Genomic DNA, 230,686 nt, shown 5'->3' with positions numbered 1-230,686 from the left:
GCTTCACTTTCCAGGAAGGCAGACGCCAGGCGTTATAGCGTGAAGCTGAGGCTAACGCCACCTGCCCACCAACCCGCTGAACAAACGCTAATGACGATGAAGTATTGCTGCCATGATGCGGTACCTGAATAAAAGTGGACTGCAGATGCTGCCAGTAATGACTTAGCATATTTTGTTCTGCAGGAGATTCAATATCACCGGTCAGCAGAAAACTGCGCTTGCCGTCGTCAACTCTCACCACACAGGAATGGTTATTCCCCCGATCGTTAGTCCCACGGAGCGGCCAGTGAGCGCTGAACGTTAATCCCTGCCATTGCCAGCTCTCGCCGCGAAAACAGGGTAAATGGCCTTTCCATCCTAGCGGGCTTCTCACCCACATTGCTGGCCAGGTTTTCAGTAACGAGTCCATTCCCCCCCGATGGTCCAGATGTTCATGGCTCAACACGATCCCTTCAGGTGTCAGGTTGTGCCAGCGTAACCAGGGGATGATCAACTGCTGTGCGCTATCACCCCCAGGCCATGCCAGCCCGGTATCGTAGAGGATTGCTTTACCATTACGGGCGATGACCATTGCCAGTCCTTGCCCAACATCCAGCATATACACCTGCCACACTTGCGTTCGCGCAGGTCGCCAGAATGGCAAGCTCAACAAAAGCACTGCCGAAATGCAGACCACCGGTAAGGTACGCCATGCATTCAGTCGCCATGCAACGAGCATCGCCCAAGGCGATAACGAAAGCCATTGCCAGCGTTGGTCAATGTTGATCCAACCTTCTGGCAGACTATTGAGCGCCCAGAATAAGAGTGCCAGCGAACGATCGGCCAGATACCAGCACCCGGTCTCGACAACCAGCGGCCCGGTTAAGTGCACAATCATACCCGCGAGTATCAGCGGGACAGAAACAAACGTGACCAACGGTACGGCAAACAAATTGGCCAGAAATGAGGTCAGGCTGATACCGTGAAACAGGGCGATTTGCACTGGCAGAAGCAGGAGCGTGATACCTAACTGGAGATGCGCCAGCTCGAGAACTACGCGTCCCACACGGGAGAGTGACCATTCGGGCAGTGGAAACCATTGATACCAGAATATCAGTGCCGCAACGGCAAACGCGGACAACCACAGGCTTTGTGAGAGAACAGCAACGGGATCAACCATCACAATTGCAGCCAGACAGCATGTCCAGACAGCCCACCCACTCCACTGCCGCCCGCTCAGTTTAAGCGCACCCCAGACAATCAGTGCAACCACGGTGCGTAATGCGGGAGGCTGTAGCCCTGTTAACCATGCATAAAACGTCGCACAGGCGATTCCGCCCACCAGCGGAACCTGCCAGGCGATCCAGCGGGTTGGCATAAAAAATTGCCCACCGCGAATTAGCCCGGCGGCTAAAAGCGCGGCAAAGGCAATATGTAGCCCGGAAATAGCCATCAAATGCGCCGTTCCGGTGTCGCGCATAATGGTTTTCACCTCTTGCGAAACAGAGAGTCGCTCCCCCATTCCCAGGCCCAGTATCACCTGCTGCCAGGGATAAGCGGATAACGTTGTATTCAACGAAGAGAGATAACGGGCACGCAGGCTACACTGTGGCGAAATGACACTTGCCTGCAGGAAGCGTCCCGTCAGCGGTTGATGCTGTGCTAACGCATAGCGCTGGCTATCAAATCCCCCTTCATTTAATTGGCCGTGTACCGCGCGAACCTTAAGCGTCATCGCCCATTTCTGACCCGCACAAACCTCACCTGGTAAGTATTGTCCATACAGTACGATCCCCTGCGCCGGAAATATTCGTCTCCCCTGCAGGTGGGTAATTTGTCCATAGTGCGTGGTCATATGGTCAGTGCCGGTTATTTGTACTATGGCCTGCTGAGTGTTAGCGGGGAGCGTATTGCCCGCCCAAGTAGCGTCTTTCGCCGCCAGTATTCCCCAGAGAAAGAACAACAGCGTTAACCCGGCATAATGCAGATACTTGTGCGGAATAAGACAGAGCACACACGCCAGGCAAAACAGGCCGCTGACGTACAGCATTTCGGGCAGTGAGGGTAATACCGTAAGCGGGAGAATACCGCACAATGCACACGAACTGACCGTTGTTATTTTCACAAAACACCTCCCTGTTACAGGAAGTGTGCAGGACAACGCAGCGGTTGTCTGGCAGCAATTTTTCGTTTTCCGGCGTGTGTTCTGCTGTTATTACGCGAAGGATGTAATGTGCAATTTAACTGAGAGGCGGGTTCCAATATGGGCAAGCAGAAATGAAAAAAGCACCCCTACAGGTGCTTTTCTCGACGTTAAGTTTTGTGAAAAACTTAGCCGTAAATATTGGCGCGATCGCGCAGCTCTTTACCCGGTTTAAAGTGCGGAACATATTTTCCTTCCAGATCCACTTTATCGCCAGTCTTCGGATTACGTCCGGTACGTGGTGCGCGGTAATGCAGAGAAAAACTACCGAAACCGCGGATTTCAATACGCTCGCCCTGCGCCAGAGTCGAGGCCATATGTTCCAGCATCTCTTTTACCGCGTCTTCAACCGCTTTCGCGGGAATGTGAGGCTGCTGGGTTGCAAGTCTTTCGATCAATTCTGACTTGGTCATGATTCCTCCGGTTCCTTAAAGGCAAAATTAGCTGCTGCATTGATTAAGGGCGGCCGTAGCCGCCCTTTGTCATTGATTACAGGACGAATCCTGTAATCTGTCAAGCTACTCGTTACCCTTTGTGCTGTTAATAGCACAAAGGATTTGAAGCACTCGATATTACTCGCCTTTAGCTGCTTTGAAAGCTTCAGCCATTGCGTTGTTAGAGAAGTTTGCATCTTCCTGTTTGTTAACAGTTGCGATTGCATCTTTCTCATCAGCTTCGTCTTTAGCACGAACAGACAGGCTGATTGCACGGTTCTTACGATCAACGCCGGTGAATTTAGCTTCAACGTCGTCGCCTACGCTCAGAACCAGAGTTGCATCTTCAACGCGGTCACGTGAAGCTTCAGAAGCGCGCAGGTAACCTTCAACACCGTCAGCCAGTTCTACGGTTGCGCCTTTAGCGTCAACTGCAGTCACTTTACCGTTTACGATTGCGCCTTTCTTGTTCAGTGCAACCCAGTTGTTGAACGGATCTTCTGCGAGCTGTTTAACGCCCAGAGAGATACGCTCACGTTCTGCGTCAACCTGCAGAACAACTGCTGCGATTTCGTCGCCTTTTTTGTATTCACGAACTGCTTCTTCGCCTGCAACGTTCCAGGAGATGTCAGACAGGTGAACCAGGCCGTCGATGCCGCCGTCCAGGCCGATGAAGATACCGAAGTCAGTGATAGACTTGATTTTACCTTCAACACGGTCACCCTTGTTGTGGGTTTCCGCGAACTGCTGCCATGGGTTGTTTTTGCACTGCTTCAGACCCAGGGAGATACGACGACGTTCTTCGTCGATATCCAGAACCATAACTTCCACTACGTCGCCAACGTTAACAACTTTGGACGGGTGGATGTTTTTGTTGGTCCAATCCATTTCGGAAACGTGAACCAGGCCTTCAACGCCTTCTTCGATTTCAACGAAGCAGCCGTAGTCGGTCAGGTTGGTCACGCGACCAGTCAGTTTGGTACCTTCCGGATAACGCTTAGCGATAGCTACCCATGGATCTTCGCCCAGCTGTTTCAGGCCCAGAGATACACGAGTACGCTCGCGGTCGAACTTCAGCACTTTAACAGTGATTTCGTCGCCAACGTTTACGATTTCGCTTGGATGCTTAACGCGTTTCCATGCCATGTCGGTGATGTGCAGCAGGCCGTCAACGCCACCCAGATCAACGAATGCACCGTAGTCAGTGAGGTTCTTAACGATACCTTTAACTTCCATGCCTTCCTGCAGGTTTTCCAGCAGCTGATCGCGTTCTGCGCTGTTTTCGGATTCGATAACGGCACGACGGGAAACAACGACGTTGTTACGTTTCTGATCCAGCTTGATTACTTTGAATTCAAGCTCTTTGCCTTCCAGGTGCAGCGTGTCGCGGACCGGACGAACGTCTACCAGGGAACCCGGCAGGAACGCGCGAATACCATTCAGCTCAACAGTGAAGCCACCCTTGACTTTGCCATTGATAACACCAGTAACGGTCGCAGCTTCTTCGTAAGCTTTTTCCAGCGTGATCCAAGCTTCGTGACGTTTAGCTTTTTCACGGGACAGCAGAGTTTCACCGAAGCCGTCTTCTACTGCATCCAGAGCAACGTCAACTTCGTCACCAACCTGGATTTCCAGCTCGCCCTGGGCGTTTTTGAACTGCTCTGCCGGAATGGCAGACTCAGATTTCAGACCGGCGTCAACCAGTACGATATCTTTGTCGATAGCAACAACAACACCACGAACGATGGAACCCGGACGGGTTTCAATTGTTTTTAAGGATTCTTCAAATAGTTGAGCAAAAGATTCTGTCATGTTTAATCTTCAGGTTTCATATTTAACGTCCACCTGGCTCCATGCCGGATGGGGTTGTTTAACATACCCGCTAACACTCCATTGCTACGGGGGTACTGCAAATTCGGTCGCACTTAAGCGAGTGCCAGTTTTTGGCGCGCGTATTGTAACGCTTTTTCAATCACTTGCTCAATGCTTAATCGGGTTGAATCCAAAACTAAGGCATCAGCAGCAGGAACTAACGGCGCTACCGCACGGTTTCGATCGCGGTCGTCGCGTTCTTCGATCTCGGCCAAAAGGCGTTCAAAGTTAACACTAAAGCCCTTCTCCTGCAACTGTAGCATACGTCGATGCGCACGTTCTTGCGAGGAAGCGTCCAGAAAAATTTTCACCGGCGCGTCAGGGAATACCACGGTCCCCATGTCGCGTCCGTCAGCGATTAATCCCGGCGCTTCACGGAAGGCGCGTTGACGACGCAACAGCGCTTCGCGCACACGGGGAAACGCAGCAACCTGAGAGGCGGCGTTTGCCACTTCCTGAGTGCGGATTTCACCGCTAACATCTTCACCTTCCAGGATAACTTCCAGATTGCCGTCTGTTGAGATAAAACGCACATCCAGATGTGACGCCAGCGGGACCAGCGCATCTTCAGAGGCGACATCAACATGGTGATGTAACGCCGCAAGCGCCAGTACACGATAAATCGCGCCAGAATCTAACAGATGCCACTGCAATGCTTCCGCCATTGCTTTGCACAAGGTGCCTTTACCTGCACCGCTTGGGCCATCAATGGTAATAACCGGGGCAATTGCCGTCATCTTTTTCTCCTTAAACAGGCATACGTTAACGTAAACGCCGCGCATTATACGCGCCAACGTCAACGATCGTTATCTTTGTGTGAAAAATACAGAATCATTGAAGCTGAGTGTAGAATAAATGGGCAATAGAGGATGTCAGAATGTGCCGCACGTGGTAGTGCGGCCATCAAATCAGGCAGGTGTACTAATACGTGCCAACTGTTCGAAATAATCCGGGAAGGTTTTGGCCGTGCATTTAGGGTCAAGAATAGTGACTGGCGTGTCAGACAGCGCCACCAGCGAGAAACACATCGCCATGCGGTGATCGTTATAGGTCGCAATATCAGCAAATGTTAACGTAGCAGGTGGCGTGATACGGATAAAATCATGCCCCTCTTCCACTTCAGCGCCCACTTTACGCAGCTCCGTCGCCATCGCAAATAAACGGTCTGTCTCCTTGACTCGCCAGTTGTAGATGTTGCGAAGAATCGTGGTGCCTTTCGCAAACAGCGCCGCGGTAGCAATCGTCATCGCCGCATCCGGAATGTGGTTCATATCCATATCAATGGCGTGTAATTCCCCGTGCGTACAGGCAATGAAGTCATCTCCCCACGTCACGGTCGCGCCCATTTTTTCCAGCACATCGGCAAAGCGAATATCGCCCTGCATGCTGTTGCGGCCAATCCCGGTGACTTTCACCGTACCGCCTTTAATCGCTCCGGCTGCAAGGAAATACGAGGCCGATGACGCATCCCCTTCCACCAGGTATGCGCCAGGGGACTGGTACTGCTGTCCACCATTGACAACAAAATGTTGGTAGTTCTGGTTCTCAATCTCAACGCCAAAGGTTTTCATCAGGTTTAGCGTAATATCGATGTAAGGTTTTGATACCAGCTCGCCTTTAATTGCGATAGTCGTATCCTGCGGCGCCAGCGGCGCGGTCATCAGCAACGCGGTGAGGAACTGGCTGGACACGCTGCCGTCCACGTCAACCTGGCCACCGATAAAACCACCGCGCAGTCGTAAAGGCGGATAGTTTTCCTGCTCCAGGTAATCTATGTTTGCGCCCCCCTGGCGTAACGCGTCGACCAGATGGCCAATCGGGCGCTCTTTCATACGCGGTTCACCCGTCAGCACAATATCGTTGTGCCCCAGACACAGCGCAGCCGCCAGCGGACGCATCGCGGTGCCGGCGTTGCCAAGAAACAGTTCGACTGCACCTTCGGCCTGTAACGCGCCGCCGTTACCGATGATTTCGCAGCGGGTACGATCGGCAGAAAGGGTATAACTAATCCCTAACGCATTCAGCGCGTTAAGCATATGGCGGACATCATCACTGTCCAGCAGGTTGGTCAGGACAGTGGTGCCATTTGCTAATGCAGCCAGCAGCAAAGCGCGGTTAGAAACACTTTTAGAACCAGGCAGATTGATGGTGCCATCTACCCGCGCAATGGGTTGTAACGTCAGGGATTCCATGAAACTTAACTCTCAAAAACAGATATAAAAACCCCACAGGCTGGCTGTGGGGATGAAAAATAACAGCAGATTAGCCGCGGCGACGCTCGAAATCGATCATGAAATCGGTCAACGCTTTCACACCTTCAAGCGGCATTGCATTGTAGATAGACGCGCGCATCCCACCGACCACACGATGCCCTTTCAGCGCATGCAGACCAGCAGCAAAAGACTCTTCCAGGAACAGTTTATCCAGTGAGCTGTCAGCCAACTGGAAAGGAACGTTCATGCGCGAGCGGTTAGACTTCGCAACGTCGTTACGATAGAAGTCACTGTTATCAATGACGCCGTACAACAGTTCCGCTTTTTGCTGGTTAATTTTGTCCATTGCGCTGACGCCGCCTTGCGCTTTCAGCCACTTAAAGACCAGACCAGAGAGGTACCAGGCAAATGTCGGCGGCGTGTTAAACATCGAGTCATTGTCGTTCAGGACGGTGTAATCGAGGATCGACGGGCAGGACACGTGCGCTTTGCCGAGTAAATCTTCACGTACGATGACGATCGTCAGACCCGCTGGGCCGATGTTTTTCTGCGCGCCGGCGTAGATTACGCCATAGCGGCTAACATCAAGCGGCCCAGACAAGATGGTGGAAGACAGGTCAGCGGTCACCACAACGTTACTGGCAAAATTCGGCGTCTCATCGATTGCAATACCATCAATGGTTTCGTTCGGGCAATAGTGCAGATAAGCCGCATTGTCAGAAAGCTGCCATTCACTCATTGGCGTGACCGCCCGCAGGCCGTCAACAGTGACTTTGGCATCAATCACGTTTGGTGTGCAGTATTTCTTCGCTTCTTTAATGGCGCTGGCTGCCCAATAACCGGCATCGACGTAATCTGCCGTGGTCTTATCGCCTAAAATATTGAGCGGGATCCCGGCGAACTGACCGCGACCACCGCCATGGCAGAACAACACTTTGTAGTTGGAGGGAATGCTGAGGAGATCGCGAAAATCCTGCTCTGCTTCCTCTGCGACCTGGATAAACTCTTTACCACGGTGGCTAATTTCCATCACCGACGTGCCAAGACCATTCCAGTCGCGGAGATCCTGTTGAGCCAGTTTAAGTACGTCCGCCGGTAGCATTGCCGGGCCTGAACTAAAATTGAAGACCTGAGTCATTTCCCCTCACCACGTTGTGTTGTTATCCGGTCAACATCCTGTCGTTGGCAATAATTCCTGTGACAGACATTGGGTATATGTTTTTCCTGTGGATATCGGTTTTATCATTCAGCGACACGCGCCGCAATGGGTAATACGGGTCAGGGGAAAAATGTGTCATTCGTCACACAACAGAATCTATCGGATTGACGGCTCAAAACCGATATTTTCGCTGTCAGGTGACCCGTTTTGCCCGACTGGCCTTCGTCCATTCTGGATTTGCACAGCGCGGACATAATTGATGATCCCCAGCGCGCATGTGAATAACCTCACTACAGCGTACGCAGGCATAATCCCCTGCCGCCGGTACCACCTTAAAGCGTTGCGTACAGTGTTTAGGCAGAATGCTGAGACCGGGTTTGACGTCTTCATCGGCAAAGAAATAGACGCTGATTTGCCCGTTTGTCTCCAGAATAGCGAGCTTCACCTGCCCTAATTGCTCCACACCGTTCAACCGCAATTCCATAAAAAACTCGAATTCCGTCATATTGGCGTTATTGAGCTTCGACCATGACAGTTCGCCGTCTTCGATGATCACCAGCGGTTTACCCTCCAGCAGATCCTCCAGCTTTTCACTGTGTGCCATCAGCCACATCACTAAGCGATACAGCAGCGCCAGGGTAATGAATACCACCAGCACCGGTAGCAGCGGAACATCGTCATAAAACGCCACATCCCCCGCGGCCGACCCAAGCGTCAGGATAATCAACACTTCAAAAAGCGACATCTGGCGTACACCACGCCGCCCCGTGAGCTTTAAAAACAGAAAAACCAATATAAAGGTATACAAGCTGCGCAGCGCCACCTCACCCAGAAACTCCATGGGCACTTTATCCAGCGCCATACGGTGTAAATCGAATGCTTTCATTTTGTACTCTTAACGTGGGTTATCGTGTGAAAGCATAGTCAACGCTTTTATTTGCGTCACCGCAGTGGCGGCGATAGCGCCATTCATATAAAACCCGTATCATTGCGCGCTTTCCGTACGACAAAAGTGATTTTCATGACGCAAACATTTATTCCCGGCAAAGATGCCGCACTGGAAGATTCCATCGCCCGCTTCCAGCAAAAATTACTCGACCTTGGTTTCCAGATTGAAGAAGCCTCATGGTTAAACCCCGTTCCTAACGTTTGGTCTGTGCATATTCGCGATAAAGAGTGCGCACTGTGTTTCACCAACGGTAAAGGCGCGACGAAAAAAGCGGCGCTGGCTTCCGCGCTGGGCGAATATTTTGAGCGTCTGTCCACCAACTACTTTTTTGCCGATTTCTGGCTGGGTGAAACTGTCGCTAACGGTCCATTCGTGCATTATCCGAACGAAAAATGGTTCCCGTTAACCGAAGAGGATGACGTTCCAGAAGGTCTGTTGGATGCCCGTCTGCGCGCGTTCTACGATCCGGAAAATGAACTGACCGGCAGCATGCTGATCGACCTGCAGTCAGGCAATGAAGAACGCGGCGTTTGCGGTCTGCCGTTTACCCGCCAGTCTGATAACCAAACCGTGTACATTCCGATGAATATCATTGGCAACCTGTACGTTTCCAACGGAATGTCTGCCGGTAACACCCCAAATGAAGCACGCGTTCAGGGGCTTTCTGAAGTCTTTGAACGTTATGTGAAGAACCGCATTATTGCAGAAAGCATCAGTCTGCCGGAAATCCCAGCCGACGTGCTGGCGCGTTACCCGGCTGTGGTCGAGTCCATCGCCAAACTGGAAGCCGAAGGGTTCCCAATTTTCGCCTATGACGGCTCGCTGGGCGGTAAATACCCGGTTATCTGCGTAGTACTGTTTAACCCGGCTAACGGGACCTGCTTTGCGTCATTTGGCGCCCACCCGGACTTCGGCGTGGCACTGGAGCGTACCGTCACTGAACTGTTGCAGGGCCGCGGTCTGAAAGATCTTGATGTCTTTATGCCCCCGACCTTTGATGATGAAGAAGTGGCTGAGCATACCAACCTCGAAACCCACTTCATCGATTCCAGCGGTCTGATCTCCTGGGATTTGTTCAAGCAAGATGCCGATTATCCGTTCGTTGACTGGAATTTCTCCGGCACCACGGAAGAAGAGTTCGCCACCCTGATGGCTATCTTCAAAACCGAAGATAAAGAAGTGTATATCGCTGATTACGAGCATCTGGGCGTGTACGCCTGCCGCATCATCGTTCCGGGGATGTCCGATATCTATCCGGCTGAAGATCTGTGGTTAGCGAACAACGGTATGGGCACACATCTGCGTGAAACCATTCTTTCTCTGCCGGGCAGCGAGTGGGATAAAGAAGACTATCTCAGCCTGCTCGAACAACTGGATGAAGAAGGTTTTGACGACTTTACCCGCGTACGTGAGCTGCTGGGTCTGGCAACAGGTTCAGACAACGGCTGGTCTACGCTGCGTATTGGTGAGCTGAAAGTGATGCTGGCACTGGCCGGCGGTGACCTGGAGCAGGCACTGATTTGGACCGAATGGACAATGGAGTTTAACGCATCGGTCTTTAGCGCCGAACGCGCCAACTACTACCGTTGCCTGCAAACGCTGCTGCTGTTGTCGCAGGAAGACGATCGCCAGCCGCTGCAGTATCTGAACGCTTTTGTCCGTATGTACGGTGCCGATGCGGTTGAAGCGGCGAGTGCGGCATTAAGCGGAGAAGCGCCGTTTTATGGCCTCCAGTCCGTCGACAGCGATCTGCAGGCTTTCCCGGCGCATCAGTCTCTGCTGAAAGCCTATGAAAAACTGCAGCGCGCAAAAGCAGCATACTGGTCAAAATAATGGCAATTAGCCTGCTCTGAGTAGGCTTCAACAATTGACTACGCTATATTACGGGGCGCATTTTGTGCCCCGTTTTTTTTATTTTTGCTTAATCAAAAATAAATGTAAAAACAAGGTTAAAAATTAGTAGTTGATATTAAAAAAAATAGCTTGATAGTGTTGCATTTTATCTCAATTACTCCATTTTAATTAACCGCTCAACGGGAGGCGAAAGGAAAAAATTCAACTCACTTTATAATTTTTAAAATTTATTTTTACTATAATAATCAAAAAGTTACTCCGTAATCGCATAAAAACCATGCGTCTTGCGGGCCTATAAGCCAGGCGAGATATGATCTATATCAAATTCTCATCTATAATGCTTTGTTAGTATCTCGTCGCCGACTTAATAAAGAGAGAGTTAGTGTGAAAGCTGACAACCCTTTTGATCTTATACTTCCTGCTGCTATGGCCAAAGTTGCCGAAGAAGCAGGCGTCTATAAAGCAACGAAACATCCGCTTAAGACGTTCTATCTGGCAATTACTGCCGGTGTGTTCATTTCAATTGCCTTTGTTTTCTATATCACCGCCACGACCGGTACTGGAACAATGCCTTTCGGTATGGCCAAGTTGATCGGTGGTATCTGCTTTTCCCTGGGACTGATTCTTTGTGTTGTCTGCGGCGCTGACCTCTTTACTTCAACCGTACTGATTGTCGTCGCTAAGGCCAGTGGACGTATTACCTGGGGCCAACTGGCAAAAAACTGGCTCAACGTTTATGTTGGCAACCTGGTGGGTTGCTTGCTCTTTGTGCTACTGATGTGGCTTTCCGGCGAATATATGACCGCTAACGGCGCATGGGGGCTAAATGTCCTGCAAACCGCCGATCACAAAGTGCATCACACCTTTGTTGAAGCCGTCAGCCTCGGTATTCTGGCAAACCTGATGGTGTGCCTGGCCGTATGGATGAGCTACTCAGGCCGTAGCCTGATGGACAAAGCGTTTATCATGGTATTGCCGGTCGCAATGTTTGTTGCCAGCGGTTTTGAGCACAGTATCGCAAACATGTTTATGATCCCTATGGGTATCGTAATACGCGATTTCGCCACACCGGAATTCTGGACCGCTGTCGGTTCTTCTCCGGAGAATTTTTCACACCTGACCGTGATGAATTTCATCACCGATAACCTGATTCCGGTTACGATCGGTAACATTATCGGCGGCGGTTTGTTAGTCGGGTTGACATACTGGGTCATTTACCTACGTGGTAACGATCATCACTAATTTGTTGATGCCCATTACACGTAGTAAATAAAAAATCCACTTAAGAAGGTAGGTGTTACATGTCCGAGCTTAATGAAAAGTTAGCCACAGCCTGGGAAGGTTTTACCAAAGGTGATTGGCAGAATGAAGTAAACGTCCGTGACTTCATTCAGAAAAACTACACTCCGTATGAGGGTGACGAGTCCTTCCTGGCTGGCGCAACTGACGCGACCACCAAGCTGTGGGACAGCGTGATGGAAGGCGTTAAACAGGAAAACCGTACTCACGCGCCTGTTGACTTTGACACCTCCGTTGCTTCTACCATCACTTCTCACGACGCTGGCTACATCAACAAGCAGCTTGAGAAAATCGTTGGTCTGCAGACTGAAGCTCCACTGAAACGTGCGATCATTCCGTTTGGCGGCATCAAAATGGTTGAAGGTTCCTGCAAAGCGTACAATCGCGAACTGGACCCGATGCTGAAAAAAATCTTCACCGAATACCGCAAAACCCACAACCAGGGCGTATTCGATGTTTATACCAAAGACATTCTGAACTGCCGTAAATCCGGTATTCTGACTGGTCTGCCAGATGCGTATGGCCGTGGCCGTATCATCGGTGACTACCGTCGCATTGCGCTGTACGGTATCGACTACCTGATGAAAGACAAGTACGCTCAGTTCGTCTCTCTGCAGTCCGATCTGGAAAATGGCGTAAACCTGGAAGCAACTATCCGTCTGCGTGAAGAAATTGCTGAACAGCACCGCGCACTGGGTCAGATCAAAGAAATGGCGGCTAAATATGGCTGCGATATCTCTGGTCCGGCTACCAACGCTCAGGAAGCTATCCAGTGGACTTACTTCGGCTACCTGGCCGCTGTTAAGTCTCAGAACGGTGCAGCAATGTCCTTCGGTCGTGTATCCACCTTCCTGGATGCATACATCGAACGTGATATCAAAGCAGGCAAAATCACCGAGCAAGACGCTCAGGAAATGATTGACCACCTGGTCATGAAACTGCGTATGGTTCGTTTCCTGCGTACACCTGAATATGATGAACTGTTCTCCGGTGACCCGATTTGGGCAACTGAATCAATCGGCGGTATGGGCGTTGACGGCCGTACTCTGGTTACCAAAAACAGCTTCCGCTTCCTGAACACCCTGTACACCATGGGTCCTTCTCCGGAGCCGAACATCACCGTTCTGTGGTCTGAAAAACTGCCTCTGAACTTCAAGAAATTCGCCGCTAAAGTGTCTATCGATACCTCTTCTCTGCAGTATGAGAACGATGACCTGATGCGTCCGGACTTCAACAACGACGATTACGCTATCGCTTGCTGCGTAAGCCCGATGGTTGTTGGTAAACAAATGCAGTTCTTCGGTGCGCGTGCAAACCTGGCGAAAACCATGCTGTACGCAATCAACGGCGGCGTTGATGAAAAACTGAAAATCCAGGTTGGTCCGAAATCTGAACCAATCAAAAGTGACGTTCTGAACTTCGACGAAGTGATGGAACGTATGGATCACTTTATGGATTGGCTGGCTAAACAGTACGTCACTGCACTGAACGTCATCCACTACATGCACGACAAGTACAGCTACGAAGCCGCTCTGATGGCGCTGCACGACCGTGACGTTGTTCGCACCATGGCGTGTGGTATCGCAGGTCTGTCCGTTGCTGCTGACTCCCTGTCTGCAATCAAATATGCGAAAGTTAAACCGATTCGTGACGAAGACGGTCTGGCTATCGACTTCGAAATCGAAGGCGAATACCCGCAGTTTGGTAACAACGACTCTCGCGTTGATGACATGGCGGTTGACCTGGTAGAACGTTTCATGAAGAAAATTCAGAAACTGACTACTTACCGTAACGCTATCCCGACTCAGTCTGTTCTGACCATCACCTCTAACGTTGTGTATGGTAAGAAAACGGGTAACACTCCAGATGGCCGTCGTGCTGGCGCACCGTTCGGACCGGGTGCTAACCCAATGCACGGCCGTGACCAGAAAGGTGCTGTTGCCTCTCTGACCTCCGTTGCTAAACTGCCGTTTGCTTACGCTAAAGATGGTATCTCTTATACCTTCTCTATCGTTCCGAACGCACTGGGTAAAGACGACGAAGTTCGTAAGACCAACCTGGCAGGCCTGATGGACGGTTACTTCCATCACGAAGCGTCCATCGAAGGTGGTCAGCACCTGAACGTGAACGTCATGAACCGTGAAATGCTGCTGGACGCGATGGAACATCCTGAGAAATATCCTCAGCTGACCATCCGTGTATCGGGTTATGCAGTACGTTTTAACTCCCTGACTAAAGAACAGCAGCAGGATGTTATTACCCGTACTTTCACTCAGACCATGTAATTGGTTTTGACTGAAATCACGCGTTAAATGTCGTACAATAAAGGCTCCACGTAAGTGGGGCCTTTTTAGCAACTAAGTCTCTTTCGTCAGCTATCTATACTTATGGATGACTGCCAAAACAGACTCGACACAGTTAATAACTGTGCACTCACTCTGGCCCCGGATGGGCCACATCTGGAGATACACCGCAATGTCAGTTATTGGTCGCATTCACTCCTTTGAATCCTGTGGCACCGTAGACGGCCCGGGCATCCGCTTTATTACCTTCTTCCAGGGCTGCCTGATGCGCTGCCTGTATTGCCATAACCGTGATACGTGGGACACGCACGGTGGTAAAGAAGTCACCGTCGAAGAATTGATGAAAGAAGTGGTAACCTATCGCCACTTTATGAACGCCTCCGGTGGCGGAGTAACGGCATCCGGTGGTGAGGCTATTCTGCAGGCCGAATTCGTTCGTGACTGGTTCCGCGCCTGTAGAAAAGAAGGTATTCATACCTGTCTCGACACCAACGGTTTTGTCCGCCGCTACGATCCGGTGATTGATGAACTGCTGGAAGTCACCGATCTGGTGATGCTCGACCTCAAACAGATGAACGACGAAATTCACCAGAACCTGGTCGGTGTGTCTAACCATCGTACGCTGGAGTTCGCACGCTATCTGTCTAACAAAGACATCAAGGTATGGATCCGCTACGTCGTCGTACCAGGCTGGTCTGACGATGACGACTCAGCACACCGTCTGGGCGAGTTTACCCGTGATATGGGCAACGTCGAAAAAATCGAATTACTGCCTTACCATGAGTTGGGTAAACACAAATGGGTGGCGATGGGCGAAGAATATAAGCTGGATGGCGTTAAGCCACCGAAGAAAGAAACCATGGATCGCGTGAAAGGTATCCTGGAACAGTATGGTCATAAAGTGATGTATTGAGTTTACATCCTTGTAAAACGGCTGCCTAACATGGTGGCCGTTTTGTTATCTGCACTTACCTCTTCGGCAAACGGGTCACAACACAGGAAAGGACGTCATGCGGTTATTCATCTCAGGAGTGTTACTGTTGTCTGCCCAGGCCGCGAATGCCGCCAGCAACTGCGATATTAATGCCATCATCCAGTACGCCTGGCCGGATGCCAGGACAACATCGCAAGGCACCATCACTCAAGATAACCGGGTCATTACCACCCACAGTGATTCACCCAAAAGCGCGATTTGCCGCATCTGGCCAGCGCACCCTGAGCTGACGCTCGCCGCTGTACCATTAATGACACAGCAGTATAGCGATTACGATAACGTCGGCGATCTGGAGCTTCTGGTGCTCGATTCCACCACACTCGACGTGAAACAACGATTACGCCTGACAGAGAGAATGAGCGACGATGCCATTCGCATCACCGGCCTGGCACTTGATACCGCTCGCTGGAAGGTTACGCCTGAACAGACCGCATTCGGCTTGCGTATCTCCCGCACCGGCAGTTCTCGGGTCAATCCATTTAGTGAAACGGCACTTTCGCTGTATGTCATCGACAATAATCAGCTCCGGCCAATACTAAACGGTATCGTGCTGGAAAATAGCAGCGGAGAATGGGATGGCAACTGCGAGGGAACCTTCAGCGACAGTAAACGCAGCCTGGCGCTGGATACCGGTTCGCAGAATGGGTATGTTGATATTCGGGTAACCGAGAAAAGCGTGGCATCCACGAGCTATGTTGATGCCAATGAGCAATGCGCAGCGAAAGATAAACCGGGTAAAGCCAACTGGTTACTGCGCTATGACGGTCACCAATATACCATTCCCGACGAACTTGCCCCGCTGTCCTGAGCCGCCAGAAGGAGATAGCCTGGCTATCTCCTTCTTATTATCGCTCGTTTAACTCTTTCTTCTCGCCAGCAGCGGGAAAATTAAGCCCAATCCGACCAGTACAAACGGTGTCACAATGTTCAGCGTCAGCTGGAAAGTCCACTCCGGGGTAAAGGCTTCCATTTTTGGAAAAATCCCGGTAACGCAAGCAAATGCAGTGAAGGCAAAACACCATCCTCCGACGGTTAATGCCAGCGTTTTGTTGCGAATAAAGACATATTCTGACTTATATTTCTGCGCCAGCCGAATAACGGCAATAAATGCCACGAACACCCATAAATAACGCAATGGCATAACAACTGAGTTGAGATTCAGCAACCATTTATACAAATTATTCATGTCACCAATACCCAGCGTCGGCAACATAATCAGAATCGCGACTAATACTAACGTCAATATATAACCGTTCACCGGTGTGCCGGACGCATTCGTACGGCACAAACGCGCAGGAATATATCGACTGTCCGCATCACCCAGCAGGACTTTAAGCGGCGCATCGATAGAAAACACCAACGCAGCAATCTGCCCCAGCGTGTTGGCAACCGCATAAATGACCATCAGCGTGTTACCCATCCCGTAATACTCGCCCAGTTTCTGGAAAGCATAATATTGACCATTGGTCATTAAATCATCGGGAATATGCCGGGAGTCAAACATCATCCCCATTGCCAGCGAGCCGAGAATTGCACATACCGCCACCATAATCGCCAGAATCAACATCCCTTTCGGGAATTCTTTGCCTGGATTGCGAGTCTGGTTAACGTAAGGTGAAATTTTTTCCGCGCCACCCACCGCGAAGACCAGCATCGAAATCGTCGTGATATAGGTAAAATCAATATGCGGAATGAACGATTCCCAGGTGATGTTGGTGGTAGCGATCTCAACATCCGTAATTGCCGGTGCGGTTACCGCCATCACGACATACAGAATCGACATCACAAACATCGCAATTCCCGCCACGGAACCCACAATTTTCAGTGACTTCATCCCACGGGATGCAACCCACATGAAGAAGACAAACAGTGCCAGCGTCAGCCCCTGTAACGCCACGACAGTGTATTCTTTAATGAGTGACCCATCCCCCTTCAGCGCCCAGCCCAGGGCAATCAGGATAGCTTGCGGTTTCTGCGCCAGGTAAGGAATATGCACGACCCAGTAAGTCCATGCGGCAAGGTAAGCCAGCCCCGGACCCATGGTGTGTTTAATCCAGGTACTGACACCACCTTTCCCCTCTTTAAACGTGGAGCCAAGCTGCCCGACGATCAGTGCGTAAGGGATAAAATAGAGCGCAAAAATAAAAATCCAGGAGGAGACAACGACTAATCCCTGATTAGCATAGTTGTTTACAACGTTGCCAAACCCCCAAACGGTAATAAACGACATCAAGGCGATGTTGTACCATCGCAACTGTTTTTCCTGTGCACCGGCCATACGCGATCCTTCGTGGGGTTATTTTAAATATCAATAAATGAGGCGATGGATTATGCGCGGTAAAATGAACGGGCGGAAATGGCAGAATGTAAAACTATAACCTTCTGCACAGTTTATTTTTCAGCAAAGATGAGGGGGAATTAAATACGGTGGATTCTCACCAAACATACATAATTTGTATGAATGGAAACCCACCGTAATCGTTAAATAGCTTCAGATATGTGCCACGGAATTGGGCTTGTGTCCTGTTTTACGCAGCAGCATCAGTAAATAAATAAACGACACGCTGGCGATCATGATAAACAACAGGCTATCTGAGAAGTTCTGCATCAGCATCGCGGTAAATGACGGCCCCAGCAGGCTCCCCACGGTATAGCTTAATAACAATGCCTGGTTCATGGCAACCAGTTGATGATGTTCCACTTTTTCGCAGGCCCAGGCCATTGCCACTGGATAGAGCGTAAAACCGGCCGCACCTAACATGAACAACGCAGGGGCCATTGCCGCCTGATTCAGCATCGCAATGCTACCGAGGATCACCACAAAGACCTGAACGCGTAAAACCAGCAGGCGACCTAATTTATCCGCCAGACGACCAATCGGCCATTGTCCCAGAATACCAGCGCTGACCATCACCGCCATCCAGAAACCAATGCTGGCGTTACTGGCCCCCTGATGATTAAGGTACAGCGGCATCAAGCCATACAACGAGCCCAGCACAATACCGGAGATAATGCAGCCATTCACGCCCAGTCGCGCCTGACGAAGTCTCAACATCGATGCTATCGGCGTCGAATGTTGTTCCTCGCTTTGCTGATTCATAATGCGGGTAAAGAGCAGTGGTAATACGCCTGCCAGAATCGTGCCAGTAACCCACGGCAAAACGCTCATGAGATCTGTCGAGACTTTACTGACTAACAGCTGCCCTAAAAACGTTCCCACGTAATAGACCATCATATAGGCAGCCAGTAAGCGTCCGCGGTTACGAGAGGTCCCGCTGCACATCAGCGCGCTTTCCACCACCACCCAAATCATGGCACAGCCGACACCGGCGATAAAACGCCAGGTCATCCAGCTCCAGAATCCCACCATCACACCCAGCCCAATACACCCCACGGCGAAGATAAACGAGGCAATGTAATAGCTGCGGTTGAAGCCAAGATGTCTGATTAAATACCCGGTCAGCAACGTCCCCACCAGATTACCGGTGAAATAAGACGAACTGACCACACCCACCTGCCAGGTCGGGAGATTTTCATGGGCGAGCCAAAGCGGGACGAGCGTGTTTAACACGGCGATCGCCAGGGTCAGCAGCAGTAGCCCGCACAGCAATAGCATAACGGGTCGGGTATAGGTAGACATGAATAAAAACCGTGAGGAAGTTCAAATTTCATGCGCATCATGCCACTGCCAAAAACATTGTCAATCGGCGCAATCAGGGGCCTGAGGCGCTTTCATGACGATCGATTCGTATTACTGATTCTTAATATGAATGGATAAAAAAGAGGAAAACACATCTGTTTGTTTTAATTGATCTAAAACAAAATTATCGCGTTTCGTTCAGTCGAAATATTTCATGGATGTATCGCATTTTTTATTTGCCGAATGGCGCCGTTAGCTGCGCCATTCGGCATTCTTTAGGTCAGCTGGCAACCGCCATGCCCACGGTCATATGCAGGCCGTAGAACACACCGCGCCCGATCAGTTCACCGACAAGCAGCAAAATAAACGCCACTGACAGTAACGGTACGGCCGGTTGGTAGCCTTTAACCTGCGGCACAACCCAGCAGCACAGCGCCAAAGCCAGTGCCGCAATACGCCACGCCATCAGCGAGCCGTAGTCCGGTACCAATGCAGATGCCTGCTGAACAGAACTGTGAATAGTCGCCAGTTCAGCGCCCTGCATCACCGCCATGATAGCACTCACCACCAGCGCAAATATGGAAATCGCCGGCAGCAGGCGCATTGCCCAGCCGTCTACTCCAGCCACGCGCAGCAGCAGATAACCTAACAGCGGCCCCCCCAAAAACAGCGTCAGGAAGAAGCCCAGCGGCGTCCAGAGGCTGTACCAGGTTGGGATCGTATCAATAGTGTTATACACCCGCACCATCATCCAAACGAAAACAACGCCCAGTACCATAGTGACGATTAGCCACAGAGTACGTAACGCAGACGGCATTTTTTTCAACGTCGCCATCAGCCAGCCGATACCGCCCACCGCGAAGAACAGCGAACCGCTGGCAATTTCGTTACTCAGTGCAGAGGCACCGATGCGGTTAAGGGAGTTAAAAGCACGCATCGGCGATCCCAGGTGCAGCATGGAGGCAATAAAGCCGATGCCCATTAACACCCACAGGCCCAACATACAGGCAACGACGCGCTGCTGTGCGTCGGGACGTAAGCCCCCTTTCATCAATGCCAGCGCCAGAACAATAAAACCGCCAACCACGCACTGCCCGAAGACCGTGAAGATCATCAGCGGCCACTCATGCCATCCACTTCCCATCTTACACCTCCTTCGGATTAGCCAGATAACCCGTGGTATCCCCGGTCGGGCGGCTATTGGCATTAGGTTTGATTACAATGCTAGGTTTGGTGAAATGTGCGCCCGGTAGTGGCGCAACCGCCGCCAGCTCACCGTGTTTTTTGCGCAGTTCATCAATCGGACCAAAATCCAGCGCGCGCAATGGACAAGATTCGACGCAAATCGGCTTTTTGCCCTCGGCCACACGGTCGTGGCAGCCATCACACTTGGTCATATGCCCTTTGGCCGCATTGTACTGTGGCGCGCCGTAAGGACAGGCCATATGGCAATAACGACAGCCAATGCACACATCCTCATCGACGACCACAAAACCGTCTTCACGCTTGTGCATCGCGCCACTCGGACATACCTTGGTACACGCCGGGTCTTCACAATGGTTACACGCAATAGACAGGTAATAGGCAAAGACGTTCTGGTGCCAAACGCCGTTGTCTTCTTGCCAGTCGCCACCGGCATATTCGTAAATACGGCGGAAGCTGACATCCGGGGTTAAATCTTTGTAGTCTTTGCAGGCCAGTTCGCAGGTTTTGCAACCGGTGCAACGGCTGGAATCAATAAAAAATCCATACTGGGTTGTCATCGGTTACTCCTTACACCTTTTCAACCTGAACAAGGTTCGTATGTGACGGGTTCCCCTTCGCGAGCGGAGAAGGACGCTGGGTCGTCAGCACGTTGATGCAGCCGCCCTGATCCACACGTTTCATATCCGGGTCATACCAGGCTCCCTCACCTAGCGCTACCACGCCCGGCATCATACGCGGCGTCACTTTCGCCTCGATATGCACCTCGCCACGCTCGTTAAAGATGCGTACCTTGTCGCCGTTGCTAATACCGCGTCGTTGCGCGTCCAACGGGTTGATCCACATTTCCTGGCGGCAGGACGCTTTCAGTACATCCACGTTGCCATAGGTCGAGTGGACGCGAGATTTGTAGTGGAAGCCCGTCAACTGCAGTGGGAATTTATCCGCCAGCGGATCGCTTAAACTTTCAAAGCCCGGGGCGTAAACTGGCAATGGATCGATCACATCGTCTTCAGGCAATTCCCAGGTGGCCGCAATGTCTGCCAGCGCCTGAGAATAAATTTCAATTTTGCCCGATGGCGTTGTGAGCGGGTTGGCTTGAGGATCCTCACGGAACGCTTTGTACGCCACATGATGTCCTTCTGGATCGCGCTGTTTAAAGATCCCCTGCTTGCGGAACTCTTCAAACGTAGGCAGTTCAGGTATCGCTTTGCGCGACTGTTCATACAAATGACGCATCCACTCTTCCTGAGTACGGCCTTCCGTAAACTGCTGCTCAACGCCAAGGCGTTTCGCCAGTTCGCTGGTCATTTGGTAGATGGTCTTGCATTCAAAGCGCGGTTTGATGGCCTGATCGGTGAAAATCACATACGACATATTCCCGCAGGAGGCATCCAGCGCGAAGTCCATTTGTTCAGACGCTGTGCAGTCTGGCAGCAAAATATCCGCGTATTTCGCCGAGGACGTCATGTGGCAATCAATGACGACAATCATCTCGCACTTCTTATCATCCTGCAGGATTTCATGCGTGCGGTTGATATCAGAGTGCTGGTTAATCAGACAGTTACCAGCATAGTTCCAGATCATCTTAATGGGCACATCAAGCTTATCTTTACCGCGAACACCGTCACGCAGTGCCGTCATTTCCGGGCCGCGCTCAATGGCGTCCGTCCACATAAACATCGAGATACTGGTTTCAACCGGGTTTTCCAGCGTCGGCATACGTTCAAACGGCAGATCATAAGAGCCTTCACGCGCACCGCTGTTGCCACCATTAATACCGACGTTACCGGTCAGGATAGCCAGCATAGAAATAGCACGGGTGGCAATTTCACCGTTGGCGTGACGCTGTGGTCCCCAACCCTGACTGATGTAGGCAGGTTTGGCGCTGCCAATTTCACGTGCCAGCTTAACGATGCGTTCCGCAGGAATACCGGTTATCTGCGCGGCCCATTCCGGGGTCTTCGCGATACCGTCTTTACCCTGACCTAAAATATAAGCCTTATAGTGGCCATTCTTTGGTGCGCTCGCCGGGAGAGTTTTCTCGTCATACCCCACGCAGTATTTATCGAGGAACGGTTGATCAACCATATTTTCGGTAATCAACACGTACGCCAGGCCATTGACCAGTGCCGCATCGGTGCCCGGACGAATCGGGATCCATTCATCTTCACGACCCGCACCGGTGTCCGTGTAGCGCGGATCGATAATAATCATTCGCGCATTGGATTTCTGCCGTGCCTGTTCAAGGTAATACGTCACCCCGCCACCGCTCATGCGGGTTTCACCAGGGTTATTACCAAACAGAACAACCAGTTTACTGTTTTCGATATCAGACGGACTGTTACCGTCCGCCCAGCCGCCGTAGGTATAGTTCAAACCAGCCGCGATTTGTGCAGAAGAGTAATCCCCGTAGTGGTTCAGATAACCACCACAGCAGTTCATCAGACGAGCGACCAGCGTTTTACCCGGTGGCCATGAGCGTGTCATGGTTCCGCCCAGCGTACCGGTGCCGTAGTTCAGGTAGATAGACTCGTTGCCGTAGTCTTTGATCAGGCGCTGCATGTTGGTGGCGATGATGTCATAGGCCTCATCCCAACTGATGCGCTCAAACTTACCTTCACCGCGCTTACCCACGCGCTTCATTGGGTATTTCAGCCGATCCGGATTATAGACACGACGGCGCATAGAGCGGCCGCGCAGGCAGGCTCTAACCTGGTGCAGGCCGTCATAATTGTCATCGCCGGTGTTGTCGGTTTCAACATATTTGATTTCACCGTCCACCACGTGCATACGCAGCGGACAGCGGCTACCGCAGTTCACCGTACAGGCGCTCCAGATCACTTTCTCATTGATCTGCGCCGGATTAATGGCTTCTGCAGCATTGGCAATACGGGTAAATGGCAGGGTAAACGCGCTGCTGGCCATCGCCAGCCCGCCTATCGCCGTCGTTTTGACCAAACCGCGACGACTCACCTCAGCTGCCAGCACGGCATCGGGGATCTTAGTTTTCATAGTGGCTCACTCTGCTGCTCACAATAAATAAACAAACGCTGTATAGATACTTATATATCGATATTATCGTTATACAGACTGATAAATAGTGAATTTGCGTAAAGACAGAGATAAATACTGACTTTCATTCGAAGGTAGTATTACCACTAATGGGGTAAGGGTTATTGTTCGACGTCAAGCAGGCATAAAAAAAGCGCCCGCAGGCGCTTTTTTAGCAGGGAAAGCTAACTTATCCGATGTATTCCAGGCCATTCATATACGGACGGAGTACTTCCGGAACCTGAATGCGGCCATCGGCCTGCTGGTAGTTTTCCATTACGGCAACCAGCGTACGACCAACCGCCAGACCAGAGCCGTTCAGCGTATGCACCAAACGGGTCTTCTTGTCGGACTTGCTGCGGCAACGTGCCTGCATGCGACGCGCCTGGAAATCCCACACGTTGGAGCAGGAAGAGATTTCACGGTAGGTATTTTGCGCCGGGATCCACACTTCCAGATCGTAGGTTTTGCATGCGCCGAAGCCCATGTCACCAGTACACAGAATGATCTTACGGTACGGCAGACCCAGCAACTGAAGGACTTTCTCGGCATGACCGGTCATTTCTTCCAGCGCGTCCATCGAATCTTCAGGACGAACGATCTGCACCATCTCAACTTTATCGAACTGGTGCATACGGATCAGACCACGGGTGTCACGACCATAAGATCCCGCTTCTGAACGGAAGCATGGGGTATGCGCAGTCATTTTGATTGGCAGCGCATCTTCGTCAATGATCTCATCGCGCACCAGGTTGGTCAGCGGAACTTCTGCCGTTGGGATCAGCGCATAGTTGCTGCTGTCGGCTTCTTCGTCCAGCGGACGGGTATGGAACAGATCGCCGGCAAATTTCGGCAACTGACCCGTACCGTACAGCGTGTCATGGTTAACCAGATACGGAACGTAGTTTTCACTGTAGCCATGCTGTTCAGTATGCAGATCCAGCATGAACTGGGACAGCGCACGGTGCATACGCGCAATCTGCCCTTTCATGACCACGAAACGCGAGCCGGTCAGCTTAACAGCGGCGGCAAAATCGAGCCCCGCGTGCATTTCGCCCAGCGTAACGTGATCGCGAACGTCAAAATCAAACTCACGCGGCGTGCCCCAGCGGCTGACTTCGATGTTGTCATTTTCATCTTTACCGACCGGGACTTCGTCCGCTGGCAGGTTAGGAATGGTCAGCGCAATATCGCGAATCTCAGCCTGCAAGGTATCAAGTTCAGCTTTCGCGGCATCCAGCTCTTCGCCCAGTTTGTTCACTTCCAGACGTAAAGACTCGATATCTTCCCCGCGCGCTTTTGCCTGGCCAATGGATTTCGATCGAGAGTTACGCTCTGCCTGCAGATTTTCAGTTTGTACCTGCAGAACTTTACGACGCTCTTCAAGAGCGCGCAGCTTATCTACGTCCAGCTTAAAGCCCCGGCTTGCCAGTTTTTCAGCGACTGCGTCTGGCTCATTACGCAGCAGATTGGGATCGAGCATGCTTATCCTGTGCTTATCGAATTAAAATGGGAGAAAGTGACCACAGCCTGCAGTCACAGGGATACATTGCCAACATTACCGCAACGATCGCGCTAACGGTAGCGTTTTATAGGGCTATTTTGATCCTGTCCGGCAAGCCAGGCGAGCTTTTCGCCAATCTTACCCTCAAGACCTCTGTTTGTCGGGCGATAATAGCGTGTTTGTGCCAGTTCCTGCGGGAAGTACTCTTCGCCGGCAGCATACGCATTCGGCTCGTCGTGCGCGTAGCGATATTCCTGGCCGTAGCCCATTTCTTTCATTAACTTCGTCGGCGCATTACGCAGATGCACGGGTACGTCGTAATCCGGACGATCGCGTGCATCTGCCAACGCCGCTTTATAGGCGGTATACACCGCGTTACTCTTCGGTGCGCAGGCCAAATAAACGATCGCCTGGGCAATCGCCCGCTCACCTTCCGCAGGTCCAACGCGGGTGAAACAATCCCATGCCGAAATCGCCACCTGCATGGCTCGGGGATCGGCATTACCCACGTCTTCAGAAGCGATCGCCAGACATCGGCGTGCAACATACAGCGGATCGCCCCCTGCAGTAATGATGCGTGCGTACCAGTAGAGGGCCGCATCCGGCGCGCTTCCGCGTACTGATTTATGTAATGCCGAGATAAGATCGTAAAAACGATCGCCTTTATTATCAAAGCGTGCGCTACGCTCTCCGGCAATCTCTGTCAGCAATGTGGGTTGTAAAACGCGTTTTCCGCTGGCGTCGACTTCCGCCATATCGGCCATCATTTCCAGCGTATTTAGTGCCCGACGCGCATCGCCATTCACCAGCTCGGCAATGGCCCGACGGGTTTCATTCGGCAGAACAATATCCTGGCCGCCGTAGCCTCGCGCTTTGTCCGCCATCGCCTGATCCAGTACCTGCTCGATATCGTCGGTAGTGAGCGATTTAAGCAGATAGACGCGCGCACGCGACAGTAATGCCGAGTTCAGTTCAAACGAGGGGTTTTCAGTCGTGGCGCCTATAAAGTAAATGGTGCCATCTTCAATATGCGGGAGAAAGGCGTCCTGCTGACTTTTATTAAAGCGGTGGACTTCATCCACAAACAATATAGTGCGCCGACCGGCGTTACGATTCTGACGCGCACGTTCAATCGCTTCACGAATTTCTTTCACACCCGAGGTGACGGCCGAAATGCGTTCAACGTCTGCGTTCGCGTAGCGGGCGATCACTTCAGCAAGAGTCGTTTTACCCGTGCCTGGAGGGCCCCATAAGATCATGGAGTGCAGGTGCCCGGCCTCGATGGCGCGTGGCAAGGGCTTACCTGCAGCCAGCAAATGCTGCTGGCCGATATACTGCGCTAAATTTTCTGGCCGCATACGCGCGGCCAGCGGCTGAAAGGTATTATCAGAAAAATCGAGCGACAGATTACCCACTCACACGCCTCTACTTACGTTGATCGTCTACCGTGACACCCTGCGGAGGGGTAAAGGTGAATTTGGATGGTTCGATTGCGCCATTCTGCTGAGATTTCAGCTGATAGCTACTGCGCTGATCGTCCTGCTCGACGGCGCTAAACTGATGGATAGTGCCGTCGCGTCCCACATTGATGGTGAACTGCTTCAGATTGCCGCTGCTGGTTTTCGGAGTCAACACGAAGTCATCACCGTTTTGCTTGATGTTGTACTGCTGCCAGTCGCTGGACTGGTTGCGCGCAATCAGCATAAACGGCGTATTACCCGTGGCATCTTTCAGCCAGGTTGCCGTGGCCTGTTCGACAAACGGATTAAAGAACCACAGCGTTTTACCGTCGGAGACCAGAATGCTTTCATCAGGCTGTGTCATATGCCAGTTAAACAGGTTCGGACGTTTAACCCACAGGTCACCCTGACCTTCCTGTACCGCTGCGCCGCTACCATCAGTCACCTTCTGAGTAAAGCTGGCATGGAAGCTACTGACTTTATCCAGACGGCTTTTCAGGTCACTGGCGGCGTCAGCCCAGACGCTGCTCACCACAAAGCTCGACAGTAATGCACAGGTGATTGCGATCTTTTTCATCGTTATTCCTCAAAATTCGTCACTCCCGACGGGGAGATCCCTCTGCTATCCATTCCAGGCCAAAAATCAGCATGAGGAAAGTAGAAAATACTGAATTACTTAACTTTGCAATCAATCGAAGGGCGGCGGCGCCAGCACTTCACGATTACCATTATGCCCTTGCTCACTGACAATCCCCTGCGCTTCCATCTGCTCGATGATACGTGCCGCGCGGTTGTAACCGATGCGGAACTGACGCTGGACGCCGGAGATGGAGGCTTTGCGTTTTTGGGTAACAAAATTCACCGCCTGATCAAACAGCGGATCCAGTTCTTCCCCATTGTCAAAACCACCGCCGCCGCCTTCGCTTTCGCTATCAGAAGTGATGCCCTCAACGTATTGCGGACGGCCGCGCGCTTTCCAGTCTTGAACAACGGCATGAACTTCTTCATCACGCACAAAGGCACCGTGAACACGCACCGGAATTGTCGAGTTTGGTGCGGAATAAAGCATATCCCCCATCCCTAACAGTGATTCAGCACCTGACTGATCAAGGATGGTACGCGAATCAATTTTACTCGACACGGTAAAGGCAATACGGGTCGGGATATTGGCTTTGATAAGCCCGGTAATCACATCAACCGACGGACGCTGGGTCGCCAGCACCAGGTGGATTCCCGCCGCACGCGCTTTTTGCGCCAAACGAGCGATCAGTTCTTCCACTTTTTTACCGACGGTCATCATCAAGTCAGCAAATTCATCGACCAGGACAACGATATAAGGCTCTTTTTTCAGCACCGGATGGGTAACATCCATGCTATCGCCCGGTTTCCAGTACGGGTCCGGGATCGGACGCCCCATACGATCCGCTTCTGCGATCTTCTCGTTGTAACCCGCCAGATTACGCACGCCCAGCGCTGACATCAGTTTGTAGCGGCGTTCCATTTCATTGACGCTCCAGCGCAACGCGTTGGCAGCATCCTTCATATCTGTAACCACTTCCGTCAACAGATGCGGAATGCCCTCATAAACCGACAACTCGAGCATTTTTGGGTCGATCATAATGAATCGCACATCTTCCGGCTGTGCCTTATACAGCATGCTGAGGATCATAGCATTGACCCCAACAGACTTACCGGAACCCGTGGTACCCGCCACCAGCAGATGCGGCATCTTCGCCAAATCAGCCGTAACCGGTTCGCCGGCAATATCTTTACCGAGCACTACGGTCAGCGGAGAAGGATTATCACGGAATTTCGCGTTATCCAGCACTTCGCGCAGGTAGACGGTCTGACGTTTTTTGTTCGGTAATTCCAACCCAACATACGGTTTACCTGGAATAACCTCCACCACACGAACCGCAGCGGTCGACAGTGAACGCGCCAGGTCTCGGGAGAGGTTAGAAATCCGTGCGGCCTTAACACCCGGAGCCAAATTCAGTTCAAAACGGGTTATCACCGGGCCCGGTGAATAGTTCACCACATCAGCCTTAATACGGAAATCTGCTAAGCGCGCTTCCACCAGTCGCGCCATTTGCTCCAGCGCGAAGGTGTCCACCGGTTCAACTTCACTCGGTGGCGGGGTGAGCAGATCCAGCGATGGCAGCAGCGTGGTTGGACGCTGAACAGGACGACTGTCGCCATTGCGCATCAATAATGGATGGATCAGGCTATCCTGCGGCTGCGGTGTAACAGGCTGTGACGGTTGCTGATAATGCTGCTGCGGCGCAACAGGTTGTGGCGCCTGCTGATAATGCTGCTGCGGTGCAACAGGCTGTGGCGGCTGCTGATAATGCTGCTGCGGCGCAACAGGCTGTGGCGCCTGCTGATAATGCTGCTGCGGTGCAACAGGCTGTGGCGGCTGCTGATAATGCTGCTGCGGCACAGGCTCCGGTTCAGGCATAACGCTTGGGGTAAACAGCGGCTCATGCGGGCCATCATCCACCAGTGCTTTCATCGGCGAGAAAGCAAAGTCATCTAACGAGAACGGATTAGCGCCCGCAGGCTGTTCGCCGGAATAGCGCTGCTGCTGGGAAGAGGCAAACTGACGGGCCAACTCCGCTTCTGCTGCAGACTCTTCGTCCTCAATCTGATGCGTATTGTCCTGATACTCTTCACCATAACGATGCTGCTGCGACTGGGCGAACTGACGCGCCAGCTCATCCTGTTGCATCGCTTCAATTTCATCGTCGGTATAATCCGTATCAAGCTGCTCTTCTCGCGCTTTCTCTTCGGCCATTCGTTGCGACGGTAGTTTGATACCATATGAAGCCAGCTCACGACGCGTTGGCACACGGACGCGATTTGGACGCGGCAACTGCGGACCAATGCCTTCTTTCACCTGTGGACGCGGCGCACCGCTACCCGCCAGACTAAACACAGGTGCAGCAACAGCAGCGGCCCCAGCGCCCATTGCGGCGTTTTTCACTCCGGCAGCCAGCGGCGCGACGGCCTCGACGGATTCAACCGGCGGTATAGATGCGGCAGTTGGCATTGATGGCATTGACGGTTTAATTCGCTCAGGTTCCTGCAGTGGTTCAGGAATGGGCTGATACCAGGCCGCGAGCTGTTCACGCTCACGCGCGCGCTTTTCTTCCACCTCTTCAAAGTAATAGAGTGGCGGACGCGCCGGTTTCGTCTCTTCCACAACCGGTTTCGTCTCTTCCACAACCGGTTCAGGCTCGACAACCGGCGGTTGCTCAACAACAGGCTCCTGCACGAAAGCTGGCGGCTGCTGATACGCAGGCTGCTGGAATGTGGATTCCTGCTGGTAAGCCGGCTGCGGGTGATAAACAGGATCCGGTGAAGGAACCGGCTGCTGTACCGGCTGTTGCTGCCAGCTTTGTTCTGGAACAGGCGGCTGCCACTGCGGCTGCATTTGCGGCTGCGGAGCTACCGGCTGTTGGTATTGAGGTTCGACAACGGGCGGCACAGCATATTGCGGCTGAGGCTCAACCGGTGCGGGCTGCTGCCACGGCTCATAAGGCTGTGCCGTCGGTTGAGTATATTGTGCAGGCTGCGGATAACCTTCGTAGGCAGGAGTCACAACCGGCTCAGCCACCTGTGGCGCTGGCGCAGGTTGCCATGCAGCAGTCGGTGCAGGCTGAACAGGAACGCCACCGGAAACCAGCGGCGCTTGCATTAAAGGATCGGCTGGCGCACTCCAGACCTGCGCGGTCGCCGTGGCTGCTGCGGCGGCTGTCACAGGCTCAGTCACCGAGTGACCACTAAGCAGCGGGTCGAACTCATCATATTCAGGCAGCGTCGCGCGATTACCCGAGAACAGAACATCATTTGGATCGGCGGCAACACCACGGGCGCTGTATTCAATTTCATCTTCGTCGTCCATCCGTTTACCGGAGAACAGCGCAGCATCGGTATGACGACCAAGCGGATTGGTAAACTTCTCGGCCAGCCGCTTACGACGTGCTAATGCCCCACGAAGAATACGCGCCCGGCGTGATTCATGCGGTTTTCCTTCGGCGATGTCGACGGACTCTTCATCGTCTTCATATTCTTCGTCATCGACCCAGGTATCGTCACGACGAGTGCGGTTACTGGCAAAGGTCAGGATATTGAGTAACCAGCCGCCCAGTTTTTCCGCAATGCTCACCCATGACCAACCGGTAAACAACGTCAGACCTGCCGCCCAGATGCACAATAGTGTGAGTGTTCCCCCGCTGCTATGCAGCAGAGGTTGTAGCGTGGTACTGAGCAGACTGCCAATCACGCCGCCAGACGCGAAATACCAGATATCATCGGCATTGATTGCCGCCAGTCCGCAAGAGGTGAGAATGAGCGCCAGAACGCCAATGATGCGCAGCGATACGGCGAAATAGTCAACGTACTCGTCACTGGCCTGATGTCGCCAGGTAAACCAACAGCCCCCAACAATGATCACAGGTAGGGTGTAGGCCATGATGCCAAAAATAAAGAACAGCGTGTCCGCCAACCATGCTCCGGGTATTCCCCCAAGATTGTGGATAGGCTCGTGCCACGCGGTTTGCGACCAGCTGGGATCCGAAGGGTTAAAGCTGAGTAAGGCAGCCATCAACCAGACGGCAAAAAGGGCAATAAGGATCAGTAGCGCTTCCAGAAGTCGGCGCCCGCTGCTTAACTTCGTCAATGTGACGTCTTTGTCTTCAGTGTATTCCTGGCTCAAAAACGGCTCTCCAGGTTTCAGGCTTTTCCTGCCCGATGCTAAAACGGACAACAGCACCGGGTTGCCCCGGCACTGTTGCTGTATGGATTAACAGGAGTGTAATCAAACTACGTCGATTTTGCACCTGTTCCGTGTTAGCGCGTCTTAATTACCAGACGATTGCTCTGTTTAACTTCTTCCATTACCACGTAAGTACGTGTGTCATTCACGCCAGGCAGACGCAGCAGGGTTTCCCCCAATAGCTTGCGGTATGCTGACATATCCGGTACGCGTGTTTTCAGCAGGTAGTCGAAATCACCGGAAACCAAATGACACTCTTGAATTTCTTCAAGTTTTTGCACTGCAGTGTTGAACTGCTCAAAGACATCCGGTGCGCCACGATTCAGAGTAATCTCAACAAAAACCAGAAGTGATGCATCCAGATAATGCGGGTTTAACAGCGCCGTATAGCCCTGAATAAATCCCTGTCTTTCTAACCGACGCACACGCTCAAGGCAGGGCGTTGGTGAAAGTCCCACTCGTTTAGAAAGCTCGACGTTAGAAATACGCCCATCCTTTTGCAGCTCATTAAGAATGTTACGATCGATACGGTCGAGATCTTTGCCAGGGCGCTTCTTACTATCTACCATTATTATTGTCTCTCTGTATTCCTTCCCTACTCCTGCCTGACCCTTCTAACATCACTGTTCAGAGTCGCTACCCATCACAATACCCGAAACCCAGAGGGATTTACGGTGTGAAATGTCTGGGTTTATGGTGAGAAGACCGTTGCCTGTCGGCGGCTATCGACATCACGAATGGCATCTGTCCACACCATGCGTAGATTTCGCTAACTCGGTAAACATGGTATCTGGATGCATGATTATGCAGCACACACACGACACAGTTTTTTTCTTCCTTGAATGTTTTCGCAAAACAGCAGGGGATTGTCAAAGCAAAACATCGATTTTTAGTACAACATGCCAGTTATTCATTGGGAGTGATGGAAAATCGTCATTTTATCGCCTTATAACTGGCCGATTTTAAGTAGAAATCGTTATGTCCCGTCATACTTCATGTTACCTGTGCGTTGATTGACGTCCTTGCCGCCTGTCTGGCCGATCATCGGCTCCCGCTATTGCACAAATTGTTAACAAAATTGCCATACTCTTTTTTTACGCCTGCAAATTCCCTACAATCCAGTCATTGCCTGCCAACAACTATGGGGATCTCATGGGCACGACCAAACACAGTAAACTTCTTATTCTGGGTTCAGGCCCTGCCGGGTATACCGCTGCGGTCTATGCTGCACGCGCAAACCTGCAACCGGTACTGATTACCGGTATGGAAAAAGGGGGTCAGTTGACCACGACGACGGAAGTCGAAAACTGGCCTGGCGACCCGCACGATCTTACGGGCCCACTGCTGATGGAACGTATGCATGAGCATGCGACAAAATTTGAGACGGAAATCATTTTTGATCACATCAGCAAGGTTGATCTGCAGAACCGTCCGTTCCGTCTGACCGGCGACAGCGGCGAGTACACCTGCGATGCGTTGATTATCGCCACCGGCGCTTCCGCTCGCTACCTTGGCTTACCGTCTGAAGAAGCGTTTAAAGGTCGCGGTGTTTCTGCCTGTGCGACCTGTGACGGATTCTTCTATCGCAACCAGAAGGTGGCGGTTATCGGCGGTGGCAACACGGCTGTAGAAGAAGCGTTGTATCTGGCGAATATCGCCTCTGAAGTGCATTTGATTCACCGTCGCGACAGCTTCCGTGCAGAAAAAATCCTTATCAAGCGCCTGATGGATAAAGTCGAAAACGGCAACATCGTTCTGCACACGCACCGCACGCTGGAAGAAGTGACCGGCGATCAAATGGGCGTCACCGGACTGCGTCTGCGTGATACCCAAAACACCGATAACGTCGAGTCTCTGGACGTTGCAGGACTGTTTGTCGCCATTGGTCACAGCCCGAACACCGCGATTTTTGAAGGCCAGCTTGAGCTGGAAAACGGCTACATCAAAGTTCAGTCCGGCATTCACGGTAATGCGACGCAAACCAGCATTCCAGGCGTGTTCGCGGCCGGTGACGTGATGGACCATATTTATCGCCAGGCGATTACCTCTGCAGGTACGGGTTGTATGGCAGCCCTTGATGCAGAGCGTTATCTCGACGGTCTGGCTGACGCCTGCAAATAAGTTTTACAAATCAGTAACAAAAGTAAAAAAGGCGACTATCAGTCGCCTTTATTTTTGCCCCGTTGTAACATTGTCCTGCCTAAAAATTCCTATAACTCACCTGCTAAGCGAGCAATGAATAAAACCCGTCAAAAAGAGCTAACACGCTGGTTAAAACAGCAAAGTGTCATTTCCCAGCGTTGGCTGAATATTTCACGCCTGTTAGGCTTCGTCAGCGGCCTGTTAATTGTCGCTCAGGCCTGGCTCCTGGCACGCATTCTTGATCACATGATCATGGATAATATTCCCCGCGAAGCCCTTCTGCTCCCTTTCATCGTATTAGTACTGATTTTCATCCTGCGTGCATGGGTGGTCTGGCTACGTGAGCGGGTCGGTTTTCATGCGGGACAGCACATCCGTTTTGAAATTCGTCGCCAGGTTCTGGACCGTCTGCAGCAGGCAGGCCCCGCGTGGATCCAGGGTAAACCTGCCGGAAGTTGGGCCACGCTGGTGCTCGAGCAGATTGACGATATGCATGATTACTACGCGCGTTATCTGCCGCAAATGGCGCTTGCCGTCTGCGTCCCCATTTTAATTGTCGCGGCTATTTTCCCGTCTAACTGGATAGCCGCCCTTATCCTGCTGGGAACCGCGCCGTTAATCCCCATGTTTATGGCGATGGTCGGTATGGGCGCTGCCGACGCTAACCGACGTAACTTTCAGGCGCTGGCCCGACTCAGCGGGCATTTCCTCGATCGCTTGCGCGGCATGGAAACGTTAAGAATATTTGGTCGCGGCGAAGCGGAAACAGAAAGCATCCGCGCGGCGTCTCAAGATTTTCGCCAGCGCACCATGGAAGTTCTGCGCCTCGCGTTCCTCTCCTCCGGCGTACTGGAATTTTTCACCTCGCTGTCCATCGCGCTGGTGGCGGTTTACTTTGGCTTCTCGTACCTCGGCGAACTCAACTTCGGCCACTATGGCGTTGGTGTTACCTTAGCCTCTGGATTCCTGGCACTGATTCTTGCGCCTGAGTTTTTCCAGCCCTTACGCGATCTGGGCACGTTTTATCATGCCAAAGCCCAGGCCGTCGGTGCCGCAGACAGCCTGAAAACGTTCATGGAAACGCCGCTGGCGCATCCTGAACGTGGCGACATTGAGCTGGCCGTAAAAGAGCCGGTTTCGATTACCGCAGAAGATCTGGTTATCACCTCCCCGGAAGGTAAAGTGCTTGCTGGTCCACTTAACTTCTCGCTGCCAGCCGGTCAGCGCGCGGTACTGGTGGGACGTAGCGGCTCCGGTAAGAGCTCGCTGCTGAATGCCCTTTCTGGTTTTCTCTCGTATCAGGGTTCGCTGAGAATTAATGGTTTTGAGCTTCGCTCCCTGGCCCCTGACTCCTGGCGAAAACAGCTGTCGTGGGTAGGACAGAACCCACAGCTTCCTGCCCCAACGTTGCGCGATAATGTGCTGCTGGCACGTCCAGATGCCAGTGAGCAACAGCTTCAGGCCGCGCTCGACAGCGCCTGGGTAAGTGAGTTTTTACCCCTGCTGCCTCAGGGCGTGGATACCCCGGTCGGCGATCAGGCCGCCCGGCTTTCCGTCGGGCAAGCGCAGCGCGTTGCCGTCGCCCGAGCCTTGCTCAATCCGTGTCAGCTAATGCTACTGGACGAACCCGCCGCTAGCCTCGATGCGCACAGCGAGCAGCGCGTCATGCAGGCGCTGAATGCAGCATCACGCCGCCAGACCACGCTGATGGTCACGCACCAGCTTGAAGACCTTGCCGAGTGGGATGCCATTTGGGTCATGCAGGACGGACAGATCGTCGAGCAAGGCACTTATGCTCAACTGAGCGCAGCCAACGGGGCTTTTGCAACACTGCTGGCTCACCGTCAGGAGGACATCTAAATGCGCGCTTTGCTACCTTATCTGACGCTGTATAAACGTCATAAATGGATGTTAACGCTGGGAATTATTCTGGCGATCATCACGCTATTAGCCAGTATCGGCTTGCTGACACTTTCCGGTTGGTTCCTCTCCGCTTCCGCGGTGGTTGGCGTCACCGGGATTTACAGTTTTAACTATATGCTCCCCGCTGCCGGCGTGCGCGGTGCGGCGATCACCCGTACCGCAGGTCGTTATTTCGAGCGACTGGTCAGTCACGACGCGACATTCCGCGTGTTGCAGCACCTGCGTATTTATACATTTAGTAAGCTGCTGCCACTCTCTCCGGCGGGTCTGGCCCGTTATGGCCAGGGTGAACTGCTTAACCGCATCGTTGCGGATGTCGATACGCTTGATCATCTTTATCTGCGCGTCATCTCTCCGCTGGTTGGGGCATTTGTCGTGATTATGGTGGTGACGCTGGGTCTGAGCGTGCTCGATCTCACGCTGGCCATCACCCTCGGTGGCATCATGCTGCTGACCTTGTTTATTTTGCCTCCGCTGTTTTATCAGGCCGGAAAACGCACCGGGCAAAACCTGACGCACCTGCGCGGGCAATATTGCCAACAGCTGACATCCTGGCTGCAGGGCCAGGCCGAGCTGACCATTTTTGGCGCAAGTGTTCGCTATCGAGCACAAATGGAAGCCACAGAGTTACAGTGGCACGAAGCTCAGCGTCGCCAGTCCGAATTAACGGCGCTGTCTCAGGCCCTAATGCTGCTGATTGGCGCACTGGCCGTCATCGTGATGCTCTGGATGGCCTCGGGCGGCGTGGGAGGCAATACCCAGCCAGGTGCGCTGATTGCGCTGTTTGTGTTCTGCGCACTGGCCGCATTTGAAGCCCTGGCCCCGGTAACGGGTGCATTTCAGCACCTCGGTCAAGTGATCGCCTCTGCCCTGCGCATTACAGAACTGACGGAACAAAAACCGGAAGTCACTTTCCCCGACGCAGGATCGACAGTTTCTGAGCCGATTACCCTCACGCTGCGCGACGTTTGTTTCAGCTACCCGGGCCAGGCGCAAAATGCGCTGGATACCCTCTCCCTGCAAGCAAAACCCGGCGAGCATGTTGCGATTCTCGGCCGCACCGGCTGTGGAAAGTCCACCCTGCTACAACTGCTGACCCGCGCCTGGAACCCGCAACACGGTGAAATTTTGTTTAACGACCGTCCGATTTCAACTCTGAGTGAGTCAACGCTGCGTCAAAGCATCAGCGTCGTGCCGCAACGTGTGCACCTTTTTAGCGCCACATTACGCGACAACCTGCTGCTGGCCGCGCCGCAGGCCAGTGATGACGCATTATCCGAAATACTGTGCCGCGTTGGTCTGGAAAAACTGCTGGAAGATGATGGTCTCAACGCCTGGTTAGGTGAAGGGGGTCGTCAGCTTTCCGGCGGCGAACTCCGCCGTCTGGCAATCGCTCGCGCGGTACTCCACGATGCCCCGCTGATGCTGCTGGATGAACCTACCGAAGGACTGGACGCTACCACCGAAAGTCAAATGCTTGAATTGATTAGTGATGTCATGCGAGATAAAACGGTATTGATGGTGACGCATCGCCTGCGCGGGCTATCGCGTTTTAATCAAATAATAGTGATGGACAACGGACACATTATTGAGCAAGGTAATCACGCAGATCTGTTAGCCAGGCAGGGGCGTTATTACCAGTTTAAGCAACGTCTGTAAGCTATTATTGAACGATCGACTCGCGTAGTGGAGTTTCGCTGTCATGCGCCTGGTGCAACTGTCCCGCAATTCTATCGCCTTCCCGTCACCGGAAGGCGCGTTACGCGAACCTAACGGTTTGTTAGCACTGGGTGGCGATCTGAGCCCTGCCCGTCTGCTTATGGCGTACCAGCGCGGTATTTTTCCGTGGTTTTCTCCTGGCGACCCAATTCTTTGGTGGTCGCCCGATCCGCGCGCCATTTTGTGGCCTGAGACATTTCATCTTAGCCGTAGCATGAAGCGTTTTCATAAACACTCACCTTATCGTGTCACGTTAAATTACGCCTTTGGTCAGGTGATTGAAGGTTGTGCCAATGACCGCGAAGAAGGGACCTGGATAACGCGTGATATTGTTGACGCTTACCACCGCCTGCATGAATTGGGGCACGCGCATTCCATTGAAGTGTGGCGGCACAATGAATTAGTCGGCGGTATGTACGGCGTTTCGCAAGGCACGCTCTTCTGCGGTGAATCAATGTTCAGTCGTCAGGAAAATGCCTCAAAAACCGCGTTGCTTGTTTTTTGCGCTGAATTTAGCCAGCAGGGTGGGAAGTTAATTGACTGTCAGGTGTTAAATGGACATACAGCGTCGCTGGGCGCCGTCGAAACGCCGCGTCGGGAGTACCTTGAACACTTGAGCAGACTGCGCCAGCAGCGGTTACCCAGCCATTTTTGGGTACCGCGGACGTTATTTTTACCTCAGGAGTGAATGTTTTCGGCACATTTTTTGTCGGGGTGTTATAATTGCGTCGCAGAGTTGGTTTAGCCCATTACCCCGCCGCCGTTAAGGAACAGTTCGCGTCAGGCAACGCCTATCGTTTATCTCATCGTTCCCTTACACGTTGCGCTTTAAGTGCGGCTTTGCCGTGTGTGGATAGAGTAATGCGCCAAACTTGATTTGCTGTATTTTAATCGCGCAAATCTTTACTTATTAAAAGAACTTCGGCATTATCTTGCCGGTTCAAATTACGGTAGTGATACCCCAGAGGATTAGATGGCCAAAGAAGACAATATTGAAATGCAGGGTACCGTTCTCGATACGTTACCTAATACCATGTTCCGCGTAGAGTTAGAAAACGGTCACGTGGTTACTGCACACATCTCCGGTAAAATGCGTAAAAACTATATCCGCATCCTGACGGGAGACAAAGTGACTGTTGAACTGACCCCGTACGACCTGAGCAAAGGCCGCATTGTCTTCCGTAGTCGCTGATTTTTTTCACGCCAGACTGGCGTCCAGATAATAAAAGGTCGGTATATCCGGCCTTTTTTGTGGGCCAAATTTGAGGCTTTAGTCCTCAATCATGCGTGCATATTCTTCCGTCAGGAAATCCACTAATGCGCGCACCGAGGGCAATAACCCCCTACGTGATGGAAAGACCGCGTGAATAATCTCCCGCCTCGGTTCCCAGCCATCCAGCAATGCCACCAGCTCCCCTGCGGCTAATTGATCCTTGACCATTAACTGCGGGAGTTGCACCACGCCTACCCCGGCAACCGCGGCCTCGCGCAGCGCCAGCATATCTGTGGTGATCATACGCGGTGTAAAATGTACTTCCGCGCGGGCCCCCTGTGGGCCAAACAACTCCCAACGATGAACATGTTTCCCCGCCGCCAAACTCAGCCCAGGCCAACGGGTCAGCTCTGCCGGGGCGTGTAATGTCCCCATCTGCTCAACCAATCGCGGGCTGGCATACAGCCGGTGCCCCCTGTCAGCAAGCACCCGCATGACCAAATCACTGTCTTCAAGAGGACGAGGTCGGACGCGAATCGCCACATCCAGACCTTCTCCGACGACGTCGACGCGGCGATTCGTAGCTTCAAGCTGTACTGCGACATCCGGATAACGCGCCATGAATCGGGCCAGCATCGGACCGATATGGACATGCAACAGCGTCACCGGGCACGTCAGTTTAACAATGCCACGTGGCTCAACCTGCAACGCCGCAATGGCATCCTGTGCCGCCTGCGCCTCCACCAACATCGCCTTACAGTGTTCGTAAAAGGTCTGCCCGACCTCCGTGACATTAAACTGCCGGGTTGTTCGCTGAATCAAACGCACCCCCAGTCTCTCCTCCAGTTGCGCAATACGCCGACTGAGTTTGGATTTGGGCTCATCAAGCGCACGGCCTGCCGCTGCGAATCCTCCCTCTTCGACAACATGCACAAACCATGCGAAATCATTGAGATCCAACTTCGTCATCTTATTGTCCTATTAATGAGACGGTGAGGACTATTTTAGCCACTACTCAGCTCGCTGTCATGGATATAAGCTTATTCACATCAAGATAACGCCACTGAGGAGATACATATGAAACACGTAACAGGCGTCTATACCGCACCTCGCCCACACTGGGTTGGCGATGGATTTCCAGTTCGCTCGATGTTCTCTTACCAGTCTCATGCTGAGCAGCTCAGTCCGTTCCTGCTGCTGGATTACGCGGGTCCGCATACCTTTACACCGGGTAATGAAAAGCGCGGCGTCGGTGAGCACCCGCACCGTGGTTTTGAAACAGTGACCATTGTTTACAGCGGTGAAGTTGAGCATCGCGACTCAACCGGGCGCGGCGGCATTATCGGTCCAGGCGATGTGCAGTGGATGACAGCAGGGGCCGGGATTTTACACGAAGAATTTCATTCGCCGGAATTTACCCGTAAGGGCGGCGAGCTGGAAATGGTCCAGCTGTGGGTCAACCTGCCAGCCAAAGACAAAATGACCGTGCCGGGTTATCAGGGCATCAGCAGCGACGTTATTCCCACCGTCGACCTGCCAGATGACGCAGGTACCGTGCGCGTGATTGCGGGCAGCTATCAGGATACGAAAGGCCCCGCACATACCTTCTCACCGTTAAATGTGTGGGACATGCGCCTGCAAAGTAATCGCCCGGTCACGCTGTCCCAGCCGGAAGGATGGAGCACTGCGCTGGTGGTGCTGAAAGGCACGATCACCATCAACGGTGCCACCTCCGCGGGTGAAGCGCAGCTGGTGGTATTAAGCCAGCAGGGTAAAACCCTACATATCGAGGCCAGTAGCGACGCCAGCGTGCTGCTGCTGTCAGGCGAACCGTTAAATGAACCCATTGTCGGTTACGGTCCGTTTGTGATGAACACAAAACAAGAGATCGCCGAAGCCGTACGCGATTTCAACTCCGGCCGTTTTGGCCAAATCTAAAGCGAAGGAGAATACGATGTCCAGTCCTGCAAATTTTAATGGTTCACGCCCGGTTATCGACGTAGATGATGCCGTGATGCTGCTTATCGATCACCAGAGCGGTCTTTTTCAGACCGTCGGTGATATGCCAATGCCCGAACTGCGTGCCCGTGCCGCTGCGCTGGCAAAAATAGCCACCCTGGCGAAGATGCCGGTGATCACCACCGCCTCCGTTCCACAGGGACCCAACGGCCCGTTGATTCCGGAAATCCACGCCAATGCGCCCCATGCTCAGTACGTGGCGCGCAAAGGCGAGATCAACGCCTGGGATAACGAAGACTTTGTTAAAGCCGTCAAAGCAACAGGTCGTAAAACGCTGATTATCGCCGGTACCATTACCAGCGTTTGCATGGCTTTCCCGGCCATCAGCGCGGTAGCGGAAGGGTATAAAGTGTTTGCCGTCATTGACGCTTCCGGCACTTACAGCAAGATGGCGCAGGAAATCACGTTGGCGCGAGTGGTACAGGCAGGCGTGGTGCCAATGGATACCGCAGCCGTTGCGTCTGAAATACAGCGGACCTGGAACCGGGAAGATGCCGCTGAATGGGCGGAAGTGTATACCAAAATCTTCCCAGCCTATCAGCTGCTGATCGAAAGCTACAGCAAGGCTCAGGAAGTCGTCACCAACGGTGAAAAACTGGACTCTCAGCGCTAATCATGTTCTCTGCGCCTGTCCGGGCGCAGAATATGTCTATTGCGTAACCAAACGAGAGTGAAGACGTAAATTCTGCTTGACCGTTTTAGCGCAACTCCCTATAGTAGCGCCCCGTTGCCCCCCAAGCGGTCAGGCAGCAATACAATACGGTGAGGTGTCCGAGTGGCTGAAGGAGCACGCCTGGAAAGTGTGTATACGGCAACGTATCGAGGGTTCGAACCCCTCTCTCACCGCCACATTTGAGAAAGAGCTCGTACGCAAGTACGGGCTTTTTTTTCGTCTATTGCATTTACCGAATGCGGCCAACAACCCGCATCCATCCTTAGACCTGACAAGCGAAGCGTCATCAGGCATTCCCTGCGAAGAAAAGAAACTATTGTCGGCTGAGCAGCGTCAATACTTCATAGTGCGCGGTGTGCGGGAACATATCGAAAAGTTGAACCCGTTCTATGCGATAGCCTGGCAGCTCGCCAATATCCTTCGCCATGCTTTGCGCATTACAGCTGGAGTAGATGATAAACGGCGGTGCCATGTGGGAAAGATAATCACACAGGGGTTTACCAATGCCCCGACGCGGAGGGTTCACCAGCACCAGATCCGGAACGTCTTCCTGTGCCGTCGCGAATTGGGTCGAATCGAGCGCTTGAAAGTGCATATTCTGTAACCCCAACGTCTGCGCAGATTGTTTCGCACAGGCGATCGCCTCTGGTGCGATCTCGATACCCGTCAGTTTCATCTGCGGCGTAGCGCAATGCAGGCCAAAACCGCCAACACCACAAAACAGATCCCACATATGGTTGACCGAAAGCTGACGCACCCAATCGCGAGCCGTGGCATACAAACGCTCAGCCACTACCGGGTTGGTTTGAAAGAAACTCTGCGGGCGGATCCACAGCGGTACATCATTAAAACGTTCAGCCAGCGCCTGCTGCTCCGTCAGGAAGATTTCTGTCTCCCCTTCCATAATCGCCATATGCACCGGCTGGATATTGACCGTTATCACCTTTAACTGCGGTAACTGCGCCTGCAGCCACGGCAACGCCGCGCGCAGTTGGCTCAGCTTGGCCTCTGAGCGTAAGACAAAACGCAGCATCATACCGCCGTCAAACTGGCTTTCCGTTAACAGCACATATTTCAGTTCGCCCCGCTTACGCGCTACGTTGTAAGGCGTCAACCCGGCACGGGCGATAAAGGGTTTTAGTGCGGAAAATACCGGCGCAAATGAGGCAGGATAAAGCGGACAGTCGCACAAATCTTCAGGTGTACCGTCACGATGCAGCATGCCCAACAGCGGTTTTTCCACGCTACCGCTCACCACCATTTTGGCTTTATTACGAAAAGCGCTCTCCGGGCCAACGACGGGCGCGCACCACTCCCTGACCGAATAGTCGGCAAGAAGAGTCTGGAGATCGGCCATTTTTGCACGGAGTTGATCGCCAACGGGCTGTGTTATCCACTGACAGGAACGACAGCGATCGGCGTCATAAAGAGCGCACTGCATAAGAAAACCTTCAAATTAACCGGGGCGAAGATTATACACATTATTGCAGACGGAAGAACCGTCGACTGGATGCCGGAACAAACAGCAACAACAGCACCAGCATATCCGGTAATTTCTGCATCACCAGCGTGCGAAAAATTTCACGCTTCGATTCACCCGCAATACTGAACAGCTCGGGATAACCATAACCTAACGATGCCGCCCACAAATAACCGGAGGCCACCACCTGGGTAAACAGATAAATCCAGCGCGCCCAGTTACGTCCTTTGACCAATGAAAAGGCACAGTAAATTTCGATAAACACCAGTATCAGACTGCTTAAAAACACCAGCGTTAAATTCCAGGTCTGCACGCTACGCTGGATAAATGCCATTGTCCCGCTCACACCCAACGTATTGAAAATCATCAACAGATCGAGGCCGCGGATCATAATAATAGCGAGCGCCGCCACCTGCACTAAAGCAGGAACGTTTAAGCGAGCATGTGATGTGGATGATTTCTTAAAAAATCCCAACGCGTCGTCTTCCGTGAAAACGGTGCAGCGCCACATGCTGCACCGAGTAGAGGTTGGCAGATTTTAGTTTTTTCAGCCGCGTCTTGCACGCTGGATATCGCGCAACCGCTGCTTTTCTGTCCGGGCCATCAGGTACCACGCGATAAATCCGATAATTCCTACCACGCCAAGAATCAGCGTCGCCAGCGCGTTAATTTCTGGATTAACCCCCATACGTACGCTGGAGAACACCAGCATCGGCAACGTCGTCGCCCCAGGACCGGAAACAAAGCTGGCGATCACCAGATCGTCAAGCGACAGGGTGAAAGCCAACAGCCAGCCGGAAATCACCGCCGGCATAATCATCGGCAGCGTGATGACAAAGAAGACCTTCAGCGGCGTGGCACCAAGATCCATCGCCGCTTCTTCGATGGAGTGATCCAGTTCGCGCAAACGCGAGGAGATAACGACCGCCACATACGCCGTACAGAAAGTGACGTGCGCCAGCCAGATGGTTAACATCCCGCGATCTGCCGGCCAGCCAATAGCATGCGCCATGGCAACAAACAGCAACAACAGCGACAGGCCAGTGATGACATCCGGCATAACCAGCGGCGCTGTTATCATAAAGGCAAAGCCATTCGAACCCCGGAAACGACCAAAGCGCACCAGCACCACCGCAGCAATCGTGCCGAGGATCGACGCCATCGTCGCCGCACAAGCAGCAATGGTCAAACTCATCCCGACAGCGCTTATCATGGCAGTATCGTGGAGCAATTCACCGTACCAGCGCGTCGACCACCCTGCCCAGACCGTCACCAGTTTGGAGCTGTTAAACGAATAGATAACCAGCATCAGCATCGGCGCGTACAGGAAAGTGAACCCTATGACCAGGATAAAAATACGCCACGGTGAGCGAACGACGGGTAAATTATTCATCCGTGTTCCCCCACACTTTTTTGCTGATATTTATGGAACCACATGATCGGCACAATCAGTAACAGCAGCATAATAATGGCCACAGCCGACGCCACCGGCCAGTCGCGGTTATTGAAAAACTCCTGCCACAACACACGGCCAATCATAATGCTGTCCGGCCCGCCCAGCAGTTCAGGGATCACAAACTCCCCGACCGCCGGGATAAACACCAGCATTGAGCCTGCGATGATCCCGCCTTTGGTCAACGGCACGATCACGCTAAAGAACGTTTTCAGCGGTCGGGCCCCAAGATCCAGCGCCGCTTCCACCAGCGAATAGTCGATACGTGTCAACGCGGTGTAGATCGGCAGTACCATAAACGGCAAATATGCATAAACAATCCCGATATAGACCGCCAGATTGGTGTGCAGGATCGTCAGCGGCTGATCGATAACTCCCAGCCACATCAGAAAATTATTCAGGATCCCGTTATTTTTCAGGATCCCCATCCAGGCATACACGCGAATCAAAAACGAGGTCCAGGAAGGCAGGATCACCAGCAACAGCAGAATATTCCGCGTTGACGGTTTGCTGTGTGCCACAGCCCATGCCAGTGGATATCCCAGTAGCAAACAGCAGATCGTAGAAATCCCCGCCACCTGCAACGACTGCAGGTAAGCATCAACATACAGCGGGTCAGCCGTCAGTTGCAGGAAGTTGCCAACATTGAGCGTGATGGAGAGCTGGTCGTCTGCCCATGAGATGAGGTCAGAATACGGGGGTATCGCCCGCGCCATCTCAGAAAAAGAGATCTTAAAGACGATTAAAAATGGCAGCAAAAACAGCAGAATCAGCCAGATATACGGCAGCGCAATCACCACCTTGCGCCCATGCCTCATCTGCATCCGCGACATAAACAGCGTGAAACGGCTCGCGTTGTCCACGCGCGCCGGAGGTTCAAGTGTACGCATTTTCACTCCTTAAACCGTCAACACTACGCAACTGTCCGCATCCCAACACAAACGCACCTCATCGCCCCAGGTCGGTAGCCCCTTACGGTAGCGATGTTCGTTTTGTAGCTGGGCACTCAACATCTGGCCGCTTTTTAAACGCACGTGGTACACCGACAAATCACCGAGATAGGCAATGTGCACTACTTCCCCCACCGCAAAGTTATAGCCATCTGCCGGTGGAGTCTCACAGAGCATAATTTTTTCCGGACGCAGCGCGACGTACACCGGGACGTTATCAACGATGGAGGCATCAGCATCGACTTTCAGCGGATGGACCAGCCCCGGAGAGTCAATGATCAGGCCGTCTTCCTGACGCGCTTTCAGTAGCCCCTCGAACACGTTTACCGAGCCAATAAATTCCGCGCTATAGCGGGTGGTCGGGTGCTCGTAAATCTCTTCAGGCTCGCCGATTTGCACGAACTTGCCGCGATTCATGATCGCAATACGCCCCGCCATCGTCATGGCTTCTTCCTGATCGTGCGTTACCATCACACAGGTCGCACCCACACGTTCGAGGATATCGACCACTTCCAGTTGCATGCGGTCACGTAGCTTTTTATCCAGCGCCCCCATCGGTTCGTCCAGCAGCAGCAGTTTAGGACGTTTTGCCAGGCTGCGCGCCAGCGCCACACGCTGTCGCTGACCGCCGGAAAGCTGATGCGGTTTGCGTTTGGCAAATTCCTGCATATGCACCAGGCCCAGCATCTCGTTGACCCGGCTGGTAATTTCAGCTTTCGGCAACTTGTCCTGCTTCAGGCCAAAGGCAATGTTCTGCTCCACCGTCATATGTGGGAACAGCGCGTAGGACTGAAACATCATATTAATCGGGCGCAGATACGGCGGGACGTGTGCTAAATCGACACCATCGAGCATAATTTGCCCGGTGGTCGGCAGTTCAAAGCCCGCCAGCATGCGCAGCAGGGTTGATTTGCCGCAGCCGGAGGCCCCTAGCAGGGCAAATATTTCGCCTTTGTAGATAGTCAGGTTGACGTCATCGACGGCGTGCTGGCCATCGAAAGACTTGGTCAGATTACGAATTTCAAGCAGCGGGGTTAGCGCTTTACGGGTTTTCGCCTGTGGGCGGGGGGTCGCATCATTCACGTGAGTGCTCTCCGGCATAAAACAAAGAAACAGTGCAAATAACGCACCAGCATGGTGCGTATTGCCGGGTTATGAGTGTTCAGGGTTCGGGTGTCCCGGCGGACTTACGCGCCGCCGGGTCATCTCCCTGACGCGGGTTATTTCCCGCTTTTCACCTTGGTCCAGGCACGGGTACGGACACGATCGATCTTCGGATCCTGTACTTTCAGAGTGAACAACTTGGCTCGCACATCGGCCGGCGGGTAAATCCCCGGATTGTCACGAACTTCAGGGCTGACCAACGCCGTCGCCTCTTTGTTCGCGTTGGCGTAGAACACGTGGTCGGAAATATGGGCAATCACATCCGGACGCAGCAGATAGTTGAGGAACTGATACGCTTCGTCTTTATTTTTAGCATCCGCAGGCATGGCGAAAACATCGAAGAACGCCATCGCCCCTTCTTTTGGAATTGAGAAGGAAATATTGACGCCATTTTTCGCTTCTTTCGCGCGATTAGCGGCCTGCCATACGTCCCCTGCCCAACCAATTGCCACGCAGCTATCACCGTTTGCCAGATCGTTAATGTATTGAGAAGAGTGGAAATAACGAATATTCGGACGCAGCTTCAACAGCAGATCGGTTGCCGGTCCGGTGTAATCGTCCGCTTTGGTACTGTTGGGGTCTTTACCCAAGTAATTCAGCACGGTGGCAAACACTTCTTCGGGGGCATCAAGGAACGAGACGCCGCAGCTTTTGAGTTTTTCCAAATTTTCCGGCTTCAGGATCAGATCCCAACTGTCGACCGGCGCATCCGCGCCCAGCACCGCCTTCACTTTATCCACGTTGTAGCCAATACCGGTGGTTGCCCACATATACGGCATCGCAAACTTGTTGTCTGGATCGTGTTTCGCCACCAGCTTCAGCAATTCGGGATCGAGGTTTTTCCAGTCTGGCAGTTTACTTTTGTCCAGCGGTTGGAAAACACCCGCAGTAAGCTGACGCTCAAGGAAGCTGGCGGAAGGAACGACAAGGTCAAAGCCAGTGCTACCCGCCATGAGCTTACCTTCCAGTACTTCATTGGAGTCGAACACATCATAAACCACTTTAATGCCGGTCTCTTTTTCAAAATTAGCCACCGTGTCGGGGGCGATATAATCAGACCAGTTATAAATATGCAGCGTTTTTTGTTCAGCAGCGAGCGTGCCGGCAGAGAGGGATATCAGAGCACCCGCAACCAGGCCTGATAACCATTTTTTATTTAAGGCGGTCATAATCTCTTTCCTTCTGAAAGTTCGTTAACAAACGAACAAAAAATTCACACTCTATGATATGCAAGAAACGTGCATATTTTTTCATTCAGCACAAATAAGAAAAGAGGCTTCCCCTGTGCCGCTATGGCTCGCTAATAATCACGGAATCATTCAACATGCATTGCGGTCGCATGCAGCCCATAAAGGGTTCATTGAAGGATGACGTTTATAAGCCTCACCAGAATAACTTTAGCCAGGATTCGAGGATATAGCCCAGTTAAAAAAACGTCTTTTATCAATTTTTTATGCAGGATTTATCTATGACATAAGGCAGAAGGCGTGGAAGTTAGGTGAATAATTCTTTAATAAAAGGTTAAATTCAGAATAAAAATAGGGTAATACGCAACCGCTCTGGCAGCGGCTGCGCTTTTGGCATCATTGCTCAGGAAATATTAATGGAGGAAATGGGTCTCAGTACCGCTGTTTTGCACATCTTCTTCAGCGTTAAATAACAGTTGATGCGCCCCGGCCTCAAGGATCACCATGGATATCTGCTCTTCGCTCTGGCGAACAAAACATTCGAACTGCTCAAACGTGACGCCCGGCACAACGTATAAAGACTGGCAAACCACCAGCTTTGGCAGATTATCATCCTGCATGTCCAGAAAGGCTTTCACCGTCAGCGAACTGGCATTAATGGATGACAGATCGGCGGCCAACGGCAGCAACGCCGATGGCCTGACTTCCGCCATCGCAGAGAACAGAATGACGTTATCCACCAAATCAATTTTCGCATCAAAGATGCCGTCAAAGTTTTGCATATGGGGTAAATGCAGCGCCTGACAGGTATCGCATTCAAAAAAACTCATGCCCAGGTCGTCGAGCCATTGACGCAACGTATCCAGAGTGGGAACGACCAGTGATGTCATAATAATGTGCGACCTCTTTCGATGAAAAAATTACCGGCACAGCTTACGCAAAAAGACCGCGTCATACCACGATCGCCATCGATATTGCGTTCAGCCGCCGATTTTAAGACAAAATTCCGGAGTTGCATGACGTTCGATCCACTTGATCATCCGTCCGGCAATATCAACCCCCGTGGTTTTCTCCACGCCTTCAAGCCCCGGAGAAGCGTTAACTTCCATGACCAGCGGCCCGCGGTCTGCGCGCAAAATATCAACGCCAGCCACATCCAGGCCCATGGTTCGGGCGGCTTTTATCGCGATGTCCCTTTCACGCGTCGTAATATTGGCAATACTGGCCACGCCACCGCGATGGAGATTAGAACGAAAATCGCCCTCTTTAGCCCGACGCTCAATAGCAGCCACCACCTCGTCCCCTACGACAAAACAGCGAATATCCCGCCCTTTGGCCTCTTTAATATATTCCTGCACAAGGATATGTGCGTTCAGTCCTCGAAATGCATCCACGACGCTCTCCGCGGCCTGACGCGTTTCGGCCAGCACCACACCGATACCCTGGGTGCCTTCTACCAGTTTCACCACCAACGGTGCGCCGCCGACCATATCAATCATGTCGCTGGTATCGTCCGGTGAGTGCGCGATTCCGGTAATCGGGAGATCGATTCCCTGACGTGCCAGCAGTTGCAATGAGCGCAGCTTATCGCGCGCACGGGTGATCGCCACTGACTCATTCAACGGATAACTCCCTAACATCTCGAACTGGCGCAACGCCGCCGTACCGTAAAAGGTAATCGCCGAGCCGATTCGTGGGATGACCGCATCAAAATGAGGGAGCTGGCGGCCCTTGTAATGAATCGAAGACGCCGCCGGACTAATGTTCATATAACAGGAAAGGGGATCGATAATTTCAACCAGGTGACCGCGCTGCATCGCCGCTTCACGCAGGCGCTTACAAGAATAGAGCGTTCCGTCCCGGGACAAAATGGCAATTTTCACCCTGCACCTCTCTGAAAGACCTGCTGAAAGCCGGCGTATCATACACCGGGTTAAAATCTTTAGCGCGTAGCCCATCCCTGTTTGTGCAAATATTCCAGAATAAAGGGGCGATTTTCTTTGATGATGGTGCGGCGAATATGATCGCTCCAGGTATCACGACGCGTGTTGCTGCCACGGGTCAGATAATACTGCGCAAGCTGTTCATCATAGTGAGCCAGGGCGTCCTTATCGAGCGGCTGGTATTGATTTTCATGCACCACAATGGCCGCAGGCAGCCGTGGCTTGATATCGGGATTATCTGCAGGCCAACCGAGACACAGACCAAACAGCGGCAGAACATGCTGCGGCAGTTTCAGTAACTCAGTTACAGACGCAATATTGTTGCGCAGTCCGCCAATATATACACCGCCAAGCCCCAGCGACTCTGCAGCCGTCAGCGCATTTTGCGCCATCATCGCCGTATCAACCACGCCCAGCAGCAGTTGTTCTGCCAGTCCCAGCTGTGCGTCAGGGCAAATCTGTAAATGACGGTTAAAATCAGCGCAGAACACCCAGAATTCGGCAGCCTTCGCCACGTGCGGCTGCCCACCCGACAGCGTCACCAGCGACTCTCGCAGGGCCTTATCCGTCACCCGAATAATCGCGCTGCACTGTAAAAAACTGGAGCTCGAGGTGCCTTGCGCGGCAGCTATAATCGCCTCGCGCTGCGCATCCGAAATCGACGCCTCGGTGAAATGGCGAATAGAACGGTGGCTGCGAAGTAAATCAATGGTTGGAGTCATCTCTTTTTTCTCTGGCTGAACGGGAAGATACGCTGGATGTTCGCGACATCAGCTGCGGCGCCAACAGTTGCGCAATGCGCCACATTAAAAACACAGCGGCGGGAAGCATCAACAAAACCCCCAGAAAAATCATCACCACACAGGCCAATGGACTGTTAAGCGGCGCGGGTAAGGTGAGATAATCGTTAAGCGACAATAGCGCCAGCGCTAACGACACCATACCGATCGTTTCCAGAATCAATATGCTTTTAGGTAACACACCCACAGTGCGCATACGTGGCCTCCCGGCGAAGTGGCTCGTAGTATAAAACGTTCCGAGTTCTCATGTTTAACAGATATAGCGTAGATGTATCAAAGCAACAGGCCGAACCTACTTTCCATCCGACATAAATCGCGGCATCATACAGTCATTCGCCATCTGGCCTGATAAGTTCGAGGAGAGTGAGATGTTTGCTGTTATTTTTGGTCGCCCAGGGTGCCCGTATTGCGTGCGCGCAAAAGAATTGGCAGAAAAATTAAGCAATGAGCATGAAGATTTTAACTTCCGCTACATTGATATTCATGCTGAAGGGATCTCAAAAGCCGATCTGGAAAAGACGGTTGGTAAGCCGGTAGAGACCGTACCGCAGATTTTTGTCGATCAGAAACACATCGGCGGCTGCACGGATTTCGAAGCATGGGCAAAAGAGAATGTGAATCTGTTCGCCTGATTGCCGTCTCTACGCCCTCCACTGGAGGGCGTAATCAGTGTTTTTTCCGCTGCTGATGCTGATTAAATAGGCTACTGATAAACAGAAAACACAATGCGCCAAGCGCGCACCAAAACACCGCACTAAACAACCATGCAAGCTCTTGCCACAGCGAACGCGTAGGCATAAACACAAATCGCATCAATAACAAACAACACGGTGCCGCCAGCATTGCACCGAGAAGAGGTCTAAGCACCTCACGACGATGGGAAAAAAAGCTGGCCGCTGCTCCTGGCAATATAAAAAACAACAACCCAACCTCAGGATGCCCAGCCGCCTTAAATGCTCCTTTCACGTTCAGCGTCAATGAAAGACACACCACAATAAAAAGCACAAAGCAGCAGATCGCACCCGCCCAACCTTGCCTATGTTTCAATCGTTCCTCCTGACACTCTCTATCGAACACTCTTTTCGCCCAAAGGCGTCCAGTCAGATAAAGTCGTTCGGCATTCCATGCCAAAAACGCACTCACACGATTCTTATAGCCGTTGAAACGTAATGAGATTAAACTAGCCGCATATATCGTCATGCTGCTTTATTTGGGGCTGTGTACGATGCTGTCGCCCCTTAATTTCTGGCAAAAACATTAGCGTAAATTGCCATTTCTTTCAATAGCTTACTAGTAAACAAGAAGTTAGTCTCCGTGAATATAAACGTCGCAGATTTGTTAAATGGGAATTACATCCTGTTATTATTTGTGGTCCTGGCGCTGGGGCTGTGTCTGGGGAAATTACGCCTGGGTACAGTCCAACTCGGTAATTCCATTGGCGTTTTAGTAGTCTCCCTATTATTAGGCCAGCAGCACTTTAGTATTAACACTGATGCTTTAAATCTCGGCTTTATGCTGTTTATTTTTTGCGTCGGCGTCGAAGCTGGTCCCAACTTTTTTTCGATTTTTTTTCGCGATGGGAAAAATTACCTAATGCTTGCTCTGGTCATGGTCGGCAGCGCAATGCTGATCGCCCTGGGACTGGGTAGGCTATTTGGCTGGGACATCGGCCTGACAGCTGGCATGCTGGCAGGTTCAATGACCTCCACGCCGGTGCTGGTCGGCGCGGGTGACACATTGCGCCATTCAGGGATGACAGGAACACAGCTGTCAACGGCTCTTGATAACCTGAGCCTCGGTTACGCACTGACCTATCTGATCGGACTGGTCAGCCTGATTGTCGGCGCACGCTACCTGCCAAAACTGCAGCATCAGGATTTGCAAACCAGCGCCCAACAAATCGCCCGTGAACGTGGCCTCGACACCGACGCCAACCGTAAGGTCTATCTGCCTGTGATCCGCGCCTATCGTGTCGGTCCGGAATTGGTTGCCTGGGCTGATGGTAAAAATCTGCGTGAGCTGGGTATCTATCGCCAGACCGGTTGTTATATCGAGCGTATCCGTCGCAACGGCATTCTGGCTAACCCGGACGGCGACGCTGTATTGCAGATGGGCGATGAAATTGCCTTAGTGGGCTACCCGGATGCACATGCCCGCCTCGACCCTAGCTTCCGTAACGGCAAAGAAGTGTTCGATCGCGATCTGCTCGATATGCGCATCGTCACCGAAGAGATTGTGGTGAAAAACCACAATGCCGTCGGTCGTCGTCTGGCGCAGTTAAAACTGACCGATCACGGCTGCTTCCTTAACCGCGTGATCCGTAGCCAGATTGAAATGCCGATTGATGACAACGTCGTGCTCAATAAAGGTGATGTGTTGCAGGTCAGCGGCGATGCCCGCCGCGTAAAGACCATTGCAGACCGTATCGGCTTTATTTCAATTCACAGCCAGGTCACCGACCTGCTGGCCTTCTGCGCTTTCTTTATCATCGGCCTGATGATTGGGATGATCACCTTCCAGTTCAGTAATTTCAGCTTTGGCATCGGAAACGCAGCTGGCCTGCTGTTTGCCGGTATTATGCTTGGCTTCCTGCGCGCCAACCACCCGACGTTTGGCTACATCCCACAGGGTGCGCTGAATATGGTGAAAGAGTTTGGCCTGATGGTCTTTATGGCGGGCGTCGGCTTAAGCGCAGGCAGCGGTATTGGCAACGGCCTCGGCGCAGTCGGCGGACAAATGCTGATAGCGGGCCTGATTGTCAGCCTGGTGCCGGTGGTTATCTGTTTCCTGTTCGGCGCTTACGTATTGCGCATGAACCGCGCCCTGCTGTTTGGCGCCATGATGGGCGCACGAACCTGTGCACCGGCGATGGAAATCATCAGCGACACCGCGCGCAGCAACATCCCTGCTTTAGGTTATGCAGGCACCTATGCTATTGCCAACGTCTTACTGACGCTGGCGGGGACACTGATCGTCATCGTCTGGCCTGGCCTCGGTTAAAATTTACCCTTTTATGAAATTTTTTTGCAGATAAGCAGAACTTTTCTTCAAGGTGTCAGTCATAACTATTGCCACTGCTTTTCTTTGATGTCCCCAATTTGTGGAGCCCATCAACCCCGCCGTTTTGGTTCAAGGTTGATGGGTTTTTTGTTGCCTGAAATTTGCCGCCCTTCCTGGCCCTTCGACCAATTTGCATCATGCCGGTTATGGCACATACTTTTACACGGTGCTTTTGGTGATGGGGTGCGCAATGTTACTTGCAGGCAAAGTCGCGGTGATTTTCGGGGGCAGCGGTGCAATAGGGTGTGCGGTTGCGCAGGTGATGGCACGCGAAGGGGCACATGTGTTCCTGGGTGCACGTAGCCAGCAAAATCTCAATCAGGCAGCGAGCCGCATTCGCGCGTCAGGTGGCTCGGCCGACACCTTTATCATCGATGTGCTCGACGAGCAGTCGACAGCTGAGCAGGTTATGCAATGCAAGCAGGGTCTTATACCGGGGAAATATTCGCCGCAAAAGCGCAGTCAATGGGGTTAACCGTCGAGCTATGGCTTGGTGGAGCAGCACAAAGTACGATGCTTAAGCGTCTGCCAACGCTGGCACAAATCGCCGAGGTCACAACGTTTCTGGCATCAAACCACGCCAGTGCGATGACCGCGACGGTAGTAAATGTCACCGGGGGCGCAACCGTCAGTTGATAAGCTGTGTCAGTACTACGACAGCCCGGCGATGCGCTCAACCATCACCAGGATATCGTCTCGCTGCAGCGGTTTTTTATCGGTCACAAAATGCAGCGTCATGCCTTCAATAAAGGCATCCAGCGCACGGGCCGTGGCGGGGTCAAACCACTGCTCTAAAGTTTGTTGACTGCGTTGCATCCAGTTTTGCATCACCGTTTTCAACGCCGGTTTACGGCTGGCGAACGCGTACAACTGGTACATAATCTCCATGTTATCCGGTGTGGTGACCTGCGAACTGTAAATCATCTCGGTAATGGCATGACAGGCCTGTGGCGCATCCATCACGTCCATAAAAAATGCCTGATATTGCCGCGACATAGTTTCGGTAAAATGACCGAATGCCTCCATCAGAAGCTCATCGATTCCCGAAAAATAATAGGTCATTGAACCCAACGGCACCTGCGCAATCGTTGCAATCTTACGATGCGTAACTGCATGAATACCATAAGTTATTACCGCTTCTAGCGTAGCCTGAACTATTTTTTCCCGCCGTTGTGGATCGTTCGCGCGTCGCACCGCATTTCCTCTTCTTGCATTTGTGTACAAATGTACACAACCTTGCTAATGTTGTCTCCTTTCCTCATTTCTTTGGCTCGAATTCATGACTGGCATCTCATCACGCAAAGCCTTAAGACGCCGAACCTGGGCGCTGTTTATGTTTTTCTTTTTACCAGGATTATTAATGGCTTCCTGGGCAACGCGTACCCCAGCCATCAGAGATATCCTCTCCGTTTCTACCGCTGAAATGGGGGCAGTATTATTTGGACTCTCTATTGGTTCGATGAGTGGCATTCTTTGTTCGGCCTGGCTGGTGAAACGATTTGGCACGCGGAAAGTGATCCGCACCACCATGTCATGTGCGGTTGTTGGTATGGCGATCCTTAGCGTGGCGCTATGGCTGCATTCCGCCTGGCTATTTGCGTTTGGGCTGGGGGTTTTTGGTGCCAGCTTTGGTGCCGCAGAGGTTGCCATTAACGTCGAAGGTGCAGCGGTTGAGCGTGAGATGAACAAAACCGTGCTGCCGATGATGCATGGTTTTTATAGCCTCGGCACCCTGGCAGGCGCAGGCGTCGGGATGGTGCTCACCGCCTTTAGCGTTCCCGCCAATGCGCATATTCTGCTGGCGGCACTGGTGGCTATTGCGCCAATATTTATCGCCATCAAAGCGATTCCTGACGGCACCGGTAAAAATGCCGCTGACGGTTCTCACTCAGCCGAAAAAGGGCTGCCCTTTTACCGCGATATCCAGCTGCTGCTCATCGGCGTCGTGGTACTGGCGATGGCATTTGCCGAGGGTTCCGCCAATGACTGGCTTCCGCTCCTGATGGTAGACGGACACGGATTTAGCCCGACCTCAGGCTCCCTGATTTATGCCGGGTTTACGCTGGGCATGACCGTCGGACGGTTTACCGGCGGCTGGTTTATCGATCGCTACAGCCGCGTCGCGGTCGTACGTGCCAGTGCGTTAATGGGCGCGCTGGGTATTAGCCTGATTATCTTTGTCGACAGTTCGTGGGTCGCAGGTGTGTCCGTTATCCTGTGGGGACTCGGCGCGTCACTGGGCTTCCCGTTGACCATTTCAGCCGCCAGCGATACCGGCCCCGATGCACCAACCCGCGTGAGCGTTGTGGCAACCACCGGCTATCTGGCCTTCCTGGTCGGGCCGCCGCTGCTGGGCTATCTGGGTGAACACTATGGCCTGCGCAGCGCCATGCTGGTGGTGCTGGCGCTGGTGCTGGTTGCGGCCATCGTCGCGAAGGCTGTCGCCAAACCAGACGTTAAAAATACCCCTGTGACGGAGAACAGCTAATGGCTATTAAGTTAATTGCAGTCGACATGGACGGCACCTTTTTAAGTGACCAAAAAACCTACAACCGTGAACGGTTTATGGCGCAGTACCGCCAGATGCAAGCTCAGGGGATCCGCTTTGTGGTCGCCAGCGGTAACCAGTACTACCAACTGATCTCTTTTTTCCCCGAGCTGGCCGATGAAATCTCCTTTGTGGCGGAAAACGGCGGTTGGGTCGTTAGCGAAGGGGAAGATGTGTTTAACGGCGAGCTGGCTAAAGACGATTTTCAGACCATCGTGGATCATCTGCTAACGCGCACCGACATTGACATTATTGCCTGCGGAAAAAACAGCGCCTACACCCTGAAGCACTACAGCGACGAGCTAAAATCCGTCGCCTCCATGTACTACCACCGCCTCGAATTTGTTGATAATTTCAACAACATCAACGATGTATTTTTCAAATTCGGGCTGAATATCTCTGAAAAACAGATCCCGCAGGTTCAGTCTGCACTGCATGACGCGATTGGCGACATTATGGTTCCAGTGCATACCGGCTACGGCAGCATCGATTTAATTATCCCTGGCGTACATAAAGCAAACGGTCTGCGTCTGCTGCAACAGCGCTGGAATATTCGCGATGAGGAAGTCGTGGCGTTTGGTGATGGCGGTAATGATATTGAGATGCTGCGTCAGGCGGGGTTCAGTTTTGCGATGGCCAATGCCAACGATACCGTGGCCCGTGCGGCAAAATATCGTGCGGGGTCGAATAACGAAGAAGGCGTACTGGATATTATCGACCGGGTGCTAAAAAACGACGCACCGTTTACGCAATAACACCTCAGCACAGACGGCAACAAAAGAATGGCATGATCTCTTCATAATCCGCGTCACATTAATCCGCTGGATAAATATCTCCAGTGAATATTTTCAGGTGATCTGATGATGAAGAAAAGTGTACTAATAGTGGCAATATTGCTGGGGTTTGCGGGAACTGCACTGGCGCAAAGCGTCACCGTTGATGTACCAAGCGGTTATAAAGTTGTCGTGGTTCCTTCTTCCGTGAGCGTGCCGCAGGCGGTCAGCATGACCACCGCGCCACAAACGGTTTATGTTGCTCCGGCTCCTGCGCCGGCACCCGTTTATCGTGTACATCCTTATGCACGGCATGTCGCCAGCGTAGGCGAAGGGATGGTTATTGAGCATCAGATTGACGATCACCACTAAGTTCGCGTAAAGCCCGGGCAGCCGTCAACGCCTCATCGATTTTCAGCCGGACCAGGGTGTCGCTTCAGCTCTCTGGCTTTCAGCTATATCCGTTTTGCTGTTCAGAGATATTCAAGTAAAAGCGCAGGTAGTCAGGTGTGGGCTGGTCCGGCTGAAAATTGCCGACGTGTTTCCGCAAGGCCGGGAGAACCCGCAGGGATGCGGGTTCAGGGCGCGTTTTGCAGGGACGCTACCTCGCGCCCGGGCCGATAGCCTCGAGGAATAAGCGGAGGGGATTGCGAAGCAACAATTTTCCTGCCGGGAGCCGGGATTGTAAAGGGCGTGGCGAAGAACGCCCTTTACACGTTCACAGGAATCAGTGCCTCAGAGAAACGATGAACATGAGGTGAACGGAACCCTTTCTCTGAGAGAGCATATTCATCCCCCCCGCCGCCAACACATGTTGATGCTTTCTGATACCGAGACGTTAACTGAACGGTATTACGGATAGCCGGGCTTTATCCTTCCCGTGAATCCCCTACTCGCTTATCTTTCAGGAAAATAAACATCAGCGCCAGCCACAGTATCCCGCTGGCCAGATTAAACAGGCTAAACAGGCCGTTACCGCCGAGTAAATAAGCATGTTTGCTCAGCTCAATACCAACGGTAAAAATCAGCATCTGCAGCATGCCCATCGCGGCGGAAACCGTCCCTTTGCTCATGTCGCTGGCAAACAGCGTCAGGCGTACCAGCCCGGCATTCGCCACGCCAATCCCAAACGCATAAACACTCAGCCCTGCCGTCATCCACAAATAGGCATGGGAAGAAACCACCGTGGCCGCCGCGGCAATAATCAGCCCCACGGCGATTGGCCAGCCGCCCATAATAATCAGCGACCGTACCGTGCGTCGTGCGGTCAGGCGCGCCAGCACGAGGTTACCGGCGATCAGCGCACCAAAAATCGGCACCTGTAGCAGACCATATTCATAGCTACTCAGCTGTTCACCGCTAATAATGATAATCGGGGATTGAGCGATCCACGCCAGCAACGGCAGACTGACAAAGCCCAACGCCAGGGCACCGGCGACAAAACGCACGTTCTTCAGCACCAGCTTGTAGTCTTTGCCCAGCTCTTTAATCGACAGCGTTTCACCGAGTCGGGTCGCGGTTTCAGGCATCGCGCGCTGCAGGCCAACAAAGGCGATGGCGGCCAGTACCGCAAACAGCACAAACATCCCTTCCCACGGCAGCACGTGCACCCAGGCCGCGCCGACCAGCGGGCCCAGCAACGGGGCAATCAGCGCCACGTTCGCCATCAGGGCGGTAATTTTAATGCATACCGCCTCTTCAAAGGATTCCTGAATCGCGGCATAGCCCACCGCGCCAATAAAGCACAGGCTAATGCCCTGCAAAAAGCGCAGGAAAGTGAATTGTTCAATGTTCTGCGCAAACAGCGTCGCAAGGCAGGTAACAATGAACCACACCACACCGGTTAACATCACCGGCCGACGACCAATACGATCCGACAGCGGTCCTAATAACCACTGCAAAAACATGCCGCCTGCCAGGTACGCGGTCATGGAGGTGGGAACCCAGTCTAATCCGGCCTGATATTGCTCCACCACCGCCAGCATACCGGGCTGGATCATATCGTTGCCGATATACGTAGAGAATTCGTAAAGCACCAGACAGAGAGGGAAAAGTAATGCCTGACGCCCCAGTCGGGCGCCTGAAGATAAACGGTTGTGCATGAAGTCTCTTAACCAATGAAAAAACGCGCAAAGTGTAATAAATGCGCCGGACTGGTGATAGTGAATTATGTGATTTGGCCGCAAAATGCGCACATTTTTACACTCAGTTTCACAATGCACTTTTGCTTTAAGGTTAATTTAAGTTGAACCCGTTATCATGCTCTATAGACGTCATTAATTATCTTAAAAATAGTCATTTAGCTGACAAATAAGACAACACCGCTTTTTATCCCGCTAAAGCGAACTTATGCTCTGCCTGATGGGACTCTTTTAACTACTGTCGTGAATCTGGATGTTATGCTGGAAAATCTGAACAACTCGCTATTTTACCTGATCAACGCCACGCCGGACTCTGCGCAATGGGCGATCGCGTTTGCCGTCTTTATTGCTAAAGATCTGATCAGCATCGTGCCGTTGTTAGCTGTAATCCTGTGGCTTTGGGGCCCGCGTGACCACGTGACGACTCAGCGCAAACTGGTGATCAAAATGGCGCTGGCAATAATTGTAAGCCTGGTCATTTCATGGCTGATAGGACATCTGTTCCCGCACGATCGCCCGTTTGTTAACCACATCGGCTACAACTTCTTGCACCATGCACCTGATGACTCTTTCCCAAGCGATCACGGCACCGTTATTTTCACCTTTGCACTGGCCTTTATATTCTGGCATCGCCTGTGGTCTGGCGCCTTGTTTATGGCGATTGCCGTGGCGATCGCCTGGTCACGGGTGTACCTCGGCGTACACTGGCCGCTGGATATGCTGGGTGGGTTCCTGGCAGCGTTAATCGGCTGCCTGAGCGCCCAGATGATCTGGCAACGGTTCGGCACCTCGCTGTATTCCGCGTTGCAGGCCTGCTATCGCACCTGCTTCGCCCTGCCGATCCGTAAAGGCTGGGTGCGTGACTAATCCACGGTAAAAAGAGTAGTATTAAGCGCGCGATATGAAACGCTTATTCTACTCACCAGGGGAACTATGGAAACACGACGCGACGAGCGTATTGGTCAATTGCTGCAGGCGCTGAAACGCAGCGATAAATTACACCTTAAAGAAGCCGCGACGCTACTTGGCGTATCTGAGATGACCATCCGTCGCGACCTGAATAATAACGATGCCCCGGTCGTGTTGCTGGGGGGATATATTGTTCTGGAACCCCGTAGCGCCAGCCATTACTTAATCAGCGACCAAAAGTCCCGGCTGGTGGATGAGAAACGTCGCGCGGCCCAACAAGCTGCGAGCCTCGTTCAAGCGCATCAGACGATCTTTTTTGACTGCGGCACCACCACGCCGTGGATCATTGAAGCTATTGATAACGATCTGCCTTTCACCGCGATTTGCTACTCGCTGAATACCTTTCTGGTACTCCAGGAAAAACCGCTGTGTCGCGTCATCCTATGTGGCGGTGAATTCCACGCCAGCAACGCTATTTTCAAACCACTCGATTTCCAGGAAACGCTGAACAACCTGTGCCCGGATATCGCGTTTTATTCTGCGGCTGGCGTACACATTGACAAAGGTGCAACCTGTTTTAACCTGGAAGAACTACCGGTGAAGCATTGGGCGATGTCGATGGCGCAGTATCATGTACTGGTGGTGGATCACAGCAAGTTTGGTAAGGTGCGTCCCGCTCGGATGGGTAATCTGAAACGCTTTGATAGCATCATTAGCGATACCCGTCCTGACGATGAGTTTGTTGATTACGCAAAAGCGCAGCACATTAAACTGGTGTACTGAAATGACATTGCCGGACGCACAAACGCTGTCCGGCAATAACGGTGATTAAGAGAACCAGCCACCAAACCACTGGTGGAATTTCATCATCACAAAGTCCCACATCCGGCTAAAGAAACCGCCCTCTTCAACGGCCTCCATCACCATCAGCGGACGCTGTTCAATGGATTTCCCGTTCAGCTGGAAGTCGATCGTCCCGACAACCTGGCCTTTCTTCAGTGGCGCGGTTAATTGCGGTTCGGTCAGTGTAAAGCTGGCTTTCAGATTTTTAAGCTGACCGCGCGGAATAGTCACCGAACCGGCTTCGCCTGCGCCCAGGTTAACTTCACTCTTATCGCCGAACCAGACGCGCTGGGTCACAAAGGTGGCATCCGGTTTAATCGGCGTGACCGTTTCAAAGAAGCGGAAGCCCCACGTCAGCAGCTTCTCTGACTCATTGAATCGAATACGGTCGGTTTTCGCTCCCAGCACTACCGAGATCAGGCGCATATCGCCCTGGGTGGCGGAAGCCACCAGGTTATAACCCGCGCCCGTCGTGGTGCCCGTTTTCATCCCGTCCACGTTCAGGTTGGTGCTCCACAGCAGGCGGTTGCGGTTCGGTTGGCGAATTTTATTAAAGGTAAACTCTTTTTCTTTATGAATGGCGTACTCTTCCGGCACATCGTGGATGAGTGCTTTACCGAGCAAGGCCATGTCGCGCGCGGTACTGAACTGCCCCGGCGCATCCAAACCATGCACCGTCTGGAAGGTGGTATTCGTCAGTCCCAGCTTTTGCGCATAGCCGTTCATCAAACCAATAAAGGATTCCTGGCTGCCAGCCACGTAATCTGCCAGCGCGATACATGCATCATTACCCGACTGAATAATAATGCCTTTGTTCAGATCGGAGACCGCTACCTGATCGCCGGGTTTCAGGAACATCACTGAAGACCCACGCAGAGCCGGGTTGCCCGTCGCCCAGGCATCTTTTCCTACGGTAACCATGTCGTTCAGGTTAATTTTCCCGGCCTTCAGCGCCTGGCCAACCACATAGCTGGTCATGATCTTGGTCAGACTGGCTGGATCCAATTTCTCATCAGCATTGCCCTCCGCCAGCACCTTGCCGCTGGCGTAATCCATTAAGATCCACGCGCGCGCATCCACGCTCGGCGGCGCGGTGGGTTGCTCTACCGCCTGTGCGGTCGGTGCCAAAAGGAATAACAGCGCTGAACCTGCGGCGAAACTGCGAAGGGAAGAGAAGTATTGCGTCATAAATGCCACCCGAGTATCCATTCCAAAAAACCACGTCATAACACACCATGTTTACACAAACTGCATCGGCCAAACCCGCGCAGAAGCGGCCTGATGGATGACGTGTAAAATAAGTGCGGTGAGTAATAACGCACTAACGAGCTTAAAGAAACCGTAAGTTGGTAAAGTTTTTAAAGTTTATGCAATAACACTGCGCTGCGCCGCTTTCATCACGATTTTTTTACGTGTTGTTGCGTAAATATTAGGTTTACCCCACCATGTAACGGGTTTAATACCGAATGCAGCCATCAAGCTGCTCAATGATTACGCGGGGTTACTATGATTACACTGTGGGGTCGCAATAACTCGACCAACGTGAAAAAAGTGTTGTGGACGCTCGAAGAACTGGAACTACCGTATAACCAAATACTGGCGGGCGGGCAGCACGGTATCAACCGAGATGCTGACTACCTGGCGATGAATCCAAACGGTCTGGTCCCCCTGCTACGCGATGATGAAACCGACGTTTTACTGTGGGAATCCAATACCATCGTCCGCTATCTGGCCGCCCAATACGGGCAAAAACGGCTGTGGATCGATGCCCCGGCAAAACGTGCAGAAGGCGAAAAATGGATGGACTGGGCTAACCAGACGCTAAGCCCTGCTCATCGGGTCATCTTATTTGGTCTGGTCAGAACACCGGCAGAACAACGCGACCAGGCGGCCATTGACGCAGGCGCGAAGGTTTGCGACAACCTGTTTGCCATGCTCGACAACGCGCTGGCCGACCAACCGTGGTTCTCCGGGGACGAGTTTGGTACCGGCGATATCGCCATCGCCCCGTTTATCTACAACCTATTTAACGTTGGCCTGAGCTGGACCGAACGTCCTCACCTTGAGCGTTGGTACCAGCAGCTTACCGAACGTCCAGCGTTCCAAAAAGCGGTGATGATCCCGGTCAGCTGATGCTGTAGCGCTGCGGCTACCGGGGGCTCACCTTCAGTAGTTGCCCGTCGGACTCGTCGGTTAACACATACAAATAACCGTCTGGTCCGACACGCACATCGCGGATCCGCTGTCCTCTTTCGCGTAAAATACGCCCGTCCTCAGTAACCTGATTCCCGTTAACGCTTAAAACGATCACATCCTGGTCTTTTAACGCGCCAATAAACACCTTCTGCCGCCACTGCGCAAAGGTATCGCTATTGTAAAAAGCCATCCCGCTGACCGCCGGCGACTTTTCCCAGTAGAAAACAGGCTGTTCCGTACCCTCAACAATTCCACCTTTAGCCTCCGGTATTTTTAAACCGCTGTAGTTCATCCCCCAGGTCGCTAACGGCCAGCCGTAGTTTTTGCCTTTCTCGGGGATATTAATTTCGTCGCCACCGCGCGGGCCATGTTCGTTGAGCCACAGCGTGTCACTCCAGGGATTCATCGCCATCCCCTGTGGATTACGGATGCCATAGGACCAAATCTCAGGTCGAGCACCGGCCTGGTTCACAAATGGATTATCCGGCGGAATGCTGCCCTCATCGGTCAGTCGCACCACCTTACCCTGCAGCTTGTCCAGATCCTGAGCGGTAGCGCGCTGGTTATTTTCACCCAGACCAATAAACAGGTGGCCTTTACCGTCAAACACCATGCGTCCACCAAAATGGTTGCCGGTTGAAAGTTTTGGCATCTGGCGAAAAACCGTCTGGAACGCCTGCAGATGTTTGAGATCGTCGCTCAGTCGTCCATAACCGACTGCCGTACCGGCCTTACCCTCATGGTCGGCTTCAGCAAAGCTGAGCCAAACCCGCCGGGAACGTTCAAAATCCGGGGCGAGCACCACATCGAGTAACCCCCCCTGACCGTGCGCCCAAACCTTTGGTACCCCGGTTAGCGGATCGGAAAGTCCTTCCCCCGCCTGCCATAGTCGCAACTGTCCACCCCGCAGCGTGAGTAATATGCCGCGGTTGTCAGGTAAAAAGGCCAAGGACCAGGGGTGATCAAGTTTGGTTTGCAGCACCTCAACCTTCAGCGCAGACGGTTCAGCACTGGCGTGAGGGGCAAACAGTAACAGTGGGGCCGCACAGAGAAAGAGTCGCCGCATAACACCTCCTTAATGGCTCTGCATAAAGCGTAGCCAGCAAGGGGCAATTTCCCGCAACTTTTACACAATCTTAACGAAAAGGGGGAGCGCCCTCCCCCGGATTCAGACATGTTCCAGCGTTGAGTACATTTGCAAACACTGGATACTCAGCGTCAGCGTTGTCAGGCAGTTTTCCAGTTTCTCTGCGATAACGGCGATAAAGGTCGGACAATCGTGATGTCCGCTCATCAGACAAACAGCCGCGGCGGCTAACGCGCCTTCAGCACGGCGCAGGGCATTCCACTCTTCCTGGTCAAGATGCATACCGTGGAGCTGTGATTGGTCATCATGCAGTTCGCGATTCAGTGCAAAAAAATTATCACGCAGACGATCGCTCTCACTCACTGACATATAGCCTTTCGCTTTCCTCAACAACAGATAAGCGGCGAGATCGATACGGGCGTTTATCAACTTGTTGAGAAGATCGGTTCTCAGTCTGTCAACGACCATACTTTGTTCCTCCTCTTTCCAACCATGGTGCAACTTAATAGTATGGTCGTTTTTTGAACAAATTGATGCTCCACGTCAATAAACCCTAATTGATTAACATTATTTACAATGTTACAACGCACAGAGAAACCGTCTGTTTCTGACGTAGCGATAATTTTTTGCTATACCTGATGGGGTTACTGTCGCGACACGGATGATGAGGGGTCTATGTCAAAAGCAAATGATGCCGAGAAGATACGCACGCTATCAAAGATAGACCTGAATCTGCTCACCATTTTCTGTTTGATTTATAGCGTAGGGAGCATTACCCGCGTCGCCGATATGCTGAATATTTCTCCCTCGGCTGTCAGTCAGTCGTTAAAAAAACTGCGCGAACTGATGGGAGATAATCTTTTTGTCCGCAGCGGCAATGCGTTATTACCAACCGTCTATTCCGACGAGCTTTACGACAATGCAATCCCGATTATTGATAAACTGTCGCTGCTAATGCCACATACTTCCCCGGCATCCAGAAAAAGGCTCACGCTGTATACGGAATCGTTTATTTCACCGATCGTTATTCCCGACGTTACGGAAAAAATAATCAACAATAACGCGGATATCAGTCTCCTGCATCTTACCGCTGATTTAAATGAGCAGAGTATTATCGAACTGCTCACGATGCGGCAGGCTGATGTTGTTTTTTCTACCTTTTCCGTGGAATCAGGCAGTATTTCCTGTCACAAAATATGTGATATGCGGCTAGTACTGGCAGCGTCACAAAATAATACGTTGTATGGTCATTCGATCAGTGAGGAAATGTTCAGAAGTGCCAATCTGGTGGGTTACAACACTAAAAACGAGAAAATAATTTATCACCGCAGCATCGTGGATAAAAAATTCAGAACCGGGGATCGCTGCCTGCTAACCTCTTCTTTTACCGCGATACTCACGATTGTCGCGAATACCCAATGTTTAGGGGTGATCCCGGAAAAAGTCTTCGCCACGCATGCGCCACTTTATGGCCTGAAAAAAATCAATACGCCGTTCCCGTTACCGCAATTCAGTATTTTTGCCTCATCGCGCAAAGAAACCAATACCCATAAGCTCCTGGCACCAATTCTCGCCGATTTACAAGCATCCTCCCTGTTCTGAAAACCAGGGAGAACACCCGTTGTGATTAAGGGTTAGACATGGATCCGGGTAATACGCCAAATATTATCGGCGTATTCCTGTACCGTTCTGTCCGACGAGAAGTACCCCATATTGGCAATATTATGCAGCGTTTTCGTCGTCCACTCACGGGGAGTACGATACAACTCATCCACAGAGTCCTGGCAATCAACATAGCGGCGATAATCCGCTAACACCTGATAATGGTCACCAAAGTTGATCAATGAATCGAGGATGTTGCGATACCGCCCAGGCTCCTGTGGACTAAACAGGCCGGTGCCAATTTGCGTCAGTGCCTGATGCAGTTCGGCATCATTCTCAAAAATCGTTCTTGGGTTATAGCCGTCACGTCGTAAGGCGTCGACTTCCTGCGCCGTATTACCAAAGATAAAGATGTTATCTTCGCCGACATATTCCTGCATTTCAATATTCGCCCCGTCCAGCGTGCCAATGGTCAACGCACCATTTAAGCCAAACTTCATATTGCTGGTACCGGAAGCCTCGGTCCCTGCCAGTGAAATTTGCTCGGAAAGGTCAGCCGCCGGAATAATTAGCTGCGCCAGGCTGACGCTGTAATCCGGGATAAACACCACCTTCAGCTTGCCGCCGATTTGTGGATCGTTATTCACCCGCTGTGCCACGTCATTTATTAAGCGAATAATCTGTTTCGCCATGTGGTACGACGAAGCAGCCTTACCGGCAAAGATATTCACACGAGGAACCCAGTTTTCATCCGGTGCAGCTTTAATACGGTTGTAGCGTGTAATCACGTGGAGTACGTTCAATAATTGACGCTTGTACTCGTGGATACGCTTCACCTGTACATCAAACAGGGCCGCAGGATCCACCACCACCCCGTACTGGGTGGCAATATGGTGCGCCAGCCGCTGTTTATTTTTGTGCTTCGCGCGATGCACCGCGTCGTTCACGCTTGGATAATCAATATACTGTTTCAGATCAGCAAGCTGCATCAGGTTAGTGCGCCAGTTCTGACCGATATTCTCATCCAGTACGTTTGCCAGCGGCGGGTTCGCCAATGCCAGCCAGCGACGGGCCGTCACGCCATTCGTGACATTAGTAAACCGCATCGGGAAGATACGCGCAAAATCAGCAAACAGTGATTCCGTCATCAATTTTGAATGTAATGCCGACACGCCGTTCACTTTATGACTGACCACGACGGCCAGCCAGGCCATCCGCACCACCCGGCCATGCGATTCATCAATTAACGAGACCCGTTTAAGCAGCTCACTGTCATCATGATATTTATCCGCCACGGATTTCAGGAAGCGATCGTTAATTTCAAAAATAATTTGCAAATGGCGCGGCAGGATCCGGCTCAGCATCTCTACCGGCCATGTTTCCAGCGCTTCACTCATCAAGGTGTGGTTGGTATAGGAGAAAATCTGACAAGTCACGTCAAACGCATCATCCCATGCAAATTGATGATTGTCGATTAACAGACGCATCAATTCCGGGATCGCCAGAACCGGGTGGGTATCATTAAGGTGAATCGCGATTTTATCAGCCAGATTATGATAAGTTTTGTGCAGTTGATAATGCCGGCTCAATATGTCCTGAATGGTCGCTGAGGCCAAAAAATAAGCCTGGCGTAGGCGCAGCTCGCGCCCGGCGTCGGTGGAGTCATCCGGGTACAGCACCCGCGAGATCTTTTCAAAATGGTATTTATTTTCCACTTCAACGGTAAAATCATCATTCAGATTTACTTTGCCTGAATTAACTTCACTATTAACCTGCACATTCCACAAGCGCAATGTATTGGTGCTGTCGGTGTTATAACCTGGGACAATCTGGTCATGCGCTACGGCCAGAATATCCTCGGTCTCAATCCAGCGGACTTTGCTGCCTTCCTGCTGAACACGACCGCCAAAGCGCACTTTATAGTGGGTATTATGACGCTTAAATTCCCACGGATTTCCGTATTCTAGCCAATAGTCCAGCGACTCCTTCTGCACCCCATTAACGATATTTTGTTTGAACATACCGTAGTTGTAACGGATACCGTAACCGCATCCCGGTAAACCCAACGTGGCCAGCGAGTCAAGGAAACAGGCCGCCAGACGTCCGAGACCACCATTGCCAAGCCCTGGATCGTTTTCTTCGTCAATCAGCTCTTCCAGATCCAGCCCCATGGCCTCGAGCGCGCTGTTCACTTCGTCATAAATCCCCAGAGACAGCAGCGCATTCGACAATGTACGCCCAATCAGAAACTCCATCGACAGGTAATAAACCTGGCGGGCATCCTGAGAGAATTGCGCCCGGTTTGAACGATGCCAGCGTTCGACCATGCGATCGCGCACGGCATATAGCGTAGCGTTTAACCATTCACGTTTAGTGGCAATGGCCGGATCTTTACCAATGGTAAATAAGAGTTTATTGGCAATATCATCCCTGAGTTTATCAACATCAATTTCGGCGGCTGTAGGAAGTGGGGAAATATACATATCAGCGTGACCTCGCAGAATCGGACAGGGGCAGAAAAATAAAATAAAAATAAAACACAAATAAATTTATGAGCGTTGATTCTTTTGCGGACTCACTTCATGACGAGTAATAGAATGAAGTTCATTCATTAATAAGCGCCAGCTTAAACCAGTGGCGAGCGAAATATAATACAAGCTCACGCCATTAGCATAAAGGGTTCTCGCCATTTTAAGTTTTGACTGCAAAGCAATATCTTTCAAATTTAACCTCATGAATAACGCTCGACATATTAAATTTAGAAGACTTCTTCTCTATAGCCAAGAAGTGACACTTAAAGCCGGAATTAGACTCTCTAAATACCTTGCTCCTGCCGATAAGCCAATTACCGGCACTCCCCATTTAGAGCGTCCGACTTATGAACATCAGAGATAGATGTCACGCGATGGCATCTGTATAATCCCCCGATTACGAGCAATGTACAGTATAAGAAAATGGCAAAAATTGGTTTTATTTCACTAGGTTGTCCGAAAAACCTCGTTGATTCTGAGCGCATCCTGACTGAACTTCGTACCGAAGGTTATGACGTGGTGCCGAATTACGACGACGCGGATATGGTTATCGTTAACACCTGCGGCTTTATCGACAGCGCGGTACAAGAATCACTGGAAGTGATTGGCGAAGCGCTGAACGAGAACGGCAAGGTGATTGTCACCGGCTGTCTGGGCGCGAAAGTCGATCAGATCCGTGAAGTTCACCCGAAGGTGCTGGAAATCACCGGACCGCACAGTTACGAGCAGGTTCTGGAACACGTTCACCATTACGTGCCAAAACCAAAACATAACCCGTTCCAGAGCCTGGTTCCTGAGCAGGGCGTCAAGCTGACGCCGCGTCATTACGCCTATCTGAAGATCTCTGAAGGGTGCAATCACCGCTGCACGTTCTGCATCATTCCGTCCATGCGCGGCGATTTAGTCAGCCGTCCCATCGGCGAGGTACTCAGCGAGGCCAAGCGTCTGGTTGATGCGGGCGTCAAAGAGATTCTGGTTATCTCCCAGGATACCTCCGCTTACGGCGTGGATGTGAAGCACCGCACCGGCTTCCATAACGGTGAGCCAGTGAAAACCAGCATGGTTGATCTGTGCGAGCAGCTGTCAAAACTGGGTATCTGGACTCGTCTGCACTACGTCTATCCGTACCCGCACGTCGATGATGTCATCCCGCTGATGGCGGAAGGCAAAATCCTGCCGTATCTGGACATCCCGCTGCAGCATGCCAGCCCGCGTATTCTTAAGCTGATGAAGCGCCCAGGTTCGGTAGACCGCCAGTTAGCGCGTATTAAGCAGTGGCGTGAAATCTGCCCTGAACTGACCCTGCGTTCAACGTTTATCGTCGGCTTCCCGGGTGAAACCGAAGAAGACTTCCAGATGCTACTCGATTTCCTGAAAGAAGCGCGTCTGGATCGCGTCGGCTGCTTTAAATACAGCCCGGTAGAAGGTGCGGGGGCCAATGCGCTGCCGGATCAAATCCCGGAAGAGGTGAAAGAAGAACGCTGGAACCGCTTTATGCAATTGCAGCAGCAGATCTCTGCTGAACGCTTGCAGGAGAAAGTCGGCCGCGAAATTCTGGTCATCGTCGATGAAGTTGACGAAGAAGGCGCGATTGGTCGCAGCATGGCAGACGCCCCGGAAATCGACGGCGCGGTGTATATGAATGGCGAAACCAACGTGAAGCCTGGCGATATCATCCGCGTGAAAGTCGAAAACGCAGACGAATACGATCTGTGGGGCAGCCGCGTTTAACTCATCGTCACCCAACAGTAGGCCGGATAAGGCATTTACGCCGTCATCCGGCCCACTGTTTATCCTTTAATCTTCGGGTCCAGCGCGTCGCGCAGGCCATCACCCAATAAGTTAAACGCCAGCACCGTCAGGAATATTGCCACCGCCGGGAATATCGCCACGTGTGGAGCAATCACCATATCCGCCCGCGCTTCGTTGAGCATCGCGCCCCACTCCGGCGTCGGTGGCTGAGCACCCAATCCCAGGAACGACAAACTCGCGGCGGAGATGATCGACGTCCCGATGCGCATGGTAAAAAAGACCACGATCGACGAGACCGTCCCCGGCAAAATATGGTTGAAGATAATGGTCGTATCGCTGGCGCCAATGCTGCGCGCCGACTCAATAAACGTCTGCTGTTTGAGCACCAACGTATTCCCACGCACCAGTCGCGCAAAGGCTGGAATGGAGAAGATAGCGACGGCAATTATCACGTTAGCAATGCCGCTGCCGAGCACCGCCACCACCGCTATCGCCAGCAGAATACCCGGAAAAGCGAATAGCACATCGCAGATACGCATAATCAACCGATCCCACCAGCCTTCGTAATAACCTGCCAGCAGACCCAACACCGTACCTATGGCCGCGCCAATAAATACGGCAAACACCCCTGCCGCCAGCGAAATTTGCGCGCCAACCAGCACGCGGCTAAAAATATCCCGCCCCAGCGAATCGACGCCAAACCAGTGCAACATCGACGGCCCATCATTGAGGCGGTCATAGTCGAAGTAATTCTCGGCATCAAACGGCGTCAACCAACGGGCAAATATCGCCACCAGGATCAAGGCCAGCACGAATAACCCGGCGATCATCGCCACACGCTGGCGACGAAAACGCCGCCAGAACTCGTGCCACGGCGTGCGGATCTGTTCAGGCTTAACGAGCGGCATTGCATTTAAAATCGCCTGTCGGCGCCAGTTAAAAAATCGCATCCTTACTTGTACCTGATAGCCGGATTAATGGCGGCATAGAGCACATCCACCACTAAGTTAATAAGAATAAACTCCAGAGAAAATAACAGCACCTCGGCCTGAATCACCGGGTAGTCTCGCATTTCAACCGAGTCCACCAACAATCGTCCGAGCCCTGGCCAGTTAAAGACTTTCTCAACCACAATGGAGCCACCAAGCAAAAAGCCAAACTGCAGCCCCATCATCGTGACGACCGGGATCATCGCGTTACGCAAACCGTGTTTTAACACCACCCAGGTTTCACTCACCCCTTTTGCCCGCGCGGTGCGCATGTAATCTTCGCTGAGCACATCGACAAACGAGGCACGGGTAAAACGCGCCAATACCGCTGCCACCGCCGCGCCCAGCGTGATAGAGGGCAGGATATAATGCTGCCAGGAATCCGCGCCCACGGTGGGTAACCAGCCGAGCTCCACGGAAAAAATCTGCATTAACAGCATGCCGAGGGCAAACGCCGGGAAGGAGATCCCAGTGACCGCAAGGGTCATACTCAACCTGTCCGGCCAGCGATTTCGCCATACGGCGGCGATGATCCCTGCCGTCATGCCAAACAAGACCGCCCACGTCATGCTGGCAATCGTCAACCAGAATGAAGGCATAAAGCGGCTGGCAATCTCTTCAGCAACCGGACGACGCGACACCATCGAGGTGCCAAAGTCACCTTGCAACACGTTCGTCATGTAATGCCAGAACTGAATATGCAGAGGCTGGTCCAGACCCAACTGCTGGCGCACCAGCTCAATCACCTCAGCGTCGGCCTCCGGTCCGGCAATCAACCGGGCCGGATCGCCAGGCAGCAAATGAACAAATAAAAACACCAGCACCGCGACGATAAGTAGCGTTGGAATCAACCCCAGCAGGCGCTTGAAAACATAATTAAGCATCAGACTCCCTTCGGCGGCCCCCGCTGTTCAGGGGCCGAATGAATAGCTTATTGCAAATCCGCATCATCAAAACTAAATCCGGTGTCCGGCATAATCCAGAATCCGGTCAACTTGGTACTGTGCGCAGAGATTAGTTTCTCCACCACCAGCGGGATCCACGGCGACTCTTTCCAGATGATATCCTGTGCATCTTTGTACAATCGCGCTTTTTCGCTCGGATCGTTCGTTTGCAGCGCCGCGGCTAAATCGCTGTCCACCTGCTTGTTACTGTAAAACGCCGTATTAAACAACGTTGGCGGCCAGTTTTGCGAAGCAAACAACGGTGATAATGCCCAGTCAGCTTCGCCCGTCGACGCCGACCAGCCGGTGTAGAACATCCGTACCCCGCTCTCTTTCTGCGCCTTACCTTCAACTTCTGCCGCCCGCTGTCCGGCATCCATCGCCGTCACCTGCGCCTTCACGCCGACTTGCGCTAACTGCTGCTGGGTAAATTGCAGCACTTTCTGCGCGGTGCTGTGATTATGCGATGACCACAGCGTGGTGGTAAAGCCGTTGGGATAACCCGCCTCTTTCAGCAACTCACGGGCTTTCGCCGGATCGTAAGGCCACGGCGTATAGCTTTGCGCGTAGGCTATCGCAGGCGGCAGCACGCCGGTCGCCGGTGTGGCGTAACCGGCAAATGCCACTTTTACCAACGCCTGGCGGTTAATGGCATAGTTCAGCGCCTCACGCACCTTCGGATTATCAAACGGTTTTTGCGTCACGTTCATGCTGATATAACGCTGCATGATCGACGGACTGGCAACCAGTTCCAGGTTTTTGTTCTTCGCCAGTAATGCGGCCTGCTCGTAAGGGATCGGGAAGGCAAATTGTGCCTCGCCGGTCTGCAACATCGCCGCACGGGTGTTATTGTCGGTCACCGGACGCCAGGTAATCGTATCAAGCTTCGGCAGGCCCTGCTGCCAGTAACCAGCGAACTTTTTCACCTTCACAAAATCGGTCTGATTCCAGGTTTCAAGCTGATAAGGCCCGGTACCCACCGGATGGAAGCCGATATCTTTACCGTATTTCTTCAGCGCCGCCGGCGATATCATTGCCGTTGCCGGGTGCGCCAGGATATTAATAAACGCCGAGAACGGCTGTTTCAGCGTGATCTTCACCGTCGTCGCATCAACGGCCTCGGTGTTAGCGATATTTTTATACAGGTTATAGCGTTTAAGATGATTTTCCGGATTGCTGGCTCGCTCAAGGTTAGCTTTCACCGCCTCTGCATTGAAATCGGTGCCATCCTGAAACTTCACCCCCTGCCGCAGTTTGACGGTATAGGTTAAGCCGTCATCGGAAACGGTAAAGCTTTCTGCCAGCACATTTTTCAGCTTCATCTCTTTATCAAGACCGAAAAGCCCCTGATAAAACGACTTCGCCACCGCCTGCGACAGCGTGTCATTCGCGTCATAGGGATCGAGCGTAGTAAAATTAGACCCTACCGCCACCACCACGTCTTTAGCCGACCAGGCAGGGGACGCAGCCAGTGCAGAGGCAACCCCCAGCGCAACCAGCCATTTACGAGCAACAATTTGTCTCATGTTATTCTCCTGAACCCTGCCTGTTATAGACGCGAAAGCGCATTTTCCACCTGCGGACGCGCAACATAATGCCCCGGCCCCACTAACTGGAGTGAAACCGGGGAAATCTCTTCTCCGCGTTTGCGGATATTGCTGGGGATATCATCCGACAGCAGCACCCGCTGCGGCCGCTGATGAGAGGGATCGGCAACCGGAACCGCCGCCATTAATTTGCGGGTATACGGATGCTGCGGATTTTCAAACACCGCCCGACGGGGACCAATCTCGACAATCTGCCCCAGGTACATCACCGCCACACGGTGGCTGATACGTTCGACCACCGCCATATCGTGAGAAATAAACAGGTAGGCGATGCCCATTTCCCGCTGGAGATCGAGCAACAAATTAATAATCTGCCCACGAATCGAGACATCCAGCGCCGAAACTGATTCATCGGCAATGATCACTTTTGGATTGAGCGCCAGCGCCCGGGCAATACAGATACGCTGACGTTGGCCACCGGAAAACTCGTGCGGATAGCGCCAGGCGTGTTCAGGGAGTAGCCCCACCCGCTCCAGCAGCCAGGCGACCCGTTTTGCCGCGGCGTCCCCTTGCAGTAGCCCGTGCACCCGCAGCGGCTCGAGAATGGAATAACCTACCGTCTGACGCGGGTCGAGCGACGCATAGGGATCCTGGAAAATAAACTGAATATCCCGACGGAGCGGCTGAAGCTTGCTGCTGGCCAGCGTGTCTATCCGCTGACCGTTAAAGGTAATCTCCCCGTGCTGAGACTCCACGAGTCGCAACAACGCCCGTCCGGTAGTAGATTTACCACAGCCGGACTCCCCGACCAGCGAGAGCGTTTCGCCTGGCCACAGATCAAAACTGACGTTTTCCACCGCGTGCACCTCGCGGGTCACGCGATTGAGAATGCCGCTGCGCAGCGGGAAACGCGTCACCAGATTACGCACCTGCAGGATCGGCTCGCCCGCCACCACCGTGTCCTGTTCAGTCTGCGGTTCACGGTGGTCGGGGTCCTGCAGCGAAATCAACGGGAAACGGCGCGGCAGTTCATGTCCGCTCATGGCCCCGAGCTGCGGCACGGCAGCCAGCAGCGCTTTGGTATAGGGATGTTGCGGGGCGTGAAAAATCTGTTCCACGCTGCCCGTTTCTACAGCTTCACCCTGATACATCACCAGGACGCGGTCGGCAATATCGGCAACCACGCCCATATCGTGGGTGATAAAAATCACCCCCATGGCCATGTCCTGCTGTAATACTTTAATCAGCTGCAGGATCTGCGCCTGAATGGTGACATCCAGCGCGGTGGTCGGCTCATCGGCAATCAATACCGCCGGACGGCACGACAGCGCCATCGCAATCATGACCCGCTGGCGCATACCGCCAGAAAGCTGATGCGGAAAGCGCGATAAAATGGCCCTCGACTCCGGTATCCGCACCTGGTCGAGCATCCGTTTGGCCTCTTCCATCGCCGCCTCACGGCTAGCCCCCTGATGCAAACGAATCGACTCGGCTATTTGCTCGCCGACGGTGAACACCGGATTGAGCGACGTCATCGGCTCCTGGAAGATCATCGCGATATCCGCCCCGCGCACATGACGCATCTGCGACGCGCTCTGTTCGCCCAGTTCAATCACCTGCCGGTTGCGTCGCCGAAGCAACATCTCATCGCAGCTCACTTCTCCGCCCGCCTGTTCAATCAGGCGCATCAGTGACAGCGCGGTGACCGACTTTCCTGAACCGGACTCGCCAACAATCGCCAACGTTTCCCCACGCTTGAGGCGAAATGACAAATTGCGTACCGCACTGACCCGCTTCTGCTCCTGCGCAAACGCAATGTTCAGATTGCTAACCGCCAGTACATCGTTGGCGTCAAGCTCATCACTGTGTGGCAACGGTATCTCCTTTCTCCCGGTAAATACCGGTGGTTGGCGTATCGCCAGCGTATCCCCAGGCACGGTACATGCCTTCACTGTTAAACGGTAAGGCCACGTTACCTTCATGATCGACGGCAATAAGCCCGCCGCTACCGCCGAGCGCCGGTAATTTTTCCATGACTACGCGTTCGCAGGCCTCTGACAAGCTCAGCCCGCCATAATCCATCAGCGCGGCAATGTCATATGCTGCCAGCGCGCGTATAAACACTTCCCCGGTTCCGGTACACGAGACCGCCACGCTGGCATTATTGGCATAACAACCGGCACCTACTAACGGGCTATCCCCGACGCGCCCCGGCAGTTTGTTGGTCATGCCACCGGTCGAGGTCGCCGCCGCCAAATTACCGTACTTATCCAGCGCCACCGCGCCAACGGTGCCCATTTTGCTGCCCTCATCCAGCGGCGTACCGCCGTGATCGAGCACCGTTTCCCCCGCTGTACGTGCGGCCAGTAGCTGAGCATACCGCTCTGGCGTCGAGAAAATATCCACACTCACGCGATCCATGCCCTGCGCATGGGCAAAATTCTCTGCCCCTTCGCCTATCATCATAACGTGCGGGCTTTTTTCCAGCACCAGACGGGCCGCGAGGATCGGGTTACGCAGGTGGCTGACGCCAGCGACGGCGCCCGCCTGCAGCGTATTTCCGTCCATCACGCAGGCATCCAGCTCATGGGTTTCATCACGGGTAAATACGGCGCCGATTCCGGCATTAAACAGAGGACACTCTTCCAGTAAGCGTACGGCTTCAGTCACCACATCCAGCGCGGTTTGGCCCGCCTCCAGCATTCGTTGCCCTACTTCAACGATATCTGACAATGCCTGTATATAACGCAATTCCTGTTCCTGACTCAGCTGCGCGCGGGTGATTGCGCCAGCGCCGCCGTGAATTGCAATGACTGCTTTGCCCATTTTTATCGTCCATTTAGGTGGCAGGAAACGTGGTTATAAATAGCAGAATTTCGGTGAGTTATTGATTCGATTTTCGAATATAGAAAGATGCAGACGTCATGTAAAGATAAAGGCCTGCACCTAAGACTGAGGTGGCATACTGTCTGCGTCTGTTTTCTGACATAATGATCGGATTCGATTTTGCCTCGCAGGAGTCTTCTCATGGAATTTACCGCCGGACTGATGCCGCTCGAAACGGCACTTTCACAAATGCTGTCGTCGATTACCCCACTCACCGCCGTTGAAACACTGCCGCTGGTGGAATGCTTTGGTCGCGTGCTGGCAACCGACGTCGTCTCACCGATTGATGTGCCGGGATTCGATAACTCGGCAATGGACGGTTACGCGGTGCGTTTAGCGGATTTGCAATCCGGTCTGCCGCTTGCTGTCGCAGGTAAAGCCTTTGCCGGTCAGCCTTTTCATGGGGAATGGCCTGCGGGAACCTGCATCCGCATTATGACCGGCGCACCGGTGCCCGCCGGCTGCGAAGCCGTGGTGATGCAGGAACAAACAGAACAAACTGATGACGGTATTCGTTTTACCGCAGAAGTTCGCGCCGGACAAAATATTCGTCTGTGCGGTGAAGATATTGCTCACGGCGCGGTGGTGTTTGCCGCAGGGACGCGTCTGACAACCGCTGAGCTCCCGGTGCTGGCCTCGCTCGGTATTGCCGATGTGCAGGTTGTGCGTAAAGTGCGCGTGGCGCTATTTTCTACCGGTGATGAGCTACAGCTGCCAGGCCAACCGCTGGGTGACGGCCAGATTTATGACACCAACCGCCTGGCCGTACACCTGATGCTGCAACAGCTGGGCTGTGAGGTCATCAACTTAGGTATTATCCGCGACGATCCTCACGCCCTGCGCGCGGCGTTTATCGAAGCCGACAGTCAGGCCGATGTGGTGATAAGCTCCGGCGGTGTATCGGTCGGGGAAGCGGACTACACCAAAACCATTCTCGAAGAACTCGGCGAAATTGCCTTCTGGAAACTGGCGATTAAGCCGGGTAAACCGTTCGCGTTCGGTAAACTGAGCAACAGCTGGTTTTGTGGCCTGCCAGGTAATCCAGTCTCTGCAGCCCTCACCTTCTATCAGCTGGTGCAACCGCTGCTGGCAAAACTGAGCGGAAATACCGCCAGCGGATTACCCCCACGCCAGCGCGTACGGACCGCATCACGCCTGAAGAAAACGCCTGGCCGTCTGGATTTCCAGCGCGGCGTATTGCAGCGTACGGCTGACGGCGAACTGGAGGTCACCACCACGGGTCATCAGGGCTCGCATATTTTTAGCTCCTTTAGCCTTGGCAACTGCTTTATCATTCTGGAATGCGATCGCGGCAACGTTGAAGCCGGAGAGTGGGTAGACGTCGAGCCATTTAACGCGCTGTTTGGAGGCCTGTAATGGCAGAACTCAGCGACCAGGAGATGCTGCGTTATAACCGGCAAATCATCCTGCGCGGCTTCGACTTTGACGGTCAGGAAGCGTTAAAAGAAGCGCGGGTGCTGGTCGTAGGACTCGGAGGACTTGGCTGCGCCGCAACTCAGTATCTGGCGGGCGCAGGCATCGGGCATTTAACCCTGCTCGACTTTGATACCGTGTCGGTTTCCAATCTTCAGCGCCAGACGTTGCATAGCGACGCGACCGTCGGGCAGCCAAAAGTGGAATCGGCACGCGATGCGCTGGCGCGGATTAATCCACATATCACCCTCACACCGGTGAATGCGCTGCTTGACGATGCTGCGATGCATGCGTTGGTTGTAGAGCATGACCTGGTGCTGGATTGCACCGATAACGTCGCCGTGCGCAATCAGCTGAATGCCGCCTGCTTTACGGCAAAAGTGCCACTGGTGTCCGGTGCGGCCATTCGTATGGAAGGACAAATCACCGTCTTTACGTATCAGGAGGGTGAAGCCTGCTACCGCTGTTTGAGCCGCCTGTTCGGTGAAAACGCCTTAACCTGCGTGGAGGCCGGCGTGATGTCACCGCTGATTGGCGTGATCGGGTCGCTGCAAGCGATGGAAGCCATCAAGTTACTGGCAAACTTCGGTAAACCGGCAAGCGGTAAAATCGTGATGTACGATGCGATGACCTGCCAGTTCCGGGAGATGAAGCTGATGCGCAACCCGGGGTGTGAGGTTTGTAGTCGGTAAAAAAGTCGGGTGGCAGCTTCGCCTTACCCGACCTACAACGGCTCGAACGTAGGCCGGGTAAGCGTTAGCGCCACCCGGCAACAGAATCAGATCGACGTACGTCCAAATGCGCTCTGCCAGTCGTGCGCAAATTTCGCCATGGCGGCATCCACGGCCGGGGAGCTAATTAGCTGCTGCGCCACATCCAGCGGTAGCGTAATGGCTTCACAGCCAGCTAACAGGCAGTCCAGCGCCTGACGCGGGGTTTTAAAACTGGCAGCCAGTACTTTGGCGTGCGGCGCGTGCATTTTCAGTAAGTTCTGTAAATCAACCACCGTCTGAATACCATCCCCGCCCTGCGCATCCACGCGGTTAACATACGGCGCAATGTATTCGGCCCCTGCCAGCGCAGCTAACAGCCCCTGTGCTGCACTGTAAACCGCGGTGCCCAGCGTTGGGATCCCCTCTTTCTTCAGCAGCTTAATCGCCGCCAGCCCTTCTGCGGTCACCGGTACCTTCACCACGATATCGGGAATCATTGCCCGCAGTTTATGCGCGTCGCTGACCATGCCCTCAGCGGTCGTTGCCATCACCTGAGCAAACAAACGCCCCTGCCCGCCAATCGCGTCATGCAGTTCCGGGAGTAACACCTCCAGCGCCTTTCTACCTGCCGCCACAATACTCGGGTTTGTGGTGACACCTGCCAGCGGAAAAATACGCGCCAGGGTTTTCACCGCATCCACATCAGACGTATCTAAATAGAGTTCCATAACCGTTCCTCAAACTGATCGTTAGCATGAATCAACGGTAGCACGACGAAACCGCGCGGTTAGTTGACTCACGTCAATATAACTTTCACTCGAAAGTAATTTAATCTTTATACGAAAGAGGAGAGGCCGCTTATGATTTTCAATATCCAGCGCTATTCCACCCACGATGGTCCCGGTATCCGCACGGTAGTCTTCCTTAAGGGATGCTCTCTGGGTTGTCGCTGGTGCCAGAACCCGGAGAGTCGTGCCCGTACGCAGGATCTGCTGTATGACGCGCGTCTGTGTCTGGAGGGCTGTGACCTGTGTGTTCAGGCTGCGCCTGACGTCATTCAGCGCGCCCTCAACGGCCTGCTTATTCATCGTGAAAAATTGACCGATAAGTCGCTCACCGCACTGACCCACTGCTGCCCGACCCAGGCGCTTACCGTCTGTGGTGAAGTAAAAAGCGTAGAGGAGATAATGTCCACCGTGCTGCGCGATAAACCCTTCTACGATCGCAGCGGTGGTGGGGTAACGCTCTCCGGCGGTGAGCCATTTATGCAGCCGGAGCTGGCTGCGGCGTTGTTCAAAGCCAGCCATGAGGCGGGTATTCATACTGCGGTCGAAACCTGCCTGCACGTACCGTGGAAGTACATTGAACCTTCATTAGCGTACATCGATCTGTTTCTTGCCGATTTAAAACACATCGCCGATGTGCCGTTTAAGCAGTGGACTGACGGCAACGCCGCTCGCGTGCTGGATAATCTGAAAAAACTGGCCACTGCCGGAAAAAAAATGATTATTCGCGTGCCGCTGATTCAGGGCTTCAATGCCAACGAAGAAGCCATTAAAGCCATTACCGATTTTGCCGCCGATGAACTTCACGTCGGTGAGATTCATTTTTTGCCCTACCACACCTTGGGCATCAACAAATACCACTTACTCAGCCAACCCTACAACGCCCCGGACAAACCGCTGGATGCGCCTGCACTGCTCGAATTTGCCCAGCAGTATGCCAGCCATAAAGGTTTAACCGCGACCCTACGAGGATAACCGCCATGACCACACTGAAACTGGATACACTCAGCGACCGCATCAACGCACACAAAACAGCCCTGATCCACATTGTGAAGCCGCCGGTGTGTACCGAGCGCGCCCAGCACTATACCGAGATGTATCAGCAGCATCTGGACAAACCGATCCCGGTACGCCGTGCGCTGGCGCTGGCGCATCATCTGGCGGAACGGACTATCTGGATCAAACATGACGAGTTGATTATCGGTAATCAGGCAAGCGAAGTCCGCGCCGCACCAATCTTCCCGGAATACACCGTATCGTGGATTGAAAAAGAGATCGACGATTTGGCCGACCGGCCAGGAGCCGGCTTTGCGGTCAGCGAAGAGAACAAGCACGTACTGCATGAAATCTGCCCATGGTGGCGCGGTCAGACCGTACAGGATCGCTGCTACGGCATGTTTACCGACGAACAAAAAGGCCTGCTGGAAACCGGCATCATCAAAGCCGAAGGCAACATGACTTCCGGCGATGCGCACCTGGCAGTGAACTTTCCGCTGCTGCTGGAAAAAGGCCTTGATGGTCTGCGTCATAAAGTCGACGAGCGTCGTTCGCGCATTAACCTGACCTGCCTGGACGATCTCCATGGCGATCAGTTCCTGAAAGCCATTGATATCGTACTGGATGCCGTCAGCCTGCATATCGAACGTTTCGCCAGCCTGGCACGTAAAATGGCAGCAACTGAAACCCGTGAAAGCCGTCGCGATGAGCTGCTGGCAATGGCAGAAAACTGCGATGTCATCGCCCACGAACCGCCAAAAACCTTCTGGCAGGCACTGCAACTGTGCTATTTCATCCAGCTTATCCTGCAAATCGAATCGAACGGTCACTCGGTGTCGTTTGGCCGCATGGACCAGTATCTCTACCCGTTCTATCGTCGCGACGTGGAGCTGAACCAGACGCTGGACCGCGAGCACGCCATTGAGCTGCTGCACAGCTGCTGGTTGAAGCTGCTGGAAGTGAACAAAATCCGCTCCGGCTCCCACTCGAAAGCATCCGCGGGCAGCCCGCTGTATCAAAACGTCACTATCGGTGGTCAGAATCTGGTCAACGGCCAGCCAATGGACGCGGTCAATCCGCTCTCCTATGCCATTCTGGAGTCCTGCGGTCGTCTGCGTTCAACCCAGCCGAATCTCAGCGTGCGTTATCACGCCGGGATGAGTAACGATTTCCTTGATGCCTGCGTGCAGGTCATTCGCTGCGGCTTTGGCATGCCGGCGTTTAACAACGATGAAATTGTTATCCCGGAATTCATTAAGCTGGGTATTGAGCCGCAGGATGCCTACGACTACGCAGCCATTGGCTGCATCGAAACCGCCGTGGGCGGGAAATGGGGTTACCGCTGCACCGGCATGAGCTTTATTAACTTTGCCCGTGTGATGCTGGCCGCGCTGGAAGGTGGTCGCGATGCCACCAGCGGTAAGGTGTTCCTGCCGCAGGAAAAGGCGCTCTCTGCGGGTAACTTCCACAACTTCGACGAGGTGATGACCGCCTGGGATACTCAGATCCGCTACTACACGCGTAAATCCATCGAGATTGAGTATGTGGTTGATACCATGCTGGAAGAAAACGTCCACGACATCCTGTGCTCTGCGCTGGTGGATGATTGCATTGAGCGGGCGAAGAGCATTAAACAGGGCGGCGCAAAATATGACTGGGTATCCGGTTTGCAGGTCGGGATTGCTAACCTTGGCAACGGTCTGGCTGCCGTGAAAAAGCTGGTCTTCGATCAGGGTGTTATCGGTCAGCAGCAGCTGGCGGCAGCCCTGGCAGATGACTTTGCAGGCCTCACGCATGAACAATTACGCCAGCGTCTGATCAACGGCGCACCGAAGTACGGTAACGATGATGACAGCGTCGACACCCTGCTGGCCCGCGCTTACCAGACCTATATCGACGAACTGAAGCAATATCATAATCCGCGTTACGGTCGCGGTCCGATCGGTGGTAACTATTACGCCGGAACTTCCTCCATCTCGGCAAACGTACCGTTTGGCGCGGCAACAATGGCAACGCCGGATGGCCGTAAAGCGCATACCCCACTGGCAGAAGGCGCCAGCCCGGCCTCCGGTACCGACCATCTCGGTCCAACGGCGGTGATTGGCTCAGTGGGCAAGTTGCCGACCGGCGCGATCCTCGGCGGGGTGCTGTTAAACCAGAAGCTGAATCCGGCTACACTGGAAAATGAATCCGATAAGCAAAAGTTAATGATCCTGCTGCGTACCTTCTTTGAAGAGCACAAAGGCTGGCATATTCAGTACAACATTGTCTCTCGTGAAACGCTGCTGGAAGCGAAAAAACACCCAGATCAGTACCGTGACCTGGTGGTGCGTGTAGCTGGCTACTCCGCCTTCTTCACTGCCCTGTCTCCGGATGCGCAGGACGATATCATCGCCCGAACAGAGCATATGCTGTAATTTCCCGTAGGCCGGATAAGATGTTTTTGCGTCGCTATCCGGCAGCGATACCGCCTCAATGCCGGATGGCGCTGACGCTTATCCGGCCTACAACTGTGCTGTAATAGGCGACGGGGAAACTTTCATTCGAAATTAAATTTGTGCCACAGGTCACATTGTTATTAGAATGTTTCTGGTTGCAGTGAAAGCCAGGAGCATATATGACCATCAACGTTATCGTCACCGACATGGACGGTACTTTTCTCGACGATGCCAAGCAGTACGATCGCCAGCGATTTATGGCGCAGTATCAGCAATTGAAAAAACGAGATATTGAATTTGTCGTGGCCAGCGGCAACCAGTATTACCAGTTGATCTCCTTTTTCCCTGAACTCAAAGACGAAATCTCTTTTGTCGCAGAGAACGGCGCGCTGGTGTATGAACACGGCAAACAACTTTTTCATGGTGAACTTACCCGCCACGAATCCCGTATTGTCATCGGCGAGTTATTGAAGGATAAGCAGCTGAATTTTGTCGCCTGCGGACTGCAAAGCGCCTACATCAGCGAAAATGCCCCGGAGGCATTTGTGGCGCTGATGTCAAAACACTACCATCGCCTGAAACCGGTTAAGGACTTTCAGGACATCGATGATGTGCTGTTCAAGTTCTCACTGAATTTACCTGATGGGCAAATCCCGTTGGTTATTGACCATTTGCATACAGCCCTCGACGGTATCATGAAGCCGGTGACCAGCGGGTTTGGCTTTATCGATCTGATAATCCCAGGTTTACATAAAGCCAACGGTATCAGCCGCCTGCTTAAACGCTGGAACCTGTCACCGCAGAATGTAGTTGCCATTGGTGATAGCGGCAACGATGCGGAAATGCTGAAAATGGCACACTATTCCTTTGCCATGGCTAATGCCGCCGACAGCATTAAAGCAATTGCCCGCTACCAGACCGATGACAACAATCATCAGGGCGCACTGAACGTGATTCAGGCCGTACTCGACAACACCTCACCGTTTAACGGCTGACATAAACCCGGAGTCCGTACTCCGGGTTTTACATCCCCATCAGAAATCCTCCAGCTCAGCGCGAGCGTGGGCAGAAACAATGTATTGCCCGATAAGCGTCAGCAGCGCTTGCGCATCCAGCTTAACCTTTCCATTTTCCTGCTGGCGTAACACATCGCCGGCCACCACGATTGCAACCGCATGTTTTCGCGGGTTAAAGCGAATAACCTGCATAAACCGTTTGGTGGTGAGATTCGGTTGATAATCATCGTCCATGAAGAATTCAATCGTCATCGAACTGGAAATAATCGTCAGGTTATAGTCGGCAATATTTTTTAGCGGTAGCGGCTGAGGCAACCACGGGCTGGCGATCGCGTCCTGCATCAGCACCAGCAGCGGCTGTCGCGTTCGTCGTAAGGTGATAATGCCCAACAGCCCAAAGGCAATTCCGCCGAAGGGGATCAACCAGCACCAGACGCTAACCGTCTTGAACACCACCAGAGCCACGCCCCCCAGCAGCAGAAAAAGACCTGCAGCCATCATGTACCACGCCGGTTTCGCACTCATCCATAGCGCGACCGAATCCGTTGCCTGTTGAGCTTCAGCTTCAAGAGCCTGACGATAATTCTCCCGTTGTGAGGTAACGTTTGCCGACATCATGCGTGAAAGCGATGTACACAGGGCATCTGCGTCGGGGAATAACCGGCGAAAAAAAGGGTTGTCACCCTCGACAACCGGGCGCGCTGCCCGCGCCAGAAGCTCGTCATCCAGTGCCACCCCCAGCGATGCAATGCGATCGCGCGTCGTCGGATGACTGTCCATCGGATGCGCAATTTCATTATTGATACTATTATGCAGCGCAAACTGCCCGCCCCCCTGCAGTTCAGCAACCAGGTAGGCAAGCCAGTTCGCGCTGGCTTCACGCCCACGAAAAATCGCGGCAAAAAATTGAGATACCGGTACTTCCAGCGCCGATATACGCAGTAACGCCGACGCGAACGCCGCAGGAGAAGACACCTTTGCACCTGTCTCATCGGCCGCATACTCCCGGAGCCGACTCCAGTCACTGACCGTTTCATGGAAGGTCTGCAAAAACCATAACCCCATATCCAGCGACGGGCGCAGTACGATGCGATCAAGCCACGAAAATCCCTGCGAGCTGTTCGCCATCTGCTCAAGACTGTTTTGCATCCCGGCATACAGAGGAACAAAACGCAGGCTGTACTGCGTATCCTCGCCGGTAAAATGTCCCAGCTCATGGCCAATCACCGCAGCCGCTTCCGCTTCATCCAGCAATGCCATATACGTTAACGGCAAGTAGAGCGTATTACCCGTTAGCCGCTTGCCCTCTTCAATTTGAACGGCATTGGCGGTGGCAAAGAAGCCGTCAAAAAATCCAACCACGATATTATCGGGCACCGTCAGTTCCGCGCGCCGGGTGATATCACCTATCCATTGCCAGAGCGCCGGGTTATTCGCGGCGGTGACATTCACCCCGCAAATCTCCGTATCGTCGGGTTGGAAGAGAGCGAAACATCGTCTGATCGAGGACAAACTTTTGAATAACATCCAGACAATAGCGCCGATGGTCATCAGGATAATCACCGCGAGTTTGAAACCACCCTCCCCACCGATATGAGATGCAATCCAGATAATCTCTGACAACGCCAGAGCAATAACCGCCAGACCACAAGCGACAATCTCCGCGGCCATCATAAAGGGCAACAGCCGACGGCAACGCGTAAATGTGCGAATAAGGCTGCTCTGGGAATGGCGCGAAGCGCGGGCGCTGGTTGTACATAGCCCTACAGCCGCCCCCACAATAAGTAAAGCCGCACCGGCAAGCGTTATCGCCAGTAGGGCCAGCATCAGCCGCAGCACCGCCTCTGCGTTGCCATCATTAAAATAGCCGGCTCGCCAGCACTGCCATAGCGCATAAATCAGGATGCCAGTCGGAACGGCAAAGAGATGAAGTGTTCCTTTTCTTTCCATTGAACAAAGTCCTTGTATTCGACCTGGAGCACCCACGTGGTTCTGGTCTTTGAATTGGCGGGATACCGTTGAGGAGAGAAGTATAGATAGCCCAACTTATTACAGGTAAACGTTTTTATCCGCCCCAGCCAAATTCAGAATTTTTCAGGCAAAACGATCGCAGCCCTTCGTCGCAACACCTCACAAACTTTAAACTTGCATTAACTAATTTTTAACTTATATTATCATTTGCAATCAAATTTAGTTTCGAATGAAAGTTCATGCGAGGTGGTTATGGCTCTTACTTTTACCAGCGACACGTTGCCTGCCGATCACAAAGCAGCAATCCGTCAGATGAAGCAGGAACTGCGGGCGCAGCTTGGCGACGTCCAGCAGATCTTCAGCCAGCTTAGCGAGACCATCGCCACCCGTGTGGCGGAGATCAACGCGCTTAAAGCACAGAGTGACGCTGTCTGGCCGGTACTGTCATACTCCGATATTCAGGCGGGCACCGTCACCGCAGAGCAGCGCGAAATGATTAAACGTCGTGGGTGTGCGGTCATTAAAGGTCATTTCCCTCGTGAACGGGCCCTGGGCTGGGATAGCTCAATGCTCGACTATCTCGACCGCAACCGCTTTGACGAAGTCTACAAAGGGCCGGGAGACAACTTCTTTGGCACCCTGAGCGCATCACGTCCTGAAATCTACCCGATTTACTGGTCGCAGGCACAAATGCAGGCCCGCCAGAGTGAAGAGATGGCTAGCGTACAGTCGTTTCTCAATCGTCTGTGGACCTTTGAAAGCGAAGGTAAACAGTGGTTTAACCCGGATGTTAGCGTCATCTATCCTGATCGTATTCGCCGCCGTCCGCCGGGAACCACCTCTAAAGGGCTGGGCGCACATACGGATTCCGGCGCGCTGGAGCGCTGGCTGCTCCCGGCGTATCAGCGCGTTTTTGCCTCAGTCTTTAACGGTAATGTAGCTGAGTACGATCCGTGGCAGGCGGCGCATCGCACTGACGTCGAAGAGTATACGGTCGATAACACCACCAAATGTTCGGTGTTTCGCACCTTCCAGGGCTGGACGGCGCTTTCCGATATGTTACCGGGCCAGGGGTTGCTACATGTGGTTCCCATTCCTGAAGCGATGGCTTATGTGCTGTTACGCCCACTGCTGGATGATGTTCCGGAAGATGAACTGTGCGGCGTCGCGCCAGGAAGAGTGCTGCCGGTTTCAGCGCAATGGCATCCCTTACTCATCGAGGCGTTAACCAGCATTCCGCAACTGGAAGCCGGCGATTCCGTATGGTGGCATTGTGATGTGATCCACGCCGTTGCGCCGGTGGAGAACCAACAAGGCTGGGGCAACGTGATGTATATTCCCGCCGCACCAATGTGCGAAAAAAATCTCGCCTATGCCCACAAGGTGAAGGCCGCGCTGGAGAAAGGTGCCTCACCGGGGGATTTCCCGCGTGAAGACTATGAAACAAACTGGGAAGGACGCTTTACCCTGGGGGATTTGAATATCCACGGTAAGCGCGCGCTGGGGATTATTTAATTTGTAACTTACACCCTTTTTCCTAAGTATTTCGCGTTACAGGAAGGCGGCCAGCCTGTAAGTCCCCGGAGCTTACATAAGTAAGTGACCGAGGATTTACAGGTGCAGCCAACACACCTGTAACGCGAAAGACGACGGATAAAATTATTCGACGCCTTTGCTACGCAGATAGTCTTCGTAGTTACCAGTGAAGTCGATCACGCGTTCCGGCGTAATCTCAATCACGCGGGTGGCCAGCGAGCTGACGAATTCGCGGTCGTGAGAAACAAAGATCAGCGTGCCCTGATACATTTCCAGCGCCATGTTCAGCGATTCGATAGATTCCATATCCAGGTGGTTGGTAGGTTCATCCATCACCAGAATATTCGGTTTCTGCATCATCAGCTTACCGAACAGCATGCGCCCTTTTTCACCACCGGACAGCACTTTAGCAGGCTTTTTGATATCGTCCTGGCTGAACAGCAGACGACCAAGGAAGCTGCGAACAACCTGCTCGTCATCGCCTTCTTGTTTCCACTGGCTCATCCATTCGAAAACGGTCATATCGTTTTCGAACTCATATTCGTGATCCTGCGCGTAGTAGCCGATTTGCGCATTCTCAGACCACTTAACGGTGCCATTATCCGGCTCCATGTCGCCGACCAGCACTTTCAGCATGGTCGATTTACCCACGCCGTTAGCCCCGATGATGGCAACCTTTTCGCCCACTTCCAACAGCAGATTGAAGTTTTTAAACAGCGGGCCGTTATCAAAACCTTTGGTCAGTGCTTCGACTTCCAGCGCGTTACGGAACAGTTTCTTATCCTGTTCGAAACGGATAAACGGGTTCTGACGGCTGGATGCTTTCACTTCGTCGAGCTTGATTTTATCAATCTGACGCGCACGAGAAGTCGCCTGACGAGATTTCGAAGCGTTGGCGCTAAAGCGGCTGACGAAGGATTGCAGATCGGCAATTTGCGCTTTTTTCTTGGCGTTATCGGCCAACAGACGCTCACGTGCCTGGGTTGCTGCCGTCATGTATTCATCATAGTTACCCGGATAAACACGCAGCTCGCCGTAGTCCAGATCCGCCATATGCGTACAGACCATGTTCAGGAAGTGACGGTCGTGCGAAATGATGATCATGGTGCTGTCACGCTCGTTCAGCGTCTGCTCCAGCCAACGAATGGTATCAATGTCCAGGTTGTTGGTCGGTTCATCGAGCAGCAGGATGTCCGGGTTAGAGAACAGCGCCTGCGCCAGCAGCACACGCAGCTTCCAGCCTGGTGCCACTTCGCTCATCGGGCCGTAATGCTGTTCTACCGGAATACCGACGCCCAGCAGCAGTTCACCGGCGCGAGACTCCGCCGAATAGCCATCCATCTCGCCGTATTTAACTTCAAGATCGGCAACTTTGTAGCCGTCTTCTTCGCTCATTTCCGGCAGCGCATAGATACGGTCACGTTCCTGTTTCACTTCCCACAGTTCAGCGTGACCCATAATAACGGTGTCCAGAACGGTGAACTCTTCAAAAGCGAACTGATCCTGACGCAGCTTACCAATGCGTTCGTTCGGATCGAGGGAAACGTTACCCAGCGTCGGTTCGAGGTCGCCGCCGAGAATTTTCATAAAAGTGGATTTACCGCTACCGTTGGCGCCAATCAGGCCGTAACGGTTGCCGCCGCCAAATTTGACGGAAATATTTTCAAACAGCGGCTTACTGCCGAACTGCATGGTGACGTTGCTGGAAACTAACACTGGCGTATCCTGAAAGAAGAAATATGTGACGAACCGCTTATTATGCCATAAGTCTGGAATAAGATCGCGCCTCTCGTGCGTGAGGGTTAAAGTGAAAGCAAAGGGAAAAAAATGTGATTTAGTACACATCCGAATTCCTTGTTGCTCCGAATGCACATATAATGCGTGCCCAACACTACATAAATCTCAACCCACTAGCCTGCTTGGCTTCAGAATCTCGCAAAAATGAATATGAAATTGACAACGCTTTTCGCGGCGGCGCTCGCAGTAGTTGGTTTTTGTAACACTGCCTCAGCCGTCACGTACCCGCTGCCTACCGATGGTAGCCGTTTGATTGGCCAGAACCAAGTCATCACCATTCCTGAAGGCAACACCCAACCGCTGGAGTACTATGCGGCTGAATACCAGATGGGTCTGTCCAACATGCTGGAAGCCAACCCGGGCGTGGATACCTTCCTGCCGAAGGGCGGCACCGTGCTGAACATTCCTCAGCAGCTGATCCTGCCGGATACCGTGCATGAAGGTATTGTTATCAACAGCGCTGAAATGCGTCTGTACTACTACCCGAAAGGCACCAACACCGTGATCGTTTTACCGATTGGTATCGGCCAGTTAGGTAAAGACACGCCGGTTAACTGGACCACCAAAGTTGAACGTAAGAAAGCCGGTCCGACCTGGACGCCAACCGCCAAGATGCACGCAGAATACCGCGCTGCGGGCGAACCGCTGCCAGCCGTTGTTCCGGCCGGTCCGGATAACCCGATGGGTCTGTACGCGCTGTATATCGGTCGCCTGTATGCCATCCACGGGACCAACGCGAACTTCGGTGTTGGCTTACGCGTCAGCCACGGCTGCGTGCGTCTGCGTAATGAAGATATCAAGTTCCTGTTTGAAAACGTTCCAGTCGGCACGCGCGTCCAGTTTATCGATGAACCGGTAAAAGCGACGACCGAGCCAGACGGCAGTCGCTACATTGAGGTGCATAACCCACTGTCTACTACCGAAGAACAGTTCGAAGGCGGGGAAATCGTACCGATTACGCTGACCAAGAGCATTAAGAGCATCACCGCTCAGCCGGATGTCGACCAAGCCGTCGTTGAGCAGGCAGTCCAGAACCGTTCTGGTATGCCGGTTCGTCTGAACTAAGCATCAAAAAATGCCGGATGGCGGCTGTCGCCTTATCCGGCCTACAGATTAAGTAGGCCCGATAAGCGCTAGCGCCATCGGGCATAATCCTCACATCATCTGCAGCAAACCATATCCCACCAGCGCCGCCCAGATCAGCATCGGCACAGAATACCAATGAAAACGCCACCAGATACGTCGATCGTTTGCCATACGTAAGGCAATAAGGTTCGCCAGCGATCCCGGTAACAGTCCAAAACCACCAATATTGACCGCCCAAGCCAGCAATACCGTTGGCGGGACGTAGTTCAGCAGCAAAATAGTGCTGGGCACATTACTGATAAATTGCGACAGGCCGATTGCCGTCAACCATAGACCGGGTTGCGAAAGCGTACCAACGTGGCCCGAAATGCCCCCGAGTACAGGTAACTGTGTCAACAGATGCACATCGATAAACATCGCCATAAACACCAGCAGCAGCGTCCAGTCCACACTTAAGATCACACGGCGAGCCAGCACCATAAAGCCTGCAGCGACAATCCCTAGCCCCCAAAGCTCAAGCTTGAGTTCCAGCGTCGTTAAAAAGACCAGATACAATGCCAGGCAACTCCACACCAGTCGGGGTTGCCAGTCAGGTGCAGACGTGCCGGTATGATAGTGCAACGCTTTACGCGGAAAACTAAACCAGCACAGCGCCACCAGCGTTAGCATCATCGCACCGGCGAGCGGCGCCATTTGCCAGGTAAACGCGGTAAATGACAGCCCGGATCGCCCCCACATCAGGATGTTCTGCGGATTACCGATCGGCGTCAGCAGCGATCCAGCGTTGACCGCCAGTGCCTCAAAAATAATCAGACGATTCACCGGGATCGCGCACAGTTTTTTCAGGGTGATGGTGAGCGGAACCACAATAAACAGGGCAACATCGTTGGTAAGAAACGTCGACAGTAACGCCGCCGCCAGCACCATAAATATCGCCAGCTGACGTTCTGTTTTAAAGCGGCGGGTCATCTTGCGGCCTAGCACATCAAAATAACCGCTTAGCTCCACACCTTTGGTCAGAAGCATCAGCCCTGCGAGCGTAATAATCGTGTGCCAGTCAATGGCCCCCGGCCAGTTCCGGGGCGCAAACGGCGCGAACAGACTCAGTACACACCCGGTAATAATGAGTAGCTGGAAAAAACGATCGCGCTGCAATGCGCGTAATAAAGGAAAACTCATTCAGAGTCGGTGCCTTGCTGTTGGGTAAACCGGCTAAACGCCTCCAGCGTTTCCTTGCTCACGTGGTGTTCCATCCCTTCCGCATCGCGGCGGGCGATTTCCGGGCTGATGCCTAACATTAGCAAGAAATTTTCGACGATCTGATGACGCTCGCGACTCTCCTGCGCCAACTTCTCGCCTTCTGCGGTTAAGAACACCCCGCGCCATGGGATCATTTCAATCAACCCCACAGAAGCAAGACGCTTGAGCATCTTAGCAACGGTGGGCTGGGAAACGCCAAGCCGGGCGGCCATATCCACCTGACGCGCTTCTCCCACCTCAATAATGAGATCGGAAATCAGCTCCACGTAATCATCGATCAGTTCACGTCGGTGTGCCTCCCTGACCTGACGAAACCCTTCAACATGTTCCTCAACATTCACCAATTGCGTCACTTTTTTTGTTGTTGGCATACCTGCGCGACGACTCATTCTGCTTCCTCGTTCCTGTGACGCGTTAACAGCATCTGATTAGAGAGCGGCCATTGTAAACCAGAGTTGCTTGGGCACAAAAATTTAACGTTTTAGCAATAGCTATATAATATAGCCTGTGCTATATCTGTATATAATAAAGACATCCCTCAAGGACTGATGGGAATGTGAAGTCAGGAGGTTCATATGAATGAATTCAAGAGGTGTATGCGCGTGTTTAGTCACTCTCCCTTTAAAGTACGGTTAATGCTGATCGCGATGCTGTGCGACATGATCAACGGCAAACCGGAGCAGGATAAACCTTCCGGAAAATAATGCGGCGTCGCGGTACGCCGCTTCTTTTTCCTGCCGTCTCCTCGATACGGTGGTCAGTTTGTCTCCCAATAACCCTTCTTTTTGTCCGTTTTGCCATCCCCTTCGCAAAACATTTTCTTTGTAGTAGTTGACCTTCTCCCGTACACACTCTATCTTTTCGCAGCCCTGCGTATATTGCGGCTCGCAGATGCGGACCTCATCCCTCTTCTCGCTCTCTCAGGCAGGCAATGACCCTTTGCGCCAGGGTAAGCACATGGCGTTTTTGCAACAGTGGCATATGAATTTAACCCTCAAAGATTCGCTTATTGCTCGTAGCCGGGTGCTAAGCCCGTGGACTGGCTTTTATTTCTTACAGTCTCTGCTGATCAACCTCGCACTGGGCTACCCGCTTAGCCTGCTTTATAGCGTCGCCTTTACCTGCATACTGCTGCTGTTGTGGCAATATGCACCGCGCACGCAAAAAACGCTGATCGGCATTTGTTCACTGATTGCAGCAATGTATTTTCCATTTGGTCAGGCTTACGGCTCGCCCAACTTCAATACCCTGCTGGCGCTGCACTCGACCAACATGGAAGAGTCCACCGAAATCCTGACCATCTTCCCCTGGTACAACTACCTGGTTGGCGTGTTTATCTTTGCCCTCGGCGTGCTCGCTGTACGGCGTAAAAAAGTCGCGACGCAACGCCGCTGGAACAAATTCGACAGTCTGTGTTTGCTGGTCAGCATCGTGGCGTTTTTTGTGACGCCGGTGCAAAACCTCGCCTGGGGCGGCGTCTTCAAATTAAAAGATACCGGCTATCCGGTGTTTCGCTTTGCCAAGGACGTTATCGTCAATAATTACGAGGTTCTTGATGAACAAGACCGCATGGCAAAGCTGGCGAGCGTTAAAGACACCTGGACTGTGACGGCGGTGAAACCTAAGTACCACACCTATGTCGTGGTGATTGGTGAAAGCGCCCGTCGCGATGCGCTAGGCGCGTTCGGCGGCCACTGGGACAACACACCGTTTGCCAGCAGCGTTAACGGCTATATTTTTGCAGATTACATCGCGGCCAGCGGATCAACGCAGAAATCACTTGGCTTAACGCTGAATCGGGTGGTCGATGATAAGCCGCAGTTCCAGGATAACTTTGTCACCCTCGCCAACCGCGCCGGATTCCAGACATGGTGGTTCTCTAACCAGGGACAGATCGGTGAATACGATACGGCAATCGCCAGTATCGCCAAACGCGCTGACGAAGTTCATTTCCTGAAAAACGGTGACTTCGAAGCCGATAAGAACACCCGCGATGAAGCGCTGTTGAAGATGACTGCTCAGGTGTTAGAAACGGAGCGAACTCAACCCCAGCTCATCGTGCTGCACTTGATGGGTTCGCATCCGCAGGCCTGCGATCGTACCCAGGGAAAATACGAGACCTTCGTTCAGTCGAGAGAGACATCGTGTTATCTGTACACCATGAAGCAGACCGACGACCTGCTGCGCCAGCTCTACGATCAGCTGCATAACAGCGGCGACAGCTTCTCGATGGTTTACTTCTCCGATCATGGGCTCGCCTTTAAAGAACGCGGTAAAGAAGTGCAGTATTTGGCACACGACGATCAGTTCCAGCAGAATTTCCAGGTGCCGTTTATGGTGATATCCAGCGACGATAAAGCACACCGAGTGATTAAAGCCCGTCGTTCCGCGAATGACTTCCTGAGCTTTTTCTCACAGTGGACTGGGATCAGCGCGAAAGAAATTACCAACCGCTACCGCTTTATCTCGGAGAAAAAGGCCGGACCGGTGTATATCACCAACTTTAAATTACAGAAGGTGGACTACAACCATCTTGGTACCGATATCTTCGAGACCAAATCACGCTAACCGTGCAAATCACAGACAAAAAAAATCCGCCCCTAGAGGCGGATTTTTCATATCACCGAAGTGATTAGAAGCGGTAACCCACGCCAGCAATCCAGGTGCCAACGTCAACGCTACGAATACGGCTCTGCTCGTAAGAGAAGTCCAGAGCAACGTTTTCGATCGGGTTGAACTGCAGGCCCGCACCGTAAGAGAAACCGTAGTCGCTGGTGCTGTGGTTGTCAGCAGGAGATGCTGCGTTCTGGAATTTACCGTAGCCAACACCAACAACGCCGTAGATGCTTGCCCAGTCGTTCAGACGGTAAGCAGGACCTGCAGTGATGCCGTAGTATTGGGTTTTGTTGTAGTCGCCAGAAGCATCGGTACGATCTTTTTCAGTGTAAGTGAAAGAACCGATTACGCCCAGCGGGTTGTTGTCCTGCTCGTAGCGATACTTCAGGTTAAAACCGTTCATTTTGTTCGCAGCGCCCTGAGCATCGCTCTGAGCATAACCACCGGTCACGGTAGAAGTAGACGCAACAGCGGAACCTGCGGAGAAAGCCAGAACAGCGGCCAGTGCTGAAAGACATGCAATTTTTTTCATAACCACCTCAAATGTGCTTCAAGTAAATCTTAAGTTTTAAATATACCAAAAATTGATGGGAAACTCTTTGCGATTAGCGATGTCTAACGGGGGTTTTCATGTAACAGAACATTTCAAACACCCGCTATCTCTTTCAATTAACATCACTTTTATAACGAATAATGCCATTATTGCGCGCACAATACGGCACATTCATCCGGAAAATTCCTAATCACGCAGATTATTAATCCATCACTTTCAGGCCATTGTACGGATCTGTGCAGTTTTTTTTTCAACGAATACTCAACCACCTGCGTGTATTTCCAGTACACTCGCTCTTTTACTTAAATTGACAGGAGAAAGGATGCTGGGGTCGTCACGTAAAACGCCAGTCTGGTTACCTATTTTGGTTCTGCTGATTGCAATGTCCTCTATACAAAGCGGAGCATCACTGGCGAAGTCGCTATTCCCTGTTGTCGGCGCACCAGGCGTTACCGCGCTACGTCTGGCACTGGGAACGCTAATCCTCATCGCATTCTTTAAACCCTGGCGGTTACGCTTTGCCAAAGAGCAGCGTCTTCCTCTGCTGTTTTATGGTCTGTCGCTGGGTGGGATGAACTATCTCTTCTACCTGTCGATTCAGACCGTCCCGCTCGGTATTGCCGTGGCGCTGGAGTTCACCGGACCGCTGGCAGTCGCGCTGTTCTCTTCCCGACGCCCAGTGGATTTCATTTGGGTCGCACTGGCCGTACTCGGGCTCTGGTTCCTGCTGCCGTTGGGTCAGGACGTGTCGCACGTCGACTTAACCGGTGCCGCGTTGGCGCTGGGCGCAGGTGCCTGCTGGGCAGTCTATATTCTTACCGGCCAGCGTGCTGGTGAAGAGCATGGCCCGGCAACCGTGGCGGTAGGGTCGCTGATTGCAGCGATCATTTTCGTGCCGCTGGGCGCGATTCAGGCCGGAGATGCGCTGTGGCACTGGTCGATTCTGCCATTGGGCTTAGCGGTCGCCATCCTCTCTACGGCGCTGCCCTATTCGCTGGAAATGATCGCCTTAACGCGCCTGCCTACGCGCACTTTTGGCACGCTGATGAGCATGGAGCCTGCGCTGGCGGCTGTTTCCGGCATGATCTTCCTCGGAGAAACGCTGACGATGGTACAAATGCTGGCGCTGGGAGCCATTATTGCCGCGTCAATGGGCTCTACGCTCACCATCCGTAAAGAGCCGCAAATTAAGCAACTTGACGTGAATTAACCTGTCGTTATTCTGCATGGTTTGCATAATCATGCAGAATAGCCTTTTGTTTATCTCAGTGATTATTATTCTTATACCGACATTGTTTCTCAATTCCTATTTCCTACGAATATAAACATCCAGAAAAAATAGCTGACAACAGATTACAATTGCACTTATGCGCATGATCTAATTGAATATTTATATTTTCCATCCTGTTCACTATTAAAGTGATAGGTAAGGCCAGAAAATTAAAACTAATTTTAGGTCTATACTTACTCTCGTTGAATGACCTGGAACATAGATATCAAGAGGATATGAGATTATGAGTACCGCAAAACTGGTAAAAACAAAAGCGTCCCCCCTTCTTTATACCCGTAACGATGTATCCGACAGTGATAAGAAAGCGACCGTGGAGCTGTTGAATCAGCAGGTGATCCAGTTCATCGACCTGTCACTCATCACCAAACAAGCGCACTGGAACATGCGCGGCGCTAATTTTATTGCCGTACATGAAATGCTGGATGGCTTTCGTACCGCGTTAACCGACCACCTCGACACCATGGCCGAGCGCGCCGTGCAGTTAGGTGGCGTAGCGCTGGGGACAACGCAGGTTATTAACAGCAAAACGTCGCTGAAAAGTTACCCGCTGGATATTCACAGCGTGCAGGATCACTTAAAAGAGCTGGCTGAACGCTATGCCGTGGTCGCTAACAGCGTGCGTAAAGCTATTAGTGAAGCCAAAGATGAAGATACCGCCGATATTTTCACCGCTGCGTCACGCGATCTCGACAAATTCTTGTGGTTTATCGAAGCCAACATCGAATAACGGTCATGATAAGAAATTCCTATATAACCCTCGCTCCGGCGGGGGTTTTGCACTTTTTTAGTGCATAACATTGATCGATTATCACTGTAAAGTAAAATATTTGTAATAATCACCTCACACAATCGTTAACGAAAGATTGTTTTATCAACAATTTTTACGCTAAATAGTCATATCGTTTGTGCCGCCCCCTTCACGCACCAAATGAGTGCCCCGAAACGGTGCAGGCTGCCCACTTTGCCCTACTTATTGTGCAGCAAAACGTAACACCTTCTTGTTAAAACAATAAGTTGCAAAATTGGCACGATTATTTCATTAAGACATATGTTCTCGCAGGGGATCGCCCCGTGGATATAAAAGGAAATCCTATGAAGTCTGTATTAAAAGTTTCACTGGCTGCACTTACCCTGGCTTTTGCGGTGTCTTCTCATGCCGCGGATAAGAAACTCGTTGTCGCAACTGACACCGCTTTTGTTCCGTTTGAATTCAAGCAGGGTGACAAATACGTCGGTTTTGATGTGGATCTGTGGGCTGCCGTGGCCAAAGAGCTGAAGCTGGATTATGAACTGAAACCGATGGATTTCAGCGGCATCATCCCTGCGCTGCAAACCAAAAATATCGATTTGGCGCTGGCAGGTATCACCATCACCGAAGAACGTAAAAAAGCGATCGACTTCTCTGACGGCTACTACAAAAGCGGCCTGTTAGTGATGGTTAAAGCTAACAATAACGACGTGAAAAGCGTGAAAGATCTGGATGGCAAAGTGGTTGCGGTTAAAGGCGGAACCGGTTCTGTCGATTACGCGAAAGCAAACATCAAAACCAAAGATCTGCGTCAGTTCCCGAACATCGATAACGCGTATATGGAACTGGGCACTAACCGCGCAGATGCCGTCCTGCACGACACACCAAACATTCTTTACTTCATCAAAACTGCGGGCAACGGCCAGTTCAAAGCCGTAGGCGATTCTCTGGAAGCCCAACAGTACGGTATTGCCTTCCCGAAAGGCAGCGACGAACTGCGTGAGAAAGTGAACGGCGCGCTGAAAACGCTGAAAGAGAACGGCACATACAACGAAATCTACAAAAAATGGTTCGGTACTGAACCTAAATAATAACTCGCGATGTTGCCCGGTAGCGCGAAGCTTACCGGGCCTACACCAGCAGATTTGAGACCTGTAGGCCGGATAAGCCTGGCGCATCCGGCAAAACAGGCATTTGAATATTTACACCACGGTAACAGGAACGACATATGCAGTTTGACTGGAGTGCCATTTGGCCCGCCATTCCGCTCTTGATTGAAGGCGCCAAAATGACCCTGTGGATTTCGGTCCTCGGTCTGGCTGGCGGCCTGGTAATCGGGCTGGCAGCAGGTTTTGCACGTACCTTCGGCGGTTGGATAGCCAACCACGTTGCGCTGGTATTTATCGAAGTCATCCGCGGCACCCCCATTGTTGTGCAGGTGATGTTTATTTACTTCGCCCTGCCGATGGCGTTTAACGACTTACGCATTGATCCTTTCAGCGCCGCCGTCGTCACCATCATGATTAACTCCGGTGCCTACATCGCGGAAATCACCCGTGGCGCAGTGCTCTCAATTCATAAAGGTTTCAGCGAAGCCGGGCTGGCGCTGGGTCTCTCACGCACAGAGACTATTCGTCACGTCATTTTACCGCTCGCGCTGCGTCGTATGCTGCCACCGCTGGGTAATCAGTGGATCATCAGCATTAAAGATACCTCACTGTTTATTGTCATTGGCGTCGCTGAACTGACCCGTCAGGGTCAGGAAATCATTGCCGGTAACTTCCGCGCACTGGAAATCTGGAGCGCCGTTGCGGTGTTCTATCTGATTATTACGCTGGTGCTGAGCTTCGTTCTGCGTCGTCTGGAAAGAAGGATGAAAATCCTGTGATTGAATTTAAAAACGTCTCTAAGCATTTTGGTCCTACCCAGGTGCTGCATAACATCGATCTGAATATTGGTCAGGGCGAAGTCGTGGTGATTATCGGGCCTTCCGGCTCCGGTAAGTCGACCCTGCTGCGCTGCATTAACAAGCTGGAAGAGATAACCTCCGGCGAACTGATTGTCGATGGTCTGAAGGTCAACGATCCGAAGGTCGACGAGCGGTTAATACGCCAAGAAGCCGGGATGGTATTCCAGCAGTTCTATCTGTTCCCACACCTGACCGCGCTGGAGAATGTCATGTTTGGGCCGCTGCGCGTGCGCGGGGCGAAGAAAGATCAGGCTGAGAAACAGGCCAAAGAGTTACTGGCTAAAGTGGGCCTCGCCGAGCGTGCGCATCACTACCCTTCTGAGCTTTCAGGCGGCCAGCAACAGCGTGTGGCGATCGCCCGTGCGCTGGCGGTGAAGCCAAAAATGATGCTGTTTGATGAGCCGACCTCAGCCCTTGACCCGGAACTGCGTCACGAAGTGCTGAAAGTCATGCAGGATCTGGCGGAAGAAGGTATGACGATGGTGATTGTGACCCACGAAATCGGCTTTGCCGAAAAAGTGGCCTCACGCCTGATCTTCATTGATAAGGGCCGTATTGCCGAAGACGGTAATCCGCAAACCTTGATTGAAAATCCGCCCAGCCAGCGTCTGCAGGAATTTTTACAGCACGTTTCCTGATGCTGACACCTCCCTTCTCCCCGAAGGGAGGTTCTCCCCCAGAATGTTCTGATTTCATGACCCTCCCGTCCGGGCATCTATACTTATCCTTTTGTGTTTGTTTCTCATGGGAGGAGTCATGCGGTGGATCTTATTCATCTGTTTTTTTCTACTGAGCGTCCCCGTTCAGGCGGTCACGATACCCGGCGTAACGTCCACCGCCTCCGCCAGCCCACCAGCGGAGCCCGCTGCTGAACCTGACGTTGAGCAAAAAAAAGCCGCCTACGGTGCCCTGGCAGACGTGCTGGAGAATAATGCCTCACGCCAGGAGTTGATAGGTCAACTGCGTAAAGTAGCGGCAACGCCGCCTCCTGAACCGGTCCCCACTATCGTCCCTCCCACGCTGACGGAAGAAAAAACGGTACTCGAGAACGTGACCGATGTCAGTCGCCACTACGGGGAAGCTCTCTCCAGCCGATTCGCCCAGCTTTATCGCAATATCACCGACGCTCCGCACAAAACTTTTAATCCGCAATCGTTCACCAATGCCCTGACTCACTTTTTTATGCTGGCGGTATCCGTGTTCGGATTTTACTGGTTGGTACGCTTATGTGCGTTGCCGCTGTATCGCAAAATGGGGCAATGGGCGCGGCAAAAAAATCGTGACCGCAGCAACTGGCTACAGCTTCCCGCCATGATTATTGGCGCGTTCATCATCGATTTATTGCTGCTGGCCCTGACGCTGTTTGTTGGGCAGATCTTAAGCGATCGCATGAACGCCGGCAGCCGCACTATCGCTTTCCAGCAAAGTTTGTTTCTTAATGCCTTCGCGTTGATTGAGTTCTTTAAGGCCATTTTACGCCTGATATTTTGCCCGACAGTAGCCGAGTTGCGTCCGTTCAACATTCAGACTGCAAGCGCACGCTACTGGAATCGTCGCCTGAGCTCACTCAGCAGCCTGATTGGCTACGGGCTGATCGTGGTGGTGCCCATCGTCTCGAATCAGGTCAATGTACAGGTTGGCGCCATGGCTAACGTCATCATCATGCTGTGCATTACGCTGTGGGCGCTGTATCTGATCTTCAGGAACAAGAAAGAGATCACCGAGCATTTGCAGAGTCTGGCAGAAAGGTCGCTGGCTTTTTTCAGCCTGTTTATCCGCGCCTTTGCGCTGGTTTGGCACTGGCTGGCCAGCGCCTATTTCATCGTGCTGTTTTTCTTCTCGCTGTTTGATCCGGGCAACAGCCTGAAGTTTATGATGGGAGCAACGCTGCGCAGCCTGGTGATTATCGGCATCGCCGCCTTTATTTCTGGTATGTTTTCCCGCTGGATCGCCAAAACCATTACGCTTTCACCACACACCCAGCGCAGTTATCCGGAATTGCAAAAACGCCTGAATGGTTGGTTGTCGACGGCGTTAAGCATCGCGCGGATCCTGACGGTCTGTGTCGCCATCATGTTGCTGCTCAACGCCTGGGGGCTGTTCGACTTCTGGAACTGGCTGCATTACGGCGCGGGAGAAAAAACAGTGGATATTCTGATCCGTATCGCGCTGATTTTATTCTTCTCCGCTATCGGCTGGACCCTGCTCGCCAGCCTGATTGAAAACCGTCTGACCTCGGATATCCACGGCCGGCCCCTGCCCAGCGCACGTACCCGTACACTGTTGACACTGTTTCGCAACGCGCTGGCGGTGATTATCAGCACCATCACTATCATGATCGTGTTGTCGGAAATTGGGGTCAATATTGCCCCGTTACTGGCAGGCGCGGGCGCGCTGGGGCTGGCTATCTCCTTCGGCTCGCAGACACTGGTAAAAGATATTATTACCGGGATCTTTATCCAGTTTGAAAATGGCATGAACACCGGTGATTTGGTCACCATCGGTCCGCTAACCGGCACGGTTGAGCGCATGTCGATTCGCTCAGTCGGTGTGCGCCAGGACACCGGGGCGTACCATATTATCCCGTGGTCATCGATAACCACCTTCGCCAACTTTGTACGGGGCATTGGATCGGTCGTCGCCAATTACGACGTGGACCGCCATGAGGATGCCGATAAAGCCAATCAGGCGTTGAAGGATGCCGTTACGGCGGTGATGGAACGAGAAGATATTCGCGGATTCATTATTGGCGAGCCGTCATTCGCGGGCATTGTCGGGTTAACCAATACGGCGTTTACGCTGCGGGTGTCGTTCACCACCTTACCGCTGAAGCAGTGGGCGGTACGCTTTGCGCTCGACAGTCAGGTGAAAAAATACTTTGATTTGGCCAACGTGCGCGCGCCGGTACAGACCTACCAGGTTTTGCCCGCACCGGTGAATGGCCCCACGGCAGCAGCCGATCCGCTGCCGCCGACAGAACCGACGATTTAGCGCTGACGCGCCATAAAACGGCGACGCTGATCGTTATCCATAAAGGTCCAGGCAATAAAGCGGCTGTGCTTTTGCCCCTGGGCCATTTCTTTTTTGACCACTTTCACCGCCCCCACATCCGTCAGGGCGTGGTACAGCGGTGGCAGATTTTCACCGCGTGAAACCAGCGTGGTGAACCACATCACCTGGCGACCAAAGGCCTGGCTTTCGGCGATCATTTTTTTGATAAACGCCACTTCGCCACCTTCACACCAGAGCTCCTCCTGTTTCCCACCAAAGTTCAGCGCATCGTCTTTGTCCTGTCCCAGGTTACGACGTTTACGCTCACTTCCGGCGCGGGCAGAAGCTGCTGAATCATGGAACGGCGGATTGCACAGTGTCGCTTCGAACTGTTCATTCTTATGAATAATTCCGTTGAAGATAGACGACAAATCTTTCTGACGGCGCAGGCGAATAGCACGGGTTAACCCAGGATTACCGTTAACGATCGCCAGTGCGCTGCTCAATGCTTCCTGGCTGGTCTCACTGCCGGTAAACCGCCAGCCATATTCGTGCACGCCAATCAGCGGATAAATACAGTTTGCCCCAACGCCGACGTCCAGCACGCTCGCATTCGCCGGGATAGTTCCCGTCGTTTCGCCCAACAGATCGGCCAGATGATGAATGTAATCCGCCCGACCCGGTACCGGTGGGCACAGGTAACCTTGCGGAATATCCCAATTAGCCACCGCATAGTAATGCGCCAGCAGGGCTTTATTCAGCGCCTTCACAGCCAATGGGTTAGCAAAATCAACGCTCTGCTCGCCGCCTGGCGTAATGGTGAGGAATTGCGTCAATTCGGGCGTAACCTGGCATAACGTGGCAAGATCGTAACGGCCATTGTGGCGGTTGCGTGGGTGTAATCCCGGTTTCTGGGGGGGCATAACATTCTCCTATTAACAGCGGCGTAAGATACCCGCATAACGCCACGCGGTAAACACGCATGGCACGGAAAATCGATAATTTGTGCTGGATTTCCACAAAACAAATCGTTCAAAAAACACTCAGTTGTCCATCAATTTTTTGCGGTAAACGTCCGGCAATGACGTCCTAAACTTATCAGGCACTACCCGTTGTTTCTCAGAGGATATCATTATGAAGAAATGCCTCACACTCCTTGCCGCTACCGTACTCACCGGCATGACATTTGCGTCTTTTGCTGCACCGCCTAATACCAGTCCTGCCACCGGCCCGCTACAGGCTTCCGGAACCGTGTCGGCTACCGGCGCGTCAAGCCTGACCGATCTTGAAGACAAGCTGGCGGAAAAAGCGAAAGAGCAAGGCGCAAAAGGCTTTGTGGTTAATGCTGCTGGCGGTAAAAATCAGATGTACGGTACCGCAACTATCTACAAGTAATCTCCCTCAGCCTAACTGCATTCGTCCTGAATGCAGTTTTCTTTTTTGCTCTCCGTACTCCCTGCACAATTTGTAACCATCATGTTGGAATTTTGAATCCAATGTAAATAAATGTATTTATTTTTGAATTAATGAATGCTAAAAAGTCGCACTGATTAATAATGCTTATCAAAATCATTATCAATTACGCATTTCATTACGGCGAGACCTGCAGGCGTAACATCCAAAGAGATGTCCCTTCGCACGAGTGAAACCTTCTACTCAAAAAATAATAAGCTACTCATTAACATGGATAAAAATCGCAACCTGCCGTCCAGTAGTTTCCATTCACTCACCTTTTTTGCCGGTCTGTGCATCGGCCTGTCTCCGGTCGCTCAGGCAGTCGCCGCAGGCGATCAGGATAAGAAACAAGAAGATACGCTGGTCGTAGAAGCCGCCAAACCGTCGCTGTACGCCCCCACCCACTCTGCCGATCCGAAATTCTCCCGTCCTGTTGCTGATACGACGCGCACCATGACGGTGATTTCTGAGCAGGTCATTAAGGATCAAGGGGCAACAAATCTGACCGATGCGCTAAAGAACGTGCCGGGCGTAGGCGCATTTTTCGCCGGTGAAAACGGCAACTCCACCACCGGTGACGCGATTTATATGCGTGGGGCCGATACCTCGAACAGCATTTACATCGACGGCGTTCGCGATATTGGCAGCGTGACGCGCGATACCTTCAATACAGAACAAGTTGAAGTAATTAAAGGTCCTTCCGGTACCGATTATGGCCGCAGCGCGCCGACCGGCTCTATCAACATGATCAGCAAGCAACCGCGCACTGACTCCGGCATTGATGCCTCTGCCAGCGTCGGCAGCGCCTGGTTCCGCCGCGGTACGCTGGACATCAATCAGGTCATTGGCGAGACCACCGCCGCACGATTAAACCTGATGGGCGAAAAGACGCACGATGCCGGACGCGATAACGTTAAAAATGAACGTTACGGCGTGGCCCCGTCCATCGCCTTTGGTTTAGGCACCGAAAATCGTCTGTATCTGAACTACTTGCACGTCACCCAGCACAACACGCCGGACGGCGGTGTTCCCACCATCGGCCTGCCGGGGTACTCTGCACCTTCTGCGGGGACTTCTGCCCTGAATCATTCAGGGAAAGTGGATACGCATAATTTCTATGGCACCGATTCGGATTACGACGACTCGACGACCGATACCGCGACGATGCGCTTTGAGCATGATCTGAGCGACAGCACCACCGTGCGCAATACCACGCGCTGGTCACGAGTCAAACAAGATTACCTGATGACGGCGGTGATGGGCGGCGCGTCAAATATCACGCAGCCAACCAGCAGCGTAGACACGTGGACCTGGTCGCGTCTGGCCAATACCAAAGATGTCAGCAACAAAATCCTCACCAACCAGACCAACCTGACCTCAAAATTTTATACCGGCGCCATTGGCCATGACATCAGCACCGGCGTAGAGTTTACGCGTGAAACGCAGACCAACTACGGCGTAGTGCCGATCACGCCACCGCCGGTGAATATTTACCATCCCAACAGCAATGTCAGCGTGGGTGGATTAAACCGTAACGGTGCCAACGCCAACGGCCAGACCGACACCTTCGGCATTTATGCATTTGACACCTTGCAAATTACCCGTGAGTTTGAGCTGAACGGCGGCATTCGTCTCGATAACTACCGCACCGAGTATGACAGCGCCACGGCATGCGGTGCATCCGGGCGCGGTGCTGTCGCCTGCCCGGCAGGCGTAGCCAAAGGATCGCCGGTCACCACCGTCGATACCGCTAAGTCTGGTAATCTGGTGAACTGGAAAGCGGGTGCGCTTTATCATCTGACAGATAACGGCAACATTTACATTAACTATGCGGTCTCTCAGCAACCGCCGGGTGGCAGCAATTTTGCCCTCGCCCAGAGCGGTACCGGCAACAGCGCCAACCGTACTGATTTTAAACCGCAAAAAGCAAAGACCAGCGAAATTGGCACCAAATGGGAAGTACTGGATAAGCGCCTGCTGTTAACCGCCGCGATTTTCCGCACCGACATTGAGAACGAGGTCGAGCAGAACGATGACGGTACCTGGTCCCAGTATGGAGAGAAACGCGTTGAAGGGTACGAACTGTCGGTAGCCGGCAACATTACCCCGGCATGGCAGGTGATTGGCGGATACACCCAGCAGCGCGCCACGGTCCATAACGGTAAAGACGTCGCTCAGGATGGTTCATCCTCCCTGCCGTATACACCGGAACATGCATTCACCCTGTGGAGTCAGTATCAGGCAACGGATGATATCTCCGTTGGCGCAGGCGCACGCTACGTGGGCAGTATGCATCGCGGCGCGGACGGCGCGGTGGGCACGCCATCCTTTACTGAAAGCTACTGGGTAGCGGATGCCAAACTGGGATATCGCGTAAACCGCAACCTCGATTTCCAGCTTAACGTCTATAACCTGTTTGACACCGATTATGTCTCCTCGATCAACAAGAGCGGATACCGTTACCATCCGGGTGAGCCGAGAACCTTCCTGCTCACCGCCAATATGCATTTCTAATGTATCACGTGGGGCGTAAGCCCCACTTTCAGGAGAAACACTGATGATGTACCACATTCCTGGCGTCTTATCGCCGCAGGACGTTGCCTGGTTTCGCGAACAGTTGGATTCAGCCGAGTGGATAGATGGCCGTGCTACCACAGGCGTTCAGGGCGCTCAGGTCAAAAATAACCAGCAGGTTGATACGCAGAGCGAGCGCTATGCTGCGTTACATAAAGAGGTGCTGGCCGCCGTGAACAGCAGCGCGCTGTTCTTTGCTGCAGCATTGCCAAAAACTATCTCCGCGCCGTTGTTCAATCGTTATCAGAACGCAGAGACCTACGGCTTTCACGTTGATGGCGCGGTGCGTAGCCACCCGGAAAGCGGCTGGATGCGTACCGACCTTTCCGCCACATTATTCTTAAGTGACCCCGACAGCTATGAGGGGGGAGAGTTGCGGGTCAATGACACTTACGGTCAGCATGCGGTCAAACTCCCGGCTGGCGACCTGGTGCTCTACCCTTCCAGCAGTCTGCATTGCGTTACACCGGTGACGCGCGGCGTTCGTATAGCGTCGTTTATGTGGATCCAGTCGATGATCCGCGACGATAAAAAACGCGCCATGCTCTTTGAATTGGATAAGAACATCCAGTCCCTGAAGGCCCGCCACGGTGAAAGCGCCGAGATCCCATCGCTGCTCAATCTCTACCATAATCTGCTGCGCGAATGGTCTGAAATCTGACGGTCCGCTTGTGCATTCGTTTTCCATCCATATCATTCACTATAATTATTATACAAACTGAATGTACGGAGGGGCTATGGCATCCGGATGGGCAAATGACGACGCGGTGAACGAACAGATCAACAATACTATTGAAGATGCTGTCGCCCGCGTCCGTGGTGAGTTACCCACGGGTGAAAGTCTGTATGAATGCGAAGAATGTGGCAATCCTATCCCTCAGGCCCGGCGCGAGGCGGTACCTGGGGTACGTTTATGCATCGCCTGTCAGCAGGATAAAGATTCACATAACACCGCATACTCAGGATATAATCGTAGAGGATCGAAAGACAGCCAGCTACGTTGACCCTTCTTTACCAAAAGTTTCAGCGCATACGATTTCCTTTACGAGCACGGTTTTTTGCAATGAGTGTAGCAAAATGTGCCGTTGTCGCTGGCTCTGTAAATCGCAATGACAAGAACTGTAAATCCGCCTTCCGAATTTATTAATATTCAATAAGTTATTTGTCATTCAATTTTTTTGATTGATGTCGTCAATTCTATTCGATTTTCTCTCACCTAAAAAAACGTGATACTTCTCACATCGACAAAACAACGTCTACCGAACAAAACACTGACTAACAGAATAACCTGCGAGAGATTAATCATGAAAAATATCAAATATGCTGTTGCTGCCATCGCCCTGTCTACCCTGTCATTTGGCGCTTTCGCTGCCGAGCCTGTTACTTCCACTCAGGCACAGAGCATGAATAAAGTGGGCGTGGTATCTGCTGATGGCGCCAGCACGCTGGACGGCCTGGAAGCCAAACTGGCTGAAAAAGCTGCCGCTGCAGGTGCAAGTGGCTACAGCATTACGTCCGCTGTCGGCAAAGACAAAATGAGCGGCACTGCGGTTATCTACAAATAACCGACGAATTACCTGCAAGACCCAATGCTCCAACCCTCATTGACCCTGTTTGTTACCCTTTGTTTGCCCGTCCACTGGACGGGCTTTTTTTTGCTTACTGTTCCAACCGATGACGGAATTCTTGCAACACCGTCTCCGGCATCTCCACGAACTGCGCCGCCTCACAAATTGCCTGCCAGCTTCCTAAATCCAGCGGGATGCCCTGCGCCAGTCGCGCCTCACGCGTATTCACTTCCCACTCACCCGGTAGCAGAACCGGGGCGTCCTCGCCATGCGGCGACGCTTTGACCCATTTCGCAAATGCGGCGACCTGATGGTCACAATCCGGCGCGCCAAATAATTCCGGGTTTAGAATGATCGTCGTCATGCAGTTAATGATGGCGTCAGCGCTGTCCTGCAAACTGTCTTCGTGCGTAGTTTTCCCCCCGGAAAGCGCACCACCCAGAACTTCGCACATTGCCGCCAGCGCATAGCCTTTATGCTGAGCGAAGGTAAGCAGCGAGCCCAGCGGAGACACCTGCATCACGGCGGGATCGGTAGTCGGAACGCCGTCAGCATCAATCAGACATCCTGGCGCCACTGGCTCACCCTTATGCCACGCAACGCGCGTTTTGCCAAAAGCAATGGCGCTGGTCGCATAGTCCAGCAGCAGGGGGAAATCATTCTTACGCGGAAACACGGCGCAGAAAGGGTTAGTGCCAAACCGGCTGTCACGCCCCTGAAAAGGCGCAACCATCGGGATGCCGACCACATTCACAAAGTGAACGGAGACAAAGCCTGCGGCTGCACATTGCTCTGCCCAATAGCCAATGCGTCCGATGTGATGGGAATTGTGTAGCGCCACCGCGGCAATACCGAACTGACGGGCTTTCTCGATTCCCAGCGTGATAGCTTCATGTGCCGCAACCTGACCAAACGCACTGTCACCGTCAAGCGTTACCACCGCCCCTGCGTCTTTCACCACTTTCGCGTGGCGGTTTAGCTGCAAATGTCCCTGCGAAAAGGAACGAACATAGCTTGGGATCATGCCAATGCCGTGAGAATCGTGCCCGGCAAGGTTCGCGGCGATCAGATGATCGGCAACTAAGCGCGCTTCCTGCTCTTCGCTGCCCATCTGACGAAAAACGGCCTGAATAAAGGCGTGCAGCGTAGGCGCATGAAAGCGGTGTCCACTGTTCATGGTTATCTCCTGTTATGTTGCGTGTTTGTTGTGTTTCTTATTTTTCAACAAACTATGCTGCGCCACGACGCTCAGGAGGTCAATAAACGTGCAGAAATTTCACATTGCAGAAATAGCAGGAATAGCAGAAAAGGCGGGAACGGGCGGACCTGTAGAACAGGCCCGCCGGGTGATGAGCACATCAGAAGCACTGGTCGACGCGGGTAAATCCTTCAGCCAGCGTAGCGACTTCGCCGGTTGCCACCAGGCAGCAGGCCATCTGAATCCTCAACGAGGCCGGTACCGGCTCACTTCCGGCCAGACAACGCTCTATCCAGCGCGCGGTGGTTTCCGGATCTTTTGCCACCGGCAGCGGCACTGGCTCGTCAGGCATCTCGCTCTGGCGGTCCTGCAGCACTCGTACACCAGAATGGTCTATCAGGCTGATCTGCGGGCAACGCTGTGGGTTGGCGTACACCTCCCCTTCCGTGCCGTGCATTAGCAGGCCGCGCCCGCCGATATCACCAAAGAATTTCGCTACCCGCGACACGTACTCCGGATGCGAAACGCTGGCAAGACGCAGTGCGGCATCGTCAGCAAACGGCGTGGCTAATTTCGCGAGCGTATGCGCACTGTTGCGTACGCCCATCCGCCAGCGCATCGCCAGCTGTTTCTCCAGCGGCGGGCACAGCGCGCTCACTGGGATAAACACCGGCTCATGTCCCTCAAGTTTGGCCTGTGCCTGTCCGGCATGCAGGGTAGGTGCAATCCCCATCAGGTCAAAAATGGTTTCCGTCAGCACGCGGGTTGGATCTTCGCTCACCCCGTGCACCACGACCGGGAAACCCAGCTTATGCAGCAAAATAGCCAGCAACGGCGTCAGGTTAGCCTGCTTGCGCGCACCGTTGTAGCTGGGAATGACGATAGGCATCGGTTTGGCAACGGGCGGCGTCAGGCGAAGGGTATGGTTTTGCATCGCCTCATAAAAGCCCAGCATTTCTGCCTCACCTTCCCCTTTAATACGCAGCGCAATCAGTACGCCGCCCATCTCAAGGTCAGGTACGTCGCCGTTTAACATGTGGGTGTACAGTCCGCGAGCGGTATCCTGGTCCAGGTCACGCGCGTGATTTTTACCTCGCCCAATCTCTTTGATGATTTTGCGGTAATCCATCGATAACTCCTTGCCTGTTGCTCACATCGTTAACGCCGACGGCGGCGTGTGGGTTTCGCTTTTTCTTTTGGTTTTACTATAACGTCTGGCACACCAGGTTGCTCTATCGGAAATATGGGTAACGCATTCAGTAAACGCTGACCATAGTTTTTGGTCAATAAACGCTTATCGTAAATCACCACTTCGCCCCAGCAACCGTGACTACGAATGAGTCGCCCAACCTGCTGAATCAAATTGAACGATGCCGCAGGTAAACTCTGCACCTCAAAGGGATAGCGATTCAGGCTTTTCAGCCATTCGCCCTCAGTCACCACCACCGGGCTGTCGATGGGCGGAAACGCAATTTTGTGAATATGAACCTGGGTCAACAGGTCGCCTTTCAAATCGAGGCCTTCGGCAAAAGACTGCAGCCCAACCAGCACGCTACGCTCACCGTTTTGCACCCGCGTGCGGTGCAGTTCCACCAGTCGGTAGCGCGGCTGATCGCCCTGCACCAGCAACAGCAGACGCAGATCGGTTACGTGCTCAAGAAAACGCTGCATTGCCCGACCGCTGGCAAAGAGCACCAGCATGCCCTGATGTTTTTTACTTTCCACCTGTTCGCGGAAATAAGCCGCCATTTCGGCAATATGCTGCTCTTCGTTCTCCATCAACGGTTCGTAACGCATCTGCGGAATGACAATTTTGCCTTGCTCGACATGATTAAACGGCGAGTCCAGCGCAACAAAACGGTCCCCTGCTTTTTCTTTCAGGCCGCTCATCTCCTGCAGGCGCGAGAAACTGTTGAGCGAGCGTAAGGTGGCAGAGGTGACGATAATATGCGGCACGCTGCGCCACAGCAGGCGTTCAAGCTGATCGCTGACGCGGATCCCCACGCAGTGAAACCAGACATGCATCTGTCCGTCACGCACGTCACGCGTCACCCATTTGGTCACCGGCGCGCCTGATGACTGCGCCAGCGAAGCCAGCCGCCACAGTTTACTTTGCGCTTCAAACATACCCAGCGCCCGGTTCATCTGCAAAATAACCCGATGCAGACGAACGATATCGTGGCTGCCGGTTTTTTCGCTGAGATCGTTGAGGAACAGTTCCGCCAGACCGCGTAGCATCTCGGTGAGCTTCGCCAGACGCTGACAAATCTCCATCACTTCCGCAGGCAGCTCGCCCATTGCAAAGCGGTGTTCGGCTTCCTGCGTGGCGGGCAGGTACAGATTGAGGATGTTGTTTAGTGAGGCGATCAGCTCATACAGCTCTTCACAGTGGGCGTTCAGGCGCTCTGGATTAGCCAGCGGCGGCGTGGTTTTCGGGCGAAACTGCTCCAGGCAGGTCGCCACGAGTTTGCTGAATAAATCCAGCTGCAGCCGATACCAGGGCGCGGTAATCTCGGCGCTCATTTCCAGCGCATCGCGCGCGACGTCCGGCAGATGGTGGCCTTCATCAAGCACCAGCAGCAAATTTTTCGGTTCCGGTAACACCGCTTCGCTCTCCATGGCCGCCATCACTAACGCGTGGTTTGCCACCACCACTTCGGCTTCCTGGATCTCACGGCGGGCAACAAAAAATGGGCATTCACGGTAGTAATGACAGTTACGGTTCAGACAGCTGGCTTTATCAGTGCTCAGACGCTGCCAGAGCCCGTCATCAATGGCGATATCGGTGTGATCGCGCAACCCATCCCATTTGTAAGTGTCGAGGTCGCCTTTGAGCCTGGCGCAACGTTTTTGTTCTTCCTGGTTGTTGGGCGTCAGATCATCGTCGAGAAACGCCAGCAAATCCTGCTGATTGGGTTCGGTACTGGCCAAGGCCGCTAAATTACGCGGGCAGACATAGCGCCCTCGCCCAAACGCGGCGGTAAATCGCAGATCAGGGATAATTTTGCGCAGCAGCGGCAGGTCTTTACTGTAGATCTGATCCTGCAACGCGACGTTGGCGGTACTGACCACCAGCGTTTTTTGTTCTTCACGGGCAATGGCAATCCCCGGAATTAAATAGGACAGCGTTTTCCCGACGCCGGTCGGCGCTTCGATAGCCAGATGTCGCCCGTCTTCCCCAGCCAGCGTTTTCGCGACATCAGCAATCATCTGCCGCTGCGGTGCACGGGGGATAAAGTCGGGGATCTGTTCCTGAAGCGCCTTATACCAGGCGGCAATTTGCGCTTTCAACGCTGCGGTTAATGCCATGAGAAAACCTGAAATACTGTATAAACAGCCACTATTGTGGCACTTTCTGATACGCGTCGCAAAAAAAAAGCCCGGCTATTCGGCCGGGCTCGCAATTACTGTGCAGAAGACGGTCTGCGAGGACGACGCGGTGGACGCGGTTTGTCGCCTGCCGGTTTGCCTTCACTGTTACGCGGTTTCGCTTTTGGCGCACCACCATCCTGGCGACGCGGCTGCTGACCACGGCCTGCTCCACCTTGCCCACGACCACCGCCGCCGCCACGCTGCTGGCGTCCGTTCTGGATTGGCTCGGCTTTAATCGACGGGTCCGGCGCGTAGCCATCAACCGCAATACGCGGTATCTCTTTTTTCAGCAGTTTTTCGATGTCATGCAGCAACTTGTGCTCATCAACACACACCAGAGACAGCGCTTCACCGGTAGCCGCAGCACGACCGGTACGTCCGATGCGGTGAACATAATCTTCCGGGACGTTTGGCAGCTCATAGTTCACCACGTGCGGCAGCTCTTCAATGTCGAGCCCGCGAGCCGCGATGTCGGTCGCCACCAGCACGCGAATATCGCCGGATTTAAAATCGGCCAGCGCACGCGTACGCGCACCCTGCGATTTATTACCGTGGATCGCCGCGCTGCGAATACCGTCTTTATTCAGCTGTTCTGCCAGGTGGTTGGCGCCATGTTTGGTACGGGTAAAGACCAGCACCTGCTGCCAGTTACCCTGGCCAATCATCTGTGACAGCAATTCACGTTTACGTTTTTTATCCACAAAGTGAACGAGCTGGCTGACCTGCTCAGACGCGGTATTACGACGCGCAACTTCAATTTCCAGCGGGTTATGCAGCAGTTTTTCTGCCAGCGACTTAATGTCGTCAGAAAACGTTGCGGAGAACAGCAGGTTTTGACGTTTAGCGGGCAGTTTAGCCAGTACGCGACGAATATCATGGATAAAGCCCATATCCAGCATACGGTCCGCTTCATCCAGTACCAGGATCTCAACCTGATCCAGTTTCACCGCGTTTTGATGTTCCAGATCGAGCAAACGGCCCGGCGTTGCCACCAGCACATCTACGCCACTACGCAGTTTCATCATCTGCGGGTTAATGCTTACGCCGCCGAAAACCACCAGCGAGCGGACGTTCAGATACTTGCTGTAATCGCGGACGTTTTCGCCAATTTGTGCCGCCAGCTCGCGGGTTGGCGTCAGGATCAGCGCACGCACCGGACGACGGCTTTTGCCATGCGGCTGATGGGTAATGAGGTGTTGTAACAGCGGCAGGGTAAAACCTGCCGTTTTCCCCGTGCCGGTCTGGGCGCTGGCCATCAGATCACGGCCTTCCAGCACGGCGGGGATTGCCTGCTGCTGAATAGGGGTAGGTTCACGGTAACCCTGCTCGGCAACGGCGCGCAAGATTTCAGGATCTAAACCAAGGGAATCAAAAGACATAACTACTCCGAACCGCCCTGACCGTTACCGGTGTCGTTTTCAGGACGATACTCGCAAAAGAGATGACAAAAACCACAATGTCATGAAGGGGCGGAGTGTAGCAGTTTTTGTGATGTACCGCATAAATTATCCCGCCAGCCGCGAAAAACAAAATAAACCACCAGACTAGACAAGTGCAGAAATCAGTCATAATCTTAATCAATCGATTGATTAATAATTTAGGCATGCCATGAATACATCCACCATGACAACTAAAGGTGAACAGGCAAAGAACCAGCTGATTGCCGCCGCGCTCGCACAATTTGGTGAGTACGGACTGCATGCCACTACGCGCGATATTGCCGCTCAGGCCGGACAAAACATCGCCGCGATTACCTACTATTTTGGTTCAAAAGAGGATTTATATCTCGCCTGCGCCCAGTGGATCGCGGATTTTATCGGTTCACAGTTTCGCCCTCATGCTGAAGAAGCCGAGCGTCTGTTTACCCAACCCGAGCCGGACCGGGCCGCCATGCGCGAACTGATCCTGCGTGCCTGCAAAAACATGATCACGCTGTTAACCCAGGATGACACGGTGAACCTGAGCAAATTTATTTCGCGCGAACAGCTCTCCCCCACTGCAGCCTATCAGTTGGTGCATGACCAGGTGATCAACCCGCTGCATAGCCACCTGACCCGCTTAATTGCCGCTTATACGGGTCGCGATGCCAATGACACCCAAATGATCCTGCATACCCACGCCATATTGGGTGAAGTGCTGGCCTTCCGTTTGGGTAAAGAAACTATTCTGTTGCGCACGGGTTGGTCACAATTTGATGCGGATAAAACCGCGCTAATTGAACACACGATCACCTGTCACATCGATCTTATTCTGCAAGGTTTAACGCAAAGGAGTCTGGAGTCATGAAAAAACCTGTCGTTCTCGGGCTGGTTATCGCGGCCCTCGTTGCCGTGATTGCTGGTGGAACGTGGTGGTATCAAAGCCAACAAGATAACGGCCTGACCCTGTACGGCAACGTCGATATCCGCAGCGTCAATTTAAGTTTTCGCGTAGGCGGCAGGCTGGCCTCGCTGGCGGTTGACGAAGGTGATGCGATTACTGCCGGTCAGGTACTGGGCGAACTGGACCACGCCCCCTACGAAAACGCGCTGATGCAGGCGAAGGCTAACGTTGCCGCCGCGCAGGCGCAGTACGACCTGATGCTGGCCGGGTATCGTGAAGAAGAAATCGCACAAACCGCGGCGGCCGTGAAGCAGGCCCAGGCAGCGTATGACTACGCGCAGAACTTTTATAATCGCCAGCTCGGATTATGGAAAAGCCGCACTATCTCAGCCAACGATCTGGAAAACGCCCGTTCTTCACGCGACCAGGCGCTGGCAACGCTGAAATCCGCGCAGGATAAACTCAGTCAATACCGCAGCGGTAATCGTCCGCAGGATATCGCCCAGGCGAAAGCGACGCTCGAACAAGCTCAGGCGCAGCTGGCGCAGGCTGAACTCGATTTGCATGACACCACGCTGACCTCCCCGTCTGACGGCACACTGCTTACCCGTGCGGTCGAGCCCGGCAGTATGCTGAACGCGGGCGGCACGGTGCTGACGCTGTCGCTTACCCGGCCGGTGTGGGTCCGCGCCTATGTGGACGAACGCAATCTGAGCCAGGCGCAGCCAGGACGTGAAATTCTGCTTTATACCGATGGCCGCCCGGATAAACCGTACCACGGCAAAATCGGCTTTGTGTCGCCAACAGCAGAGTTTACACCGAAAACGGTAGAGACCCCGGACCTGCGTACCGACCTGGTCTACCGCCTGCGTATTGTCGTGACCGATGCCGACGATGCGCTGCGTCAGGGAATGCCGGTGACGGTGAAGTTCGGTGACGAGGCGCGGCATGAATGACGCAGTCATTACCCTCAACGGGCTGGTTAAGCGCTTTGCCGGGATGGAAAAACCGGCGGTCGCCCCGCTCGACTGCACGATTCACGCAGGTTATGTCACCGGTCTGGTAGGTCCCGACGGCGCAGGGAAAACCACGCTGATGCGGATGCTGGCGGGCCTGTTGAAGCCGGATGGCGGCAGCGCGACGGTGATTGGCTTTGACCCCATCATCAACGACAGCGCCCTGCATGCGGTGCTGGGCTATATGCCACAGAAATTCGGCCTGTATGAAGATTTGACCGTCATGGAGAACCTCAATCTCTATGCCGATTTACGCAGCGTTACCGGTGAAGCGCGGGAGAAAACCTTTGCCCGTCTGCTGGAGTTTACCTCGCTGGGGCCGTTTACCGGACGTCTGGCGGGGAAACTCTCCGGCGGCATGAAGCAGAAACTGGGTCTTGCCTGTACGCTGGTCGGCGAACCCAAAGTGCTGCTGCTGGATGAGCCCGGCGTGGGCGTAGACCCAATATCCCGCCGCGAATTGTGGCAAATGGTGCATGAACTGGCCGGGGATGGCATGTTGATCCTCTGGAGCACCTCGTATCTGGACGAGGCCGAGCAGTGCCGCGATGTGCTGCTGATGAACGAAGGTGAATTGCTCTATCAAGGCGATCCGACTCAGCTGACGCAAACCATGGCCGGGCGCAGTTTTTTAATGAGCAGCCCGCAGGAAAATAACCGCAAACTGCTACAACGCGCGCTCAAGTTACCGCAGGTCAGCGACGGCATGATTCAGGGGAAATCCGTGCGCCTGATCCTGAAAAAAGCGGCCACGGCGGACGATATTCGCAAAGCTGAAGGCATGCCGGAAATCACCATCACCAGTACAGCGCCGCGCTTTGAAGATGCGTTTATCGATTTACTCGGCGGCGCGGGAACCTCTGAATCGCCGCTGGGCGCTATCCTGCACACCGTAGAAGGTACCGCCGGTGAAACGGTGATTGAAGCCAAAGCGCTGACCAAAAAATTCGGTGATTTTGCCGCCACCGACCATGTGGATTTTGCCGTCCAACGCGGTGAGATTTTTGGCCTGTTAGGCCCCAACGGGGCGGGTAAATCGACCACGTTTAAAATGATGTGCGGCCTGCTGGTTCCCACCTCAGGTAAAGCGCTGGTGCTGGACATGGACCTGAAGGTCAGTTCCGGAAAAGCACGCCAGCATCTGGGTTATATGGCGCAGAAATTCTCCCTGTACGGTAACCTGACGGTGGAGCAGAATCTGCGCTTTTTCTCCGGCGTCTACGGCCTGCGCGGACGCGCACAGAAAGAAAAAATCGATCGTATGAGCGAGGCGTTCGGCCTGAAGAGCATAGCCTCTCATGCCACCGACGAACTGCCGCTAGGCTTTAAGCAGCGTCTGGCGCTGGCCTGTTCGCTGATGCATGAACCCGACATCCTGTTCCTCGATGAACCGACCTCCGGGGTTGATCCCCTCACCCGTCGCGAGTTCTGGCTGCATATCAACAGCATGGTAGAAAAAGGTGTGACGGTAATGGTCACGACCCACTTTATGGACGAGGCGGAATATTGCGACCGTATCGGGCTGGTGTACCGCGGTAAGCTAATCGCCAGCGGCACGCCGGACGACCTGAAAGCGCAGGCGGCCGATAACGACACGCCGGACCCGACTATGGAGCAGGCGTTTATCACGCTTATCAATGACTGGGATAAGGAGCACGCACATGAGTAATCACGCGCTTTCATGGCGACGCGTGCGCGCGCTGTGCATTAAAGAAACGCGGCAGATCGTGCGCGATCCCAGTAGCTGGCTGATTGCCGTGGTGATCCCATTACTGTTGCTGTTTATCTTCGGCTACGGGATTAACCTCGATTCCAGCAAGCTGCGGGTGGGGATTTTGCTCGAGCAACAGAGCGAAGAGGCGCTGGATTTTACCCATACCATGACCGGCTCGCCGTATATTGACGCCACCATCAGCGACAACCGCCAGGAGTTAGTTGAGAAAATGCAGGCCGGGCGTATTCGCGGACTGGTGGTGATCCCGGTGGATTTTGCCCAGCAGATGGCGCGGCCAAACGATATTGCGCCCATTCAGGTGATCACCGATGGCAGCGAACCGAACACCGCCAACTTTGTGCAAGGCTATGTGGAAGGCATCTGGCAGATTTGGCAAAAGCAGCGGGCAGAAGACCGCGGCGAATCGTTCGAACCGCTGATCGACGTGCAGACCCGCTACTGGTTCAACCCGGCGGCGATCAGCCAGCATTTTATTATTCCAGGAGCTGTGACCATTATTATGACGGTCATCGGCGCGATCCTGACCTCATTAGTGGTCGCACGTGAATGGGAGCGCGGTACCATGGAAGCGCTGCTGTCGACCGAAGTCACCCGCGTCGAATTGCTGCTGTGTAAACTGATCCCCTATTATTTTCTCGGCATGCTGGCGATGCTGCTGTGTATGCTGGTGTCGGTGTTTATTCTTGGCGTGCCCTATCGCGGTTCTCTGCTGATCCTGTTTTTTATCACCAGCCTGTTTCTGCTCAGTACGCTTGGCATGGGATTACTGATCTCCACCATCACCCGCAACCAGTTTAATGCCGCGCAGGTGGCGCTCAACGCCGCTTTCCTGCCATCTATTATGCTGTCGGGCTTTATCTTCCAGATAGACAGCATGCCCGCCATTATTCGCGCGGTGACGTATATCATTCCCGCACGTTATTTCGTCAGCACCCTGCAAAGCCTGTTTCTGGCGGGAAATATTCCGGTAGTGTTGATCATCAACGTGCTGTTTTTAATCGCTTCGGCGGTGATGTTTATTGGTCTGACGTGGCTTAAAACCAAACGTCGGCTGGATTGAGGGGACGGCCATGTTTCATCGTTTATGGACATTAATTCGCAAAGAGCTGCAGTCGCTGTTACGCGAGCCGCAGACGCGGGCGATCCTGATTTTACCGGTGCTGATTCAGGTGATCCTGTTTCCGTTTGCAGCCACGTTAGAAGTGACCAACGCCACTATCGCCATCTATAACGAAGACAACGGCAAGCATTCAGTGGAATTAACACAGCGCTTTGCCCGCGCCAGCGCCTTTACCCATATCCTGCTGCTGAAAAGCCCGCAGGAGATCCAACCGACCATCGACACGCAAAAAGCCCTGTTGCTGGTGCGCTTCCCGGCCGACTTTTCGCGTAATCTGGATACCTTCCAACAAGCACCTATGCAGCTGATCCTTGACGGGCGCAACTCAAACAGCGCGCAGATCGCAGCGAATTATCTGCAACAGATCGTTAAGGAATACCAGCAAGAGTTGATGGACGGCAAAGCGAAGCCGAACAACAGCGAACTGGTGGTGCGTAACTGGTATAACCCGAATCTGGATTACAAATGGTTCGTCGTTCCGTCGCTGATCGCCATGATCACCACCATCGGTGTGATGATCGTCACCTCGCTGTCGGTAGCCCGCGAACGTGAGCAGGGCACGCTGGATCAGCTGCTGGTCTCTCCGCTCACCACCTGGCAAATTTTCATTGGCAAAGCGGTGCCTGCGCTGATCGTGGCTACCTTTCAGGCCACTATCGTGCTGGCTATTGGCATCTGGGCCTATCACATTCCGTTTGCCGGTTCGCTGGGCTTGTTCTACTTCACGATGGTGATTTACGGGTTGTCGTTGGTGGGCTTTGGTCTGCTGATTTCATCGCTGTGTTCAACCCAGCAGCAGGCGTTTATCGGCGTGTTCGTCTTTATGATGCCGGCAATTTTACTGTCAGGATACGTTTCTCCGGTCGAAAACATGCCGGTCTGGCTGCAGAATCTGACGTGGATAAACCCAATTCGTCACTTTACGGACATCACGAAACAGATTTACCTGAAGGATGCGAGCCTGAAGATTGTCTGGGGAAGTTTGTGGCCACTGTTGGTGATAGCGGCCACGACCGGATCAGCGGCGTATGCGATGTTTAGACGCAAAGTGATGTAGTTTTTTGTCTTTCGCCAGCAGCGAAATCACTGCGGGTCCGGCAAGGATCGCCAGTCCCGCTAACGCCAGTAAGACGTTGTTTTGCAGCACGCGGGACAGCAGCCACAGCACGATCATCGCCGCACCGAAATACCACGTGGTAGTCAGCTCTTCCAGTACGTCGGCGACATCACGCCAGCGCTGTTCATGATGACGCTGCAGCGCCAGCATTAATAAAACCGTGACGCCATAAACGACGCATAATCCCAGGCCGACGCGCACCAGCGTGCCGCTCATCCAGCCCATTACCAGCAATGCCACTACCAGTAAATGCAACACAATCTGCCAGCAACTAAGACCTGTTGCGACACGAACACGTTGTTGCCACCTCATGGCTTTTCTCCTGAAGGATCTTTAACTAATTGTTCAGAGTACCGGACTTTACGGAAAATTCCGTAACACCGCATCCTTTTGTGACGCCGACTACACTATTTAAAGGAAAAATGACGCCGACAGGAGAATCATGAGCGGACAAACAGTTCGATTTTCATTCAATGTGCTCACAATTAATACTCACAAAGGTTTTACCGCCTTTAATAAGCGATTTATTTTGCCTGAGCTACGCGATGCCGTCAGAACGGTCGGTGCGGACATTGTGTGCCTGCAGGAAGTGATGGGTGCGCACGAGGTTCACCCTCTGCACGTGGAGAACTGGCCAGATACCACGCACTATGAATTTCTCGCAGATACCATGTGGAGCGACTTCGCCTACGGACGCAATGCCGTGTATCCGCAGGGGCATCACGGTAACGCGGTGCTGTCGCGCTATCCCATTGAACATTATGAGAATCGTGATGTTTCCGTCGGCAGCAGTGAAAAGCGCGGTGTACTTTACTGCCGCATCGTGCCGCCGATGCTCCCTCACCCCATCCATGTGATGTGTGTACATCTTGGTTTGCGTGAAGCCCACCGCCAGGCGCAGTTGACCATGCTGGCGGATTGGGTCAATGCCCTGCCTGAAACGGAACCCGTGGTGGTGGCCGGGGATTTCAACGACTGGTGGCAAAAGGCCAATCATCCTTTGAAAACGCAGGCCGGTCTTGACGAGATTTTTACCCGCGCCCACGGACGCCCGGCGCGTACCTTTCCGGTACGTTTGCCGCTGCTGCGCCTCGACAGGATCTATGTGAAAAACGCCAATGCCAGTATTCCGACGGCGCTGGCGCTACGTCACTGGCGACATTTGTCCGACCACGCCCCCCTGAGCGCGGAGATTCATTTATGAAATATGGCTGGCGTGATGGCAATCAAATTCAGCTGCTGGAAAACGGCGACCAGTACTACCCCGCCGTGTTTAAGGCCATTGAACAGGCGCAGCAAAAAATCATCCTTGAGACTTTTATCTGGTTTGAAGATGCGGTCGGGAAACAATTGCATGCGGCACTGCTCAGTGCGGCACAGCGTGGTGTTAAAGCCGAAGTGTTGCTCGACGGCTACGGGTCACCGGATCTCAGCGAGGAGTTTGTCAGCGAACTCACCACCGCGGGCGTGGTTTTCCGCTATTACGACCCACGCCCGCGGTTGTTCGGCATGCGGACCAACCTTTTTCGCCGCATGCACCGCAAAATTGTGGTGATTGACGACCGTGTCGCTTTTATCGGCGGGATTAACTATTCCGCCGAGCATATGTCCGATTACGGCCCAGAGGCCAAGCAGGACTACGCCGTGCGTATTGAAGGTCCCATCGTGGCAGACATCCTGACCTTCGTGCTGGAAAACCTGCCGGGGCAAAGCGCCGTGCGCCGCTGGTGGCGACGTCATCATCGGGCAATCGAAAATCGCCAGCCCGGCGAGGCGCAGGCGCTGTTTGTCTGGCGCGATAACGAAGAACATCGTGATGATATTGAACGCCATTATTTGAAAATGCTCACCCAGGCCAAACGCGAAGTGATCATTGCCAACGCCTATTTCTTTCCCGGCTATCGCCTGCTGCATGCGCTGCGCAAAGCGGCGCGACGCGGCGTGCGGGTCAAACTGATAGTGCAGGGTGAGCCGGATATGCCGATTGTGAAAGTCGGCGCTCGCCTGCTGTACAACTATCTGGTGAAAGGCGGCGTCCAGGTGTATGAATACCGTCGCAGACCCCTGCACGGCAAAGTCGCGCTAATGGACGATCACTGGGCGACGGTGGGCTCCAGCAACCTCGACCCGCTCAGCCTGTCGCTGAATCTGGAGGCCAACATCATTATCCATGACCGCGCATTTAACCAGGTCCTGCGGGACAATCTGCATCCCATTATTACCGAGGATTGCCAGCAGGTAGATGAATCGATGCTGCCCAGACGCACCTGGTGGAACCTGACCAAGAGCGTGCTGGCGTTCCACTTTTTACGCCACTTTCCGGCGCTGGTCGGCTGGCTACCGGCGCACACGCCGCACCTTACCGAAGTCGCGCCTCCCGCGCAGCCGACTCTGGAAACGCAGGACCGCATTCAGGCTGAAGATGCAGGAGGGAAACCCTGATGGCGAAAGCATCTCCCCGCTGGCGGTTAGCAAAAAAGATCCTCACCTGGCTGTTTTTTATCGCGGTGATCGTACTGCTGGTGGTGTATGCCAGCAAGGTCAACTGGGAAGAGGTCTGGTCGGTTATCCGGGATTACAACCGCCTCGCCCTGCTCAGCGCCATTGGTCTGGTCATCGTCAGCTATCTGCTGTACGGCTGTTATGACCTGCTCGGACGCTATTACTGCGGACACAAGCTGGCAAAACGTCAGGTGATGCTGGTGTCGTTTATCTGCTACGCCTTCAACCTGACGTTAAGCACCTGGGTGGGCGGCATTGGCATGCGCTATCGACTCTATTCCCGCCTCGGATTACCGGGTAGCACGATCACGCGCATTTTCTCACTCAGCATTACCACCAACTGGCTGGGCTATATTCTGCTCGGCGGGTTTATTTTTACCTTCGGCGTCGTTCAACTGCCCGCACACTGGTATATCGACGAGGCCACACTGCGCATTCTGGGTATCGTACTGCTGCTGATTATTGTCATTTATCTGTGGTGTTGCGCCTTCGCTAAACATCGGCATATCACGATTAAAGGGCAAAAACTGGTGCTGCCATCGTGGAAATTCGCGCTGGCGCAGATGGCCATCTCCGGGGCAAACTGGATGGTGATGGGAGCGATTATCTGGCTGTTATTAGGCCAGGATATCCATTATTTCTTCGTGCTGGGCGTGCTACTGGTCAGCAGTATCGCCGGGGTTATCGTACATATTCCGGCGGGTATCGGCGTGCTGGAAGCGGTATTCATGGCACTGCTGGCGGGCGAAAATACCTCGCAAGGCACGATCATCGCCGCCCTGCTCGCGTATCGCGTACTGTATTATTTTATCCCGCTGCTGCTGGCGTTGATGTGTTACTTGCTGCTGGAGAGCCGGGCGAAAAAACTGCGGGCAAAAAACGAGAAGGCAATGGCGAAATAACCGTGAAGGTTATTGCCGGATGCGGCGTAACGCCTTATCCGGCCTACTTTCGACGCAACACGGTAGGCCGGATTAGCGCAGCGCCATCCGGCAGCAGAAATTAACGACGATTGCCGAAAATACGCAGCAGCATCAGGAACAGGTTGATAAAGTCCAGATACAGCGTTAACGCCCCAAGGATCGCGTATTTACGCAGGTTGGAACTGTCGCGCAGATCGATTTGCTCGCCGATGTTTTTCAGCTTCTGCGTGTCATAGGCGGTCAGGCCGACAAACACAATCACCCCAATGTAGGTCACCGCCCACATCAGCGCTTCACTCTTCAGCCAGAAGTTAACCAGCGAGGCCAGCACGATGCCGATCAACGCCATAAACAGCATGTTGCCAAAACCACTGAGATCGCGCTTGGTGGTGTACCCGTACAGGCTCATGATACCGAACATCCCGCCAGTGACCACAAACGTGCTGGCGATAGACGAGTAGGTATAGACGATAAAGATGCTCGACAGCGTCAGCCCGGTTAATGCCGAATAGAGCATAAACAGTGTGGTGGCCATACCGGCGCTGAGCCTTTGCACCATGCCGGAAAGGACAAACACCAGCGCCAGTTGGGCGATGATCAGCCCAAAGAAAGTGATTTTGCTGGAAAAGACAAACGTCATCACCGCCGGCGTGTTCGCCGCATACCAGGCAATAAACGCCGTCAGTAACAACCCGCAGGTCATCCAGCCGTAGACTTGCGCCATATAGGTTTGCAGACCGGAACGGGCCTGCACAATAGAATCGGTTCGTGGGAATCGGTCCATGACAATCTCCAGAATTAGTATGTACCTAAACCAATTGTACTCTACCAGCGTTTTGCTGCTTGCTTATCGCTGTCGCGGGCATCAACCCAACGGTCGCCTTCCGGCGTGGCCTCGCGTTTCCAGAACGGCGCGCGGGTCTTAAGATAATCCATAATAAACTGTCCGGCGTCAAAGGCACTGCTGCGATGCGCGCTGGTCACGCCAACGAAGACTATCTCATCTCCTGGCCACAGCTCACCAATACGGTGGATAACCGTCACGCGGCCCAGCGGCCAGCGTTCACGCGCCTCATCGACGATTTCCGCCAGCGCTTTTTCGGTCATGCCCGGGTAATGTTCCAGCGTCAATGCCTGCACGCTGTCCCCGAGATTGTGATTACGGACTTTACCGGTAAACGTGACCACCGCGCCGTCTTCATCGCGCTCTGCCAGCCAGGGATATTCTTCCCCCACGCTAAATGGCGCAGGCCCAACAACAATTCGCGTTTCAGCCATCTCAGCCTCCGGTTACCGGTGGGAAGAAGGCCACTTCATCACCTGCGTTGAGGGGATGGTCGAAGCTCACCAGCGTTTGGTTGACGGCCGCCAGCAGCTTGCCATCTTCTAAAGCCAGCGCCCAACGATCGCTTTGCGCAGCCAGATGCTGACGCAAGGCTTCCACCGTGGGAAAATCTGCCTCGACCTCTAACGTATCTGCGTTCACCAGTTCTCGCACCTGGGCAAAGAAAAGCACCTTAATCATCTGCATCCACCTTAAAATCACCCGACTTGCCGCCGCTTTTCGCCAGCAGGCGTACCGGACCAATCACCATATCCTTTTGAACCGCTTTGCACATGTCGTAGATGGTCAGCGCCGCCACCGATGCTGCGGTTAACGCTTCCATTTCGACGCCGGTTTTCCCGGTCAGTCGGCACAGCGATTCAATGCGCACACGGCTGTGTTCCGGCTCGGCGCGCAGATTAACTTCAACCTTGCTGAGCATCAGCGGGTGACACAGCGGGATAAGATCCCAGGTACGCTTGGCGGCCTGGATACCGGCAATACGTGCGGTCGCGAAAACATCGCCTTTATGGTGGCTGCCGTCGATAATCATCGCCAGGGTTTCGCTACGCATAGTGACGAAGGCTTCGGCGCGCGCTTCACGTACGGTTTCGGCTTTGGCGGAAACATCCACCATGTGCGCTTCGCCAGCGGCGTTAATATGAGTCAGTTGCGACATACTTATTTCTTCAAATGGGGGTGGAAGTTACACGGACGCGTACGGGCATCGAGCTGCGGCGCAATGATATTTTCCCAGGCAGTGCGACACGCTTTGGTCGACCCCGGCATGGCAAAAATCAGCGTTTTATTGGCCACACCGGCAATCGCGCGTGATTGCAACGTCGCGGTGCCAATCTCTTCAAAGGAGAGCATGCGGAACACTTCGCCAAACCCTTCGACTTCACGGTCGAACAGCGGCAGCAGCGCTTCTGGTGCCTGGTCGCCTTCGGTCAAACCGGTACCGCCGGTAATCAGCACCACTTGCACATCGTCACTGGCAATCCAGGCGGAAACCTGGGCGCGGATGGCATAGCGGTTCTCTTTAACAATCGCCTTGTCTACAATCTGATGACCCGCCTCCAGCGCACTGTCGCGCAGATAATGGCCGGAGGTATCGTCCTCTTCGCCACGACGGCTGGAAACAGTAAGAATAGCAATGCGTGTCGGGATAAATTCAGCGCTTACCTGACTCATGAAAAACTCCTTTTAGCGATCAGCCGCCAATGTAAGATAAGTTTTGCGTAATACCGGTATTGTTCTGATGCAGGAAGTGGGTCTGCTTTTTCTCCAGCAACGCGCTTGAGATACGTTCTTCCAGCGCAGACTGCTGAGCGTCATCTTCCAGCAAATCACGCAGGCTGACCCCGCCTTCACCGAATAAGCACAGATGCAGTTTGCCGACAGAAGAGACGCGCAGACGGTTGCAGGTGGCGCAGAAGTCTTTCTCATACGGCATGATCAGACCGATTTCACCCGCATAATCGGGATGACAAAAAACCTGCGCCGGACCGTCGCTGCGCTGGCGTAGCTGATGGATCCAGCCGCGACGCAGCAGTTCATCGCGCAGTACCTGGCCGGAGATATGGTGTTTACGGAAGAGAGAACTGCCTTCGCCGGTTTCCATCAGCTCAATAAAGCGTAATTGAATCGGACGTGGCTGGATCCAGGCGAGAAAGGTGTCCAGTTGATGGTGGTTTACATCGCGCATCAGCACGGTGTTCACTTTGACTTTCTCAAAACCGGCATCAAAGGCGGCATCAATGCCCGCCATCACCTGTTGAAATTTATCCTGCCCGGTAATGGCATGAAACTGACGGGCGTCAAGGCTGTCGACGCTGACGTTCAGCGCCGTGAGCCCCGCCTCACGCCAGGTGGCGGCATCCCGTGCCAGACGATAACCGTTGGTGGTCACCGCTATCTGGCGGATGGCGTCATTTTCTCGCACGGCGGCGATGATGTCGGTAAAGTCACGACGCAATGACGGCTCGCCCCCGGTCAGACGCACTTTTTCCGTTCCCAGATTGGCGAACGCACGCGTGACGCGGCGAATTTCATCAACGGTCAAAAAACCGTTATTGGTGACCCCACCGGGCTTGTAGCCATCCGGCAGGCAGTAGGTGCAACGAAAGTTACACACATCGGTAATCGACAAACGTAAGTAGTAAAACTTACGTGCGAAAGCATCGGTAAGTTGAGAGCCCATGTACACCTTTCCAAATACGGGAGGCGGAGTCATTTCTTCCTGCGCCCTGGTGACAATCTGATGTAAGCCTTGTCACGGCCAAAGCACCGTATCATTTGACCCAGGTGCAGAGGCTAGAGTGTTTATACTCGTCATACGTCGAGTACATGTTGGTTATGCCGATACTAGCGTGTAAATAACAGTTTTGCCATGTACACTTTCGCTATATAATCCTATACATAGCGACATGATCGTGCAATTTCGCTACAGAATAAGCAAAAATCACAGTTTTGCATTGATATACATCATCTTGCTATCAGGTGGATGTCGTCAAAAAGGGGTATACCCGTCATACTTCACGTTGCATGTGCGTTGGCTGCGCTCGTTCTCCCCAGTCACTTACTTCAGTAAGCTTCTGGGGATTCATTCCCTTGCCGCGTGATTCGCCCTTCGGCCTCACCCCTTCGGGGCCAGCGCAAGCGCTGTTCAAAACGGTTAACCGTTTTGTCCTGCAACTCGAATTATTTAGGGTACAGATCGCCTAAATTTATTTTCACACAACACCGCCAGATAATTGCTGAAAACCCGTAATTTACGCTACTGTAACGGCGATCAATTAATATCAGGAATAACTATGCGCACTCGCACGTTGGCGGATCTGGATCGCGTTGTCGCTCTCGGCGGAGGGCATGGATTGGGACGCGTCCTCTCTTCACTTTCTCCTTTAGGTTCACGCCTGACGGGCATTGTCACCACCACCGATAACGGCGGCTCTACCGGTCGAATTCGCCGCTCCGAGGGAGGTATTGCCTGGGGAGATATGCGTAACTGTCTGAACCAGTTAATTACCCAGCCCAGCGTCGCATCCGCGATGTTTGAGTATCGTTTTGGCGGTAATGGCGAACTTTCCGGGCATAACCTCGGAAATCTGATGTTAAAGGCATTAGATCACCTCAGCGTACGGCCTCTGGAAGCAATCAATTTAATTCGCAGCCTGTTGAAAGTTGACGCGCATTTAATTCCGATGTCCGAGCTGCCGGTCGATTTAATGGCTATCGACGATCAGGGACATGAGATTTATGGCGAGGTGAATATCGATCAGCTCACTATCCCACCTCAGGAACTGATGCTGTCGCCAAAGGTGCCGACCACGCGCGAAGCGGTAGAGGCTATCGCTGAAGCCGATTTGATTCTGATTGGGCCGGGCAGTTTTTACACCAGCCTGATGCCTATCCTGCTGCTCGACGAACTGGCGCAGGCCTTACGTCGCACACCGGCTCCGATGGTCTACATCGGCAATCTGGGGCGTGAATTAAGCCTCCCTGCCGCCAGTCTGACGCTTAACGATAAGCTGACTATCATCGAACAATATGTCGGGAAAAAAGTGATTGATGCGGTGGTTGTCGGGCCAAAAGTCGATGCTTCAGCCGTGAGTGACCGCATCGTGATTCAGGACGTGCTGGAAGCCAGCGATATTCCGTATCGCCACGACCGTCAGCTGTTGCACGACGCGCTGGAAAAAGCGGTGCAAGCGTTAGGCTAGGTGGAATTGCCTGATGGCGCTACGCTTATCAGGCCTACCGAAGCGTTCTGTTCCGCCATCCGGCACCAAACACTGCCTGATGTGCTGCGCTTATCAGGCCTACCAACGCGCTCTATCCCGTAGGCCGGATAAGGGATTTATCCCGCATCCGGCACCCACTTACGATGCCGCGATAAACAGCTCGCGCAGCTGGTGCAGCTGATCGCGGATTTGAGCAGCTTCTTCAAACTCCAGGTTCTGCGCGTGCTTCATCATCTGCCCTTCCAGTTCATGGATTTTCTGCTGCAGCGCCTTCGGCGTCATATCCAATTCAACCACCTCGGACTTCGCGCCGGAACGCGACTTGCCTCGGCCCTTGGCTTTGGTCTTGGCAATATTTTGCCCCAGCGCCAGAATGTCGACCACCTTCTTGTTCAGCCCCTGCGGCGTAATACCATGCTCTTCGTTGTACTGATGCTGCTTCTCACGACGCCGTTCGGTTTCGCCGATCGCCTTTGCCATTGAGGCCGTAATTTTATCGCCGTAGAGGATCGCTTTACCGTTGATGTTACGTGCCGCACGCCCGATAGTCTGGATCAGCGATCGCTCAGAACGCAGGAACCCTTCTTTGTCGGCGTCCAGAATCGCCACCAGAGAGACCTCAGGCATGTCCAGACCTTCTCGTAACAGGTTGATACCCACCAGCACGTCAAACTCGCCCAGACGCAGGTCACGAATGATTTCCATACGCTCCACGGTGTCGATGTCCGAGTGCAGATAACGCACCCGCTCGCCGTGCTCTTCGAGGTATTCCGTGAGGTCTTCCGCCATCCGCTTGGTTAGCGTCGTCACCAGTACACGTTCGTTGATCGCCGCGCGGATACGAATTTCAGACAGCAGGTCATCGACCTGTGTTGCCACCGGGCGCACTTCAATCACTGGATCCAGCAGGCCGGTCGGTCGTACTACCTGATCAACGACGTCATCGCCGGATTTCTCCAGCTCATAGTTGCCCGGCGTGGCGGAAACATAGATGGTTTGCGGGGCCAGCGCCTCAAACTCTTCAAACTTCAACGGGCGGTTATCCAGTGCTGACGGCAGACGAAAACCGTACTCGACCAGCGTCTCTTTTCGCGCCCGGTCGCCGCGATACATACCGCCGATTTGCGGAATAGTCACGTGGGATTCATCGACCACCAGCAGGCCATCGGCTGGCAGGTAGTCAAACAGCGTCGGCGGCGGCTCGCCAGGCCCGCGCCCGGAGAGATAGCGGGAATAGTTTTCAATGCCCGAACAGTAGCCCAGTTCGTTCATCATCTCCAGATCGAACTGCGTACGCTGGCTTAAGCGCTGTTCTTCCAACAACTTGTTGTTCGCTAGCAGGTTTTTACGCCGCTCGGCAAGCTCGACCTTAATGTCTTCCATCGCCTGCACAATGCGTTCGCGTGGCGTAACGTAGTGCGTTTTAGGGTAGACGGTAAAGCGTGGAATGCTAGATTCAACCTGCCCGGTCAGCGGGTCAAACAGTGACAAACGCTCCACTTCTTCATCAAACAGCTCCACGCGCAACGCAATGTCGTCAGATTCTGCCGGGAAGATGTCTATCACTTCACCGCGCACACGGAACGTCCCGCGCTGAAATGCCTGATCGTTGCGGGTATATTGCAGCTCCGCCAGCCGCCGCAAAATGGCGCGCTGGTCGATGATCATGCCGACCGTCAGGTGCAGCATCATTTTCAAATACAGGTCCGGGTCGCCCAGACCATAGATCGCGGAAACCGAGGCCACCACAATGACATCCCGACGCTCCAGCAGCGCCTTGGTCGCCGACAGTCGCATTTGCTCGATGTGTTCGTTGACCGACGCATCTTTCTCGATGAATGTATCAGAACTCGGTACGTACGCTTCCGGCTGGTAATAGTCGTAGTAGGAGACAAAATACTCTACCGCGTTATCCGGGAAGAATTCTTTCATCTCGCCATAAAGCTGGGCCGCCAGCGTCTTGTTGGGTGCCAGCACCATGGTTGGCCGCTGGAGGTCCGCAATGACGTTGGCGATGGTGAACGTTTTCCCCGAACCCGTTACGCCCAGCAGCGTCTGATGCGCCAGACCATCCTCCAGCCCTTCTTCCAGGCGACGAATCGCCTCAGGCTGATCGCCAGAGGGTTTAAAAGCGGAATTCAGTTTGAACGGTTTACTCATGAGCAGCTACCTGAAGCAATGGGCGGGCAGGTGTCTAATTTTACTCGCAGCAGTAGATTTTGCCAGTAAAATATACTGGATGGAAAAACAGTAACACACCACAATATTTCTGTTACGCCCCCTTAACCCCCATCACTGCGGGCTAAAATTTCACCGCAGGCAAGATAAAACACCAGCAAAAATGTGTTATCCCCAGACCTATGACTTTTTTAACATTTGTCAAGCCAGGAGATGAAAGTTTTATGGCAACAGATGACACTTCCGCGACAGCCATTGCTTTTATCTAACAATCTGTATTTGAATAACTATTTTCTCAAGCCGTCTTTCGCAGCAATTTAGTCGCAGGCCGCGTCTTCTCTCGCTTACATAGTGTTTTCTAACTCTAATGCACAAGGTTATCCACAGGAATAGTGGATAACTGTCTCCAGCCCGTGCTGACTGCCGCCTGGCAGAAACGTATCGATGTCCTTTTTTGGTCGAATAAAAAAAAATTATCGCTAAATTTTGATATTTATCAGCTAACGAAGCGGGCTGGAGCAGTCGAGATCCTGCTCGCATTTTCATCATTTTTTTGCCTGCCCAGGGCGTTAACACGGGCAGGCCACAGCAGCCTATCCGCACCAGAATGGCGCCTAAGGCAGCGTGCTCAGATCGATATAGCGTCCGGTTTCTGCCCGCTCCGGCGTCGCTGACAGCCACGGGATCTCGCCCAGCAGCGGTGCCGCAAGTGTGCGCCTCAGCGTCGCCATGTATTCAGCGTGACGCTTCCCTGGCGGGGTTACGTCATTGGCAACCCAGCCGACCAGCGTCAGCCCGGCCTGGCGTATCGCCTGCGCGGTCAGGAGGGCATGATTGATACAGCCGAGCTTCACGCCCACCACCAGAATCACCGGCAATTGTTCCGTTTGCACCCAGTCGGCAAAGCTCAGCGTAGGCGAAAGCGGGGTCAACCATCCCCCTGCCCCTTCGACCAGCACCCAGTCGGCCTGTTTCTCCAGGGCGCGTAAACCGGCAGACATCACCGGGGCCTGAATCGGTCGCCCTTCATCGGCGCTGATAATATGCGGTGACGTGGGTTCGGCGAAGGTATACGGATTGATGGCCGCATAGTCCACTGCCAACGAACTGTTCCGCTGCAACGCCAGGGCATCGCTGTTACGCAGGCCGTCTGCCGTCATTTCACTGCCCGAGGCGACCGGCTTGTAGCCCAGGGTCCGGTAGCCCAACTGTCCTGCCGCCTGTAACAATGCACAGCTGGCGATGGTTTTACCAACCTCGGTGTCCGTCCCGGTGACAAAATACGTTTTAGTCACGTTGAATCACTCCCAAAAAAAGATGGTACGTCAGCGGGTATTTCCCCTGTTTCTGGGGCCAGGCTAACTGTAACTGTTGCAGCTGTGAGCGGGTCAGCACGCGCTGTTCGCGACCTTCATGCAAATGCGTCGCGCCAATGCCTTTGAGCGAACGCATGGCGCTCAGCGCATCGTCAAACCACAGCGTGACGGCCTGCATCTGATACTCAACCTCCCAGCCGTGCAGCGCGTTTTCCAGCTGTTCGACGGGTAAAAAACGGTTGGCATGCGCCCGGTTATCCACCGCCTGCCACGCCTGACGCAGTTCCGGCATCGAGCCATGCGCCAGGGTGCTGAAGGCCACCGTCCCGCCGGGGCGCACGACCCGGTAGAGTTCGCCTAATGCGTGGCGTAAATCGCCGCACCATTGCACGGCCAGATTGCTCCAGGCCAGGTCAAACGTCGCGGTATCTTGCGGAATGGCCTCAATATCGGCCAGCAGATAATGGTGCGCCGCATCGTGCCGCTGGGCTTGCGCTAGCATAGGCGCAGACAAATCCAGGGCGCTGACCTCGCTCCCCTGCTCTCGCCAGTAGCGACTCATACGACCTGGCCCGCAGCCGGCATCCAGCACGCGGGCATACTGCCGCCCCGCCAGCCGCGCCAGTAACGCATCGGCGCTTTGACGCTGTAATTCAGCGTGTTGTTCGTAGTGGGAGGCAGCGCGTCCGAACGCGGCGGCAATGGCCTGCTTATCAACCTGCGTCATGCAGCACCTCCAGCAAGCGGTCGATATCCTGAGCTTCATGCGCCTGAGTCAGCGTCAGTCGCAGTCTGGCAGTACCAACCGGCACGGTAGGTGGCCGGATTGCCGTCACCCAGCAACCCCGATCGCGTAACGTCTGCGCCAGCTGCAACGCTTTTTGGTTATCGCCGACGATCAGTGGCTGAATGGCGCTGTCTGACTGTGCCAGCAGCAAATCAGGGTTCGTCATACCGGCACGAAAACGCTGGATAAGCATCGCCAGCTTTTCCCGGCGCTCGTCGCCTTCAGGGCTGCGGATCACCGCCAGCGCGGCGCGCAACGCCTGAGCCTGCGCCGGGGGCATACTGGTGCTGTAAATCAGATGGCGAGCAAACTGCAGCAGATAATCGGCCACGCTGTCAGAGCAGAGAATGGCCGCCCCGCTGACGCCAAAGCCTTTGCCGAAGGTCACCATCAGCAGCTCGGGCTTGACCTGCTGCTGCCAGCACGAGCCGCGTCCTTCCTCACCGGTGACGCCAATACCGTGGGCATCATCCACCAGCAGCCACGCCTCCTGGCGCTGCGCCTCGGCGTGGATTTGCGCCAGCGGCGCGCTGTCGCCGTCCATGCTGAATACACCTTCGGTGACCACCAGCTGTTGCCCCGGACAGGGAGCCGCCAGCAGACGAGCTAAATGCTGAGTGTCGTTATGGGTAAAGCGGCGCAGCATGGCCGGGCTCAGACTGGCGGCCTCCAGCAGCGAAGCGTGGCTGAGTCGGTCTGCAACAATGCGATCCTGTTTACCCATCAGCGCGGCAATCACCGCCTGATTGGCGGCAAACCCGGAGGTAAACAGCAGCGCGCGTGAATAACCCAGCCATTGTGCCAGTTCGTCTTCCAGCGCCTGATGCGCTATGGAATAACCGCTGACATGCCCTGATCCGCCGCTGCCGACGCCAAATCGGTCGGCCCCTTGCTGCCACGCACAGACGATCTGCGGATGGTGGCTTAGCCCAAGGTAATCGTTACTGGAAAAATTCAGATATTGACGACCATCTGCCTGCAACCAACGCCCGGCGCCCTGCGTCACCGCATGACGACGGCGCAGAGCATCGGCAGAACGACGCGCCGCCAGCGCATCGTCAATTTTTTGCTGCCAGGTCATACAGTTGCCGCGTTGTAGTAATCGTCAGTGTCTGGAGTGCGCAGGGCCTGTTCCAGACGCTGCTGTTGTTCGTTATCGCCCGCCAGCACCGCCGTTTGCTGGGGATTCAGGCCCAGCTTGCGGAACAGCAGCAGGTCTTTATCTTCGTTCGGGTTCGGCGTGGTCAGCAGTTTACAGCCGTAGAAAATCGAGTTAGCCCCGGCCATAAAGCACATGGCCTGGGTCTGTTCGTTCATTTGTTCGCGTCCTGCAGACAGACGGACATACGAGGTCGGCATCATGATGCGCGCCACGGCGATGGTGCGGATAAAATCAAACGCATCCACATCGTCATTATCCGCCAGCGGCGTGCCCTTCACCTTCACCAGCATATTGATGGGGACGCTTTCCGGCGGAGTGGGCAGGTTTGCCAGCTGCAGCAGCAACCCGGCGCGGTCAGTGACCGTTTCGCCTAAGCCGACAATGCCGCCAGAGCAGACTTTAATCCCGGCTTCACGCACTTTATCCAGCGTATCCAGGCGTTCCTGATATGAACGGGTAGTGATGATATTGCCGTAAAACTCCGGCGAGGTGTCGAGGTTGTGGTTGTAGTAGTCGAGACCCGCGCTGGCCAGACGCTGCGCCTGCGTTTCGTCCAGCGTACCCAGCGTCATACAGGCTTCCAGCCCCAGTTCTTTCACGCCCTGCACCATTTGTTCCAGGTAAGGCATATCGCGCTCGTGTGGATTCTTCCACGCAGCGCCCATGCAGAAACGCGTTGAACCGGCTTGTTTGGCCTTACGCGCAGAGTCCAGTACCTGCTCAACTTCCATTAAACGCTCGGTTTCCAGACCGGTTTTATAGCGGGAACTTTGTGGGCAATATTTGCAGTCTTCCGGACAAGCGCCGGTTTTTATCGACAACAACGTACTGACCTGTACCTGCTGCGGGTCAAAGTGCTGACGGTGGATCTGTTGCGCTTCAAACAGCAGATCCAGCAGTGGTTTTTCAAATAATTCGGTAACTTGCGACATTGTCCAGCGAGAAGAATGAGCCATATTGGTGTTCGTTTCATTTTGAGTTTCGTGTAGACTCGTAAACCTAAATCTTTTTAATTTGGTTTACAAGTCGATTATGACAACGGACGATCTTGCCTTTGACCAACGCCATATCTGGCACCCTTACACCTCGATGACCTCCCCGCTGCCGGTGTATCCGGTAGCGCGCGCTGAAGGTTGTGAACTGATTTTAGCCAGCGGCGAGAGACTGATTGACGGGATGTCGTCCTGGTGGGCGGCGATCCACGGTTACAATCACCCGCAGCTGAACGCCGCGATGAAAACGCAAATCGACGCCATGTCACACGTGATGTTTGGCGGTATTACCCATGCCCCGGCCATTGCACTGTGCCGCCAGCTGGTTGCCATGACGCCAGAACCACTGGAATGCGTTTTCCTCGCGGACTCAGGCTCCGTTGCCGTGGAAGTAGCGATGAAAATGGCGCTGCAGTACTGGCAGGCAAAAGGCGAATCTCGCCAGCGTTTCCTGACGTTCCGTAACGGGTATCACGGTGACACCTTCGGGGCGATGTCGGTCTGCGATCCTGACAACTCAATGCACAGTCTGTGGAAAGGGTATCTGCCGGAAAACCTGTTCGCCCCAGCCCCGCAAAGCCGGATGGGCGGCGAGTGGGATGAGCTGGATATGGTGCCCTTTGCCCGTCTGATGGCGGCCCATCGCCACGAGATTGCGGCAGTGATCCTGGAGCCTGTCGTTCAGGGTGCTGGCGGCATGCGCATGTACCATCCCGAGTGGTTAAAGCGCATCCGTAAGATGTGCGATCGCGAAGGTATTCTGCTGATTGCCGACGAAATCGCCACCGGCTTTGGCCGCACCGGTAAGCTATTTGCCTGTGAACACGCCGACATTACACCGGATATTTTATGTCTCGGCAAAGCGTTAACCGGCGGGACAATGACCCTTTCTGCCACCCTGACCACTCGCCAGGTGGCGGAAACCATCAGTAACGGCGAAGCGGGCTGCTTTATGCACGGTCCGACGTTTATGGGCAATCCGCTGGCCTGTGCCGTCGCCTCCGCCAGTTTGTCTCTGCTGGAGTCGGGCGAGTGGCGCTCACAGGTGGCTGCAATCGAAGCGCAACTGCGCCGCGAACTGGCACCAGCGGCGGATTCGGCGTATGTCGCCGACGTGCGCGTTCTCGGTGCCATCGGCGTGATAGAAACCACCCACCCGGTGAAGATGGCGGCGTTGCAGAAGTTCTTTGTCGATCAGGGCGTATGGGTCAGACCGTTTGGCAAGCTTATCTACCTGATGCCACCGTATATTATCCAGCCCGAACAACTGCGTCGTCTGACCCAGGCGGTGAACGACGCCGTGCGCAATGCAACATTTTTTAGCGATTAATCGGCGGTAAACTGTGCGTTTTCTGGCTACACTTTTTGGCTAACGAGAGGAGTCGGCATGAAACTTATCAGTAACGATCTGCGCGACGGGGACAAACTCCCGCATCGCCACGTTTTAAACGGCATGGGGTATGACGGGGACAATATTTCCCCACATCTGGCGTGGGACGATGTACCCGCCGGGACCAAAAGTTTTGTCGTGACCTGTTACGATCCTGATGCACCAACCGGCTCCGGCTGGTGGCACTGGGTGGTGGTTAACCTGCCTGCAGATACCCGGGTTCTGCCGCAAGGGTACGGCTCCGGATTGGTTGCGTTGCCGGAAGGCGTGCTGCAAACGCGCACGGACTTCGGTAAAGCTGGCTACGGCGGCGCGGCACCGCCAAAAGGGGAAACGCATCGCTATATCTTTACGGTTCACGCGCTGGATGTGGAGCGTCTTGATGTCGATGAAGGCGCCAGCGGCGCGATGGTCGGATTTAACGTCCATTTCCATTCGCTCGCCAGCGCGTCAATTACCGCGATGTTCAGTTAAGCGTAGTGCCGGATGTCGGTTTCGCCTCATCCGGCCTACCAGGCAGACCGTAGGCCTGATAAGACGCATCAGCGTCGCCATCAGGCAATTTGCTACAGAAATTCAGGCAACAATTTCAACAGCGTTCCTTGCGCTAACAGCTCGGTCGCACACTCGATATCCGGAGCGAAAAAACGGTCCTGGGTATAATGTGAAACCTGTTCGCGCAAGGCCTGACGCGCCTGTTCCAACAGCGGGCTTGAGGTCAGTCCTTCACGTAAATCGATCCCCTGACAGGCCGCCAGCCACTCCACGGCTATCACACCGCGCGTATTTGCCGCCATCTCCCACAGTCGGCGACCAGCCGCAGGTGCCATGGAAACATGATCTTCCTGGTTGGCCGACGTGGGCAGGCTGTCTACGCTGTGCGGGTGTGCCAGCGCTTTGTTTTCACTGGCCAGCGCGGCGGCAGTGACCTGCGCAATCATAAAGCCAGAGTTAACCCCACCATTTTTGACCAGGAATGGCGGCAACTGCGACATGTGTTTATCCATCATCAGCGCAATACGCCGCTCTGATAGCGCACCAATTTCCGCGATCGCCAGCGCCAGATTATCCGCCGCCATCGCCACCGGCTCGGCATGGAAGTTACCGCCGGAAATCACATCCCCTTCTTCGGCAAACACCAGCGGGTTGTCCGACACAGCGTTGGCTTCAACTAACAGTACGTCCATCACCTGGCGCATTTGCGTCAGGCACGCGCCCATCACCTGCGGCTGACAGCGCAGGGAATACGGATCCTGCACTTTTTCACAGTTATGATGGGATTGCGACAGCGCACTGGCGTCGGTCAGCACATGACGATACAACATAGCGGCGTCAATCTGCCCGCGCTGTCCGCGCGCGGCATGAATGCGAGGGTCAAACGGACGACGTGAGCCCAGCACCGCTTCGGTCGTCAGCGCGCCGCACACCGTCGCTGAAGCAAACAGCTCCTGGGCTTCAATCAACCCACGCAGAGCAAAGGCGGTGGACGCCTGAGTCCCGTTCAGCAGCGCCAGCCCCTCTTTTGCCTCCAGCGTAATCGGCTCCAGTCCGGCTTTTTTCAATGCCTGCGTCGCCGGGAGCCATTCCCCCTGCCAGCGTGCTTTCCCCTCACCTAGCAAAGTCAGCGACATGTGCGCCAGCGGGGCCAGATCGCCCGATGCGCCGACAGAACCTTTCGCTGGGATCAGCGGGTAAACTTCGGCGTTCACCAGCGCAATTAACGCTTCAATCACGCTCAGGCGAATACCGGAGAAACCGCGCGCCAGGCTGTTGATTTTCAGCACCATGATCAGACGCACCATGGCATCATCCAGCGCGTTGCCAACGCCAGCAGCATGTGAAAGCACTAGTGAGCGCTGAAGATTTTGCAGATCTTCCGTGGCGATACGGGTCTGGGCCAGCAGGCCAAATCCCGTATTGATGCCGTAGGCCGTTCGCCCTTCGGCAACAATATTATTCACGCAGGCCACGCTGGCGTTGATGGCATCAACCGCGCTGGGGTCCAGACTCAGTTGTACCGGCTGCTGCCAGATCTCCCGTAGCTGCGTAAAACTCAGATGACCTGGTGTTAACGTAAGCTTAGTCATTTCAGTCTTTCCCCTGCGTCCCGGCAATCATCGGTAAATTCAATCCTTGTTCAACGGCACATTCCACCGCGATGTCATACCCGGCGTCTGCGTGACGCATGACGCCCGTGGCCGGATCGTTATGCAGAACCCGAGCAATACGCGCGGCGGCTTCATCGGTGCCGTCACACACAATCACCATCCCCGCATGTTGCGAGAAGCCCATGCCGACCCCGCCGCCGTGGTGCAGCGACACCCAGGTTGCCCCGCTGGCGGTATTGAGCAGCGCGTTCAGCAGCGGCCAGTCGGACACGGCGTCAGAACCGTCGCGCATGGCTTCGGTTTCACGGTTTGGGCTGGCAACAGAGCCAGAGTCCAGATGGTCACGTCCAATGACGATTGGCGCGGAGACTTCACCGCTGCGCACCATTTCGTTAAACGCCAGCCCCAGTTTTTGCCGCCACTCCAGACCCACCCAGCAGATACGGGCTGGCAAGCCCTGGAAGTTAATCCGCTCACGTGCCATATCCAGCCAGTGGTGCAGGTGTTTATCGTCGGCAACAATTTCTTTTACTTTGGCATCGGTCTTATAAATATCCTGCGGATCGCCGGAAAGCGCCACCCAGCGGAAGGGACCAATGCCGCGACAGAACAGTGGACGAATATAGGCGGGTACAAAGCCAGGGAAATCAAAGGCATTTTCCACGCCCATCTCTTTGGCCATCTGGCGAATGTTATTACCGTAATCAAACGTCGGCACACCCATTTTGCTAAAGTCCAGCATTGCCTGTACGTGTGTGGCCATGGAACGTTTCGCCGCCTGCACCGTACCCTGCGGATCGGATACCGCTTTTGCCTGGTACTCTTCCCAGCTCCAGTCGGACGGCAGATAACCGTGTAGCGGGTCATGAGCGCTGGTCTGATCGGTGACCATATCCGGACGCACACCACGCTTCACCAGTTCCGGAACAACGTCGGCCGCGTTCGCGCACAGCGCAATAGAAACGGCTTTACCCTCACGGGTGTATTTGTCGATACGCGCCAGCGCGTCATCCAACGTTGTGGCCTGCTCATCCACATAGCGGGTACGCAAACGGAAATCGATACGGCTTTGCTGACATTCAATGTTCAGCGAACACGCCCCCGCCAGCGTCGCGGCTAACGGCTGCGCCCCGCCCATACCGCCAAGACCAGCGGTCAGTACCCAGCGTCCACTCAGGCTACCCTGATAATGTTGACGTCCGGCTTCAACGAAGGTTTCATACGTCCCCTGCACAATGCCCTGACTGCCGATGTAAATCCAGCTCCCGGCGGTCATCTGGCCGTACATCGCCAGCCCTTTCGCATCCAGTTCGTTGAAGTGTTCCCAGGTCGCCCAGTGCGGGACCAGGTTGGAGTTGGCAATCAGCACGCGCGGCGCATTGTCGTGGGTTCTGAAGACGCCGACTGGTTTACCCGACTGGACCAGCAGCGTTTCATCGGCCTCCAGTTTGGTCAGCGCCTTGACGATGGCGTCATAGCATTCCCAGTCACGCGCGGCGCGACCGATCCCGCCGTACACCACCAGCTCATGGGGATTTTCCGCCACATCAGGATCGAGATTGTTCATTAACATGCGCAGCGGCGCTTCGGTCAGCCAGCTTTTGGCCGTTAAGGTGGTGCCGCGTGGGGCACGAATATCCTGCTGACGATACTTGCTGTGAGACATGACGGAAACTCCTCAGACTGAATGTAGGCCGGATCAGGCGTATACGCCGCCATCCGGCACAGCGCCTGATGGCGACGCTAACGCGTCTAATCAGGCCTACGATGAACGGTCACATTGGTTAAAAGTATATACTTGTCTATACAATCAAACGCAAGATTATAGTTAACAAGTAATCTACATTTTCGTCATACTGCGGCAGCAATCACGATTTTCAGGACATGAAGCGCCCTTGCAGACGATAGCGGGAACCCGGAAAAAGCAAACGAGCATGAGAGACAATGGATGACGCGGACCAGGTCTTGCGACGGATCAGCAGGCAGGGATCGTGTTCTTTAATATTCAGCAGCGCGCACTCTTCCGCGCTGGCGCGAACCGCTTCGACAATATGCTCGCCTTCGGTCAACGGGGCGATCAGCGACAGATAGGCGTGCGGCGTGGTCTGACTGTAATCCTGTGTCAGGTACTCCGGCACAATCTCCGCATTGACGCAGCGATCTTCAATTTGTACAGGTAGGGAGTTTTCAAAGTGCACCATAATCGAGTGATAAATAAAGGTACCTTCTTTAACGTTCAGCGCCGTGGCCTGCTGCGCGTTCGCGCGTGTGCTTTCCAGCTTCAGCACCTCACACCGATGCTGATGCTGGCGGGCGATAATTTCATCGGCAATGCTGCGAATTTCAAACAACGCGGACTGACCTTTCGGCTCGGCGACAAACGTACCGACGCCCTGCAAACGCACCAGCAGCCCCTCGTCAGTAAGCTCACGCAGCGCCCGATTAATAGTCATACGGCTAAAACCATACTGCGCGACCAACTCCGCTTCCGACGGGATGCGATCGTGAGGTTGCCAGATACCGCTGGCAATCTTTTCACTGATCTCCTGTTTTACCTTTTCGTAAAAAGGTGCCGGGGCAGAACGGGAGTGGGATGGGAGCATGCGTTAGCCTTCCTTACGCTGAAAAATGAGAGTGGAAAAATGGCGGCGTAACGCTATTCGACACGTCAGTGCCACCAGTGTGCGATTTGCCAGCCAAGACGCGCCGCAACGCGCGCCGCGTTGCCATCATCGTCAAAACGGGGATTAAATTCAACCATGTCTACCGCCTGCAGCTTACCGCAGCGGCACAGGGGCTCAATCAGCCTCAGCAGCGTCGACAACGGCACGCCCAGCGCGGCGGGTGCGGACACAGCGGGCATTTCCCAGACCGGTAGAACGTCGAGGTCGATGGTCAGATAGATGACGTCTACGCTGGAAATAAACTGCGCCATCTGTGCCTGCGCGTTTTGACAGTGCAGATCCTCCACCACTGTAACCCCAAGCCGCTGCGCTTCATCCCACAGCGCCTGGGTGTTAGCCGCCCGGTTAACACCAAAGCAGGCGTAATGAAATTCACGCTGCTGCACGTCGCAAAGCTGCGCCAACTGGCGAAACGGCGTACCGGAGGTGGCCCGATCGGCATGGCGTAAGTCGAGGTGGGCATCGAGATTGACGATGCCCACGGTTAAGCGTGGGAACGCATCCAGCACACCTGCACCGTGGGCAAAGGCGGTTTCGTGCCCGCCCCCCAGCACGAAAGTGCGCATCTCAGCCTGCTGACAACGCTGTACCGCATGGCGTAACGCCTGCTGCGCCCCTTCGAGATCGGGGGCTTGCGCCACAATGTTGCCCAGATCCACCAGCCGGTCATGGCCTTGGTGGCTGGCTAAATTCGCCAGCGCTTTACGCAGTGCATCAGGCGCGCCAGCCGCCCCCGTGCGTCCCTGATTACGCTTTACGCCTTCATCGCAGGCGAATCCCAGCAGCGCTATCTGTTCACGATAGTTTTCCGGGCTAAACGCTGCACTGAGCGTGATGGTCTGAAACAGGCGCAGCGCGTTGGGTGACTCAGCGCGATCATCGCGACCTTGCCAAAGCGCGGGAGATGCGGGATGCCAGTGACTCATGATGGTTGTCCTCGGAATACGCGTTGATACAGCGGGTTGCGGCCAGGTTCATACAGGATCTCAACCGGAAGGTGGGCGTCCCATACCACAAAGTCCGCCACGAACCCGGCCTTCAATTGCCCATGGGTCGCCTGACGACCAAGGGCTTGCGCCGCATGACGCGTGACGCCCGCCCACGCTTCTTCCGGCGTTAAGCCAAACTGCACGCAGGCCATGTTCATCGCCCAGTGCAAACTGATAAACGGACTGGTACCAGGGTTGAAATCCGTCGCCACCGCCATTGGCACGTTATATTGACGTAGCCACTCCACCGGCGGGCGCTGTTTCTCTTTAAGAAAATAAAAGGCCCCGGGTAGCAGGACCCCTACCGTGCCGCTGTGGCTCATCGCCGCCACGCCCGCTTCATCAAGATATTCAATATGATCGGCCGATAATCCGTGATAGCGACTCACCAACTGCGCGCCACCGAGCAACGACAGCTGTTCAACGTGGCCCTTAACCGGAATGCCCAACGCCTGAGCGGCCTGAAATACCCGTTCACTTTGCGCCAGGCTAAACCCAACGCTTTCACAAAACAGGTCGGCAGTCTCAAACAGTCCCTGTTCCCACAGCTGCGGCAAAATGGTCTCGCACACCAGCGTAATATAGCCGTCAGGATCGTCACGGTATTCTGCCGGTGTCGCGTGCGCGGCCAGCAGCGTGGGGCTGATTTCAAGGGTATTTTCCGCCGCCAGCGCAGAGACCACGCGCAAAATTTTCTCTTCTGTCGCCAAATCCAGACCATAGCCTGATTTCACTTCCAGCAACGTGACGCCTTCTTTTATCAGCCGTTCCATGCGCGCGCGCGCCACGGCAAGGAGCTGATCGTCAGATGCGCGGCGGGTCGCCGACACGGTGGCGTTTATGCCCCCACCCTGGGCGCTGATTTGCTGGTAAGACACACCATTCAGCCGCTGCTCCCACTCGCCTGCACGATTTCCGCCAAAAACCAGATGCGTGTGGCAATCAATCAAACCTGGCGTAACCAGCCGACCCTGCATATCAAAGGTATTGTCATGTGTACGGTATAACGAGGATTCAGGCACGATGGCGCGAATCTTGCCCTGTCGAATAATCAGCGCGTGACCGTCCACCAGCCCATACGGGGTATTACGTTCAGGATCCATGGTCGCCAGGCGGACGTTACGCCAGATGGCATCATCAGGGAAAAATTGCTGCATTCCACTCACCACTTGTCATAGGTTGTATAGACATTTATTGAGATCCTGCGGATGTTGTCAACCTGAAGGGCGATAATTGTTATTTAATTGTGATATCAGGACGTTCTGCATCCGACATTGCTGCTATAAAAAACAACTTTTTACCTTTTCGCCTTTCCGTTTCGCTCAACTTAGTATAAAAAAGCAGGCTTCAATGGATAAATTTCAAAGCCCGGAGCAACCTGTGAACATTTCATCAGTTTCCCGTCTGGCGCTGGTAATGGCTTTTGGCGTGACGCTGACCGCCTGTAGCGCAACCTCGCCCGATCAAATTCCTTCCGACCAGACCGCGCCAGGCACCTCCTCGCGCCCGATTCTGTCGGCCAATGAAGCCAGCAATTTTGTCGCGGCTCATTATTTTTCTGCACTGACGCCAAACACCGCGCCGTGGTCCCCTTCTGCGATTTCTCTGCCCGCACAGCCTGATTTTGTTGTCGGCCCGGCAGGGACTCAGGGCGTCACCCACACCACCATTCAGGCGGCGGTGGATGCAGCAATCATTAAACGCACCAACAAGCGTCAATATATTGCGATCATGCCGGGTGAATATCAGGGCACGGTTTATATCCCGGCAGCAACGGGCAGCCTGACGCTGTACGGCATGGGCGAAAAACCGCTTGATGTGAAAATTGGCCAGGCAATTGACGGAGAGATGAGCACCGCTGACTGGCGTCGTACGGTCAACCCAGGCGGTAAATATATGCCGGGTAAACCTGCGTGGTATATGTTTGATAATTGCCAGAGCAAGCGCGGTACCAACATTGGCGTACTGTGTTCTGCGGTCGTCTGGTCACAAAACAACGGTCTGCAGTTACAGAACCTGACCATCGAAAACAACCTCGGCGACAGCGTGGATGCAGGTAACCACCCGGCCGTTGCTCTTCGTACCGATGGCGATAAAGTACAGATCAACAACGTCAACATTCTGGGTCGTCAGAACACCTTCTTCGTAACCAACAGCGGTGTACAAAACCGTCTGGAAAACGATCGTCAACCGCGTACGCTGGTGACAAACAGCTACATTGAAGGCGATGTGGATATTGTTTCTGGTCGCGGCGCGGTGGTATTCGAAAACACCGATTTCCGCGTCGTCAATTCTCGCACCCAGCAGGAAGCCTACGTGTTCGCACCTGCCACGCTGTCGAACATTTATTACGGTTTCCTTGCCGTCAACAGCCGCTTTACGGCTGCCGGTGATGGCGTGGCGCAGTTAGGCCGCTCACTGGATGTCGATGCTAATACCAACGGTCAGGTGGTGATCCGCGACAGCGTGATCAACGAAGGCTTTAACATGGCGAAGCCATGGGGTGACAGCGTAATCGGTAAGCATCCGTTTACCGGCAACACCGGTGCGGAAGACGACAAAGGTGAAATCCAGCGTAACCTGAACGACACCAACTTTAACCGCATGTGGGAATACAACAACCGCGGTGTGGGTAGCAAAGTGGTTGCCGAGCCGAAGCAGTAAACGTCATTCTCTTATGTAGGCCCGGTAAGCGCATGCGCCACCGGGCAATGTGCCGGATGGCGACGAAAACCGCCATCCGGCCTACAGTAAGCCTTACATCAAACGCGCTTTATTCGCGTTAATCAAACTTCCTGCCTTGATGATTTCACGCTCTTCCGCCGTCAGACTTTCCATATACAGGCTAATTTCACTAACCGACCCATTCTCATACAGTACGTATGCGGTAATCTCGCGACTGCATGCGTCCAGCGCGCGGCGAATACCGGGAATGTAAATATAATCACCCACCTCGAAAGACGGCTTCCCGGTCATCTGCAGCGGCAGCATCCCCCAGTTGATGACGTTGGAACGGTAACGCTTGGTGGCATATTCCTCGGTGATATTCGCCAGCCCACCAATCACGCGCTGGCAGCTTGCCGCCTGCTCACGCGCGGAACCATCTCCCGGTTTGACGGCATAAATCATGCTGCCAATCCCCGTTTCCAGTGGCACAACATCTTCCTGACCGGCAATCTGACGAATACGGTCGAAGATGGGTGACAATGCGCTGTTTACACCACCAGCCCGTCGCTGTTTTTCCAGCTCAGCAGTAGCTTTACTCCTCCCCACGTAACCGGGATCCCGCCGTGAAAGCGTAAATTCCGCCAACCCTAAAGGATTTGAGCGATAGGACGACGTCTCTCCTGATGGAATCAGCTCGTCGGTCGTGGTCACTTCATCAAGAATTTTCGAGGCGACCTTCAACAAAATATTATCAGTCAGTGCACCCAGCTCCGGCCAGTCTTTAATATTGGGACCATAGATTAACGCCTGCTGCGTGGCACCTTTCACAAAGCCCTGATACACACGACTTTTATAAGGCGCAGGGTCAAATGCATAGGCCGGAATTTCGTCCCAACAGTCCAGGTCGGTTGCCGGGGTCAGGAATCCGCCGTTTACCGCCGTTGCGGCTATGGAACGCGCGTCCATCAGCGCCACGGCTGACATTTGCCCGTTGCCCGGCTTCGAGCCTTCGCGGTTAGGGAAATTACGTGTGGTATGGCGAATGCTCAGCCCGTTATTGACTGGTGTGTCACCCGCACCGAAGCAAGGGCCACAGAACGCAGTTCGGATAATGGCACCCGCGCCCATCAAATCCGCCACCACGCCTTTCTTCGCTAAGTCCATAAACACCGGCTGTGATGAGGGGTAGACCGCCAGCGAGAAGGTGTCGCTACCGCAGGATTGACCGCGTAGCGCACTGGCGGCGGCAATCACGTTTTCGTAGTTGCCGCCCGAGCACCCGGCAATGATCCCCTGCTGTACTTTTAAACGCCCATTCTCAACTTTGTCGAGCAGTGAGAGGCTGGCTTTCCCTTGCGCGATACGCGCAGATTCAATTTCGATCCCGCGAAGAATATCGGTGAGATTCTCATTGAGGGTGTCAATTTCATAGACATTGCTGGGGTGGAAAGGCAGCGCGATCATCGGCTTGATGGCGCTCAGATCAACATAAATACAGCCATCGTAATATGCCATCGGCTGCGGGTTCAGCGGGCGATAGTCTTGCTCACGGCCATGTAGCGCCAGCCAACTGCGGGTTTCGTCATCCGTTTGCCAGACGGAGCTCAGACAGGTGGTTTCTGTCGTCATCACATCAACGCTGTTGCGAAAATCTGTGGAGAGAGACTTAATACCCGGACCGACAAACTCCATCACTTTATTTTTGACGTAGCCGTTTTTAAACACCGCGCCGATAATAGCTAGCGCGACATCCTGCGGCCCCACGCCAGGTGCCGGTTTTCCGGTCAGATAGACCGCAACAACGTCAGGATAATCAACATCCCAGGTATCGTTTAACAGCTGCTTGACCAGCTCGCCGCCACCTTCACCGACTGCCATTGTGCCCAGTGCGCCATAGCGCGTATGGCTGTCTGAGCCGAGGATCATTTTTCCGCCGCCGGCCATCATCTCACGCATATATTGATGGATCACCGCAATATGTGGAGGCACAAAAATGCCCCCATAGCGTTGCGCCGCGGACAGCCCGAACAGATGATCGTCACCGTTAATGGTCCCGCCTACCGCACATAATGCGTTATGGCAGTTGGTCAACACGTAAGGCAACGGGAAACGCTCCATACCTGAAGCTTTCGCTGTCTGAATAATGCCGACAAAGGTAATATCGTGTGACGCTAATGAGTCAAACTTAATTTTAAGCTTGTTCATATCTCCCGACGTATTGTGTGCCGACAGAATCGACCAGGCGATAGTCCCTTTTTTCGCGTGATCTTTTTCGATATGCCCGGAACAATGTTCCTCGGTTAACAGTTCATTGTTTTCGGAGAGAAAGACGCCTTTCTCATATAATTTAATCATCACATACTCCATGGTACAACGCCCGCACAAATACCGTGCACAAAGGCATTGTTAATCAATAAATTTAATAGGCTGAAGATTGACGTGTTATTTACAACATATTCCAGTCAATCAACATGCTCCACCACCATACGCCCAGGGTGATATGCACAATAAAAGTTAAGAATGTCAGCATGCCGCCAACCAGCCACCACGATTTAATGTCGTTATAGCCCACACCGAAAATAACCGGACCCGCCGCGCCGCCATAATGGGTTACCATTCCGCCATATGAGTTAGAGAACAGTAATGCCAGAGCCGTTAACATCAGTGGTGCACCAGAGACATTCGCTAACATGGCAAAGACGGGCATCATCGCCACAATATAAGCGCTACCGGAAGCGAAGAAATAGCGGACAATAATACTCAGGAACAAAATAACGAAGAAGGCTACATTGCTATGATTGTCAAAAGAGAGGTTATTTTTGAACAGTTCAGCTAACCAGTCAAAAAACTTCACTTTCGATAATAAAGAACTCAGGCCAATAATTCCGCCGTACCAAATTAAGGTATTCCAGCCCCCTTTATTTTTTACCACATCATCCCAGGTCACTACGCCCAAGAGGAGCATCGCGCCCATCACTACAATGGCCACCGTTGATTCATCAACGCCGAGGCTTTTACTGAAGATCCACCCTAATAGTGCAAGAACAAAAATGCCCAACAGCATTTTTTCTCGCCCTTTCATCGGCCCCAGTTCCTGGAGCCCGGCTTTGGCGATGGTTTTGTTATCCACTTTGGTAATTTCAGGCGGATACATAAAGTAGATAACTAACGGAGTCAGGAGCAACATCACAATACCAGGTAAACTCGCCGCCAGCGCCCATCCGCCCCAACTTAACTGCAGGTGACAGATATCGTTAATCATTTTCAATGCCAGGATGTTGCCTGCCATGGCGGTAAAAAACATATAGCTGGTGGTTTTGGTGACCATATAGACCGTCATCATCAGGTAGTGGCCAACACGGCGTGGGCTTCTGTCTGGTTCAGACCCCAATGCCACCGCCACACTATTGATGATTGGCAGCACAATCCCTCCCGCTCGCGCGGTGTTAGATGGTGTTGCTGGCGCCAAAACCAGGTCCAGAAAAACAGTGACGTAGCCTAGCCCCAGTGTGGTATTCCCGATTTTGCCGATCAAAATATAGGCAATGCGCTTGCCCAGACCGGTAGTCACAAACGCGGCACTTAGCGTAAATGCAGAGAAAACCAGCCACGTGGTGCCTGACGCATAACCGCTGAGAACGCTGCTGGTTTTTAGTACGCCGTGACCTAAATTACCGACCACGACCATTGATGCCGCGACGGCAATCAACAACACTACCGGCTCAGGAAAAGGTTTGATCACCAACCCGACAATAGCGGCAAGATAAATACCGAAAAGAACCCAGGCCAGTTCCGTTAATCCTGCTGGCGCAGGAATAATGCCAATAATACAGGGGATCGCCAATATAACGATTAGCTTCCATAATGATTTCACATTCATGTGGTATTCCTGATTTATACGTACAGGCAATCTCGCGAAATAAATCCAGTATCCGCGATGCATAACCGTTTTAATTAACGTTATGCGGGAAGGTAAACCTCACCAGAAAATATTTTCCGGGCGGTGCGAATCACCGAGGCACGAATAGCCGTAGCATCATCACTTTCATTACTCAAATAAATATCCAGTGAGCCACCGGGGTGTTCAATGCTGATATTTCCATACCCTACCCCCGGTGCTACCTGCTGAGTTACCGTCCCAGCAATCACGCAACTGCTGGCAATGGCAATAGCGCCAGTGATCGCCAGCGCTTTATGGCAAGCGTGAGGCATAAAATAGCGCACAGTAATTGCACCACTCTGCTGCGGCGCTGAAATAAGGATAGGTTTAGGAATGACCATATTGGAAACATCCCCTAACCCCATAGCCAGCCCTGCCTGACAGCGAATAGATTCCATGCGTGCTAATAATTCTGAGTCAGCATCCAGTTCTTCCGGTGATTCATAACCGGTTTTGCCCAGATATTCAGCGGGAATAATCACCACCGGTGTCGCCATATCCATACAGGTCACCGGAACGGTATCAAAACAATCACGATGGTTTCCCGTTGGGAAAATACGTCCTGTTTTAGACCCCGCGGCATTCAGGAACGTGAGTGCTACAGGCGCTGACGTACCCGGTACGCCGTCTATTTTTACCGGGCCTTCATATTCAACAACACCTTGCGGCGTCTGCACATCGGCTTCAATAAATGTATTGGTGTTTATATTGCGAATCCGTACGCGCGTCGTCGGCGCTGTGGCGGCAATCAGCCCATTTTCGATGGCGAATCCCCCGACGGCGGAAAGCATATTGCCGCAGTTTGGCGTGGTATCGACACGTTGTTCATGCACCAAAACCTGAGCAAATAAATAATCAATATCTGCCTGTGGGTCGGTTGAACGGCTGATAATCGCCACTTTACTGGTTAGCGGATTACCCCCACCAATACCGTCGATTTCCAGCGCATTCCCGGAACCCATAATTTTAATCAATACATCATCACGCTGCGTTTTCTCTTGTGGTAGATGTTCTGCTAATAAAAATGCGCCTCTGGAGGTTCCTCCACGCATCATAACGCAAGGTATTTTTTTCACGCCAATGTCCTCAACTATATTATTCATATTAAAGACAGGATTACATGCGTGAAATACGCTGGCTAATGACTTTGTTGTCGTGATTAGTGACTTTTTTTTATTAATTCAAGATTAACAATGGCAGGTAAACTGGTCGCTCTATCAGGACAGAACGTCCCTTAACCTTGTCTGGAGTCGGAATGAAACATGAATTATCGAGCATGAAAGCATTTGTCACGCTGGCAGAGTCCAATTCTTTTAACAATGCGGCTAAGTTACTTAATATTACGCAACCTGCATTAACACGTAGAATAAAGAAAATGGAAGAGTATTTACACACTCAACTATTTGAGAGAACAACCCGCAAAGTCACATTAACAAAAGCAGGCCAGTTGTTATTACCAGAAGCCCGTGAATTAATTAGAACCCTAGATGAAACAATCTTTAATATAAGCAAAATGAATACACATTATCACGGGATGGTAACGTTATCCTGTATCCCTACCGCCGTTTTCTATTTTTTACCGTTGGCGATCGGCAAATTTAATGAGCTATATCCCAATATTAAGGTGCGAATTATTGAACAAGGTACGAATAATTGTATGGAATCCGTACTTTGCAACGAGGCTGATTTTGGCATAAACATGAACAACATCACAAATTCTTCCATTGAATTCACCCCGCTGGTTAACGAACCCTTTGTTCTGGCATGTCGGCGCGATCATCCGCTCGCCCATAAACAGCTGGTCGAATGGCAAGAACTGGTGAATTGCAAATTAATAGGCGTGCGTTCGTCGAGCGGTAACCGATTGCTGATTGAGCAACACCTGGCAGATAAACCGTGGAAGCTGGATTGGTTTTACGAGGTTCGCCATTTATCCACCTCGCTTGGCCTGGTGGAGGCTGGGCTGGGGGTTTCCGCGTTGCCAGGGTTGGCCATGCCGCACACGTCGCATCCAACGCTGATCGGCATCCCGCTGGTTGAGCCGGTGATTAGGCGCACGTTAGGCGTTATTCGGCGTAAAGATGCGGTGCTCTCTCCTCCCGCTGAACGCTTTTTTTCTCTGCTGTTAAATCTGTGGGCCGAAGAGAAGGACAACTTGTGGCGACCAATTTCCGATCTCCAGGGGAAACAGAGTGCCTGATGGCGGCTAATGCCTTATCAGGCCTACGAAGCGTGTGCTTATCGTAGGCCATTTGGCATAAAGTCTTAGTATGCGTTGATCACGACCCACATCGGGCCTTGTCCGACCGCATAGCGACCTTTCTCGGTCAGCAGTCCCTGCTCACCCGCAATGTCATACACCGCAATGTGGTGCGATTTCTGCCCGGCGGCAATCAGGTATTTTCCACGGCTGTCGATATTAAAACCACGCGGCTGGGTTTCGGTAGGCTGGAAGCCCTCTTTGGTCAGCACGCTGCCGTCTTCTGACACGCTAAACACCGTAATCAGGCTGGCGGTACGGTCACAGGCATACAGATGACGACCATCAGGCGTGATATGAATATCTGCCGCCCAGCGGGTGTCGGAGAAATCAGCTGGCATCATATCCAGCGTTTGTACGCACTCAATTTTGCCGTGCGGATCGTTCAGTTCCCAGACATCAACCGAACTGTTCAGCTCATTGACGCAATAGGCGTACTGATGATTCGGATGGAACGCCATATGACGCGGTCCCGCGCCCTCTACGGTCGTCACCTCCGCCGGATCCTGTGCGATCAGCTTGCCATCATCACTGAGGCCAAATAGACAGATACGATCCTGCTTCAGTGCGGGAACCCACAGCGTGCGGTTATCCGGAGAGATATTGGCCGAGTGGCACCCGTCCATACCTTCTACTACGTCCACCAGCTCAACCGGTAGGCCATCCTCCAGACGCGTCACGCTCACGCTGCCTGCGTTGTACGATCCGACAAACACAAAACGACCTTGATGATCGGTCGAAATATGCGTCGGGCTGCCCGGCAGCGCAGATTCTGCGGCAAAGGTCAGCGCACCGTCATCCGGCGCAATACGGTAGGCCAGCACGCGAAACTCAGGACGCACGCCAACATACAGATAGCGCTTATCCGGGCTGACGACCATCGGCTGCACCTGACCCGGTACATCAACCACCTGCGTCAGCGTCAGTGAACCGTCGTGGTTCAGGCTCCAGACGTGGATCTGCTGACTTTCAGGGCTGGCGGTATAAACGGTTTGCTTCATGAATGCTCCTTTTACTTTTTGGCAAGTGGCTGCAATTGCCTGACACACGCCTAAGGTAGACGCTTTTAACGGTGAATGCTTAATTAAGACTCAGAATTTTGTCCGGTTGCCGACTCGGTGTACCATGCCCAAAGACACAATTCTCAACCTTAATCTGGAATAACTGATGACCACTCGCGTGATTGCCCTGGATTTAGACGGTACGTTGCTGACCCCGAAAAAAACCTTACTGCCCTCTTCTCTCGAAGCGCTCTCGCGCGCCAGAGAAGCCGGCTACCAACTTATCATTGTCACAGGTCGCCATCACGTTGCTATTCATCCTTTTTATCAGGCACTGGCGCTGGATACACCTGCAATTTGCTGTAATGGCACTTACTTGTATGATTATCAGGCAAAAAAGGTTCTGCAATCCGATCCCCTTCCCGTTGATCAGGCACTGCAACTGATCGATCTGCTGGAGGCACATCAGATCCACGGTCTGATGTATGTTGACGATGCCATGCTGTATGAGCGCCCGACCGGGCATGTGGTACGTACCGCAAACTGGGCGCAAACCCTGCCGCCGGAGCAGCGTCCCACCTTTACCCAGGTCCCCTCACTGGCGCAGGCCGCACAGGACGTTAACGCCGTCTGGAAATTTGCCCTGACCGACGAAGATATTCCTAAGCTGCAGCATTTTGGCAAGCACGTTGAGCAACAACTGGGGCTGGAGTGCGAATGGTCATGGCACGATCAGGTCGACGTGGCCCGCAAAGGCAACAGCAAAGGAAAACGCCTGACCCAGTGGATTGAAGCGCAGGGCGGGTCAATGGAGAATGTCATCGCCTTTGGCGACAACTTTAACGATATCAGTATGCTGGAAGCCGCAGGCACCGGCGTGGCGATGGGCAATGCAGACGACGCGGTCAAAGCCCGCGCCAATATCGTGATTGGTGACAACACCACCGACAGCATCGCCAAATTTATTTATTCTCACCTGCTGTAATCAGGCGGTTATCGACACGCTCTTAATTTGCGCGTACAGCCACAGGCCAGGTTTGATGCCCAGTTCATCCCTGGCCCACGGGCTGATCCTCGCCCACAGCGTTTTACCGCCGACCTCAAGCTGCACTTCCACCTGCCCGTTGTCGTCATAGCACTGCGCGACCTTGGCGCGCAACACGTTGCGAATACTGGTCTGCTGCGGCGGTTGTAATACCAGTGATACATCCGAGGCCTGAATACGAATACGCAGCGCGGTTTGCAGCGGCTGCTCCAGTTTATTAACCCACAGATGCTGGTCGCCCAGCGCCAGCGCGGTCATTGAATAATGCGGATGATGTTCCAGCACGCTGACTTTGAGGATGCTGCTTTGCTGTTCTTTCGGTAGCCAGGGGTGCATCACGCTGCTGCCCCAGACATCCTCCAGCGAGCCAAACGCTTTTACCTGGCCGTTCTCCAGCACCATCACTTTATCGGCCAGATGCAAAATCTCATCCAGCGAATGGCTGACATACAGCATCGGGATGTTGATTTCGCGCGCCAGGCGTTGCAGGTAGGGTAGCAGTTCACGCTTACGCGGAATATCCAGTGACGCCAGCGGCTCGTCAAGCAGCAGCAACTCAGGCGCGGTCAGCAGCGCCCGACCAATGGCCACGCGCTGTTTTTCACCGCCGGAAAGGCTACCAGGCAGGCGCTCGAGTAGCGGTTCAATCCCTAACAACGTCACCAGCTTATCAAACTGCCCGGCCATGCTTTTCGCCATGCCGTAGCGCAGGTTACCGCGCACTTTATAATGCGGGAACAGGCGCGCATCCTGAAAAACGTAGCCGACCCGGCGTTTTTCAGGGGTTAAACAGATGCCATTTTCTACATCGTTCAACACCCGACCGTTGAGCACAATGCGCCCGGACTGCGGCTTCGTCAGTCCGCTAATGGCGTTAATCAGCGAGGTTTTGCCCGCCCCGGACACGCCAAAAATCGCGGTAATGCCAGTGGCGGGTAACGTTTCGTTGAGCGTCAGACAGTGCGAGCCTAACGTCTGGGTGAAATTCAGTTCCAGCATGATTATCGCCCCGTCCGTTCGCGGCTGATGCGCGCCAGCCACTCAGAAATCAGTAGCGAAATTAACGCCAGCACAATAGAAATCATGCAAAGTCTCGCCGCCGCGCTTTCACCGCCAGGAGTCTGGATCAGGGTGTACATCGCCGAAGGGATAGTGCGGGTTTCGCCAGGAATATTGGAAACGAAGGTGATCGTCGCGCCGAACTCGCCGAGCGAGCGGGCAAATGCCAGCACCGTGCCGACAATAATGCCCGGTAGCATCAGCGGCAAGGTGATGGTCAGGAATACGCGCCAGCGACCGGCCCCCAGCGTACGGGCGGCCTGTTCCAGCTTGACGTCCACGCCTTCAAGCGCCAGACGGATGGCCCGCACCATCAGCGGGAAAGACATCACCGCCGCCGCCAGCACCGCGCCGCGCCAGCTGAAGGCAAACGTAATACCAAACCAGTCGTACAGCCGCTCGCCGATAAATCCGCGTCGCCCCATGGCCACTAACAGCAGATAACCGACCACCACCGGTGGCAGTACCAGTGGCAAGTGCAGCACGCTGTCGAGCAGAGCTTTACCTGGAAACGTGCAGCGCACCAGCAGCCAGGCAAAGAAGATCCCAAACGGCAGGCTGAACAGCACGGCCAGGGAAGAAACTTTCAGGCTCAGTATAACGGCCTGCCATTCAGGATCGCTGAGTATCATTACTTGGTCGTAAATCCATAACGTTTAAAGATATCAGCAGCCTGCGGTCCTTTCAGGTAATCATAGAACGCGCTGACCGTGGCGTTAGAATGCCCATCAACAATCGCGATAGGGTATTCGACTTTTTTGTGTGAATCTTCCGGGAACGTGGCGACTACTTTGACGCCTTTGCTGGCGACGGCATCGGAACCGTAAACAATCCCCAGCGGCGCTTCGTTACGTTCGACCAGCGCCAGTGCGCCGCGTACGTCTTCAGCTGGGGCCAGTTTCGGCGCCAGAGTATCCCATGCGCCCAGTTTTTGCAGCGCTTCTTTGGCATAAATGCCCGCCGGAACATGTTCCGGGTCACCGACCGCCAGACGCCCACCGTTCAACAGGCTGGTCCAGTTGGTTTTACTGTCGATGGCAAACGCTTTCTGCTCGCTCGCTTTTGGCGCCACGACCACCAGGCTGTTACCGAGCAGCGTTTTACGCGATGCGGTGTCGATAGACTTTTTGTCTACCGCATAATCCATCCATTTCTGGTCGGCGGAAATAAACAGATCGGCGGGCGCACCGGCTTCAATCTGGCGCGCCAGCGTAGAAGACGAGGCAAAAGAGGAGACGACGTCCACGTTCTTCTCTTTTTTATACTGGGCTGCAATGTCCTGCATCGCATTCGTCAGCGACGCCGCGGCGAACACCGTAATTTTGCCTTCATCCGCCAATGCATGCCCGGCAACAGAAAGAGAGAGTGTTGCCCCTGCAAACAAGCGTAACCATGTACGTACCATCTGTAACTCCTTTGAGCTTCGTTATGTACGAAGCAATATAACGATTAATTCAGGATTTTCCCAGTGGTTATTCGTACCCATCAAAGGTTATATAAAGAAATTATCGGCAGGAAAAGCAGGATCTTGAGAAACTACAGGCACCGAAAACGAGCTGGAAGGCGAAAAAGATAAACGCCCGACTGAGCGGGCGTTTGGGGAATCAATGGTTCTGTTTGGACTGATCTTTCTGACCGATACCGGAGAAAATGTTGAACACTTCACCCAGTCCGTAAATCAGCCCCAGAATGATGGCCATCACCACAGGAACCATGATTACGGCGAATACCAGACTTTTCAATAACTCTAACATGATCAACTCCAGATATAGTCCTTAGCTGTATTTTAACCCCATAACGCAGAATTGCACTCCCCTTTTGTGCGGTCGACTTTGCGCGCGCGCGGTTTTCCGTCACAATATCCTTTTTGCCAGGAGCTTGATATGCAGGCCGAAATCCTTCTTACCCTGAAACTTCAGCAAAAGCTGTTTGCCGATCCCCGCCGCATTTCGCTGCTTAAGCACATTGCGCTTTCCGGCTCTATTAGTCAGGGCGCGAAGGATGCGGGCATCAGTTATAAAAGCGCCTGGGATGCCATCAATGAGATGAACCAGCTCAGTGAGCAAACGCTGGTAGAGCGCGCCACCGGCGGCAAAGGCGGCGGCGGCGCGGTATTAACCCGCTATGGCCAGCGCCTAATCCAACTTTACGATTTGCTGGCACAAATTCAGCAGAAAGCGTTTGATGTCCTAAGCGATGACGACGCCCTGCCGCTGAACAGTTTGCTGGCAGCCATCTCCCGTTTTTCACTGCAAACCAGCGCCCGTAACCAGTGGTTTGGCACCATTACCGCACGCGACCACTCTCAGGTTCAGCAGCATGTTGATGTCCTGCTGGCCGATGGCGAAACGCGGCTGAAAGTCGCGTTGACGGCGCAAAGTGGCGAACGTTTAGGGCTGGATGAGGGTAAAGAAGTGCTGGTCCTGCTGAAGGCGCCATGGGTGGGGATCACCCAGGACGACGCTATCGCCCAGGCGGCTGATAACCAACTACAGGGGACCATCAGCCATATTGAGCGCGGCGCCGAACAGTGCGAAGTGTTAATGGCGCTGCCCGATGGCCAGACGCTGTGCGCCACGGTTCCGTCGGAAGACGCCGCGACGCTGCAAGAAGGCGCTAACGTCACCGCGTATTTCAACGCCGACAGAGTGATTATTGCCACGTTGTGTTGAGTCGATTGACATCGGCTCGCAGAACACGTATCCCTGTTGTTCATTGCTGCAAAAAATGGGATATAAAATGTCATCGTTGCAAATTTCGCAAGGCACGTTTCGTCTGAGCGACACAAAAACGCTCCAGTTGAATACGTTGACGTTGAACGCGGGGGATAGCTGGGCGTTTGTCGGTTCTAACGGCAGTGGGAAATCCGCGTTAGCGCGTGCGCTGGCGGGGGAATTGCCGCCGTTAAAAGGCGAGCGCCGCTGTCAGTTCACGCGTATCACCCGACTCTCCTTTGAGCAGTTGCAACAACTGGTCAGCGACGAATGGCTGCGTAATAACACCGATCTCCTCAGCCCCGGCGAAGACGACACCGGACGCACGACGGCAGAAATCATTCTCGATGAAATCAAAAATCCAGCGCGATGCAAAGCGCTGGCGCAGCAGTTTGGCATTACGCATCTGCTCGACAGGCGTTTCAAATACCTCTCTACCGGCGAAACACGTAAAACCCTGCTTTGTCAGGCGCTGATGTCGGAACCGGAATTGCTGATCCTGGATGAACCGTTTGACGGACTGGACGTTGCGTCACGTCATCAGTTAGCGGATTTGCTCGCCACGTTGCATCAGGCAGGTATTACGCTGGTGCTGGTCCTCAACCGCTTTGATGAGATTCCAGAATTCGTGCAGTTTGCTGGCGTCCTCGCGGATTGCACCCTGACTGAAACCGGCGAGAAAGCCGGTTTACTGCAACAGGCATTGATAGCCCAGCTTGCGCATAGCGAACAGCTGGCCGGGATTACATTACCCGAACCAGATGAACCCTCTGTTCGCCGTACGTTGGCCGATCACGAACCGCGTATTGTGCTCAACGATGGCGTGGTCTCGTATAACGATCGCCCTATTCTGCATCACTTGAGCTGGCAGGTGAATCCAGGCGAACACTGGCAAATTGTCGGCCCAAATGGCGCAGGGAAATCCACCCTGCTCAGTTTAATCACCGGCGATCACCCACAGGGTTACAGCAACGCCCTGACGCTGTTTGGTCGTCGTCGCGGCAGCGGTGAAACCATCTGGGATATTAAAAAACACATTGGCTATGTCAGCAGCAGCCTGCACCTCGAGTACCGCGTCAGTACCACGGTACGCAACGTGATCCTCTCCGGTTATTTTGATTCGATCGGTATCTACCAGGCGGTTTCTGACCGGCAGCGTAAGCTGGTACAGCAGTGGTTAGACATTCTGGGCATCGATAAGCGTACTGCCGACGCGCCGTTTCACAGCCTTTCCTGGGGTCAGCAGCGACTGGCGCTGATTGTTCGCGCGCTGGTTAAGCACCCTACTCTGTTAATCCTCGATGAACCCTTGCAGGGGCTGGATCCGCTGAATCGCCAGTTGATCCGCCGTTTTGTTGATGTGCTGATCGGCGAAGGTGATACCCAGTTGCTGTTCGTTTCTCACCACGCCGAGGATGCGCCAGCCTGTATTACGCATCGACTGGAGTTTGTGCCTGACGGCGAGATCTATGGCTATCGACAAACGTCCCTGGAATAATAAACATGTTATTTCAGGCAAGCTGTTCCGTTCACCTCATGTATATAGCTTCTCCGATGCCACACTACCCGTGAACGGGTAAAGGGCGTTCTCCGCCACCCCCTTTACAATCCCGGCTCCCGGCGGGAAAATTGCCACTTCGTGGTCCCCTCCGCTTATTCCTCCAGGCTACCGGGCCGGGCGCGAGGAAGCGTCCATGCAAAACGCGCCCTGAACCCACATCCCTGCGGGTTCTCCCGGCCTTACGGAAACTCGTCGGCAATTTTCAGCCGGACCAGCCCACACCTAACCACCGGTGTTGTTATTTGAACTTACCTGAACAGAGAAATTAATTTGACTGAAAGTCAGAGCGCTGAAGCGACATCCTGCTCCGGGCTAATACATTTTCCATACATGTCTAACTGACGTGCTGTACGCATTGGACGCCCATTTTTTTACCTGCTTTTTCGGATAAATGGCGCAGTCGTGAACAAACCCTATGATTTACAATTAAAAAAAAGACGCTAAACGGTGAAAACACTGAAGTGTAAACGATTCCACTAATTTATTCCATGTCACACTTTTCGCATCTTTGTTATGCTAGGATCATTCCATACCATAGGCTTAACGGAGCGAATTATGAGAGTATTGGTTACAGGTGGTAGCGGTTACATCGGAAGCCACACGTGCGTGCAGTTACTGAAAAACGGTCACGACGTAGTGATCCTTGATAACCTCTGCAACAGTAAGCGCAGCGTACTGCCCGTTATCGAGCGTTTAGGCACGAAGCATCCGACCTTCATTGAAGGGGATATCCGCAACGAAGCGCTGATCACCGAAATTCTCCACGATCACGCCATTGATACGGTCATTCACTTTGCCGGTCTGAAGGCCGTAGGTGAGTCTGTTGCCAAACCGCTGGAATACTACGACAACAACGTCAACGGTACCCTGCGTCTGGTAAACGCGATGCGCGCCGCCAACGTCAAGAACTTCATCTTCAGCTCCTCAGCCACAGTCTATGGCGATCAGCCGCAAATTCCTTACGTTGAAAGCTTCCCAACCGGAACCCCGCAAAGCCCGTACGGCAAAAGCAAACTGATGGTCGAGCAGATCCTGACCGATCTGCAAAAAGCCCAGCCAGAGTGGAGCATCGCGCTGCTGCGCTACTTCAACCCGGTTGGCGCACATCCGTCAGGCGATATGGGCGAAGATCCGCAGGGCATTCCCAACAACCTGATGCCTTACATTGCTCAAGTTGCCGTTGGCCGCCGCGAGTCGCTTGCGGTATTTGGCAACGACTACCCTACCGAAGATGGTACCGGCGTTCGCGATTACATCCACGTGATGGATCTCGCCGACGGGCACGTTGTCGCTATGGAAAAACTGGCGGGTAAACAAGGTGTGCATATTTATAACCTCGGCGCGGGCGTCGGCAGCAGCGTACTGGACGTGGTCAACGCCTTCAGTAAAGCCTGTGGTAAACCGATTAACTACCATTTTGCACCGCGTCGTGACGGCGATCTTCCCGCCTACTGGGCAGATGCCAGCAAAGCCGATCGCGAATTAAACTGGCGCGTAACCCGCACGCTGGACGAAATGGCACAAGACACCTGGCACTGGCAGTCACGCCATCCGCAAGGATATTCGGATTAAGGACACGTCATGACGCAATTCAATCCTGTCGATCATCCACACCGCCGCTTTAACCCGCTTACCGGGCAGTGGATCCTCGTCTCACCACATCGCGCCAAACGCCCCTGGCAAGGGGCGCAGGAGACACCGTCTAAGCAGGTTCTCCCTGCACATGACCCGGACTGCTTCCTGTGTGCAGGTAACACGCGCGTAACCGGTGATAAAAACCCGGATTACACCGGCACCTACGTCTTTACCAATGATTTTGCCGCGCTGATGTCCGACACCCCGGACGCACCGGACAGTCACGATCCGTTGATGCGCTGTCAGAGTGCACGTGGAACCAGCCGTGTCATTTGCTTCTCACCCGATCACAGCAAAACGCTGCCGGAACTCAGCGTGCCTGCGCTGACGGAGATTGTGAAAACGTGGCAGACACAAACGGCCGATCTGGGGAAAACCTATCCCTGGGTACAAGTGTTTGAAAATAAAGGCGCAGCGATGGGGTGTTCGAACCCACATCCGCACGGTCAGATTTGGGCCAATAGCTTCCTGCCCAATGAAGCAGAGCGTGAAGACCGCCTGCAAAAAGACTATTTCGCTGAGCAAGGCAAACCGATGCTGGTCGATTACGTCCAGCGTGAACAGGCAGACGGCAGCCGCACGGTGGTGGAAACCGAGCACTGGCTGGCGGTCGTGCCTTACTGGGCGGCATGGCCGTTTGAAACGCTGCTACTGCCTAAAGCACATGTGCTGCGTATTACCGATTTGACCGACGCGCAGCGTGCCGACCTGGCGCTGGCGCTGAAGAAACTGACCAGCCGTTACGACAATCTGTTCCAGTGTTCTTTCCCTTATTCCATGGGCTGGCACGGCGCACCGTTTAATGGCGAAGAGAATCAACACTGGCAGCTGCACGCGCATTTTTATCCGCCCCTGCTGCGTTCCGCGACCGTGCGTAAATTTATGGTCGGTTATGAAATGCTGGCGGAAACCCAGCGCGACCTGACGGCAGAACAAGCCGCCGAGCGTTTGCGTGCGGTCAGTGACATCCATTTTCGCGAATCCGGAGTTTAAAAAATGAGTCTGAAAGAAAAAACACAATCTCTGTTTGCTGAAACATTTGGCTACCCTGCCACCCATACGATTCAGGCGCCCGGTCGCGTCAACCTGATTGGCGAACATACCGACTATAACGACGGCTTCGTTCTGCCTTGCGCCATCGACTACCAAACCGTGATCAGCTGTGCGACGCGTGACGATCGCATCGTGCGCGTGATTGCCGCTGACTACGAGAATCAGGTTGATGAGTTTTCTCTCGACGCGCCGATTATCGCCCATGACAGCCAGCAGTGGTCGAACTATGTCCGCGGCGTGGTAAAACACCTGCAAAAGCGTAATAGCGCCTTTGGCGGTGCCGATCTGGTGATCAGCGGCAATGTACCGCAGGGCGCTGGCTTAAGCTCCTCAGCGTCGCTGGAAGTGGCGGTCGGCACCGTATTCCAGCAGCTTTATCACCTGCCGCTCGACGGCGCGCAGATTGCCCTGAACGGTCAGGAAGCCGAAAACCAGTTCGTCGGTTGCAACTGCGGCATCATGGATCAGCTGATTTCTGCGCTGGGCAAGAAAGATCATGCGCTACTGATCGACTGCCGTACGCTGGGTACCAAAGCGGTCTCCATGCCTGAGGGCGTCGCCGTGGTGATCATTAACAGCAACTTTAAGCGTACGCTGGTCGGCAGTGAGTACAACACCCGTCGCGAGCAGTGCGAAACCGGCGCGCGCTTCTTCCAGCAGCCCGCGCTGCGTGATGTCAGCCTTGAGGCATTCAACGCCGTCGCCCATGAGTTGGACCCGATCGTCGCCAAACGCGTCCGCCACGTGATCACCGAAAATGCCCGTACCGTGGAAGCCGCTGATGCCCTGGCAAAAGGTGACCTTCTGCGCATGGGCCAGTTGATGGCGGAATCTCACGCCTCCATGCGCGATGACTTTGAAATTACCGTGCCGCAAATTGATACCCTGGTGGAGATCGTCAAAGCGACCATCGGCTCCCAGGGCGGCGTGCGCATGACCGGCGGCGGCTTCGGCGGCTGCATTGTGGCGCTGATCCCTGAAGCGTTGGTTCCTGCGGTACAGCAGGCTGTCGCTGCGCAGTACGAAGTGAAAACCGGTATCAAAGAAACCTTCTATGTGTGTAAACCTTCACAAGGAGCCGGACAGTGCTAAACGAAATTCCCGTCATGGCCCCCGATGGCCAGCCGTTTCGTCTGCTGACCCTGCGTAATGACGCAGGGATGGTGGTCAACCTGATGGACTGGGGCGCAACGCTGTTGTCGGCCCGCATTCCTCTGAGCGATGGTAGCGTGCGTGAAGCATTGCTCGGCTGCGCCAGCCCGGAGCAATATCCTGATCAGGCTGCGTTTCTGGGGGCATCGATTGGCCGCTACGCGAACCGTATCGCCAACAGCCGTTACACCTTCGCTGGTGAAACCATTGAATTACTGCCAAGCCAGGGTGAAAACCAGCTGCACGGCGGGCCGGACGGTTTCGATAAACGTCGCTGGCAGATAGTGAATCAGAATGATCGTCAGGTGCTGTTCGCACTGACCTCTGACGATGGCGACCAGGGTTTCCCAGGCCACCTTTGCGCGACAGCGCAGTATCGCCTGACCGACGACAATCGCATTTCAATCACCTATCGCGCGACGGTCGATAAGCCCTGCCCGGTGAATCTGACCAACCACGTTTATTTCAACCTCGACGGTGATAAAACCGATGTCCGCCAGCATAAGCTGCAGATCCTCGCCGACACGTATCTGCCGGTTGATGCGATGGGTATCCCACACGAGGGCCTAAAGCCGGTGGCGGGCACTTCTTTTGACTTCCGTACGCCAAAAGTTATCGCCAGCGAATTTCTGACCGATGACGATCAGCGCCACGTAAAAGGTTACGATCACGCTTTCCTGCTACAGGCACAAGGTGATGTCCGTAAGCCGGTCGCGCTGCTGTGGTCGCAGGATGAAAAATTGCAGATGGAGGTCTACACCTCGGCCCCGGCTTTGCAGTTCTACTCCGGGAATTTCCTCGGCGGCACGCCGTCCCGTGGCCCAGAGGCGTACGCCGACTGGCAAGGTCTGGCGCTGGAAAGCGAGTTTCTGCCGGACAGCCCGAACCATCCGGAATGGCCGCAGCCGGACTGCTTCCTGCGCCCGGGCGAAGAGTACGCCAGCGTGACGGAATACCGGTTTATTCCGGCCTGACGACTAACCATGACGAGTCCAGTATCGGGCTCGTCGTTTATTGCCCTCCCCCAACCTACTCAAAGCCTCACCACCAAAAGCCAAAATCGCAACCTTGAGTTCACAAGAACCTTACACTGTGCAGCTATTTTCGCTATGGTTATGCGTAAGCATTGCCGCTGACGCATTACGGCAATATAATGAGAACTATTATCATTCAATATGGTTTATAGGAGTGAGTGTATGGCTGTAACTAAGCTGGTTCTGGTACGTCACGGTGAAAGTCAGTGGAACAACGAAAACCGCTTTACCGGTTGGTACGATGTTGATCTGTCCGAGAAAGGCGTAGGCGAAGCAAAAGCGGCGGGCAAACTGCTGCGAGAGGAAGGCTACAGCTTCGATTTTGCTTACACTTCTGTGCTCAAACGTGCCATCCACACCCTGTGGAACGTACTGGATGAACTGGATCAAGCGTGGCTTCCGGTTGAAAAATCCTGGAAGCTGAACGAACGTCATTACGGCGCTCTGCAGGGTCTGAACAAAGCCGAAACCGCTGAAAAATACGGTGACGAGCAGGTTAAACAATGGCGTCGTGGCTTCGCGGTAACACCGCCGGAGCTGACCAAAGATGACGAGCGCTATCCGGGGCACGATCCGCGTTATGCTCAACTCACTGACAAAGAGCTGCCGGTTACCGAAAGCCTGGCGCTGACCATCGAGCGTGTTATCCCTTACTGGAACGAAACCATTCTGCCGCGCATGAAAAGCGGTGAGCGCGTGATTATCGCTGCTCACGGTAACTCCCTGCGTGCGCTGGTTAAATACCTGGATAACATGGGCGAAGATGAAATTCTGGAACTGAACATTCCGACCGGCGTACCGCTGGTGTATGAGTTCGACGAAAACTTCAAGCCGATCAAACGTTACTATCTGGGTAATGCTGACGAGATCGCGGCAAAAGCGGCCGCCGTTGCCAACCAGGGTAAAGCGAAGTAATTTCTTCGCTGAATATAAAAAAGCGCGGATTATCCGCGCTTTTTTTATTTCGCCGCTACCAGGCAGTCTGCGCAGAAAAGCCTGATGGCGCTACGCTTATCAGGCCTACGAGACTCGGTTAGCCGCGACGCGTTTTGACCGCGTTTGCCAACTGGCGTAACACCGCATCAGTATCTTCCCAGCCAATGCAGGCATCGGTAATGCTCTTACCGTAGGTCAGCGGCTCGCCGCTATCCGGATTCTGATTACCTTCAACCAGATGACTTTCAATCATCACGCCAATAATCGCTTTCTCACCGCCAGCAACCTGTCCGCAAACGTCTTTCGCGACATCCATCTGCTTTTTAAACTGCTTGCTGGAGTTTGCATGGCTAAAGTCAATCATCACCTGCGGGGACAGACCTGCTTTAACCAGCCCTTCCTTCACGTCTGCAACGTGCTGAGCACTGTAGTTCGGCTCTTTACCACCGCGCAGAATGATATGGCAGTCACCATTACCACTGGTATTCACAATGGCTGAATGACCCCATTTGGTCACCGACAGGAAACAGTGCGGCGCGCCAGCGGCGTTGATGGCATCAATGGCCACTTTGATCGTACCGTCAGTCCCGTTTTTAAAGCCAACCGGGCAGGAAAGACCGGACGCCAGCTCACGGTGAACCTGGGACTCCGTCGTACGTGCGCCGATCGCCCCCCAGCTCATCAGATCGGCCAGGTACTGTGGGGTGATCATATCAAGGAATTCACCCGCTGCTGGCAAGCCGCTGTCGTTAATATCCAGCAGCAACTTACGCGCTATGCGCAGGCCATCGTTGATCTGGAAGCTGTTATCCATATGCGGATCGTTGATCAGCCCCTTCCAGCCTACGGTGGTACGCGGCTTTTCAAAATAGACGCGCATGACAATTTCAAGCTCGTCTTTAAGCTCATCACGCAGCGCCAGCAGGCGAGCGGCATAGTCTTTGGCGGCTGCCGGATCATGAATCGAGCACGGCCCGATCACAACCAGTAAGCGATCGTCGCTGCCTTTCAGAATTTTATGAATCGCTTTGCGGGCGTGAGCAACCGTATTTGCGGCATTTTCAGTAGCAGGGAATTTTTCCAGCAGTGCGACCGGGGGGAGTAACTCGTTGATCTCTTTAATGCGTAAATCGTCGTTCTGATAATTCATGATTATTCCAGCGTTGCCATACTTATATAAATGAATGCAATCCCTCCAATCTATATCTTCAGTTATAAAGTGTAAACGGGGTTTTACACTTTGGACGGATTAATCCTGGAATAAGCCAAAAAAACGCAATAAAGTAGCGATAAACGAGATCCAAACTACAATTTATAACTGCAACAGCTTATTTTTTTATTAATTTCAATATTCTATGCTGGTTTTAATTTTCATACTGAAATAGTTAACTACCTTCTGAGGATTTAACTGGCACATGCACTGTTGGAAGAGGTTATCCGACATATCGACCATAACAGGAGCATATTATGCAAATGACAAAGCTGGCCTCACTCTTTCTTACTGCCACTCTTAGCCTCGCCAGCGGCGGGGCGTTGGCTGCAGACGCAAACACGCAGTCAAATAACGGTCAGGCGAATTCTTCGGCGGATGCCGGGCAAACCGCACCGGACGCACGCGAGAACGTGGCACCGAATAATGTCGACAACAACAACGTTAATTCGGGCGGCACCATGCTCCATCCGAACGGCTCATCAATGAATCATGAAGGGATGACCAAAGACGAGATGCACAAAAACTCAATGTGCAAAGACGGTCGTTGTCCGGATATCAACAAGAAGGTAGAGACCGGAAACGGTATCAACAATGACGTAGACACCAAAACCGACGGCACCACCCAGTAAAGCTAAAAATATGGCTAATAACGGGAGAGCAAAAGCTCTCCTTTTTAATTTTGTCAGCCCAAACCCGGTATGATGTCATACAGTAATGATGAGAATAACAAAGGGATGACATTATGGCGCACTCACATACCCCCACTTCCCCTGACCTGCCCAAAGATAATAACGCCCGTCGACTGCTGTTCGCCTTCTGCATTACGGCGGGATTTATGTTCGTGGAGGTGGTCGGCGGGATCCTGTCAGGCTCGCTGGCGCTGCTGGCGGACGCCGGCCATATGCTGACAGATGCAGCCGCTCTGCTTTTTGCACTGCTGGCTGTCAGGTTTGCTCGCCGACCGCCGACCATCCGACACACGTTCGGCTGGCTGAGGCTCACGACGCTGGCCGCGTTTGTGAACGCTATCGCGCTAGTGGTGATCACCATTTTAATCGTCTGGGAGGCGATAGAGCGCTTCTATACCCCACGACCGGTAGCTGGCGGCATGATGATGGTGATTGCCGTGGCAGGTTTACTGGCTAACGTTCTTGCCTTTTGGGTGCTGCATCGCGGGAGCGAGGAGAAGAACCTCAATGTTCGCGCCGCGGCCTTGCACGTAATGGGCGATTTACTGGGGTCGGTTGGCGCGATCATCGCGGCGTTGATCATCATCTGGACCGGCTGGACGCCAGCGGATCCGATCCTGTCGATTCTGGTTTCCGTGCTGGTACTGCGTAGCGCCTGGCGGTTATTGAAAGATAGCGTGAACGAATTACTCGAAGGCGCACCGCTGTCACTGGATATTCCCGCGCTACAGCGCCACCTCAGCCGGGATATTCCTGAAGTTCGCAACGTGCACCATGTGCACGTCTGGATGGTGGGTGAAAAACCGGTGATGACGCTACATGTGCAGGTGGTTCCCCCGCACGATCACGACGCATTACTGGAACGCATTCAACATTTCCTGACGCATCATTATCAGATTGAACACGCAACGATCCAGATGGAATATCAGCCATGCAACGGGCCGGACTGCCACCTGTATCAGGGACTGTCCGGCCATTCACATCACCATCACTAATGGGAGAGCGCGCGTGAGCCACGTTCGCGCGCGCTGTTCATCCACATCCTGCTGCCGTTAAGCGCAATAACGGTGAGGATCATGTATTCCAGCGACATCGCATACACACCTTGCAGGGCGAAGATCACCACGCTGATGACGTTAATGATCACCCACAGCAGCCAGTTTTCGACGTATTTCCGCGTCATCAGGATCATCGCCGCAATCGACAGCACCATCATGCAGGAATCCCAGAACGGGAATGCATCGGGTTGCAACTCAGGTGCGGCAACCTGTAATCCCAGCCCTTGCATAATGTTCACGGCCATACGGGTCAGAAACGCGAAGACCGGATCGATAAATACCGTCATCAGACCAATCGCCACCACGCAAGCCGCCAGCCAACTTAGCGCTTTCGGCAACGGCAGCCAGCGAATTTTCAGCTCAGCCTCATGTTGGCTGGTTTGTCGGGACCAGGCATACCAGCCGTAGATATTGGCGGCAAAAAAGAACACCTGTAATAACAGGCTGGCGTAGAGTTGGATCTGAAAGAAGATGATCGCAAACAGCGTGACGTTTATCAGACCAAAGACGTAGTTGCTGATTTTCTCAAGGCTTGCCAAACCAATGCACAGTAAACCGGCAACGGTCCCCACTGCTTCAATCCATGACAGGTCGTATCCCCCCGCGCCAATCGGGATATGAACCAAAATATTCTGCGTGCTAAAAAAATCCATCTTTTCCCCCAGAGCAATAATTTATTTAAGCTCGTAGTGTAGCCGCAAATTCCAGCATGCGGTTTAACGGCAATAGTGCCCCTTCTCGCAGCGCGTCATCAACCTGTATCTCATGGGCTGCCCCACCTTGCTCAAGGCCCTCTGCAATCGCTTTGAGGCCGTTCATCGCCATCCACGGGCAATGCGCACAGCTGCGACAGGTTGCCCCCTCGCCGGCCGTCGGGGCTTCAAGCAACTCTTTGTCCGGCACAGCCTGCTGCATTTTGTAAAAAATACCCCGGTCAGTCGCCACGATAAGCTGCTTATGCGGTAACGTTTTTGCCGCGTTGATGAGCTGACTCGTCGACCCCACGGCATCGGCCATATCGACTATTGATTGAGGCGATTCAGGGTGTACCAGCACGGCTGCGTCGGGATATAACCCTTTCATGCGCGTTAATGCCTGTGTTTTGAATTCGTCATGGACGATACAGGCCCCTTGCCAACAAAGAACATCGGCTCCGGTCTGTTTTTGCACGTAGTTGCCCAGATGCTTGTCCGGAGCCCAGATGATTTTTTCACCTAAACTATCCAGGTGCTCAATAAGTTCAACCGCAATGCTGGATGTCACCACCCAGTCCGCACGCGCTTTCACTGCCGCCGACGTGTTGGCATACACCACGACGGTACGGTCAGGATGCGAATCGCAAAATGCACTGAATGCGTCGATTGGACAGCCCAGGTCTAAGGAACATTCCGCCTGCAGCGTTGGCATCAAAATGGTCTTTTCCGGGCTGAGGATTTTAGCCGTTTCGCCCATAAATCGGACCCCAGCCACCAGCAGCGTAGAGGCCGAATGCTTTGAGCCAAACCGCGCCATCTCCAGCGAGTCAGAAATGCATCCACCGGTTTCCTCAGCCAGCTGTTGGATCTCTGGGTCGGTATAATAGTGCGCCACCATCACAGCATCGCGCTCTTTTAGCAGGCGTTTGATTTTCTCGCGATAAAATTGTTTTTCATCTTCGCTCAGCGGCAGCGGCTTAGGCGGAAACGGATAAATTGCGGCTTCAGGGTCAAACATCACGCTCATCATGCTTTCTCGTTTTACTGGCTTAACGAAATAACCGAGTAAAAGCGTGACGTACGCCATAATCGGTTAGATTTGTTTTATATGCTAAACAAGATAGCGGATTGGCGTAAAAAAGTCACAATAATTGCGTTGGACAATGCCGGATGGCGACTGGCGACCCGAACCTGCTGCAGGTTCGAATCTTTGAATTCCGTACATAGCAAAAAGGCGCCTTTAGGGCGCCTTTTTACACTGGTGGGGCGTGCAGGATTCGAACCTGCGACCAATTGATTAAAAGTCAACTGCTCTACCAACTGAGCTAACGCCCCCATATGGGGTTTACTGCTTTACTCTTTTCAGGAACCCACCGCGATATTGGTGGGGCGTGCAGGATTCGAACCTGCGACCAATTGATTAAAAGTCAACTGCTCTACCAACTGAGCTAACGCCCCATACGGGTGTTGCCTGAAATATTTTTTACTCGGAACCACCAAAAATAATTGGTGGGGCGTGCAGGATTCGAACCTGCGACCAATTGATTAAAAGTCAACTGCTCTACCAACTGAGCTAACGCCCCGAGTGGTGGGTGATGACGGGATCGAACCGCCGACCCCCTCCTTGTAAGGGAGGTGCTCTCCCAGCTGAGCTAATCACCCGATACTACGCTGGATACTGCTTACTGCTAAGTTAGTGGTGGGGCGTGCAGGATTCGAACCTGCGACCAATTGATTAAAAGTCAACTGCTCTACCAACTGAGCTAACGCCCCACTTTTTTTGCCGCTTTCGGGCTGTTTGATATCCCTTGGCAACGGCGGCATATATTACTGATTTCAGATTTTAGCGCAACAAAAATTTCGATGTAAATAACTCAACTGCTTAGGAATCACACGACGCGACCAGAAATAACACGATTTCTGGTCGCATGGTGCGCATTACATCGCGCCGAGGCGTTTTTGCGCTTGTTTCGCGCCATCAGTACCAGGGTATTTAGTGATAACCTGTTGATAAACCGCTTTGGCTTTTTCTTTATCACCTTTGTCCTGCATGATGACGCCAACTTTGTACATCGCGTCTGCAGCCTTCGGTGATTTCGGGAAGTTTTTAACTACCGATGCAAAATAGAACGCCGCATCATCTTTTTTACCCTTGTTGTAATTCAACTGTCCCAGCCAGTAATTCGCGTTCGGCAGGTAGGTGGAATCAGGATAATTTTTGATGAAGTTCTGAAATGCTTCAATCGCTTCATCCTGGCGGGATTTATCCTGCACCAGCGCAATTGCCGCATTGTAATCGGTATTCGCATCGCCAGAGCTTGCTGGAACGCCTGACGTCGCTGCTGCGCCTGCACCCGACGCAGGGGCCGCAGCCCCGCTCTGGTCGCCCGCTGCGGGCTGCGCCGCTGGCGTACCACCGCTGCTAAGACTGTCCATCTGCGTCAAAATCTGCTTCTGGCGCTCAACAACCTGATTCAGTTGATACTGACTTTCCTGAATTTGACCACGCAGGGAATCAATATCGGACTGGTTATCGGAGAGTTGTTGCTGGAGTTGGGTTAAAAGCTGACTGTGAGCGTTAGAAATACGCTCGAGTTGAGTGACACGGTCTTCGACCGAGCCTGAGCCGACACTACTGATTGGCGCCTGTGCAAAAGCGGCCCAAGGGGCCGCTATGCCAACCAGTAACGACAGACTCAACAGGTGATGTCTGAAGTTACTGCTCATGCAATTCTCTTAGTAAACCAGTACGGCACGACGGTTTTTGGAGTAAGCCGCTTCGTCATGACCCAGTACTGCAGGTTTTTCTTTACCGTAAGAAACGATGGAGATCTGGTCAGCAGAAACGCCTTTACCCTGCAGGTACATCTTAACGGCGTTCGCACGACGCTCACCCAGGGAAATGTTGTACTCAGGAGTACCACGTTCGTCCGCATGACCTTCTACGGTGACTTTGTAAGACGGGTTGCTACGCAGGAAGTTAGCGTGCGCATCCAGCATTGCAGCGAAGTCAGAACGGATATCGTACTTGTCCAGATCAAAGTAAACGATGTTGTTCTGCTGCAGCTGTTGCATCTGCAGACGCGCTTGCTCTTCGGAGGACATGTTGCCGCTGCCGTTTGCATCCATACCAGTGCCGGCACCCAGCATGCCTTCGCTGCCGTCATTGCTGGCGTTCTTGTTAGAAGAACATGCCGCAATAGCCATAACAGGCAGAGCAATCATCAGCCCTTTCAGCACTTTGTTCAGTTGCATTTCAATGATTCCTTTATTAATCAATTATTTATTATCACAGATACGGCGACCAGGCAGGGAATTTAACCTGACCATCGGTTGCCGGAAGACGCGCCTTGAAACGCCCATCTGTAGAAACCAAATTCAGCACGGATCCCATCCCCTGAGAAGAGCTGTAGATTACCATAGTGCCGTTAGGTGCCAGACTTGGCGTTTCATCCAGGAACGTTGACGACAGAACTTGTACGCCACCCGCTACCAGATCTTGTTTGGCAATGTGTTGCTGCCCACTGTTTGAGCTTACCATTACCATAAATTTACCGTCGCTGCTGACATCCGCATCCTGGTTTTGCGAACCTTCCCAGGTTATGCGCTGCGGAGCACCGCCGTTGACATTAACTTTGTATACCTGCGGACGCCCGGCCTGGTCAGACGTGAAGGCCAGGTTTTGGCTGTCCGGGAACCAGGTTGGTTCCGTGTTGTTGCTGCGACCATCAGTGACCTGACGGATTTGGCCAGAGCCAATGTCCATCACATACAGATTCAGACTACCGGTTTTAGACAGAGCAAATGCCAGTTTGCTGCCATCCGGAGAGAATGCTGGCGCACCGTTGTGACGCGGGAACGACGCAACCTGACGCACTGCGCCGTTAGACAGCGTCTGGATAACCAGTGCAGAACGACCGCTTTCAAAGGTTACGTAGGCCAGTTTAGACCCGTCCGGAGACCATGCCGGAGACATCAACGGCTGCGGAGAGCGGTGAACCACAAACTGGTTGTAGCCATCGTAGTCAGACACGCGTAATTCATACGGGAACTGGCCACCGTTAGTCTGAACAACGTACGCGATACGGGTACGGAATGCGCCCTTAATACCGGTCAGTTTTTCAAACACTTCGTCACTGGCAGTATGGCCCGCGTAACGCAGCCACTGCTTGTTCACTTTGTAGGTGTTCTGTGCCAGTACGGTACCCGGTGCACCACCGGTATCCACCAGCTGATAAGCCACGCTGTAGGAACCGTCCGGATTCGGCGTAACCTTACCGACTACTACGGCATCAATACCCAGCGCAGACCATGCCGCAGGCTGAACTTCTGCCGCAGTGCCCGGCTGCTGAGGCAGACGAGACCGGTCTAATGGGTTGAATTTACCGCTGTTACGCAGGTCAGCGCCCACGATACCACCGATATCTTCAGGTGCAGCACCCGGCCCTGCCCACTGGAACGGGACAACACCAATCGGGCGCGCCGAGTCCACCCCTTGGGTGATCTCGATACGTACTTCTGCATGCAGCACCGCTGCCCACAGCATCAGAAAACCAAATGCTACTCGTAATGCCTGCTTCATCATATCTCCCTTATCTGGACCAAAAGCCCACGATAATTTAGCAGAATGTTAACAAACTCAAATACACAAAACTACCAGAACTCTGTCTCAACCTTAGACTGTTTTCGTCCGAAAATACGGAAAAACGGTTACAGTTTAAAATCCAGTTTGGCGTCTTTTATCTTTTCGTAAACAGCCTGGTTAGGCGGTTTAGGAATACTTGCCGATCTCGCCGCCGCTAACGCGGCCTGGCATAGTGCAGGATCTCCACCTTCAGATGTCACACTCTTTAATCGTCCATCTGGTGCCAGGTTAATGTGCAGTACGCATTGTTTACCCTGGTAGAGGCCCGCATCAAACAGACGGCTCTGAATCGCGACCTGAATTTGCTTCGCGTAAGCGCTGATATCAGCACCTGTTGCGCCACCATTCGCACCACTTGTACCACTGTCTTTCGACGGTTGTCCGCTACCTTTCGCGCCACCACCTGATTTCGGTGCATTCTTACCGGAGCTTAAATCACCTAACAGATCGTCAACGCCAGAGGCGGCAGCAGCTTTCTCCGCCGCGGCTTTTTTAGCAGCTGCAGCTTTATCAGCAGCCGCTTTCTTATCGGCTGCTGCCTTTTCTGCAGCGGCGGCTTTCTTGTCTGCTGCCGCTTTTTCGGCTGCTGCTTTCTTATCAGCAGCGGCCTTTTCAGCGGCGGCAGCTTTCGCGGCTGCAGCTTTCTCTGCAGCTGCAGCGGCCTTCTCTGCTGCGGCCTTCTCGGCAGCAGCTTGCTTAGCGGCTTCTGCTTGTGCTTTTTTCGCTGCATCTGCAGCAGCCTTGGCGGCTTGCGCCTCGGCAACTTTCTTCGCATCAGCGGCGGCTTTTGCTGCGGCGTCAGCCTCTGCTTTTTTCGCCGCGTCAGCGGCGGCTTTCCTCGCAGAATCTGCAGCTTGTTTCGCCTGAGCGTCCGCCTTGGCTTTGGCGTCTGCAGCAGCTTTCGCCGCCGCTTCTTCAGCCTGCTTCTGTTGCTCCTGCGCTTTCGCGGCCGCAGCTTCAGCCTGTTTTTGCTGTTCCGTCTGTTCGCGCACTTTTTCCTGCGCGGCTAAACGTTCTTTCTCTAGCTGCTTCAGTCGTTCCTGCTCGGCCGCCTGCTTCTCACGAAGTTCCTCGGCCTGCTGCTGCGCCTGCTTTTCACGCTGTTCTTCTGCGCGTTTCGCACTTGCCTGCTGCTGCTGTTGCCTGTCGTACTGTTGAACAACGGCACCAGGGTCGACCATGACGGCGTCAATAGACGAACCGCCACCGCCGCCTGAAGCATCAATGTGCTCATCGAACGAACTCCAGATCAATGCCGCAAATAAAATGACATGCAGCACCGCTGAAATAATTATCGCCCGTTTGAGCTTGTCGTTTTGTTCGGTTGCCTTTGACACTCTGGGTTCCCAAAAAACTGTTCGCCTGTTACGCGCTATCTTTCAAGCCAGGAATACGCAGACATCAAATTGGCTGCGTCATCAAGCCAACCGATTTCACGCCTGCGCTGTGTAACAGGTTCAGCGCTTTAATTATTTCATCATAAGGCACGTCTTTCGCACCACCGATTAAGAAGACCGTTTTCGGATTGGTCTGCAGGCGGCTTTTCGCTTCCGCGATAACCTGCTCCGGCGGCAGTTGATCCATTCTGTCTTTCTCAACCACCACGCTGTACTGCCCAACACCGGAAACTTCAATAATGACCGGTGGTTCGTCGTTACTGCTGACGGCCTGCGATTCGGTCGCATCCGGCAGATCGACTTCCACGCTCTGGGTAATGATCGGCGCCGTTGCCATAAAGATCAGCAGCAGCACCAGCAGTACATCGAGCAGCGGTACAATATTGATTTCGGACTTAAGTTCGCGACGACCTCGTCCACGCGTTCTGGCCATGGTTTACCCCTTGTTGCTCTCGCTAACGGTAAACGCCTGGCGGTGCAGAATCGCGGTGAACTCTTCCATGAAGTTGTCGTAATTCAGTTCCAGCTTATTCACACGCTGATTCAGTCGGTTGTACGCCATTACCGCCGGGATTGCCGCAAACAGACCGATTGCGGTGGCAATCAGTGCTTCTGCGATACCCGGAGCAACCATTTGCAGGGTTGCCTGTTTTACCGCACCGAGGGCGATAAACGCATGCATGATCCCCCAAACGGTACCGAACAGACCGATATACGGACTGATGGAACCGACGGTGCCGAGGAACGGAATATGCGTTTCCAGTGTTTCCAGCTCACGGTTCATGGAGATACGCATCGCACGGGATGCCCCCTCAACCACCGCTTCCGGTGCATGGCTATTAGCCCGATGCAATCGCGCAAATTCTTTGAATCCGCTATAGAAAATTTGTTCAGAACCCGTCAGGTTATCACGACGCCCCTGACTTTCCTGATACAGGCGCGATAATTCGATGCCGGACCAAAACTTGTCTTCAAACGCTTCTGCTTCACGTGAAGCCGCATTCAGTATACGGGTCCGCTGGATAATAATGGCCCAGGATGCGATTGAGAAACCAATCAAAATCAACATGATAAGTTTAACCAGAAGGCTTGCCTTCAGGAACAAATCAAGGATATTCATGTCAGTCACTGCTTAAACTCCGCGACAATAGACTTGGGAAGCGCACGAGGCTTCATCTTGAGTGGATCAACGCAAACAATCAGAACTTCGGCTTCATTCAGCACGGTGTTCTCTGCGTTGACAATGCGTTGCGTGAAAACCAATGAGGTGCCACGCATTGACGTAATTTCGGTTTGGACTTCGAGCATGTCGTCGAGCCTGGCTGGCGCAAAATATTCTAGGGTCATCTTGCGCACCACAAAGGCTACACGTTCGGCCAGCAGCACTTGCTGACTAAAGTGATGATGACGCAGCATCTCTGTGCGTGCTCGTTCATAAAAAGCGACGTAACTGGCGTGGTAAACCACCCCACCGGCGTCGGTGTCTTCATAATAGACACGAACCGGCCATCGAAAAATATACTTATTCATTCTTACTGCCTCTTTGTTGGCTTCGCCCACTCACACCGGTTACTTACTTTTGTAAGCGCCAAGTGACTCGCGTTCTTGCCGCCGCGATGCTTCAAGAATGTCGTTTGTATATCGCGTTGTATTCACTTTACATCCCGGTAATGCAACAAAAGTTAGAGCTTTTAACCGGTGCTACTATACGCGCGGGAATGATGCTTTGGAATGGGGGAAAGTAAACGGAGAGTAAAAAATTATGGGCTTATGCAAGCCCATAAATATTTAAGGATGTTTCTTATTCAAAAGAAGAAGAAAATCAGACCAACCACCAGCACGATGTCGGCTATCAGCGGGCAGAAGATGCCCTGCCAGTGCACCGCGCGAGGACGAAACCCGACGCCATGGATAATGCCAGCGCAGACCGCCCACATCAGCAGAAGGCCATGCCAGATTTCAAGCTCGCTGGTTTTTGCTGCGAAGCGTGAGGGATCCCAAAAAATACATCCTGCCAACACTAACGCCATGACTAAAGAAAGCGCCCGCAAGGGGCGCTTATCCATCGCGTTATATAACATCGCGATAACGTTGGTCATTAGCTTTCTTCTGGCCCTGCTTTGCCTGCTTCGACATGCTCAAGCGCCAGCGCTGTGATTATCCCAAATGCACAGGCAAGAAGCGTTCCCAAAATCCATGCGAAATACCACATTTTAAGCTCCTTACTTAGTACAGAGAGTGGGTGTTGTTTTCAATATCTTCTTTGGTGATACGACCGAACATTTTCCAGTAACACCAGCTGGTGTAGAGCAGAATGATCGGTACAAACACCGCCGCAACCCAGGTCATCAGGTTCAATGTTCTCTGGCTGGAGGTAGCATCCCACATGGTCAGGCTGGCATTCATCATGGTGCTGGATGGCATCACAAATGGGAACATTGCGATACCCGCAGTCAGGATGATGCAGGCCAACGTCAGTGAAGAGAAGACGAACGCCCAGGCCCCTTTCTCCATACGAGACGTCAGGATGGTCAGCAGCGGCAGGGCTACACCCAGAGCCGGAACCAGCCACAGGATAGGTGCATTGTTAAAGTTCACCATCCATGCGCCCGCAACTCGCGCGACTTCTTTGGTCATCGGGTTAGAGGCAGCGTGGTGATCCAGTGCAGAGGTCACAACATAACCGTCAATACCGTACATCACCCAGACACCGGCCAGCGCGAAGCACACCAGAGTAACCAGCGCGGCAACCTGTGAAGTAGCACGTGCACGCAGGTGCAGTTCACCTACAGTACGCATCTGCAGATAGGTCGCTCCCTGAGTGATGATCATGCCCACGCTTACTACACCGGCCAGCAGACCAAACGGATTCAGTAACTGGAAGAAGTTACCGGTGTAGTACAAACGCATGTACTCATCCATATGGAACGGAACCCCTTGCAGCAGGTTACCGAACGCCACACCAATGACCAGCGGCGGTACGAAGCTACCAATGAAGATGCCCCAGTCCCACATGTTGCGCCAGCGCATGTCTTCAATCTTAGAGCGGTAATCAAAACCGACCGGACGGAAGAACAAGGACGCCAGTACCAGAATCATCGCCACATAGAAGCCGGAGAACGCAGCGGCATACACCATCGGCCAGGCAGCAAATAATGCGCCGCCCGCGGTGATGAGCCAAACCTGGTTACCGTCCCAGTGTGGGGCGATGGAGTTAATCATAATTCGACGCTCGGTATCATTACGACCGAGGAAACGGGTGAGCATGCCCACCCCCATGTCGAAACCATCAGTGACTGCAAAACCAATCAGCAGAATGCCAACCAGCAGCCACCAGATAAAACGCAATACTTCATAATCGATCATTTGACGACTCCTGTCTTAGCGTGCCGGCTGAGAAGTCACAGTGGACTGCTCGTAGTGATAACGACCGGTTTTCAGGCTGCTCGGGCCAAGGCGTGCGAACTTGAACATCAGGTACAGTTCAGCCACCAGGAACAGGGTATACAGGCCGCAAATCAACAGCATCGAGAAGATCAGGTCGCCCGCAGTCAGTGACGAGTTCGCCACGGCTGTCGGTAGCACTTCACCTATCGCCCACGGCTGACGCCCGTACTCTGCAACAAACCAACCGGACTCAATCGCAATCCATGGCAGCGGAAGCGCATACAGCGCCGTGCGCAGCAGCCATTTTTTCTCACCGATACGGTTACGAATGACGGTCCAGAAGGAAACCGCGATGATAGCCAGCATCAGAATGCCGCACGCCACCATGATACGGAACGCAAAGTACAGCGGAGCGACACGAGGAATAGAATCTTTCGTTGCCTGCTGAATTTGTGCTTCGGTCGCGTCGGTCACTTTGTCGGTATAGCGTTTCAGCAGCAGACCATATCCCAGGTCTTTCTTCATGCTGTTGAACTGGTCACGAACGGCCTGATCGGTGGAACCCGCACGCAGTTCTTCCAGCAGCTGATACGCTTTCATCCCGTTACGGATACGCTCTTCGTGCTGCACCATCAGGTCTTTCAGACCAATGACCGGCGTATCAACAGAGCGGGTGGCAATGATGCCCAGCGCGTAAGGGATTTGAATCGCAAAATGGTTTTCCTGCGCATCCTGGTCCGGAATACCGAACAGCGTAAAGGATGCCGGTGCAGGCTGGGTTTCCCACTCTGCTTCAATCGCGGCAAGTTTGGTTTTCTGCACGTCGCCCATTTCGTAACCGGACTCATCACCCAGAACGATAACAGACAGAATGGCAGCCATACCGAAGCTGGCAGCGATGGCAAAAGAACGCTTAGCAAATGCGAAGTCACGACCGCGCAGCATATAGTAAGAGCTGATACCCAGAACGAACATCGCGCCGCAGACATAACCAGACGCTACAGTGTGAACAAATTTCACCTGTGCAACCGGGTTAAGCACCAGTTCAGAGAAGCTCAGCATCTCCATGCGCATGGTTTCGAAGTTGAAATCCGCTGCAATTGGGTTTTGCATCCAGCCGTTCGCCACGAGGATCCACAGCGCAGACAGGTTAGAACCCAATGCCACCAACCAGGTGACGCACATATGCTGGACTTTACTCAGACGGTCCCAGCCGAAGAAGAACAGACCTACAAAGGTGGATTCGAGGAAGAAGGCCATCAAACCTTCGATCGCCAGCGGCGCACCGAAAATATCCCCGACATAGTGGGAATAGTAAGACCAGTTAGTCCCGAACTGGAACTCCATGGTCAGACCGGTAGCCACACCCAGAGCGAAGTTGATACCAAACAACTTGCCCCAGAACTTGGTCATATCTTTATAAATCTGTTTGCCGGAAAGGACGTAGACCGTTTCCATGATGGCCAACAAAAACGCCATACCCAGCGTTAGTGGCACAAAAAGGAAGTGGTACATCGCGGTCAAGGCAAACTGTAAGCGCGACAGTTCGACTATATCTAACATCATGACTCCTTGCTCATCGCATGAAGACTCCGAGAGTGAACCCCGTTAGAAAGGGTCACACGCATGCCCCAATACAAATTTATTTGCGTCCTTCCACCGTCGCTCTTTCTTCTCATTTGAAGAAAGGACAATGATGAAAAGTTACAAACATGTTAATAAAACACTCAAATTGATCCCGCAATTATATTACGCCGTAAAATCCTTACAATAAACAGGTTTTTATCGAGACAAATTTGCATTTTTCGATAGTGATCAATTTATAGCTAATTTACCACTTTCAGACCAATTTGATCTGCAGCAATTTAACCTCATTTGATGAGGTTTACCAAGTTTTAAACATTGATTTAAATCAATTTACAGATTTAATGTTAATGATGTTTACCGATAACATGACTAGTGAATTTCATGTTAATTTCTTGTTTTACAATAAGTAATCATAGTTACCATAAATGATAGATTATTAATTAAAATCCACACGATCTTTTAAGCCATCAAGATGGCAACGGTCAGGAGGTAGATAAAGAGTCACTCTTGCTGGGTAGCTCACAGTTTTTTTTTAGCAAGCCATAACATTGTTATTTTATACAAATAATTCATTTTATTTTCACTTATAATTAACACCGAGATGTAACTATCTCAATCAGAAGTGAAATGCGGCTGCATTCAGTGACTCTACGAAGCGGGATCACCGCTGCGCGCCGAAACCCAAACATCATCGCCCGAATCATCATTATAAGTTATAGGTCATTCCTTCTCTATGCTTATGCGGCAAAGATTAAATATGTTCCGAACAATCTATTATCATTTTTATCTTAAATTTAACAAAAAATATTTCTGCCATATAAGATATATAAATAAAAAAACGTTATGTCGTTCACAAGTTATTTAGTGAACCTACCTTTTTATATTATTAAAAATCGCACATTAAAACCTCGCATAACAAAATAAGATTTTGATCACAAAGATGGCAAGTCATTTATTAGTGAATTTACTAACAAAATGACAATGCGACAAAAACGACAACGCAACTCATTGAATCATCACAGATTTACCAAAATTCAATTATAACAATCATTTTAATCAGGATATTTTGAAAATAGATCAATTGCTTCCTTTTCAGCTTCCACAGAAACTCCGACTCTATTAAGAGGTTGTCACAATCCATGTTCTAAATATTAAAAAATAATTTTTACTTATTGACCATCAGCCCTACAGAGGATTCCCCATGAAGAAATCTACACTTGTTATTGGCGTTATCGGTGCTGACTGCCATGCAGTAGGCAATAAAGTTCTGGATCGCGTTTTTACCTCCCACGATTTTCACGTAATCAACCTCGGGGTGATGGTGAGTCAGGATGAATATATTGATGCCGCGATTGAAACAGGCGCGGATGCCATCGTGGTGTCATCTATCTATGGCCACGGTGATATCGACTGCCTCGGCTTGCGTGAGCGCTGCATCGAACGTGGCCTCGGCGATATTCTGCTCTATGTCGGCGGCAACCTGGTTGTGGGTAAACATGACTTTGCAGACGTCGAAGTGAAGTTTAAAGAAATGGGCTTTAACCGCGTCTTTGCACCAAGCCACGACCTGGAAGATGTTTGTGCGCTTATCACCAATGACATTCACCAACACAATGGCCTCGAGCAGCGTTGCCTGGAAGAGGCTATCTGATGCAAACAGTTTCTGTCGATATCGGCTCGACATGGACCAAGGCAGCCCTCTTCGCACATGAAGGTGAAGAATTAACGCTGGTAAACCATGTCCTGACCCCAACCACCACACATCATCTGGCAGACGGTTTTTTTGCCAGCCTGAATCAGGTGCTAAATGTTGCCGATGCTCGCCCGTTACTGAAAAGCGGTGAAGTGCAGTTGAAATACTCCTCGTCAGCCAAAGGTGGACTCGCCGTTGCAGCAATGGGGCTGGTGCCTTCCATTACGCTGGAATCGGCCAAAGTAACCGCCCATTCGGCTGGCGCAAAAATCGCGCAATATTATTCGTACAAACTTAACCGCCATGACATTCAGGAGCTGGAATCATCACCACCAGACATCCTGTTGTTTACCGGCGGCACGGATGGCGGTGAAGAAAGCTACGGTCTGGCTAATGCGCGTGCGCTGGCCGAGTCAAAGCTTGATTGCGCCATTATCTACGCTGGTAACCGCGACATTCAGGACGATGTGCAAACTCTCCTGGGACATAAAGATCTGACTACGGTAGATAACATCCTGCCCGATCTCGACCACCCTAATCCGTTTGCTGCTCGTCAGGCCATTTGCGATGTGTTTTTGTCCCGTATCGTCAAAGGCAAAGGACTGGACGTTATTGTCGGTGAAACCGGCGAAGAGCCGATGCCCACGCCGTGGACGGTGTATGAACTGGTAAAAGCGATTAGCGACTACGACAGCGCATGGAAGGAATTCATGCTGATCGACATGGGCGGCGCCACCACGGATGTCTATTCAGCCAGCGCGAATACCCTCTCCCCTGACACCGTTCTGCACGGCGTCCCAGAACCCTTCGTCAAACGTACTGTTGAAGGCGATCTGGGGATGCGAGTTTCCGCCGTTGTCGTCGGAGAAAGCACGCAGGAAATGGTGAAAGTTATCTTTGCCCAACAGCCACAGCGCGAAGAGGCGTTTTACCGCTATCTGCGCCATCTGGTTGGGCAACCGGATTACCTGCCACTCAGCGAGGAAGAGAAATATTTCGACACCCTGCTGGCAGGTTTGTGCGTGGGCTATGCCACTGAGCGCCACGCGGGCACTAAAAAGCAGGTTTGCACCTGCGTAGGTAACGTGGATTTACAGATGGGTCGCGATCTCACCACCGTACGCAAAGTTGTCGGTTCAGGGGGATGGCTCTCGCGCGCCAGCCAGTTTGATATTCATAACTGGCTCAAATATCGGGAGTTGGACGACCAGGGTAAAAGAATTCTGTTACCGAATCAGTTTGAGTATTACCGCGATTCACATGGCCTGCTCCCTCTACTGGCAAACGTCGCCAGGCTGTACCCGCAAGCCGCTGCTCGCACCAGCATTCAGTGTTTAACCCTATAAAACTTAAGGCAGCTACGAATGGAACTTCGAAATAAAAAACTGACCCATGACGAATTTATGACCGAAAGGCTGCAGGTGTTACAAACCTGGGAAACCGGCAAAGACGTTGAGAACTTCGAAGATGGCGTGAAGTACCAACAAACAATTCCAGACCAGAAGCGCTTCTCCCTCGCGCTGTTGAAGGCCGATCAGGAAGGTAAAACCCTGAGCCAGCCGCGTGCAGGCGTTGCATTAATGGATGAGCACATTGCGCTGCTCAAAACATTGCAGCAAGAGTGCGACCTGCTGCCCAGCACCATCGATGCTTATACCCGTCTGAACCGTTATGAAGAAGCCGCCGTCGGGATCCAGAAATCTATCGAAGCGGGTACGTCCAAGCTGAATGGTTTACCGGTCGTCAACCACGGGGTTGCTGCCTGCCGCCGGATGACGGAATCCCTGGAGAAACCTATCCAGGTTCGCCACGGTACGCCAGATGCGCGCTTGCTGGCAGAAATTGCCATGGCCAGTGGTTTTACCAGCTACGAAGGTGGCGGTATCTCTTACAACATCCCTTACGCCAAGCGCGTCACCCTGGAAAAATCCATCCGTGACTGGCAGTACTGCGACCGTCTGATGGGACTGTACGAAGAAAACGGGATTCGCATTAACCGTGAACCCTTTGGTCCGCTGACCGGCACCCTGATTCCGCCATTCATGTCTCACTCCGTCGCGATCATCGAAGGTCTGCTGGCGCTGGAGCAAGGCGTGAAGTCCATTACGGTGGGCTACGGCCAGGTCGGTAGCCTGACGCAGGACATTGCTGCGATTCAAGCGCTGCGTGAACTGTCACACGAATACTTCCATAACTACGGCTTCGACGACTATGAGCTGAGCACCGTATTCCACCAGTGGATGGGCGGATTCCCGGAAGACGAAGCGAAAGCTTTCTCCGTCATCGCCTGGGGTGCGGCAGTGGCTGGCATGTCTGGCGCAACGAAAGTGATCACCAAGAGCCCGCATGAAGCATTTGGTATCCCGACTGCGGCAGCAAACGCCCAAGGCCTCAAAGCGTCACGTCAGATGCTGAACATGGTTAGCGACCAGAAATTCCCGCAGTGCGCAGCCGTGGAGCAAGAAGTAGAACTGATTAAGAGCGAAGTCCACGCAGTGCTGAAGAAAGTCTTCGAACTGGGTAATGGCGACATTGCACGCGGTACCGTGCTGGCCTTTGAAGCAGGCGTACTGGATGTGCCTTTCGCACCTGCAGCCTGTAATGCTGGCAAAATCCTGCCGGTTCGCGATAACTCAGGCGCAATCCGTATTCTTGAAGCCGGCTCCGTACCGTTGCCGAAAGATATTCTCGCCCTGCACCACGACTACGTCGCAGAGCGCGCCCACTTTGAAGGCCGCAAGCCTTCTTTCCAGATGGTCATTGATGACATCAACGCCGTATCCCACAGTAAATTAATAGGAAGACCATAATGAAAATTAAACAGGCCCTTTTCACAGCTGGCTACTCCTCATTTTATTTTGACGACCAGCAGGCCATTAAAGACGGCGCAGGTCACGATGGGTTCATCTATACCGGCACGCCGGTAACGCCTGGATTTACTTCTGTTCGCCAGGCGGGTGAATGCGTTTCGGTTCAGCTGATTCTGGAAAACGGCGCGGTAGCGGTCGGTGATTGTGCAGCTGTACAGTATTCCGGTGCGGGCGGTCGTGACCCGCTGTTCCTGGCAGAGAACTTCATTCCGTTCCTCAACGATCACATCAAACCGCTGCTGGAAGGCCGCGATGTCGATGCGTTCCTGCCAAACGCCCGTTTCTTCGACGAACTGAGCATTGACGGTCGTCTGCTGCATACCGCCGTTCGCTACGGCCTGTCTCAGGCGCTGCTGGATGCCGCTGCGCTGGCGACCGGTCGTCTGAAAGCAGAAGTCGTTTGTGACGAATGGCAGCTGCCATGCGTTCCGGAAGCGATTCCTTTATTCGGCCAGAGCGGCGATGACCGTTATATCGCCGTCGACAAAATGATCCTCAAAGGTGTGGACGTTCTGCCGCACGCGCTGATCAACAACGTCGAGCAGAAGCTGGGCTTTAAAGGTGAAAAACTGCGCGAGTATGTGCGCTGGTTATCCAACCGCATCTTAACCCTGCGCACCAACGAAGCGTATCAGCCTACGCTGCACATTGATGTGTACGGCACCATCGGTCTGATTTTCGATATGGATCCGGTTCGTTGCGCCGAATACATCGCCAGCCTGGAAGTTGAAGCACAGGGCCTGCCGCTGTACATCGAAGGTCCGGTTGATGCCGGTAACAAACCGGATCAGATCCGCATGCTGACTGAGATCACCAACGAGCTGGCTCGTCTGGGCTCCGGCGTGAAAATCGTGGCCGATGAATGGTGTAACACCTATCAGGATATCGTCGACTTCACCGATGCGGGCAGTTGCCACATGGTGCAAATCAAGACCCCGGATCTGGGTGGTGTTCACAACATCGTTGATGCAGTGCTGTATTGCAACAAACACGGAATGGAAGCCTATCAGGGCGGCACCTGTAACGAAACCGAGATCAGTGCACGTACCTGCGTACACGTCGCGCTGGCCGCGCGTCCAATGCGCATGCTGATCAAACCGGGTATGGGTTTCGATGAAGGTCTCAACATCGTGTTTAACGAAATGAACCGCACCATCGCGCTGTTGCAGACTAAGGATTAAGAGATGGCACGCACATTTAAGATCTTATCGCCTACGGCTATCCTGGGTTATGGCTTCCCGGAAGAAAGTTTTCGTAAAGCCATGGAAGAGTCACCGGATCTTATTGCTGTTGACGCGGGTTCCTCCGATCCTGGCCCCCACTACCTCGGGGCAGGTAAACCGTTTACCGACAGGGCCGGCGTAAAACGCGATCTGCGCTATATGATCGTAGCAGGCGTTAAGAACAACATCCCGGTGGTCATCGGCACAGCCGGTGGTTCAGGTGCTGCTCCGCATCTGGAGTGGTGTCGCCAGATTATCCATGAGATTGCGCAGGAAGAAAAACTGTCCTTCTCTATGGCGCTGATCCCGTCTGATGTTGACAAAGAGGTCGTTCATCAGGCGCTGGATAACGGCAAAATCACCGCCCTGGATTTTGTCCCTGAACTGACTCACGAGGCGATTGAAGAGAGCACCTACATCGTCGCACAGATGGGCGTTGAGCCTTTCCAGCGTGCGCTGGAAGCCGGTGCGCAGGTGGTACTGGGCGGACGAGCCTACGATCCGGCCTGCTTCGCCGCACTGCCGATTATGCAGGGCTTTGATGAAGGTCTGGCGCTTCACTGCGGTAAGATCCTTGAGTGTGCTGCTATTGCCGCCACCCCGGGCTCCGGCTCAGATTGTGCGATGGGGATCATTGACGACAACGGCTTTACGCTGAAAGCGTTCAATCCAAAGCGTAAGTTCACTGAAACTTCCGCCGCAGCGCACACTCTGTATGAGAAGTCCGATCCGTACTTCCTGCCGGGACCGGGCGGCGTGCTGAACCTGAAGGCGTGTACCTTCACGCAGGTAAACGACGGCGAAGTGTATGTCAGCGGCTCACGTCATGAAGAGACGCCGTATGCGCTGAAACTGGAAGGTGCACGTCAGGTTGGCTTCCGCTGCCTGACCATCGCCGGGACACGCGACCCGATTATGATTGCCGGAATTGACACCATTCTTGAAGAGGTACAGGCAAGCGTAGCACGTAACCTTTCACTGAATGATGACAGTATCCGCATGACGTTCCACCTGTACGGGAAGAACGGTGTGATGGGCAATCATGAGCCGATTAAAACCGCCGGTCACGAACTGGGGATTTTACTGGACGTGGTCGCACCAACGCAGGATATCGCCAACAGCGTCTGCTCGCTGGTGCGCTCTACCCTGCTGCACTACGGCTATGAAAATCGCATTGCGACTGCGGGCAACCTCGCTTTCCCGTTCTCGCCATCTGATATTCAGAGTGGTCCGGTGTATGAGTTCTCAATCTATCACCTGATTGAAGCAAGCGATGCACTGCGTTTTGATTTCCACATTGAACAGGTCACGCCAGAAGGAGTTCAGGCATGAAACACTCAATTTGTTCACTGGCGCAGGTCATCCGTTCCAAAAATGCCGGACCGTACGAACTGGTTTTAGATATTTTATTTAAAACCAAGGAAGACTATCAACGAGTAAAAGCGTCCGAGCAATTAACACCGCAACTGATTGCTGGATTATATAATGTCGAGCCTGACTTTATTCATAACATTGTCTGGTTTGACCCGGCAAATGCGGTAAAGATCGTCATGCCTCGCGATATTATTTCCGGCAACGTCGGTGACAATGATGTTTATGGCGCGCAGCAACATGCTCCATTATTAAGTATTGAGTTCGATTTGTAATAAAAAACAAAATAACAACCATTGGAGCACAGAATTCAGCAGTATCACAGTGCTTCGAAGTATTCATGCGGTTGGTCACAACAGGCGTGCGCCTGAGCTACTGTTCCAGCTCAGGTGCCCGCCACCCTACACAATTTTCATTACCAGCCTTTATCCGATGGAGTACACATGAAGAAAATTAGTTTAACGAAGATGATCATATTAGGCCTGATACTCGGCATGATTGCCGGGGTGGCCATAAATAATATGGCCGCGGCTGAAACAGCAAAATCTTATGCAGCGGATATTTCTATTTTCACCACTATATTCTTACGTATGGTGAAAATGATTATCGCGCCATTGGTTATCTCCACACTGGTTGTTGGTATTGCCAAAATGGGCGATGCCAAAACGCTGGGACGTATATTTTCTAAAACCTTTTTCCTGTTTATTTGCGCCTCTCTGGTGTCAATTGCGCTGGGTCTGGTTATCGTTAACATCTTCCAGCCAGGTGCGGGCATCAACTTTGTTCCGCATGACGTCGGTGCTGTCGCAGCCGTTAAGTCAGAGCCGTTCACGCTGAAAGTATTTATCTCGCACGCGGTACCGACCAGTATCGTTGACGCGATGGCACGTAACGAAATCCTGCAGATCGTGGTGTTCTCAATTTTCCTCGGTTGCAGCCTGGCCGCCATTGGCGAAAAAGCCGATCCTATCGTGAAGGTACTGGACTCGCTGGTACACGTGATGCTGAAGCTGACTGGCTACGTCATGCTGTTCGCACCGCTGACCGTTTTTGCTGCGATTTCCGGTCTGATTGCCGAACGTGGTCTGGGTGTGATGGTGAGCGCCGGGATCTTCATGGGTGAGTTCTACCTGACGCTGGGTATGCTGTGGGCCATCCTGATTGGTCTGTCAACGCTGCTGATTGGTCCTTGCATCAGCCGTCTGACCAAATCCATTCTCGAACCGGCTCTGCTGGCCTTTACCACCTCCAGTTCTGAAGCGGCCTTCCCAGGCACGCTGGATAAACTGGAGAAGTTTGGCGTCTCTTCCAAAATTGCCAGCTTCGTACTGCCTATCGGTTACTCGTTTAACCTGGTCGGCTCCATGGCCTACTGCTCCTTTGCCACCGTCTTTATTGCCCAGGCGTGCAATATCGAACTGAGCATGGGTGAGCAAATCACCATGCTGTTGATCCTGATGCTGACCTCTAAAGGGATGGCGGGTGTACCGCGTGCGTCAATGGTAGTTATCGCCGCTACGCTGAACCAATTCAACATTCCGGAAGCCGGCCTGATCCTGCTGATGGGCGTCGATCCGTTCCTCGATATGGGTCGTTCTGCCACTAACGTAATGAGTAATGCCATGGGTGCTGCCATCGTGGGTCGTTGGGAAGGTGAACACTTCGGCCAGGGTTGTCGCGGAACTGCACCAGTGAAAACCCCGGAACAGGATCGTCCGGTTACTGAAACGGAAGTTGCTTTGTCTTAATCATTTGATAACTGCGATCTGTAGACCGGGTAAGGCGTTTACGCCGCTATCCGACAAGAGAGCCACACCTGATGGCGACGCGAAGCGTCTTACCAGGTCGATAAGGTTTTTCCGGTCTACGGATCTTTTTTCACAACACCACCAGGAAAACACAATGAATAAAACACTTCTCGGCGTAAGTCTCTTTTCTTTCAGCGTCTTGTTTAGCGCAACCACGTTCGCGCAAACCACGCCGGATTACGCCAAACTGATCGAACAGGCACACCAGAAATTTAAAAGTAACAATGACGGAAAAGTCGCCGACTATATCCCTGCTCTGGCGACCTATAGCCCGAAAAATTTTGCCATCACCATTGCCACCGTTGACGGCAAAATCTACCAGGTTGGCGATGTCAACAAACCCTTCCCGATGGAATCCCTGAGCAAAGTCTTCACCATGGCATTGGCTATGGAGCAGCATGGCCCACAGGTGGTTCTGGATAAACTCGGCGCCAATGCCACCGGCATGCCATTCAACTCAGGCTTAGCCGTTGAACTGACCAAAGGCGCACCGGAAAACCCGCTGGTTAATGCCGGCGCAATGAGCACCGTTAGCCTGATTGAAGCCAAAGACAAAACCGATCGCTGGAACAAAATCCTCGATAACCTGAACGTCTGGGCAGATGCCAAACTGACCGTGAACGAACCGGTGTTCAAATCTGAAATGGATACCAACCAGCACAACCAGGCGCTGGCGAAGCTGATGGAATCCTACAACAGCTTCTATGGCGACACCGACGAAGCCGTTGAAATTTATACCCGTCAATGCTCAGTCGATATCACCGTTGAGCAACTGGCCAAAATGGGTGCTGTCCTCGCCAACAAAGGAAAGTCTCCGTTTAACGGCAAGCAGCTGTTGAACGAAAAATATGTGCCGCAAGTATTGGCTGAAATGGCGATTGCCGGGTTGTACGACGGCAGTGGCAAGTGGCTGTATACCGTCGGCCTGCCGGCGAAAAGCGGCGTTGGCGGCGGAATGGTTGCTGTTGTCCCGGGTGAATATGCGATAGCTGTTTATTCTCCGCCGCTGGATGAAGCCGGTAACAGCGTTCGTGCCCAGAAAACTATCGAATATGTCGCCGAAGCGACAAAAGCCAACGTCTTTTTAGCGAAATAAGCCCGTGCCGGATAGCGCTAACGCGTATCCGGCCTCCTCGCTAAAACTTCTCCGGCCAGCAAAGTTTGCTTTTTTGTTGGCCGGAACCGACGTTACCTAAAAACCTAAAGGTGAGAAGTAAAAATGTCTAAACCATTTGTCTGGCAGGAACTCTTTGTTCAGAGTAAAGATAATACAGAATATGAATTACTCACTAACCAATACGTTACGGTAACTGAGTTAGACGGAGAGGAAGTGATCAAGGTGGCGCCTGAGGCGTTAACCTTGTTGGCACAGCAGGCATTTTATGAAGCGTCCTTTTTCCTGCGCGCCGGACATTTGAAGCAGGTAGCCAGCATTTTGCACGACCCGCAGGCCAGCAGTAACGATAAATATGTCGCACTCCAACTGCTGCGCAATGCGGAAGTTTCCGCCAAAGGCGTACTGCCCAACTGCCAGGATACCGGCACCGCAACGATTGTTGCCAGCAAAGGACAGCAGGTCTGGACCGGCGGCGATGACGCGGAAGCATTAAGCAAAGGCGTGTATACCACCTTCACGGAAAATAACCTGCGCTATTCGCAAAATGCCCCGTTGGATATGTACACCGAGGTCAACACCCAAACGAACCTGCCTGCGCAAATCGACATCAGTGCAACTCCGGGTAACGAATACCGCTTCCTGTTCGTCAATAAAGGCGGCGGCTCGGCCAACAAAGCGGCGCTGTATCAAGAAACCAAGTCCATTCTGCAGCCAGAAAAACTCACCGCCTTCCTGATCGAGAAAATGAAATCACTGGGCACCGCTGCCTGTCCGCCGTATCACATTGCGTTCGTCGTGGGCGGGCTCTCTGCCGATCAATCGCTGAAAGTGGCGAAGCTGGCTTCAACAAAATATTACGATAACCTGCCAACCAGCGGCAACGAACTGGGTCAGGCGTTCCGCGATACCGCACTGGAGACGGCGTTGCTCAATGCCAGCCGCGAGTTTGGTATTGGCGCACAGTTTGGCGGTAAATACTTCGCGCACGACATTCGCGTCATTCGCCTGCCACGCCACGGTGGCTCCTGCCCTATCGCCATGGCCCTCTCCTGCTCTGCAGACCGCAATATTAAAGCCAAAATTAATAAGCACGGTATTTGGCTGGAGAAACTTGAACATAATCCGGGAAAATTTATTCCCGATTCTCAGCGCGTAGAAAACAGCGGTCAGACCGTACAACTGAATCTGGATCGTCCGCTGCGCGAGATCATGCAGGATCTGTCCGCACTGCCGATTGGCACCCGACTGTCACTCAGCGGCCCAATTGTCGTTGCCCGCGATATCGCCCATGCCAAGATCAAAGAACGTCTGGATAACGGCGAACCGATGCCGGAATACATGAAAAATCACATTGTGTATTACGCCGGTCCCGCCAAAACGCCTAACAATCTGGCCTGCGGTTCAATGGGCCCCACTACCGGCGGGCGCATGGACGGTTATGTCGATGCTTTCCAGGCAGCAGGCGGCAGTTTGATCATGTTGTCAAAAGGCAATCGCAGCAAGCAGGTGACCGATGCTTGTCAGAAGCATGGTGGATTTAACCTTGGCAGCATCGGCGGCGCAGCGGCCCTGCTGGCCCAGCAGTATGTGAAGAGCCTGCATTGTCTTGAATATCCTGAACTGGGTATGGAAGCGGTGTGGATGATGGAAGTGAAAAATATGCCCGCCTTTGTATTAGTGGATGACAAAGGCAACAACTTCTTTAGTCAGTTTGAGCAGCAGCATCGCTGCACAACCTGCCCTGCAGGACATTAAGGAGCAACAATGGAAGTGCGAGCCAATGACGACAGGCACCGCCAGCGTCAGCAGAAACTGAAAGATCAGGTTGATACCCGCGTGGCGGCGGCAACGGAAAAGAAAGGGATTTTGATTGTCTTCACCGGCAACGGTAAAGGAAAATCCACTGCCGCCTTTGGTACCGCGACGCGCGCGGTCGGCCATGGAAAAACCGTTGGCGTCGCGCAGTTTATTAAAGGCCAGTGGGATAATGGCGAATACAACACGTTACAACCGCTCGGCGTTGAATTCCATATTATGGGCACCGGCTTCACCTGGGAAACCCAGAACAAGGAAGCGGACATTGCGGCAGCAACGGTGGTCTGGCAGGAAAGTAAGCGCATGCTCGCCGATGCGCACTACGATCTGGTCGTACTGGATGAACTGACGTATATGTTGGCGTATCACTATCTGGATACTCAGGAAGTGATCGCTGCCATCGAGAATCGTCCAGCCGAACAGAGCGTAATTGTCACGGGCCGCGGATGCCACACGCTTTTACTGGAACTTGCCGATACGGTCAGTGAGATGCGTCCGGTCAAGCACGCGTTTGATAGCGGTATTCAGGCACAAGTTGGGATTGACTGGTAGGAAAAACACGCTGGCCTACAACATTGTAGGCCGGCGTTGTCATCACGTCACTGACACCACAGATTTACCGAGTAACCAGTTACGGAATGTCTGTAAATGCGGAGATTCCGCCTTCTCTTCACGCCACGTCATAATGAACCGGTTACCGGTACGCATCGGGACATCGCAGGGAATCACCATATCACCGCAGTCCAGATCGTGCTGAATAGCAAATCGGGGTAACAACGCGACGCCCAAATTCGAGCGTACTGCCGCGATCAGCATCGAGAGCAAATCAAAGCGCGGACCTTTATTGACTAACGGACTGCTGACATCAGACAACGCAAACCATTCCTGCCAGCCTTTGATACGCGTACTTTGGTGCAACAGAGGAAACTCATTCAGCAGATCGGTTACCGCCAGCTTGCGATCGGCTTCGTTCAGCAGGCATCTGCTGCATACGGGTAAAATTTCCTCTTCGAAAAGGTACTCCACCCCAGACCATGGCGAGTAAAAATCTTCCCGCATGATTGCCGCGTCGTATTCACGATTGAGAAAATCGCCGATATTCGCCAAAGAGTGAATATTAACGATAATATCAGGGTTAAGTTTATTGAACTCACGTAAGTTAGGAATCAGCCAGTGCGTACTAAACGTAGGATTAACCGCCAACTCAATAACCTGCACGGTCGGTTGCCAGGTCATTATGGTGGTGGTGTCACGTTCCAGTTTGTTAAGCGTTTCCTTGACGATAGTTAAATAATGCTTCCCTGCCGCATTTAAGAAAATTCGCTTTTTGGCATGATTAAATAGCGCTGTATTTAGAAAGTCCTCCAGCGCATTCACCTGGCGAAAAACAGCACTTTGTGTCAACGCAAGCTCTTCTGCTGCCCGGGTATAACTTTCGTGACGCGCAACCACTTCAAAAGTTACCAGCAACTCCGTCTTCGGTATTTTTCCTCTCATAACCTCTTCCATATGCAGCGTACAAAATAAGTTTAATTTATAAAATAAATTTCATTACACCCAGACAAGCATCGAAAGTTATATTTTATTTTGTCCATTGATGTCATTGATCCAATCCATGATTTACTCACACTGAGGCGGATAAATATTAACCAATAATACGCAAGCCGGGCAGTAAACACAATTTAAATAAGGTTAAATATGGGCAAATAGTGCTTATAAGTTCTTAATAATTTTTCAAATGATCTTGTTTATTGCAGAAAAAACTATGCGAGTTTAATCAATATTATTGCTGCGATATTTTAGGATAATTTAGTGTTATAACCACCCGGCAAACGACTGCTTTTAATCATTCCTTGATGTAGTTTCTGCCATTCTAATGTTAGACGTGATAAAGGACACAATGTGAAAACTTTCGGAAAGGTCTGGCTCGTTGGCGCCGGTCCCGGTGATATATCGTTACTCACCCTCAAAGCAATGATGTGCATTAAGCAAGCCGATGTCATTATTTACGACAGGCTGGTCAATCCTAAAATTTTGGAATGGGCGGTACCTGATTGCAAGCTCATCAATGTCGGCAAAAATCCGGGCTTTCATTGTGTGCCACAGGATGAAATCAACGCGCTGCTGGTCCAGTATGCTGAAACCCATCACCATATCGTGCGCTTAAAAGGCGGCGATCCTTACGTGTTTGGCCGGGGGGCTGAAGAAGTTGAGGATCTCGTGGAAATCGGCATACCTTTTGAAGTCGTACCCGGCATCAGTTCCACTATTGGCGGCCTGACCTGCGCCGGTATTCCAGTCACGCATCGCGATTATGCTTCAGGATTTCACGTGGTCACCGGTCATACGCGTGAAGGAAATCAGCAGCAGGACTGGCGTCAGCTGGCCAAACTCAACGGTACGCTGGTTATCGTGATGGGGATCGCCAATCTGGCGTTTATTTGTGAAGAGTTGCTCATGGGGGGAAAATCTGCCGACACCCCCGCCGCTATTATCATGTCCGCTACGCGGGAGAATCAGCGCCGACTGACTTGTACATTGGGGTCATTACTGAACAAAGCGCAGGAAGCGAACATCGTGCCACCCGCGCTGATCGTTATCGGTGAGGTTGTAACCCTAAGCGACAGACTGTCTTTTATTCCTGAAGCCCTCACGCTACCGGAAAGCCTCTACTGCGAAAGTCTCGCGTGACGAAAAGACTGGGGTGACGTTTGATGCGCCGCCCGGAAAACACGGCAAAAGTAACTAGTTTGCGCGTACTGAAGTTTCCGGGCAATGCTGTCTATTGAATGCACAGGATCATGCAATAATTCGCCCGCTTTTTGCATTTTCTTCTGATTCACCCATGTTTTAAAATTCACTCCCTGACGTTTCTTAAAGAAGCGGCTAAAATAGTTAGCACTCAAACATACATGCGCTGCCACGGATTCAAGAGATAGCTCACTATATAAATTCTCATCAATATAACGTAGCGCTTCCATGAGTTTCTTTTCATGCCGGGAAAGCTCAGTAAAATAAATCTGCGGGGCGCTTACTTTAGGGTTATTAACCATTTCATCTACCGTATTCTTTCGTTCATAATTATTAACAATAAAGTTCAGTAAGTTTGCCGACGCGGTCAATATATTATTATCCACAACAATCACGCGATCCCATGCAGCCTTTATTTCAGGGTCGTTCATCCATTGTGATTGCTCATCTATAACTATCGTTTTATATTCCTGATATTTGGCTCGTACTTGGCCACAGATAATAAAACCGCAAAGATTCCCTTCATTAATGAGTGGCATTGAGAAGAGGCTTAATCCTGCATAACAGCAGAGTATTCTTGGTTTTAGCTGTTTTAACCCTTCAAAAGCGCAATACTTATCACACTTTTGACAACTCGCTCGGTACTGTTCATTGGTACGCATGAGTGTACAGAATGCGTTAAAATTATGGCAATCCGATATCACCTTGCCTGTAACATCAATCACTACCGTCGCTAATCCTGTCGCTCTGGCAAAAACATCGGCGATGGAGAAAAAACACTGTAAGTCGTCATCCTTAATTTTCAGCGGCACGCCATCCTCCGGCAATGTTGATATTAAAGCCGGTAATATGCAGAATTTAGTCTAAAGAAAGAATGATGCTGACCGCAAAAAATAATCTCATTTGTGAAGATGATTGTGATCAAATTTCAAGATAGTGGATTGCAGAAAATAAAAAAGGCCATCATCAGATGGCCAACCATGTCGAAACGGGAACAGCCCTTGACCATATTGATAGTCAGGGCTGTTTTTTTACTTATTACTTAATCACGGTCTTCAGCGCTTCGCCGATATCGGCCAGGCTGCGTACGGTTTTCACACCAGCGGCTTCCAGTGCAGCGAACTTCTCATCCGCCGTCCCTTTACCACCAGAGATAATCGCGCCCGCATGGCCCATACGTTTGCCTTTCGGCGCGGTCACGCCAGCGATGTAGCCGACAACCGGTTTGGTCACATGATCTTTAATGTAGGCTGCGGCTTCCTCTTCCGCGCTGCCGCCGATCTCACCGATCATGACAATCGCTTCGGTTTGCGGATCTTCCTGGAACAGCTTCAGAATGTCGATAAAGTTAGAACCAGGGATTGGATCCCCACCGATGCCCACACAGGTGGACTGGCCGAAACCGTAGTCAGTGGTCTGCTTAACCGCTTCATAGGTCAGCGTACCGGAACGGGAAACGATGCCCACTTTGCCCGGTTTGTGAATGTGACCCGGCATGATACCGATTTTGCATTCGCCCGGGGTGATAACGCCTGGGCAGTTCGGGCCAATCATACGCACGCCTGCTTCATCCAGCGCTACTTTCACGGTCAGCATATCCAGCGTCGGAATACCTTCGGTGATGGTGATGATCAGTTTGATGCCCGCGTTGACAGCTTCCAGAATGGAGTCTTTGCAGAACGGTGCCGGTACGTAGATAACTGACGCAGTCGCGCCGGTCGCTTCTACCGCTTCACGTACGGTGTTGAACACCGGCAGACCCAGATGGGTGGTGCCGCCTTTGCCCGGCGTAACGCCGCCGACCATTTGTGTACCGTAAGCAATCGCTTGTTCTGAGTGGAATGTCCCCTGGCTGCCGGTGAAGCCCTGGCAGATTACCTTGGTATCTTTATTAATTAAAACGGACATTATTTCCCCTCCACTGCGGCAACAACCTGCTGAGCTGCATCCGTCAGACTTTTCGCTGCAATAATATTCAGGCCGCTGTCAGCCAATTTTTTCGCGCCGAGTTCGGCATTGTTGCCTTCCAGACGGACAACAACAGGTACGTTAACGCCCACTTCCGCTACCGCGCCGATGATACCGTCAGCGATCAGGTCGCAACGTACGATACCGCCGAAGATGTTAACCAGAACGGCTTTAACATTGTCGTCAGAAAGGATGATTTTGAACGCTTCGGTCACGCGCTCTTTGGTCGCGCCGCCGCCAACGTCGAGGAAGTTAGCCGGTTCGCCGCCGTGCAGCTTAACGATGTCCATGGTGCCCATCGCCAGGCCCGCGCCGTTAACCATGCAACCGATGTTGCCATCCAGCGCAACGTAGTTCAGCTCCCACTGTGCTGCCTGCGCTTCACGCGGATCTTCCTGAGACTGGTCGCGCATTTCGCGCAGGTCAGCCTGGCGGAACAGTGCGTTGCCGTCAGCACCCAGTTTGCCGTCGAGGCAAATCAGGTCGCCTTGCTTGGTGACAACCAACGGGTTGATTTCGATCAGCGCCAGGTCACGCTCAAGGAAGATGGTCGCCAGACCCATAAAGATTTTGGTGAACTGCTGAACCTGTTTACCTTCCAGACCCAGTTTGAATGCCAGCTCACGTCCCTGATACGGCATTGGGCCCGCCAGCGGATCCAGTGCGACTTTGTGGATCAGGTGCGGGGTTTCTTCCGCGACTTTTTCGATTTCCACGCCGCCTTCGGTAGAGGCCATAAAGACCACGCGACGGGAGCTACGGTCAACCACTGCGCCGAGGTAAAGTTCTTTACCAATATCGGTCGCAGCTTCAACCAGAATCTGATTTACCGGTTGGCCATTGGCGTCCGTCTGGTAAGTGACCAGACGTTTACCCAGCCAGTGTTCAGCAAAAGCGCGAATGTCTTCTTTGCTGTTAACGACCTTCACACCGCCCGCTTTACCGCGGCCACCAGCGTGAACCTGACATTTTACTACCCATGGACCTGCGCCGATTTTAGAGGCAGCTTCTTCGGCTTCACGCGGAGTAGTACAGGCATAACCCACCGGTGCCGGTAAGCCATAGCGGGCAAAAAGTTGTTTTGCCTGATATTCATGTAAGTTCATGTGTTCTGTCCATCCTTCAGGTAATCGTTATCTTATAACCCGTAGGCCTGATAAGGCCGCAGACCTACGGGGCAGGTGATACTCTTTATAGTTACACGTCTAACAGCAGACGCGTTGGATCTTCCAGCAACTCTTTAATGGTCACCAGGAAGCCCACTGACTCACGACCATCGATCAGACGGTGGTCATAAGACAGCGCCAGATACATCATCGGCAGGATTTCAACCTTGCCGTCTACCGCCATCGGCCTGTCTTTGATGGCATGCATACCCAGGATGGCGCTCTGCGGCGGGTTGATGATCGGCGTAGACATCAAGGAACCGAACACACCACCGTTAGTGATAGTGAAGTTCCCGCCCGTCAGATCCTCGACCGTCAACTTGCCGTCGCGACCTTTCACTGCCAGTTCTTTGATATTTTTCTCGATGTCAGCCATACCCAGCAGGTCAACATTGCGCAGAACCGGAGTCACCAGGCCGCGCGGCGTAGAGACCGCCATGCTGACATCAAAGTAGTTGTGATACACCACGTCATCGCCATCGATAGAGGCGTTGACTTCAGGGAAGCGTTTCAGCGCTTCAACCACGGCTTTCACGTAGAACGACATAAAGCCCAGACGGATACCGTGACGTTTTTCAAACGCATCACCGTACTGCTTACGCAGATCCATGATTGGCTTCATGTTGACTTCGTTGAAGGTCGTCAGCATCGCGGTGGAGTTTTTCGCTTCCAGCAGACGCTCGGCCACGCGTTTACGCAGACGGGTCATCGGAACACGTTTCTCACCACGCGCACCCAGTGCAGGTTGAGCGGCAGGTGCGGCTGCCGGTGCTTTGGCTTCCGCTTTCGCTGCCGGAGCTTTAGCCAGATGTTTTTCAACATCTTCACGAGTGATGCGGCCGCCGACACCGGTACCATTAATGGCGCTGGCTTCGAGGTTATGCTCACCCAGCAGGCGACGAATCGCCGGGCTCAGGGCATCGTTATTCTGCTCGGAGAGCGAGGCCTGCTGGCGCTGCGCCGGAGTAGAATCTTTTTCTTCAGACTTGGCGCTGGTCTCTTTCCCGGCGCTGTTACCTTCACGCAGGCGACCGAGGATCTGGCGAGACGTGACGGTTGTCCCTTCATCTTCCAGAACCGCATCAAGAATACCGTCCGCTGATGCCGGTACTTCCAGTACCACTTTGTCAGTTTCGATTTCTACCAGCACTTCATCGCGCTTAACGCTATCGCCCGGTTTTTTATGCCAGGTCGCTACGGTTGCGTCAGCCACAGATTCAGGCAGGTCGGGAACAAGAATATCTACGCTACTCATTATTTATCCTTTATTTAATCGACGTTCAGCGCGTCATTTACCAGATCTTGTTGCTGCTTCTGGTGAACGGACATATACCCTACTGCCGGTGAGGCAGAGGCCGGGCGACCTGCGTAACGCAGAGCAGACCCAAATGGAATCACTTCACGGAAATGATGCTGGCTGCAGTACCATGCGCCCTGGTTGAGCGGCTCTTCCTGGCACCAGACAAAATCATGTACGTGAGCGTACTGTTTCAACACGTCCTGCATCGCTTTATGCGGGAACGGATAAAGCTGTTCGATGCGCACAATGGCAACATCTTTCTGACCATTCTTGCGGCGTTGCTCCAGCAGGTCGTAATAAACCTTACCAGAACACATTACAACGCGCTTCACGCCTTTCGGATCCAGTTCATCAATCTCGCCAATGGCTGGCAGGAACGCACCGTTAGCCAGTTCGTCCAGCGTGGACACTGCCAGCGGATGACGCAGCAATGACTTCGGTGACATCACCACCAGTGGACGGCGCATACCGCGCAGCGCCTGACGACGCAGCATGTGGTACACCTGAGCCGGGGTAGACGGGACGCAAACCTGCATGTTCTGCTCGGCGCAGAGTTGCAGATAACGTTCCAGACGCGCGGAGGAGTGCTCCGGCCCCTGACCTTCATAGCCGTGCGGCAGCAGCATCACCAGACCACACATGCGGCCCCATTTCTGCTCGCCAGAGGAGATGAACTGGTCGATAACCACCTGTGCGCCGTTGGCGAAGTCGCCAAACTGTGCTTCCCAGATGGTCAGCGTGCGCGGCTCAGCCGTGGCGTAGCCGTATTCAAATGCCAGCACCGCTTCTTCAGACAGAACGGAGTCCCATACGCGGAACGTGCCCTGACCGTTATGCACGTGCTGCAATGGGGTGTAGGTTGAACCGTTCGCCTGGTTGTGGATCACCGCATGGCGGTGGAAGAAGGTCCCGCGACCAGAGTCTTCACCCGACAGACGAACCGGAATGCCTTCGTCTACCAGCGTGGCGTAGGCCAGATTCTCAGCGCCACCCCAGTCGAACAGCTTCTCGCCGGCAGCCATTGACTGACGGTCACCGTAAATCTTGGCGACGCGCGACTGCATTTCAACCGCTTCAGGTACGGTACTGATGCGTTTTGCCAGTTCCTGCAAACGCTTCATTTCAACCTTGCTCGGGTAGTTCTCATCCCAATCGTGGTTGAGGTACGGTGACCAGGTGAAGGAGTGCATGTTCATTGGACGCCACTCTTTCACCACGCATTCACCCGCATCTAACGCATCACGATACAGGTTGACCATTTCGGTCGCGTCTTCCAGCGTAACAACTTTATCGGTTTCCAGTTTGTCAGCGTAGATTTTGCGCGGCGTCGGGTGTTTTTTGATTTTCTGATACATCAGCGGCTGGGTTGCGCTCGGCTCGTCGGCTTCGTTATGGCCGTGACGGCGGTAGCACACCAGATCAATGAACACATCGCGTTTAAAGGTATTACGGAAATCCAGCGCCAGACGCGTCACGAAAGCGACCGCTTCCGGGTCATCCGCATTGACGTGGAAAATCGGCGCCATCACCATCTTACCAATGTCGGTGCAATACGGCGTGGAACGCGCATCCAGTGGGTTAGAGGTGGTGAATCCGACCTGGTTGTTGATAACGATACGAACGGTGCCGCCGACTTCGTAGCCGCGCGCTTTCGACATGTTCAGGGTTTCCTGAACCACGCCCTGCCCGGTTACCGCTGCGTCACCGTGAATGGTGATCGGCAGAACTTTATTGCTGCTCGGCTCATCCAGTCTGTCCAGACGCGCACGAACGGAACCGATAACCACCGGGCTGACGATTTCCAGGTGCGACGGGTTAAACGCCAGCGCCAGGTGAACCAGACCGCCTTCGGTTTCGATATCCGATGAGAAGCCCATGTGGTACTTCACGTCACCGGTACCGAGGTGTTCTTTATGTTTGCCCGCAAATTCGTCGAACAGTTCTTGTGGACGTTTACCCAGCACGTTCACCAGCACGTTCAAACGACCACGGTGCGCCATGCCCAGAACCACTTCACGCGTGCCGCTGTTGCCGGCATGGCGAATCATCTCTTTGAGCATCGGAATTAACGCATCGCCGCCTTCCAGCGAGAAGCGTTTAGCACCCGGGAACTTGGCCCCCAGGTAGCGCTCCAGACCTTCAGCTGCGGTCAGTTCACTGAGGAAACGTTTTTTCTCTTCGCCACTGAACGCCGCGCGACCGGATTCGATACGCTGTTGAAGCCAGCGTTTCTCTTCGGTGCTGGTGATGTGCATGTACTCGGCGCCAATCGGGCCGCAGTAAGTTTGCTTCAGTGCTTCCAGTAACTCGCCCAGCTTCATCGTATCTTTGCCACCGGCAAAAGAACCGACGTTAAAGCTTTCCTGAAGATCGGCTTCGGTCAGATCGTGGAAAGACGGATCCAGATCGGCCACGTTTTCTTGCTGCCACAGTCCCAGCGGATCGAGATTCGCATGCTGATGGCCGCGGAAACGGTATGCGTTGATGAGCTGCAGGACTTTAACCTGCTTCACATTGGCATCAGGGTCGGAAATAGAAGAAGAGTAACGTGGGGTAGCCAACGCCTGACGACGGAAATAATCACGCGTTTTTGAATGGAGTTGATCCGGTTTGACTCCGGTACCAGGTAACTGCTGGAACGTCGAACGCCAGTTAGCATCTACCGAGTCAGGGTCGGTTAAGAAGTCTTCATAGAGCTGTTCTATCCAACTCTGGTTCGAACCAGAGAGGTAAGAAGAGTCCAACCAGGCTTTCAAAGCGCTGTTCTGCATCGTGATCCCTTAAGCATCTTTTCTGCTTATTTAATACTCTAAATAGTTCACGTTTCAGGAAGGCGGCAAGCTTGCGAATCCCTGGGAGCTTACAGCCAGTAAGTGACCGGGGTGAGCAAGTGCAGCCAACGGACATGCAACCTGAACTATGACGAGTATTTCGCCGTGGATACTACCACGCATACGCGTATGCGTGCCGGGGTTCACTTGCGAGCTCTTTTTGTTTGGCTCGCGAAGGAACCTTTAAAAACTGTCAGAGATAAGAGGCAGTTTTTAGAGGTTTCCTGCATTAACGATTTGCCTGATGGCGCTTCACTTATCAGGCCTACGGGATTGTACCTGTAGGCCTGATAAGACGTTTACGTCGCCATCCGGCAACAACGACTTATGCACTACGCTTCAGCAGCATCGACTTAATATGGCCGATAGCGCGCGTCGGGTTCAGCCCCTTAGGACATACACTGACGCAGTTCATGATGCTATGGCAGCGGAATACGCTGAAAGCGTCACTTAAACCTTCCAGGCGACTGTCGGTCTCGGTATCGCGACTGTCAATCAGGAAGCGATACGCAGCCAGCAGACCTGCAGGGCCAACAAACTTGTCCGGATTCCACCAGAATGACGGGCAGGACGTTGAGCAGCATGCACATAAAATACATTCATACAGCCCATCGAGCTTCTCACGCTGCTCAGGCATTTGTAAATGCTCACGAGCCGGTGGATTTTTCCCATTATTCAACAAGTAAGGTTTAATCTTCTCATACTGTGCGTAGAATTGCCCCATGTCTACCACCAAATCGCGCACCACCGGTAAACCCGGCAACGGGCGGATGACAATTTTTTTGCCCGGCTGATTCAGCGCAGAAATAGGTGTGATACAGGCCAGACCATTTTTGCCGTTCATGTTCAGGCCGTCGGAGCCACAAACGCCTTCACGGCAAGAGCGACGGAACGACAGTGACGGGTCTTTTTCCTTCAGCTGCATCAACGCATCCAGCAGCATCATGTCGCGACCTTCTTCCGCTTCCAGGGTGTAATCCTGCATATGCGGAGCATCGTCTACGTCCGGGTTATAACGATAAACTGAAAACTCGAGTTTCATTGTCCTGTCTCCGCATTAATAAGTACGAATTTTCGGCGGGAATGCCGGGCGCAGTTTCGGTTCCATGTTGACCTGACGTCGTGTCATGGATTCCGATTCTGGCAGGTACAGGGAATGGCACAGCCAGTTTTCATCGTCACGTTCCGGGAAGTCGAAGCGGCTATGCGCGCCACGGCTTTCGGTACGGAAGTTTGCAGACACCGCCGTGGCGTAAGCAGTTTCCATCAGGTTATCCAACTCCAGACACTCAACGCGCTGGGTGTTGAACTCGCTGGAGGTATCATCCAGACGGGCATTTTTCAGGCGCTCGCGAATCACCTTCAGCTCTTCAAGACCCTTCGCCATCGCGTCACCTTCACGGAATACCGAGAAGTTATGCTGCATACATTCCTGCAGCGCTTTACGGATGACCACAGGATCTTCGCCGTCACGGTTGCCGTTCCAGCGGTTCAGTCGTTCCAGAGAAGCATCAATCTCGTCTTCTGTTGCATCGCGAAGGTCACCCTGCTCGGCGATAGATTCCTGCAGATGCAGACCCACCGCACGACCGAACACCACCAGATCCAGCAGCGAGTTGCCGCCCAGACGGTTGGCGCCGTGAACCGATACGCAGGCGATTTCGCCCACCGCAAACAGCCCAGGAATCACCACGTCTTCGCCCTGCTCGTTCACGGTCAGCGCCTGGCCGGTCACTTTGGTCGGCACGCCGCCCATCATGTAGTGGCAGGTTGGGATAACCGGGATAGGTTCTTTCACCGGGTCAACGTGAGCAAAGGTACGGGAGAGTTCAAGGATGCCCGGCAGACGGGACTCAAGAACCTCTTTACCCAGATGGTCGAGTTTCAGCTTGGCGTGTGGGCCCCATGGACCGTCACAGCCACGACCTTCACGGATTTCGATCATGATAGAACGCGCCACCACGTCACGACCCGCCAGGTCTTTCGCATTCGGGGCATAACGCTCCATAAAGCGCTCACCGTGTTTGTTCAGCAGGTAACCGCCTTCACCACGGCAACCTTCAGTGACCAGAACCCCTGCCCCGGCGATACCGGTTGGGTGGAACTGCCACATTTCCATATCCTGCACCGGTACACCGGCACGGATTGCCATGCCAACGCCGTCACCGGTATTGATATGCGCGTTGGTGGTGGACTGGTAAATACGGCCTGCGCCGCCGGTTGCCAGCACGGTGGCGCGGGCTTTGAAGTAAACCACTTCACCGGTTTCGATACACAGGGCGGTACAGCCGACCACTGCGCCATCGGCGTTTTTCACCAGATCCAGCGCGTACCACTCAGAGAAAATGGTGGTATGGTTTTTCAGGTTCTGCTGATACAGCGTGTGCAACAGCGCATGACCGGTACGGTCAGCTGCTGCTGCAGTACGTGCCGCCTGCTCGCCGCCGAAGTTTTTCGACTGGCCACCAAACGGACGTTGATAGATAGTGCCATCGTCAAGACGCGAGAACGGCAGGCCCATATGGTCCAGTTCCAGAATCGCTTCCGGGCCGGTCTTACACATATATTCAATCGCGTCCTGATCACCAATGTAATCCGACCCTTTAACGGTGTCGTACATGTGCCATTCCCAGTTATCTTCATGGGTATTACCGAGCGCAACGGTGATGCCACCCTGCGCGGAAACGGTATGGGAACGGGTTGGGAACACTTTGGAGAGCAGCGCACAGGTCTGGCCGCTCTGGGAAATTTGCAGCGCCGCGCGCATACCTGCGCCACCGGCACCAATCACAACAGCATCAAATTCTCTGACTGGCAGTTTCATTACACACCCCACACCACAACGAATCCATAAATGACGTAAACCACCAGTGCAACGACAATCGCCAGTTGCAGAATCAGGCGCACAGCCAGTGGTTTAACGTAGTCGGTCAACACCTGCCACATGCCAATCCAGGCATGAATCAAGATAGAAAACAGTGCCAGCAGGGTGAAGACTTTGGTGAATGCCGATGAGAAGAAACCGGTCCAGATTTCCCAGGTCAGCGTGCCACTGGTGGCGAAGAAGCCGACCATATAGATGATGTATAACGTCAGAACGATAGCGGTAGCACGGACCAGAATGAAGTCATGTACGCCGTTGCGTCCTAATGCGGAGGCGTTGCTTACCATACGAGGACTCCTGCGAGAAGTGAAAGCACGACAATGATAACAAAAGAAATTTTGGCAGAACGCGTCCCTGCTTCGAGGGTTTCTTCGATGTAGCCAAAATCCATCAACAGATGGCGAATGCCCATGACGGCGTGGTAGGCCAGCGCTATCAGAATTCCCCACAGAATTAACTCCACAAAGAAGTTATTCATAATGGAAGACGCCGCGAGGAAACCTTCAGGGGAGGAAAGGCTGGTACCCAATAACCACAACAGTATCCCGACCGCCACGAAGGTGATCACTCCAGATACGCGATGGAGAATGGACGCTATCGCCGTGATTGGGAACCGAATCGTTTGCAGATCCAGATTGACAGGTCTTTGTTTTTTCACATTTCTTATCATGAATAACGCCCACATGCTGTTCTTATTATTCCCTTTAGACTTCGGGTACAGAAGATGAAGACTCCTGTTGCCTGAAAGACGACGGGATTTCCTTCCTCCGGTCTGCGTGCGGGTCAGACAGCGTCCTTACTATAACTACGCGTCATATAAAACACTGCTTCCAGTTGCTAAAACGACACGTTACAACGCTGGTTGGCTCGGGATTGCAGGGTATTCCGGAGACCTGGCGGCAGTATAGGACGTTCACAAAATCATTACAATTAACCTACATATAGTTTGTCGGGTTTTATCCCGAACAGTGACATAGGTCACGATAACAACATTATTTTAATTTTTAATCATCTGATTTGACAATCATTAAACAAACTTGTTACAAACGACACCAGAAAAAGCATATAATGCGTAAAAGTTATGGGGTCACTCTTTCACCGATGAGTAAGTTATGTAACAGTGTGGAAAGGTTGACCAATGAATTCAGGACAGTTATTAGTGTAGACAGGTTTAATAATTCGGATTGCTAAGTTGTTGATTTGTTGCTAATTCACCATGAGTTAACTGATTTACCTGCAAGCGCCCATTGCTCTGTACCCTGGTTTTCTCCTCTTCGCAGAGCGGCGAGCCGAATAACAAAGTGGTAACGGTTAATTGATGAGTTGAAACAGATCTCACCTGAGTAGTCTTAAGCAATAAGGCGCTAAGGAGACCGTAAATGGCTGATACTAAAGCAAAACTCACTCTAAACGGTGATACTGCTATCGAACTGGATGTGCTAAAAGGCACGCTCGGTCAGGACGTTATTGATATTCGTAGCCTTGGCTCAAAAGGCATGTTTACTTTTGACCCAGGTTTCACCTCTACCGCATCCTGCGAATCCAAAATTACGTTCATCGACGGTGACGAAGGTATTTTGCTGCATCGCGGCTTCCCGATTGACCAGTTGGCTACCGAATCTAACTATCTGGAAGTGTGTTATATCCTGCTGTACGGTGAAAAACCGACGCAGGAAGAGTACGACGAGTTCAAAACCACGGTCACTCGCCATACCATGATCCACGAGCAGATCACCCGTCTGTTCCACGGTTTCCGCCGCGACTCCCACCCGATGGCCGTGATGTGCGGTGTCACCGGGGCGCTGGCTGCGTTCTACCACGATTCTCTGGACGTGAATAATCCGCGCCATCGTGAAATTGCCGCCTTCCGTCTGCTGTCCAAAATGCCGACCATGGCCGCAATGTGCTACAAATACTCCATCGGCCAGCCGTTTGTTTACCCGCGCAATGACCTGTCTTACGCCGGTAACTTCCTGAACATGATGTTCTCCACGCCGTGCGAAAAATATGAAGTGAATCCGATCCTGGAACGCGCAATGGACCGTATTCTGATCCTGCACGCCGACCACGAACAGAACGCCTCAACCTCTACCGTACGTACCGCGGGCTCTTCTGGCGCTAACCCGTTTGCCTGTATCGCTGCCGGTATTGCTTCCCTGTGGGGACCGGCACACGGCGGCGCAAACGAAGCCGCACTGAAGATGCTGGAAGAAATTAGCTCGGTTAAACACATTCCAGAATTTGTGCGCCGCGCGAAAGACAAAAATGACTCTTTCCGCCTGATGGGCTTTGGTCACCGTGTTTACAAAAACTATGACCCACGCGCCACCGTGATGCGTGAAACCTGCCATGAAGTGCTGAAAGAACTGGGCACTAAAGATGATCTGCTGGAAGTGGCGATGGAGCTTGAGCACATCGCGCTGAACGACCCGTACTTCATCGAGAAGAAACTGTACCCGAACGTCGACTTCTACTCCGGTATCATTCTGAAAGCGATGGGCATTCCGTCTTCCATGTTCACCGTAATCTTTGCCATGGCGCGTACCGTTGGCTGGATTGCTCACTGGAACGAAATGCACACCGACGGCATGAAAATCGCCCGTCCTCGTCAGCTGTACACCGGCTACGACAAGCGTGATTTTAAGGCTGATATTAAGCGCTAATTCTCTGCCGGATGGCGCTATCGCTTATCCGGCCTACGTTTTTATTTCCGTAGGCCGGATAATCCGCATCTTGCTATGCCCGGCACATTCTTTCTTTTTCTTGACTCCCGTTGTTTTCATCCAGCTTTCTCTATGATTTACTGAGTGTTACTTAATGATACTCAGGAGCATGGGATGCCTGTTTTGCAGTGGGCCGCATTGTTTGTGCTGTCATTACTTCTTTCCCTGCTCTTTTTGTTTATCCATCTCCCGGGACCGCTACTGCTCGGTTCAATGATCGTTGGCATATTGTTCAGTTTGCGTGGCATTGCCCTGCACCCGCCTCGCTGTACCTTTCTTGCTGCGCAGGCCATTCTCGGCTGCATGATTGCGCAAAACCTCACCGGCTCCATTTTTACAACGCTGGCGGCACACTGGCCGGTGGTGATTGCCATCCTGCTGGCGACCCTTATCTCCAGCACCGCAATAGGCTGGCTGTTGGTTCGCTACAGTAAGCTGCCGGGCAATACCGGCGCGTGGGGATCTTCACCTGGCGGCGCGGCGGCAATGGTTGCTATGGCCCAGGAATATGGCGCCGATATCCGTCTGGTGGCGTTTATGCAGTATCTGCGGGTGCTATTGGTGGTTGGCGCTGCGGCACTGGTCACCCGACTGGTAATGGGCGATCGGGCGCAAGCGGTCAGCGAGCAAATGGTCTGGTTTCCGCCGCTGAGCAGCAATTTGTTCAGCACCCTGTTGCTGGCCGTGGTGGCTGGTACTGCCGGACGCTTACTGCGTATACCTTCAGGCGTGATGCTGCTGCCGATGCTGGCTGGCGCGCTGCTGAACGCAGGCGGCGTGATGGTGATTGAACTGCCGGAATGGCTGCTGGCGATAGCCTATATGGCCATCGGTTGGCAAATTGGTCTCGGTTTTGACAAGCAGATTTTTTTTATGGCGCTGCGCCCGTTGCCACAGATCCTGTTGTCCATTTTTTCACTGATGGCGATTTGCGCCGCTATGGCCTGGGGACTGGCGCATTACATGCAGATAGATTTTCTCACTGCCTATCTGGCGACCAGCCCAGGCGGAGTGGACTCCGTCGCGGTAATTGCCGCAGGGAGCCACGCCGATATGGCGCTGATCATGGCGATGCAAACCCTGCGACTGTTCAGCATTTTGCTCACCGGGCCGGCCATCGCCCGCTTTATCTCGGCACATGCGCTGAGAAAACCGCCGTCTTAACGCGGGGCGTTAATCCGGGTGCCCAATCTCCGTCACGGTCGTTCCGGATTTATCCACGGTAAACATAAACTCGGTCATACCACCCGGAAAATTCTGCGTAATATGCAGATTGTTTTTGCCTTTCCAGACATATTCCACGAGATCCGTATCCCCAAGATTTTCTATTTTACGATCCTTACCTGGGGTCAACGTGGGTGTCAGGTTTTGACGGTCCGACCGTGCTTTTCTCAGTGCCTGATACGTTTCTTCCAGCGTCATGGCAGGATAAAAACAACGAGTCTGGGCTCCGTGTTCATAAATATATTCCATATCCCGCGGTCCGGACTCACATTGAGGGGCTACCGATTCAGCAGCACTGGCCGACGCGGCAAAGAAACCGGCTGTTGCGATAAGTAAGGCGGTACAAAAATAACGATTAACATCCATATTCCACTCCTGCTCATCACCTTGAGAGATTCAGGTGACCTTATTCGACATATCCCTCTGCATCACCGGGACCGCGTCATGTTATGTTATTTCTGACAACCCGGACACCAGTAAAATGGTCTTGACGACAGCATCGTTTTTTCAATAATCCCGCCGCATCGCTCGCAGGCTTCACCGTCGCGGTGAAAGACTTTAAAGCGAAACAGCGCCCCGTGATGCTTATTCTCATCAGCCAGTCCACGAGTGTTATAGGATAAACGCGGAATATCGAGCAGCGCCTGCGCCAGCGCGTCCAACTGTTGTTCGCTCAGCTGCGACGCTTTATGTTGCCCCGTCAGCCCAACCTGCCAGAGGATCTCTACCCGCAGGTAGTTACCCAATCCCGCGAGAAACGCCTGATCCAGCAGCAGACCGGAAAACTGCCGATTGCGAAAACGCGGTGACAGCAGACGCGTTTTGACTTCAGCGGGTGTTAAGTGCAGATCCAGCACGTCCGGCCCTACCCGCTGCAGGAAAGGGTGGGTAGTGAGCTGTTCTGGCGTCAGTATTTCGATATCCGACGCGCTATAGAGCAGGATAGTTTTATCGGCGGTTTGCAACCTGACGCGCAACACGCGGGTAGTCTCCGGGATATTCCCCGTGTCCACTACCCGCCAGACGCCGTACAGTTGATTATGGCTATATAACGTCAGACCATTGGAAAAATGGGTGAGTAAGGCTTTACCCCGCGTTTCGAGCTGGGTAATACGCTGCCCAATCAGTTGAGATTGATACGGTTTTAACTGCTCAAAGGCAAACCAGACATCCGTCAACGGTTTGCCTTTGACTGCCGCCTCCAGGGTATCCGCCGCGCGGCGGATCTCCGGGCCTTCAGGCATAATACTGTCCTTTGTTAATGTGTTGCACCGCCCGTCACGGCGATATCGCGCTCCACCTGTAACGCCGTGACGATGGCGATTTCCAGCGCACGACGCACCGTATCACTCGCCATACTTGGCGCACCGGGATGGGCTGCGGCCTGCTGTGGAAGATAAGGGATATGAATGAATCCCCCCTTCACCGTCGGCGTATCTCGCAGTTTGTGCAGCAGCCCATACATCACGTGGTTACAGACGAAGGTACCTGCGGTTTGCGAAACCGATGCCGGAATACCAGCGCTGCGCATGGCCACCACCATGGCTTTGATCGGCAGTGTGCTGAACCACGCCGCCGGGCCATCGGCCACAATCGGTTCATCTACCGGTTGCTGGCCACGGTTATCCGCAATACGCGCATCGTCCACGTTGATAGCAACGCGTTCAACGGTGATGTCTGTACGACCTCCGGCCTGACCGACCGCCAGCACCAGCGACGGTGACAGCGTATCAATCGCACTATTGAGCACTGCCAGAGATTCACCAAATACGCACGGCAGTTGGCGCGCCACGACGCGGCATCCAGCGATGATAGCATTGTCGAGCCCCGAGACCACTTCCCAGGAAGGGTTAACTGACTCGCCGCCAAAGGGTTCAAATCCGGTGATTAATACCGTTTTCATCCTTCCTCCTTACAGGAACATCAGGAAATACATCAGGAACACATTCACCAGCAACAGCAGGATGCCAGTCGGCACCTGCGCTTTAATCACCGCGTTTTTATCCGGCAGCTCCAGCAGCGCCGCTGGCACGATGTTAAAGTTTGCCGCCATCGGCGTCATCAGCGTTCCGCAATACCCGGAGAACATACCAATTGCCGCCATCACCGCCGGATTGCCGCCGTGCTGCAAGACGAGGATTGGAATCCCAATCCCGGCGGTCACAATCGGGAAGGCGGCGAAAGCGTTACCCATAATCATGGTCAGCAACGCCATACCGATGGTATACACCGCCACCGCAATAAAGCGGCTGTCCACTGCCAGATATTCCTGCGTCAGATACGAAATGCCGCTGCCGACGCCCGCCGCCGTAAACAGCAGTCCGAGCGTGGCAAGAATTTGCGGCAGAATGAACGCCCAGCCGATGGAGTCCAGCAGACGACGCGCTTCCTGAATCGGCTGATGTGCCCGCTCATGGGTCATTTTAACCGCCATTGCCAGACCAATCAGCGAACCGGCGGTCATTGAAAACAGCGTCACCAGCGTGGCGTGATTCCCCGGCCCAAACAGCGCATTCTGTAAACCCGGAATATGATTGAACATCAGCACGCCGACAACAGTGACCACCGGGATCGCCAGCGCCGGGAAAAACAGCCGGTTGCCCAGTCGACTGGCGCTTTCTTCACGCTGTTGTTGCGTACGTTGATGGTAGCTGCCGAGCTTCACGCCGCCAAAACCGGCGATCAGCGCCAGTACGACCACCGCGATACCCACCGCGATATGCACCGTACGTTTATCGCCAAACAGTGAATAGGTCCAGTCACCCAGCAAAAACAGTAGACCATACACGCCCCAGAACAGACCGGTGGTTAAACGCCGGGGGTTCGCTTTGTCCTGCCAAGACATCACGGCCACAATCAACAAGACCGCACCCGCCAACCAGTAGAGATAGCTTTGCTGAAAATTCATTTCGCTTCTCCTTTCGCTGCGGCATTCGCTTTCGCGACTTCTCGTTGCAGATAGCTATCCAGCCGCCACAAGCGCGCACCGTGGATCAGGAAGGCACAAATCGCCGTTGGGATCCCCCACAGGGCAATGTGCAACGGCTCGGTCTGGATCCCGCCGGACTCCAGCATAAAGTTGTGCATGAAGATGATTGCCCCAAAGGCAACAAAGATATCTTCGCCGAAAAACAGCCCAACGTTATCGGTCGCCGCTGACATCGCACGCAGGCGATAGCGTACAGAGCCTGGCAGTTCACCGTGATTTTTCTCAGCGGCCCCTTCTGCCATCGGCGCCAGCAGCGGACGCACCATTTGCGGATGCCCCCCCAGACTGGTTAGTCCCAGCGCGGCGGTCGCTTCACGAATAAACAGATAGACAATCAGCAAACGGCCGCTGGTGGCGCTACGGATTTTCGCGATCCACGCCTGGGCGCGTTCTTTCAGGCCATGGCGCTCCAGCAGGCCGATGACCGCCAGTGGAATCAATAAGATAAACGGCAGGTTGCGGGTGTTGAGAAAACCTTCACCCAGTTTTTCGAGGATAGTGGCGATCGGCATATGCGCCGCCAACCCGGTGACGATCCCGGCAATGATAACCACCAATACCGGGTTAAAACGTAAAAGAAATCCGACCACGATGACGGCGATCCCCGTCAATGGCCAAAGAGAAATTACCTCTTCCATAATTCATTCCTGTTAAAACTCGTCATACTTCAAGCTGCAGGTGCGTTGACTGCGTTCGTTCACCCCAGTCACTTACTTCTGTAAGCGCCTGGGAACTCACTCACTGGTCATCTTCCTGCAACTCGAATTATTTAGAGTTTATGTTGTTGTGTAATATATTATTGTTTTGTATGGTAAATCTTATGCGCTAATTTCAATATTGCATGCATTAAACGCGCTGCGCAAACGGCGGGCAAAAGCGAGTGCGTGCTCACCATCACCATGAATACAGACCGTCTGTGCCGTGACGTTGGCCCATTCTCCGGTTTGGCTTTTTACTCTCCCGGACCGCACCATTTGTAAGGTTTGCGCCAACGCCTGCTCTTCGTCTTCAATCAGCGCCCCCGGCTGACTACGCGGAACCAGACTGCCATCCGCCTGATAGCCGCGATCGGCAAACACCTCCTGACGCGTCTGCAGACCATAATGCTCGCCGGCCCGAATCAGTTCGCTACCCGCCAGCCCCACCAGCACCAGCGACGGATCGCAGGCATGTACCGCCCTGGCGATGGCATCGGCTAACTGTGGATCCCTGGCGGCCTGGTTGTACAACATGCCGTGCGGTTTGACGTGGCGCATCACGCCACCTTCCGCCCGGGTTATCGCCGCCAGCGCACCGATTTGATACAGCGTCTGGGCGTAAACCGTGTCGACGGGCAGGGTCATGGCGCTACGGCCGAAGTTTTCCCGATCCGGAAAACTGGGATGCGCCCCCACTGCTACGTCATTTTTTAACGCTTCACGCACGCTTGCCAGCATGGTTTGCGCATCGCCGGCGTGAAATCCGCAGGCAATGTTGGCAGAAGACACCAGTTGCAGCAGCGCGGCGTCATTTGCGCAGCCTTCACCGAGGTCTGCATTCAGATCAATTTTCATCGTTAAGTCGCCATGTTAATTGTTCCAGATAACGCTGCTGGTCGTGACGCGCCTTTAGCGCTTCCTCCAGCGAGCACTGAACAAAATGAATTGGCTGGCCGAGGGGAATTTGTGCCAGATGGTACATATCCGCCTCAATGATACAGGCGATGCGTGGATAGCCCCCCGTGGTCTGGGCGTCGTTCATCAGCACAATAGGCTGGCCGTTATGCGGCACCTGCACCACGCCGGGAAGCAGACCGTGCGACAACAGTTCTCGATCGGTAGTGCGCGTTAGCGGTTGTCCCTGCAGGCGATACCCCATGCGGTTACTCTGCGGGCTGAGTTGCCATGGCGAACGCCAGAATGACGCCTGCGAAGCTTCATCAAACTCATGATACTCAGGTCCGGGTAACGCACGAATGCGGTTCCCCCACATGAGCTGTTTTACCCCCTGCGGTCCGCTGAACCGTCGCGTGGAAACGCCCACCGCCAGCCTGTCGCCATCGCGTAACAGACGCCCTTCCAGACCACCGATGCCGACTTTCAGGTCGGTGCTGCACGAACCCATGACCTCGGGAACATCAATGCCACCCGCTATTGCCAAATAACTGCGCATGCCATGTTGCGGACGTTTTAGCGTCAGGCGTTGCCCAGCCTTCACCGGAAGTCGCCATCCGCTCCACACCGGGTTACCGTCTAAATGTGCATCACACCCCGCGCCGGTCAAAGCAAACCAGCTATCTGCATCAAACTCCACAACCAACTGGCCGAGCGTTATCTCCAGCGCGGCGGCATTTGCATCGTTGCCCACCAGCAGGTTGGCAACGTTCAATGCGGGCTTATCCAGCGCCCCACAGTGGCTGATTCCTGACTGGCGAAAACCGTGACGACCGCCGTCCTGGACGGAAGTGTACATACCGGCACGAATGATAGTTAACATACTCCCTCCTTCTGCGGTACAAAGCGCACAGTATCTCCTGGTCGTAACAGGATGGGTTCATCCCGGCGGGGATCAAACAACTTAATGGCGGTATGCCCTATCAGCTGCCATCCCCCCGGCGTGGCGAGCGGGTAGATACCGGTTTGTGAACCGCCGATACCGACCGAACCTGCCGGAACAATCAGACGCGGTTCCGCACGTCGCGGGGTATGCAGTTGTTCCGGTAAGCTCCCGAGATAGGGGAACCCTGGCTGAAAGCCTAAAAACCAGACCACATAGTCAACAGAAGCATGCAATTCAACGGCCTGCTTTTCGCTTAATCCACTGTGTTGTGCGACATCGGCAAGATCCGGTCCCTGCTTTCCGCCGTAGGTCACCGGAATTTCAATAAAGCGCGAATCTGGCTCCAGTGCTTCACTCTCCTCCCACCAGCGTTGCAGACGTTCAATGGCATCCAGCGCCAGGGTTTGCGGATTACGCAGCGTCACCGTGATATTGTTCATACCCGGGATCACTTCAAGCACATTCGGGGCATCAACCAGGCGCTGAGCCAAACCCCAAATACGTTTCTGGGTCGCCAGCGTAATAGGGGGTTCCAGTTCCAGAACCACCGCAGTTTCACCTAACAGATAACAACGCGCTCGCTGCACTTTCGTCCCTCTTTTTACAACCTGATTCATTAGGCGGGGTTAGGAATATCGATAAACGATACATCCAGCTCGGTATTTTCATTCAGCCATTCACTTAACGCCCGGATACCGCCGCGTTCGGTGGCATGGTGTCCGGCGGCATAGAAATGCAGCCCCTGCTCACGGGCTGAGTGAATAGTTTGCTCTGAGACTTCGCCGGTAATAAATGCATCAACACCAAAACGGGCCGCGCTATCAATGAAGCTCTGCCCTCCCCCGGTGCACCAGGCAACGCGCTGAATTTTTTCCGGCCCGCTATCGCCACACCACAATGGTTTACGCCCTAAACGCGCCTCAATCCACGAGGCAAATTCTAGCCCCGGCACCGGCATGGCAAGTTCACCCCACGGTACCAACGGCTCGATTTCACCCATCACGGTAATGCCCAACAGCGCCGCCAGCTGTGCGTTGTTACCCAGCTCCGGGTGAGCATCCAACGGCAGGTGCCAGCCATACAGGTTGATGTCATTTTCCAGCAGCGTTTTCAGACGATGGCGCTTCATGCCACGAATTACCGGAGATTCGCCTTTCCAGAAGTAACCGTGATGAACGATGACCGCATCAGCGCCCAGGCGCACAGCCTCATCCAGCAAGGCCTGGCTTGCTGTCACGCCGGTCACGATTTTATGCACCGTCTCTTTGCCCTCAACCTGCAAACCATTCGGCGCATAGTCGCTAATCGCGGCGCTGTTCAGTTTGTCGTTGATCAGTTGTTCCAGCTCGGTGTTTTTCATCATCGCCCTCGTTGTCATAATTTCTGCCTGTCCAATCAGCAATACTGCTTATGTAAAATAGCGTCCCCGCCTCCATTCGTCGATAACCATTTCACTGACACATCAAGAAACACTCACTCGCCGTTTGAACGTAAATTGCTTACCACTACGTGATTTTATTCATGTATATTTATGCAATCAGACAGCATATTGCAAAAATAATCAGATCTGTATCAAAGTTATAACTTCAAGGAAACACGCTCACGCAGTACGTTCATCCTGGCGTGAGGCATTTACTTCGAGAATAGAATGAATAAACACGCATCTCAGCCACGCGCAATTTATTACGTCGTCGCGCTGCAAATTTGGGAATACTTCAGTTTTTACGGCATGCGCGCCCTGCTGATCCTGTATCTCACCAACCAACTCAAGTACAACGATACTCATGCGTATGCGTTGTTCAGCGCTTACTGTTCGCTGGTGTATGTCACGCCTATTCTTGGCGGATACCTGGCGGATAAGGTCCTTGGTAACCGTATGGCGGTGATGATTGGCGCATTGTTAATGGCGGTTGGACACCTGGTACTGGGTGCCAGTGAAATGGCGCCAGCGTTCCTATATTTATCTTTGGCGATCATTGTCTGCGGCTACGGTCTGTTTAAATCCAACATTAGCTGCCTGCTGGGTGAGTTGTATCACACCGACGATCCGCGCCGCGACGGCGGGTTCTCACTGCTCTACGCCGCCGGAAATATCGGTTCGATTATCGCCCCCATTGCCTGTGGCTATGTGCAGGAAGAATACAGCTGGGCGATGGGCTTCGCGCTGGCCGCAATTGGTATGCTGGCAGGACTGGTGATTTTCTTGTGCGGCAACCGGCATTTCGCCCATACAACCGGCGTCAACAAAACGGTCCTGTGTGCCAGAACGTTTGTTCTGCCAAACTGGGCCTGGCTGTTAGTGCTGCTGGTCGCCGCACCGCTGCTAATTACCGTTCTGTTCTGGAAAGAGTGGTCCGTATATGCGCTAATCGTCGCCACCGTCATTGGTCTGGTCGTTCTGGCTAAAATTTACCGTCAGGCACAAACGCAAAAGCAGCGCAAAGAACTGGGGCTTATCGTCACGTTAACATTCTTCAGTCTGTTATTCTGGGCCTTTGCACAGCAAGGCGGCAGCTCCATCAGCCTGTATATCGACCGCTTTGTGAATCGCGATATTCTGGGATATTCCATTCCTACCGCCATGTTCCAGTCGGTTAACGCCTTTGCCGTGATGCTGTGCGGCATCGTGCTGGCCTGGGTAGTCAAAGAAAGCGTCAGTGGTAATCGTACCGTGCGCATCTGGGGAAAATTTGCCCTCGGCCTGGGGTTGATGAGCGCCGGATTCTGTATTCTGACCTTAAGCGCCCGCTGGTCCGCCGCTTACGGCCACTCCTCGATGCCGCTGATGGTGTTGGGGCTGGCGGTAATGGGATTTGCCGAACTGTTTATCGACCCGGTCGCCATGTCGCAGATTACGCGCATTGAGATCCCTGGCGTCACAGGCGTGTTAACCGGAATCTATATGCTGCTGTCCGGCGCTATTGCCAACTATCTGGCGGGGGTGATTGCCGACCAGACGTCACAAGGCGCGTTTGATGCCTCCAGGGCCATCAACTATTCCATCAACGCGTATATTGACGTCTTTAGCGAAATTACCTGGGGTGCGTTGGCCTGCGTGGCGCTGGTGCTGCTGATTTGGCTGTACCAGTCACTTAAATTTAAAAAACGCGCGCTGGCGCTAGAGTCCTGAGTTAACAGGCCCGATGATGTCATATGAGTCGGGCCTGTTTTTTATCAGACGGTTACGCATTATTCGCTGCCAAATCCTCTTCAGCCAAACCGGTAATCAGTAATACCATTTCGCGATCTATTCCTTGTGCCAGCATGGTTAGCGCAATACGCAACGCGGCTTCTTGCTTACCTTGCTGTAGTCCTTGTTGCAGCCCTTGTTGCAGTCCTTCCTGTACTCCATCTAACCGTAACCGCTCCGCAATAGTCATCAGCCTCTCCTTGTGTTGGGGGATCCGTTGCGTCATCTCTTGCATAAATTCAGTGAAACGAGATTCATCGCCGGATTGCAGAATGTAATTAAACATCGCCTGTAGCTGCGTGTCATTAGTGCAACCTGTTAGTAGCAGTGTGCTCAGTTGCTCTACCAGCCCCATCAAATCCCGCTGACGGATATGCTTTTGCATCAGTTCCAGCAACGCCATTCGCCTGTGAGCCATGATGTCGTCATCTGGCACAACCGTTATATCCACCAGCGGAAATGCGCTGGCATAAAGTTGCTTTGCCGCCACGGGATCGGCGAACGCATCCAGCCAGCATAGTGAATACGGGTACGGGCTTCGACAGCCATGATAAAACAACATCGGAATAACCAGCGGTAATTCCTTGTACCCGGCGTCCAGATGGCGCTGCATAGCTGCCATCGCATAACGCAGCAGACGAAAAGCCATATGCGGATCGGCTGAACTCTGATGCTCTATAACAACATAAACATAACCATCGCCTTCGCGTGTGTGTAAAGACCAGAGCACATCGGAGTAGCGGGAACGTAAATCAGCGTCGATAAAGCTCTCTGACTCCAGTTTCAGCGTGGATAAATCGCAAAGCGTCCGCAGAGAAGCCGGAAGGTGAATGTCGAGGAAATCGCGCGCTGTTTCGGGATGGCGTAAAAATGTTTTGAATACCGCATCATGCGGTGTGGACGTCGCTGGCGTTGTCATCGTGTTCCGTCACCTGAAAGAAGATGACGGGACTTTACTGCCCGAGCGTGACGCGTGCATCCAGGCATTCACAGCCTTGCGTACACGCTCCAATTCTAAATGCGCCCGGCAGCAACGCATTCATGCTACCGGATGGTAGTACGCAGAAATAAACCGCACGCTCACCCCTTGCGTGCCGCCTCGTAGGCCGCCAGCGTCGCTAGCCTGGCCTGTTTATGATCTACAATCGGACGGGGATAATCGAGGGTAACCTGCACTTTTTCTGCCCACGTCCACGGGTCGTGGATTGCTTTACCAGGTACCTCGTGCAACTCGGGAACCCACCGGCGGATAAACTCACCGTCGCGGTCGAATTTCTCCCCCTGAGTTGTAGGGTTAAAAATGCGGAAATACGGTGCAGCATCGGTTCCGGTAGACGCAGCCCACTGCCAGCCACCGTTATTGGCCGCCAGGTCGCCGTCGATCAGTTGCGACATGAAGTACTGCTCCCCTTTACGCCAGTCAATCAGCAGATCTTTTACCAGGAAGCTGGCGGTGATCATGCGTAAACGGTTATGCATCCAGCCGGTAGCGTTAAGCTGGCGCATCGCAGCATCAACAATGGGGTATCCCGTATTTCCCGTCTGCCACGCCTGAAGATGCGCCGCGTTGTTCTGCCATTGCACGCGGTCAGTCCAGCGAATAAACGGTTGATACCGACACAGCGCCGGATACCAGGTCATTAAATGTCGGTAAAATTCACGCCAGATAAGTTCATTTAGCCAAACGCTCCCGGCACCGCCCTCTAGCGCCTTCGGCTGTTCGACTAACAGACGGTTCAGGCATTGACGCGGCGACAACCCGCCCGTGGCCAGACTCGCAGACAAGCGACTGGTGCCTTCAATGGCCGGGTAATCACGCTGTTGCTCATAGTCACTCGCTGACTGCTGACAAAACTGGCGTAACTGCGCGATAGCCCGTTTTTCTTGCGCCGGGAAAAGTGCTGCATCAAAATCCTGCTGCGGATAATTCAGCGTGAGTGGCGTTAACGGCGCGGTGAGCGCCCCACTATCCCGCACCATTGGCGCGCTAACACATTCCGGAATGCCGTCTTTAATTCGCTTCAGCCAGGCATTTTTAAACGGCGTAAAGACTTTATACATTTCATGATTGCCGGTCATAACCGCGCCCGGGGGTAAGATCACACTGTCGTCAAAGCCTTCGCACACGACGTCAGGCAACTGCTTCTCGACCCTTGCATCACGCTGCCGTTCGTTGATTTCATACTGATAGTTATAAAACAGTCGGCTGACGTCATGCTGCGCGCAAACACGATTTACTGTCTCCACGCTGGCAGCAAAATCGGCAACTTCATGAAACAGCAGCGGGATCCCTTTTTCTGCCAACGCCGCATGTAGCGCATTCAACTGCACGCTGATAAACGCCGCCTGACGCGCAGACATATCATGCGCCGCCCATTGTTCTGGGGTGGCGATATATAGCGCCAGCACCCGGGCTGAACGATCCCGACACGCCGCCGCAAGAGCAAGATTGTCATGCAGGCGCAAATCACGCCGAAACCAGACCAGATGCGTGGTCATAAAACTCCCGCAGATAAATTAATTTTTGCCGCGCAAATCCAGAATTGCCGGCCAGAGTTCAAAATAACGTTGCCCGGACAGCCAGGTGTTCGGATGCTCGGCCATATAGTGTTTGATGAGCATTAACGGTGCAAGCAGTGGCTGCGCTTCACGTCGATAGCTATCGATTATCGAGGTCAGTTCCTGACGTTGATGCAGATCGAGTTGATTGCGGAAATAACCCTGAACGTGCATCAGGACATTGGTGTGATTACGTCGGGTTGCATTATTGAACAGCAAATGCGTCAGTCGTAAGCGGTACTCATTAAAAAACGCCTCAAGACTTTGCCATTCGTGGATGGCCGCAACGAAGGGGCCAAGTTCACGATACTCTGGCTGGGAATGCGCCAGCAGGATCAGTTTGTAGCGGGTGTGATAGTCAATCAACGCTCCGCGCGTTAGCCCCCGCTGGTGAAGCTTATACAGTTCATGCAATGCATAAATACGCACCAGGGTACTGTCGTCAAACGGGCAGGCTTCTCTGGCAGAACAACCAACCGCAGGTGCCGTAACACAGGTGTGGATACCCACAGGAATTCTCTTGCTCATCACGACTCCTTATCCGTTATTCGGGTAAGTGTAGACGTCCGTGCATAAAAAAACCGCCACATTGCTGTTGGCGGTTTTTTTAGCAATTACGATGACTTAATAGAAATCGCAGGTCGCTTTTTCAGCCTGATCCATCCACACCGGTTTATCACTGGTTTTCGACCAGACGCGGTGCAGGTAGCTGTAAAAACGGGCACGGTCTTTCCAGAACAGCATGACCGGCAGCGCCAGCACGCCCGCCACGACGGCGAAAGTACGGCGTAATAAGACAATGTGCGCTGGATATTCTTTATACAAGTCCATAATCCTCTCCCCTATATCTGTTCGGTGAATAGCACCGGAAAATAAATTTGGTTAACTGATGAAAATAATACCGCCTTGTGTGTAATTTTGCTACTCATCCGACCACTTATTTTTATCTATTGATGCTCCGTTTAGCCTGAAACTGTAATTAGGTTACATAAAAGTTAAATTAATACTAATCATTAGTTAAATAACGGTCTTTGCCATTTTTATACTTTTTTTACACCCCACCCGCCAATTTTTGCGAAATCTTTGCAACCAAAAACCTACGCTCTGGTTATCACATTGATGTCACAGGAGGTGCACCGTGAGTGCAGGCGTGATAACTGGCATTGTGCTGGTTTTTTTATTACTCGGTTATCTGGTGTATGCCCTGATTAAGGCGGAGGCGTTCTGATGGCGGCACAAGGATTTTTACTCATCGCCAGTTTCTTACTGGTGTTATTTGTCATCGCCAGACCGCTGGGTGCCGTGCTGGCACGACTCATCACCAACATCCCCCTTCCGGGCGTAACCGGTGTTGAGCGTATTCTCTGGCGCGGGTTAGGCGTTTCACAACATGAGATGAACTGGAAACAGTACCTGCTGGCGATCCTGATGCTCAATATCCTGGGTCTGCTGGTGCTGTTTTCCCTGCTGATGGCGCAAAACTTGTTACCACTGAATCCTCAGCAGCTACCGGGGCTGTCATGGCATCTTGCGCTGAATACCGCCGTGAGCTTTGTCACCAATACCAACTGGCAGTCTTACAGTGGCGAAACCACCTTAAGCTACTTTAGTCAGATGGCTGGCTTAACCGTGCAGAATTTCCTGTCTGCGGCGACCGGTATTGCGGTGATTTTTGCCCTAATCCGCGCCTTTACGCGCCAGAGTATGAATACCCTGGGCAATGCGTGGGTGGATCTGGTGCGCATTACGCTGTGGATCCTGCTCCCTCTTTCTCTGCTTATCGCCCTGTTCTTTATTCAGCAAGGCGCGCTGCAAAACCTGCTGCCCTATCAGTCATTTACTACCCTTGAAGGCGTAAAACAGCTGTTACCAATGGGACCGGTTGCCTCGCAGGAGGCCATTAAAATGCTCGGTACCAACGGCGGCGGCTTCTTTAATGCTAACTCATCGCATCCGTTTGAAAACCCAACCGCCTTGACCAATATGGTGCAGATGTTGGCTGTCTTTTGCATTCCTGCCGCCCTGTGCTTTGCCTTTGGCGATGTCGTGGGCGATCGCCGTCAGGGACGCACCTTACTGTGGGCCATGTCGCTGATTTTTGTCATCTGCGTGGCGATTGTGATGTGGGCGGAAGTTCAAGGAAACCCACATCTGCTGGCATTTGGCGCAGACAGTAGTCTCAATATGGAAGGGAAAGAGAGCCGCTTTGGCGTACTGGTCAGCAGTCTGTTTGCGGTCGTCACAACGGCGGCCTCCTGTGGGGCGGTCATCGCGATGCACGACTCCTTCACCGCACTGGGCGGGATGGTACCGATGTGGTTGATGCAGATTGGCGAAGTGGTGTTCGGCGGCGTGGGCTCCGGTTTGTACGGCATGCTGCTGTTCGTCCTGCTGGCGGTGTTTATTGCCGGACTGATGATCGGGCGCACGCCGGAATATCTGGGTAAGAAAATCGACGTGCGGGAAATGAAAATGACCGCGCTGGCGATTCTGGTGACGCCTGCGCTGGTGCTGCTCGGTACAGCGATAGCCATGATGAGCGACGCCGGACGCAGCGCCATGCTCAACCCCGGCCCGCATGGTTTCAGCGAAGTACTGTACGCCGTGTCATCTGCCGCCAACAACAACGGCAGCGCCTTTGCCGGGTTAAGCGCTAACAACCCCTTCTGGAACTGCCTGCTGGCGTTGTGCATGTTCTTCGGCCGCTTCGGGGTCATTATTCCAGTGATGGCCATTGCCGGTTCGCTGGTGGCTAAAAAGAGCCAACCGGCAAGCCAGGGGACGCTCCCCACTCACGGCCCACTGTTTGTCGGGTTGTTGATCGGTACAGTGTTACTGGTTGGCGCCCTTACCTTTATTCCTGCACTGGCGCTTGGCCCGGTCGCAGAATACCTCTCTTTACGTTGAGCGATACGGAGCACATTGTTATGAGTCGCAAACAACTGGCACTGTTCGAACCGTCTCTGGTCGCACACGCGCTGATGGACGCAGTCAAAAAGTTAAGCCCACATACTCAGTGGCGCAACCCGGTGATGTTTATCGTCTGGCTGGGCAGCCTGCTGACAACCTTGTTAACCGTTGCAATGGCAACCGGGCACATGACAGGCAATCCCCTGTTTACCGGTGCGATAAGCCTCTGGCTGTGGGTCACCGTCCTTTTCGCCAATTTTGCCGAAGCGCTGGCGGAAGGACGCAGTAAAGCTCAGGCCAACAGCCTGAAAGGCGTTAAGAAGACAGCGTTTGCCCGTAAATTGCGTGAACCGAAATACGGTGCAGAAATGGATCATGTTCCCGCAGAGGCACTACGCAAAGGCGATATCGTACTGGTGGAAGCAGGCGATATTATTCCCTGCGACGGCGAGGTGATTGAAGGCGGCGCATCGGTGGACGAAAGCGCCATTACCGGGGAATCTGCGCCGGTTATCCGTGAGTCCGGCGGTGATTTTGCTTCCGTAACCGGCGGGACCCGCATTCTTTCCGACTGGCTGGTTATCGAATGCAGCGTGAACCCCGGTGAAACCTTCCTCGACCGGATGATCGCCATGGTTGAAGGCGCCCAGCGGCGTAAGACGCCCAACGAAATCGCGCTGACAATCCTGCTGATAGCCCTGACCATCGTCTTTTTACTGGCAACCGCCACCCTGTGGCCGTTCTCGGCCTGGGGCGGCAGTGCAGTTAGCGTCACGGTGCTGGTTGCCCTGCTGGTGTGCCTGATCCCGACAACTATTGGTGGGCTACTCTCGGCGATTGGCGTGGCCGGTATGAGCCGAATGCTCGGCGCGAACGTGATCGCCACCAGCGGGCGGGCGGTCGAAGCAGCAGGTGACGTCGACGTACTGTTGCTGGATAAAACCGGCACCATTACGCTGGGTAACCGTCAGGCATCAGATTTTATTCCCGCCCACGGTGTCGACGAAAAAACGCTGGCCGACGCGGCGCAGCTTTCATCACTGGCGGATGAAACGCCGGAAGGTCGCAGCATCGTGATTCTGGCAAAACAGCGCTTTAATCTGCGCATACGCGATGTGCAATCGCTGCACGCCACGTTTGTGCCGTTCACCGCGCAAAGCCGGATGAGCGGCATTAACATCGACAACCGTATGATCCGTAAAGGCTCGGTCGACGCCATTCGTCGTCACGTTGAGGCCAACGGCGGACACTTCCCTGCAGATGTCGAACAGAAAGTGGAAAACGTTGCCCGTCTTGGCGCGACGCCGCTGGTGGTTGTCGAAGGTTCGCGCGTTCTGGGCGTCATTGCCCTGAAAGATATCGTCAAAGGCGGGATCAAAGAACGGTTTGCCCAGCTACGCAAAATGGGTATCAAAACGGTGATGATTACCGGCGATAACCGTCTGACTGCCGCCGCGATTGCAGCGGAGGCCGGGGTTGACGACTTTTTAGCCGAAGCCACACCGGAAGCTAAGCTGGCGCTGATTCGTCAGTACCAGGCGGAAGGCCGTCTGGTGGCAATGACCGGTGACGGCACGAACGACGCCCCCGCACTGGCGCAGGCAGACGTTGCGGTCGCCATGAACTCCGGGACCCAGGCGGCTAAAGAAGCGGGCAACATGGTGGACCTTGATTCTAACCCCACCAAGCTTATCGAAGTGGTCCACATTGGCAAACAGATGCTGATGACGCGCGGTTCACTGACCACCTTCAGTATTGCCAACGACGTCGCCAAATATTTTGCCATTATTCCGGCGGCGTTTGCCGCCACCTATCCGCAGCTCAACGCGCTTAACGTGATGCGCCTGCATTCGCCGGATTCGGCAATCCTCAGCGCGGTTATCTTCAATGCGCTGGTAATTGTCTTTCTGATCCCGCTGGCACTGAAAGGGGTGAGCTACAAACCGTTGTCCGCCTCCGCCATGTTACGCCGCAATCTGTGGATTTACGGCCTCGGCGGCCTGGTCGTGCCATTTATCGGCATTAAAGTGATTGATTTACTGCTGACCCTGCTGGGTCTGGTGTGAGGTTTCAGATGAGTGGATTACGTCCTGCATTATCAACATTATTTTTCCTGATGCTTATTACCGGCGGGGTCTACCCGCTGTTGACCACCGCACTGGGGCAGTGGTGGTTTCCCCATCAGGCCAACGGGTCGCTCATCCGCGAAGGTCAGACGATCCGCGGTTCTGAACGCATCGGGCAACACTTCACCGCCGCCGGATATTTTCAGGGACGCCCGTCAGCAACGGCGGAAATACCCTATAATCCAATGGGTTCGGGTGGCAGTAATCTGGCCGCCAGCAACCCGGAGCTGGATAAGCAACTACAAAGCCGGATCGCCGCGCTGCGTGCCGCCAACCCGCAGGCCAGCCCTGTCGTTCCTGTGGAGTTAGTAACCGCATCCGCCAGCGGGCTGGATAATAACCTGACGCCAGAGGCCGTTGCCTGGCAGATTCCACGCGTGGCACATGCGCGCAACCTCAGCGTTGAAGAGGTTACGCAGTTGGTTGCACAATACACGCAAAAGCCGCTGGTCAGTTTTATCGGTCAACCGGTGGTGAATCTGGTGGAACTTAATTTAGCGCTGGATAAGCACTGAGACAAAGGACATGCATAGCGAACCCTTACGCCCCGATCCGGACCGTTTACTGGAACAAACGACCGCCCCGCATCGTGGAAAACTGAAAATTTTCTTCGGTGCCTGTGCCGGCGTGGGTAAAACCTGGGCCATGCTGGCAGAGGCCCAGCGGCTGCGGGCGCAAGGCCTGGATGTGTTGATCGGTGTGGTGGAAACCCACGGACGCAAAGAGACCGCCGCGCTGCTGGACGGTCTCGCCGTGCTGCCGTTAAAACGTCAGACTCACCGCGGGCGACGCATCAGCGAGTTCGATCTTGATGCGGCCCTCGCCCGCCGCCCGGCGCTGATATTAATGGACGAACTGGCGCACAGTAATGCGCCAGGCTCGCGCCATCCCCGCCGCTGGCAGGACATTGAAGAGCTGCTGGAAGCGGGCATTGATGTCTTTACTACCGTTAACGTGCAGCATCTGGAAAGCCTGAACGACGTGGTCAGCGGCGTGACCGGTATTCAGGTGCGTGAAACCGTCCCCGATCCCTTTTTCGATGCTGCCGATGATGTGGTGCTGGTCGATCTGCCGCCTGACGACTTACGCCAGCGCCTCAACGAAGGCAAGGTCTACATCGCCGGTCAGGCGGAACGGGCAATCGAACATTTCTTTCGCAAAGGTAATTTAATCGCCCTGCGCGAACTGGCCCTACGCCGTACCGCCGATCGAGTAGACGATCAAATGCGCGCCTGGCGAGGACGACCGGGAGAGGAAAAAGTCTGGCACACCCGCGACGCTATTTTGCTGTGTATTGGACACAATACCGGCAGTGAAAAGCTGGTACGCGCCGCCGCACGTCTGGCTGCTCGCCTTGGCAGCGTGTGGCACGCGGTGTATGTCGAAACCCCGGCGCTGCATCAGCTCCCGGAAAAACAGCGCCGTGCGATCTTAAGCGCGCTACGGCTGGCACAGGAACTGGGTGCGGAAACCGCCACCCTTTCCGATCCCGCCGAAGACAAGGCGGTGATTCGCTACGCCCGGGAGCATAACCTGGGAAAAATTGTGCTGGGACGGCCAACCACGCGCCGCTGGTGGCGCAGCGATTCCTTTGCCGACAAGCTGGCTCATCGTGCCCCGGATCTCGATCTGATGATTGTCGCGTTGGACGAGCCTCCACCACGCGCAGCAGCCCAAACCATGGATACCCGCACCTTTAAGGATAAATGGCGGGTACAAATTCAGGGCTGTGTGGTGGCCGCCACGCTGTGCGCCATCACCACGCTGATTGCCATGCAATGGCTGGTTACTTTTGATGCCGCCAATCTGGTGATGCTCTATCTGTTAGGCGTGGTGGTTATCGCCCTGTTTTATGGTCGTTGGCCCTCGGTAGTGGCGACCATGATCAACGTCGCCAGCTTCGATCTGTTCTTTATTGCGCCACGCGGGACGCTTGCCGTCTCAGACGTCCAGTATCTGCTCACTTTTGCGGTCATGTTAACGGTTGGTCTGGTTATTGGGAATCTGACCGCAGGCGTGCGCTATCAGGCGCGGGTCGCGCGTTATCGGGAGCAGCGAACGCGTCATCTGTATGAGATGTCCAAAGCGCTGGCCGTGGGACGTAGCCAGAAAGATATCGCCACCACCAGCGAACAGTTTATCGCCTCCACCTTTCAGGCCCGCAGCCAGGTGTTATTGCCGGATGAGCACGGAAAACTGGCACCGCTGACAGAGCAGCAGGGCATGACGCCGTGGGATGACGCCATTGCCCAATGGAGTTTTGATAAAGGACAACCGGCAGGTGCCGGCACCGATACCCTCCCCGGCGTGCCGTATCAAATCTTGCCGCTGAAAAGCGCTGACAAAACGCACGGGCTGCTGGTAGTGGAGCCGGGAAACCTGCGTCAGTTGATGATCCCGGAACAGCAGCGTCTGCTGGAAACCTTTACCCTGCTGGTTGCCAGTGCGCTCGAACGCCTGACGCTGACCGCCAGCGAAGAACTGGCGCGATTGGCCAGCGAACGAGAGAGCATCCGCAATGCCCTGCTGGCGGCCCTCTCCCATGATTTACGCACACCACTCACGGTGCTGTTCGGTCAGGCGGAGATTTTAACGCTGGATCTCGCCAGCGAAGGTTCTCCCCACGCCCGCCAGGCCAGCGAAATTCGCCAGCACGTGCTCAATACCACCCGGCTGGTCAATAATTTGCTGGATATGGCGCGGATCCAATCTGGCGGCTTTAATCTTAAGAAGGAGTGGTTAACGCTGGAAGAAGTAGTAGGTAGCGCCCTGCAAATGCTGGAACCTGGCTTAGCCGCGCCGATTAATCTGTCGCTTCCGGCGCCGTTGACGCTGATTCACGTTGACGGTCCACTGTTTGAACGGGTGCTGATTAACCTGCTGGAAAACGCCATTAAGTACGCAGGTCCACAGGCGCAAATCGGCATTGATGCGCAGGTAGAAGGTGAGCATCTGTTTCTGGATGTATGGGATAATGGCCCCGGCATTCCAGCGGGCCAGGAGCACGCTATTTTCGACAAGTTCTCCCGGGGAAACAAAGAATCCTCTGTACCGGGCGTAGGGCTGGGACTGGCTATTTGTCAGGCGATTGTGAACGTACACGGCGGGACGATTACCGCCCACAATCGACCGCAGGGTGGCGCATGCTTCCGTGTTACACTCCCGCAGGAAACGCCCCCTGAACTTGAAGATTTTCATGAGGATATGTGACAAACGTACTGATTGTTGAAGATGAACAGGCCATTCGCCGCTTTCTGCGCACCGCGCTGGAAGCCGATGGCCTGCGCGTTTACGAAGCAGAAACGCTGCAACGTGGCCTGCTGGAAGCGGCCACGCGAAAACCCGATCTCATCATTCTCGATCTCGGCCTGCCGGACGGTGACGGCATCGATTTTATTCGCGACCTGCGACAATGGAGTGCCATCCCGGTGATTGTGCTTTCTGCCCGCAGTGAGGAGAGCGACAAAATCGCCGCGCTGGACGCCGGTGCCGATGATTATCTCAGCAAACCGTTTGGTATTGGCGAGCTGCAGGCGCGTTTACGCGTGGCCTTACGCCGCCACGCAACCGGGCAAACGCCCGAACCGGTGGTTCAATTCTCAAACATTAAAGTGGATATTGCCGCGCGGCTGGTACACCGTGGTGAAGAGGAAATACATCTGACGCCGATTGAGTTTCGCCTGCTTGCGGTCCTGCTGAACAACGCGGGTAAAGTGCTCACCCAACGCCAGTTGTTAAACCAGGTATGGGGACCCAATGCCGTCGAGCACAGCCACTACCTGCGAATCTATATGGGGCACTTGCGCCAGAAGCTCGAGCTGGATCCGGCCCGTCCACGTCACTTTATTACCGAAACCGGGATCGGCTATCGGTTTATGCCGTGAACAGATGCTGAATAAAAAAGCCGGATCAGCATATAAGCTATCCGGCTTTTATAATTCATGCCGGATGGCGACGCGAGCATCGTCATCCGGTCTACGCCTTATGCGTTTTTCAGCACTTCGCTGACAATCTCAACCGCTTCTTTCTCAATCTGCTGGCGATGCTCAGCGCCGAGGAAGCTTTCACAGTAAATTTTGTAGGCGTCCTCGGTGCCGGACGGGCGTGCGGCAAACCAGCCGTTGTCGGTCATCACCTTCAGACCGCCAATGGAGGCACCGTTACCTGGTGCAGCGGTCAGACGTGCAGTGATCGGGTCACCGGCAAGCGTACTGGCGCTAACCATTTCCGGAGACAGTTTAGACAGCGCTGCTTTCTGCGCAGACGTCGCGGGAGCCTGTAAACGGTTGTAGCTTGGCGCACCAAAGCGCGCGGCCAGTTCATTATAGTGTTCCTGCGGATTTTTACCGGTAACCGCGGTAATTTCCGCCGCCAGCAGGCACATGATGATCCCGTCTTTGTCCGTCGACCATGGCGTACCGTCGAAACGCAGGAATGACGCGCCCGCGCTCTCTTCACCGCCAAAGCCAAAGCTGCCGTCAAACAGACCGTCAACGAACCATTTAAAGCCAACCGGCACTTCCACCAGCTTGCGACCCAGGTCATTCACCACGCGGTCAATCATCGCGGAGGACACCAGCGTTTTACCGACAGCAACCTCTTTGCCCCACTGCGGACGATGCTGGAACAGGTAGTTGATTGCCACCGCCAGATAATGGTTCGGGTTCATCAACCCAGCCGGGGTAACAATGCCGTGACGGTCGTAGTCCGGATCGTTGGCAAACGCCAGATCGAACTTATCACGCAGCGCCAACAGACCCGCCATGGCACACTCAGAGGAGCAGTCCATACGGATGGCGCCATCTTTGTCGAGATGCATAAAGCGGAAGGTCTGATCAACCTGATCGTTAACGATGGTCAGATTCAGTTTGTAGTGCTCAGCAATACGCTTCCAGTATTCGATACCGGAGCCACCCAGCGGATCAACACCCAGCGTCAGGCCCGCTTTCTGGATCGCGGCCATATCGACGATGTCTGCCAATCCTTCAACGAACGGTTGCACCAGATCCTGTTCTTTCACGTGACCCGACGCCAGCGCCGCATCCAGTGAAATACGTTTCACGCCGTTAAGGCCATCGGCCAGTAGTGCATTGGCCCTGTCTTCCACCACTTTAGTGACGTTAGTATCTGCCGGACCACCGTTTGGCGGGTTGTATTTAATCCCGCCATCTTCCGGCGGGTTATGGGACGGTGTGATCACAATACCGTCAGCCAACGGGCCGCCTTTCTTGTTGTGGACCAGGATAGCGTTAGACACGGCGGGCGTTGGCGTATAGCCGTTATTTTCCTGCACGATGACATCAACGCCGTTTGCCGCCAGCACTTCCAGTACAGAGATAAATGCCGGTTCAGACAGCGCGTGAGTGTCCTTGCCCACATAACAAGGGCCAGTAATTCCGTTTTTCGCACGTTCTTCAGCAATCGCTTGAGCGATAGCCAGAATATGCGGTTCGTTAAAACTGTGACGACCTGCACTGCCGCGATGCCCGGACGTACCGAACTTAACGGCGTGCTCTGCATTCCCTGCTTCTGGTTTCAGTACATAGTACTGTGCCGTCAGTTGGGCGACGTTAATCAAATCACTCTGTTGTGCAGGTTGACCTGCACGATTGTGGATTGCCATTGCCTGGTCCTTCTAATGCAAGGATTAAATTGTTCCGCAAACCTTTTCAATCAATTCCGCAGGGAATTGCATTGACTGCATGATGTGTTCAACCATGCTGCATTTACGGCCGGTATTCGTGTTGGTGATCACCCAATACGGCGTGCCTGGCACGTGTTTCGGCTTGGTTTGATTACCATTTTTCAGCAGCGTCTGTTCATCCGCTGCAAAATAGACGCGCGTGCGACCATGCAACGATTCTGTTGCCTCGGCAAACGCGTGTTGATCCAGTGAATAGAGTGTAGACAGCACCAGCATAAAGCGATTCACTGCTTTTTTCTGTTCCGCATATTCATCGGAAAGCAGCAGTTCACGCATGGCGCGCACTTTGTCTTTTACAGGGTTAACCGGCTTGGCTTCCACGACAGGTTGCACGGCGCGGACGTCTTTCACCACCGGCGTGGCAGGCTGTGATGCAGCGGAAAACTTCAACATACGCCGTAAAATGTCGGATGCGCTCTCGCCGATATGCTTGGTATGGCTGGCAATATAGCTATAGAGTTCATCATCAACTTCAATCGTTTTCATCTTAATCCAGTGCGGTGTTTAGCTGAATACAAGTTGTTGGGACTGTACACGCGTAGTGTAAAGGCAAATCCCAACAGCGGATAGCGTCAAGCCCGATGGCCGGAAAAACTCGGAGTAACCGTAGTTGTTGCAGCCGTGTGGCAGAATGGTCAACATGATACCCTAACCCGCTAGCGTGAAAAAAAGAACTTTGCCATGAAATTGAATATCCGAGCGCAATCTGCACAAAACCTGCACAATAATTCTCCCATCGTCCTGGTGCACGGGCTGTTTGGCAGCCTGGACAATCTGGGCATACTGGCCCGCTCTCTGGTTGTCGATCACAATATCATCCAGGTTGATATGCGAAATCATGGCCTCTCACCCCGTTCTCCGGAGATGAACTACCCGGCGATGGCGCAAGATCTGCTGGATACGTTGGATGCCCAACAGATAGAAAAAGCCACCTTTATTGGCCATTCAATGGGGGGCAAAGCCGTGATGGCGCTAACCGCCCTGGCACCGGAACGTATCGATAAGCTGGTGGCTATCGATATTGCCCCGGTTGATTACCAGGTCCGCCGTCACGATGAGATATTTGCGGCGATTAATGCGGTGACGGATGCAGAAGCCGCGTCGCGCCAGCAGGCGGCTAGCGTGATGCGCCAACATCTTAAAGAAGAAGGCGTGATCCAGTTTCTGCTGAAATCATTTATAGACGGTGAATGGCGCTTTAACGTCCCGGTATTGTGGGATCAGTATCCGCATATTGTCGGCTGGGAAACCATTCCGGCCTGGGATCACCCGGCGCTGTTCATCCCTGGGGGGAACTCACCGTACGTTACTGAAGCGTATCGAGCCCCATTGCTGGCGCAATTTCCCCAGGCACGGGCACATGTCATTGCCGGCGCGGGCCATTGGGTGCATGCAGAAAAACCCGAAGCCGTGCTGCGCGCCATCCGTCGTTATCTGACAGAACAGGCTAACTGATTAAAAACTCAGCGTCCGCGCGCGATTACGTGCGTGGGCGTTGGCGCGCCTCCCCTGCTGATGTATGATGGCGCGCTATCCATCCGGGCAGACGCCTGGCTGATTGTTTCCCCGAAGTCACCAAGATCATGGCCAAAGAACAAACGGACCGTACGACATTAGATCTGTTCGCGCAGGAGCGTCGCCCGGGACGACCCAAAACCAATCCGCTTTCGCGTGATGAACAGTTACGTATTAACAAACGTAATCAGCTTAAACGCGACAAAGTTCGTGGGCTTAAGCGTGTCGAACTGAAACTGAACGCCGACGCCGTTGACGCGCTGAATGAGCTGGCTGATGCGCGTAATATGAGCCGCAGTGAACTCATTGAAGAAATGCTGATGATCCAACTCGCCACATTGCGTGGTCAGGCATAGTCTGAAATTCTGCTAATAATTCGAGTTGCATCAAGGCGGCGACGCAGCGAATCTCCAGGAGTGTACATAAGTACGTGACTGGGGTGAGCGAGGAAAGCCAACGCACATGCAGCTTGAAGTATGACGGGTATAAATCATAAATCGTGTAGCACAGAGTGCAGTCCAGCGTGTTTGCTGTTTCCGCATGCCTGACTGTTCTGCTATGATTGCCCTTATCCGTGGGCAATGCGCCACCACCATTTCAATAAGTTTCAAGAGGTTATTTTACTCATGGCAATCACTGGCATCTTTTTCGGCAGCGACACCGGTAATACCGAAAACATCGCAAAAATGATTCAAAAACAGCTTGGTAAAGACGTTGCCGATGTACATGACATTGCAAAAAGCAGCAAAGAAGACCTGGAAGGGTATGACATTCTGCTGCTCGGCATCCCGACCTGGTACTACGGTGAAGCGCAGTGTGACTGGGACGACTTCTTCCCGACCCTCGAAGACATTGATTTTAACGGCAAACTGGTTGCTTTGTTTGGCTGTGGCGATCAGGAAGATTACGCAGAATATTTCTGCGATGCGTTAGGCACGATTCGCGACATCATCGAACCGCGCGGCGCAACCATCGTCGGTCACTGGCCAACGGCGGGTTACCACTTTGAAGCATCCAAAGGTTTGGCTGACGACGACCACTTTGTCGGCCTGGCTATCGATGAAGATCGCCAGCCTGAACTGACCGCAGAACGCGTTGAAAAATGGGTTAAGCAGATTTCAGCGGAACTGCATCTCGACGAGATTATTAACGCCTAATTTCGTGCGGCGCAGATCTTCATCTGTGCCGCATCAATAGATAAAACCAATCAAAATAATTGCTACAAATTTGTAACTTTCTCGCCTGACCCTGTACAATGGCTGGATGCCAATCGGGTATTGCACAGTGTGTTTGTTGGCGATACCACGTTTTGATTAACAATATTTGCCAGAGGCTTGCAGTTTTCATTTAGGCGTGGCAGTTCTATAATGATACGCATTATCTCAAGTGCAATTTCTGTCACTTCTTTTAATGAAGTGAACCGTTTAGCTACAGGACAGATTCCGCATGACTGACAACAATACCGCATTAAAGAAGGCTGGCCTGAAAGTAACGCTTCCTCGTTTAAAAATTCTGGAAGTTCTTCAGGAACCGG

The 230,686-nt window shown here is 53.3% G+C and carries 206 protein-coding genes, 6 tRNA genes, 1 pseudogene and 1 riboswitch (2 of these 214 running past the window's edge); of the genes and pseudogenes, 93 read left to right on the top strand and 120 right to left on the bottom strand.

Features of this window, described 5'->3' with window-relative positions:
- From FCH32_RS06990 to FCH32_RS06960, 7 genes are all read right to left on the bottom strand, one after another.
- On the bottom strand, positions 1–2,104 hold the 5' portion of the coding sequence (locus FCH32_RS06990) for a ComEC family protein (RefSeq protein WP_174360683.1). 161 nt of this gene lie to the left of the window's left edge; the window shows 2,104 of its 2,265 coding nt (coding positions 1–2,104); it begins with the start codon at positions 2,102–2,104; the stop codon falls past the left edge of the window.
- A 206-nt stretch (positions 2,105–2,310) separates the two neighbouring features.
- Positions 2,311–2,595: an integration host factor subunit beta gene (gene ihfB, locus FCH32_RS06985; protein ID WP_003035780.1), complete on the bottom strand. Its 285-nt coding sequence runs from the start codon at positions 2,593–2,595 to the stop codon at positions 2,311–2,313.
- Positions 2,596–2,754: 159 nt separating this feature from the next.
- Entirely contained in the window at positions 2,755–4,428 is a 1,674-nt protein-coding gene (gene rpsA, locus FCH32_RS06980) for a 30S ribosomal protein S1 (RefSeq protein WP_096757679.1), read from the bottom strand.
- Positions 4,429–4,541: 113 nt separating this feature from the next.
- Positions 4,542–5,225: a (d)CMP kinase gene (gene cmk / locus FCH32_RS06975; protein WP_045441261.1), complete on the bottom strand. Its 684-nt coding sequence runs from the start codon at positions 5,223–5,225 to the stop codon at positions 4,542–4,544.
- Between the two features lie 171 nt (positions 5,226–5,396).
- Complete coding sequence (gene aroA / locus FCH32_RS06970) at positions 5,397–6,680, bottom strand: 3-phosphoshikimate 1-carboxyvinyltransferase (RefSeq protein ID WP_174360682.1); 1,284 nt, start codon at positions 6,678–6,680, stop codon at positions 5,397–5,399.
- Between the two features lie 70 nt (positions 6,681–6,750).
- Positions 6,751–7,839: a 3-phosphoserine/phosphohydroxythreonine transaminase gene (serC, locus tag FCH32_RS06965; RefSeq protein ID WP_096757681.1), complete on the bottom strand. Its 1,089-nt coding sequence runs from the start codon at positions 7,837–7,839 to the stop codon at positions 6,751–6,753.
- Between the two features lie 214 nt (positions 7,840–8,053).
- On the bottom strand, positions 8,054–8,746 hold the full coding sequence (locus FCH32_RS06960) for a DUF421 domain-containing protein (RefSeq protein WP_117341710.1): 693 nt from the start codon (positions 8,744–8,746) through the stop codon (positions 8,054–8,056).
- 135 nt (positions 8,747–8,881) lie between these two features.
- Here FCH32_RS06960 and ycaO point away from each other — a divergent pair, with 135 nt between their 5' ends.
- The 5 genes from ycaO (at position 8,882) to FCH32_RS06935 (ending at position 16,067) form a co-directional block, all read left to right on the top strand.
- Complete coding sequence (ycaO, locus tag FCH32_RS06955) at positions 8,882–10,642, top strand: 30S ribosomal protein S12 methylthiotransferase accessory factor YcaO (protein ID WP_115258945.1); 1,761 nt, start codon at positions 8,882–8,884, stop codon at positions 10,640–10,642.
- 405 nt (positions 10,643–11,047) lie between these two features.
- Entirely contained in the window at positions 11,048–11,905 is an 858-nt protein-coding gene (focA, locus tag FCH32_RS06950; protein ID WP_135322512.1) for a formate transporter FocA, read from the top strand.
- 59 nt (positions 11,906–11,964) lie between these two features.
- Positions 11,965–14,247: a formate C-acetyltransferase gene (pflB, locus tag FCH32_RS06945; RefSeq protein WP_096757685.1), complete on the top strand. Its 2,283-nt coding sequence runs from the start codon at positions 11,965–11,967 to the stop codon at positions 14,245–14,247.
- A 190-nt stretch (positions 14,248–14,437) separates the two neighbouring features.
- On the top strand, positions 14,438–15,178 hold the full coding sequence (gene pflA, locus FCH32_RS06940; RefSeq protein ID WP_096757686.1) for a pyruvate formate lyase 1-activating protein: 741 nt from the start codon (positions 14,438–14,440) through the stop codon (positions 15,176–15,178).
- Between the two features lie 97 nt (positions 15,179–15,275).
- Complete coding sequence (locus FCH32_RS06935; RefSeq protein ID WP_174360681.1) at positions 15,276–16,067, top strand: PA3715 family protein; 792 nt, start codon at positions 15,276–15,278, stop codon at positions 16,065–16,067.
- 48 nt (positions 16,068–16,115) lie between these two features.
- On the opposite strand, the gene FCH32_RS06930 is transcribed toward FCH32_RS06935, so the two are convergent.
- The 10 genes from FCH32_RS06930 to lrp all read right to left on the bottom strand — a co-directional run bounded on the left by FCH32_RS06930 (position 16,116) and on the right by lrp (position 31,466).
- Complete coding sequence (locus FCH32_RS06930) at positions 16,116–17,537, bottom strand: APC family permease (protein ID WP_096757687.1); 1,422 nt, start codon at positions 17,535–17,537, stop codon at positions 16,116–16,118.
- Between the two features lie 213 nt (positions 17,538–17,750).
- Complete coding sequence (locus FCH32_RS06925) at positions 17,751–18,899, bottom strand: MFS transporter (protein ID WP_096757688.1); 1,149 nt, start codon at positions 18,897–18,899, stop codon at positions 17,751–17,753.
- A 280-nt stretch (positions 18,900–19,179) separates the two neighbouring features.
- Positions 19,180–20,043: a dimethyl sulfoxide reductase anchor subunit family protein gene (locus FCH32_RS06920; protein WP_096757689.1), complete on the bottom strand. Its 864-nt coding sequence runs from the start codon at positions 20,041–20,043 to the stop codon at positions 19,180–19,182.
- A gap of 1 nt (position 20,044) precedes the next feature.
- Positions 20,045–20,662 carry a dimethylsulfoxide reductase iron-sulfur subunit DmsB gene (gene dmsB / locus FCH32_RS06915; protein WP_096757690.1) on the bottom strand — a complete coding sequence of 206 codons (618 nt, stop codon included), beginning with the start codon at positions 20,660–20,662 and terminating at the stop codon, positions 20,045–20,047.
- 10 nt (positions 20,663–20,672) lie between these two features.
- Positions 20,673–23,117: a dimethylsulfoxide reductase subunit A gene (gene dmsA / locus FCH32_RS06910; RefSeq protein WP_117341707.1), complete on the bottom strand. Its 2,445-nt coding sequence runs from the start codon at positions 23,115–23,117 to the stop codon at positions 20,673–20,675.
- Between the two features lie 229 nt (positions 23,118–23,346).
- Complete coding sequence (gene serS, locus FCH32_RS06905; protein ID WP_096757692.1) at positions 23,347–24,639, bottom strand: serine--tRNA ligase; 1,293 nt, start codon at positions 24,637–24,639, stop codon at positions 23,347–23,349.
- A 92-nt stretch (positions 24,640–24,731) separates the two neighbouring features.
- On the bottom strand, positions 24,732–26,075 hold the full coding sequence (gene rarA / locus FCH32_RS06900) for a replication-associated recombination protein RarA (RefSeq protein WP_174360680.1): 1,344 nt from the start codon (positions 26,073–26,075) through the stop codon (positions 24,732–24,734).
- A gap of 10 nt (positions 26,076–26,085) precedes the next feature.
- Positions 26,086–26,697 (bottom strand): outer membrane lipoprotein periplasmic chaperone LolA, encoded by a 612-nt coding sequence (lolA, locus tag FCH32_RS06895; RefSeq protein WP_096757694.1) that lies wholly within the window; start codon positions 26,695–26,697, stop codon positions 26,086–26,088.
- A gap of 111 nt (positions 26,698–26,808) precedes the next feature.
- On the bottom strand, positions 26,809–30,837 hold the full coding sequence (gene ftsK / locus FCH32_RS06890) for a DNA translocase FtsK (RefSeq protein WP_174360679.1): 4,029 nt from the start codon (positions 30,835–30,837) through the stop codon (positions 26,809–26,811).
- Positions 30,838–30,971: 134 nt separating this feature from the next.
- Positions 30,972–31,466 (bottom strand): leucine-responsive transcriptional regulator Lrp, encoded by a 495-nt coding sequence (gene lrp, locus FCH32_RS06885; RefSeq protein WP_000228473.1) that lies wholly within the window; start codon positions 31,464–31,466, stop codon positions 30,972–30,974.
- Between the two features lie 583 nt (positions 31,467–32,049).
- Between lrp and trxB the strand changes: the two genes are divergently transcribed.
- The 5 genes from trxB (at position 32,050) to infA (ending at position 37,873) form a co-directional block, all read left to right on the top strand.
- Entirely contained in the window at positions 32,050–33,018 is a 969-nt protein-coding gene (gene trxB / locus FCH32_RS06880; RefSeq protein ID WP_096757696.1) for a thioredoxin-disulfide reductase, read from the top strand.
- Between the two features lie 114 nt (positions 33,019–33,132).
- Complete coding sequence (gene cydD, locus FCH32_RS06875) at positions 33,133–34,899, top strand: heme ABC transporter permease/ATP-binding protein CydD (RefSeq protein ID WP_096757697.1); 1,767 nt, start codon at positions 33,133–33,135, stop codon at positions 34,897–34,899.
- Complete coding sequence (gene cydC / locus FCH32_RS06870) at positions 34,900–36,621, top strand: heme ABC transporter ATP-binding protein/permease CydC (RefSeq protein ID WP_174360678.1); 1,722 nt, start codon at positions 34,900–34,902, stop codon at positions 36,619–36,621.
- Between the two features lie 43 nt (positions 36,622–36,664).
- Entirely contained in the window at positions 36,665–37,369 is a 705-nt protein-coding gene (gene aat / locus FCH32_RS06865) for a leucyl/phenylalanyl-tRNA--protein transferase (RefSeq protein WP_096757699.1), read from the top strand.
- A gap of 285 nt (positions 37,370–37,654) precedes the next feature.
- On the top strand, positions 37,655–37,873 hold the full coding sequence (gene infA, locus FCH32_RS06855) for a translation initiation factor IF-1 (RefSeq protein ID WP_002211347.1): 219 nt from the start codon (positions 37,655–37,657) through the stop codon (positions 37,871–37,873).
- A 78-nt stretch (positions 37,874–37,951) separates the two neighbouring features.
- Here infA and FCH32_RS06850 read toward each other — a convergent pair whose 3' ends face one another.
- A complete protein-coding gene (locus FCH32_RS06850) occupies positions 37,952–38,863 on the bottom strand; it encodes a LysR family transcriptional regulator (protein ID WP_096757700.1) in 912 nt (303 codons plus the stop codon).
- 108 nt (positions 38,864–38,971) lie between these two features.
- Between FCH32_RS06850 and FCH32_RS06845 the strand changes: the two genes are divergently transcribed.
- The 3 genes from FCH32_RS06845 (at position 38,972) to FCH32_RS06835 (ending at position 40,762) form a co-directional block, all read left to right on the top strand.
- Complete coding sequence (locus FCH32_RS06845; RefSeq protein WP_137400353.1) at positions 38,972–39,832, top strand: pirin family protein; 861 nt, start codon at positions 38,972–38,974, stop codon at positions 39,830–39,832.
- Positions 39,833–39,848: 16 nt separating this feature from the next.
- A complete protein-coding gene (locus tag FCH32_RS06840) occupies positions 39,849–40,526 on the top strand; it encodes an isochorismatase family protein (protein WP_096757702.1) in 678 nt (225 codons plus the stop codon).
- A 148-nt stretch (positions 40,527–40,674) separates the two neighbouring features.
- A tRNA-Ser gene (locus FCH32_RS06835) sits at positions 40,675–40,762 on the top strand.
- A gap of 137 nt (positions 40,763–40,899) precedes the next feature.
- On the opposite strand, the gene rlmC is transcribed toward FCH32_RS06835, so the two are convergent.
- The 10 genes from rlmC to FCH32_RS06785 form a co-directional block, all read right to left on the bottom strand.
- Complete coding sequence (gene rlmC, locus FCH32_RS06830; protein ID WP_174360677.1) at positions 40,900–42,027, bottom strand: 23S rRNA (uracil(747)-C(5))-methyltransferase RlmC; 1,128 nt, start codon at positions 42,025–42,027, stop codon at positions 40,900–40,902.
- Positions 42,028–42,067: 40 nt separating this feature from the next.
- A complete protein-coding gene (locus tag FCH32_RS06825) occupies positions 42,068–42,577 on the bottom strand; it encodes a YbjO family protein (RefSeq protein WP_096757704.1) in 510 nt (169 codons plus the stop codon).
- 36 nt (positions 42,578–42,613) lie between these two features.
- Complete coding sequence (gene potI / locus FCH32_RS06820; RefSeq protein ID WP_096757705.1) at positions 42,614–43,459, bottom strand: putrescine ABC transporter permease PotI; 846 nt, start codon at positions 43,457–43,459, stop codon at positions 42,614–42,616.
- Entirely contained in the window at positions 43,456–44,409 is a 954-nt protein-coding gene (gene potH, locus FCH32_RS06815) for a putrescine ABC transporter permease PotH (RefSeq protein ID WP_096757706.1), read from the bottom strand. The genes potI and potH overlap by 4 nt, the downstream gene beginning before the upstream one ends.
- A 9-nt stretch (positions 44,410–44,418) precedes the next feature.
- Complete coding sequence (gene potG, locus FCH32_RS06810) at positions 44,419–45,552, bottom strand: putrescine ABC transporter ATP-binding subunit PotG (RefSeq protein WP_135912335.1); 1,134 nt, start codon at positions 45,550–45,552, stop codon at positions 44,419–44,421.
- 137 nt (positions 45,553–45,689) lie between these two features.
- Positions 45,690–46,802, bottom strand: coding sequence for a spermidine/putrescine ABC transporter substrate-binding protein PotF (gene potF, locus FCH32_RS06805; RefSeq protein ID WP_096757708.1), 1,113 nt, complete (start codon positions 46,800–46,802; stop codon positions 45,690–45,692).
- 431 nt (positions 46,803–47,233) lie between these two features.
- Positions 47,234–47,710 (bottom strand): type III secretion system chaperone family protein, encoded by a 477-nt coding sequence (locus tag FCH32_RS06800; protein ID WP_096757709.1) that lies wholly within the window; start codon positions 47,708–47,710, stop codon positions 47,234–47,236.
- Between the two features lie 90 nt (positions 47,711–47,800).
- Positions 47,801–48,703 (bottom strand): 30S ribosomal protein S6--L-glutamate ligase, encoded by a 903-nt coding sequence (gene rimK, locus FCH32_RS06795; RefSeq protein WP_117341700.1) that lies wholly within the window; start codon positions 48,701–48,703, stop codon positions 47,801–47,803.
- 59 nt (positions 48,704–48,762) lie between these two features.
- Entirely contained in the window at positions 48,763–49,485 is a 723-nt protein-coding gene (nfsA, locus tag FCH32_RS06790; protein WP_174360676.1) for a nitroreductase NfsA, read from the bottom strand.
- Positions 49,469–49,759 (bottom strand): DUF1418 family protein, encoded by a 291-nt coding sequence (locus FCH32_RS06785; protein WP_096757712.1) that lies wholly within the window; start codon positions 49,757–49,759, stop codon positions 49,469–49,471. The genes nfsA and FCH32_RS06785 overlap by 17 nt, the downstream gene beginning before the upstream one ends.
- A 172-nt stretch (positions 49,760–49,931) precedes the next feature.
- Here FCH32_RS06785 and FCH32_RS06780 point away from each other — a divergent pair, with 172 nt between their 5' ends.
- Complete coding sequence (locus FCH32_RS06780; protein ID WP_096757713.1) at positions 49,932–50,195, top strand: GrxA family glutaredoxin; 264 nt, start codon at positions 49,932–49,934, stop codon at positions 50,193–50,195.
- Between the two features lie 34 nt (positions 50,196–50,229).
- Here FCH32_RS06780 and FCH32_RS06775 read toward each other — a convergent pair whose 3' ends face one another.
- Complete coding sequence (locus FCH32_RS06775) at positions 50,230–50,610, bottom strand: inner membrane protein YbjM (RefSeq protein WP_096759440.1); 381 nt, start codon at positions 50,608–50,610, stop codon at positions 50,230–50,232.
- A gap of 267 nt (positions 50,611–50,877) precedes the next feature.
- Here FCH32_RS06775 and FCH32_RS06770 point away from each other — a divergent pair, with 267 nt between their 5' ends.
- The gene (locus tag FCH32_RS06770; protein ID WP_096757714.1) at positions 50,878–52,563 is read left to right on the top strand and encodes an aspartate:alanine antiporter; all 1,686 of its coding nucleotides are present in this window, start codon (positions 50,878–50,880) and stop codon (positions 52,561–52,563) included.
- Between the two features lie 250 nt (positions 52,564–52,813).
- A pseudogene (locus tag FCH32_RS06765) lies at positions 52,814–53,259 on the top strand (SDR family NAD(P)-dependent oxidoreductase).
- Between the two features lie 15 nt (positions 53,260–53,274).
- On the opposite strand, the gene FCH32_RS06760 reads toward FCH32_RS06765, so the two are convergent.
- Positions 53,275–53,817 (bottom strand): TetR/AcrR family transcriptional regulator, encoded by a 543-nt coding sequence (locus FCH32_RS06760; protein ID WP_153880165.1) that lies wholly within the window; start codon positions 53,815–53,817, stop codon positions 53,275–53,277.
- Positions 53,818–53,902: 85 nt separating this feature from the next.
- Between FCH32_RS06760 and FCH32_RS06755 the strand changes: the two genes are divergently transcribed.
- From FCH32_RS06755 to FCH32_RS06745, 3 genes are all read left to right on the top strand, one after another.
- Complete coding sequence (locus FCH32_RS06755; RefSeq protein WP_096757718.1) at positions 53,903–55,111, top strand: MFS transporter; 1,209 nt, start codon at positions 53,903–53,905, stop codon at positions 55,109–55,111.
- On the top strand, positions 55,111–55,926 hold the full coding sequence (locus tag FCH32_RS06750; protein WP_174360675.1) for a Cof-type HAD-IIB family hydrolase: 816 nt from the start codon (positions 55,111–55,113) through the stop codon (positions 55,924–55,926). Before FCH32_RS06755 ends, FCH32_RS06750 begins: the two co-directional genes overlap by 1 nt.
- A gap of 108 nt (positions 55,927–56,034) precedes the next feature.
- Positions 56,035–56,316, top strand: coding sequence for a hypothetical protein (locus tag FCH32_RS06745; RefSeq protein WP_420838394.1), 282 nt, complete (start codon positions 56,035–56,037; stop codon positions 56,314–56,316).
- Positions 56,317–56,813: 497 nt separating this feature from the next.
- Here FCH32_RS06745 and FCH32_RS06740 read toward each other — a convergent pair whose 3' ends face one another.
- Positions 56,814–58,046, bottom strand: coding sequence for an MFS transporter (locus FCH32_RS06740; RefSeq protein ID WP_096757721.1), 1,233 nt, complete (start codon positions 58,044–58,046; stop codon positions 56,814–56,816).
- A 297-nt stretch (positions 58,047–58,343) separates the two neighbouring features.
- Between FCH32_RS06740 and ybjG the strand changes: the two genes are divergently transcribed.
- Both ybjG and deoR read left to right on the top strand, forming a co-directional pair.
- Positions 58,344–58,952: an undecaprenyl-diphosphate phosphatase gene (ybjG, locus tag FCH32_RS06735; protein ID WP_146717116.1), complete on the top strand. Its 609-nt coding sequence runs from the start codon at positions 58,344–58,346 to the stop codon at positions 58,950–58,952.
- 66 nt (positions 58,953–59,018) lie between these two features.
- Complete coding sequence (deoR, locus tag FCH32_RS06730) at positions 59,019–59,777, top strand: DNA-binding transcriptional repressor DeoR (RefSeq protein WP_115258969.1); 759 nt, start codon at positions 59,019–59,021, stop codon at positions 59,775–59,777.
- Between the two features lie 45 nt (positions 59,778–59,822).
- Here the strand turns inward: deoR and dacC are convergent, their stop codons facing one another.
- The gene (gene dacC, locus FCH32_RS06725; protein WP_115259972.1) at positions 59,823–61,025 is read right to left on the bottom strand and encodes a serine-type D-Ala-D-Ala carboxypeptidase; all 1,203 of its coding nucleotides are present in this window, start codon (positions 61,023–61,025) and stop codon (positions 59,823–59,825) included.
- 318 nt (positions 61,026–61,343) lie between these two features.
- Here dacC and FCH32_RS06720 point away from each other — a divergent pair, with 318 nt between their 5' ends.
- Positions 61,344–61,970 carry a glutathione S-transferase family protein gene (locus FCH32_RS06720; RefSeq protein WP_096757724.1) on the top strand — a complete coding sequence of 209 codons (627 nt, stop codon included), beginning with the start codon at positions 61,344–61,346 and terminating at the stop codon, positions 61,968–61,970.
- A gap of 16 nt (positions 61,971–61,986) precedes the next feature.
- Here the strand turns inward: FCH32_RS06720 and FCH32_RS06715 are convergent, their stop codons facing one another.
- Positions 61,987–63,099, bottom strand: a complete 1,113-nt coding sequence (locus FCH32_RS06715; RefSeq protein ID WP_096757725.1) for a PQQ-dependent sugar dehydrogenase — start codon at positions 63,097–63,099, stop codon at positions 61,987–61,989.
- A 102-nt stretch (positions 63,100–63,201) separates the two neighbouring features.
- Positions 63,202–63,588, bottom strand: coding sequence for a biofilm formation regulator BssR (gene bssR, locus FCH32_RS06710; protein ID WP_174360674.1), 387 nt, complete (start codon positions 63,586–63,588; stop codon positions 63,202–63,204).
- A 207-nt stretch (positions 63,589–63,795) separates the two neighbouring features.
- Here bssR and FCH32_RS06705 point away from each other — a divergent pair, with 207 nt between their 5' ends.
- The gene (locus FCH32_RS06705; protein ID WP_135912340.1) at positions 63,796–64,722 is read left to right on the top strand and encodes a LysR family transcriptional regulator; all 927 of its coding nucleotides are present in this window, start codon (positions 63,796–63,798) and stop codon (positions 64,720–64,722) included.
- A 32-nt stretch (positions 64,723–64,754) separates the two neighbouring features.
- On the opposite strand, the gene glgP is transcribed toward FCH32_RS06705, so the two are convergent.
- Positions 64,755–67,205 carry a glycogen phosphorylase gene (gene glgP, locus FCH32_RS06700; protein WP_174360673.1) on the bottom strand — a complete coding sequence of 817 codons (2,451 nt, stop codon included), beginning with the start codon at positions 67,203–67,205 and terminating at the stop codon, positions 64,755–64,757.
- Positions 67,206–67,676: 471 nt separating this feature from the next.
- Between glgP and rimO the strand changes: the two genes are divergently transcribed.
- Positions 67,677–68,984 (top strand): 30S ribosomal protein S12 methylthiotransferase RimO, encoded by a 1,308-nt coding sequence (gene rimO / locus FCH32_RS06695; protein ID WP_115258973.1) that lies wholly within the window; start codon positions 67,677–67,679, stop codon positions 68,982–68,984.
- A 59-nt stretch (positions 68,985–69,043) separates the two neighbouring features.
- Here rimO and gsiD read toward each other — a convergent pair whose 3' ends face one another.
- Genes gsiD through iaaA form a run of 5 tightly spaced genes read right to left on the bottom strand, consistent with a single transcriptional unit; the run spans position 69,044 to position 75,311 of the window.
- Positions 69,044–69,955 (bottom strand): glutathione ABC transporter permease GsiD, encoded by a 912-nt coding sequence (gene gsiD, locus FCH32_RS06690; protein WP_096757731.1) that lies wholly within the window; start codon positions 69,953–69,955, stop codon positions 69,044–69,046.
- A gap of 2 nt (positions 69,956–69,957) precedes the next feature.
- On the bottom strand, positions 69,958–70,878 hold the full coding sequence (gsiC, locus tag FCH32_RS06685; RefSeq protein WP_096757732.1) for a glutathione ABC transporter permease GsiC: 921 nt from the start codon (positions 70,876–70,878) through the stop codon (positions 69,958–69,960).
- Positions 70,879–70,925: 47 nt separating this feature from the next.
- Entirely contained in the window at positions 70,926–72,464 is a 1,539-nt protein-coding gene (gene gsiB, locus FCH32_RS06680; RefSeq protein WP_117341689.1) for a glutathione ABC transporter substrate-binding protein GsiB, read from the bottom strand.
- Between the two features lie 23 nt (positions 72,465–72,487).
- Positions 72,488–74,359, bottom strand: coding sequence for a glutathione ABC transporter ATP-binding protein GsiA (gene gsiA, locus FCH32_RS06675; RefSeq protein ID WP_115258974.1), 1,872 nt, complete (start codon positions 74,357–74,359; stop codon positions 72,488–72,490).
- Complete coding sequence (iaaA, locus tag FCH32_RS06670) at positions 74,346–75,311, bottom strand: beta-aspartyl-peptidase (protein WP_117341687.1); 966 nt, start codon at positions 75,309–75,311, stop codon at positions 74,346–74,348. Before iaaA ends, gsiA begins: the two co-directional genes overlap by 14 nt.
- A gap of 201 nt (positions 75,312–75,512) precedes the next feature.
- Here iaaA and moeA point away from each other — a divergent pair, with 201 nt between their 5' ends.
- Positions 75,513–76,748, top strand: coding sequence for a molybdopterin molybdotransferase MoeA (gene moeA, locus FCH32_RS06665; RefSeq protein WP_174360672.1), 1,236 nt, complete (start codon positions 75,513–75,515; stop codon positions 76,746–76,748).
- Positions 76,748–77,497: a molybdopterin-synthase adenylyltransferase MoeB gene (gene moeB / locus FCH32_RS06660; protein WP_096757738.1), complete on the top strand. Its 750-nt coding sequence runs from the start codon at positions 76,748–76,750 to the stop codon at positions 77,495–77,497. The genes moeA and moeB overlap by 1 nt, the downstream gene beginning before the upstream one ends.
- Positions 77,498–77,583: 86 nt before the next feature.
- On the opposite strand, the gene fsa is transcribed toward moeB, so the two are convergent.
- Positions 77,584–78,246, bottom strand: a complete 663-nt coding sequence (fsa, locus tag FCH32_RS06655) for a fructose-6-phosphate aldolase (protein ID WP_117341685.1) — start codon at positions 78,244–78,246, stop codon at positions 77,584–77,586.
- A 132-nt stretch (positions 78,247–78,378) separates the two neighbouring features.
- Here fsa and FCH32_RS06650 point away from each other — a divergent pair, with 132 nt between their 5' ends.
- The 3 genes from FCH32_RS06650 (at position 78,379) to FCH32_RS06640 (ending at position 82,732) form a co-directional block, all read left to right on the top strand.
- A complete protein-coding gene (locus FCH32_RS06650) occupies positions 78,379–79,278 on the top strand; it encodes a glycyl-radical enzyme activating protein (RefSeq protein WP_115258979.1) in 900 nt (299 codons plus the stop codon).
- 5 nt (positions 79,279–79,283) lie between these two features.
- The gene (locus tag FCH32_RS06645) at positions 79,284–81,716 is read left to right on the top strand and encodes a formate C-acetyltransferase/glycerol dehydratase family glycyl radical enzyme (RefSeq protein WP_117341683.1); all 2,433 of its coding nucleotides are present in this window, start codon (positions 79,284–79,286) and stop codon (positions 81,714–81,716) included.
- A gap of 200 nt (positions 81,717–81,916) precedes the next feature.
- Entirely contained in the window at positions 81,917–82,732 is an 816-nt protein-coding gene (locus FCH32_RS06640; protein WP_117341682.1) for a Cof-type HAD-IIB family hydrolase, read from the top strand.
- A gap of 39 nt (positions 82,733–82,771) precedes the next feature.
- Here FCH32_RS06640 and FCH32_RS06635 read toward each other — a convergent pair whose 3' ends face one another.
- Positions 82,772–84,703, bottom strand: a complete 1,932-nt coding sequence (locus tag FCH32_RS06635; protein ID WP_174360671.1) for a M48 family metalloprotease — start codon at positions 84,701–84,703, stop codon at positions 82,772–82,774.
- Positions 84,704–84,976: 273 nt separating this feature from the next.
- On the opposite strand from FCH32_RS06635, the gene FCH32_RS06630 reads away from it, so the two are divergent.
- Complete coding sequence (locus FCH32_RS06630) at positions 84,977–86,239, top strand: DUF1479 domain-containing protein (RefSeq protein WP_174360670.1); 1,263 nt, start codon at positions 84,977–84,979, stop codon at positions 86,237–86,239.
- Positions 86,240–86,383: 144 nt separating this feature from the next.
- Here FCH32_RS06630 and FCH32_RS06625 read toward each other — a convergent pair whose 3' ends face one another.
- Positions 86,384–87,976, bottom strand: a complete 1,593-nt coding sequence (locus tag FCH32_RS06625) for an ABC-F family ATPase (RefSeq protein WP_115258984.1) — start codon at positions 87,974–87,976, stop codon at positions 86,384–86,386.
- Positions 87,977–88,201: 225 nt separating this feature from the next.
- Between FCH32_RS06625 and ldtB the strand changes: the two genes are divergently transcribed.
- Positions 88,202–89,122, top strand: a complete 921-nt coding sequence (ldtB, locus tag FCH32_RS06620; RefSeq protein WP_115258985.1) for a L,D-transpeptidase — start codon at positions 88,202–88,204, stop codon at positions 89,120–89,122.
- Between the two features lie 90 nt (positions 89,123–89,212).
- On the opposite strand, the gene FCH32_RS06615 is transcribed toward ldtB, so the two are convergent.
- Together FCH32_RS06615 and mntR are read right to left on the bottom strand one after the other, a co-directional pair.
- Positions 89,213–90,322 carry an anion transporter gene (locus FCH32_RS06615; RefSeq protein WP_174360669.1) on the bottom strand — a complete coding sequence of 370 codons (1,110 nt, stop codon included), beginning with the start codon at positions 90,320–90,322 and terminating at the stop codon, positions 89,213–89,215.
- Complete coding sequence (mntR, locus tag FCH32_RS06610; RefSeq protein WP_096757747.1) at positions 90,319–90,792, bottom strand: manganese-binding transcriptional regulator MntR; 474 nt, start codon at positions 90,790–90,792, stop codon at positions 90,319–90,321. The genes FCH32_RS06615 and mntR overlap by 4 nt, the downstream gene beginning before the upstream one ends.
- Positions 90,793–90,978: 186 nt before the next feature.
- On the opposite strand from mntR, the gene mntS reads away from it, so the two are divergent.
- Both mntS and FCH32_RS06600 read left to right on the top strand, forming a co-directional pair.
- Entirely contained in the window at positions 90,979–91,107 is a 129-nt protein-coding gene (gene mntS, locus FCH32_RS06605) for a manganase accumulation protein MntS (protein ID WP_096757748.1), read from the top strand.
- A gap of 277 nt (positions 91,108–91,384) precedes the next feature.
- Positions 91,385–92,971, top strand: a complete 1,587-nt coding sequence (locus FCH32_RS06600) for a phosphoethanolamine transferase (protein WP_117341678.1) — start codon at positions 91,385–91,387, stop codon at positions 92,969–92,971.
- 64 nt (positions 92,972–93,035) lie between these two features.
- On the opposite strand, the gene ompX is transcribed toward FCH32_RS06600, so the two are convergent.
- Positions 93,036–93,551, bottom strand: coding sequence for an outer membrane protein OmpX (ompX, locus tag FCH32_RS06595; protein ID WP_096757749.1), 516 nt, complete (start codon positions 93,549–93,551; stop codon positions 93,036–93,038).
- A 343-nt stretch (positions 93,552–93,894) separates the two neighbouring features.
- Between ompX and rhtA the strand changes: the two genes are divergently transcribed.
- The 6 genes from rhtA (at position 93,895) to ybiO (ending at position 100,571) form a co-directional block, all read left to right on the top strand.
- Positions 93,895–94,782, top strand: a complete 888-nt coding sequence (gene rhtA, locus FCH32_RS06590) for a threonine/homoserine exporter RhtA (protein WP_135912349.1) — start codon at positions 93,895–93,897, stop codon at positions 94,780–94,782.
- 304 nt (positions 94,783–95,086) lie between these two features.
- A complete protein-coding gene (gene dps, locus FCH32_RS06585; protein WP_096757751.1) occupies positions 95,087–95,590 on the top strand; it encodes a DNA starvation/stationary phase protection protein Dps in 504 nt (167 codons plus the stop codon).
- Between the two features lie 365 nt (positions 95,591–95,955).
- The gene (gene glnH / locus FCH32_RS06580) at positions 95,956–96,702 is read left to right on the top strand and encodes a glutamine ABC transporter substrate-binding protein GlnH (protein WP_096757752.1); all 747 of its coding nucleotides are present in this window, start codon (positions 95,956–95,958) and stop codon (positions 96,700–96,702) included.
- 137 nt (positions 96,703–96,839) lie between these two features.
- Complete coding sequence (gene glnP / locus FCH32_RS06575; protein ID WP_096757753.1) at positions 96,840–97,499, top strand: glutamine ABC transporter permease GlnP; 660 nt, start codon at positions 96,840–96,842, stop codon at positions 97,497–97,499.
- Positions 97,496–98,218 carry a glutamine ABC transporter ATP-binding protein GlnQ gene (gene glnQ / locus FCH32_RS06570; protein WP_115258988.1) on the top strand — a complete coding sequence of 241 codons (723 nt, stop codon included), beginning with the start codon at positions 97,496–97,498 and terminating at the stop codon, positions 98,216–98,218. Before glnP ends, glnQ begins: the two co-directional genes overlap by 4 nt.
- 118 nt (positions 98,219–98,336) lie before the next feature.
- The gene (ybiO, locus tag FCH32_RS06565) at positions 98,337–100,571 is read left to right on the top strand and encodes a mechanosensitive channel protein (protein ID WP_117341676.1); all 2,235 of its coding nucleotides are present in this window, start codon (positions 98,337–98,339) and stop codon (positions 100,569–100,571) included.
- On the opposite strand, the gene rlmF is transcribed toward ybiO, so the two are convergent.
- A complete protein-coding gene (gene rlmF / locus FCH32_RS06560; RefSeq protein WP_096757756.1) occupies positions 100,568–101,494 on the bottom strand; it encodes a 23S rRNA (adenine(1618)-N(6))-methyltransferase RlmF in 927 nt (308 codons plus the stop codon). The two genes, ybiO and rlmF, sit on opposite strands and share 4 nt — an antisense overlap.
- A 211-nt stretch (positions 101,495–101,705) precedes the next feature.
- Between rlmF and mcbA the strand changes: the two genes are divergently transcribed.
- From mcbA to ybiJ, 5 genes are all read left to right on the top strand, one after another.
- Positions 101,706–101,966, top strand: coding sequence for a DUF1471 family periplasmic protein McbA (gene mcbA, locus FCH32_RS06555; RefSeq protein ID WP_096757757.1), 261 nt, complete (start codon positions 101,706–101,708; stop codon positions 101,964–101,966).
- A 288-nt stretch (positions 101,967–102,254) separates the two neighbouring features.
- A complete protein-coding gene (locus tag FCH32_RS06550) occupies positions 102,255–104,540 on the top strand; it encodes a catecholate siderophore receptor Fiu (protein WP_174360668.1) in 2,286 nt (761 codons plus the stop codon).
- Positions 104,541–104,583: 43 nt separating this feature from the next.
- Positions 104,584–105,261 (top strand): PKHD-type hydroxylase YbiX, encoded by a 678-nt coding sequence (gene ybiX / locus FCH32_RS06545; RefSeq protein WP_135912352.1) that lies wholly within the window; start codon positions 104,584–104,586, stop codon positions 105,259–105,261.
- A 76-nt stretch (positions 105,262–105,337) separates the two neighbouring features.
- Positions 105,338–105,604, top strand: a complete 267-nt coding sequence (locus FCH32_RS06540) for a DksA/TraR family C4-type zinc finger protein (RefSeq protein ID WP_174360667.1) — start codon at positions 105,338–105,340, stop codon at positions 105,602–105,604.
- Positions 105,605–105,904: 300 nt separating this feature from the next.
- Positions 105,905–106,165 (top strand): DUF1471 family protein YbiJ, encoded by a 261-nt coding sequence (gene ybiJ, locus FCH32_RS06535; protein WP_096757760.1) that lies wholly within the window; start codon positions 105,905–105,907, stop codon positions 106,163–106,165.
- 94 nt (positions 106,166–106,259) lie between these two features.
- Here the strand turns inward: ybiJ and FCH32_RS06530 are convergent, their stop codons facing one another.
- The 4 genes from FCH32_RS06530 to rhlE form a co-directional block, all read right to left on the bottom strand.
- The gene (locus FCH32_RS06530; protein WP_174360666.1) at positions 106,260–107,345 is read right to left on the bottom strand and encodes a malate/lactate/ureidoglycolate dehydrogenase; all 1,086 of its coding nucleotides are present in this window, start codon (positions 107,343–107,345) and stop codon (positions 106,260–106,262) included.
- A gap of 181 nt (positions 107,346–107,526) precedes the next feature.
- Positions 107,527–108,495: a DNA-binding protein YbiB gene (gene ybiB / locus FCH32_RS06525; protein ID WP_174360665.1), complete on the bottom strand. Its 969-nt coding sequence runs from the start codon at positions 108,493–108,495 to the stop codon at positions 107,527–107,529.
- 29 nt (positions 108,496–108,524) lie between these two features.
- On the bottom strand, positions 108,525–110,675 hold the full coding sequence (dinG, locus tag FCH32_RS06520; RefSeq protein ID WP_174360664.1) for an ATP-dependent DNA helicase DinG: 2,151 nt from the start codon (positions 110,673–110,675) through the stop codon (positions 108,525–108,527).
- Positions 110,676–110,770: 95 nt separating this feature from the next.
- Positions 110,771–112,117, bottom strand: coding sequence for an ATP-dependent RNA helicase RhlE (gene rhlE, locus FCH32_RS06515; RefSeq protein WP_096757764.1), 1,347 nt, complete (start codon positions 112,115–112,117; stop codon positions 110,771–110,773).
- 229 nt (positions 112,118–112,346) lie between these two features.
- Here rhlE and cecR point away from each other — a divergent pair, with 229 nt between their 5' ends.
- Genes cecR through FCH32_RS06490 form a run of 5 tightly spaced genes read left to right on the top strand, consistent with a single transcriptional unit; the run spans position 112,347 to position 117,988 of the window.
- A complete protein-coding gene (cecR, locus tag FCH32_RS06510; RefSeq protein ID WP_135912356.1) occupies positions 112,347–113,024 on the top strand; it encodes a transcriptional regulator CecR in 678 nt (225 codons plus the stop codon).
- Positions 113,021–114,016, top strand: coding sequence for a secretion protein HlyD (hlyD, locus tag FCH32_RS06505; protein WP_096757766.1), 996 nt, complete (start codon positions 113,021–113,023; stop codon positions 114,014–114,016). Before cecR ends, hlyD begins: the two co-directional genes overlap by 4 nt.
- Positions 114,009–115,745 (top strand): ATP-binding cassette domain-containing protein, encoded by a 1,737-nt coding sequence (locus tag FCH32_RS06500; protein WP_117341670.1) that lies wholly within the window; start codon positions 114,009–114,011, stop codon positions 115,743–115,745. Before hlyD ends, FCH32_RS06500 begins: the two co-directional genes overlap by 8 nt.
- Entirely contained in the window at positions 115,738–116,871 is a 1,134-nt protein-coding gene (locus FCH32_RS06495) for an ABC transporter permease (protein WP_115258998.1), read from the top strand. Before FCH32_RS06500 ends, FCH32_RS06495 begins: the two co-directional genes overlap by 8 nt.
- Before the next feature lie 10 nt (positions 116,872–116,881).
- Positions 116,882–117,988 (top strand): ABC transporter permease, encoded by a 1,107-nt coding sequence (locus tag FCH32_RS06490; RefSeq protein WP_096757769.1) that lies wholly within the window; start codon positions 116,882–116,884, stop codon positions 117,986–117,988.
- On the opposite strand, the gene FCH32_RS06485 is transcribed toward FCH32_RS06490, so the two are convergent.
- On the bottom strand, positions 117,950–118,360 hold the full coding sequence (locus FCH32_RS06485; RefSeq protein WP_115258999.1) for a YbhQ family protein: 411 nt from the start codon (positions 118,358–118,360) through the stop codon (positions 117,950–117,952). The genes FCH32_RS06490 and FCH32_RS06485 overlap by 39 nt on opposite strands.
- 130 nt (positions 118,361–118,490) lie before the next feature.
- Between FCH32_RS06485 and FCH32_RS06480 the strand changes: the two genes are divergently transcribed.
- Genes FCH32_RS06480 through FCH32_RS06470 form a run of 3 tightly spaced genes read left to right on the top strand, consistent with a single transcriptional unit; the run spans position 118,491 to position 121,452 of the window.
- On the top strand, positions 118,491–119,252 hold the full coding sequence (locus FCH32_RS06480; RefSeq protein ID WP_174360663.1) for an endonuclease/exonuclease/phosphatase family protein: 762 nt from the start codon (positions 118,491–118,493) through the stop codon (positions 119,250–119,252).
- Positions 119,249–120,490 carry a cardiolipin synthase ClsB gene (gene clsB, locus FCH32_RS06475; protein WP_117341668.1) on the top strand — a complete coding sequence of 414 codons (1,242 nt, stop codon included), beginning with the start codon at positions 119,249–119,251 and terminating at the stop codon, positions 120,488–120,490. Before FCH32_RS06480 ends, clsB begins: the two co-directional genes overlap by 4 nt.
- Positions 120,490–121,452, top strand: coding sequence for a lysylphosphatidylglycerol synthase domain-containing protein (locus tag FCH32_RS06470; protein WP_096757773.1), 963 nt, complete (start codon positions 120,490–120,492; stop codon positions 121,450–121,452). Before clsB ends, FCH32_RS06470 begins: the two co-directional genes overlap by 1 nt.
- 100 nt (positions 121,453–121,552) lie before the next feature.
- On the opposite strand, the gene FCH32_RS06465 is transcribed toward FCH32_RS06470, so the two are convergent.
- From FCH32_RS06465 to moaA, 6 genes are all read right to left on the bottom strand, one after another.
- Positions 121,553–122,257: a Bax inhibitor-1/YccA family protein gene (locus tag FCH32_RS06465; protein ID WP_096757774.1), complete on the bottom strand. Its 705-nt coding sequence runs from the start codon at positions 122,255–122,257 to the stop codon at positions 121,553–121,555.
- Positions 122,258–122,298: 41 nt separating this feature from the next.
- A complete protein-coding gene (moaE, locus tag FCH32_RS06460) occupies positions 122,299–122,751 on the bottom strand; it encodes a molybdopterin synthase catalytic subunit MoaE (RefSeq protein WP_115259002.1) in 453 nt (150 codons plus the stop codon).
- A gap of 1 nt (position 122,752) precedes the next feature.
- Positions 122,753–122,998: a molybdopterin synthase sulfur carrier subunit gene (gene moaD, locus FCH32_RS06455; RefSeq protein WP_174360662.1), complete on the bottom strand. Its 246-nt coding sequence runs from the start codon at positions 122,996–122,998 to the stop codon at positions 122,753–122,755.
- Positions 122,991–123,476 carry a cyclic pyranopterin monophosphate synthase MoaC gene (moaC, locus tag FCH32_RS06450; protein WP_135912359.1) on the bottom strand — a complete coding sequence of 162 codons (486 nt, stop codon included), beginning with the start codon at positions 123,474–123,476 and terminating at the stop codon, positions 122,991–122,993. The genes moaD and moaC overlap by 8 nt, the downstream gene beginning before the upstream one ends.
- Positions 123,477–123,478: 2 nt before the next feature.
- Entirely contained in the window at positions 123,479–123,991 is a 513-nt protein-coding gene (moaB, locus tag FCH32_RS06445) for a molybdenum cofactor biosynthesis protein B (protein ID WP_096757778.1), read from the bottom strand.
- A 19-nt stretch (positions 123,992–124,010) separates the two neighbouring features.
- Positions 124,011–125,000, bottom strand: a complete 990-nt coding sequence (gene moaA, locus FCH32_RS06440; protein ID WP_096757779.1) for a GTP 3',8-cyclase MoaA — start codon at positions 124,998–125,000, stop codon at positions 124,011–124,013.
- Positions 124,988–125,133: riboswitch (molybdenum cofactor riboswitch) on the bottom strand. Its footprint overlaps the gene before it by 13 nt.
- A 480-nt stretch (positions 125,134–125,613) precedes the next feature.
- Here moaA and yvcK point away from each other — a divergent pair.
- The gene (gene yvcK / locus FCH32_RS06435) at positions 125,614–126,522 is read left to right on the top strand and encodes a uridine diphosphate-N-acetylglucosamine-binding protein YvcK (protein WP_115259004.1); all 909 of its coding nucleotides are present in this window, start codon (positions 125,614–125,616) and stop codon (positions 126,520–126,522) included.
- A gap of 159 nt (positions 126,523–126,681) precedes the next feature.
- On the opposite strand, the gene uvrB is transcribed toward yvcK, so the two are convergent.
- The 5 genes from uvrB to bioB form a co-directional block, all read right to left on the bottom strand.
- Positions 126,682–128,703, bottom strand: coding sequence for an excinuclease ABC subunit UvrB (uvrB, locus tag FCH32_RS06430; protein ID WP_115259005.1), 2,022 nt, complete (start codon positions 128,701–128,703; stop codon positions 126,682–126,684).
- Between the two features lie 632 nt (positions 128,704–129,335).
- Positions 129,336–130,016: a dethiobiotin synthase gene (bioD, locus tag FCH32_RS06425; protein WP_174360661.1), complete on the bottom strand. Its 681-nt coding sequence runs from the start codon at positions 130,014–130,016 to the stop codon at positions 129,336–129,338.
- Positions 130,009–130,764: a malonyl-ACP O-methyltransferase BioC gene (bioC, locus tag FCH32_RS06420; RefSeq protein WP_137362334.1), complete on the bottom strand. Its 756-nt coding sequence runs from the start codon at positions 130,762–130,764 to the stop codon at positions 130,009–130,011. Before bioC ends, bioD begins: the two co-directional genes overlap by 8 nt.
- On the bottom strand, positions 130,751–131,905 hold the full coding sequence (bioF, locus tag FCH32_RS06415; RefSeq protein WP_174360660.1) for an 8-amino-7-oxononanoate synthase: 1,155 nt from the start codon (positions 131,903–131,905) through the stop codon (positions 130,751–130,753). The genes bioC and bioF overlap by 14 nt, the downstream gene beginning before the upstream one ends.
- Positions 131,902–132,942: a biotin synthase BioB gene (bioB, locus tag FCH32_RS06410; protein WP_096757785.1), complete on the bottom strand. Its 1,041-nt coding sequence runs from the start codon at positions 132,940–132,942 to the stop codon at positions 131,902–131,904. Before bioB ends, bioF begins: the two co-directional genes overlap by 4 nt.
- A 76-nt stretch (positions 132,943–133,018) precedes the next feature.
- Here bioB and bioA point away from each other — a divergent pair, with 76 nt between their 5' ends.
- Complete coding sequence (gene bioA / locus FCH32_RS06405) at positions 133,019–134,308, top strand: adenosylmethionine--8-amino-7-oxononanoate transaminase (protein WP_153880144.1); 1,290 nt, start codon at positions 133,019–133,021, stop codon at positions 134,306–134,308.
- Positions 134,309–134,365: 57 nt separating this feature from the next.
- Positions 134,366–134,842, top strand: coding sequence for a kinase inhibitor (locus FCH32_RS06400; protein ID WP_115259010.1), 477 nt, complete (start codon positions 134,366–134,368; stop codon positions 134,840–134,842).
- A gap of 92 nt (positions 134,843–134,934) precedes the next feature.
- Here the strand turns inward: FCH32_RS06400 and hutH are convergent, their stop codons facing one another.
- The 5 genes from hutH to hutI all read right to left on the bottom strand — a co-directional run bounded on the left by hutH (position 134,935) and on the right by hutI (position 141,306).
- On the bottom strand, positions 134,935–136,455 hold the full coding sequence (hutH, locus tag FCH32_RS06395; protein ID WP_096757788.1) for a histidine ammonia-lyase: 1,521 nt from the start codon (positions 136,453–136,455) through the stop codon (positions 134,935–134,937).
- A gap of 1 nt (position 136,456) precedes the next feature.
- Positions 136,457–138,142, bottom strand: a complete 1,686-nt coding sequence (hutU, locus tag FCH32_RS06390; protein WP_174360659.1) for a urocanate hydratase — start codon at positions 138,140–138,142, stop codon at positions 136,457–136,459.
- 211 nt (positions 138,143–138,353) lie between these two features.
- A complete protein-coding gene (locus tag FCH32_RS06385) occupies positions 138,354–139,079 on the bottom strand; it encodes a histidine utilization repressor (protein WP_096757790.1) in 726 nt (241 codons plus the stop codon).
- A 65-nt stretch (positions 139,080–139,144) separates the two neighbouring features.
- A complete protein-coding gene (gene hutG, locus FCH32_RS06380; RefSeq protein ID WP_115259012.1) occupies positions 139,145–140,086 on the bottom strand; it encodes a formimidoylglutamase in 942 nt (313 codons plus the stop codon).
- Positions 140,083–141,306: an imidazolonepropionase gene (hutI, locus tag FCH32_RS06375; protein ID WP_146717141.1), complete on the bottom strand. Its 1,224-nt coding sequence runs from the start codon at positions 141,304–141,306 to the stop codon at positions 140,083–140,085. The genes hutG and hutI overlap by 4 nt, the downstream gene beginning before the upstream one ends.
- Positions 141,307–141,529: 223 nt before the next feature.
- On the opposite strand from hutI, the gene FCH32_RS06370 reads away from it, so the two are divergent.
- Complete coding sequence (locus tag FCH32_RS06370) at positions 141,530–142,813, top strand: putative acyl-CoA thioester hydrolase (RefSeq protein WP_115259975.1); 1,284 nt, start codon at positions 141,530–141,532, stop codon at positions 142,811–142,813.
- Between the two features lie 93 nt (positions 142,814–142,906).
- Here FCH32_RS06370 and FCH32_RS06365 read toward each other — a convergent pair whose 3' ends face one another.
- The 3 genes from FCH32_RS06365 to FCH32_RS06355 all read right to left on the bottom strand — a co-directional run bounded on the left by FCH32_RS06365 (position 142,907) and on the right by FCH32_RS06355 (position 147,832).
- The gene (locus FCH32_RS06365; protein WP_174360658.1) at positions 142,907–145,171 is read right to left on the bottom strand and encodes a hydratase; all 2,265 of its coding nucleotides are present in this window, start codon (positions 145,169–145,171) and stop codon (positions 142,907–142,909) included.
- Positions 145,172–145,262: 91 nt separating this feature from the next.
- Complete coding sequence (locus FCH32_RS06360; protein ID WP_117341659.1) at positions 145,263–146,696, bottom strand: anion permease; 1,434 nt, start codon at positions 146,694–146,696, stop codon at positions 145,263–145,265.
- An 80-nt stretch (positions 146,697–146,776) separates the two neighbouring features.
- Positions 146,777–147,832, bottom strand: a complete 1,056-nt coding sequence (locus FCH32_RS06355; protein ID WP_174360657.1) for a 4-oxalomesaconate tautomerase — start codon at positions 147,830–147,832, stop codon at positions 146,777–146,779.
- A gap of 179 nt (positions 147,833–148,011) precedes the next feature.
- Here FCH32_RS06355 and FCH32_RS06350 point away from each other — a divergent pair, with 179 nt between their 5' ends.
- Complete coding sequence (locus FCH32_RS06350; protein ID WP_115259017.1) at positions 148,012–148,956, top strand: LysR family transcriptional regulator; 945 nt, start codon at positions 148,012–148,014, stop codon at positions 148,954–148,956.
- A gap of 65 nt (positions 148,957–149,021) precedes the next feature.
- Here the strand turns inward: FCH32_RS06350 and pgl are convergent, their stop codons facing one another.
- Positions 149,022–150,017, bottom strand: coding sequence for a 6-phosphogluconolactonase (gene pgl / locus FCH32_RS06345; RefSeq protein ID WP_115259018.1), 996 nt, complete (start codon positions 150,015–150,017; stop codon positions 149,022–149,024).
- A 166-nt stretch (positions 150,018–150,183) separates the two neighbouring features.
- Here pgl and FCH32_RS06340 point away from each other — a divergent pair, with 166 nt between their 5' ends.
- The gene (locus FCH32_RS06340) at positions 150,184–151,002 is read left to right on the top strand and encodes a pyridoxal phosphatase (protein ID WP_117341657.1); all 819 of its coding nucleotides are present in this window, start codon (positions 150,184–150,186) and stop codon (positions 151,000–151,002) included.
- On the opposite strand, the gene modC is transcribed toward FCH32_RS06340, so the two are convergent.
- The 4 genes from modC to FCH32_RS06320 form a co-directional block, all read right to left on the bottom strand.
- The gene (gene modC, locus FCH32_RS06335; protein ID WP_115259020.1) at positions 151,003–152,061 is read right to left on the bottom strand and encodes a molybdenum ABC transporter ATP-binding protein ModC; all 1,059 of its coding nucleotides are present in this window, start codon (positions 152,059–152,061) and stop codon (positions 151,003–151,005) included.
- A gap of 2 nt (positions 152,062–152,063) precedes the next feature.
- A complete protein-coding gene (gene modB / locus FCH32_RS06330) occupies positions 152,064–152,753 on the bottom strand; it encodes a molybdate ABC transporter permease subunit (RefSeq protein WP_117341655.1) in 690 nt (229 codons plus the stop codon).
- Positions 152,753–153,526 carry a molybdate ABC transporter substrate-binding protein gene (gene modA / locus FCH32_RS06325; RefSeq protein ID WP_174360656.1) on the bottom strand — a complete coding sequence of 258 codons (774 nt, stop codon included), beginning with the start codon at positions 153,524–153,526 and terminating at the stop codon, positions 152,753–152,755. The genes modB and modA overlap by 1 nt, the downstream gene beginning before the upstream one ends.
- 199 nt (positions 153,527–153,725) lie before the next feature.
- Positions 153,726–153,875 (bottom strand): AcrZ family multidrug efflux pump-associated protein, encoded by a 150-nt coding sequence (locus tag FCH32_RS06320; protein WP_085047482.1) that lies wholly within the window; start codon positions 153,873–153,875, stop codon positions 153,726–153,728.
- 129 nt (positions 153,876–154,004) lie between these two features.
- Here FCH32_RS06320 and modE point away from each other — a divergent pair, with 129 nt between their 5' ends.
- The 7 genes from modE to gpmA all read left to right on the top strand — a co-directional run bounded on the left by modE (position 154,005) and on the right by gpmA (position 162,185).
- Positions 154,005–154,793, top strand: a complete 789-nt coding sequence (modE, locus tag FCH32_RS06315; RefSeq protein WP_096757798.1) for a molybdenum-dependent transcriptional regulator — start codon at positions 154,005–154,007, stop codon at positions 154,791–154,793.
- 67 nt (positions 154,794–154,860) lie between these two features.
- Positions 154,861–156,333 carry a molybdate ABC transporter ATP-binding protein ModF gene (gene modF / locus FCH32_RS06310; protein WP_174360655.1) on the top strand — a complete coding sequence of 491 codons (1,473 nt, stop codon included), beginning with the start codon at positions 154,861–154,863 and terminating at the stop codon, positions 156,331–156,333.
- Positions 156,334–156,951: 618 nt separating this feature from the next.
- The gene (galE, locus tag FCH32_RS06305) at positions 156,952–157,968 is read left to right on the top strand and encodes a UDP-glucose 4-epimerase GalE (protein ID WP_096757802.1); all 1,017 of its coding nucleotides are present in this window, start codon (positions 156,952–156,954) and stop codon (positions 157,966–157,968) included.
- Between the two features lie 9 nt (positions 157,969–157,977).
- Positions 157,978–159,024, top strand: coding sequence for a galactose-1-phosphate uridylyltransferase (gene galT, locus FCH32_RS06300; protein WP_135912373.1), 1,047 nt, complete (start codon positions 157,978–157,980; stop codon positions 159,022–159,024).
- A gap of 3 nt (positions 159,025–159,027) precedes the next feature.
- A complete protein-coding gene (gene galK / locus FCH32_RS06295; RefSeq protein ID WP_135912374.1) occupies positions 159,028–160,176 on the top strand; it encodes a galactokinase in 1,149 nt (382 codons plus the stop codon).
- Positions 160,170–161,210 (top strand): galactose-1-epimerase, encoded by a 1,041-nt coding sequence (gene galM, locus FCH32_RS06290; protein WP_146717147.1) that lies wholly within the window; start codon positions 160,170–160,172, stop codon positions 161,208–161,210. The genes galK and galM overlap by 7 nt, the downstream gene beginning before the upstream one ends.
- A gap of 222 nt (positions 161,211–161,432) precedes the next feature.
- Positions 161,433–162,185: a 2,3-diphosphoglycerate-dependent phosphoglycerate mutase gene (gene gpmA / locus FCH32_RS06285; protein WP_096757810.1), complete on the top strand. Its 753-nt coding sequence runs from the start codon at positions 161,433–161,435 to the stop codon at positions 162,183–162,185.
- A gap of 118 nt (positions 162,186–162,303) precedes the next feature.
- Here the strand turns inward: gpmA and aroG are convergent, their stop codons facing one another.
- Positions 162,304–163,356 (bottom strand): 3-deoxy-7-phosphoheptulonate synthase AroG, encoded by a 1,053-nt coding sequence (aroG, locus tag FCH32_RS06280; RefSeq protein WP_115259029.1) that lies wholly within the window; start codon positions 163,354–163,356, stop codon positions 162,304–162,306.
- 317 nt (positions 163,357–163,673) lie between these two features.
- Here aroG and FCH32_RS06275 point away from each other — a divergent pair, with 317 nt between their 5' ends.
- Together FCH32_RS06275 and zitB are read left to right on the top strand one after the other, a co-directional pair.
- Positions 163,674–164,048, top strand: coding sequence for a YbgS-like family protein (locus tag FCH32_RS06275; RefSeq protein ID WP_135912375.1), 375 nt, complete (start codon positions 163,674–163,676; stop codon positions 164,046–164,048).
- Positions 164,049–164,161: 113 nt separating this feature from the next.
- The gene (gene zitB, locus FCH32_RS06270) at positions 164,162–165,103 is read left to right on the top strand and encodes a CDF family zinc transporter ZitB (RefSeq protein WP_115259031.1); all 942 of its coding nucleotides are present in this window, start codon (positions 164,162–164,164) and stop codon (positions 165,101–165,103) included.
- Here zitB and pnuC read toward each other — a convergent pair.
- From pnuC to cydA, 18 genes are all read right to left on the bottom strand, one after another.
- Positions 165,100–165,819, bottom strand: coding sequence for a nicotinamide riboside transporter PnuC (gene pnuC / locus FCH32_RS06265; RefSeq protein ID WP_096757814.1), 720 nt, complete (start codon positions 165,817–165,819; stop codon positions 165,100–165,102). The genes zitB and pnuC overlap by 4 nt on opposite strands.
- Before the next feature lie 25 nt (positions 165,820–165,844).
- Complete coding sequence (gene nadA, locus FCH32_RS06260; RefSeq protein WP_117341645.1) at positions 165,845–166,888, bottom strand: quinolinate synthase NadA; 1,044 nt, start codon at positions 166,886–166,888, stop codon at positions 165,845–165,847.
- 232 nt (positions 166,889–167,120) lie between these two features.
- Positions 167,121–167,196: transfer RNA gene (locus FCH32_RS06255), tRNA-Lys, on the bottom strand.
- A 47-nt stretch (positions 167,197–167,243) separates the two neighbouring features.
- Positions 167,244–167,319, bottom strand: a tRNA-Lys gene (locus tag FCH32_RS06250).
- 49 nt (positions 167,320–167,368) lie between these two features.
- Positions 167,369–167,444 (bottom strand) — tRNA-Lys (locus FCH32_RS06245).
- A 3-nt stretch (positions 167,445–167,447) separates the two neighbouring features.
- Positions 167,448–167,523 (bottom strand) — tRNA-Val (locus FCH32_RS06240).
- Positions 167,524–167,558: 35 nt separating this feature from the next.
- Positions 167,559–167,634 (bottom strand) — tRNA-Lys (locus FCH32_RS06235).
- A gap of 165 nt (positions 167,635–167,799) precedes the next feature.
- Positions 167,800–168,588: a cell division protein CpoB gene (gene cpoB / locus FCH32_RS06230; RefSeq protein WP_174360654.1), complete on the bottom strand. Its 789-nt coding sequence runs from the start codon at positions 168,586–168,588 to the stop codon at positions 167,800–167,802.
- Between the two features lie 9 nt (positions 168,589–168,597).
- The gene (gene pal, locus FCH32_RS06225) at positions 168,598–169,116 is read right to left on the bottom strand and encodes a peptidoglycan-associated lipoprotein Pal (protein ID WP_006685431.1); all 519 of its coding nucleotides are present in this window, start codon (positions 169,114–169,116) and stop codon (positions 168,598–168,600) included.
- A gap of 34 nt (positions 169,117–169,150) precedes the next feature.
- Entirely contained in the window at positions 169,151–170,443 is a 1,293-nt protein-coding gene (tolB, locus tag FCH32_RS06220; protein ID WP_096757817.1) for a Tol-Pal system beta propeller repeat protein TolB, read from the bottom strand.
- Between the two features lie 128 nt (positions 170,444–170,571).
- On the bottom strand, positions 170,572–171,843 hold the full coding sequence (tolA, locus tag FCH32_RS06215; RefSeq protein WP_174360653.1) for a cell envelope integrity protein TolA: 1,272 nt from the start codon (positions 171,841–171,843) through the stop codon (positions 170,572–170,574).
- A gap of 64 nt (positions 171,844–171,907) precedes the next feature.
- Positions 171,908–172,336 (bottom strand): colicin uptake protein TolR, encoded by a 429-nt coding sequence (gene tolR, locus FCH32_RS06210; RefSeq protein ID WP_005125437.1) that lies wholly within the window; start codon positions 172,334–172,336, stop codon positions 171,908–171,910.
- 3 nt (positions 172,337–172,339) lie between these two features.
- Positions 172,340–173,032: a Tol-Pal system protein TolQ gene (gene tolQ / locus FCH32_RS06205; RefSeq protein WP_096757819.1), complete on the bottom strand. Its 693-nt coding sequence runs from the start codon at positions 173,030–173,032 to the stop codon at positions 172,340–172,342.
- On the bottom strand, positions 173,029–173,433 hold the full coding sequence (ybgC, locus tag FCH32_RS06200) for a tol-pal system-associated acyl-CoA thioesterase (protein WP_045441116.1): 405 nt from the start codon (positions 173,431–173,433) through the stop codon (positions 173,029–173,031). Before ybgC ends, tolQ begins: the two co-directional genes overlap by 4 nt.
- 275 nt (positions 173,434–173,708) lie before the next feature.
- Entirely contained in the window at positions 173,709–174,002 is a 294-nt protein-coding gene (gene ybgE / locus FCH32_RS06195; protein ID WP_096757820.1) for a cyd operon protein YbgE, read from the bottom strand.
- A complete protein-coding gene (gene cydX / locus FCH32_RS06190) occupies positions 174,002–174,115 on the bottom strand; it encodes a cytochrome bd-I oxidase subunit CydX (RefSeq protein ID WP_096757821.1) in 114 nt (37 codons plus the stop codon). Before cydX ends, ybgE begins: the two co-directional genes overlap by 1 nt.
- Before the next feature lie 14 nt (positions 174,116–174,129).
- A complete protein-coding gene (gene cydB / locus FCH32_RS06185) occupies positions 174,130–175,269 on the bottom strand; it encodes a cytochrome d ubiquinol oxidase subunit II (protein WP_115259034.1) in 1,140 nt (379 codons plus the stop codon).
- Between the two features lie 15 nt (positions 175,270–175,284).
- Positions 175,285–176,853: a cytochrome ubiquinol oxidase subunit I gene (cydA, locus tag FCH32_RS06180; RefSeq protein WP_096757823.1), complete on the bottom strand. Its 1,569-nt coding sequence runs from the start codon at positions 176,851–176,853 to the stop codon at positions 175,285–175,287.
- A gap of 1,225 nt (positions 176,854–178,078) precedes the next feature.
- Here cydA and glmS point away from each other — a divergent pair.
- The 10 genes from glmS (at position 178,079) to cobO (ending at position 189,326) form a co-directional block, all read left to right on the top strand.
- Positions 178,079–178,528, top strand: coding sequence for a methylaspartate mutase subunit S (gene glmS / locus FCH32_RS06175; protein WP_096757824.1), 450 nt, complete (start codon positions 178,079–178,081; stop codon positions 178,526–178,528).
- Positions 178,528–179,916 (top strand): methylaspartate mutase accessory protein GlmL, encoded by a 1,389-nt coding sequence (gene glmL / locus FCH32_RS06170; RefSeq protein WP_115259035.1) that lies wholly within the window; start codon positions 178,528–178,530, stop codon positions 179,914–179,916. The genes glmS and glmL overlap by 1 nt, the downstream gene beginning before the upstream one ends.
- An 18-nt stretch (positions 179,917–179,934) precedes the next feature.
- A complete protein-coding gene (locus FCH32_RS06165) occupies positions 179,935–181,380 on the top strand; it encodes a methylaspartate mutase subunit E (RefSeq protein WP_096757826.1) in 1,446 nt (481 codons plus the stop codon).
- Positions 181,380–182,621 carry a methylaspartate ammonia-lyase gene (locus FCH32_RS06160; protein ID WP_117342261.1) on the top strand — a complete coding sequence of 414 codons (1,242 nt, stop codon included), beginning with the start codon at positions 181,380–181,382 and terminating at the stop codon, positions 182,619–182,621. The genes FCH32_RS06165 and FCH32_RS06160 overlap by 1 nt, the downstream gene beginning before the upstream one ends.
- Positions 182,622–182,624: 3 nt before the next feature.
- Positions 182,625–183,995, top strand: a complete 1,371-nt coding sequence (locus FCH32_RS06155; protein WP_096757828.1) for an acyclic terpene utilization AtuA family protein — start codon at positions 182,625–182,627, stop codon at positions 183,993–183,995.
- A complete protein-coding gene (locus FCH32_RS06150) occupies positions 183,992–184,309 on the top strand; it encodes a DUF4387 domain-containing protein (RefSeq protein WP_115259037.1) in 318 nt (105 codons plus the stop codon). The genes FCH32_RS06155 and FCH32_RS06150 overlap by 4 nt, the downstream gene beginning before the upstream one ends.
- Before the next feature lie 168 nt (positions 184,310–184,477).
- The gene (locus tag FCH32_RS06145) at positions 184,478–185,782 is read left to right on the top strand and encodes a dicarboxylate/amino acid:cation symporter (RefSeq protein WP_115259038.1); all 1,305 of its coding nucleotides are present in this window, start codon (positions 184,478–184,480) and stop codon (positions 185,780–185,782) included.
- A 154-nt stretch (positions 185,783–185,936) separates the two neighbouring features.
- Positions 185,937–186,938, top strand: coding sequence for a glutaminase A (gene glsA / locus FCH32_RS06140; protein ID WP_115259039.1), 1,002 nt, complete (start codon positions 185,937–185,939; stop codon positions 186,936–186,938).
- Positions 186,939–187,061: 123 nt separating this feature from the next.
- A complete protein-coding gene (locus tag FCH32_RS06135; protein ID WP_115259040.1) occupies positions 187,062–188,714 on the top strand; it encodes a class I fumarate hydratase in 1,653 nt (550 codons plus the stop codon).
- Positions 188,715–188,723: 9 nt separating this feature from the next.
- Entirely contained in the window at positions 188,724–189,326 is a 603-nt protein-coding gene (cobO, locus tag FCH32_RS06130; protein WP_137362413.1) for a cob(I)yrinic acid a,c-diamide adenosyltransferase, read from the top strand.
- A 42-nt stretch (positions 189,327–189,368) separates the two neighbouring features.
- Here the strand turns inward: cobO and FCH32_RS06125 are convergent, their stop codons facing one another.
- A complete protein-coding gene (locus FCH32_RS06125; RefSeq protein WP_117342257.1) occupies positions 189,369–190,271 on the bottom strand; it encodes a LysR substrate-binding domain-containing protein in 903 nt (300 codons plus the stop codon).
- Between the two features lie 405 nt (positions 190,272–190,676).
- Here FCH32_RS06125 and cobA point away from each other — a divergent pair, with 405 nt between their 5' ends.
- Positions 190,677–191,465 carry a uroporphyrinogen-III C-methyltransferase gene (cobA, locus tag FCH32_RS06120; RefSeq protein WP_174360652.1) on the top strand — a complete coding sequence of 263 codons (789 nt, stop codon included), beginning with the start codon at positions 190,677–190,679 and terminating at the stop codon, positions 191,463–191,465.
- Here cobA and FCH32_RS06115 read toward each other — a convergent pair.
- The 9 genes from FCH32_RS06115 to sdhC all read right to left on the bottom strand — a co-directional run bounded on the left by FCH32_RS06115 (position 191,444) and on the right by sdhC (position 202,359).
- Entirely contained in the window at positions 191,444–192,337 is an 894-nt protein-coding gene (locus tag FCH32_RS06115) for a PocR ligand-binding domain-containing protein (RefSeq protein ID WP_174360651.1), read from the bottom strand. The two genes, cobA and FCH32_RS06115, sit on opposite strands and share 22 nt — an antisense overlap.
- Positions 192,338–192,563: 226 nt before the next feature.
- A complete protein-coding gene (sucD, locus tag FCH32_RS06110; RefSeq protein WP_115259045.1) occupies positions 192,564–193,433 on the bottom strand; it encodes a succinate--CoA ligase subunit alpha in 870 nt (289 codons plus the stop codon).
- On the bottom strand, positions 193,433–194,599 hold the full coding sequence (gene sucC, locus FCH32_RS06105; RefSeq protein WP_096757838.1) for an ADP-forming succinate--CoA ligase subunit beta: 1,167 nt from the start codon (positions 194,597–194,599) through the stop codon (positions 193,433–193,435). Before sucC ends, sucD begins: the two co-directional genes overlap by 1 nt.
- A 91-nt stretch (positions 194,600–194,690) precedes the next feature.
- Entirely contained in the window at positions 194,691–195,914 is a 1,224-nt protein-coding gene (gene odhB / locus FCH32_RS06100) for a 2-oxoglutarate dehydrogenase complex dihydrolipoyllysine-residue succinyltransferase (RefSeq protein WP_117342254.1), read from the bottom strand.
- 14 nt (positions 195,915–195,928) lie between these two features.
- Entirely contained in the window at positions 195,929–198,730 is a 2,802-nt protein-coding gene (sucA, locus tag FCH32_RS06095; RefSeq protein WP_117342253.1) for a 2-oxoglutarate dehydrogenase E1 component, read from the bottom strand.
- Positions 198,731–199,115: 385 nt separating this feature from the next.
- A complete protein-coding gene (sdhB, locus tag FCH32_RS06090; RefSeq protein WP_115259048.1) occupies positions 199,116–199,832 on the bottom strand; it encodes a succinate dehydrogenase iron-sulfur subunit SdhB in 717 nt (238 codons plus the stop codon).
- Between the two features lie 15 nt (positions 199,833–199,847).
- A complete protein-coding gene (gene sdhA, locus FCH32_RS06085; protein ID WP_115259049.1) occupies positions 199,848–201,614 on the bottom strand; it encodes a succinate dehydrogenase flavoprotein subunit in 1,767 nt (588 codons plus the stop codon).
- Positions 201,614–201,961 carry a succinate dehydrogenase membrane anchor subunit gene (gene sdhD, locus FCH32_RS06080; RefSeq protein WP_115259050.1) on the bottom strand — a complete coding sequence of 116 codons (348 nt, stop codon included), beginning with the start codon at positions 201,959–201,961 and terminating at the stop codon, positions 201,614–201,616. Before sdhD ends, sdhA begins: the two co-directional genes overlap by 1 nt.
- Positions 201,955–202,359, bottom strand: coding sequence for a succinate dehydrogenase cytochrome b556 subunit (sdhC, locus tag FCH32_RS06075; RefSeq protein WP_161959010.1), 405 nt, complete (start codon positions 202,357–202,359; stop codon positions 201,955–201,957). Before sdhC ends, sdhD begins: the two co-directional genes overlap by 7 nt.
- Positions 202,360–202,742: 383 nt before the next feature.
- On the opposite strand from sdhC, the gene FCH32_RS23420 reads away from it, so the two are divergent.
- The 3 genes from FCH32_RS23420 (at position 202,743) to FCH32_RS06065 (ending at position 205,561) form a co-directional block, all read left to right on the top strand.
- Positions 202,743–202,865, top strand: a complete 123-nt coding sequence (locus FCH32_RS23420; protein WP_420022523.1) for a hypothetical protein — start codon at positions 202,743–202,745, stop codon at positions 202,863–202,865.
- A gap of 188 nt (positions 202,866–203,053) precedes the next feature.
- On the top strand, positions 203,054–204,337 hold the full coding sequence (locus FCH32_RS06070) for a citrate synthase (RefSeq protein ID WP_115259051.1): 1,284 nt from the start codon (positions 203,054–203,056) through the stop codon (positions 204,335–204,337).
- Between the two features lie 174 nt (positions 204,338–204,511).
- Positions 204,512–205,561: an AbrB family transcriptional regulator gene (locus tag FCH32_RS06065; RefSeq protein WP_115259052.1), complete on the top strand. Its 1,050-nt coding sequence runs from the start codon at positions 204,512–204,514 to the stop codon at positions 205,559–205,561.
- A gap of 9 nt (positions 205,562–205,570) precedes the next feature.
- On the opposite strand, the gene FCH32_RS06060 is transcribed toward FCH32_RS06065, so the two are convergent.
- The 9 genes from FCH32_RS06060 to ybgI all read right to left on the bottom strand — a co-directional run bounded on the left by FCH32_RS06060 (position 205,571) and on the right by ybgI (position 212,508).
- Positions 205,571–205,987 carry a hypothetical protein gene (locus FCH32_RS06060; protein ID WP_115259053.1) on the bottom strand — a complete coding sequence of 139 codons (417 nt, stop codon included), beginning with the start codon at positions 205,985–205,987 and terminating at the stop codon, positions 205,571–205,573.
- Between the two features lie 86 nt (positions 205,988–206,073).
- Complete coding sequence (nei, locus tag FCH32_RS06055; RefSeq protein WP_174360650.1) at positions 206,074–206,865, bottom strand: endonuclease VIII; 792 nt, start codon at positions 206,863–206,865, stop codon at positions 206,074–206,076.
- A gap of 14 nt (positions 206,866–206,879) precedes the next feature.
- Positions 206,880–207,524 (bottom strand): pyroglutamyl-peptidase I, encoded by a 645-nt coding sequence (gene pcp, locus FCH32_RS06050; protein ID WP_174360649.1) that lies wholly within the window; start codon positions 207,522–207,524, stop codon positions 206,880–206,882.
- Between the two features lie 9 nt (positions 207,525–207,533).
- Positions 207,534–208,529, bottom strand: a complete 996-nt coding sequence (locus FCH32_RS06045; RefSeq protein WP_096757849.1) for a DUF979 domain-containing protein — start codon at positions 208,527–208,529, stop codon at positions 207,534–207,536.
- The gene (locus FCH32_RS06040) at positions 208,526–209,248 is read right to left on the bottom strand and encodes a DUF969 domain-containing protein (RefSeq protein ID WP_096757850.1); all 723 of its coding nucleotides are present in this window, start codon (positions 209,246–209,248) and stop codon (positions 208,526–208,528) included. The genes FCH32_RS06045 and FCH32_RS06040 overlap by 4 nt, the downstream gene beginning before the upstream one ends.
- A 180-nt stretch (positions 209,249–209,428) precedes the next feature.
- Positions 209,429–210,163, bottom strand: coding sequence for a 5-oxoprolinase subunit PxpA (pxpA, locus tag FCH32_RS06035; protein ID WP_117342246.1), 735 nt, complete (start codon positions 210,161–210,163; stop codon positions 209,429–209,431).
- Positions 210,153–211,085 carry a 5-oxoprolinase subunit PxpC gene (pxpC, locus tag FCH32_RS06030; protein ID WP_115259062.1) on the bottom strand — a complete coding sequence of 311 codons (933 nt, stop codon included), beginning with the start codon at positions 211,083–211,085 and terminating at the stop codon, positions 210,153–210,155. Before pxpC ends, pxpA begins: the two co-directional genes overlap by 11 nt.
- A complete protein-coding gene (gene pxpB, locus FCH32_RS06025) occupies positions 211,079–211,735 on the bottom strand; it encodes a 5-oxoprolinase subunit PxpB (RefSeq protein WP_174360648.1) in 657 nt (218 codons plus the stop codon). The genes pxpC and pxpB overlap by 7 nt, the downstream gene beginning before the upstream one ends.
- A 29-nt stretch (positions 211,736–211,764) precedes the next feature.
- The gene (gene ybgI / locus FCH32_RS06020; protein WP_096759449.1) at positions 211,765–212,508 is read right to left on the bottom strand and encodes a radiation resistance protein YbgI; all 744 of its coding nucleotides are present in this window, start codon (positions 212,506–212,508) and stop codon (positions 211,765–211,767) included.
- A gap of 288 nt (positions 212,509–212,796) precedes the next feature.
- On the opposite strand from ybgI, the gene dtpD reads away from it, so the two are divergent.
- Entirely contained in the window at positions 212,797–214,278 is a 1,482-nt protein-coding gene (gene dtpD / locus FCH32_RS06015; RefSeq protein WP_174360647.1) for a dipeptide permease DtpD, read from the top strand.
- A gap of 52 nt (positions 214,279–214,330) precedes the next feature.
- Here the strand turns inward: dtpD and FCH32_RS06010 are convergent, their stop codons facing one another.
- From FCH32_RS06010 to FCH32_RS05995, 4 genes are all read right to left on the bottom strand, one after another.
- Positions 214,331–215,257: an Rpn family recombination-promoting nuclease/putative transposase gene (locus tag FCH32_RS06010; protein WP_174360646.1), complete on the bottom strand. Its 927-nt coding sequence runs from the start codon at positions 215,255–215,257 to the stop codon at positions 214,331–214,333.
- A 161-nt stretch (positions 215,258–215,418) separates the two neighbouring features.
- Complete coding sequence (gene phrB / locus FCH32_RS06005; protein WP_174360645.1) at positions 215,419–216,837, bottom strand: deoxyribodipyrimidine photo-lyase; 1,419 nt, start codon at positions 216,835–216,837, stop codon at positions 215,419–215,421.
- 18 nt (positions 216,838–216,855) lie between these two features.
- The gene (locus FCH32_RS06000; RefSeq protein WP_137400299.1) at positions 216,856–217,425 is read right to left on the bottom strand and encodes a DUF1722 domain-containing protein; all 570 of its coding nucleotides are present in this window, start codon (positions 217,423–217,425) and stop codon (positions 216,856–216,858) included.
- Positions 217,426–217,521: 96 nt separating this feature from the next.
- Entirely contained in the window at positions 217,522–217,728 is a 207-nt protein-coding gene (locus tag FCH32_RS05995) for a YbfA family protein (protein WP_096757857.1), read from the bottom strand.
- Between the two features lie 307 nt (positions 217,729–218,035).
- Between FCH32_RS05995 and kdpF the strand changes: the two genes are divergently transcribed.
- The 6 genes from kdpF to kdpE are packed head-to-tail and all read left to right on the top strand — an operon-like array spanning position 218,036 to position 225,817.
- A complete protein-coding gene (gene kdpF / locus FCH32_RS05990) occupies positions 218,036–218,125 on the top strand; it encodes a K(+)-transporting ATPase subunit F (protein ID WP_008456132.1) in 90 nt (29 codons plus the stop codon).
- A complete protein-coding gene (gene kdpA / locus FCH32_RS05985; protein WP_174360644.1) occupies positions 218,125–219,804 on the top strand; it encodes a potassium-transporting ATPase subunit KdpA in 1,680 nt (559 codons plus the stop codon). Before kdpF ends, kdpA begins: the two co-directional genes overlap by 1 nt.
- 20 nt (positions 219,805–219,824) lie before the next feature.
- Entirely contained in the window at positions 219,825–221,873 is a 2,049-nt protein-coding gene (gene kdpB / locus FCH32_RS05980; RefSeq protein ID WP_174360643.1) for a potassium-transporting ATPase subunit KdpB, read from the top strand.
- A gap of 8 nt (positions 221,874–221,881) precedes the next feature.
- Entirely contained in the window at positions 221,882–222,448 is a 567-nt protein-coding gene (kdpC, locus tag FCH32_RS05975) for a potassium-transporting ATPase subunit KdpC (protein WP_115259069.1), read from the top strand.
- A 10-nt stretch (positions 222,449–222,458) separates the two neighbouring features.
- Positions 222,459–225,143 carry a two-component system sensor histidine kinase KdpD gene (kdpD, locus tag FCH32_RS05970; protein ID WP_174360642.1) on the top strand — a complete coding sequence of 895 codons (2,685 nt, stop codon included), beginning with the start codon at positions 222,459–222,461 and terminating at the stop codon, positions 225,141–225,143.
- The gene (gene kdpE, locus FCH32_RS05965) at positions 225,140–225,817 is read left to right on the top strand and encodes a two-component system response regulator KdpE (RefSeq protein ID WP_115259071.1); all 678 of its coding nucleotides are present in this window, start codon (positions 225,140–225,142) and stop codon (positions 225,815–225,817) included. The genes kdpD and kdpE overlap by 4 nt, the downstream gene beginning before the upstream one ends.
- A 98-nt stretch (positions 225,818–225,915) precedes the next feature.
- On the opposite strand, the gene pgm is transcribed toward kdpE, so the two are convergent.
- Together pgm and seqA are read right to left on the bottom strand one after the other, a co-directional pair.
- A complete protein-coding gene (pgm, locus tag FCH32_RS05960; RefSeq protein ID WP_115259072.1) occupies positions 225,916–227,556 on the bottom strand; it encodes a phosphoglucomutase (alpha-D-glucose-1,6-bisphosphate-dependent) in 1,641 nt (546 codons plus the stop codon).
- A 24-nt stretch (positions 227,557–227,580) separates the two neighbouring features.
- Positions 227,581–228,123 (bottom strand): replication initiation negative regulator SeqA, encoded by a 543-nt coding sequence (gene seqA, locus FCH32_RS05955; RefSeq protein ID WP_096757864.1) that lies wholly within the window; start codon positions 228,121–228,123, stop codon positions 227,581–227,583.
- A 195-nt stretch (positions 228,124–228,318) separates the two neighbouring features.
- Between seqA and ybfF the strand changes: the two genes are divergently transcribed.
- The 5 genes from ybfF to fur all read left to right on the top strand — a co-directional run.
- Positions 228,319–229,092, top strand: a complete 774-nt coding sequence (gene ybfF / locus FCH32_RS05950) for an esterase (protein WP_096757866.1) — start codon at positions 228,319–228,321, stop codon at positions 229,090–229,092.
- 128 nt (positions 229,093–229,220) lie between these two features.
- Entirely contained in the window at positions 229,221–229,508 is a 288-nt protein-coding gene (gene ybfE / locus FCH32_RS05945; protein ID WP_096757867.1) for a LexA regulated protein, read from the top strand.
- Positions 229,509–229,778: 270 nt separating this feature from the next.
- Positions 229,779–230,309, top strand: coding sequence for a flavodoxin FldA (gene fldA, locus FCH32_RS05940; protein ID WP_167456047.1), 531 nt, complete (start codon positions 229,779–229,781; stop codon positions 230,307–230,309).
- A gap of 210 nt (positions 230,310–230,519) precedes the next feature.
- A complete protein-coding gene (locus FCH32_RS05935) occupies positions 230,520–230,606 on the top strand; it encodes a ryhB-regulated fur leader peptide (RefSeq protein ID WP_115259075.1) in 87 nt (28 codons plus the stop codon).
- Positions 230,599–230,686: the 5' portion of a ferric iron uptake transcriptional regulator gene (gene fur / locus FCH32_RS05930; protein WP_115259076.1), read on the top strand. 365 nt of this gene lie beyond the right edge of the window; 88 of the gene's 453 nt are visible here — the first part of the coding sequence; it begins with the start codon at positions 230,599–230,601; its stop codon lies beyond the right edge, outside the window. The genes FCH32_RS05935 and fur overlap by 8 nt, the downstream gene beginning before the upstream one ends.

Source organism: Citrobacter gillenii, from assembly GCF_013337685.1.
Taxonomy (GTDB): Bacteria; Pseudomonadota; Gammaproteobacteria; order Enterobacterales; family Enterobacteriaceae; genus Citrobacter; species Citrobacter gillenii.
Note: the sequence above shows the minus strand (reverse complement) of the source record. Positions and strands in the feature narration are given on the sequence as shown.

Bases quoted from the DNA above. Each gene is read 5' to 3' on its own strand.
- ihfB (WP_003035780.1), bottom strand. From the start codon at position 2,595: ATGACCAAGTCAGAATTGATCGAAAGACTTGCAACCCAGCAGCCTCAC.
- rpsA (WP_096757679.1), bottom strand. From the start codon at position 4,428: ATGACAGAATCTTTTGCTCAACTATTTGAAGAATCCTTAAAAACAATT.
- cmk (WP_045441261.1), bottom strand. From the start codon at position 5,225: ATGACGGCAATTGCCCCGGTTATTACCATTGATGGCCCAAGCGGTGCA.
- aroA (WP_174360682.1), bottom strand. From the start codon at position 6,680: ATGGAATCCCTGACGTTACAACCCATTGCGCGGGTAGATGGCACCATC.
- serC (WP_096757681.1), bottom strand. From the start codon at position 7,839: ATGACTCAGGTCTTCAATTTTAGTTCAGGCCCGGCAATGCTACCGGCG.
- FCH32_RS06960 (WP_117341710.1), bottom strand. From the start codon at position 8,746: ATGAAAGCATTCGATTTACACCGTATGGCGCTGGATAAAGTGCCCATG.
- ycaO (WP_115258945.1), top strand. From the start codon at position 8,882: ATGACGCAAACATTTATTCCCGGCAAAGATGCCGCACTGGAAGATTCC.
- pflB (WP_096757685.1), top strand. From the start codon at position 11,965: ATGTCCGAGCTTAATGAAAAGTTAGCCACAGCCTGGGAAGGTTTTACC.
- pflA (WP_096757686.1), top strand. From the start codon at position 14,438: ATGTCAGTTATTGGTCGCATTCACTCCTTTGAATCCTGTGGCACCGTA.
- FCH32_RS06935 (WP_174360681.1), top strand. From the start codon at position 15,276: ATGCGGTTATTCATCTCAGGAGTGTTACTGTTGTCTGCCCAGGCCGCG.
- FCH32_RS06930 (WP_096757687.1), bottom strand. From the start codon at position 17,537: ATGGCCGGTGCACAGGAAAAACAGTTGCGATGGTACAACATCGCCTTG.
- FCH32_RS06925 (WP_096757688.1), bottom strand. From the start codon at position 18,899: ATGTCTACCTATACCCGACCCGTTATGCTATTGCTGTGCGGGCTACTG.
- FCH32_RS06920 (WP_096757689.1), bottom strand. From the start codon at position 20,043: ATGGGAAGTGGATGGCATGAGTGGCCGCTGATGATCTTCACGGTCTTC.
- dmsB (WP_096757690.1), bottom strand. From the start codon at position 20,662: ATGACAACCCAGTATGGATTTTTTATTGATTCCAGCCGTTGCACCGGT.
- dmsA (WP_117341707.1), bottom strand. From the start codon at position 23,117: ATGAAAACTAAGATCCCCGATGCCGTGCTGGCAGCTGAGGTGAGTCGT.
- serS (WP_096757692.1), bottom strand. From the start codon at position 24,639: ATGCTCGATCCCAATCTGCTGCGTAATGAGCCAGACGCAGTCGCTGAA.
- lolA (WP_096757694.1), bottom strand. From the start codon at position 26,697: ATGAAAAAGATCGCAATCACCTGTGCATTACTGTCGAGCTTTGTGGTG.
- lrp (WP_000228473.1), bottom strand. From the start codon at position 31,466: ATGGTAGATAGTAAGAAGCGCCCTGGCAAAGATCTCGACCGTATCGAT.
- trxB (WP_096757696.1), top strand. From the start codon at position 32,050: ATGGGCACGACCAAACACAGTAAACTTCTTATTCTGGGTTCAGGCCCT.
- cydD (WP_096757697.1), top strand. From the start codon at position 33,133: ATGAATAAAACCCGTCAAAAAGAGCTAACACGCTGGTTAAAACAGCAA.
- cydC (WP_174360678.1), top strand. From the start codon at position 34,900: ATGCGCGCTTTGCTACCTTATCTGACGCTGTATAAACGTCATAAATGG.
- aat (WP_096757699.1), top strand. From the start codon at position 36,665: ATGCGCCTGGTGCAACTGTCCCGCAATTCTATCGCCTTCCCGTCACCG.
- infA (WP_002211347.1), top strand. From the start codon at position 37,655: ATGGCCAAAGAAGACAATATTGAAATGCAGGGTACCGTTCTCGATACG.
- FCH32_RS06850 (WP_096757700.1), bottom strand. From the start codon at position 38,863: ATGACGAAGTTGGATCTCAATGATTTCGCATGGTTTGTGCATGTTGTC.
- FCH32_RS06845 (WP_137400353.1), top strand. From the start codon at position 38,972: ATGAAACACGTAACAGGCGTCTATACCGCACCTCGCCCACACTGGGTT.
- FCH32_RS06840 (WP_096757702.1), top strand. From the start codon at position 39,849: ATGTCCAGTCCTGCAAATTTTAATGGTTCACGCCCGGTTATCGACGTA.
- rlmC (WP_174360677.1), bottom strand. From the start codon at position 42,027: ATGCAGTGCGCTCTTTATGACGCCGATCGCTGTCGTTCCTGTCAGTGG.
- FCH32_RS06825 (WP_096757704.1), bottom strand. From the start codon at position 42,577: ATGTGGCGCTGCACCGTTTTCACGGAAGACGACGCGTTGGGATTTTTT.
- potI (WP_096757705.1), bottom strand. From the start codon at position 43,459: ATGAATAATTTACCCGTCGTTCGCTCACCGTGGCGTATTTTTATCCTG.
- potH (WP_096757706.1), bottom strand. From the start codon at position 44,409: ATGCGTACACTTGAACCTCCGGCGCGCGTGGACAACGCGAGCCGTTTC.
- potF (WP_096757708.1), bottom strand. From the start codon at position 46,802: ATGACCGCCTTAAATAAAAAATGGTTATCAGGCCTGGTTGCGGGTGCT.
- FCH32_RS06800 (WP_096757709.1), bottom strand. From the start codon at position 47,710: ATGACATCACTGGTCGTTCCCACTCTGGATACGTTGCGTCAATGGCTC.
- nfsA (WP_174360676.1), bottom strand. From the start codon at position 49,485: ATGACTCCAACCATTGATTTACTTCGCAGCCACCGTTCTATTCGCCAT.
- FCH32_RS06785 (WP_096757712.1), bottom strand. From the start codon at position 49,759: ATGCGCACTGTGGGTGTGTTACCTAAAAGCATATTGATTCTGGAAACG.
- FCH32_RS06780 (WP_096757713.1), top strand. From the start codon at position 49,932: ATGTTTGCTGTTATTTTTGGTCGCCCAGGGTGCCCGTATTGCGTGCGC.
- FCH32_RS06755 (WP_096757718.1), top strand. From the start codon at position 53,903: ATGACTGGCATCTCATCACGCAAAGCCTTAAGACGCCGAACCTGGGCG.
- FCH32_RS06750 (WP_174360675.1), top strand. From the start codon at position 55,111: ATGGCTATTAAGTTAATTGCAGTCGACATGGACGGCACCTTTTTAAGT.
- FCH32_RS06745 (WP_420838394.1), top strand. From the start codon at position 56,035: ATGAAGAAAAGTGTACTAATAGTGGCAATATTGCTGGGGTTTGCGGGA.
- FCH32_RS06740 (WP_096757721.1), bottom strand. From the start codon at position 58,046: ATGCACAACCGTTTATCTTCAGGCGCCCGACTGGGGCGTCAGGCATTA.
- ybjG (WP_146717116.1), top strand. From the start codon at position 58,344: ATGCTGGAAAATCTGAACAACTCGCTATTTTACCTGATCAACGCCACG.
- deoR (WP_115258969.1), top strand. From the start codon at position 59,019: ATGGAAACACGACGCGACGAGCGTATTGGTCAATTGCTGCAGGCGCTG.
- dacC (WP_115259972.1), bottom strand. From the start codon at position 61,025: ATGACGCAATACTTCTCTTCCCTTCGCAGTTTCGCCGCAGGTTCAGCG.
- FCH32_RS06720 (WP_096757724.1), top strand. From the start codon at position 61,344: ATGATTACACTGTGGGGTCGCAATAACTCGACCAACGTGAAAAAAGTG.
- FCH32_RS06715 (WP_096757725.1), bottom strand. From the start codon at position 63,099: ATGCGGCGACTCTTTCTCTGTGCGGCCCCACTGTTACTGTTTGCCCCT.
- bssR (WP_174360674.1), bottom strand. From the start codon at position 63,588: ATGGTCGTTGACAGACTGAGAACCGATCTTCTCAACAAGTTGATAAAC.
- FCH32_RS06705 (WP_135912340.1), top strand. From the start codon at position 63,796: ATGTCAAAAGCAAATGATGCCGAGAAGATACGCACGCTATCAAAGATA.
- glgP (WP_174360673.1), bottom strand. From the start codon at position 67,205: ATGTATATTTCCCCACTTCCTACAGCCGCCGAAATTGATGTTGATAAA.
- rimO (WP_115258973.1), top strand. From the start codon at position 67,677: ATGGCAAAAATTGGTTTTATTTCACTAGGTTGTCCGAAAAACCTCGTT.
- gsiD (WP_096757731.1), bottom strand. From the start codon at position 69,955: ATGCGATTTTTTAACTGGCGCCGACAGGCGATTTTAAATGCAATGCCG.
- gsiC (WP_096757732.1), bottom strand. From the start codon at position 70,878: ATGCTTAATTATGTTTTCAAGCGCCTGCTGGGGTTGATTCCAACGCTA.
- gsiB (WP_117341689.1), bottom strand. From the start codon at position 72,464: ATGAGACAAATTGTTGCTCGTAAATGGCTGGTTGCGCTGGGGGTTGCC.
- iaaA (WP_117341687.1), bottom strand. From the start codon at position 75,311: ATGGGCAAAGCAGTCATTGCAATTCACGGCGGCGCTGGCGCAATCACC.
- moeA (WP_174360672.1), top strand. From the start codon at position 75,513: ATGGAATTTACCGCCGGACTGATGCCGCTCGAAACGGCACTTTCACAA.
- moeB (WP_096757738.1), top strand. From the start codon at position 76,748: ATGGCAGAACTCAGCGACCAGGAGATGCTGCGTTATAACCGGCAAATC.
- fsa (WP_117341685.1), bottom strand. From the start codon at position 78,246: ATGGAACTCTATTTAGATACGTCTGATGTGGATGCGGTGAAAACCCTG.
- FCH32_RS06650 (WP_115258979.1), top strand. From the start codon at position 78,379: ATGATTTTCAATATCCAGCGCTATTCCACCCACGATGGTCCCGGTATC.
- FCH32_RS06645 (WP_117341683.1), top strand. From the start codon at position 79,284: ATGACCACACTGAAACTGGATACACTCAGCGACCGCATCAACGCACAC.
- FCH32_RS06640 (WP_117341682.1), top strand. From the start codon at position 81,917: ATGACCATCAACGTTATCGTCACCGACATGGACGGTACTTTTCTCGAC.
- FCH32_RS06635 (WP_174360671.1), bottom strand. From the start codon at position 84,703: ATGGAAAGAAAAGGAACACTTCATCTCTTTGCCGTTCCGACTGGCATC.
- FCH32_RS06630 (WP_174360670.1), top strand. From the start codon at position 84,977: ATGGCTCTTACTTTTACCAGCGACACGTTGCCTGCCGATCACAAAGCA.
- ldtB (WP_115258985.1), top strand. From the start codon at position 88,202: ATGAATATGAAATTGACAACGCTTTTCGCGGCGGCGCTCGCAGTAGTT.
- FCH32_RS06615 (WP_174360669.1), bottom strand. From the start codon at position 90,322: ATGAGTTTTCCTTTATTACGCGCATTGCAGCGCGATCGTTTTTTCCAG.
- mntR (WP_096757747.1), bottom strand. From the start codon at position 90,792: ATGAGTCGTCGCGCAGGTATGCCAACAACAAAAAAAGTGACGCAATTG.
- mntS (WP_096757748.1), top strand. From the start codon at position 90,979: ATGAATGAATTCAAGAGGTGTATGCGCGTGTTTAGTCACTCTCCCTTT.
- FCH32_RS06600 (WP_117341678.1), top strand. From the start codon at position 91,385: ATGAATTTAACCCTCAAAGATTCGCTTATTGCTCGTAGCCGGGTGCTA.
- ompX (WP_096757749.1), bottom strand. From the start codon at position 93,551: ATGAAAAAAATTGCATGTCTTTCAGCACTGGCCGCTGTTCTGGCTTTC.
- rhtA (WP_135912349.1), top strand. From the start codon at position 93,895: ATGCTGGGGTCGTCACGTAAAACGCCAGTCTGGTTACCTATTTTGGTT.
- dps (WP_096757751.1), top strand. From the start codon at position 95,087: ATGAGTACCGCAAAACTGGTAAAAACAAAAGCGTCCCCCCTTCTTTAT.
- glnH (WP_096757752.1), top strand. From the start codon at position 95,956: ATGAAGTCTGTATTAAAAGTTTCACTGGCTGCACTTACCCTGGCTTTT.
- glnP (WP_096757753.1), top strand. From the start codon at position 96,840: ATGCAGTTTGACTGGAGTGCCATTTGGCCCGCCATTCCGCTCTTGATT.
- ybiO (WP_117341676.1), top strand. From the start codon at position 98,337: ATGCGGTGGATCTTATTCATCTGTTTTTTTCTACTGAGCGTCCCCGTT.
- rlmF (WP_096757756.1), bottom strand. From the start codon at position 101,494: ATGCCCCCCCAGAAACCGGGATTACACCCACGCAACCGCCACAATGGC.
- mcbA (WP_096757757.1), top strand. From the start codon at position 101,706: ATGAAGAAATGCCTCACACTCCTTGCCGCTACCGTACTCACCGGCATG.
- FCH32_RS06550 (WP_174360668.1), top strand. From the start codon at position 102,255: ATGGATAAAAATCGCAACCTGCCGTCCAGTAGTTTCCATTCACTCACC.
- ybiX (WP_135912352.1), top strand. From the start codon at position 104,584: ATGATGTACCACATTCCTGGCGTCTTATCGCCGCAGGACGTTGCCTGG.
- FCH32_RS06540 (WP_174360667.1), top strand. From the start codon at position 105,338: ATGGCATCCGGATGGGCAAATGACGACGCGGTGAACGAACAGATCAAC.
- ybiJ (WP_096757760.1), top strand. From the start codon at position 105,905: ATGAAAAATATCAAATATGCTGTTGCTGCCATCGCCCTGTCTACCCTG.
- FCH32_RS06530 (WP_174360666.1), bottom strand. From the start codon at position 107,345: ATGAACAGTGGACACCGCTTTCATGCGCCTACGCTGCACGCCTTTATT.
- ybiB (WP_174360665.1), bottom strand. From the start codon at position 108,495: ATGGATTACCGCAAAATCATCAAAGAGATTGGGCGAGGTAAAAATCAC.
- dinG (WP_174360664.1), bottom strand. From the start codon at position 110,675: ATGGCATTAACCGCAGCGTTGAAAGCGCAAATTGCCGCCTGGTATAAG.
- rhlE (WP_096757764.1), bottom strand. From the start codon at position 112,117: ATGTCTTTTGATTCCCTTGGTTTAGATCCTGAAATCTTGCGCGCCGTT.
- cecR (WP_135912356.1), top strand. From the start codon at position 112,347: ATGAATACATCCACCATGACAACTAAAGGTGAACAGGCAAAGAACCAG.
- hlyD (WP_096757766.1), top strand. From the start codon at position 113,021: ATGAAAAAACCTGTCGTTCTCGGGCTGGTTATCGCGGCCCTCGTTGCC.
- FCH32_RS06500 (WP_117341670.1), top strand. From the start codon at position 114,009: ATGAATGACGCAGTCATTACCCTCAACGGGCTGGTTAAGCGCTTTGCC.
- FCH32_RS06495 (WP_115258998.1), top strand. From the start codon at position 115,738: ATGAGTAATCACGCGCTTTCATGGCGACGCGTGCGCGCGCTGTGCATT.
- FCH32_RS06490 (WP_096757769.1), top strand. From the start codon at position 116,882: ATGTTTCATCGTTTATGGACATTAATTCGCAAAGAGCTGCAGTCGCTG.
- FCH32_RS06485 (WP_115258999.1), bottom strand. From the start codon at position 118,360: ATGAGGTGGCAACAACGTGTTCGTGTCGCAACAGGTCTTAGTTGCTGG.
- FCH32_RS06480 (WP_174360663.1), top strand. From the start codon at position 118,491: ATGAGCGGACAAACAGTTCGATTTTCATTCAATGTGCTCACAATTAAT.
- clsB (WP_117341668.1), top strand. From the start codon at position 119,249: ATGAAATATGGCTGGCGTGATGGCAATCAAATTCAGCTGCTGGAAAAC.
- FCH32_RS06470 (WP_096757773.1), top strand. From the start codon at position 120,490: ATGGCGAAAGCATCTCCCCGCTGGCGGTTAGCAAAAAAGATCCTCACC.
- FCH32_RS06465 (WP_096757774.1), bottom strand. From the start codon at position 122,257: ATGGACCGATTCCCACGAACCGATTCTATTGTGCAGGCCCGTTCCGGT.
- moaE (WP_115259002.1), bottom strand. From the start codon at position 122,751: ATGGCTGAAACGCGAATTGTTGTTGGGCCTGCGCCATTTAGCGTGGGG.
- moaD (WP_174360662.1), bottom strand. From the start codon at position 122,998: ATGATTAAGGTGCTTTTCTTTGCCCAGGTGCGAGAACTGGTGAACGCA.
- moaC (WP_135912359.1), bottom strand. From the start codon at position 123,476: ATGTCGCAACTGACTCATATTAACGCCGCTGGCGAAGCGCACATGGTG.
- moaB (WP_096757778.1), bottom strand. From the start codon at position 123,991: ATGAGTCAGGTAAGCGCTGAATTTATCCCGACACGCATTGCTATTCTT.
- moaA (WP_096757779.1), bottom strand. From the start codon at position 125,000: ATGGGCTCTCAACTTACCGATGCTTTCGCACGTAAGTTTTACTACTTA.
- yvcK (WP_115259004.1), top strand. From the start codon at position 125,614: ATGCGCACTCGCACGTTGGCGGATCTGGATCGCGTTGTCGCTCTCGGC.
- uvrB (WP_115259005.1), bottom strand. From the start codon at position 128,703: ATGAGTAAACCGTTCAAACTGAATTCCGCTTTTAAACCCTCTGGCGAT.
- bioC (WP_137362334.1), bottom strand. From the start codon at position 130,764: ATGACGCAGGTTGATAAGCAGGCCATTGCCGCCGCGTTCGGACGCGCT.
- bioF (WP_174360660.1), bottom strand. From the start codon at position 131,905: ATGACCTGGCAGCAAAAAATTGACGATGCGCTGGCGGCGCGTCGTTCT.
- bioB (WP_096757785.1), bottom strand. From the start codon at position 132,942: ATGGCTCATTCTTCTCGCTGGACAATGTCGCAAGTTACCGAATTATTT.
- bioA (WP_153880144.1), top strand. From the start codon at position 133,019: ATGACAACGGACGATCTTGCCTTTGACCAACGCCATATCTGGCACCCT.
- FCH32_RS06400 (WP_115259010.1), top strand. From the start codon at position 134,366: ATGAAACTTATCAGTAACGATCTGCGCGACGGGGACAAACTCCCGCAT.
- hutH (WP_096757788.1), bottom strand. From the start codon at position 136,455: ATGACTAAGCTTACGTTAACACCAGGTCATCTGAGTTTTACGCAGCTA.
- hutU (WP_174360659.1), bottom strand. From the start codon at position 138,142: ATGTCTCACAGCAAGTATCGTCAGCAGGATATTCGTGCCCCACGCGGC.
- FCH32_RS06385 (WP_096757790.1), bottom strand. From the start codon at position 139,079: ATGCTCCCATCCCACTCCCGTTCTGCCCCGGCACCTTTTTACGAAAAG.
- hutG (WP_115259012.1), bottom strand. From the start codon at position 140,086: ATGAGTCACTGGCATCCCGCATCTCCCGCGCTTTGGCAAGGTCGCGAT.
- hutI (WP_146717141.1), bottom strand. From the start codon at position 141,306: ATGCAGCAATTTTTCCCTGATGATGCCATCTGGCGTAACGTCCGCCTG.
- FCH32_RS06365 (WP_174360658.1), bottom strand. From the start codon at position 145,171: ATGATTAAATTATATGAGAAAGGCGTCTTTCTCTCCGAAAACAATGAA.
- FCH32_RS06360 (WP_117341659.1), bottom strand. From the start codon at position 146,696: ATGAATGTGAAATCATTATGGAAGCTAATCGTTATATTGGCGATCCCC.
- FCH32_RS06350 (WP_115259017.1), top strand. From the start codon at position 148,012: ATGAAACATGAATTATCGAGCATGAAAGCATTTGTCACGCTGGCAGAG.
- pgl (WP_115259018.1), bottom strand. From the start codon at position 150,017: ATGAAGCAAACCGTTTATACCGCCAGCCCTGAAAGTCAGCAGATCCAC.
- FCH32_RS06340 (WP_117341657.1), top strand. From the start codon at position 150,184: ATGACCACTCGCGTGATTGCCCTGGATTTAGACGGTACGTTGCTGACC.
- modC (WP_115259020.1), bottom strand. From the start codon at position 152,061: ATGCTGGAACTGAATTTCACCCAGACGTTAGGCTCGCACTGTCTGACG.
- modB (WP_117341655.1), bottom strand. From the start codon at position 152,753: ATGATACTCAGCGATCCTGAATGGCAGGCCGTTATACTGAGCCTGAAA.
- modA (WP_174360656.1), bottom strand. From the start codon at position 153,526: ATGGTACGTACATGGTTACGCTTGTTTGCAGGGGCAACACTCTCTCTT.
- FCH32_RS06320 (WP_085047482.1), bottom strand. From the start codon at position 153,875: ATGTTAGAGTTATTGAAAAGTCTGGTATTCGCCGTAATCATGGTTCCT.
- modE (WP_096757798.1), top strand. From the start codon at position 154,005: ATGCAGGCCGAAATCCTTCTTACCCTGAAACTTCAGCAAAAGCTGTTT.
- modF (WP_174360655.1), top strand. From the start codon at position 154,861: ATGTCATCGTTGCAAATTTCGCAAGGCACGTTTCGTCTGAGCGACACA.
- galE (WP_096757802.1), top strand. From the start codon at position 156,952: ATGAGAGTATTGGTTACAGGTGGTAGCGGTTACATCGGAAGCCACACG.
- galT (WP_135912373.1), top strand. From the start codon at position 157,978: ATGACGCAATTCAATCCTGTCGATCATCCACACCGCCGCTTTAACCCG.
- galK (WP_135912374.1), top strand. From the start codon at position 159,028: ATGAGTCTGAAAGAAAAAACACAATCTCTGTTTGCTGAAACATTTGGC.
- gpmA (WP_096757810.1), top strand. From the start codon at position 161,433: ATGGCTGTAACTAAGCTGGTTCTGGTACGTCACGGTGAAAGTCAGTGG.
- aroG (WP_115259029.1), bottom strand. From the start codon at position 163,356: ATGAATTATCAGAACGACGATTTACGCATTAAAGAGATCAACGAGTTA.
- FCH32_RS06275 (WP_135912375.1), top strand. From the start codon at position 163,674: ATGCAAATGACAAAGCTGGCCTCACTCTTTCTTACTGCCACTCTTAGC.
- zitB (WP_115259031.1), top strand. From the start codon at position 164,162: ATGGCGCACTCACATACCCCCACTTCCCCTGACCTGCCCAAAGATAAT.
- pnuC (WP_096757814.1), bottom strand. From the start codon at position 165,819: ATGGATTTTTTTAGCACGCAGAATATTTTGGTTCATATCCCGATTGGC.
- nadA (WP_117341645.1), bottom strand. From the start codon at position 166,888: ATGAGCGTGATGTTTGACCCTGAAGCCGCAATTTATCCGTTTCCGCCT.
- cpoB (WP_174360654.1), bottom strand. From the start codon at position 168,588: ATGAGCAGTAACTTCAGACATCACCTGTTGAGTCTGTCGTTACTGGTT.
- pal (WP_006685431.1), bottom strand. From the start codon at position 169,116: ATGCAACTGAACAAAGTGCTGAAAGGGCTGATGATTGCTCTGCCTGTT.
- tolB (WP_096757817.1), bottom strand. From the start codon at position 170,443: ATGAAGCAGGCATTACGAGTAGCATTTGGTTTTCTGATGCTGTGGGCA.
- tolR (WP_005125437.1), bottom strand. From the start codon at position 172,336: ATGGCCAGAACGCGTGGACGAGGTCGTCGCGAACTTAAGTCCGAAATC.
- ybgC (WP_045441116.1), bottom strand. From the start codon at position 173,433: ATGAATAAGTATATTTTTCGATGGCCGGTTCGTGTCTATTATGAAGAC.
- ybgE (WP_096757820.1), bottom strand. From the start codon at position 174,002: ATGACCAACGTTATCGCGATGTTATATAACGCGATGGATAAGCGCCCC.
- cydX (WP_096757821.1), bottom strand. From the start codon at position 174,115: ATGTGGTATTTCGCATGGATTTTGGGAACGCTTCTTGCCTGTGCATTT.
- cydB (WP_115259034.1), bottom strand. From the start codon at position 175,269: ATGATCGATTATGAAGTATTGCGTTTTATCTGGTGGCTGCTGGTTGGC.
- cydA (WP_096757823.1), bottom strand. From the start codon at position 176,853: ATGTTAGATATAGTCGAACTGTCGCGCTTACAGTTTGCCTTGACCGCG.
- glmS (WP_096757824.1), top strand. From the start codon at position 178,079: ATGAAGAAATCTACACTTGTTATTGGCGTTATCGGTGCTGACTGCCAT.
- glmL (WP_115259035.1), top strand. From the start codon at position 178,528: ATGCAAACAGTTTCTGTCGATATCGGCTCGACATGGACCAAGGCAGCC.
- FCH32_RS06165 (WP_096757826.1), top strand. From the start codon at position 179,935: ATGGAACTTCGAAATAAAAAACTGACCCATGACGAATTTATGACCGAA.
- FCH32_RS06160 (WP_117342261.1), top strand. From the start codon at position 181,380: ATGAAAATTAAACAGGCCCTTTTCACAGCTGGCTACTCCTCATTTTAT.
- FCH32_RS06155 (WP_096757828.1), top strand. From the start codon at position 182,625: ATGGCACGCACATTTAAGATCTTATCGCCTACGGCTATCCTGGGTTAT.
- FCH32_RS06150 (WP_115259037.1), top strand. From the start codon at position 183,992: ATGAAACACTCAATTTGTTCACTGGCGCAGGTCATCCGTTCCAAAAAT.
- FCH32_RS06145 (WP_115259038.1), top strand. From the start codon at position 184,478: ATGAAGAAAATTAGTTTAACGAAGATGATCATATTAGGCCTGATACTC.
- glsA (WP_115259039.1), top strand. From the start codon at position 185,937: ATGAATAAAACACTTCTCGGCGTAAGTCTCTTTTCTTTCAGCGTCTTG.
- FCH32_RS06135 (WP_115259040.1), top strand. From the start codon at position 187,062: ATGTCTAAACCATTTGTCTGGCAGGAACTCTTTGTTCAGAGTAAAGAT.
- cobO (WP_137362413.1), top strand. From the start codon at position 188,724: ATGGAAGTGCGAGCCAATGACGACAGGCACCGCCAGCGTCAGCAGAAA.
- FCH32_RS06125 (WP_117342257.1), bottom strand. From the start codon at position 190,271: ATGAGAGGAAAAATACCGAAGACGGAGTTGCTGGTAACTTTTGAAGTG.
- sucD (WP_115259045.1), bottom strand. From the start codon at position 193,433: ATGTCCGTTTTAATTAATAAAGATACCAAGGTAATCTGCCAGGGCTTC.
- sucC (WP_096757838.1), bottom strand. From the start codon at position 194,599: ATGAACTTACATGAATATCAGGCAAAACAACTTTTTGCCCGCTATGGC.
- odhB (WP_117342254.1), bottom strand. From the start codon at position 195,914: ATGAGTAGCGTAGATATTCTTGTTCCCGACCTGCCTGAATCTGTGGCT.
- sucA (WP_117342253.1), bottom strand. From the start codon at position 198,730: ATGCAGAACAGCGCTTTGAAAGCCTGGTTGGACTCTTCTTACCTCTCT.
- sdhB (WP_115259048.1), bottom strand. From the start codon at position 199,832: ATGAAACTCGAGTTTTCAGTTTATCGTTATAACCCGGACGTAGACGAT.
- sdhA (WP_115259049.1), bottom strand. From the start codon at position 201,614: ATGAAACTGCCAGTCAGAGAATTTGATGCTGTTGTGATTGGTGCCGGT.
- sdhD (WP_115259050.1), bottom strand. From the start codon at position 201,961: ATGGTAAGCAACGCCTCCGCATTAGGACGCAACGGCGTACATGACTTC.
- sdhC (WP_161959010.1), bottom strand. From the start codon at position 202,359: ATGTGGGCGTTATTCATGATAAGAAATGTGAAAAAACAAAGACCTGTC.
- FCH32_RS23420 (WP_420022523.1), top strand. From the start codon at position 202,743: ATGCGTAAAAGTTATGGGGTCACTCTTTCACCGATGAGTAAGTTATGT.
- FCH32_RS06070 (WP_115259051.1), top strand. From the start codon at position 203,054: ATGGCTGATACTAAAGCAAAACTCACTCTAAACGGTGATACTGCTATC.
- FCH32_RS06065 (WP_115259052.1), top strand. From the start codon at position 204,512: ATGCCTGTTTTGCAGTGGGCCGCATTGTTTGTGCTGTCATTACTTCTT.
- FCH32_RS06060 (WP_115259053.1), bottom strand. From the start codon at position 205,987: ATGGATGTTAATCGTTATTTTTGTACCGCCTTACTTATCGCAACAGCC.
- nei (WP_174360650.1), bottom strand. From the start codon at position 206,865: ATGCCTGAAGGCCCGGAGATCCGCCGCGCGGCGGATACCCTGGAGGCG.
- pcp (WP_174360649.1), bottom strand. From the start codon at position 207,524: ATGAAAACGGTATTAATCACCGGATTTGAACCCTTTGGCGGCGAGTCA.
- FCH32_RS06045 (WP_096757849.1), bottom strand. From the start codon at position 208,529: ATGAATTTTCAGCAAAGCTATCTCTACTGGTTGGCGGGTGCGGTCTTG.
- FCH32_RS06040 (WP_096757850.1), bottom strand. From the start codon at position 209,248: ATGGAAGAGGTAATTTCTCTTTGGCCATTGACGGGGATCGCCGTCATC.
- pxpA (WP_117342246.1), bottom strand. From the start codon at position 210,163: ATGAAAATTGATCTGAATGCAGACCTCGGTGAAGGCTGCGCAAATGAC.
- pxpC (WP_115259062.1), bottom strand. From the start codon at position 211,085: ATGTTAACTATCATTCGTGCCGGTATGTACACTTCCGTCCAGGACGGC.
- ybgI (WP_096759449.1), bottom strand. From the start codon at position 212,508: ATGAAAAACACCGAGCTGGAACAACTGATCAACGACAAACTGAACAGC.
- dtpD (WP_174360647.1), top strand. From the start codon at position 212,797: ATGAATAAACACGCATCTCAGCCACGCGCAATTTATTACGTCGTCGCG.
- FCH32_RS06010 (WP_174360646.1), bottom strand. From the start codon at position 215,257: ATGACAACGCCAGCGACGTCCACACCGCATGATGCGGTATTCAAAACA.
- phrB (WP_174360645.1), bottom strand. From the start codon at position 216,837: ATGACCACGCATCTGGTCTGGTTTCGGCGTGATTTGCGCCTGCATGAC.
- FCH32_RS06000 (WP_137400299.1), bottom strand. From the start codon at position 217,425: ATGAGCAAGAGAATTCCTGTGGGTATCCACACCTGTGTTACGGCACCT.
- FCH32_RS05995 (WP_096757857.1), bottom strand. From the start codon at position 217,728: ATGGACTTGTATAAAGAATATCCAGCGCACATTGTCTTATTACGCCGT.
- kdpA (WP_174360644.1), top strand. From the start codon at position 218,125: ATGGCGGCACAAGGATTTTTACTCATCGCCAGTTTCTTACTGGTGTTA.
- kdpB (WP_174360643.1), top strand. From the start codon at position 219,825: ATGAGTCGCAAACAACTGGCACTGTTCGAACCGTCTCTGGTCGCACAC.
- kdpC (WP_115259069.1), top strand. From the start codon at position 221,882: ATGAGTGGATTACGTCCTGCATTATCAACATTATTTTTCCTGATGCTT.
- kdpD (WP_174360642.1), top strand. From the start codon at position 222,459: ATGCATAGCGAACCCTTACGCCCCGATCCGGACCGTTTACTGGAACAA.
- pgm (WP_115259072.1), bottom strand. From the start codon at position 227,556: ATGGCAATCCACAATCGTGCAGGTCAACCTGCACAACAGAGTGATTTG.
- seqA (WP_096757864.1), bottom strand. From the start codon at position 228,123: ATGAAAACGATTGAAGTTGATGATGAACTCTATAGCTATATTGCCAGC.
- ybfF (WP_096757866.1), top strand. From the start codon at position 228,319: ATGAAATTGAATATCCGAGCGCAATCTGCACAAAACCTGCACAATAAT.
- ybfE (WP_096757867.1), top strand. From the start codon at position 229,221: ATGGCCAAAGAACAAACGGACCGTACGACATTAGATCTGTTCGCGCAG.
- fldA (WP_167456047.1), top strand. From the start codon at position 229,779: ATGGCAATCACTGGCATCTTTTTCGGCAGCGACACCGGTAATACCGAA.
- FCH32_RS05935 (WP_115259075.1), top strand. From the start codon at position 230,520: ATGATACGCATTATCTCAAGTGCAATTTCTGTCACTTCTTTTAATGAA.